189 protein-coding genes, 2 tRNA genes, 3 rRNA genes and 2 pseudogenes (2 of these 196 cut by a window edge) are annotated in these 230,686 nt (G+C 65.0%); 105 read left to right on the top strand and 91 right to left on the bottom strand.

All coding sequences use genetic code 11. The annotated features are described in order from the left end of the window. Together dnaN and gyrB are read left to right on the top strand one after the other, a co-directional pair. Positions 1 to 905: the 3' portion of a DNA polymerase III subunit beta gene (gene dnaN / locus H9K76_RS20830; RefSeq protein ID WP_187597175.1), read on the top strand. The gene continues 202 nt to the left of window position 1, outside the view; the window shows 905 of its 1,107 coding nt (coding positions 203-1,107); its start codon lies beyond the left edge, outside the window; it ends in the stop codon at positions 903 to 905. A 185-nt stretch (positions 906 to 1,090) separates the two neighbouring features. Then, complete coding sequence (gene gyrB / locus H9K76_RS20825) at positions 1,091 to 3,700, top strand: DNA topoisomerase (ATP-hydrolyzing) subunit B (RefSeq protein WP_187597174.1); 2,610 nt, start codon at positions 1,091 to 1,093, stop codon at positions 3,698 to 3,700. 409 nt (positions 3,701 to 4,109) lie between these two features. On the opposite strand, the gene H9K76_RS20820 is transcribed toward gyrB, so the two are convergent. Continuing rightward, positions 4,110 to 5,054, bottom strand: coding sequence for a hypothetical protein (locus H9K76_RS20820; protein WP_187597173.1), 945 nt, complete (start codon positions 5,052 to 5,054; stop codon positions 4,110 to 4,112). A gap of 1,005 nt (positions 5,055 to 6,059) precedes the next feature. On the opposite strand from H9K76_RS20820, the gene H9K76_RS20815 reads away from it, so the two are divergent. Next, entirely contained in the window at positions 6,060 to 6,599 is a 540-nt protein-coding gene (locus H9K76_RS20815; RefSeq protein WP_187597172.1) for a hypothetical protein, read from the top strand. A 147-nt stretch (positions 6,600 to 6,746) separates the two neighbouring features. After that, entirely contained in the window at positions 6,747 to 8,993 is a 2,247-nt protein-coding gene (locus H9K76_RS20810) for a hypothetical protein (RefSeq protein WP_187597171.1), read from the top strand. A 373-nt stretch (positions 8,994 to 9,366) separates the two neighbouring features. Here H9K76_RS20810 and H9K76_RS20805 read toward each other — a convergent pair. Next, a pseudogene (locus H9K76_RS20805) lies at positions 9,367 to 9,658 on the bottom strand (UvrD-helicase domain-containing protein); the annotation flags it as partial. A gap of 449 nt (positions 9,659 to 10,107) precedes the next feature. Between H9K76_RS20805 and H9K76_RS20800 the strand changes: the two are divergent. Next, the gene (locus tag H9K76_RS20800; RefSeq protein WP_187597170.1) at positions 10,108 to 10,758 is read left to right on the top strand and encodes a DUF1780 domain-containing protein; all 651 of its coding nucleotides are present in this window, start codon (positions 10,108 to 10,110) and stop codon (positions 10,756 to 10,758) included. A 210-nt stretch (positions 10,759 to 10,968) separates the two neighbouring features. Here the strand turns inward: H9K76_RS20800 and H9K76_RS23525 are convergent. The 6 genes and pseudogenes from H9K76_RS23525 to H9K76_RS20775 form a co-directional block, all read right to left on the bottom strand. Beyond that, a pseudogene (locus H9K76_RS23525) lies at positions 10,969 to 11,159 on the bottom strand (IS66 family transposase); the annotation flags it as partial. A 152-nt stretch (positions 11,160 to 11,311) separates the two neighbouring features. Then, positions 11,312 to 11,929, bottom strand: coding sequence for a PaaI family thioesterase (locus tag H9K76_RS20795; protein ID WP_246475181.1), 618 nt, complete (start codon positions 11,927 to 11,929; stop codon positions 11,312 to 11,314). A 383-nt stretch (positions 11,930 to 12,312) separates the two neighbouring features. After that, the gene (locus tag H9K76_RS20790) at positions 12,313 to 13,212 is read right to left on the bottom strand and encodes a class I SAM-dependent methyltransferase (RefSeq protein ID WP_187597169.1); all 900 of its coding nucleotides are present in this window, start codon (positions 13,210 to 13,212) and stop codon (positions 12,313 to 12,315) included. A gap of 67 nt (positions 13,213 to 13,279) precedes the next feature. Further along, positions 13,280 to 14,278 carry a MerR family transcriptional regulator gene (locus H9K76_RS20785; RefSeq protein WP_187597168.1) on the bottom strand — a complete coding sequence of 333 codons (999 nt, stop codon included), beginning with the start codon at positions 14,276 to 14,278 and terminating at the stop codon, positions 13,280 to 13,282. Positions 14,279 to 14,380: 102 nt separating this feature from the next. Beyond that, positions 14,381 to 15,913 (bottom strand): M81 family metallopeptidase, encoded by a 1,533-nt coding sequence (locus H9K76_RS20780; protein WP_187597167.1) that lies wholly within the window; start codon positions 15,911 to 15,913, stop codon positions 14,381 to 14,383. A gap of 99 nt (positions 15,914 to 16,012) precedes the next feature. After that, the gene (locus tag H9K76_RS20775; RefSeq protein ID WP_187597166.1) at positions 16,013 to 17,026 is read right to left on the bottom strand and encodes a Bug family tripartite tricarboxylate transporter substrate binding protein; all 1,014 of its coding nucleotides are present in this window, start codon (positions 17,024 to 17,026) and stop codon (positions 16,013 to 16,015) included. A gap of 114 nt (positions 17,027 to 17,140) precedes the next feature. Between H9K76_RS20775 and H9K76_RS20770 the strand changes: the two genes are divergently transcribed. Next, entirely contained in the window at positions 17,141 to 18,031 is an 891-nt protein-coding gene (locus tag H9K76_RS20770; protein ID WP_187597165.1) for a LysR family transcriptional regulator, read from the top strand. Between the two features lie 141 nt (positions 18,032 to 18,172). Here the strand turns inward: H9K76_RS20770 and H9K76_RS20765 are convergent, their stop codons facing one another. The 6 genes from H9K76_RS20765 to rtcR all read right to left on the bottom strand — a co-directional run bounded on the left by H9K76_RS20765 (position 18,173) and on the right by rtcR (position 25,069). Continuing rightward, the gene (locus tag H9K76_RS20765) at positions 18,173 to 19,450 is read right to left on the bottom strand and encodes an MFS transporter (RefSeq protein WP_187597164.1); all 1,278 of its coding nucleotides are present in this window, start codon (positions 19,448 to 19,450) and stop codon (positions 18,173 to 18,175) included. Between the two features lie 260 nt (positions 19,451 to 19,710). Beyond that, complete coding sequence (locus H9K76_RS20760) at positions 19,711 to 20,454, bottom strand: amino acid ABC transporter ATP-binding protein (RefSeq protein ID WP_187597163.1); 744 nt, start codon at positions 20,452 to 20,454, stop codon at positions 19,711 to 19,713. Continuing rightward, positions 20,451 to 21,164: an amino acid ABC transporter permease gene (locus H9K76_RS20755; RefSeq protein WP_187597162.1), complete on the bottom strand. Its 714-nt coding sequence runs from the start codon at positions 21,162 to 21,164 to the stop codon at positions 20,451 to 20,453. The genes H9K76_RS20760 and H9K76_RS20755 overlap by 4 nt, the downstream gene beginning before the upstream one ends. A gap of 34 nt (positions 21,165 to 21,198) precedes the next feature. Further along, positions 21,199 to 21,894, bottom strand: coding sequence for an amino acid ABC transporter permease (locus H9K76_RS20750; protein ID WP_187597161.1), 696 nt, complete (start codon positions 21,892 to 21,894; stop codon positions 21,199 to 21,201). Positions 21,895 to 22,023: 129 nt separating this feature from the next. Beyond that, positions 22,024 to 22,854, bottom strand: coding sequence for an ABC transporter substrate-binding protein (locus tag H9K76_RS20745; protein WP_187597160.1), 831 nt, complete (start codon positions 22,852 to 22,854; stop codon positions 22,024 to 22,026). Between the two features lie 592 nt (positions 22,855 to 23,446). Continuing rightward, entirely contained in the window at positions 23,447 to 25,069 is a 1,623-nt protein-coding gene (gene rtcR / locus H9K76_RS20740) for an RNA repair transcriptional activator RtcR (RefSeq protein ID WP_187597159.1), read from the bottom strand. Between the two features lie 230 nt (positions 25,070 to 25,299). On the opposite strand from rtcR, the gene H9K76_RS20735 reads away from it, so the two are divergent. The 3 genes from H9K76_RS20735 to rtcA all read left to right on the top strand — a co-directional run bounded on the left by H9K76_RS20735 (position 25,300) and on the right by rtcA (position 29,974). Beyond that, entirely contained in the window at positions 25,300 to 26,877 is a 1,578-nt protein-coding gene (locus H9K76_RS20735) for a vWA domain-containing protein (protein ID WP_187597158.1), read from the top strand. A 683-nt stretch (positions 26,878 to 27,560) separates the two neighbouring features. Then, the gene (locus H9K76_RS20730) at positions 27,561 to 28,796 is read left to right on the top strand and encodes an RtcB family protein (protein ID WP_187597157.1); all 1,236 of its coding nucleotides are present in this window, start codon (positions 27,561 to 27,563) and stop codon (positions 28,794 to 28,796) included. A 77-nt stretch (positions 28,797 to 28,873) separates the two neighbouring features. Next, on the top strand, positions 28,874 to 29,974 hold the full coding sequence (gene rtcA, locus H9K76_RS20725) for an RNA 3'-terminal phosphate cyclase (RefSeq protein ID WP_187597156.1): 1,101 nt from the start codon (positions 28,874 to 28,876) through the stop codon (positions 29,972 to 29,974). Here rtcA and H9K76_RS20720 read toward each other — a convergent pair. Genes H9K76_RS20720 through H9K76_RS20700 form a run of 5 tightly spaced genes read right to left on the bottom strand, consistent with a single transcriptional unit; the run spans position 29,934 to position 33,915 of the window. Further along, positions 29,934 to 30,563 (bottom strand): hypothetical protein, encoded by a 630-nt coding sequence (locus H9K76_RS20720; protein WP_187597155.1) that lies wholly within the window; start codon positions 30,561 to 30,563, stop codon positions 29,934 to 29,936. The two genes, rtcA and H9K76_RS20720, sit on opposite strands and share 41 nt — an antisense overlap. 11 nt (positions 30,564 to 30,574) lie before the next feature. Next, positions 30,575 to 31,093, bottom strand: coding sequence for a carboxymuconolactone decarboxylase family protein (locus tag H9K76_RS20715; protein WP_187597154.1), 519 nt, complete (start codon positions 31,091 to 31,093; stop codon positions 30,575 to 30,577). A gap of 22 nt (positions 31,094 to 31,115) precedes the next feature. Then, positions 31,116 to 32,120 carry a Bug family tripartite tricarboxylate transporter substrate binding protein gene (locus tag H9K76_RS20710; RefSeq protein WP_187597153.1) on the bottom strand — a complete coding sequence of 335 codons (1,005 nt, stop codon included), beginning with the start codon at positions 32,118 to 32,120 and terminating at the stop codon, positions 31,116 to 31,118. 32 nt (positions 32,121 to 32,152) lie between these two features. Beyond that, entirely contained in the window at positions 32,153 to 32,986 is an 834-nt protein-coding gene (locus H9K76_RS20705) for an SDR family NAD(P)-dependent oxidoreductase (RefSeq protein WP_187597152.1), read from the bottom strand. Between the two features lie 47 nt (positions 32,987 to 33,033). Then, positions 33,034 to 33,915, bottom strand: coding sequence for an amidohydrolase family protein (locus H9K76_RS20700; protein ID WP_187597151.1), 882 nt, complete (start codon positions 33,913 to 33,915; stop codon positions 33,034 to 33,036). A 107-nt stretch (positions 33,916 to 34,022) separates the two neighbouring features. Between H9K76_RS20700 and H9K76_RS20695 the strand changes: the two genes are divergently transcribed. Next, positions 34,023 to 34,904, top strand: coding sequence for a LysR family transcriptional regulator (locus H9K76_RS20695; protein WP_187597150.1), 882 nt, complete (start codon positions 34,023 to 34,025; stop codon positions 34,902 to 34,904). 21 nt (positions 34,905 to 34,925) lie between these two features. Here H9K76_RS20695 and H9K76_RS20690 read toward each other — a convergent pair whose 3' ends face one another. From H9K76_RS20690 to H9K76_RS20675, 4 genes are all read right to left on the bottom strand, one after another. Then, positions 34,926 to 36,572 carry an acetolactate synthase large subunit gene (locus tag H9K76_RS20690; protein WP_246475180.1) on the bottom strand — a complete coding sequence of 549 codons (1,647 nt, stop codon included), beginning with the start codon at positions 36,570 to 36,572 and terminating at the stop codon, positions 34,926 to 34,928. Between the two features lie 107 nt (positions 36,573 to 36,679). Next, positions 36,680 to 37,660 (bottom strand): Bug family tripartite tricarboxylate transporter substrate binding protein, encoded by a 981-nt coding sequence (locus H9K76_RS20685; protein ID WP_187597149.1) that lies wholly within the window; start codon positions 37,658 to 37,660, stop codon positions 36,680 to 36,682. Between the two features lie 65 nt (positions 37,661 to 37,725). After that, positions 37,726 to 38,277, bottom strand: coding sequence for a cysteine dioxygenase family protein (locus tag H9K76_RS20680; RefSeq protein ID WP_187597148.1), 552 nt, complete (start codon positions 38,275 to 38,277; stop codon positions 37,726 to 37,728). A 21-nt stretch (positions 38,278 to 38,298) separates the two neighbouring features. Continuing rightward, on the bottom strand, positions 38,299 to 39,312 hold the full coding sequence (locus H9K76_RS20675; protein WP_187597147.1) for a Bug family tripartite tricarboxylate transporter substrate binding protein: 1,014 nt from the start codon (positions 39,310 to 39,312) through the stop codon (positions 38,299 to 38,301). A gap of 464 nt (positions 39,313 to 39,776) precedes the next feature. On the opposite strand from H9K76_RS20675, the gene H9K76_RS20670 reads away from it, so the two are divergent. Together H9K76_RS20670 and H9K76_RS20665 are read left to right on the top strand one after the other, a co-directional pair. Continuing rightward, the gene (locus H9K76_RS20670) at positions 39,777 to 40,952 is read left to right on the top strand and encodes a CaiB/BaiF CoA transferase family protein (RefSeq protein ID WP_187597146.1); all 1,176 of its coding nucleotides are present in this window, start codon (positions 39,777 to 39,779) and stop codon (positions 40,950 to 40,952) included. Continuing rightward, on the top strand, positions 40,949 to 41,701 hold the full coding sequence (locus H9K76_RS20665; RefSeq protein WP_187597145.1) for an enoyl-CoA hydratase/isomerase family protein: 753 nt from the start codon (positions 40,949 to 40,951) through the stop codon (positions 41,699 to 41,701). The genes H9K76_RS20670 and H9K76_RS20665 overlap by 4 nt, the downstream gene beginning before the upstream one ends. Positions 41,702 to 41,764: 63 nt before the next feature. Here the strand turns inward: H9K76_RS20665 and H9K76_RS20660 are convergent, their stop codons facing one another. From H9K76_RS20660 to H9K76_RS20640, 5 genes are all read right to left on the bottom strand, one after another. Further along, entirely contained in the window at positions 41,765 to 42,514 is a 750-nt protein-coding gene (locus tag H9K76_RS20660) for an IclR family transcriptional regulator (protein ID WP_187597144.1), read from the bottom strand. 80 nt (positions 42,515 to 42,594) lie between these two features. Continuing rightward, the gene (gene ureG, locus H9K76_RS20655; RefSeq protein WP_187597143.1) at positions 42,595 to 43,269 is read right to left on the bottom strand and encodes an urease accessory protein UreG; all 675 of its coding nucleotides are present in this window, start codon (positions 43,267 to 43,269) and stop codon (positions 42,595 to 42,597) included. Between the two features lie 49 nt (positions 43,270 to 43,318). Continuing rightward, a complete protein-coding gene (locus H9K76_RS20650; RefSeq protein WP_187600770.1) occupies positions 43,319 to 44,035 on the bottom strand; it encodes an urease accessory protein UreF in 717 nt (238 codons plus the stop codon). Positions 44,036 to 44,039: 4 nt separating this feature from the next. Further along, a complete protein-coding gene (gene ureE, locus H9K76_RS20645) occupies positions 44,040 to 44,630 on the bottom strand; it encodes an urease accessory protein UreE (RefSeq protein ID WP_187597142.1) in 591 nt (196 codons plus the stop codon). A 31-nt stretch (positions 44,631 to 44,661) separates the two neighbouring features. Next, the gene (locus tag H9K76_RS20640) at positions 44,662 to 44,892 is read right to left on the bottom strand and encodes an N-acetyltransferase (RefSeq protein ID WP_187597141.1); all 231 of its coding nucleotides are present in this window, start codon (positions 44,890 to 44,892) and stop codon (positions 44,662 to 44,664) included. An 83-nt stretch (positions 44,893 to 44,975) separates the two neighbouring features. Between H9K76_RS20640 and H9K76_RS20635 the strand changes: the two genes are divergently transcribed. Beyond that, on the top strand, positions 44,976 to 45,500 hold the full coding sequence (locus H9K76_RS20635; protein WP_187597140.1) for a gamma-glutamylcyclotransferase family protein: 525 nt from the start codon (positions 44,976 to 44,978) through the stop codon (positions 45,498 to 45,500). On the opposite strand, the gene ureC is transcribed toward H9K76_RS20635, so the two are convergent. Genes ureC through H9K76_RS20615 form a run of 4 tightly spaced genes read right to left on the bottom strand, consistent with a single transcriptional unit; the run spans position 45,463 to position 48,498 of the window. Then, positions 45,463 to 47,181, bottom strand: a complete 1,719-nt coding sequence (gene ureC, locus H9K76_RS20630) for an urease subunit alpha (RefSeq protein WP_187597139.1) — start codon at positions 47,179 to 47,181, stop codon at positions 45,463 to 45,465. The genes H9K76_RS20635 and ureC overlap by 38 nt on opposite strands. 23 nt (positions 47,182 to 47,204) lie before the next feature. After that, positions 47,205 to 47,513: an urease subunit beta gene (locus tag H9K76_RS20625; protein ID WP_187597138.1), complete on the bottom strand. Its 309-nt coding sequence runs from the start codon at positions 47,511 to 47,513 to the stop codon at positions 47,205 to 47,207. A gap of 25 nt (positions 47,514 to 47,538) precedes the next feature. After that, positions 47,539 to 48,156, bottom strand: a complete 618-nt coding sequence (locus H9K76_RS20620) for a HupE/UreJ family protein (RefSeq protein ID WP_187597137.1) — start codon at positions 48,154 to 48,156, stop codon at positions 47,539 to 47,541. 39 nt (positions 48,157 to 48,195) lie between these two features. Beyond that, a complete protein-coding gene (locus H9K76_RS20615; protein ID WP_187597136.1) occupies positions 48,196 to 48,498 on the bottom strand; it encodes an urease subunit gamma in 303 nt (100 codons plus the stop codon). 360 nt (positions 48,499 to 48,858) lie between these two features. Between H9K76_RS20615 and urtA the strand changes: the two genes are divergently transcribed. The 8 genes from urtA (at position 48,859) to yddG (ending at position 56,912) form a co-directional block, all read left to right on the top strand. Then, positions 48,859 to 50,130, top strand: coding sequence for an urea ABC transporter substrate-binding protein (gene urtA / locus H9K76_RS20610; RefSeq protein WP_187597135.1), 1,272 nt, complete (start codon positions 48,859 to 48,861; stop codon positions 50,128 to 50,130). 103 nt (positions 50,131 to 50,233) lie between these two features. Beyond that, positions 50,234 to 51,826, top strand: a complete 1,593-nt coding sequence (urtB, locus tag H9K76_RS20605; RefSeq protein ID WP_187600769.1) for an urea ABC transporter permease subunit UrtB — start codon at positions 50,234 to 50,236, stop codon at positions 51,824 to 51,826. 4 nt (positions 51,827 to 51,830) lie between these two features. Beyond that, positions 51,831 to 53,030 carry an urea ABC transporter permease subunit UrtC gene (gene urtC, locus H9K76_RS20600; protein WP_187597134.1) on the top strand — a complete coding sequence of 400 codons (1,200 nt, stop codon included), beginning with the start codon at positions 51,831 to 51,833 and terminating at the stop codon, positions 53,028 to 53,030. After that, positions 53,027 to 53,905 (top strand): urea ABC transporter ATP-binding protein UrtD, encoded by an 879-nt coding sequence (urtD, locus tag H9K76_RS20595; RefSeq protein WP_187597133.1) that lies wholly within the window; start codon positions 53,027 to 53,029, stop codon positions 53,903 to 53,905. The genes urtC and urtD overlap by 4 nt, the downstream gene beginning before the upstream one ends. 13 nt (positions 53,906 to 53,918) lie before the next feature. Beyond that, a complete protein-coding gene (urtE, locus tag H9K76_RS20590) occupies positions 53,919 to 54,611 on the top strand; it encodes an urea ABC transporter ATP-binding subunit UrtE (protein ID WP_187597132.1) in 693 nt (230 codons plus the stop codon). Between the two features lie 13 nt (positions 54,612 to 54,624). Beyond that, complete coding sequence (locus tag H9K76_RS20585; RefSeq protein WP_187597131.1) at positions 54,625 to 55,461, top strand: urease accessory protein UreD; 837 nt, start codon at positions 54,625 to 54,627, stop codon at positions 55,459 to 55,461. A 119-nt stretch (positions 55,462 to 55,580) separates the two neighbouring features. Beyond that, the gene (locus tag H9K76_RS20580; RefSeq protein WP_187597130.1) at positions 55,581 to 55,982 is read left to right on the top strand and encodes a YkgJ family cysteine cluster protein; all 402 of its coding nucleotides are present in this window, start codon (positions 55,581 to 55,583) and stop codon (positions 55,980 to 55,982) included. A 15-nt stretch (positions 55,983 to 55,997) separates the two neighbouring features. Further along, positions 55,998 to 56,912, top strand: coding sequence for an aromatic amino acid DMT transporter YddG (gene yddG / locus H9K76_RS20575; protein ID WP_187597129.1), 915 nt, complete (start codon positions 55,998 to 56,000; stop codon positions 56,910 to 56,912). A 22-nt stretch (positions 56,913 to 56,934) separates the two neighbouring features. Here the strand turns inward: yddG and H9K76_RS20570 are convergent, their stop codons facing one another. The 5 genes from H9K76_RS20570 to H9K76_RS20550 all read right to left on the bottom strand — a co-directional run bounded on the left by H9K76_RS20570 (position 56,935) and on the right by H9K76_RS20550 (position 64,926). After that, positions 56,935 to 58,374 carry a HAMP domain-containing sensor histidine kinase gene (locus H9K76_RS20570; RefSeq protein WP_246475179.1) on the bottom strand — a complete coding sequence of 480 codons (1,440 nt, stop codon included), beginning with the start codon at positions 58,372 to 58,374 and terminating at the stop codon, positions 56,935 to 56,937. A gap of 4 nt (positions 58,375 to 58,378) precedes the next feature. After that, on the bottom strand, positions 58,379 to 59,083 hold the full coding sequence (locus H9K76_RS20565; protein WP_187597127.1) for a response regulator transcription factor: 705 nt from the start codon (positions 59,081 to 59,083) through the stop codon (positions 58,379 to 58,381). 39 nt (positions 59,084 to 59,122) lie between these two features. Further along, positions 59,123 to 60,382: a TolC family protein gene (locus H9K76_RS20560; RefSeq protein ID WP_343066271.1), complete on the bottom strand. Its 1,260-nt coding sequence runs from the start codon at positions 60,380 to 60,382 to the stop codon at positions 59,123 to 59,125. After that, positions 60,375 to 63,497, bottom strand: a complete 3,123-nt coding sequence (locus H9K76_RS20555) for an efflux RND transporter permease subunit (protein ID WP_187597125.1) — start codon at positions 63,495 to 63,497, stop codon at positions 60,375 to 60,377. The genes H9K76_RS20560 and H9K76_RS20555 overlap by 8 nt, the downstream gene beginning before the upstream one ends. A 235-nt stretch (positions 63,498 to 63,732) precedes the next feature. Further along, positions 63,733 to 64,926, bottom strand: coding sequence for an efflux RND transporter periplasmic adaptor subunit (locus H9K76_RS20550; protein WP_187597124.1), 1,194 nt, complete (start codon positions 64,924 to 64,926; stop codon positions 63,733 to 63,735). 280 nt (positions 64,927 to 65,206) lie between these two features. On the opposite strand from H9K76_RS20550, the gene H9K76_RS20545 reads away from it, so the two are divergent. Continuing rightward, a complete protein-coding gene (locus tag H9K76_RS20545) occupies positions 65,207 to 65,647 on the top strand; it encodes an OsmC family peroxiredoxin (RefSeq protein WP_187597123.1) in 441 nt (146 codons plus the stop codon). On the opposite strand, the gene cobA is transcribed toward H9K76_RS20545, so the two are convergent. The 8 genes from cobA to H9K76_RS20505 form a co-directional block, all read right to left on the bottom strand. Beyond that, entirely contained in the window at positions 65,631 to 66,458 is an 828-nt protein-coding gene (cobA, locus tag H9K76_RS20540; RefSeq protein WP_187597122.1) for a uroporphyrinogen-III C-methyltransferase, read from the bottom strand. The two genes, H9K76_RS20545 and cobA, sit on opposite strands and share 17 nt — an antisense overlap. Before the next feature lie 32 nt (positions 66,459 to 66,490). Continuing rightward, complete coding sequence (locus tag H9K76_RS20535; protein ID WP_187597121.1) at positions 66,491 to 69,346, bottom strand: nitrate reductase; 2,856 nt, start codon at positions 69,344 to 69,346, stop codon at positions 66,491 to 66,493. Positions 69,347 to 69,401: 55 nt separating this feature from the next. Further along, positions 69,402 to 69,860: a nitrite reductase small subunit NirD gene (nirD, locus tag H9K76_RS20530; protein WP_246475178.1), complete on the bottom strand. Its 459-nt coding sequence runs from the start codon at positions 69,858 to 69,860 to the stop codon at positions 69,402 to 69,404. After that, entirely contained in the window at positions 69,857 to 72,346 is a 2,490-nt protein-coding gene (nirB, locus tag H9K76_RS20525) for a nitrite reductase large subunit NirB (RefSeq protein ID WP_187597120.1), read from the bottom strand. Before nirB ends, nirD begins: the two co-directional genes overlap by 4 nt. A gap of 231 nt (positions 72,347 to 72,577) precedes the next feature. After that, positions 72,578 to 73,384 carry an ABC transporter ATP-binding protein gene (locus tag H9K76_RS20520; protein WP_187600767.1) on the bottom strand — a complete coding sequence of 269 codons (807 nt, stop codon included), beginning with the start codon at positions 73,382 to 73,384 and terminating at the stop codon, positions 72,578 to 72,580. Positions 73,385 to 73,425: 41 nt separating this feature from the next. After that, positions 73,426 to 74,334, bottom strand: a complete 909-nt coding sequence (gene ntrB, locus H9K76_RS20515) for a nitrate ABC transporter permease (RefSeq protein ID WP_187597119.1) — start codon at positions 74,332 to 74,334, stop codon at positions 73,426 to 73,428. Positions 74,335 to 74,397: 63 nt separating this feature from the next. Next, a complete protein-coding gene (locus tag H9K76_RS20510) occupies positions 74,398 to 75,666 on the bottom strand; it encodes a CmpA/NrtA family ABC transporter substrate-binding protein (protein ID WP_187597118.1) in 1,269 nt (422 codons plus the stop codon). A 276-nt stretch (positions 75,667 to 75,942) separates the two neighbouring features. Then, positions 75,943 to 77,211: a nitrate regulatory protein gene (locus H9K76_RS20505; protein WP_187597117.1), complete on the bottom strand. Its 1,269-nt coding sequence runs from the start codon at positions 77,209 to 77,211 to the stop codon at positions 75,943 to 75,945. 359 nt (positions 77,212 to 77,570) lie between these two features. Here H9K76_RS20505 and H9K76_RS20500 point away from each other — a divergent pair, with 359 nt between their 5' ends. The 4 genes from H9K76_RS20500 to H9K76_RS20485 all read left to right on the top strand — a co-directional run bounded on the left by H9K76_RS20500 (position 77,571) and on the right by H9K76_RS20485 (position 84,008). Beyond that, positions 77,571 to 78,977 (top strand): homoserine dehydrogenase, encoded by a 1,407-nt coding sequence (locus H9K76_RS20500; protein ID WP_187597116.1) that lies wholly within the window; start codon positions 77,571 to 77,573, stop codon positions 78,975 to 78,977. Positions 78,978 to 79,035: 58 nt separating this feature from the next. Then, positions 79,036 to 81,039 carry a 3'-5' exonuclease gene (locus tag H9K76_RS20495; protein WP_187597115.1) on the top strand — a complete coding sequence of 668 codons (2,004 nt, stop codon included), beginning with the start codon at positions 79,036 to 79,038 and terminating at the stop codon, positions 81,037 to 81,039. 90 nt (positions 81,040 to 81,129) lie between these two features. Further along, complete coding sequence (gene dinG, locus H9K76_RS20490) at positions 81,130 to 83,355, top strand: ATP-dependent DNA helicase DinG (RefSeq protein ID WP_187597114.1); 2,226 nt, start codon at positions 81,130 to 81,132, stop codon at positions 83,353 to 83,355. Positions 83,356 to 83,357: 2 nt separating this feature from the next. Next, a complete protein-coding gene (locus H9K76_RS20485; RefSeq protein ID WP_187597113.1) occupies positions 83,358 to 84,008 on the top strand; it encodes a 3'-5' exonuclease in 651 nt (216 codons plus the stop codon). A gap of 65 nt (positions 84,009 to 84,073) precedes the next feature. Here H9K76_RS20485 and H9K76_RS20480 read toward each other — a convergent pair whose 3' ends face one another. Beyond that, positions 84,074 to 85,435, bottom strand: a complete 1,362-nt coding sequence (locus H9K76_RS20480; protein ID WP_187597112.1) for an aminotransferase class I/II-fold pyridoxal phosphate-dependent enzyme — start codon at positions 85,433 to 85,435, stop codon at positions 84,074 to 84,076. A 1,391-nt stretch (positions 85,436 to 86,826) separates the two neighbouring features. On the opposite strand from H9K76_RS20480, the gene leuA reads away from it, so the two are divergent. From leuA to H9K76_RS20465, 3 genes are all read left to right on the top strand, one after another. Continuing rightward, complete coding sequence (leuA, locus tag H9K76_RS20475) at positions 86,827 to 88,521, top strand: 2-isopropylmalate synthase (protein ID WP_187600766.1); 1,695 nt, start codon at positions 86,827 to 86,829, stop codon at positions 88,519 to 88,521. Between the two features lie 125 nt (positions 88,522 to 88,646). After that, entirely contained in the window at positions 88,647 to 89,141 is a 495-nt protein-coding gene (locus H9K76_RS20470; RefSeq protein ID WP_187597111.1) for a C40 family peptidase, read from the top strand. Between the two features lie 92 nt (positions 89,142 to 89,233). Then, positions 89,234 to 90,349 (top strand): 3-deoxy-7-phosphoheptulonate synthase, encoded by a 1,116-nt coding sequence (locus tag H9K76_RS20465; protein WP_187597110.1) that lies wholly within the window; start codon positions 89,234 to 89,236, stop codon positions 90,347 to 90,349. A gap of 36 nt (positions 90,350 to 90,385) precedes the next feature. Here the strand turns inward: H9K76_RS20465 and H9K76_RS20460 are convergent, their stop codons facing one another. The 5 genes from H9K76_RS20460 to H9K76_RS20440 all read right to left on the bottom strand — a co-directional run bounded on the left by H9K76_RS20460 (position 90,386) and on the right by H9K76_RS20440 (position 96,670). Further along, positions 90,386 to 91,438: an acyl-CoA dehydrogenase family protein gene (locus H9K76_RS20460; RefSeq protein WP_187597109.1), complete on the bottom strand. Its 1,053-nt coding sequence runs from the start codon at positions 91,436 to 91,438 to the stop codon at positions 90,386 to 90,388. Between the two features lie 10 nt (positions 91,439 to 91,448). Then, a complete protein-coding gene (locus H9K76_RS20455) occupies positions 91,449 to 92,639 on the bottom strand; it encodes an acyl-CoA dehydrogenase family protein (protein ID WP_187597108.1) in 1,191 nt (396 codons plus the stop codon). Between the two features lie 87 nt (positions 92,640 to 92,726). Continuing rightward, on the bottom strand, positions 92,727 to 93,695 hold the full coding sequence (locus H9K76_RS20450; protein WP_187597107.1) for a Bug family tripartite tricarboxylate transporter substrate binding protein: 969 nt from the start codon (positions 93,693 to 93,695) through the stop codon (positions 92,727 to 92,729). Positions 93,696 to 93,742: 47 nt separating this feature from the next. Beyond that, positions 93,743 to 95,869: an acetate--CoA ligase family protein gene (locus H9K76_RS20445; protein WP_187597106.1), complete on the bottom strand. Its 2,127-nt coding sequence runs from the start codon at positions 95,867 to 95,869 to the stop codon at positions 93,743 to 93,745. Between the two features lie 3 nt (positions 95,870 to 95,872). Then, positions 95,873 to 96,670 (bottom strand): enoyl-CoA hydratase, encoded by a 798-nt coding sequence (locus H9K76_RS20440; RefSeq protein WP_187597105.1) that lies wholly within the window; start codon positions 96,668 to 96,670, stop codon positions 95,873 to 95,875. Positions 96,671 to 96,767: 97 nt separating this feature from the next. On the opposite strand from H9K76_RS20440, the gene H9K76_RS20435 reads away from it, so the two are divergent. Together H9K76_RS20435 and H9K76_RS20430 are read left to right on the top strand one after the other, a co-directional pair. Continuing rightward, the gene (locus H9K76_RS20435; RefSeq protein WP_187597104.1) at positions 96,768 to 97,526 is read left to right on the top strand and encodes an IclR family transcriptional regulator; all 759 of its coding nucleotides are present in this window, start codon (positions 96,768 to 96,770) and stop codon (positions 97,524 to 97,526) included. Next, positions 97,526 to 97,855: a hypothetical protein gene (locus tag H9K76_RS20430; protein ID WP_187597103.1), complete on the top strand. Its 330-nt coding sequence runs from the start codon at positions 97,526 to 97,528 to the stop codon at positions 97,853 to 97,855. The genes H9K76_RS20435 and H9K76_RS20430 overlap by 1 nt, the downstream gene beginning before the upstream one ends. 69 nt (positions 97,856 to 97,924) lie before the next feature. Here the strand turns inward: H9K76_RS20430 and H9K76_RS20425 are convergent, their stop codons facing one another. The 3 genes from H9K76_RS20425 to H9K76_RS20415 form a co-directional block, all read right to left on the bottom strand. Beyond that, on the bottom strand, positions 97,925 to 98,671 hold the full coding sequence (locus H9K76_RS20425) for an SDR family NAD(P)-dependent oxidoreductase (protein ID WP_187597102.1): 747 nt from the start codon (positions 98,669 to 98,671) through the stop codon (positions 97,925 to 97,927). Between the two features lie 405 nt (positions 98,672 to 99,076). Continuing rightward, positions 99,077 to 99,574 (bottom strand): acyloxyacyl hydrolase, encoded by a 498-nt coding sequence (locus H9K76_RS20420; RefSeq protein ID WP_246475176.1) that lies wholly within the window; start codon positions 99,572 to 99,574, stop codon positions 99,077 to 99,079. A 387-nt stretch (positions 99,575 to 99,961) separates the two neighbouring features. Then, the gene (locus H9K76_RS20415) at positions 99,962 to 100,585 is read right to left on the bottom strand and encodes a Spy/CpxP family protein refolding chaperone (RefSeq protein ID WP_187597100.1); all 624 of its coding nucleotides are present in this window, start codon (positions 100,583 to 100,585) and stop codon (positions 99,962 to 99,964) included. Between the two features lie 392 nt (positions 100,586 to 100,977). Between H9K76_RS20415 and H9K76_RS20410 the strand changes: the two genes are divergently transcribed. Beyond that, positions 100,978 to 101,997, top strand: coding sequence for a recombination-associated protein RdgC (locus H9K76_RS20410; protein ID WP_187597099.1), 1,020 nt, complete (start codon positions 100,978 to 100,980; stop codon positions 101,995 to 101,997). An 81-nt stretch (positions 101,998 to 102,078) separates the two neighbouring features. Here the strand turns inward: H9K76_RS20410 and H9K76_RS20405 are convergent, their stop codons facing one another. After that, entirely contained in the window at positions 102,079 to 103,413 is a 1,335-nt protein-coding gene (locus tag H9K76_RS20405; protein WP_187597098.1) for a dicarboxylate/amino acid:cation symporter, read from the bottom strand. 239 nt (positions 103,414 to 103,652) lie between these two features. On the opposite strand from H9K76_RS20405, the gene H9K76_RS20400 reads away from it, so the two are divergent. Continuing rightward, positions 103,653 to 106,310: a hybrid sensor histidine kinase/response regulator gene (locus H9K76_RS20400; RefSeq protein WP_187597097.1), complete on the top strand. Its 2,658-nt coding sequence runs from the start codon at positions 103,653 to 103,655 to the stop codon at positions 106,308 to 106,310. A gap of 34 nt (positions 106,311 to 106,344) precedes the next feature. Here the strand turns inward: H9K76_RS20400 and H9K76_RS20395 are convergent, their stop codons facing one another. Then, positions 106,345 to 106,743, bottom strand: a complete 399-nt coding sequence (locus H9K76_RS20395) for a tautomerase family protein (protein WP_187597096.1) — start codon at positions 106,741 to 106,743, stop codon at positions 106,345 to 106,347. Positions 106,744 to 106,907: 164 nt separating this feature from the next. Between H9K76_RS20395 and H9K76_RS20390 the strand changes: the two genes are divergently transcribed. Further along, the gene (locus tag H9K76_RS20390) at positions 106,908 to 107,765 is read left to right on the top strand and encodes a LysR family transcriptional regulator (protein WP_187597095.1); all 858 of its coding nucleotides are present in this window, start codon (positions 106,908 to 106,910) and stop codon (positions 107,763 to 107,765) included. 52 nt (positions 107,766 to 107,817) lie between these two features. Here the strand turns inward: H9K76_RS20390 and H9K76_RS20385 are convergent, their stop codons facing one another. Beyond that, complete coding sequence (locus H9K76_RS20385; RefSeq protein ID WP_187597094.1) at positions 107,818 to 108,456, bottom strand: response regulator; 639 nt, start codon at positions 108,454 to 108,456, stop codon at positions 107,818 to 107,820. A 64-nt stretch (positions 108,457 to 108,520) separates the two neighbouring features. Between H9K76_RS20385 and H9K76_RS20380 the strand changes: the two genes are divergently transcribed. Both H9K76_RS20380 and H9K76_RS20375 read left to right on the top strand, forming a co-directional pair. Next, positions 108,521 to 109,774 (top strand): nucleoside recognition domain-containing protein, encoded by a 1,254-nt coding sequence (locus H9K76_RS20380; protein ID WP_187597093.1) that lies wholly within the window; start codon positions 108,521 to 108,523, stop codon positions 109,772 to 109,774. A gap of 696 nt (positions 109,775 to 110,470) precedes the next feature. Continuing rightward, the gene (locus tag H9K76_RS20375; protein WP_187597092.1) at positions 110,471 to 110,776 is read left to right on the top strand and encodes a DUF3297 family protein; all 306 of its coding nucleotides are present in this window, start codon (positions 110,471 to 110,473) and stop codon (positions 110,774 to 110,776) included. 193 nt (positions 110,777 to 110,969) lie between these two features. On the opposite strand, the gene cueR is transcribed toward H9K76_RS20375, so the two are convergent. Both cueR and H9K76_RS20365 read right to left on the bottom strand, forming a co-directional pair. Continuing rightward, positions 110,970 to 111,458 (bottom strand): Cu(I)-responsive transcriptional regulator, encoded by a 489-nt coding sequence (gene cueR, locus H9K76_RS20370; RefSeq protein WP_187597091.1) that lies wholly within the window; start codon positions 111,456 to 111,458, stop codon positions 110,970 to 110,972. Next, the gene (locus H9K76_RS20365; RefSeq protein ID WP_187597090.1) at positions 111,455 to 111,652 is read right to left on the bottom strand and encodes a heavy-metal-associated domain-containing protein; all 198 of its coding nucleotides are present in this window, start codon (positions 111,650 to 111,652) and stop codon (positions 111,455 to 111,457) included. Before H9K76_RS20365 ends, cueR begins: the two co-directional genes overlap by 4 nt. 231 nt (positions 111,653 to 111,883) lie before the next feature. Here H9K76_RS20365 and H9K76_RS20360 point away from each other — a divergent pair, with 231 nt between their 5' ends. Then, a complete protein-coding gene (locus H9K76_RS20360) occupies positions 111,884 to 114,154 on the top strand; it encodes a heavy metal translocating P-type ATPase (RefSeq protein WP_246475174.1) in 2,271 nt (756 codons plus the stop codon). On the opposite strand, the gene H9K76_RS20355 is transcribed toward H9K76_RS20360, so the two are convergent. Then, positions 114,102 to 115,511: a cobyrinic acid a,c-diamide synthase CobB gene (locus tag H9K76_RS20355; RefSeq protein WP_246475173.1), complete on the bottom strand. Its 1,410-nt coding sequence runs from the start codon at positions 115,509 to 115,511 to the stop codon at positions 114,102 to 114,104. The genes H9K76_RS20360 and H9K76_RS20355 overlap by 53 nt on opposite strands. 63 nt (positions 115,512 to 115,574) lie before the next feature. On the opposite strand from H9K76_RS20355, the gene H9K76_RS20350 reads away from it, so the two are divergent. The 5 genes from H9K76_RS20350 to H9K76_RS20330 all read left to right on the top strand — a co-directional run bounded on the left by H9K76_RS20350 (position 115,575) and on the right by H9K76_RS20330 (position 125,689). Further along, positions 115,575 to 116,228, top strand: a complete 654-nt coding sequence (locus H9K76_RS20350) for a YjfI family protein (protein ID WP_246475172.1) — start codon at positions 115,575 to 115,577, stop codon at positions 116,226 to 116,228. Positions 116,229 to 116,275: 47 nt separating this feature from the next. Beyond that, entirely contained in the window at positions 116,276 to 116,983 is a 708-nt protein-coding gene (locus H9K76_RS20345) for a PspA/IM30 family protein (protein ID WP_187597088.1), read from the top strand. 178 nt (positions 116,984 to 117,161) lie between these two features. Beyond that, positions 117,162 to 117,833: an NfeD family protein gene (locus H9K76_RS20340; protein ID WP_187597087.1), complete on the top strand. Its 672-nt coding sequence runs from the start codon at positions 117,162 to 117,164 to the stop codon at positions 117,831 to 117,833. Between the two features lie 62 nt (positions 117,834 to 117,895). Continuing rightward, the gene (locus tag H9K76_RS20335) at positions 117,896 to 119,980 is read left to right on the top strand and encodes a hypothetical protein (RefSeq protein WP_187597086.1); all 2,085 of its coding nucleotides are present in this window, start codon (positions 117,896 to 117,898) and stop codon (positions 119,978 to 119,980) included. Positions 119,981 to 120,145: 165 nt separating this feature from the next. Next, positions 120,146 to 125,689: a DNA repair ATPase gene (locus H9K76_RS20330; RefSeq protein ID WP_187597085.1), complete on the top strand. Its 5,544-nt coding sequence runs from the start codon at positions 120,146 to 120,148 to the stop codon at positions 125,687 to 125,689. A gap of 48 nt (positions 125,690 to 125,737) precedes the next feature. On the opposite strand, the gene H9K76_RS20325 is transcribed toward H9K76_RS20330, so the two are convergent. From H9K76_RS20325 to H9K76_RS20315, 3 genes are all read right to left on the bottom strand, one after another. Next, positions 125,738 to 126,853 carry an alkene reductase gene (locus H9K76_RS20325; RefSeq protein ID WP_187597084.1) on the bottom strand — a complete coding sequence of 372 codons (1,116 nt, stop codon included), beginning with the start codon at positions 126,851 to 126,853 and terminating at the stop codon, positions 125,738 to 125,740. A 183-nt stretch (positions 126,854 to 127,036) separates the two neighbouring features. Further along, positions 127,037 to 127,645, bottom strand: a complete 609-nt coding sequence (gene gstA / locus H9K76_RS20320; RefSeq protein WP_187597083.1) for a glutathione transferase GstA — start codon at positions 127,643 to 127,645, stop codon at positions 127,037 to 127,039. A gap of 241 nt (positions 127,646 to 127,886) precedes the next feature. Beyond that, a complete protein-coding gene (locus H9K76_RS20315; RefSeq protein WP_187597082.1) occupies positions 127,887 to 128,048 on the bottom strand; it encodes a hypothetical protein in 162 nt (53 codons plus the stop codon). On the opposite strand from H9K76_RS20315, the gene mnmG reads away from it, so the two are divergent. From mnmG to H9K76_RS20275, 8 genes are all read left to right on the top strand, one after another. After that, complete coding sequence (gene mnmG / locus H9K76_RS20310; RefSeq protein ID WP_187597081.1) at positions 128,047 to 130,020, top strand: tRNA uridine-5-carboxymethylaminomethyl(34) synthesis enzyme MnmG; 1,974 nt, start codon at positions 128,047 to 128,049, stop codon at positions 130,018 to 130,020. The genes H9K76_RS20315 and mnmG overlap by 2 nt on opposite strands. Continuing rightward, positions 130,017 to 130,673 (top strand): 16S rRNA (guanine(527)-N(7))-methyltransferase RsmG, encoded by a 657-nt coding sequence (gene rsmG / locus H9K76_RS20305; protein WP_187597080.1) that lies wholly within the window; start codon positions 130,017 to 130,019, stop codon positions 130,671 to 130,673. The genes mnmG and rsmG overlap by 4 nt, the downstream gene beginning before the upstream one ends. A gap of 52 nt (positions 130,674 to 130,725) precedes the next feature. Next, a complete protein-coding gene (locus H9K76_RS20300; protein WP_187597079.1) occupies positions 130,726 to 131,340 on the top strand; it encodes a LysE family translocator in 615 nt (204 codons plus the stop codon). A gap of 21 nt (positions 131,341 to 131,361) precedes the next feature. Next, positions 131,362 to 132,135: a ParA family protein gene (locus H9K76_RS20295; RefSeq protein ID WP_187597078.1), complete on the top strand. Its 774-nt coding sequence runs from the start codon at positions 131,362 to 131,364 to the stop codon at positions 132,133 to 132,135. A gap of 8 nt (positions 132,136 to 132,143) precedes the next feature. Further along, a complete protein-coding gene (locus tag H9K76_RS20290) occupies positions 132,144 to 132,695 on the top strand; it encodes an RBBP9/YdeN family alpha/beta hydrolase (protein ID WP_187600763.1) in 552 nt (183 codons plus the stop codon). Between the two features lie 6 nt (positions 132,696 to 132,701). After that, entirely contained in the window at positions 132,702 to 133,655 is a 954-nt protein-coding gene (locus H9K76_RS20285; protein ID WP_187597077.1) for a ParB/RepB/Spo0J family partition protein, read from the top strand. 162 nt (positions 133,656 to 133,817) lie between these two features. Beyond that, a complete protein-coding gene (locus H9K76_RS20280; protein ID WP_187597076.1) occupies positions 133,818 to 134,858 on the top strand; it encodes a peptidoglycan-binding domain-containing protein in 1,041 nt (346 codons plus the stop codon). Between the two features lie 191 nt (positions 134,859 to 135,049). Further along, positions 135,050 to 135,781 carry an N-acetyltransferase gene (locus H9K76_RS20275; RefSeq protein WP_246475171.1) on the top strand — a complete coding sequence of 244 codons (732 nt, stop codon included), beginning with the start codon at positions 135,050 to 135,052 and terminating at the stop codon, positions 135,779 to 135,781. 11 nt (positions 135,782 to 135,792) lie between these two features. Here the strand turns inward: H9K76_RS20275 and H9K76_RS20270 are convergent, their stop codons facing one another. Then, complete coding sequence (locus H9K76_RS20270) at positions 135,793 to 136,422, bottom strand: flavin reductase family protein (protein ID WP_187597075.1); 630 nt, start codon at positions 136,420 to 136,422, stop codon at positions 135,793 to 135,795. 89 nt (positions 136,423 to 136,511) lie between these two features. Next, entirely contained in the window at positions 136,512 to 137,147 is a 636-nt protein-coding gene (locus tag H9K76_RS20265) for a TetR/AcrR family transcriptional regulator (RefSeq protein ID WP_187597074.1), read from the bottom strand. A 154-nt stretch (positions 137,148 to 137,301) separates the two neighbouring features. Between H9K76_RS20265 and H9K76_RS20260 the strand changes: the two genes are divergently transcribed. The 4 genes from H9K76_RS20260 (at position 137,302) to H9K76_RS20245 (ending at position 139,151) form a co-directional block, all read left to right on the top strand. Further along, on the top strand, positions 137,302 to 137,655 hold the full coding sequence (locus H9K76_RS20260) for a DUF1428 domain-containing protein (RefSeq protein ID WP_187597073.1): 354 nt from the start codon (positions 137,302 to 137,304) through the stop codon (positions 137,653 to 137,655). 82 nt (positions 137,656 to 137,737) lie between these two features. Continuing rightward, positions 137,738 to 138,181: a VOC family protein gene (locus H9K76_RS20255; RefSeq protein WP_187597072.1), complete on the top strand. Its 444-nt coding sequence runs from the start codon at positions 137,738 to 137,740 to the stop codon at positions 138,179 to 138,181. Between the two features lie 74 nt (positions 138,182 to 138,255). Continuing rightward, on the top strand, positions 138,256 to 138,609 hold the full coding sequence (locus H9K76_RS20250) for a GFA family protein (RefSeq protein ID WP_187597071.1): 354 nt from the start codon (positions 138,256 to 138,258) through the stop codon (positions 138,607 to 138,609). A 38-nt stretch (positions 138,610 to 138,647) separates the two neighbouring features. Next, positions 138,648 to 139,151, top strand: coding sequence for an SRPBCC family protein (locus H9K76_RS20245; protein ID WP_187597070.1), 504 nt, complete (start codon positions 138,648 to 138,650; stop codon positions 139,149 to 139,151). A 34-nt stretch (positions 139,152 to 139,185) separates the two neighbouring features. Here the strand turns inward: H9K76_RS20245 and H9K76_RS20240 are convergent, their stop codons facing one another. Beyond that, a complete protein-coding gene (locus H9K76_RS20240; protein ID WP_187597069.1) occupies positions 139,186 to 140,064 on the bottom strand; it encodes an AraC family transcriptional regulator in 879 nt (292 codons plus the stop codon). A gap of 66 nt (positions 140,065 to 140,130) precedes the next feature. Between H9K76_RS20240 and H9K76_RS20235 the strand changes: the two genes are divergently transcribed. Beyond that, positions 140,131 to 141,423, top strand: a complete 1,293-nt coding sequence (locus H9K76_RS20235; RefSeq protein ID WP_187597068.1) for an MFS transporter — start codon at positions 140,131 to 140,133, stop codon at positions 141,421 to 141,423. An 86-nt stretch (positions 141,424 to 141,509) separates the two neighbouring features. On the opposite strand, the gene H9K76_RS20230 is transcribed toward H9K76_RS20235, so the two are convergent. Continuing rightward, complete coding sequence (locus tag H9K76_RS20230; RefSeq protein ID WP_187597067.1) at positions 141,510 to 141,938, bottom strand: pyrimidine dimer DNA glycosylase/endonuclease V; 429 nt, start codon at positions 141,936 to 141,938, stop codon at positions 141,510 to 141,512. Positions 141,939 to 142,246: 308 nt separating this feature from the next. Here H9K76_RS20230 and H9K76_RS20225 point away from each other — a divergent pair, with 308 nt between their 5' ends. Next, complete coding sequence (locus H9K76_RS20225; RefSeq protein ID WP_187597066.1) at positions 142,247 to 143,536, top strand: M20/M25/M40 family metallo-hydrolase; 1,290 nt, start codon at positions 142,247 to 142,249, stop codon at positions 143,534 to 143,536. A 117-nt stretch (positions 143,537 to 143,653) separates the two neighbouring features. Next, positions 143,654 to 144,658: a Bug family tripartite tricarboxylate transporter substrate binding protein gene (locus H9K76_RS20220; protein ID WP_187597065.1), complete on the top strand. Its 1,005-nt coding sequence runs from the start codon at positions 143,654 to 143,656 to the stop codon at positions 144,656 to 144,658. On the opposite strand, the gene H9K76_RS20215 is transcribed toward H9K76_RS20220, so the two are convergent. From H9K76_RS20215 to H9K76_RS23520, 3 genes are all read right to left on the bottom strand, one after another. Then, complete coding sequence (locus H9K76_RS20215; RefSeq protein WP_187597064.1) at positions 144,630 to 145,937, bottom strand: SGNH/GDSL hydrolase family protein; 1,308 nt, start codon at positions 145,935 to 145,937, stop codon at positions 144,630 to 144,632. The genes H9K76_RS20220 and H9K76_RS20215 overlap by 29 nt on opposite strands. 164 nt (positions 145,938 to 146,101) lie before the next feature. Further along, complete coding sequence (locus tag H9K76_RS20210; RefSeq protein ID WP_187597063.1) at positions 146,102 to 147,526, bottom strand: FAD-binding oxidoreductase; 1,425 nt, start codon at positions 147,524 to 147,526, stop codon at positions 146,102 to 146,104. Positions 147,527 to 147,779: 253 nt separating this feature from the next. Beyond that, the gene (locus H9K76_RS23520; RefSeq protein WP_246475170.1) at positions 147,780 to 148,064 is read right to left on the bottom strand and encodes a hypothetical protein; all 285 of its coding nucleotides are present in this window, start codon (positions 148,062 to 148,064) and stop codon (positions 147,780 to 147,782) included. A gap of 158 nt (positions 148,065 to 148,222) precedes the next feature. On the opposite strand from H9K76_RS23520, the gene H9K76_RS20200 reads away from it, so the two are divergent. Together H9K76_RS20200 and H9K76_RS20195 are read left to right on the top strand one after the other, a co-directional pair. Continuing rightward, positions 148,223 to 148,792 carry a cob(I)yrinic acid a,c-diamide adenosyltransferase gene (locus H9K76_RS20200; protein WP_187597062.1) on the top strand — a complete coding sequence of 190 codons (570 nt, stop codon included), beginning with the start codon at positions 148,223 to 148,225 and terminating at the stop codon, positions 148,790 to 148,792. A 17-nt stretch (positions 148,793 to 148,809) separates the two neighbouring features. Beyond that, positions 148,810 to 149,712, top strand: coding sequence for a LysR substrate-binding domain-containing protein (locus H9K76_RS20195; RefSeq protein ID WP_187597061.1), 903 nt, complete (start codon positions 148,810 to 148,812; stop codon positions 149,710 to 149,712). Positions 149,713 to 149,774: 62 nt separating this feature from the next. On the opposite strand, the gene H9K76_RS20190 is transcribed toward H9K76_RS20195, so the two are convergent. Further along, positions 149,775 to 151,028: a D-amino acid dehydrogenase gene (locus tag H9K76_RS20190; protein WP_187597060.1), complete on the bottom strand. Its 1,254-nt coding sequence runs from the start codon at positions 151,026 to 151,028 to the stop codon at positions 149,775 to 149,777. Between the two features lie 287 nt (positions 151,029 to 151,315). On the opposite strand from H9K76_RS20190, the gene H9K76_RS20185 reads away from it, so the two are divergent. Next, positions 151,316 to 152,197, top strand: a complete 882-nt coding sequence (locus tag H9K76_RS20185) for an amino acid ABC transporter substrate-binding protein (RefSeq protein WP_187597059.1) — start codon at positions 151,316 to 151,318, stop codon at positions 152,195 to 152,197. Positions 152,198 to 152,278: 81 nt separating this feature from the next. Here the strand turns inward: H9K76_RS20185 and H9K76_RS20180 are convergent, their stop codons facing one another. Further along, entirely contained in the window at positions 152,279 to 152,704 is a 426-nt protein-coding gene (locus H9K76_RS20180) for a hotdog fold thioesterase (protein WP_187597058.1), read from the bottom strand. A 292-nt stretch (positions 152,705 to 152,996) separates the two neighbouring features. On the opposite strand from H9K76_RS20180, the gene H9K76_RS20175 reads away from it, so the two are divergent. Continuing rightward, positions 152,997 to 154,154 (top strand): ABC transporter substrate-binding protein, encoded by a 1,158-nt coding sequence (locus tag H9K76_RS20175; RefSeq protein ID WP_187597057.1) that lies wholly within the window; start codon positions 152,997 to 152,999, stop codon positions 154,152 to 154,154. A 102-nt stretch (positions 154,155 to 154,256) separates the two neighbouring features. On the opposite strand, the gene scpC is transcribed toward H9K76_RS20175, so the two are convergent. From scpC to ubiM, 7 genes are all read right to left on the bottom strand, one after another. Continuing rightward, a complete protein-coding gene (scpC, locus tag H9K76_RS20170; RefSeq protein ID WP_246475169.1) occupies positions 154,257 to 155,774 on the bottom strand; it encodes a succinyl-CoA:acetate CoA-transferase ScpC in 1,518 nt (505 codons plus the stop codon). A gap of 130 nt (positions 155,775 to 155,904) precedes the next feature. After that, positions 155,905 to 157,194, bottom strand: coding sequence for a solute carrier family 23 protein (locus H9K76_RS20165; protein ID WP_187597056.1), 1,290 nt, complete (start codon positions 157,192 to 157,194; stop codon positions 155,905 to 155,907). A 117-nt stretch (positions 157,195 to 157,311) separates the two neighbouring features. Then, entirely contained in the window at positions 157,312 to 159,225 is a 1,914-nt protein-coding gene (locus H9K76_RS20160) for a B12-binding domain-containing radical SAM protein (protein WP_187597055.1), read from the bottom strand. A gap of 126 nt (positions 159,226 to 159,351) precedes the next feature. Next, on the bottom strand, positions 159,352 to 160,038 hold the full coding sequence (locus H9K76_RS20155) for a histidine phosphatase family protein (RefSeq protein ID WP_187597054.1): 687 nt from the start codon (positions 160,036 to 160,038) through the stop codon (positions 159,352 to 159,354). Between the two features lie 190 nt (positions 160,039 to 160,228). Next, positions 160,229 to 160,555, bottom strand: coding sequence for a DUF4148 domain-containing protein (locus tag H9K76_RS20150; RefSeq protein WP_187597053.1), 327 nt, complete (start codon positions 160,553 to 160,555; stop codon positions 160,229 to 160,231). A 95-nt stretch (positions 160,556 to 160,650) separates the two neighbouring features. Next, on the bottom strand, positions 160,651 to 160,986 hold the full coding sequence (locus tag H9K76_RS20145; protein ID WP_187597052.1) for a hypothetical protein: 336 nt from the start codon (positions 160,984 to 160,986) through the stop codon (positions 160,651 to 160,653). A gap of 275 nt (positions 160,987 to 161,261) precedes the next feature. Next, a complete protein-coding gene (gene ubiM / locus H9K76_RS20140; protein WP_187597051.1) occupies positions 161,262 to 162,557 on the bottom strand; it encodes a 5-demethoxyubiquinol-8 5-hydroxylase UbiM in 1,296 nt (431 codons plus the stop codon). A 189-nt stretch (positions 162,558 to 162,746) separates the two neighbouring features. Between ubiM and H9K76_RS20135 the strand changes: the two genes are divergently transcribed. Continuing rightward, on the top strand, positions 162,747 to 162,983 hold the full coding sequence (locus tag H9K76_RS20135; RefSeq protein WP_187597050.1) for a DUF6139 family protein: 237 nt from the start codon (positions 162,747 to 162,749) through the stop codon (positions 162,981 to 162,983). Here H9K76_RS20135 and H9K76_RS20130 read toward each other — a convergent pair whose 3' ends face one another. Then, positions 162,984 to 163,913 (bottom strand): LysR family transcriptional regulator, encoded by a 930-nt coding sequence (locus H9K76_RS20130; RefSeq protein ID WP_187597049.1) that lies wholly within the window; start codon positions 163,911 to 163,913, stop codon positions 162,984 to 162,986. Between the two features lie 162 nt (positions 163,914 to 164,075). On the opposite strand from H9K76_RS20130, the gene H9K76_RS20125 reads away from it, so the two are divergent. From H9K76_RS20125 to pssA, 6 genes are all read left to right on the top strand, one after another. Next, positions 164,076 to 165,053 carry a Bug family tripartite tricarboxylate transporter substrate binding protein gene (locus H9K76_RS20125; RefSeq protein WP_187597048.1) on the top strand — a complete coding sequence of 326 codons (978 nt, stop codon included), beginning with the start codon at positions 164,076 to 164,078 and terminating at the stop codon, positions 165,051 to 165,053. Beyond that, the gene (locus tag H9K76_RS20120) at positions 165,050 to 166,282 is read left to right on the top strand and encodes a CaiB/BaiF CoA transferase family protein (protein ID WP_187600761.1); all 1,233 of its coding nucleotides are present in this window, start codon (positions 165,050 to 165,052) and stop codon (positions 166,280 to 166,282) included. Before H9K76_RS20125 ends, H9K76_RS20120 begins: the two co-directional genes overlap by 4 nt. Next, positions 166,279 to 167,436 (top strand): acyl-CoA dehydrogenase family protein, encoded by a 1,158-nt coding sequence (locus H9K76_RS20115; protein ID WP_187597047.1) that lies wholly within the window; start codon positions 166,279 to 166,281, stop codon positions 167,434 to 167,436. Before H9K76_RS20120 ends, H9K76_RS20115 begins: the two co-directional genes overlap by 4 nt. A 29-nt stretch (positions 167,437 to 167,465) precedes the next feature. After that, positions 167,466 to 168,500 (top strand): acyl-CoA dehydrogenase family protein, encoded by a 1,035-nt coding sequence (locus tag H9K76_RS20110; RefSeq protein WP_187597046.1) that lies wholly within the window; start codon positions 167,466 to 167,468, stop codon positions 168,498 to 168,500. Positions 168,501 to 168,538: 38 nt separating this feature from the next. Further along, a complete protein-coding gene (locus H9K76_RS20105) occupies positions 168,539 to 169,327 on the top strand; it encodes a crotonase/enoyl-CoA hydratase family protein (protein WP_187597045.1) in 789 nt (262 codons plus the stop codon). A gap of 198 nt (positions 169,328 to 169,525) precedes the next feature. Next, positions 169,526 to 170,149, top strand: a complete 624-nt coding sequence (gene pssA, locus H9K76_RS20100) for a CDP-diacylglycerol--serine O-phosphatidyltransferase (protein ID WP_187597044.1) — start codon at positions 169,526 to 169,528, stop codon at positions 170,147 to 170,149. Positions 170,150 to 170,239: 90 nt separating this feature from the next. On the opposite strand, the gene H9K76_RS20095 is transcribed toward pssA, so the two are convergent. After that, on the bottom strand, positions 170,240 to 174,232 hold the full coding sequence (locus H9K76_RS20095) for an IPTL-CTERM sorting domain-containing protein (RefSeq protein ID WP_187597043.1): 3,993 nt from the start codon (positions 174,230 to 174,232) through the stop codon (positions 170,240 to 170,242). A gap of 291 nt (positions 174,233 to 174,523) precedes the next feature. Between H9K76_RS20095 and minC the strand changes: the two genes are divergently transcribed. From minC to minE, 3 genes are all read left to right on the top strand, one after another. Continuing rightward, positions 174,524 to 175,273: a septum site-determining protein MinC gene (gene minC, locus H9K76_RS20090; RefSeq protein WP_187600760.1), complete on the top strand. Its 750-nt coding sequence runs from the start codon at positions 174,524 to 174,526 to the stop codon at positions 175,271 to 175,273. An 85-nt stretch (positions 175,274 to 175,358) separates the two neighbouring features. Further along, complete coding sequence (gene minD, locus H9K76_RS20085) at positions 175,359 to 176,171, top strand: septum site-determining protein MinD (protein WP_187597042.1); 813 nt, start codon at positions 175,359 to 175,361, stop codon at positions 176,169 to 176,171. Between the two features lie 5 nt (positions 176,172 to 176,176). Next, positions 176,177 to 176,446, top strand: coding sequence for a cell division topological specificity factor MinE (gene minE, locus H9K76_RS20080; protein ID WP_187597041.1), 270 nt, complete (start codon positions 176,177 to 176,179; stop codon positions 176,444 to 176,446). Positions 176,447 to 176,555: 109 nt separating this feature from the next. Here the strand turns inward: minE and H9K76_RS20075 are convergent, their stop codons facing one another. Further along, on the bottom strand, positions 176,556 to 177,038 hold the full coding sequence (locus H9K76_RS20075) for a flavin reductase family protein (protein WP_187600759.1): 483 nt from the start codon (positions 177,036 to 177,038) through the stop codon (positions 176,556 to 176,558). 203 nt (positions 177,039 to 177,241) lie between these two features. Here H9K76_RS20075 and H9K76_RS20070 point away from each other — a divergent pair, with 203 nt between their 5' ends. From H9K76_RS20070 to H9K76_RS19990, 17 genes are all read left to right on the top strand, one after another. After that, positions 177,242 to 178,021: an alpha/beta fold hydrolase gene (locus H9K76_RS20070; protein WP_187597040.1), complete on the top strand. Its 780-nt coding sequence runs from the start codon at positions 177,242 to 177,244 to the stop codon at positions 178,019 to 178,021. A gap of 671 nt (positions 178,022 to 178,692) precedes the next feature. Continuing rightward, a 16S ribosomal RNA gene (locus H9K76_RS20065) occupies positions 178,693 to 180,225 on the top strand. A gap of 94 nt (positions 180,226 to 180,319) precedes the next feature. Then, positions 180,320 to 180,396: transfer RNA gene (locus tag H9K76_RS20060), tRNA-Ile, on the top strand. 30 nt (positions 180,397 to 180,426) lie between these two features. Continuing rightward, positions 180,427 to 180,502, top strand: a tRNA-Ala gene (locus tag H9K76_RS20055). Positions 180,503 to 180,888: 386 nt separating this feature from the next. Further along, a 23S ribosomal RNA gene (locus H9K76_RS20050) occupies positions 180,889 to 183,767 on the top strand. Positions 183,768 to 183,903: 136 nt separating this feature from the next. Further along, a 5S ribosomal RNA gene (rrf, locus tag H9K76_RS20045) occupies positions 183,904 to 184,016 on the top strand. The 16S, 23S and 5S rRNA genes sit together here with 2 tRNA genes alongside, the layout of an rRNA operon. A gap of 837 nt (positions 184,017 to 184,853) precedes the next feature. Then, positions 184,854 to 185,258, top strand: a complete 405-nt coding sequence (locus H9K76_RS20040) for a MerR family transcriptional regulator (RefSeq protein WP_187597039.1) — start codon at positions 184,854 to 184,856, stop codon at positions 185,256 to 185,258. A gap of 155 nt (positions 185,259 to 185,413) precedes the next feature. Beyond that, positions 185,414 to 186,601 (top strand): isovaleryl-CoA dehydrogenase, encoded by a 1,188-nt coding sequence (locus H9K76_RS20035; RefSeq protein ID WP_187597038.1) that lies wholly within the window; start codon positions 185,414 to 185,416, stop codon positions 186,599 to 186,601. A gap of 64 nt (positions 186,602 to 186,665) precedes the next feature. Next, positions 186,666 to 187,328 (top strand): carbonate dehydratase, encoded by a 663-nt coding sequence (gene can, locus H9K76_RS20030; RefSeq protein ID WP_187597037.1) that lies wholly within the window; start codon positions 186,666 to 186,668, stop codon positions 187,326 to 187,328. Positions 187,329 to 187,402: 74 nt separating this feature from the next. Further along, the gene (aceK, locus tag H9K76_RS20025; protein ID WP_187597036.1) at positions 187,403 to 189,193 is read left to right on the top strand and encodes a bifunctional isocitrate dehydrogenase kinase/phosphatase; all 1,791 of its coding nucleotides are present in this window, start codon (positions 187,403 to 187,405) and stop codon (positions 189,191 to 189,193) included. A 68-nt stretch (positions 189,194 to 189,261) separates the two neighbouring features. Beyond that, entirely contained in the window at positions 189,262 to 190,455 is a 1,194-nt protein-coding gene (locus tag H9K76_RS20020; protein ID WP_187597035.1) for an acetyl-CoA C-acyltransferase, read from the top strand. A gap of 114 nt (positions 190,456 to 190,569) precedes the next feature. Next, on the top strand, positions 190,570 to 191,679 hold the full coding sequence (locus H9K76_RS20015) for a hypothetical protein (RefSeq protein ID WP_187597034.1): 1,110 nt from the start codon (positions 190,570 to 190,572) through the stop codon (positions 191,677 to 191,679). Continuing rightward, on the top strand, positions 191,676 to 192,302 hold the full coding sequence (locus tag H9K76_RS20010) for a pyridoxamine 5'-phosphate oxidase family protein (protein ID WP_187597033.1): 627 nt from the start codon (positions 191,676 to 191,678) through the stop codon (positions 192,300 to 192,302). The genes H9K76_RS20015 and H9K76_RS20010 overlap by 4 nt, the downstream gene beginning before the upstream one ends. Positions 192,303 to 192,304: 2 nt before the next feature. Then, complete coding sequence (locus H9K76_RS20005) at positions 192,305 to 192,979, top strand: SDR family oxidoreductase (RefSeq protein WP_187597032.1); 675 nt, start codon at positions 192,305 to 192,307, stop codon at positions 192,977 to 192,979. Between the two features lie 68 nt (positions 192,980 to 193,047). After that, positions 193,048 to 194,178 carry an acyl-CoA dehydrogenase family protein gene (locus H9K76_RS20000; protein ID WP_187597031.1) on the top strand — a complete coding sequence of 377 codons (1,131 nt, stop codon included), beginning with the start codon at positions 193,048 to 193,050 and terminating at the stop codon, positions 194,176 to 194,178. 235 nt (positions 194,179 to 194,413) lie between these two features. Further along, on the top strand, positions 194,414 to 194,821 hold the full coding sequence (locus tag H9K76_RS19995) for a YchJ family protein (protein WP_187597030.1): 408 nt from the start codon (positions 194,414 to 194,416) through the stop codon (positions 194,819 to 194,821). After that, the gene (locus H9K76_RS19990) at positions 194,805 to 196,739 is read left to right on the top strand and encodes a hybrid sensor histidine kinase/response regulator (protein WP_187597029.1); all 1,935 of its coding nucleotides are present in this window, start codon (positions 194,805 to 194,807) and stop codon (positions 196,737 to 196,739) included. Before H9K76_RS19995 ends, H9K76_RS19990 begins: the two co-directional genes overlap by 17 nt. Here the strand turns inward: H9K76_RS19990 and H9K76_RS19985 are convergent. Beyond that, complete coding sequence (locus H9K76_RS19985) at positions 196,731 to 197,411, bottom strand: response regulator transcription factor (RefSeq protein ID WP_187597028.1); 681 nt, start codon at positions 197,409 to 197,411, stop codon at positions 196,731 to 196,733. The two genes, H9K76_RS19990 and H9K76_RS19985, sit on opposite strands and share 9 nt — an antisense overlap. A 223-nt stretch (positions 197,412 to 197,634) precedes the next feature. On the opposite strand from H9K76_RS19985, the gene H9K76_RS19980 reads away from it, so the two are divergent. Further along, entirely contained in the window at positions 197,635 to 198,333 is a 699-nt protein-coding gene (locus H9K76_RS19980; RefSeq protein ID WP_187597027.1) for an HAD family hydrolase, read from the top strand. 10 nt (positions 198,334 to 198,343) lie between these two features. Here H9K76_RS19980 and H9K76_RS19975 read toward each other — a convergent pair whose 3' ends face one another. Further along, a complete protein-coding gene (locus H9K76_RS19975) occupies positions 198,344 to 199,402 on the bottom strand; it encodes an AraC family transcriptional regulator (RefSeq protein WP_246475168.1) in 1,059 nt (352 codons plus the stop codon). A gap of 147 nt (positions 199,403 to 199,549) precedes the next feature. Here H9K76_RS19975 and H9K76_RS19970 point away from each other — a divergent pair, with 147 nt between their 5' ends. Next, positions 199,550 to 201,274, top strand: a complete 1,725-nt coding sequence (locus H9K76_RS19970) for an AMP-binding protein (protein WP_187597026.1) — start codon at positions 199,550 to 199,552, stop codon at positions 201,272 to 201,274. Between the two features lie 3 nt (positions 201,275 to 201,277). After that, positions 201,278 to 202,228, top strand: a complete 951-nt coding sequence (locus H9K76_RS19965; RefSeq protein WP_187597025.1) for an alpha/beta hydrolase family protein — start codon at positions 201,278 to 201,280, stop codon at positions 202,226 to 202,228. 26 nt (positions 202,229 to 202,254) lie between these two features. On the opposite strand, the gene H9K76_RS19960 is transcribed toward H9K76_RS19965, so the two are convergent. Continuing rightward, entirely contained in the window at positions 202,255 to 203,967 is a 1,713-nt protein-coding gene (locus H9K76_RS19960) for a Na+/H+ antiporter (RefSeq protein WP_187597024.1), read from the bottom strand. 89 nt (positions 203,968 to 204,056) lie between these two features. On the opposite strand from H9K76_RS19960, the gene H9K76_RS19955 reads away from it, so the two are divergent. From H9K76_RS19955 to H9K76_RS19900, 12 genes are all read left to right on the top strand, one after another. Next, positions 204,057 to 205,664 carry a carboxyl transferase domain-containing protein gene (locus H9K76_RS19955; RefSeq protein WP_187597023.1) on the top strand — a complete coding sequence of 536 codons (1,608 nt, stop codon included), beginning with the start codon at positions 204,057 to 204,059 and terminating at the stop codon, positions 205,662 to 205,664. A gap of 52 nt (positions 205,665 to 205,716) precedes the next feature. Further along, positions 205,717 to 206,502 (top strand): enoyl-CoA hydratase/isomerase family protein, encoded by a 786-nt coding sequence (locus H9K76_RS19950; RefSeq protein WP_187597022.1) that lies wholly within the window; start codon positions 205,717 to 205,719, stop codon positions 206,500 to 206,502. A 29-nt stretch (positions 206,503 to 206,531) separates the two neighbouring features. After that, positions 206,532 to 207,254 carry a DUF4126 domain-containing protein gene (locus H9K76_RS19945; RefSeq protein WP_187597021.1) on the top strand — a complete coding sequence of 241 codons (723 nt, stop codon included), beginning with the start codon at positions 206,532 to 206,534 and terminating at the stop codon, positions 207,252 to 207,254. A 2-nt stretch (positions 207,255 to 207,256) separates the two neighbouring features. Further along, positions 207,257 to 209,269 (top strand): acetyl/propionyl/methylcrotonyl-CoA carboxylase subunit alpha, encoded by a 2,013-nt coding sequence (locus H9K76_RS19940; protein ID WP_187600757.1) that lies wholly within the window; start codon positions 207,257 to 207,259, stop codon positions 209,267 to 209,269. A gap of 123 nt (positions 209,270 to 209,392) precedes the next feature. Next, positions 209,393 to 210,313 (top strand): 2-hydroxyacid dehydrogenase, encoded by a 921-nt coding sequence (locus H9K76_RS19935; protein ID WP_187597020.1) that lies wholly within the window; start codon positions 209,393 to 209,395, stop codon positions 210,311 to 210,313. Positions 210,314 to 210,381: 68 nt separating this feature from the next. Continuing rightward, complete coding sequence (locus tag H9K76_RS19930) at positions 210,382 to 211,284, top strand: hydroxymethylglutaryl-CoA lyase (RefSeq protein WP_187600756.1); 903 nt, start codon at positions 210,382 to 210,384, stop codon at positions 211,282 to 211,284. A gap of 6 nt (positions 211,285 to 211,290) precedes the next feature. Next, on the top strand, positions 211,291 to 211,794 hold the full coding sequence (locus H9K76_RS19925; protein ID WP_187597019.1) for a YbaK/EbsC family protein: 504 nt from the start codon (positions 211,291 to 211,293) through the stop codon (positions 211,792 to 211,794). Then, positions 211,791 to 212,051, top strand: coding sequence for a DUF1289 domain-containing protein (locus tag H9K76_RS19920; protein ID WP_187597018.1), 261 nt, complete (start codon positions 211,791 to 211,793; stop codon positions 212,049 to 212,051). The genes H9K76_RS19925 and H9K76_RS19920 overlap by 4 nt, the downstream gene beginning before the upstream one ends. Further along, on the top strand, positions 212,048 to 212,686 hold the full coding sequence (locus tag H9K76_RS19915; RefSeq protein ID WP_187597017.1) for a 2-hydroxychromene-2-carboxylate isomerase: 639 nt from the start codon (positions 212,048 to 212,050) through the stop codon (positions 212,684 to 212,686). Before H9K76_RS19920 ends, H9K76_RS19915 begins: the two co-directional genes overlap by 4 nt. A 340-nt stretch (positions 212,687 to 213,026) precedes the next feature. After that, positions 213,027 to 214,727, top strand: a complete 1,701-nt coding sequence (locus H9K76_RS19910; RefSeq protein ID WP_187597016.1) for an MFS transporter — start codon at positions 213,027 to 213,029, stop codon at positions 214,725 to 214,727. Positions 214,728 to 215,035: 308 nt separating this feature from the next. Next, complete coding sequence (locus H9K76_RS19905) at positions 215,036 to 216,034, top strand: porin (RefSeq protein WP_187597015.1); 999 nt, start codon at positions 215,036 to 215,038, stop codon at positions 216,032 to 216,034. Positions 216,035 to 216,254: 220 nt separating this feature from the next. Then, on the top strand, positions 216,255 to 216,395 hold the full coding sequence (locus H9K76_RS19900; RefSeq protein WP_187597014.1) for a hypothetical protein: 141 nt from the start codon (positions 216,255 to 216,257) through the stop codon (positions 216,393 to 216,395). Positions 216,396 to 216,744: 349 nt separating this feature from the next. On the opposite strand, the gene H9K76_RS19895 is transcribed toward H9K76_RS19900, so the two are convergent. Further along, complete coding sequence (locus H9K76_RS19895) at positions 216,745 to 217,866, bottom strand: ABC transporter substrate-binding protein (RefSeq protein WP_187597013.1); 1,122 nt, start codon at positions 217,864 to 217,866, stop codon at positions 216,745 to 216,747. 291 nt (positions 217,867 to 218,157) lie between these two features. Here H9K76_RS19895 and uvrA point away from each other — a divergent pair, with 291 nt between their 5' ends. Then, positions 218,158 to 223,968, top strand: a complete 5,811-nt coding sequence (gene uvrA / locus H9K76_RS19890; RefSeq protein ID WP_187597012.1) for an excinuclease ABC subunit UvrA — start codon at positions 218,158 to 218,160, stop codon at positions 223,966 to 223,968. A gap of 62 nt (positions 223,969 to 224,030) precedes the next feature. Here uvrA and H9K76_RS19885 read toward each other — a convergent pair whose 3' ends face one another. Next, positions 224,031 to 225,038 (bottom strand): tripartite tricarboxylate transporter substrate-binding protein, encoded by a 1,008-nt coding sequence (locus H9K76_RS19885; RefSeq protein ID WP_187597011.1) that lies wholly within the window; start codon positions 225,036 to 225,038, stop codon positions 224,031 to 224,033. A 237-nt stretch (positions 225,039 to 225,275) separates the two neighbouring features. Between H9K76_RS19885 and H9K76_RS19880 the strand changes: the two genes are divergently transcribed. Beyond that, positions 225,276 to 227,492, top strand: coding sequence for a rhodanese-like domain-containing protein (locus H9K76_RS19880; RefSeq protein WP_187597010.1), 2,217 nt, complete (start codon positions 225,276 to 225,278; stop codon positions 227,490 to 227,492). 90 nt (positions 227,493 to 227,582) lie between these two features. Here the strand turns inward: H9K76_RS19880 and metC are convergent, their stop codons facing one another. From metC to H9K76_RS19860, 4 genes are all read right to left on the bottom strand, one after another. After that, positions 227,583 to 228,791, bottom strand: coding sequence for a cystathionine beta-lyase (gene metC / locus H9K76_RS19875; protein ID WP_187597009.1), 1,209 nt, complete (start codon positions 228,789 to 228,791; stop codon positions 227,583 to 227,585). A gap of 71 nt (positions 228,792 to 228,862) precedes the next feature. Next, positions 228,863 to 229,741: an amino acid ABC transporter ATP-binding protein gene (locus H9K76_RS19870; protein WP_187597008.1), complete on the bottom strand. Its 879-nt coding sequence runs from the start codon at positions 229,739 to 229,741 to the stop codon at positions 228,863 to 228,865. After that, entirely contained in the window at positions 229,728 to 230,606 is an 879-nt protein-coding gene (locus tag H9K76_RS19865) for an amino acid ABC transporter permease (protein WP_187597007.1), read from the bottom strand. Before H9K76_RS19865 ends, H9K76_RS19870 begins: the two co-directional genes overlap by 14 nt. Then, positions 230,596 to 230,686 carry the final stretch of an amino acid ABC transporter permease gene (locus tag H9K76_RS19860; protein ID WP_425489714.1) on the bottom strand. It continues 659 nt past the right edge of the window, so the window shows 91 of its 750 coding nt (coding positions 660-750); its start codon lies off the right edge, out of view; it ends in the stop codon at positions 230,596 to 230,598. The genes H9K76_RS19865 and H9K76_RS19860 overlap by 11 nt, the downstream gene beginning before the upstream one ends.

Here is a 230,686-nt window from a genome sequence, read left to right as displayed (position 1 = left end):
CGACCACCGTCGGCGCGCGCAAGGTGATCGACATCCTGAAGACCATGCCTTCGGACCAGACCGTGAGCCTGGAGTCGAGCCAGAACAAGCTCATCCTCAAGGGCGGCAAGAGCCGCTTCACGCTGCAGTCGCTGCCCGCGGAAGACTTCCCGCTGGTGCAGGAAGCCGCCGGCTTCGGCCCCGCGTTCAGCGTGCCGCAGAAGGTGCTCAAGAACCTGATGGGCCAGGTGTCGTTCGCCATGGCGGTGCAGGACATCCGTTACTACCTGAACGGCATCCTGTTCGTGGCCGAAGGCAACACGCTGAGCCTGGTCGCCACCGACGGCCACCGCCTTGCGTTCTCCAGCGCCACGCTCGACGTCGAGGTGCCCAAGCAGGAAGTGATCCTGCCGCGCAAGACCGTGCTGGAACTGCAGCGCCTGCTGTCCGACGCCGATGGCGCCATCGAGATGCAGTTCGCCAACAACCAGGCAAAGTTCTCGTTCGGCGGCATGGAGTTCGTCACCAAGCTGGTCGAGGGCAAGTTCCCCGACTACAACCGCGTGATCCCCCGCAACCACAAGAACAGCATCACGCTGGGCCGCGCACCGCTGCTGGCCAGCCTGCAGCGCACGGCCATCATGACCAGCGACAAGTTCAAGGGCGTGCGCCTGAACCTCGAACCCGGCCTGCTGCGCGTGGCGTCCAACAACGCCGAGCAGGAAGAGGCGGTGGACGAGCTGGACATCGACTATGGCGGCGACACCATCGAGATCGGCTTCAACGTGAGCTATCTCATCGACGCGCTCACCAACATGAGCCAGGACATGGTCAAGGTGGAACTGTCCGACAACAACAGCTCCGCACTGCTCACCATTCCGGACAACGACAACTTCAAGTACGTCGTGATGCCCATGCGTATCTGAGGTCTGGAACCCCACTGACGCACTGATCTACACGTCAATTCATCAAGGCTGCCATTGCTTGTTTTTTGAGCAATGGCAGCCATTTGATCATTTGATTGACTGAAATATCGACAGATTGTTAATGCCGGTCTCCCTGCCCCAAGCAGGATGCTGACCGGCTGATCGAGAGAAGAAAGCATTCCTCCATGACCGCAGAGAACACGCAGCCCACACCTGAAGAGCCGACCGCAAACCAAGGCGGCCCAGCTCCCGCGCCTTCCGCCGCACCGAGCGAAGGCTACGGCGAAGGCGCGATCCAGATCCTCGAAGGCCTGGAGGCCGTGCGCAAGCGCCCCGGCATGTACATCGGCGACACCTCCGACGGCACGGGCCTGCACCACCTCGTGTTCGAAGTGGTGGACAACTCCATCGACGAGGCGCTCGCCGGGTTCTGCGACGACATCGTCGTCACCATCCACACCGACAACTCGATCAGCGTCGTCGACAACGGCCGCGGCATTCCCACGGGCGTGAAGATGGACGACAAGCACGAGCCCAAGCGCTCGGCCGCGGAAATCGCGCTGACCGAACTGCACGCGGGCGGCAAGTTCAACCAGAACAGCTACAAGGTCTCGGGCGGCCTGCACGGCGTGGGCGTGTCCTGCGTGAACGCGCTGTCGATCAAGCTCAAGCTCGTGGTGCGCCGCGACGGCCAGATCCACCAGATCGACTTCTCGCGCGGCCAGGTGCAGGACCGCATCATCGAAGTCGTGGACGGCTTCGAGATCTCGCCCATGAAGATCGTCGGCCCGACCGAAAAGCGCGGCACCGAGGTGCGCTTCCTGCCCGACACCGAGATCTTCAAGGAAAACTACGATTTCCACTATGAAATCCTCGCCAAGCGCCTGCGCGAGCTCTCCTTCCTGAACAACGGCGTGCGCATCCGCCTTGTCGACGAGCGCACCGGCAAGGAAGACGACTTCTCGGGCGCCGGCGGCGTCAAGGGCTTCGTCGAATTCATCAACGGCACCAAGAAGGTGCTGCACCCCACCGCGTTCCACGCCATCGGCTCGCGCCCCGCGGAAACCTACGGCGGCATCCCCGGCACCGAGATCGGCGTGGAAGTGGCCATGCAGTGGAACGAAAGCTACGGCGAGCAGGTGCTGTGCTTCACCAACAACATCCCGCAGCGTGACGGCGGTACCCACCTGACCGGCCTGCGCGCCGCGATGACCCGCGTGATCGGCAAGTACATCGAACAGAATGAGTTCGCCAAGAAGGCCAAGGTGGAAGTCACCGGCGACGACATGCGCGAAGGCCTGTGCGCCGTGCTGTCGGTAAAGGTGCCCGAACCCAAGTTCTCCAGCCAGACCAAGGACAAGCTGGTCAGCTCGGAAGTGCGCGCGCCCGTGGAAGACATCGTCGCCAAGGCACTCACCGACTACCTCGAGGAAAAGCCGAACGACGCCAAGATGCTGTGCGGCAAGATCGTCGAGGCCGCCCGCGCTCGTGAAGCCGCCCGCAAGGCCCGGGAAATGACCCGCCGCAAGGGCGTGCTCGACGGCATGGGCTTGCCCGGCAAGCTGGCCGACTGCCAGGAGAAGGACCCGGCGCTGTGCGAAATCTATATCGTCGAGGGTGACTCCGCTGGCGGCTCCGCCAAGCAGGGCCGCGACCGCAAGTTCCAGGCCATCCTGCCCCTGCGCGGCAAGATCCTGAACGTGGAGAAGGCGCGCTATGAGAAGCTGCTGTCCAGCAATGAAATCATCACGCTGATCACCGCGCTGGGCACCGGCATCGGCAAGGCCAGCGTGGAAAGCGGCAAGAGCGGCTCGGACGACTTCGACCCGAACAAGCTGCGCTACCACCGCATCATCATCATGACCGACGCCGACGTGGACGGCGCGCACATCCGCACCCTGCTGCTGACCTTCTTCTACCGCCAGATGCCCGAGCTGGTCGAACGCGGCCACATCTACATCGCCCAGCCGCCGCTCTACAAGGTGAAGAACGGCAAGGAAGAGCTGTACCTGAAGGACGCCTCCGCGCTCGACAGCTACCTGCTGCGCGTGGCGCTGAACAACGCCAGCATCTCCACCGGCGGCGCCAACGCGCGCGTGCTGCAGGGCGACGAGCTCAACGACCTGGCGCGCAAGCACCAGCACGCCGAACAGGTCATCGAACGCCTGTCCGCCTTCATGGACGCCGAAGCCCTGCGCGCGATCGCCGACGGCGTCGAGATCAAGCTCGACACCGTGCAGGACGCCGAGGCCAGCGCCGTGCAACTGCAGGCCAAGTTGCGCGAGCTCAACACCAACGGCGTGCCCGCCGACGTGGCCGGCGAATTCGACGCCCGCACCGACAAGCCCATCCTGCGCATCAGCCGCCACCACCACGGCAACATCAAGAGCAGCATCATCACGCAGGACTTCGTGCATGGTGCCGACTACGCCGCCCTCTCCGAAGAGGCCCACATCTTCCGCAACCTCATGGGCGAAGGCGCCAAGGCCACCCGCGGCGAGGGCGAAAAGGCCAAGGAAGAAAAGGTGACCGATTTCCGCGGCGCCATGCAATGGCTCATCAGCGAAGCCGAACGCACCACCGCCCGCCAGCGCTACAAGGGCCTGGGCGAGATGAACCCCGAGCAGCTCTGGGAAACCACCATGGACCCCGAAGTCCGCCGCCTGCTGCGCGTGCAGATCGACGACGCGATCGAAGCGGACCGCGTATTCACCATGCTGATGGGCGATGAGGTGGAACCTCGCCGGGACTTCATTGAGACCAATGCGTTGAGGGCGGGGAATATTGATGTTTGAGGTTGTCTGTAGATGACAGCAAAAAGTGAGAAAAGTGCAGCATAAGTTGAGAAACTGACTGCTGCGCACAAGACCAAAAACCGCCTGAGTGATGGACTCTAGGCGGCTTTCTTTTTTTTGGGGATTCGCCAAGCCTGCGCTGGACAGGCCGCACCGCCGTCCACGACCCTTGAGCTAGGTCCGCTGTCGGCCGATTGCGGACATTCGCCTATTCGCAAAAAGTCAATTCACGATATGCACCGACCATAAAAAAACCAAGCCACCTGCAGGTAGCCTAGTGATGATTTGATGGGCTAGCCCCTTTACCATACTAGGTAAGCGGCTGCGTTATTGCTGTATCCTAGTTTCGGAATTGTTAGTTCTCACGGCCAGTTAAGCAACAACGGGGGTTTCCGGTCTAAACCCTGCTTCATGGTTCGTTGTTATCGTCGTCCATTTCGTACTCAACGGGGCGTAGCTCAGGCTCTATCTGGAAGTAGTCTGCAGGGTCCTCATACGAGGTTGAGGTGTAAGTACTACCCAGCCCGCATGCGTTGAGCTTGGAAAATCCACTCACCTTCAGTTCGCAGGCCTTGCAGTCAAAATGCGCGGGGAGCATTGGGGTACGTGTAACGATGACATCGTTCTCCATTGCAGTTTTGGACGCACCGGCTGCCGTGCCCTGTACGAGAGCGATGCATCCGCATGACGGGCATGTCACTCGATGGCCGACCGCTTTGGTCGACGACACAACGGCAAGGTCCTTCAGACCTTGACGGTCCTCGGGGCTCTTGTTTTCCCATACTGTTCGGTGGGCCTGGATTGCCTGTTTGACAGCCTTCGCAGCTTCATCCTTATGCGCTTGAATCATTAGACCTGCGGTTTTTGCTTCTTCAGCGCCGAAGATTTCAATAAGACTGGAACCGGCCGCGACTACGAGTGGCTCGCATGCCGCATAAAACTGGGGGAGCCAGTCTGTTCCAAGTGCATCAAACGCAAGCCTGCCACTGTGGAGCTCTGCATTACGTCGCTGGAAGTGAAGAGCGCAGAAACCGACCATTTCGCGGTTGAAGTCTGGATAGAGCGCGTTTGCACGCGCAGCAGCTTCGGAAATATCGATGGATTTCGGCGATTGCTTATTCCCCGACGACTGTTGGTCAAGTGCGAAAGCTAGGTTGCTCCAATCTTTGCCATCGGCAAGAAATGCGGGCGACGCTTTGGACACTGCTGCGCGGACAATCATCTCGAGGCACAGCGAAGACCAGAATCCAAACTCCCAATCATCGCGCGGCCGCTCAAGCATCTTGTCGGCGAAGCGCTGCGCCTTGGCAAGCAAAGTCTCTGCCGACCATTCGTGCGGGGTTTTAAGCACCATCGTTCGCCTCCGTAAAATATGCGCGTTCAACTTTGCGGTGCAAGGCATGTGCTGGCACTTCGCTACGGCCGTGCAGCACGGCCCAGTTGTCAATCAGGATGGTATGAGCTGGGCGTTCCAGAACAACCTCTTTAGCTCGAGCCTTTGTCAAACTTGCTTCTACCTCTGCTCGTACGCGGAAAGCTGCAGCATTGTCAGGCACCAAGAACAATTCATCCCATCGGAAAATTCCTTGATGGAGCATGCGAACTAGAAACATCTCACCGCTTAGGGGACGCCGAAGCCGGAAACGAGCGCGGTCAATGGCAACCTGAGAAATGCCACTCATGAGCTCGCGATGATGGAGCAGCGGCGTCGTAACAGTGGATGCTCCAACGGTACAACGTAACATCAGAAAGCGTGGTGGTACGGCCCAGTTGGCCATGTCTGTATGGAGTGGTATACGACCCAGTCCAAAGTTTCCGCCGTATGTGTTTAGCGGCTTTGTATGCGCGGCGTTAGCTGTGAGCGACTCTGTGGCTCGCCATACCCTTATGTGAAAGTCGACGGCAAGTTGGGCTGCCGCAAAATCACCATCTTCACCCGGGCAGTATTCCCCGAGGTCAACAAAGCCGTCACGGATAAGGTTTGTAAGAGGCATGACATGTTTCGACGAGGTCGAGATACCGCTTTGCGGTTGCAAAATGATACATGAAGGTTGACTTGTGAGGCGCTTCGCAGCTTTCAGAACCAGAATCTGCCAGCGTTTTCTCGAGTTGCTCTAGAAAAGGCTGGACCTTCACCGACAACGGCATCAAGCCCCAAATTTCCCCCGGCGTTACTGAGCCGTAGCCCCGGGATATTTGGAAATTGAAGTCGCCTGAGTGATGACCTTGATGCCGGTTTCTTTTTGAGGATTCGCAACGCCTGACGCAACTGGGTTACTTCGCTATCCCTTGGGCTAGGTCCGCAATCGGCCAGAAGCGGAATTCCAGCTAATGGACGCCAGCGTCGGCTTTAAGCTGATTGCAGACAGCCGTATTCGGCGACCCCTTAGCGCTTACTGGTCGCGTGAAACCTTTTGCGGGTCGGGGCGGGATGGTGGCTTTTAGCGGCTATAAAACATGCTGGCGTATTTCGTCTGCACGCGAATGCTCGCAATTGCGCAGCCGCTTCACTGGTCTAAGGGCCGTTTCGGGCCATAGCAGCGGGTATAAAAAAGGTCATGAATGTACCTGGATGGCGAATCGGTGCTGCGTTGGTGGCATCGGCTGGAAGCGTGAACGTGTGTTCCTCAACTTCATCTTTGCCGTCCAGCGCGGCGGCACCGACGACAAGGTCGTGGTGTTCGAAATGAAGGGGGAGCACCTGAAGAGTAATGACGACACGAACTACAAGCGCGAGGTTCTGCGATTGATGGCGGGCGTTTGTGCCGTCGAGCAGACGGCGAGGGGCGGTGAGTATGATCTGATGGTGTCGAACGGCACTGAGGTCACATGCGATCTCGTCATGCTCAAGGACTGGAAGCCTACTCTGCCACCGTTACTTTCAACTTCTCCCCCTTGAGTCGGAATCCTTGAGCCGCGACATTAGTGACAGCGCCTGCGCTCGCTGCTAGTAGCTAGTAGCTAGTAGCTAGTAGCTAGTAGCTAGTTCGATAAGTCTATATTCGAGTATCAAATTTCTATAATTAAACTCAAGGGAAAATGCACAATGCCTATCAAGCCTGTATCCGAAGATCTATTCCATTATGTCATGCGCGACATCCCTGGTGTGAGATTTGAGGCGTTTGCAAAGCTCGTGTTCGCCGCAATATATGGGGAAGAGTTCTTGCCCCTCGGAGGAATTCATGACGGAGGTGCTGACGGAGTTATGTCGGCCTACGTTCAAGAAGTTAAGGGTAAGGCAAAGACCTATATCCAGTTTTCGGCTACTGATGGGGATAAGGCTCAGGTCAAAATAAAGGACACGATTACGTCACTGAAAAAAGTTGGGCGAAATCCACTTCAACTGATTTACGCCACGAGCGAAGCTCTTCCAAAGGCTGACCTAACGGTTAGCGAAGCATTTGAACGGGATTCGGTGCTTGTCCAAGTCAGAGACTATGAGCGACTTAAAGGGTATGTAAATAGTGATCAGAAGGTCAATGATGCCTTCTATAAAGCATTTACAACCGAAATATCAGAACTTGCAACCGCTGCAAACTTGAGTCTACCTTCTGTTAGTGAATACGCGAATGATCCGACCGTTTATGTATTCTTGAATCACGAATTGCGTGACAGATTCTCACGTGACCACCTCAATAACCGTGTTCTTGATGCTTTGATATATTGGGCGCTCCGTGAAACTGACCCAGATAAAAATATTCGATTGAAACGCGAGATGGTGGGTTCCGCAATATGCAATATTTTTCCAGCCGCCAAATCAGTGTTGCTTCCAAACTTGAACAACAGGCTTGAGGAGTTAAGCAAGAAAGACGCTGCTGGATTGGAGCGGTTGCGTCACTATCGGAAGGACGATAGCTTTTGCCTTCCTTTTGAGATGAGAAGCACGCTTGCAGTAGAGGCAGCCGAATTTGAAGGTAGACAATCGCGTTTTCGCGATAGCCTTACTACGAGGCTTTCCGAAGAAGCAAAGGAGAGGCTAACACCTGCTGTCATTCAGGATTGCGTCGATCTCGTATTCGCAACTGTTCACCTTTATTTTGTGGATCAAGGTGTTGTACTAGCCGCATTTCTTGAAGGTCATCTAGAAACCATAAAACTTTCAGACCAAATTGTCGAAGATACTATGGTTAAGGCACTGGCGAAAATAAAGCACCGAGGCCGTATAACGCCGAATCTTTTCGGGACGTGTATTGGTATGCTTCGCGGCATTTTTTACAGAACGACTGCGCCGGAAAAGGAGTATTTGGCCTATTTATCGAGAACATCTTGTTTGTTAGTTACGATGCAGTCAGCCCCGAAGTTGCTGGAATATCTTAATAAGATGGGAGGAAACTTCAGACTGCTGGTTGGAACCGATCTACTTATAAAGTCCCTCTCTGAGCAGTATGTCGAGAAAGAATTCATGCAGGTTACAAACCTGCTGCTTGTGTGCAAACAATTAGGTGCTGATTTGATTCTGACTGAGCCAGTGCTTCAGGAGGTTTTTACTCACTTGCATGCTGTAGATCTGGAATTTCAGAATAACTATGCAAAGCAGGAGCCATATTTGCAAGCGGCAGAGATTGCGGAATGCAATCGAATTTTGATAAGAGCGTATCTGCACGCGAGCAGATCCAGTGCGGGGCCGAAAAATTGGCGCGCCTACGTCAACAATATGACTGACCCAGATGGTCTTCGTGGAAAATCTGGACTCGCCAGGACTGCGTTGCGTGGGGTCCTGGTACAGAGGTTCGGCATGAAATATATGTCAACCGAAGAGCTGGAAAAGACCGTACCAGCCCAGAAGGTTGAAGCGTTAGCAGAGCGATTGGGAAATGAACGAGGCTTGTACAAACACGTAGAACTGTCTAGGAATGATGCGCTGATGGTGTACGCGACATATGCGCAGCGCAGCAAGAATAACGAGGTTGGGATCTATGATGGATTCGGATTCCGAACTTGGTGGTTAACTAAAGAGACTCGCATTCTTTCAATGACGGGTGAGCTCGTGCAGGACCAGGGGGGTGTCCCGTACATCATGCGTCCTGAATTCATACTGAATTTCGTCGCTCTCGCTCCGAAGGCTGCAGACGTTCGGCAGGCTTTCTCAGTCCTCTTGCCCACTACGGCTGGCCTCCAGCTGGGTCAATACTTAGATGACTCTGTAATGCATTCGATGCTCAACGAGGTAGACGAATGGGCCAAGTTGCCACCTGAACGAGTCAGCGTGATCTTGGGTGAGAAGATAAACAGATTGACCCATGATAGATACAAGCAGTACGTGCACAACATCGGTGCTCTCGCTAACACATAGGCGGTGTAGTCGGTTGGAACCATGAACCGCCTTCGGTTGTGTGCGGTGTGCGGTGTGGGGGGTGATGGTCTAGAGAACGTCTCGTCCGCCGCTGCCGGTCTGTTGACACCCTTGATCGGTTAGATTCTGACGGCGCGGAGCAACTTCCCGGCAAGGATCGGTTCGCCACAGGCAAAGATCATGTTTGCGCAGATTTACAACAGCGATTTTGCAATTCAGGATGAGCGGGATGTGGTCTTGTATCTGAATGGAGAATCGGTGCTGAGTTGGTGCGGGCCATCTTTCCGACCGGTCCAACTTGTTCCGCTTGTTCGAACTGACCGCTTGGGGCGTTTCCACTGCCTTGGCGCTCTTGGCGGATTGCGCCGAACTAGCTAGGGAAGTCCAGGATGTTGCGCACCGTGGCACCGCGGAAGGCATAGATCGACTGCACAGTGACGCCGGCACCGCCGGGCTTCATGCCCAACAGAATAGCCACCTGCAGCTGGTTGGTATCCTGGTACTCGTCATCCAGCACATGGTTCAAAGCGGTTGGCCAGTTCTTCTGCCAGCACCGGCTCGGTGACCATCTCCGCCCAGAACAGCAGCAGGTCGTCGTAGTCCAACACACTCTGGGGTTGCTTGGCTTCGACGTAGCCGCGGAAAAGCGCCTGCAGCTCGCTTTCGCCGATAGTATCCGTTTGGGCTTGATTGGTGACAGTCAGCAAACCGCTGCATAGCAGACATCTGGGTTCGATGTGTGGATGACAGCAGTGGGTCGTAAAGCGACATCTGGAGTCGCGTCTGAGCCTTCAATCCTTAGACGGACGTCGGCTTCAAGGTATGCCTTCACGCTCGTGTCGTGGTTTGATGCACCATAAACCCGACGTTATCCTCAGATTCCGCGACTCTAGTCATGGGCGGCGGCAGTTCTTTGCACTTGTGCACAAGCAGCCGCTAAGGTGGACGGGAGAAATTTCTCAGCTATTGCTTCCTGTTTTCCCACTGTTAGGTTGCAGGCTGTCTGTTAACGGTTGATTTTTAAGGGTTGAGTTTCTCACCTTTTACATTCAACTACATTGCCTATGGTCATCAGCCTTACAGGGTTGACGGCCGTCTTTCGTAAACCTCTGCCATGGCCCGCTCCAAAGTACAAAAGCCTCCAGCACCTACTCAGCCTTTCACTCCAGACCCACCGGTCGAGGAATTGGGTGATGATTTGTTCTCGAGGCAGTTCAAGCCCTGGCGCGAATGGCATACCGCAGTCGATTTCCTGACCAACCTGCATATCGGTGTAGATGACGCTCAGGTGTTTTGCAGCCCGCAGGACCCGCCGGACGTGATCTATCAAGATGCTGCGTTCGAGATCAAAGAAATCATGGACGAAGGACGCCGCAGACATGACGAGGTCAAGCAGGCACGTCAAAAGGCGATTCGGCAGCCTATTTCTCATGACTACACGTCGAGGTCTGTGATTGATTTGCTGCCTGAGGATGCAGGGCAACTTGTCTTGGCACAGTTGGAGGTCTTGGCTGGACGCTACCAGTCAGAGGTGAGGGCCCACACCGACATGCTTTTCTACGTCAATAAACGGGACCATTGGTTTGATGATGGGCCGATGCCCAGCTCTGCGCTATTTGTCAGGTATGGCTGGCGTTCTGTTTCAGCAGTAGTTGCAAGCAGCGTGAGCTTAGTGTTCTATGCATCTGCCAGTGCACCCAAATTTCTGCAAGACAACTGCGGCAAAGTTCGGAAGCGGCACGAGCGCTTGATCGTCGACGCGTAAAACTGCGTCAAATGCTTGGCCGCAAGGCTTGTTGTCGGCAGGCAGTAGCGCGCAGATCATCCACAAGTACGTTTGGCCTGTTATGGCTCTTTGCCACAAGAGCAAAGTACGGTAACTGATGTTGAGATCGACGCCGATCTGGCAGCGGTAGGTGGTAAGTTTCCAGCCCTCCCATCTAGACAACGGGATGTGACACTCTGCCATGGCCCAAGCAGCAGCGACAAGCCTCCAATGATGCGGCAGCAGTTCCTCAATCCGGCTGGCTTTGTGTGTAGGCAGGCGGGTCCGCGCAGGCTTCCGGCGAACAGTCAGTTGTTTCGGCCCACGGCGATGGGCCGGATCTGGTTTTCGACCCAGCTGCTGTATACCGATAGTTGCCCGTCGACTGTAGATCGAATCAATACTGCTCGGCACCTGATCTCGGCCAACTGGCTTTTGCTAACGGAGTGCAAGTCAAAGAATTTGCGAGCATGGCGCACACCACCGATGCCCACCTACTGGGCGAACATTCCAAGCCCAGTATCTACGATCCTTGTCTGGCGAAGGCCACGGTTCACATCGCCAGAACCACCGTGCCTTGGGCTATGGCACATAATTTTCGTGCTTGCCCATCGGTAACGTAGACCTCACACTGGCAGACGGCCATGCGTTTTCCTGCGTTGCGTGCCTGAGCACAGGCAATCAGCCGTGCGCCAATGGCCGGACGAACATAGTTGATCTTGAATTCCGCAGTCAGAGCATTGCCACCCAGGGCGATCCCTCCGGCAAAGGTAATAGCGTTGTCCGCAAGGTAGCTCACAACGCCTCCATGGGCAAAGCCATGTTGCTGTTTGTGGTGCTCTTGGAGGACGAGGGCAATTTCCACCCCATCCTCCGATGAAGCGACCAATTCAGCGCCTATGTACCGGCTGAATGGTTGAGACAAGAAAACCTGCTTGGCAAATTCTTGAATATTTTCCATTGGAAACACCTTCCCAAAAGCCGAGAGTTCTACATACCCCTGTCGGTAGCGGAACACATCAAGCGAACCCGTGGAGAATTCTAAGAAGTTACGTCGGGCCCGGTGTTTCAATTTATCTTGCATGATCGGCATCGTGATTAGAGAATCACATTGAGACCATTGATCTGAATATCTATCAAAAATTGAATTGAACATGAAACTGCCAACCATGCAGCAGTGTTTTCAAGATGTCAGCATGTGCATGCAAGAATGATCCCGGGTATTCCATCAATCAACCAATCGGAAAACAGCATTAAGACGAAAAAAGGAAAAGCACCAGCATGAGCTTCTTTCTTGCAATGAAGGGGGCTTGAATCGCCCCGGGTTTTCTAGACACCTCTGAGCCTCAAACCTGAGGCCCAATAGGAGGTGCCTGCTCTCGTCACCTGTGCCAAGGCAACGTGGGCGTTTCCATCTACATCTCACTGGACATGCCGGTGCCAATGCTCAAGATCGCAAAGCAGCCATTGGTGAATTTCCGGTGCCAGCCTGAAGCAGACCTGCGCGCTTCTCCCTCAACGCAATCGCAGAGGCAGTGCGCATCATCAGTTCAGTCACCTCCCCACCTCCCTAACCGCACTCAAATACCGAAATCCCCCACCCGCAATCTGCAGCCCGTCCCTCCGCCCCGCAAAATAACGCGCATTCAGCTCCGCGGGCCCCAGGTCCTCCTCCACCTCAAAGCCTGCGCCTGTGAGCAGCTCGTTCATATGCTGAGGCGTACAGGAAGAGCGCCATGGCTCGCCGCCTGCGGCCATCATGCTGGCGGTGTACTGCATCATGAGCCGCTCGATGGGGTTCAGCTGCGCTTCGTCCAGCCGGTAGTCGAGCGTGATGGTCGAGCCTGCAGGCAGTTGGCGGAGTGCATCGATCTGGCGTTCGACGGCGGCGTTGTCGAAGTAGACGAGCAGGCCCAGCATCGACAGGCTGATTGGGCGGGAGAGGTCGGCACCGCCTGGGGTGGCCAGGCTGACCATGACTGTCGTCTCGCGCAGGTCGGTGCCGACGTGTCGCAGATTCCGGGGCGTCGTCCATCCATTCCCGGCGTACAGGCGCGTCTTCCATTCCTGCATCGGCGGCTGGTCGAGTTCAAAGGCGGTGACGGCGGGTAGCGTGTGTGCCATGCGCAGGGCCCAGGTATCCAGGCCTGCGCCGACGATGGCATATTGCTCCGTGCCCATGGCAATGGCGCGCAGCAGCCTGTCTTCGGCGAAGCGCTGGCGGGCGATGATGCCCGCGCGCAGGGAGCGTGACGCGATGTCGTTGTGCGCCAGCGGGTCGCGCAGAAGCGATGCGGCGGTGGCGCTGCCCAATGACGCGATCGCGTAAGGGTCTTGGAAGAGCCGATCGTCCTCGAGGATCTGGTGCGCGGCGCGTGCCGTGGCTACGCGCAGGGCGGAAGGGCTGGGGCACCCGGTGGCAAGCGGGTTGGTGGGCGCTGCTGGAGGGTTCATCAAGTCGGTACTCCTTCTGAGTGGGTTGGACAGAGGGAGTACGTTCAGGCATGACGCAACGTGAGGGTCAAGCAGGCACGGCGTCGAGATATTTTCTGAGAGCCGGCGTCACGAAGTGCCCTTGCGCCAGGAGAGGCTCGCTGGCATGGGCCTGCGCGAGCCGGGCGGCCAGCGCCGGGTCGTGGCGGACCGTGCGGGCGGCAAGTTCCCGGTATTCCCCCAGAAGCGCACGCGCAGCCTTGGCGTGGGGCGGCACGCCGCGCGCCAGCAGTTGTTCTCCCCTGGCGGCGAATGCCTCCCATGCGGGGGCGGTGGTGCCGTCCAGGCGGTTCAGTTCTTGCGGCGTCAGGTGGCGCTGCAATGCGGCCAGCCGCAGTGCGACGGCCTGCTCCAGATAGCCGATGAGCGCGGGCGCCAGCCCTGCGTGGAGCGCCGCTTCGGGCGCTTCGCGGTGCATTCGCGCCCACTCGAGGATGACCGCCAGCCGGCCCTGGAACACCTGCATGGCCACGTTCATCCACCGCTGCGCGAGCAGCTGCACCTGTGCCGTGTCGACCGGCTCGGCCTGGGCACGGCAGCGCTCCAGTGCGTCGGCGATGGGCTGCCATTGCTTGCAGGCGCGGCGCCAGCGCGCGAGCAACTGGCGGGAGCCGCCGCCGGACAGGTAGCGCTGATGGGTTTCCAGGAGGCGGATGCCTTCGAGCAGGTCGTCCGGCGAGGCCGCCTTGTCCGAGACGGCCTGCTCAAGGAACTGCAGCTTCTCCCTGAGCGCCCTCGCCTGCTCCTGCACACGAGCCGCTTCGGCGATCTGGCCGGCCAGGAGTTGCCGGGGCGTGACGCCTCGGCCCGACAGCGTGGCGGCAATCGCGTCGAGGCTCAGCCCCAACTGCTTGAGCGACTGCACGGCGTGCAGGCGCTGGATGTCCTCCGCGCTGTACAGGCGGTATCCCGATTCGCTGCGGGCGCCGGGGCACACCAGGCCGATGCTGTCATAGTGGTGCAGGGTGCGCACGGTCACGCCTGCGCGGCGCGCAACAGCGCCGATCGTCAAATGAGTGGACGGCACGGGTCATCCTCTTGCGTCTGGCATTCGGATGCATCGGCCTCCCATGTGCGCATGCGTCACATGCTTGCCCCGGGCAGGCCGCATCCGGCTTGGGCGCGTACTTTACCGCGCCGCCTGCACCAATCCGTCGCCGTCGGTTGCGGTGGTCTCCTGGTCCAGTGGATAGATCGGGCGCGACAGGTGCTCGAACGGGAACAGCCCGTAGTCCGAGCTGCAGACGCCCGGCCCGCTCACCAGCACGACGTGGCGCGCGAAGGGGCCGAAGCCCGCGCGGAAATGCTGGCGCGACTTGATCAGCACGTATTTCACCTGGGCGGGATCGATGCCCGCGTGGGTGAACAGGCCGATGTCGTAGGGCTCCTGCGGGCGCTCGGAGATGAACACGCGTACCGACTCGCCGATGCGCAGCACCACGGTGCGGCCCAGGCTCAGCGTCATGCCGGTGAACATCGGCCCGGTGATGGTGTAGTTGCCGTCGGTGAGCTTCTCGATCACCCCCGTCAGCCGCAGCGGCTTGCCGGTGAGCTGGAGCGCGGGCATGTCGATCTTGCCGCCCACGTCCACCGTCACCTCGTCGCCGATGCGCTTCTCGAACAGCTCGGCCACGCAGGCCGGATCGCAGAACGGGCCGGCGACCACGTCCTCCAGCCCCTGGCGCAGCACTTCCTCCAGCACGTCCATGATGTCGGTGGTGCCGCCGGCGCCCGCGTTGTCGCCATGGTCGACCAGGATGACGGGGCCTTCCGGCAGGCTTTTCGCATGGGCGATGGACTCGGCCACGGGTTCGGTGGGAAACACGAAATCGGCGCGGCGCGACCATGCCAGGTCGCACAGCTCGTCCAGCAGCGCCTGCGCGGCCGGCATCTTGTCCCTGTCGGCGACGATGACGATGGACAGCCCTGCATACGGGATGTCCGACAGCGGAAAGCCGCCGAACACCGATGCATTGCGCACCAGTCCGTCCCGCTCTGCCTGCATTGCGCGGTCCATGATGTCCTTCATCGGCTGCATCGCGGGCGTCTGGCGCAACATGTGCGTGAGCATGGGCAGGCGCCGCCACAGGATCACCGGCTCGCTGCGCCGCTCGAGCAGCGCGCGGATGCTGCGCCCCACGCGTGCGCCGGTCTCGTACACGTCGATGTGCGGATAGGTGCAGTAGCCCGCGATGGCGCTGGCATGCGCAATCAGCTCGCGGCTGAAGTTGGCGTGGAAGTCGAGGGCCACGCCCACCGGCACGTCGGCCCCCACGGCCGCGCGCACGCGGCGCAGCAGCTCGCCTTCTGCGTCGGGGAAGCCGTCGGCCACCATGGCGCCGTGCAGATCCAGCAGGACCGCGTCGCAGCCGCCGGACACACTGGCAACCACGGTGTCGCAGATATGCTCGAATGCATCGCGCGTGACCACGCCGCTGGGCACCGCGTTGGCGCAGATCGCGAATTCCACCTCGGCACCCATCTCGCGCGCCATGTCCATGTAGGCCGCCGCGGCGCTGTTGGTGCCGGCGCAGGCCTTGGCCGCCGCCTCGCCATAGGCAGGCCCGCCCGGCCCCGTTCCCCGGCGGAAGTCACCCAGCACGGTGGGCACCGGCGAGAAGGTATTGGTTTCGTGGCGGATCAGTGCAACGACGAATTTCATCTGGCGCGGGCTTTCTCTTGGATCGTCTGACAGGGATTGGCTGGGCGGAGCGGGAAGTGCGAGAGGTGCAGGCAAACTGGACGGAAGGCGAACGCGCACTTACTGCTTTTCAAGCCCGGACTTCTCCACCAGGACGCCATAGCGCCGGGTCTCCTGGAGCAGGAATGCCTTGGCCTTGGCAGGCTCCGTCAGCACGGACTCGATGCTCAGGGTGTCGATCGTCTTGAGGTAGTCCTCCTCGGCAGACGATGTCTTCAGGATCTCGTAGAGCCTGTCCACGATGGCCTGCGGCGTGCCGCTGCGCACCACCACCGACTGGTTCGACTGCACGGTCAGCGCCTTCGGATCGCTTTCGTTCTGCGTGATGGCGTTCGGGAATTCCTTCACGCCCTTGCTGCGCATGATCACGAGAGGCGCCACGCGGCCGCTGCGGGCATGGGCGATCGAGGAACCGACCACGTCCACATGCCCGTCGATCACGCCGCCGATCAGGTCGGTCACGGCGGGCGCCGAGCCACGGTAGGGAACGATCTCGAAATCGAGCCCGTTCTCGCGGCGCCAGCTGTCCAGCGCCAGGTAGGCGGCCCCGCCCACCGTGTTCACGCTGATCGACAGCTTGCCGGGCTTGGCGCGCATGGCCTTCACCAGGTCGTCGAAGGTCTTGTAGGGGCCGTTCGCGTTCACGATCAGCCAGTGGGGGTAGGTGTTGAGCACGGTGACCGGCGTGAAGTCCTTGTCGCCGTCGTAGCGCGGATTCTTCAGCAGCCAGTGGTTGATGTTGAGCGTGTTGTCGCTCGCGAGCAGCAGCGTGTGGCCGTCGGGTGCATCGCGCATCACGCTGAGCGCGCCGGGCACCGTCGCGCCTCCGGAGACGTTTTCCACATACACGCTGATCTTCGGAAACGCCTTGCCCAGCTTGAGCGCCACGAGGCGGCCCATGATGTCAGCCGTGCCGCCCGGCGGATAGGGCACCACCACCTTGATCGACTTGCGCGGCCAGTCGAGCGACTGCGCCATCGCGCCGTTCAGCGCCGTGGTCATGCCCAGGGCGGGCAGCAGGCAGGAGGTCAGGGCCAGGCGCAAGACCCGGCGGCGGTTGTGTCGTTGTTGCATGCGTGTCTCCAAAGGGTGTGGCTGCCGTTTCCAGGCGCAGGACGCGACGCAGTGTAGACAGGCATATTTGTACTGTCTAATATATATTCAGACTAGGTTTTATACAGAAACTATATGGACGAGCATCGCCTGAAATGCTTCATCGCCGTGTATGAGCAAGGCAGCGTCTCCGCAGCCGCCGCGCGCCTGCACATGACGCAGCCACCGCTCAGCATCCTGCTGCGCAAGCTGGAGGACGAACTGGGCGTGACCCTGTTCGACCGCAGCGGCCACCGCCTGGCGCCCACCGCCGTTGGCGAACTGTTCTACCTGCGCGCCAAGGCGCTGCAGGCCAGCCTGCAGGCGATGCGCCGCGAGCTGCGCGAGGCCGAGCACGGCGCGCGCGGCACCGTGCGCATCGGCTGCGCCACGGCGGCCAGCCTGTTCATCATGCCCAGCGTGATGCAGCACATCGCCGAGCAGCAGTTGAACGTGACCGCCCACGTCCACGAGGGCGAAACCGGCTACATGCTGCAGCGCCTGCGCGAGCGCAACCTGGACCTGATCATCTGTCGCAGCCAGTACATCGCACCCGAATTCGAGAACCGCGTGGTGATGGACGAGCCCCTGCGCGTCGCCCTGCCCCCCGACCATCCGCTGCACGCCAGCGACCAGCCGATCCACATCGAGGACCTGCGCAACGAGCGCTTCATGCTGCACAACTCGCTGCTCGGTACCGGCATCACCGACATGCTGATGCGCAGCTGCCACGAGGCTGGTTTCTCGCCCGAGGTGATCTACACCGGCGTGGAAACGCTGCCCATGCTGCTGATGGCCCAGAAGGGCCTGGGCATCGCGTTCACGCCGGAGCGCTTTTCCACCCTGGGCCTGCAAGGGCTGCCCGCGCTCAAGCCGCTTGCGGACACCCGCCTGCGCACCCACCTGAACGTGATCTGGCACCGCCACCACCCGCTGTCACGGGCGGCCGAGCGCCTCAAGGAGTTTGTGGTTCAGCGGTTCGCGTGAGAGAGGGCGGGAAGGCGCAATGCGGCCAGTCCCTCGCAATTTCCCCACACCTGCCCCACAGTCAGCCAACAACTCGCCCCAAGCTTCCCAACAGGCTTATCCACAGGCTGCCGGCTTGCTTGTTCGCGCCCGGTTCTCCGGTTAATCCAGCTCCTTGCCCTTGAGCTCGGGCACCAGGAACGCCGTGGCCACCATGTCCAGCACGTAGATCGCGGCCAGTGCCGCCACGGCCACCTGGAAGGAATAGGCGGTCACCAGTGCGCCCACCACCACCGGGCCGAAGCCGCCGATGCCCCGGCCGATGTTGAAAAGCACGTTCTGCGCGGTGGCCCGTGCCTCGGTGGGATAGGCCTCCGACATCAGCGCGCCATAGCCGCCGAGCATGCCGTTCACGAACAGGCCCAGCACGGCGCCGGCCCAGAGCATCTGGGTGGGGTCGGTGAGATTGGCGTAGAGCAGCACCATCACCACCGATCCAGCCTGGAACAGCAGGAAGCTGGGCTTGCGGCCGATGCGGTCGGCGAGATGGCCGAAGATGTAGATACCGGCCATCATCCCGAGGATGGTGACCGCCGTCCACAGCGACGACTTGGTGAGGTTGAAGCCGAGCTGCTTGGAGAGGAAGCTGGGCATCCAGATCATGATGCCGTAGTAGCCGAAGTTCTGCACCGAACACAGCACGACGATGCCGGCGCTGATCTTGGCCGTGGCCTTGTCCTTCACCAGCAGGCGGAATGCATTGGCCCTGCCCGCCCCGCCGCGCGCAGCGCTGGCCTTGCGAACGAAGACTTCGGGCTCGTGCAGGCGGTTGCGGATCACCCATGCGACGACGGCGGGGATCACACCCACGAGGAACATGCCGCGCCAGCCGATCTGCGGCAGCAGCAGCGGCGTGAGCAGCGCCGCGGCGAGCACGCCCACCTGCCAGCCCAGTCCCACATAGGACGACACGCGCGCGCGGTGGCGTGCGGGCCAGGCCTCGGCGGCCAGCGCCATGCCGATGCCGAACTCGCCGCCCAGGCCGATGCCCGCGATGGTGCGGTAGGCCAGCAGGTCCCAGTAGCCCTGCGCGAAGGCGCACAGGCCGGTGAAGACCGCGAACAGCATGATGGTCCAGGTCAGCACGCGGATGCGGCCGTAGCGGTCGCTCAGGGCGCCGAACACAATGCCGCCGAACACCGCGCCCACCAGGGTCCAGGTGACCAGCGAGCCGGCCTGGCCGGGGGTGAGGTGCAGGTCCGCCGAGATGGCCTGGAGCATGAAGCCCAGGATCAGCAGGTCGAAGCCATCCATCGCGTAGCCGACGGCCGAGCCGAGCAGGGCCTTCCAGCTATAGGCGTCGACCTCTGTGACTGCGCCTCGGGCAGGCGCGTCGGCGTGGGTGCCCTGCGGCAGGGCGGTGCTGTTGTTATTGTTCATGCAATGGGGTCCTTGGACTGGCTGTGAGCGACGGCGCCACGGGCGCGCTCCTCCCATCCAGGCGTGCAAATAGGACGCACCACGGACGTACCGACGAGGCGCGCACGTCATCGCCGGCAAGCGCATGCCTGCCGACGGATAGGGAGGGGGGAGTGCCGAACGGAGCGAATCGGGGCGCAATTGTCTCAGGTTCGGCGACGATGCGCCTTTGCTCGGGTACTGCCCTGGCGCGCGACCGGAGCGCGCCCTGGCATTCCGCGCTATGACGTCTTCTCGAACGGCGAGCGGATGTCCGACAGGAACTTCTGCGTGCGTGGGTGCTGCGGACGATTGAAGAAATCCTGGGGCGTGGCACGCTCCAGCACCGCGCCCTGGTCCATGAAGATCACGCGATCGGCCACCTCGCGGGCAAAACCCATTTCGTGGGTCACGCAGACCATGGTCATGCCGTCGCGTGCCAGGTCGCGCATCACGAGAAGCACCTCGCCCACCATTTCCGGATCGAGCGCGCTGGTGGGCTCATCGAGCAGCATGAGCGGCGGCTTCAGCGTGAGCGCGCGCGCGATCGCCACGCGCTGCTGCTGCCCTCCGGAGAGCTGGCTGGGAATGGCCGCCGCCTTGTGCGCAAGGCCCACGCGCTCAAGCAGCGACATGGCGCGCTCCCGGGCCTCGGCCGCCGACAGCTTGCCGAGCTGGATCGCCGCAAGCGTGCAGTTCTCCAGCACCGTCAGGTGGGGAAACAGGTTGAACTGCTGGAACACGAAGCCGATGCCCGCGCGCAGCACGTTCACGTCGAGCCTGGGATCGTGGATGTCCTGGCCGTCGAGGACGATGTTGCCGCCCTGGATCTCCTCCAGCCGGTTGATGGTGCGGATCAGCGTGGACTTGCCCGAGCCCGAGGGGCCGCAGACCACGACCACCTCGCCGGTCCCGATGGTTTCGTTTACATCGACCAGCGCGTGGTATTCGCCATACCACTTGTTCACGTTCTTCAATTCAATCATGCTGCAACCTTGGGGGCGATGCGATTGCCGAGGCCTTTTCGCTCCAGCCGTTTCTCGATCCACTGGGCCACCCGCGACAGGCCGAAGCACAGCACGAAGTAGGTCAGGCCCAAAATGCCGAAGACTTCCGCCGGCTTGGTGAAGACCAGCGAGTTGATCTGCGTGGCGATGAAGGTGACCTCGGCCAGGCCGATGATGTAGCCCAGCGACGTCTCCTTGATCGTGGAGATGAACTGGTTCACCAGCGAGGGCAGCGAATTGCGCAGCGCCTGCGGCAGGATCACGGTGCGCATCGCCTTCATGTAGGACAGGCCCAGCGAGCGCGCGCACTCCATCTGCCCCCGGGGCAGGCCGTTGATGCCGGCGCGCACGATCTCCGCGAGGTAGGCCGCATCGAACACCACCAGCGCGATCAGCATGGTCCAGAACTGGTCGGTCTTCACGCCCGTCACGCTGGGCAGGAAGAAATAGGCCCAGAACACCACCATCAGCAGCGGCATGCCGCGCACCACGTAGACGAACGCCGTCACCGGCAGGCGCAGCCAGCGGTAGGGCGACACGCGCATCAGGCCGAAAGCGAGGCCGAGCGGCATCGACAGGATCAGGCCCATCACCGCCAGGATCAGCGTGAGCGCCAGCCCGCCGAGCGGGCCCTTGGGGTATTGGCCGACCAGGAAGTACAGCCAGTATTGTTGGATGAGTTCCAGCATGGGTTCGTGTTCTCCGTTGGCGTTGGCGCGCGCGTCACATGGTGCGCACGGGCCAGCGGTGCTGGAACCAGTTGGCGATGCCGGTGATGATGAGCGACACCCCGAGGTAGGCCACGCTGACGAACGCGAAGGCCTCGAAGCTGCGGAACGACTGGCTCTCGACCTGGCCGGCCTGATACATCATCTCGGCCGCGCCGATCACCGTGGCGATCGAGGTGCCCTTCCAGAGGTTGAGCGTCTGCGAGATCAGCGGCGGCACGGTGAGGCGGAAGGCCTGCGGCAGGATCACAAGGCGCATCGCGCGCATGTACGAGAGCCCGAGCGAGCGCGCCGCCTCCATCTGCACGGACGGAACCGCGCGGATGCCGCTGCGGATGTCCTCCGCCATGTAGGCCGCCGTGTACACGCCCAGCGCGACCACGGCGCAGATCGACTCGACCGGGCCCTCGTAGAGCGCCTCCTTGACGCCCTGGGGCAGCATCTCGGGCACGCCGAAATACCAGAACAGCATCTGCGCGAGCAGCGGAATGCTGCGCACCACTTCCACATAGCCGGTGCCGAAGGCCCGCAGCGGCTTGTAGGGCGAGAGCCTGCACAGCGCGATCACCAGACCGAGGGGCAGCGCTATCCAGAAGCCGTAGAAAAGGTACTGCAGCGACATCTTGAGGCCCGCCACCAGCATGTCGTGGTACTGGCCCGAGATGAGCATCTGCGGATCGAAGGTCGTCATATCTGCGCCGTTGCCGCGCGCCGGCCCCGCCGGTGGCGCGTCACATCAAAACAAAACACGATGGGCCGCAGGTGCCGCAGCCGTCGACCGCCATCGGCGGGGGCTTGCGGCGGCCTGCAGGCGCCATCCTCACTCGTCGATCTTGTCGCTGTCGATCTTGAAACTGCGCTTGCCCATCTTCAGGCTGCTCTTCTGGCCGAACCAGTGCTCGTACAGGTTCTCGGCCTTGCCGCTCGACTCAAGCTCGCGCAGCGTCTCGTCCACGACCTTCTTGAACTCGGCCTCGCCCTTCCTGATGCCAAGCGCCAGCGGCTCGACGCTGATGTTGGCGGGCAGGATCTTGTACTCGGTGCGCTTGTCGCCCAGTTCCACCATCGCGCGCACCAGGCTCATCTCGTCGTTCACGAAGGCCACGGCCTTGCCCTGCTGCATGGCGACCAGCGCCTGCGGCGAGGTGTCGAACGAGATCACGTTGGCGGTCGGCACGGCCTTCTTGATGTTCACTTCCATCGAGCTGCCCTTGGCGGTCGCCACGCGCTTGCCGGCGAGTTCGGGCACGTCCTTGATCGGGTTGTTCGCCTTGACCATCACCTTCTGGCCGGTGATGAAGGTGGTCAGCGAGAAGTCGATCTGGCCCTCGCGCTCCTTGTTGTGCGTGAGCGATGCGGCCAGCAAATCGATGCGGCCCTGCTGCAGCTCGGGGATGCGCGCCGCCAGCGTGATCTGCTTGAAGACCGGCTTCACGCCCAGCTTCTGCGCCACGGCACGGCCCATGTCCACGTCGTAGCCCACCAGTTCGCGCGTCTTGGGGTCGATGAAGCTCAGCGGCTCATCCGTGCCCAGCACACCCACTACCAGTTCGCCCTTTTTCTTGATGTCGGAAAGTTGATCGGCATGGGCCATGCCGCAAACCATGGTCAGGCTGGCGATGGTGGCCGCAGCCAACAGACGGATCTTCATAGTGAACCACTCCTTGAATTTGCAAAAACAACTGCTCGCCCCGGTTCAGGCGACGCCGATTGTGTGGGTGCCCACTGCGGCGCTTGAATACGCCGATGGTGATCGATCATCGATCCGTGACATATGTCAGCAGTGTGGCAGCCACCGTTCGCCTGCACTTTACCAGCGGCCGAATCCGCCTTGGGGACTCGCAAACCCCATGCGTTGCGCCCGCCCCACCGCGCCGCGAAGCGCCTGTAAGACGTAGAAATCCTCAAGCCATGCAGAGGTTATGCACATGGTTATCACAAGCCTTTTCCACAAATGGTCTCGGGAATCCAGGCAAAAGAGCGTCGTTCCGGTACACCGCAGCGCCCGCAGGATCAGGTGTTTCTGTCAGTCTCTTCCCACAAAGTTATTCACAGTTCACTGGTCGGCGAAGTGACCCACTCCGCCCACTCCGAAGGCTGCCATTTTGTTGCTGCAAACCATTGAATTCAAAGGAATTCGTACCACGACATGCATGTTGATGAACTGTGCATAAATGGGGGTTTTCTGTTGATGAGTTTGTTGAACAAGCCGCTGCGGGCACCGAACTTGTCAACAATGTCAACTAGGCAGGCTCCCGCACCACATCGTCCCAACGCAGGTCGAACTTGCCCAGATATTTGCGCAAGCGATCAGCATCGTTGACGACGGCACGCTGCTCGCGCGACTTGTCGAACAGCCGGCGCCCCGCTTCCGACAACGTGCGGGACTGGCGGCAGACCTGGATGACCGACTGGAGCTGCAGCCGGTCGAAGCAGTCGAGCCCTGCCAGCACTCCGGGCGCGAGCAGTTCATCCAGCCCCGCATCGGCAGGCGCGCGCGCATCTGGCGCGCCGCCCTGTGCGTGCTGCCACAGCCAGCGCAGGCGGCTGGTCTCGGCCGCCACCTGGTCGACGGAAATGCGCCCGCCCTCGGCCAGCGTGGCCAACCGCGTGACGCTGGCCGCCAGATCGCGGAAATTGCCGCTCCACGGCGCCTCGCCCGATCGCGCGAACTGGAGGTAGGCCGCACGCGCCTCGGCATTGAAGCGCACGGCATGGCCGGTCTCCGCCGATGAGCGCGCCAGCATGTGGTCCATGTTGGGCTCGATGTCCTCGGGCCGCTGCGCCAAGCCCGGCAGGGTGTAGGACCACAGGTTGATGCGCGCGAAAAGATCTTCCCGGAAGCGGCCCTCGGCCACATCCACGCGCAGGTCGCGGTTGGTGCCCGCCACGAGCTGAAAGTCGCTCGTCACCTCCTTGTCGCTGCCCATCGGGAAGAAACGCTTTTCCTCCACCGCCTTGAGCAGCATGGCCTGCTCGTCGAGCCCCAGTTCGCCGATTTCATCAAGGAACAGCACGCCGTGGTGCGCCGCGCGCAATAGGCCCGCGCGGTCCGCCGCCGCGCCCGTGAAAGCCCCCTTCTTGTGGCCGAACAGCGTGGAGGCCGCACCGTCGCCGCGCAGCGTGGCGCAGTTCACCTCGACGAAATCACCTTCGATCTGGTGGCGCGACTTCTTCAGCTCGAACATGCGGCGCGCCAGGTGCGACTTGCCCGCGCCCGTCGGCCCGGTGAACAGGACAGGCGCCCGCGAACGCACCGCCACGCGCTCGATCTCCTCGATCAACCGGTTGAACCGCGCATTGCGCGTGGCAATGCCGCTTTTCAGGAACTCGATCGCCTCTTCCTTGGCCTGGTGGAAGCGCTGCGCGAGCACGTCGTAGCGCGAGAGATCCAGGTCGATCAGCGTGAACTCGCCGGCGGCACCCTCCACCTGCTTGCGCGGCGGCGAGGTCTGCAGCAGCACACCCGGAATCTGGCGCGATTCCACCATCAGGAACATGCAGATCTGGGCCACGTGCGTGCCGGTGGTGATATGCACCCAGTACTGCTCGTTCTCGGGGTCGAACGCATAGCCGCGCACCCAGTCGTAGATGGCCGCGTACATCTCGCCGAAGTCCCAGGGGTCGTTGACCTCCAGCGGGATCAGGCGCACCTCGGTCTCGGGAGACACGTTGGCGATGTCCTTCACCAGCGTATCGGCCAGCGACCGGTAGCGCACCGAGTAGAGCAGGTCGAGGCGATCGATCTGCGTGTCCTCGTGCTGCACCAGCGACACCGTGGGCCGCCACTTCGACCAGCGGCCCGCACCCAGGCCGGAGTCGAGCTGCGTTCCGATGAAGCCTATCGCGACGGTTTTCTTGGCCATATCCAATTTTCTAATTCACTATCTTTAATTCTAGTTTTATTCACAAACGAAGTTGCAATTTTTTTAGGCAATCTTCCGAATAAAGAAATTTATCAAATGAAATCAATAAGTTATACAAACCAAGCGCCATGAGGAGAAAGTTGGCACACCCGTTGCAATAAAGAAGGCACAACACAAGTTGAACAACAGATCCGAGAAACAAGGAAAGCAAGGACGAAAGGAAAGTCATCATGGTCAACACGCAACTCTTCTCTACCCGCAACAGCGCAACACTGGCCCCGGCCAACACGCTGAACAACGCAGGTTCCGGCGCATATGCGTTCGAGCCGCGCCATCAGCTTGCGCAGATCGCGGTCACCGGTTGCCTGGGCCAGACTTTCTACGCCAGCGCTGAGGATCAGCTGGACCAGCTCGCCAACCTGGTGTTGACGGTGGATAACGAGTTCACCGCCAAGACTGCCGTCTATGCCCGCGAACGCGGCTACATGAAGGACATGCCTGCCACGCTGGCCGCCGCGCTCGCCGTGTGGAACACCGAGCTGCTTGCGCAGGTGTTCGGCCGCGTGATCGACAACGGCAAGATGCTGCGCAACTTCGTGCAGGTGGTGCGAAGCGGCGCCATGGGCCGCAAGTCGCTGGGAACGCGTCCCAAGAAGCTGGTGCAGAACTGGTTGCTGACGGCATCCGAGAAGCAATTGCTGAACGCCGCGGTAGGTAACACGCCTTCGCTCGCCGACGTGGTGAAGATGGTTCACCCCAAGCCTGCCGAGGCCTGGCGTGCCGCGTGGTTCGCATGGCTGATCGGAAAGCCCTTCAACGAGGCCGATCTGCCGCCCATCACGCAGGCGTTCGAACGCTTCAAGCGCGATAACGCCAAGGGCGTGGTTTCGCTCGACGTGCCCGACGTGCCCTTCCAGATGCTGACGGCCCTGGCCTTGTACAACAAGCAATGGGCGGAGATCGCCAGGAAGGGATCGTGGCAGATGGTTCGCCAGAATCTGAACACCTTCGCCCGCAACGAGGTGTTCAGGCTGCCCGGAATGACGGACGTGATCGCGCGCAAGCTGCGTGATGCGAACGCCATCGCCAGGGCCCGGGTGATGCCCTACCAGCTGCTGGCGGCCTACATGGCCACGGACGACCAGATACCTGCCGCCGTGCGCAACGCCTTGCAGGACGCGATGGAAATCGCGCTCTCCAACGTGCCGCGCTTCGAAGGCAACGTGGTGGTGTGCCCCGACGTGTCGGGCTCGATGAGCACCATCGTCACCGGGTATCGTGGATCGGCCTCGTCCAAGGTGCGCTGCATCGACGTGGCAGGCCTGATGGCGGCTGCGGTGCTGCGCAAGAACGGCGATGCACGTGTGCTGCCATTCGAGCAGGCGGTGGTGAAGCTCAAGCTGAACGGCCGGGATTCCGTGATGACCAATGCACAGAAGCTCGCGAAGATCGGTGGAGGCGGAACCAACTGCAGCGCGCCCCTGAAGCTGCTGGCCGACGAAAAGGCCAAGGTGGACCTGGTCATCATGGTCTCGGACAACGAGTCCTGGGTGGACGGAAACCGCCGCGGCGCCACGGCGACGATGCTGGAGTGGGAACGCATCAAGCAACGCAACCCCCGTGCGAAGCTGGTGTGCATCGACATCCAGCCCTATGGAACGACGCAGGCGATGGAGCGCGCCGACATCCTGAATGTGGGTGGCTTCAGCGACGCGGTGTTCGATGTGGTGGCCAGCTTCGCCCAAGGCAAGCTGGGTGCCGCCCACTGGGTGGGCGAGATCGAGAAGGTCGTGCTCACCGCGCAATGAGGGGTTGAGTGAACACTTGCTGCCGGCGAATGCCGATGGGACTACATCCAAATCTGTAACGTCTCATCCACTTCTTGTCGCCGGCGGCGGGTGTCCCAGCCCCCTCCTTGGAACAACGATCGGAAAGAAGGTTGGAAACGAGTTTGAAGCAAATGCGAATGCTTGCAGGACTACATTGGATGCCGAGGTTCGACTCCTCAGCCGGGCAACCGGACATGGCGATGTCTTGCTACCCCTTGTCGCGTGAGCTTCATTGCATATTGCCGAGTTTTGGAAGCCAGGCGTCGAATGCTGGTGGAACTACATTAATCCGGAGGTCGCGGGTTCGAATCCCGCACACCACCTTCAGCAGAGGGCGGCGTTGGCTCAGCCTGGCAGAGCACCGGAAAGCACATGTTTCACCGTCCCTTGTCGATGCCTGGCGGCCATTCACCTCAACAAGAAAAACTGCCGGATGCGACACATGGGCGTACCGGCCAGGATAAGAAGACCGAGAAAGACAGTTTTGAATGCCTTGCTGCGAATGCAGGTGGAATTACAGCTTTGGATGCTCGTGGTCGCGGGTTCGAATCCCGCCGGTCGAGAGACCGTAGCTCAGCCCGGTAGAGCACGAATATTTCACCCCTCCTTGTCGCGGCGGGGCATTCATCCCGACACAGTCGAACGAAGAAAGAGAACAGAAAATGTCTGACGATAAAGAACTGAACTACAACGTGGCACAAGTGCCCAACGGTGTCCCCATCAAGATGTGGACCAAGGGTGTGCCGGTGGAAGACGAGGCGCGCAACCAGCTGGTCAACACGTCGCGCCTGCCCATCGTGTTCAAGCACATCGCGGCGATGCCCGACGTGCACCTGGGAGTTGGCGCCACCATCGGCTCGGTGATTCCCACGATCAAGGCGATCATTCCGGCGGCCGTGGGTGTGGATATCGGATGCGGAATGATGGCCGCCAAGACCACGCTGCGCGCCACCGATCTGCCCGATAACCTCGCGCGGCTGCGCTCCGCGATCGAACGTGCGATTCCCCATGGCTTTGCACCGAAGCATCGCGGGCGCGACCCCGGTGCCTGGGATACACCGCCCGAAGCGGTGGACCAGGCGTGGGCTGGCCTGGTGGATGAATTCAACCAGTTGGCGGAACTGCATCCACGCCTGAAGAACACCAACAACCACAAGCATCTGGGAACGCTGGGTTCCGGAAACCACTTCGTGGAAGTCTGCCTGGACCAGAACGACTTCGTGTGGTTCATGCTGCACTCGGGTTCGCGTGGGGTGGGTAATGCCATCGGCAACCATTTCATCGAGCTGGCCAAGAAGGACGCGGAGCGCAACATGCGCAACCTGCCCGATAAGGATCTGGCGTATTTCGAGGAAGGCGCGCAGTACTTCGGAGACTACGTACGTGGTGTGTCCTGGGCACAGAAGTTCGCGATGAAGAACCGCGAAGTGATGATGACCAACCTGATCGCCGCCGTGCGCAAGGTGATCGCCAAGCCGTTCGAGTCGCATGTGGAAGCGGTGAATTGCCACCACAACTATGTGCAGAAGGAACACCACTTCGGTGAGGACGTGTTCGTGACCCGAAAAGGCGCGGTGAGCGCCAAGCGCGGCGAGATGGGAATCATCCCCGGAAGCATGGGCGCACGAAGCTACATCGTTCGCGGCCTTGGAAACCCTGAGAGCTTCGAGAGCTGCAGCCACGGCGCGGGCCGGGTGATGAGCCGGACCAAGGCGAAGAAGCTGTTCACCGTGGCCGACCAGATCAAGGCCACCGAGGGCGTGGAATGCCGGAAGGACGCGGACGTGATCGACGAGATCCCCATGGCCTACAAGGACATCGACGCGGTGATGGCCGCACAGCAGGACCTGGTGGAAGTGGTCCATACCCTGAAGCAGGTGGTCTGCGTGAAGGGTTGAAGCGGAGATGGTCTCAGAACGGCCTGCCCCTGCAGGCCGATGAACAAGCATATACAAAAGAAAGAGAGGACAAGACCATGGACCTCATCCACATAGACGGCTCCACCGGCGAGGGCGGTGGACAGATCCTGCGGACATCGCTGGCGCTCTCCATCGTTACCGGCCGGCCTTTCGTCCTGAACAACATTCGCGCCAGGCGCGCAAAGCCGGGCCTCATGCGCCAGCACCTGACCTGCGTGAACGCAGCATCGGAGATCTCGGGCGCACAGGCTGAAGGCGCCGAGCTCAACTCGCAGCGTCTGGCGTTCACGCCAGGCGCGCTGCGCTCCGGCGACTACGAATTCGTCATCGGCTCGGCGGGCAGCAGCACGCTGGTGCTGCAGACCATCTGGCCGGCACTGCTGTTCGGCGACGGCGTGAGCCGCGTCGTGATCAAGGGAGGTACCCACAACCCGATGGCGCCGCCCTTCCATTTTCTCGACCTGAGCTATGCGCCGCTGATGCGCCGCCTGGGCGCGCCCGTGCAACTCAGGCTCAAGCGGCATGGCTTCTACCCCGCTGGTGGAGGCGTGATCGAGGCCGAGATCAGCCCCGCCGCCGATACGCTCTCGCCCTTTGACCTGGTGGACCGTGGCGAGCGGCGCGCCAGCTATGCGGAATGCCTGTGCGCCGCCATCCCTCGCTCCATCGCGCGGCGTGAGCTGGAAGAGCTGCGCCAGCAGCTCCATTGGGACGAGACGCAGATGCGGCACGGCGACACGCGCCAGGACGAAGGCCCCGGCAACGCGCTCATGGCCATCCTGGAATACGCCAACGTCTGCGAGGTGTTCACGCGCCTGGGCGAGCGTGGCGTGAGCTCCGAGCAGGTCGCCCGCTCGCTCGCGGGCGAGGTGCGCAAGTACCTCGCCGCCGAGTCCGCCGTGGGCCCTTACCTGGGCGACCAATGGGCCCTGCCCCTGGCACTCGCCGTGCACCGCACAGGCCGCGCTGCGCGCTACACCTGCAGCCCGCTCACGCAGCATGCGCGCACGAACTTCGAGGTGATCGAGCAGTTCCTGCCGGTGCGCATCGACGTGATGCGCTCGGCTGGCGACGCAGGCTGCTACGAGGTGCTGGTGCGGCCCGGTGGAGCCAGCGCTATTTCAATTTCGCGAACATCGTCCGCTTCGTGTTCGTGAAATGCGGCCGCACCCGGGAGCTCCAGTCGGTGCCACGCACCGCGAGCCAGTCGGGGCAGCCCATGACGGCTTCGCCGACCAGGTCATAGCAGGCGAGCGACAGCGGACCGTGGTCCAGGTTGAGGTAGCGGTCGGCACGCACGGTGCCCTCCACGGAGGCAAGGCCCGGGAGGTGCTCCTCGTTGTACCAGCGGAACAGCTCTTCCCGCCAACCCTCCTCCGGGTCCATCTCGACGACGTAGTGGACGGGGGCATGCGAGGCGATCGATGGGCCGTCGCGGTGCAGCACGAGCTGCAGTCGGGAAAGCCGGCACCGTGCCAGGGAATCGCCGCCTTGCCGCAGCCTGCGCTCCGCTTCCCGCACGGCCGCGGCATCCAGCACGACGGCCTCATCGAAGACGAAGTACACATAGCTGCCCGCCGGCGATTGATGGGCCACGCGCAGCAGTCGGGGAGCCTGTGCGAAGCCCGCATCGCGCAGCGTCGACTCCGCATGGCGTGCCTCTTCCAGCGCCGATTCCGCCGATGTGAACGGCACTTGCAGCAGCAGGGCGTGCACCGTGGCCGGCGATGCGTCGTTCAAAACCATCTCTGCCATCTTCAATGCCCGATCTGGAACGCGTTGAGGAAGCGCGACACCATGTTGTATGCCCCCACCGTGGCGAAGAATTCCACCTGCTCCTGTTCGCTGAACTGTGCCGCCACACGGGCAAACAGGGGTTCCGGCACATCGGCACCGCGCGTCAGCGCATCGGTCGCCTCGATGGCCAGTTGCTGCGCGGCGTTCCAGTGTGCGCTCTGCGCCGTGCCCAGATGTCGCGTGGCATCGATGGCCTCCTGCGACACGCCGGCCTTGAGTGCATGGGGCACATGGGCCTCGAATTCATAGGCGGCGCTGTTGAGCATCGCGACACGCAGGATCACGAGTTCCCGGATGCCCGCATCGATGCTGCTGTAGTTGCGCACCGCCGACAGCATCTGCTCCCAGCCCCTGGCGATGGCCGGGCTGTGCAGCAGCACCTGGTACAGCGGGGAGATGCGGCCGCGTTCCGCCAGGATCTGCTGCTCTATCCCGACCAGTTCGCTGCGCGTGCCCGGAACAATGGGTTGGATTCTCATCGGAGTTCCCTTGTCATTCAATTCAATCAGGTGTGATGTTGTTGCGGCGGATGACCGCGGCCCATTTGGCTGTGTCCGCTGCCATCTGCCTGCTGAGCTCCTGCGGCGTGGAGCCGACGACTTCGGCGCCCGAGGCCTCGATCTTGGCCTTCACCTCGGGGGTGTTGAGTGCATCGTGAATGGCCCGGCTCAGCTTTGCCGTGATCTCCGCCGATGTGCCCTTGGGCGCGAACACCGCGTACCAGTTGTTCGAGTCCACGCCCTTGATGCCCAGCTCCTCGAACGTGGGCACGTTGGGATAGCGCGCATTGCGCCTGGATGCGGCAATGCCGAGGGGCTTGAGCTTGCCGCCGTCGATGCCGCCGACCAGCCCTGGAATATCGCCGAAGAAGCCGTCCACATGCCCCGCCATGACGTCCGAGATGGCCGGCGCTGCCCCCTTGTAGGGAACGTGCAGCAGGTTGGTTCCCGCGGATTCGTTGAGCAGCATCGCCGCGAGATGCGGCACGCTGCCGGTGCCGGACGATGCCATGGTCAGCGGCTTGTTCTTGCTGAGCCTGGCGGCATTGACGAAATCCACCGGGCTCTTGTAGCTGGCCTGCGGGTTGACCACCAGCATCTCCACGTTGTTGACGACCAGCGACACCGGCGCCAGGTCGGTCGCCGGCTTGTAGCCGAGCTTGGGATACAGGCCGGGATTGATCGAGACCGCGCCCACGCTGGTCAGCCACAGGGTCTTGCCGTCGGGCGTGGCGCGGATCACGGTATCGGCGGCGATCGCACCGTTCGCACCGGGCTTGTTTTCCACGATGACGTTGTGGCCGAGCTCCCTGGAGAGCTGCTGCGACAGGGTGCGCGCGATGAAGTCCACGGGCCCGCCTGGCGGGAAGGCCACCAGGATGCGGGTGAGGTCCGCCTGGGCAAACGCCCCGCCCGGGGCGAGCAGCGCGGCCCCCAGGATGGCCGAGGTCAGCGTCCGGCCCAGCGCGCGCCGGGCGGGTTGGAACGTGGTGGTGTTGCGATTCATGATGGTTTGTCTCCTGTGTGGATCGGTCCCTGTCAGCCGCAGCGCACGGTCATGCCGCCGTCCACCACGATTTCGGCTCCCGTGACGAACCGCGATTCGTCACTGGCGAGGAAGAGCGCCGCATTGGCGGTATCCCGGCCGTCGCCCATGAACGGCAGCGGGATGCGCGCCTGCCGCTGGGCCAGCAGCGCGGCAACGTCGCCTCCGGCGCGCTGGCCGGCCAGGCGCGTCTCGACCATGGGCGTGTGCAACTGGCCCGGCACGACCGTGTTGACGCGGATATTCTTCGGCGCGTATTCGACGGCCAGCACCCGCGAGAACTGGATCACACCGGCCTTGGTCGATGCGTAGGCGATCTGCGCCGCACCCGTCCAGCGCATACCCGATGTCGAGGAAATGTTGACGATGCTGCCCGCGCCCTGCGCCTCCATGAACGGCAGCACGTGCTTGCAGGTGAGGAACACGCTCTTGAGGTTGTAGTCCACCTGCGCATCCCACACGCTCTCCTCCATCTCCACCGGGCCGCCCTTGGCGGAGCCGCCCACGTTGTTCACGAGGATGTCGATGCGCCCCATGGCGGCATGGCACGCCCGGATGGAATCGCGGATCGAGGCATGCTCCATCACGTTGCAATGCCCTGCCATGAACGTGCCACCCGCGCTGCGGATGATGTCCCCGGTTTCCGCGAGCTTGGCGGGGTCGATATCGACGCCGAACACCGCTGCGCCCTCCTGCGCAAAGCGGATCGCCGTGGCGCGGCCATTGCCCCAGCCGGCGCCCACCGAGCCCGCGCCCGTGACGTAGGCCACCCTGCCGCCCAGGCGGCCCTGGCGGTTGACCGGGGTGTTTTCATCGAATACAGCCATGGCGGCGACCTTTCGTGGAATCGGGGGAACGAGGCAGGAGGGTGATATCAGAAGCGGTAGAGCCGCGCCGGGTTGTCCACCAGCAGCGCCTGGAGGTGCCGGGGATCGGACGTGAACCCGGCGAGCGCATCCACCAGCGCGCCGTCATCCGGAATGTGTGTGTGATTGGGGTGCGGCCAGTCCGTACCCCACAGCACGCGGTCGGGGACGTGGCTCACCAGCGCGCGTGCCAGTGCCACGCCCTGCGTGTAGGGTGGCGCGGCATCGATGCGGTCGATGCCGCTGACCTTCACGTAGAAGCGCGGGTCCTCCACCAGCCGCAGCAGGCCCTGGAAATCCCGGCCCTCCACGCCTTCGCGCGCATCGACGCGACCCATGTGGTCGATGACCACCTCGCAGGCGGACTGCCGGAGCACCAGCCCGAGCGTATGCACCAGCGCACTCTCGAAATGGATCTGCAGGTGCATGCCCAGGTCCGCGAGCACGGGCGTGAGCGCCACCACCTCCTCCACCGGCGTGCCGGTGCCCAGGTGCTTCATGAAGTTGAAGCGCACGGCCCGAAACCCTGCAGCGGCAAGGCGCGCCAGCTCGGCACGCCCCACTTCCACGGGCACCAGCGCCACGCCCAGGTAGTTGCCCGCGCCCGCGGCAATGGCGTCTTCCACCACTGTGTTGTCGTGCCCATGGCAGGCCGACTGCACGATCACGCAGCGCGTGACGCCCAGGTGGCGGTGCAGCGCAAAGAGCCTGTCCTTGCCCGCATCCGCCGGTGTGAAGCCGCGCACCGGGGCGTACGGAAACTCGCTCACCGGGCCGAACACGTGGACATGCGTGTCGCAGGTGTTCTCGGGCAGCGCGAAGCGCGGCCTCGACGGGGCCTGCATGTAGGTCTGCACGGGGGTCTGGAGGTCTGTGGCTGCGGTGGTCATCGTTCGGCTGGGGTTGCGATGCATGCAATTCGGATGAGGCGCATTGTGGAATCGCCTGCGTCCTGGAGATCTATAGAATCTCGATATCAGATATAGAGTTACTGCATATGGATTTGGTGCGCCTGCAATATTTCATGGCCGTGGCCAATGCACAGAGCTACAGCAAGGCCGCAGCGGCACTGAACCTGAGCCAGCCCACGCTGAGCCGCCAGGTGCAGCTGCTGGAGGCCGAGGTCGGGCAGCCGCTGCTTGAGCGCCATGGCCGGGGCGTGCGGCTCACGGAATCGGGAAAGGCCATGCTGGCGCATGCGCGCGCCATCAACACGGCCGTGGAGAACGCCAAGGCCGACATGGCCGAACGCCTGAGCAGCCCGCGCGGCAAGATCCGCGTGGGCCTGCCACCGCTGGTGGCGAGCCTGATCACGCCCGACCTGGTGCAGCAGTTCCTGCTCGCCTGCCCCGACGCATCGATCATCGTGGAGGAGAGCCTCAGCATCCGGCTGCGCGAATGGCTGGTTTCGGACCGGCTGGACGTGGCCGTGCTGTTCGATCCCACGCATACGGCGCAGATGCTGGTCGAGCCCCTCGTGCGCGAGCCACTGGTGCTGATCAGCACGCGCCCCCTGCCCGAGAGGGTGAAGGTGTCACAGCTGGTGGACTATCCGCTGGTGCTGCCCAGCCGCCCCCAGGCCTTGCGCGTGATCTTCGACGAGGCCGTGGAAGACCAGCAACTGCCGCTGCGCATCGTGGCCGAGGTGGACACCATCAAGATGGTGCTCTCGCTGGTGGCGCGCAACGTCGGCTGCTCGCTGGTGCCTGCCAGTGCCGTGAAGACCTGGCCCGCAGCGGAACCCGTGCACGTGGCGCAGGTCGTCCAGCCCGTGATCCGCAACCGCATCGTGCTGGCCACGCCGTCCGCGCGGCCAAACAACCGCCTGGTGAAGGCCGTCAACGGGATCATCAAGCAATTGATGAAGCGGCACTTCTGACGGTGGCGTACCGAGGGGCCTCTACAACACGGCCTCGATGAGGAACGGCCCCTTGCGCCCGAGCGCCGCGCGCACCGCATCGCCCAGCGCGGCGATGTGGGACACGCGCACCGCCTCCATGCCGCAGCCCCTGGCGATGGCGAGCCAATCGATGGCGGGGTTGTCCAGGTCGAGCATCCGGCTCGCGTTCCTGCCGGGCTCGCCCGCTCCCACGCTCTTGAACTCTCCCCGCAGGATCGCGTAGCTGCGGTTCGCGATGATGATGTTGAGCACGTCAAGCTGCTCGCGCGCCTGCGTCCACAGGCCCTGCAGCGTGTACATCCCGCTGCCGTCGGCCTGCATCAGCACCACCTTGCGATCGGGGCAGGCCACCGCCGCGCCGGTCGCCAGCGGAATGCCGTTGCCGATCGCACCGCCCGTGATCTGCAGGTAGTCGTGCGGCGCGGCCTGCATGGTGTAGCGGAAGAAATCGCGACCCGAGCTGACGGACTCGTCGCAGACGATGGCGTTGTCCGGAATCAGCTCGGCCATGGCCTGCGCGAAGGTCAGGGCGTTGATGGGCGTTGCGCTGCTCCAGCCGAGCTTGTCGGCCGCGGCCATGCTCGGCAGCGCAAGCAGCGATTCCGGCCTGCGTGCCGCCCCCACGGCCTCCGCCAGTTGCTCGAGGGCCTCCAGCGGGTCGCCGCCCGGCGGGCAGAGCGTGGTGATCTCGCAATCCGCCGGCAGCATGGACCCCGGCTTGCCCGGGTAGGCGAAGAACGCCACCGGCGCCTTCGCGCCGATCAGGATCGCGCGCTGGTACGGTGCGAGCAGCTTGACGGCGGCGTCCACGTTGTACGGAACACGCTCGATGGAAACACGGCCACGGCCGCGCTGCGCGCGTGCGTTGGATTGCTGCGCGATCAGGTGGGCGCCGGTCCGCTCGGCAATGGCCTGCGCGATCAGCAGCGCGTCTTCGCGCAACGCGCGGCCCGACAGCATGAGCAAGGTCTTGCCGTCGCCACGGTCCCGAAGGGCACGGACGCTCGCGCGCAAGGCGCTGGCGTCGAGCTCCAGCGCCTCGGGTGCGGGCGCATGCACGGGCGATGTCGACGTCTCGGACCATGCGGCATCTGCCGGCAGGATCAGCGTGCTCACGCCGCCGCCCAGCGTGGTCGACTGGTGGATGGCCTCGGCTGCCTGCCGCGCCACCTCGTTCGCATGGCGTGCGCGGCCCACCCATCGGGACATCGGACGTGCGAGCGATTCGATGTCGCTGGTGAGCGGGGCATCGTGGTGCAGGTGATAGCTCGCGTGGTCACCCACGATGTTCACCATCGGCGTGTTCGCGCGCCTCGCGTTGTGCATGTTGGCCAGCGCATTGGCAAGGCCCGGGCCGGTGTGCAGCAGCGTGCACGCGGGCTTGTCCGCCATGCGCGCGTAGCCGTCGGCCGCGCCGGTCACCACACCTTCGAACAGGCCGAGGATGCAGCGCATCTGCGGCTTGCGGTCGAGCGCCGCGACGAAGTGCATCTCGGACGTTCCGGGGTTGGCGAAACAGACGTCCACGCCGTTCGCCAGAAGGGTATCCACCAGCACGTCCGCGCCGTTGTTGGCGGTGCTGCCAAGGCTGCTGGTATTGCTGCTGTTGTGTCCGTTGTCGTTGTCCTGTGCCATTGTTGAATCCATGGTGATGCGATCGGGCGGACCTGCAAGGGCGGTGCCGCCATGCGTTGAGTCGATGAAAGGGCCGCAGCGGCCTGGCCTGCCGCGGACGCGTAAAGGGTGGCAGGAACCTACTTGTCCACCACGATATGGTTGTCCTCGATGACTTTCCTCCACACCTTGCTGTTGGCGGCGATGAGCTTCTGCATGTCGCCGCGCATCGCGTCGCCGGGCTCTGCACCCATCGACACCACCTTGGCGCGGTAGTCCGCGTTGTCGAGCACCTTCCTGCTGGCAGCGGTCAGCCTGTCCACGACGGGTGCGGGAACACCCTTGGGCACCATCAAGCCAAACCAGCTGTAGGAAACCATGTCCGGATAGCCGCTTTCACGGAAGGTGGGGACATCGGGCGACGACGGAATGCGCTCGGCCGTGCTCACCGCGATGCCGCGGATCTTGCCTCCCTCCAGCTGCTTCATCATCGAGGGGTACTGGTCGATCAGCACGGTGACCTGTCCGCCCAGCACGGCGGGCAGGAACTCGGACACGCCCTTGAAGGGCACGTGCATCCACTCGAAGCCGGCCGTCGTGGCCAGCAGGGCCCCATTGAGATGGTTGGACGAACCCACGCCGGGCGTGGCGTACGACAGCGTGCCGGGGTCCTTCTTCGCCTGCGCGACCAGATCCTTCACGGTCCTGATCGGGGACTCCGCCCGCACGCCGAACACCAGCCCCATGCGGCCCATCACGGCGATCTGCTCGAAGTCGGACTGCAGGTTGTAGGGCAAGGTCTTGTACAGGTGTGGAGACACCTCGAACGTGCCCGCGTTCGACTGCCCCAGCGTGTAGCCATCGGGCACCGCCTTGGCGGTGAGCGACGTGCCCAACTGGCCTGCCGCGCCGGGCTTGTTCTCCACCACGATGGGCTGGCCCAGTTCGCGGCCGAGGAACTCGCAGAAGTTGCGCGCCATGAGATCCGCCGTGCCCCCGGCCGGATACGGCACGATCATCTTGACGGGACGGCTCGGGTAGTCATCGGCCGCATGCGCCGGCGCGGCGCCGAACACCGGCAGGGTCAGGAACAAAACGCTGGAAAAAACACGCTTCCACATCGACTGTCTCCTTGTTGCATGGCGGCTGGCGGCCGGCGGCATCGCCCGGCATGGCCTTCTACGGATCAGTTGGCATAGCCCGAGACGAACTCCCTGGATGCACCCGTTGCCGGGTCGAACACATGGCGGCGCACCTTGCCGATGTCGGCGCCGTACACATGGATGCTGATGGACACGCGGTCATCGAACGCATTCACCACCTGGTGGATGTCGCCGATGGCGGGGGACACGGCCTCCACGGTGCCCGGCTCGAGCCGTACCTGTTCGGTGCTGGTGAGCGTGCCCGTGCGCTCGTCGCGCTCGAAAGCCTGCGACACCTCTGCGTTGCGCAGCATGCCGATCAGGCCCCACACGGTATGGTCGTGGATCGGGGTCTTCTGCCCCGGACCCCACACGAAGCTCACCACGCTGAAGCTGTCATCGGGCGCGCGGTGCAGCAGGTATTGCTGATAGAACTGGGGATGCGGCATCGCATGCCGGTCGTCCAGCCAGTCGTCGTGGCGGACCAGCTCCGCGAGCAGTTGCGCCCCCTCCCTGAGCAAGCGGGGCTCATCGTGGCGCGCCTCGCGGGTCAGGTGGGTCATGGCGGAGATGAAGGTGTCAAAACGCGGATGCATGGGGTTGGCAGGTCTCTTTCTTCATTGGCTGAGGTTCACCGTCTTGAGCAGGTCGCCGTAGTAGGCGCGGCTGGATTCGATGTCCTTGGCGTATTCGGGGCCGGTCTTCCAGCTGGCCGACAGGCTGATGTTGCCAAAGCGCTTGCGGGTGTCGGGCTCCTGCAGTATTTCCTGCGTGGCCTTGGCGAGCCTGTCCACGATGGCCTGCGGCGTGCCGGCGGGCACGGCCACGCCCCAGAAACCCTCGAACGGCAGCGTCACGTCAAAGCCCGACTCCTTGGGCGTGGGGAGGTTCGGCAGCTCGGGGTTGCGCTCGCTCGCAAAGGTGACGATGCCGCGCGCACGGCCGCTCTTGACGGCCTCGAGCCCCACGCCGTCGATCAGGAAGTCCGTATGGCCGCCCAGCATCGCGGTCAGCGAATCCGCAGACCCCTTGAACGGCACGTGCAGCATGTCGAGCCGGGCATCCTTCTTCAGGATCTCGCCGGCCAGGTGCCCTCCCGAGGCCACGCCCGCGGATCCCCAGCTGAGCTTGCCGGGATGCTTGCGCGCATAGTCGACGAACTCCTGCAAGGTGTGGACCGGCACCTCGTTGCGCACGGCCAGGACGGGCAGGTAGCCGGCCAGGCTGCCTACAAAGGTGAAGCTCTTCACCGGGTCGTAGGGCAGGTCATTGCGCAGGTGCGGCAGCACCGTGAACGCGGTGCTGGTGGCCAGCAGCAGCGTGTAGCCATCGGGCTTGGCGCGCGCCACCACGCCCGTACCGAGCGATGTGGTGCCGCCGGGTTTGTTCTCGATGACGATGGTGCCACCCAGCTTGGTGCGCAGGCGGTCCGCATAGATGCGGGCCAGGTTGTCGCTGTTGCCGCCCGGCGGGTAGGGCACGACAAAGACGATCTCCTTGGCGGGGTAGCCCGCTCCGTCGGCGGCCTGGCCGACGGCCGGCAGCATCGCCAGCGCAACTGCGGCCAGCCATCCTCCCGCCATGCCCCACGCCAGCGCCCCGCGCCTTGTCTCCAGTTTCCACCTCTTCATGCCTTCATCCTTTTCATCGTTGACAGTGACAATTTCCAATATTTGGAATGCCGTTCTTCATATGAATCGAAAAATGGGCCGAAGTCTCCTTCGGCCTCCGGGCTGCAGCGATTCCCCGACTCCAATGCCTCCGCGGCGATCGGAGCGATCACTATACGGGCAATGAAAAAAAAGTGTCAATGCGGATTGCGAGCATGCAAATACGCAAAACGGATAACGGGGGAATGGGATCATGGGGGCTGGAATCGCCCGAGGTGGCCGGAAAAACGCCTTCCCCGCCGCCTGACACGCAGGATGGAGACGCGACATGGCACTTTTCGATCGCCAACCTGCTTGACCGGCGTGCGCCTTTGCATAGAATTTGCTGCATTGCAATTTAAGAAACAGTGTTCCATATTTTGGAATTAAACACTCCATGATGAACACACAGACCCGACGCCATCGATCCGAGGAGATCCACCCCCATGTCCGTGACCAGCACCACACTTCTTCCCCTGCAGGGCGTTCGCGTCCTCGAACTGTGCAACGTCGCCGCCGGCCCGTTCTGCGGGCTGCTCCTGGCCGACATGGGCGCGGACCTCATCAAGGTGGAAAACCCCACGGGGGGCGACACGCTGCGCACCTGGCCGCCCATCACCGACGGCTTCAGCGAGAACTTCGCATCGCTGAACCGCAACAAGCGCTCGGTCACGCTCGACCTGAAATCGCCCGATGACATCGCCCGACTGCGCGAGCTGGTACGCACCGCCGACGTGCTCATCGAGAACAACCGCCCGGGCGTGATGCAGCGCCTGGGCCTCGACTATGCATCGCTCAAGGCCGTGAATCCGCGCCTGCTGTACTGCTCGATCTCCGCCTACGGGCAGAGCGGCCCGCGCGCCAGCGAAGGCGGCTTCGACCTCACGATCCAGGCGATGAGCGGCATCATGAGCGTGACCGGCGAGGACGGCGGCGCGCCCGTGAAGTGCGGCGTGCCGTTGAGCGACTTCGCGGCCGGCCTGTATGCGGCGTACTCCGTGGCCGCGTCGCTGCGCCATGTGCAGCAGACCGGCGAGGGCGCGCACATCGACGTGCCCATGCTCGGCACCTCGCTCGCCATCGCCGCGCTGCAAACGTCCGAATACTTCGGCAGCGGCCGCGACCCCGGCAAGCTCGGCTCGGCCCATCCGCGCAATGCACCGTATCAGGCCTTCCGCTGCAAGGATGGCTACTTCGCAATGGCTGCCGGCAACAACGCGCTGTGGCGATCGGTGACCGAGGTGGTCGGCATGCCGGAGTTGCTGGAGGACGACCGCTTCACCTCGCCCACCACGCGCGCGAAGCACCAGGTGGCCCTGCGCGACCTGCTGGAAGTGAAGTTCCTCGAGAAGGAGGTCGCGTACTGGCTCGCCGAGTTCGCAAGGGTCGGCGTTCCGAGCGCACCGATCAACTCCTACTCGCAGGTGCTGAAGGACCCGCAGGTCGAGCACATGGACTGGGTGCAGGACATCACGCTGCCCGGCGACAACGTCACCCGGACCTTCGTCTCGCCCATCAAGATCAACGGACAGGGACAGCCCGTCCGCATGAATCCGCCCGCGCTGGGCGAGCACAACGATGCGGTCTTCGGTGCAGACAAGGTGAAGGTGACCGCGCCATGAGCGAATCGCCCTCTTCCCCACCGGTGCTGCTGATCGACAGGCAGTCCACGCACTGGGTGCTCACGCTCAACCGTCCGGAGAAACGCAACGCGCTTTCCGCGGAACTCATCGAGGCATTGCTCGCTGCCGTCCAGCAGGCCAGGGCGGAGCAGCCGCCTCTGCTGGTGCTGCAGGGCGCGGGCGCCAGCTTCAGCGCAGGCTTCGATTTCACGGGCTACGAGGACCAGAGCGAGGGCGACCTGCTGCTGCGCTTCGTGCGCATCGAGACCCTGCTCCAGGAAATCGCCTACGGTCCCTTCGCTACGCTGGCGCTCGCACATGGCAACAACTTCGGAGCGGGCGTGGACCTGTTCGCGGCCTGCCGCCACCGGTACTGCGCACCTGGCGCGCGATTCCGCATGCCCGGACTGAAGTTCGGCCTCGCCCTCGGCACGCGGCGGCTTGCGGCACTGGTGGGAGAGCGCCATGCCTATGCACTGCTGGAGACGACTTCCACGTTCGATGACGAGCACGCGAGGAGCATCGGCTTCATCCAGGGCACCGCAGCACAGGATGCATGGCCCACCCTGACCCGGCAGGTGGAGGACAGCACCCTCTCGCTGCCGTCCGCGAGCCGCCAGTTCCTGCGCGACCTCACGCGCGATGCCGGCTCGCGCGATGGCGACATGGCGGCGCTGGTGGCTTCGGCATCCGCTCCGGGGCTCAAGGAGCGGATCCGCGCGTACCGGGAGGAAGGGGCCCGGAAGTAGGCGGTCGCCCCTCAGGGGGCGGAGACCGTGCCCCGTGCAGGGCACGTGCCGGTCACAGGTCGATCACATGCGGCTGTAGCCCAGCCGCCGGGAAATCATCTCCGTCACCTCGATCATGCGCTCGCCGTTCTTCTCGAGCAGTTCCTTCGGCAGACGATCGGCAGGCCCCGAGATGCCGAGCGCCGCCACCACCTTGCCCGAGGCATCGCGGATCGGCGCGGCCGCACCCACCACCTGCTCGCGCCATTCGCCGGTGTTGACCGCGAATCCCTTGGTGCGAATGTCCTCGAGCTGCTTGCGCAGGTCGCCGAAGCGCACGATGGACTTCTCGGTGTGCGGCTTCAGGCGGTTCTTCACCGCGCCCAGCACATCCTCATCGGCCCAGGCCAGCATGGCCTTGCCGGTGGCGACGCATTGCGCGGGGGCCCGGCCGCCCACCGTGGTGTAGGCCCGCACGGGCTGGGGGCTGTCGATCTTCTCGACATAGAGCACTTCCGCGCCATCCAGGATCGACAGGTGCACGGTCTCGCGGGTCTCCTCGGCCAGCTGCTTCATGAAAGGCAGCGACTCCAGCCGCACATCGAGCTTGTTGGCCGTGCGCGAGCCGAGTTCCCACAGCTTCATGGTGAGCTCGTAGCGATTGGTGTCGGTGTTCTTGCGCGCAAAGCCCTGATGCACCAGCGCTTGCAGCAGGCGATGCACGTTGCTCTTGTTGAGCAGCAGCTGCGCAGCCAGCTCGCTCACGCCCGAGCCCTTGTCGTTGCGGGCCATGGCCTCGAGGAGGACCAGGCCTTTGATGAATGTCTTGTCCAATGTAGCCGCGCCTGTGGGTGAAACTGGTGCGATTCTACTGAACGGCCGGCGCGGCGCGACCGCGCCAAAACCCGAACCGCTCAGGCCGCCAGCAGCCCCTGCTTTTCGATGAAGGTAACGACATCGTCGAGGCCGTCGAGCGTCTTCAGGTTGGTCATCACGAAGGGTTTCATGCCCCTGGGGGTGCTGCGCATGCGCTCGGTGTCGCTCTTCATGATGTCAAGGTTCGCGCCCACATGCGGCGCCAGGTCGGTCTTGTTGATCACGAAAAGATCGCTCTTGGTGATGCCCGGCCCGCCCTTGCGGGGAATCTTCTCGCCCGCGGCCACGTCGATCACGTAGATCGTGAGATCGCTGAGCTCCGGGCTGAAGGTGGCGGCCAGGTTGTCGCCGCCGGACTCGATGAAGATGATGTCGGCATCCGGAAACTCGCCGAGCATGCGGTCGATGGCCTCCAGGTTGATCGACGCATCCTCGCGGATCGCGGTGTGCGGGCAGCCACCCGTCTCCACGCCCATGATGCGCTCGGGCGGCAGCGCACCGCTGATCGTGAGCAGGCGCTGGTCTTCCTTGGTGTAGATGTCGTTCGTGATGGCGATCAGGTCCCACCGGTCGCGCATGGCCTTGCAGAGCATCTCGAGAATCGTGGTCTTGCCGGAGCCGACCGGACCGCCGATGCCCACGCGCAACGGTGGCAGCTTCTTGGTGCGGTGGGGGATGTGGTGAAGGGGGGTGGAGCTTGTCGCTTGGGTCATGGGGAACTCCCGGTTTCTAGGGCATGTGATGCACTGTGACGCCCCCGCCTCAACTGCGGAACAGGCGGGAATACTGCGTCTCGTGACGCGCGGAAAGAATCGCCAGCATCGGCGAGAACGCCGTGCGCGCACCGTCCTCCAGGGCCAGCGCGCCCTCGACGGCCTGGGGAATCTCGTCGGCCAGACGCGCGAGGATCCGCTGCCCCGCGCTCTGCCCGAGCGGCACGGCCTTGATCGCTGCCTGCACCATGTTTTCGGCCCAGCCGAAGGCATGGGCCAGCAGGCACTCGCGCACCGGTGCCTGCGTGAACGCGGCGGCCAGCGCAAACGCGACGGGGTAGGTGGGCGTGCGCGCGCACAGCCCGGCCAGGGCCTCGATCTGCGCCATGCGCTCTGCCGAGCGCGCGTGCTGGTTGCGCAGCCAGGCGGTGAGCGACTGGCCCATCTGCTCGCTCTGCAGGCGCAGCTCGCTGCTCTCGCGCGTGGTAAGCACCCAGGTGTTGATGTCGCGCACGCGCCCCAGGTCGTTCGCGCGCCATGCGGGGATCGCCTGCGCGAGCGCCGGCATGTCGCTGCGCGACTGCGCGACGTGCAGTTGATCGACGAGCCAGGTCGCCGCACTGCCCTCGCCCGTCACGTAGCCTGCGTCGATGGCGGATTCGAGCCCCTCGGAGTATGAAAAGCCGCCGATGGGAAGCGCAGGCGATGCCAGCCACATCAGCTGCAGCAGGCTGTGCGCGGACAGGGCATTGCCTGCGGTGCTCATGCGATCACTCCCCGTGGCCATCCGCCCCGGCGCGCCGATCGTGCGAATGGTCATGTCCATGATCATGTGCATGCCCATGCGGATGATCATGTCCGTTCCCGCCATGCCCATGATGGCTGTGCCCGTCGTTCGTCACATGCCCGCCGTAGGCGCCGCCTTCAGGCTCGAACGACAACTCGGCATCGGTCACGATCATGTGCATGCTGCGCAGCATGTCGGCCAGCACATGGTCGGGCTCAATCTTGAGGTGATCGGCCTGCAGCTCGATGGGCACATGCCGGTTGCCGAGGTGATACGCGGCGCGCATCAGGTCGAAGGCCGTGCCGTGCTGCCGGCACCAGGTGATGTGCAGCACCTTCTGCGGCGCGGCGATCACGCGCACCAGCGAGCCGTCCTCGGCCACCAGCACGTCGCCACCGCGCACGGCCTGTCCGCGCGGCAGGAAGACGGCCAGCGCGCGCCCTGTGCTGTCGATCGCGGCGAAGCGGCTTTTCTGGCGCACATCCCAGTCGAGCTCGACCGTGGCCGCGCGCCGCAGGAGAGGCTGCGCCAGGCCCTTGCCACCGGAAATGCGCTTGGAGAGAGAAAGGCTCATGGCAATGGGAAATGCAGGATTCGGGAAAGGGTCAGACGGCACGCGTCATGAAGCAGCTGTAGGGGTCTTGCCGGTAGTCCCCGAACGGCTCGCAACAGGCGAAGCCATTGCGTTCGTACAGCCGCCATGCAGGGGCGAAGTAGTCCGGCGTGTCCGTCTCCAGGCTGATGCGCCGGATGCCCGACTGCTGCACATAGGACAGCAGCGCGCCGAGCCTGAACATCAGTGTTTGGGAATCATCGTTCGTGGTGGTGATCGTCATCTTTCGGTCTCCATGTACCCCGGACACACTTGGCACGCAACATGCGAGCGGCGAGGTCTTCTCTCGGAAATTACATTAGCGCCATGAGCCGGACCTCCCCTTCGCACCCTGCTTCCCGCCACGCCCCCTGGCAACCCTGCGGCGCCACGCACGTGGCCGTCTACGGCACGCTGCGGGCGGGCGGGGTCAACGACATCGCGCGGCTGCATGCCGGCATCCGGCGCACCGGTGTCACCGAGCTCAGGGGCACGCTGCACGACCTGGGCTGGTACCCGGGCCTGAGCCTTGCAGGCACGCATACCGTGCTGGCCGAGGTCTATCCGCTGAACGACACGCTGGAGCAGGCCATGGACCGCATCGAAGGCATCTGGCCGCAAGACCTTGGCGAATATGCCAAGCGGCTGGTCGACGTGCGGGTGATGCTCGCCGATGGCGACAGCCAGCCCATGCGCGTGCTCGCCTACGAGGCGCTGCCCGCAGCGCTGAAGGACGCGCCCGTGATCATGGCGCACGACTGGCTCGCCTGGTATCGGAGCATGGACAGGGAACATCCGGATCAGCCCTTCCAGCTCAAAACAGAAAATAGCGCTGGGCCATCGGCAGGCTGACCGCCGGCTCGCAGGTCAGCAGCATGCCGTCCGCACGCACCGCATAGGTCTGCGCGTCCACCTCCATGTGCGGCGCGTAGTCGTTGTGGACCATGTGGCGCTTGCCCACGCCGCGAATCCCCTTCACCGCCGACAGCTGCTTGTGCAGGCCGAAGCGTTCGCCGATGCCCGCCGCCAGTCCGGCCTGCGAGACGAAGGTCAGCGAAGTCCTGGCGATGGCGCCGCCAAAGCTGCCGAACATGGGCCGGTAGTGCACGGGCTGCGGCGTGGGGATCGACGCATTCGGGTCGCCCATCGCGGCCATCGCGATGAAGCCGCCCTTGAGGATCACCGAGGGTTTCACGCCAAAGAATGCCGGCTTCCAGATCACGATGTCGGCCCACTTGCCCACTTCGAGGCTGCCGACCTCGTGGCTCACGCCGTGCGCGATCGCCGGATTGATCGTGTACTTGGCGACATAGCGCCTCGCGCGGAAGTTGTCGTTGCGCGCGCCATCCCCGGGCAGCGGTCCGCGCTGCAGCTTCATCTTGTGCGCCGTCTGCCAGGTGCGCAGGATCACCTCGCCGACACGGCCCATGGCCTGGCTGTCGGAGCTGAACATGCTGATCGCGCCCAGGTCGTGCAGGATGTCCTCGGCCGCGATGGTTTCCTTGCGGATGCGGCTTTCTGCGAAAGCGAGGTCCTCCGCGATCGACGGATCGAGGTGATGGCAGACCATCAGCATGTCCACATGCTCGTCCAGCGTGTTGATCGTGTAGGGGCGCGTGGGGTTGGTGGAGCTGGGCAGCACGTTGGCCTCGCCCACCACCTTGAGGATGTCCGGCGCATGCCCTCCTCCCGCGCCTTCGGTGTGGAAGGTGTGGATGGTGCGGCCCTTGAATGCGGCGACGGTGTCTTCCACGAACCCGCTTTCATTGAGCGTGTCGGTGTGGATGGCCACCTGCGTGTCGGTGTCCTCGGCCACGGCAAGGCAGTTGTCGATGGCCGCAGGCGTCGAGCCCCAGTCCTCGTGCAGCTTGAGGCCGATCGCGCCCGCGTCGATCTGCTCGTGCAGCGCACCCGGCAGGCTGGCGTTGCCCTTGCCGAGAAAGCCGATGTTCATCGGGAATGCGTCCGCTGCCTGCAGCATGCGCTCCATGTTCCAAGGGCCGGGCGTGCAGGTGGTCGCGAAGGTTCCGGTGGCCGGGCCGGTGCCGCCGCCGATCATGGTGGTCACCCCGCTTGCGAGGGCTTCCTCGATCTGCTGCGGCGCGATGAAGTGGATGTGCGAGTCGATGCCGCCCGCGGTGACGATGCAGCCCTCGCAGCTGATGATCTCCGTGCCGGGCCCGATGATGATGTCGACCCCGGGCTGGGTGTCGGGGTTGCCGGCCTTGCCGATGGCCGCGATGCGGCCGGCTTTCAGGCCGATGTCGGCCTTGACGATGCCCCAGTGGTCCAGGATCAGGGCATTGGTGAGGACGGTGTCCATCGCGCCCTGCGCACGCGTCCTCTGGCTCTGGGCCATGCCGTCGCGGATGGTCTTGCCGCCGCCGAACTTGACTTCCTCGCCGTAGCCTCCGGCCCGCAAGGTGTAGTCCTGCTCGACTTCGATGAGGAGGGCCGTGTCGGCCAGCCTCACGCGATCACCCACGGTGGGGCCGTAGGTCTCGGCGTAGGCCTGTCTGTCGATGCGTGCCATGCTGCTGGTCCTGCCGTGCTGTGTCATGGAAGGCGCCCCATGACCTGGGCCCTGAAGCCGTAGATGGTTCTTTCGCCCGCGATGTCCACCAGCTCCACGGTGCGCTGCTGGCCCGGCTCGAAGCGCACGGCCATGCCGCTCGCGATGTTCAGGCGCCTGCCTTGGGCAGCGGCGCGGTCGAAATCGAGGCCCGCGTTGGTTTCCGCGAAGTGGTAGTGGGAGCCGACCTGGATGGGACGGTCGCTGGCGTTTTTCACGACCAGCGTCAGGACGTCACGGCCAGCGTTGAGTTCGTGTTGGCCTTCGTCTACAAGCAGTTCACCGGGGATCATGGCGTTCCTTTCTTCCTGCATCCATTCAGGCAAGGCGGCTCAGCATGAAGACCCCGAGCACTGCCGTGGCCGCGCCACCCGCGCGTGCCACCCATGCGTGGCGCCGCTGCACGGCCTTGCCGAGGGCCATGCCGCCCAGGTGCAGGGTGGCGGAGCCCAGCGCCATGCCGGCCAGCGCCGCAGCCCCCATGAGGGCCGTATCGGCCGACAGTTCCGCGCCATGGGCCGCACCGTGGAAGAAGGCGAACACGCCCGCGAGCGAGGCGGCAACACCCCAGGCCATGCGCTTCTGCGTGGCGACGAGCAGGCCCAGCACCAGCACCGAGGCCGCGATCATGGGCTCGACGCCGGGCACGGAGAGACCTGCAAATCCGGCAAGGCAGCCCGCCACCAGCAGCGCCACGAAGGCGAGCGGCGCACGCCATGCGGGGCGCACGGTGAGCGCGCTCCACACGCCCACCGCCACCATCGCGGCGAGGTGATCCGCTCCCGTGAACGGATGGGCAAAGGCCTGCACGAAGCTGTCCAGCACACCGTGGCCGTGCGCGTGGGTGCCGACGTGGGCAAGGGCTGTCAGGGGCGTGGCTGCAACTACGCCTGCGAGCGCGCCGGCGATGAGGGGGAATGACTTCTTGATGGGCATGGCTGTGTCCGGTCCGGTGGGGCGTGGTGTCGTGTGGGTTCAGACGATGGGTTGGTGCACGGTGACGAGCTTGGTGCCGTCGGGAAAGGTGGCCTCGACCTGGATGTCGGGGATCATCTCGGCGATGCCATCCATCACATCGCCCCGCGCGAGGATGGTGCGGCCCTCGCTCATGAGCTGCGCCACGGTCTTGCCGTCGCGCGCCCCCTCCATCACCGCCGCGCTGATGAAGGCCACGGCCTCGGGGTAATTGAGCTTGAGGCCGCGCGCCCGGCGGCGTTCGGCCAGCAGCGCCGCCGTGAAGATCAGCAGCTTGTCCTTTTCGCGTGGCGTGAGTTCCATGGTGCGGTCGTTCCTGAGGATGTCCGTTGAAAGGAATGGGTCCCATGGCGATGCAAGAAACAGGCCACATCTTGGTGAACGCACGGCACCAAATGCGGGCCCATGGGCGGAAAGCTCCGCGAGGGGTGCGCAATCTGGTGCGGCCGCCCCGCGCTGCGCCGCCATGGTGCATCTCGATTCCCTTGTGGACGGGAACCGCACCACAACCGCTCCGCCACGGGACACGCCATGCACCCAACGAGGGCAACCGACGTGCGTTGCGCCGCCTTTCAGCGCGTCCGATGGACTGGCACAGCAATTGCGTTGGCCCTTGCACGGTCGCTTGGACCGGTCAATTCTTACTCTTACTGGAGTGGTGCAATGAACCGTCGCGGAACACTTACAACGCTGGCTGCCTCGCTGGCTCTGGGCCTTGGACTCTCGGCAACCGTGCATGCGCAGGACACCATCAAGGTGGGCGTGCTGCACAGTCTCTCGGGCACCATGGCGATTTCGGAGACCGTGCTCAAGGACACGGTGCTCATGGCCATCGACGACATCAATGCCAAGGGTGGCGTGCTCGGCAAGAAGCTCGAACCCGTGGTGGTCGATCCGGCCTCCAACTGGCCGCTGTTTGCCGAGAAGGCCAAGCAGCTGATCACCCAGGACAAGGTGGCCGTCGTGTTTGGCTGCTGGACCAGCGTGTCGCGCAAGTCGGTGCTGCCCGTGTTCGAGCAGAACAACGGCCTGCTGTTCTACCCCGTGCAGTACGAGGGCGAGGAACTGTCCAAGAACGTGTTCTACACGGGCGCCGCCCCCAACCAGCAGGCCATTCCTGCGGTGGAGTACCTGATGAGCAAGGAAGGCGGCGGTGCCAAGCGCTTCGTGCTGCTGGGCACGGACTATGTGTACCCGCGCACCACCAACAAGATCCTGCGCGCGTTCCTCAAGTCCAAGGGCGTGAAGGAATCCGACATCATGGAGACCTATACCCCGTTCGGCCACAGCGACTACCAGACCATCGTCTCGGACATCAAGAAGTTCTCCACAGGGGGCAAGACGGCGGTGATCTCTACGATCAACGGTGACTCGAACGTGCCCTTCTACAAGGAGCTCGGCAACGCCGGCCTGAAGGCCAAGGACGTTCCGGTCGTGGCATTCAGCGTAGGCGAGGAAGAGCTGCGCGGCGTGGACACCAAGCCGCTCGTGGGCCACCTGGCCGCATGGAACTACTTCATGAGCGTGAAGAACCCGACCAACACCGCGTTCATCAAGCAGTGGAGCGACTACGCCAAGGCCAAGGCCATCCCCGGACACAAGGACAAGCCTCTCACCAACGACCCGATGGAAGCCACCTGGGTCGGCATCCACATGTGGAAGCAGGCCGTCGAGAAGGCCAAGAGCACCGACGTGGACAAGGTGATCGCCGCGATGGCCGGGCAGACCTTCACGGCTCCCGATGGCTTCACCGTGAAGATGGACGAGAAGAACCACCACCTGCACAAGCCGGTGATGGTGGGCGAAATCAAGGCCGACGGCCAGTTCAACGTGGTGTGGAAGACCAAGGGCCCCGTGAAGGCCCAGCCATGGAGTCCCTTCATCGAAGGCAATGACAAGAAGAAGGACGAGCCGGACGGCAAGTCCGCTCTCTGATGGAGAGACACGGCGCCCGGGCCGGCCCGGGCGCAAGAGACCACCGCATCCGGACCGGGATACGATCATGACAGGCATATTCGGCATTCAATTGATTCCTCGCATGCGGGCGACGGCGGCAGCCCTTTCCCTGCTCGCCAGCTTCGGCGCCCATGCGCTCACCGCCGATCAGGCCTTCCGGATGGCAGGTGCCGAAGAAGCAGAACAGCGCGCCGCGGCCATCACGCAGGCCGTGCAGGCGCAGGCCTCGCAAGTGCCCGATGCACGGCTCGGCATCTTTCTCAAGGCCTTGGCCGACGATGCGGTGAAGACCGCGGGCGGCAAGGCCTACATCGTCGGGACGGACGACAAGGCGGTCGATGCCGCGACCGGCGCCCCCGCCACGCTGCCCGCCGATGCCGAGGATGTCGTCAACAACAACTACCTGCGCGGCGTGATCGACATTGCGCAGGCTGCGCTCGCGCTCTCCGGCCCGGATGTGGGCGAGCGCCGCACGGCGGCAGCCCGGCTCGCGGCGGAGCCCGATGCGTCGCGCATCGAACTCATCGACAAGGCACTCGCCAACGAACAGGACGATGGCGTGAAGGCGCTGCTCGAACGCGCCAAGGCGGCGAGCCTGCTCGCCAGCGATGTCCGCGACCAGCGCATGCAGGCCGTGGGCGTGCTGGCGCGGGACAGGACGCCCGAGACCCAACTGCTGCTCAACCAGCGCCTCGCCGACGAACAGGACCCTGCCGTCAGGAAGGTACTCCAGCGCGCGCTGGCAGAGATTGCCGACAACCTCGCCTGGGGCGAGCGGCTGGGCGAGATCTTCAGCGGCATCAGCCTGGGCTCGGTGCTGCTGCTGGCCGCGCTGGGACTTGCCATCACCTACGGGCTGATGGGCGTGATCAACATGGCGCACGGCGAGCTGATCATGATCGGCGCCTATGCGACCTACATGGTGCAGGTCGCATTCCAGCGTTTCCTGCCCGAGGCCCTGTTCGGCTGGTACCTGGTGCTGGCGATTCCGGTGGCCTTCCTCGCATCGGCGCTCGTCGGCGCGATGCTCGAGCGCGGCGTGATCCGCTTCCTGTATGGCCGCCCTCTCGAAACGCTGCTGGCCACCTTCGGCATCAGCCTGGTGCTGCAGCAGACCGTGCGCAGCCTGTTCGGCGCGCAGAACGTGGGGGTGGAAAACCCTTCGTGGATGAGTGGCGGCCTCGCGCTGCTGCCCAATCTGACGCTGCCATGGAACCGGATCTGCATCGTGATCTTCGCCTTCCTCGTGCTGGGCGGCGTCGCCTTCATGATTGCACGCACGCGCCTGGGCCTGTTCGTGCGCGGCGTCACGCAGAACCGTGCGATGGCTTCCTGCGTGGGGGTGAACACCGCACGCACCGACACCTACGCGTTCGCGCTCGGCTCGGGCATCGCCGGCCTCGCGGGCTGCGCGCTGAGCCAGATCGGCAATGTCGGTCCGGACCTCGGCCAGAACTACATCGTCGATTCGTTCCTCGTCGTGGTGCTCGGCGGTGTCGGCCAGCTCGCGGGCACGGTGTATGCAGCGCTCGGCCTCGGCGTGCTCGGCAAGCTGCTGGAAGGCTGGACCGGAGCGGTACTGGCCAAGATCGCCGTGCTGCTCTTCATCGTGATCTTCATTCAAAAGCGCCCGCAAGGCATCTTCGCCTTGAAGGGCCGTAGCGCGGAGGCCTGAACCCATGGCAACGACCCATCCCACCCTCGAACTGCCCCGGCCCGCCCCCTTGCTCGGCAAGGGCGGCTGGACGATGTTCCTGGTCGCCTTCATCGGCATCGCGGCCATCGCACCGGCGCTCAACCTCATGGTGCCCGAGGGCCACTGGCTGCATCTGTCGGACTACATGATCGGCCTGCTCGGCAAGTTCATGTGCTATGCGATCTGCGCGCTCGCAATCGACCTCATCTGGGGCTACACCGGCATCCTGAGCCTGGGCCATGGCCTGTTCTTCGCCCTTGGCGGCTATGTGATGGGCATGTACCTGATGCGCGAGGCCTCGGGCCCCGATGCGCTGCCGCCCTTCATGGTGTTCCTGGACTGGAAGGAGCTGCCATGGCAATGGTCGCTCTCGGGCAGCTTCGCCCTGACCGTGCTGCTGGTGTTCCTCGTGCCCGGCCTGCTCGCGGGCCTGTTCGGCTACTTTGCGTTCCGCTCGCGCATCAAGGGTGTGTACTTCTCGATCATCACGCAGGCACTGACCTATGCCGCGATGCTGCTGTTCTTCCGCAACGAGACAGGCTTTGGCGGCAACAACGGCTTCACCGGATTCAAGACGATCCTGGGCTTCTCGCTGAACACGCCACGGATGCATGTGCTGCTGTTCGCGCTGTCCGGCATCGCCCTGCTGGGCTGCTACCTGCTCTCGCGCTGGCTCATGCAGAGCAAGTTCGGCCGCGTGCTGCAGGCCGTGCGCGATGCCGAATCGCGCACCATGTTCTGCGGCTACAACCCGCTGTCGTACAAGCTCACGATCTGGGTGATCTCGGCCATGATGTGCGGACTCGCCGGCGCGCTCTACGTGCCGCAGGTGGGCATCATCAACCCGAGCGAGATGAGTGTCGGCAACTCGATCGAGATGGCGGTATGGACGGCCGTCGGCGGCCGCGCCTCGCTGATCGGCCCGATCATCGGCGCGTTCGCCGTCAACGGCGGCAAGAGCTGGCTGACCATGGCCGCGCCCGAGTACTGGCTGTACGTGCTGGGCCTGCTGTTCATCGCGGTCACGCTGTTCATGCCCGGCGGCATCGTCGGCCTCGCACGCCAGTGGCGCGAACACCGCGCGGCGCGCCGTGGCAAGGCGGAAGCGAACATGGCCGCTGCCGGGAGGCCATCGGCTGCCTCGCCCTCCTCGTCCATCATCGCCAAGGGAGCACGCGCATGACACCCGATCTCATGGAGGCGGGCGCGGAGCGCATCAGCCACCGGCACACCCTGGAGGATGCGGCAGGAGCGACCGAATCCGGCGGCCGCGTGGCCAGCACCGCACGGCCCGTGCTGCCCGGCGAGGTGGACGTGACGCACGGGCGCATCCTCTATCTCGAGGACGTGCATGTGAGCTTCGACGGCTTCAAGGCCATCAATGGCCTGAATCTCGACATCGCACCGGGCGAGCTGCGCTGCATCATCGGCCCCAACGGCGCCGGGAAGACCACGATGATGGACATCATCACCGGCAAGACCCGTCCCGACAAGGGCACCGTGTATTTCGGATCGACCATCGACCTGCTGCGCTACAACGAGCCCCAGATTGCCGCCATGGGCATTGGCCGCAAGTTCCAGAAGCCCACCGTGTTCGAGCAGCTCTCGGTCTTCGAGAACCTGGAGCTTGCGCTCAAGACCCACAAGGGCGTGGCGCAGTCGATGAACTTCAAGCTCAATGGAGCGCAGCGCGACCGCATCGCCGAGGTACTGCACACCATCCACCTCGCGGGCAGCGTCACGCGCCAGGCGGGCCTGCTGAGCCACGGCCAGAAGCAGTGGCTCGAGATCGGCATGCTGCTCGTGCAGGAGCCCCGGCTGCTGCTGCTCGACGAGCCCGTGGCCGGCATGACGGACGAGGAGACCGTGCGCACGGCCGAACTGTTCCTGAGCCTCAAGGGCAGGCACTCGCTGATGGTGGTGGAACACGACATGTCGTTCATCGACACCATCTCCGAGAAGGTGACGGTGCTCTGCGACGGATCGGTGCTCGCCGAAGGCACGCTGGCACAGGTGCAGGCCGACGAGCGCGTGATCGAGGTCTATCTGGGACGGTAAGGAGGAAAGCGCGATGCTGAAGATTCAAAACCTGCACCAGTTCTATGGTGGCTCGCACATCCTGCGCGACGTGAACCTCAAGGCCGAGAAGGGCAAGATCACCGTGCTTCTGGGCCGCAATGGCGTCGGCAAGACCACGCTGCTCAAAAGCCTGATGGGCCTCGTTCCGATCAGGAGCGGCAGGATCGAATGGCAGGGGGCGGACATCTCGCGCCGCGCGCCATACGACCGCGCGCGCAGCGGCATGGGCTATGTGCCGCAGGGCCGCGAGATCTTCTCGCGCCTGTCGGTGGAGGACAACCTGCGCATGGGCCTGGCCTACAAGCCCGGCGGCGCTCGCATCCCGGGCGAACTGTTCGAGCTGTTCCCGGTGCTCAAGACCATGCTGCACCGACGCGGGGGTGATCTCTCGGGCGGCCAGCAGCAGCAGCTCGCGATCGCGCGCGCACTCGCTCCGAAGCCGCAAATCCTCATCCTGGACGAACCCACCGAAGGCATCCAGCCCAGCATCATCAAGGACATCGGCCGCGTGATCCGCATGCTCGCCAATCGCGGCGACATGGCCATCCTGCTGTGCGAGCAGTACTACGATTTCGCCGAGGAGCTGGCCGACCACTACGTGGTCATGGAACGTGGCGAGGTCATCGCCAGCGGACCCGGCCACGAGATGCAGTCCCAAGGCGTGCGGCAGCTGGTCGCCATCTGAATTTTCGTATCCCATGGTCTGGCACGCACGACTCGATCTCGACTACTCACGCCGCAGCCATGAGGCATCGACGGTGCTGCACTTCAGCCACGACGGCCCGCTGCGCGTGCTGCGCAGCCTGCACCCCGAGGGCCCCGGCGTATGCCACAACGTGCTTGTCCACCCTCCCGGCGGACTGGTCGGTGGCGATGTGCTCGACATGCGCGTCAACCTGCGGCAAGGGGCGCAAGCCCTGGTCACCACGCCGGGGGCGACACGTTTCTATCGCAGCAACGGCGCGCAGGCCATGCAGCGCACACGCATCGCACTGGCCCCGGAGGCACGCCTCGAATGGCTGCCGCTGGAGGCGATCGCATACAACGCCTGCGATTCAGTGAACGAGGTGCATCTCGACCTGGCGCCCGAATCGCAGCTCATTGCATGGGACATCACTGCACTGGGCCTGCCCCACGCCAACGAGCCGTTCGAGCAGGGCCGGTTCGTGCAGCACATCCACTGGCCTGCACAATTCCTCGAGCGCGGGGTGATCGATGCGCAGGACAGACTGCTGATGGACAGTCCGCTCGGGCTTGCAGGTGCGCGGTGCATGGGCAGCCTGTTGCTGGCGAGCGGCTCTGCCTTTCCGCGCGCGCTGCGGGAGCGGCTACTCGAGGCGGCGCACGAACTCCTGCCCCCTCTGGCCTCCGGCGTGATGGCGGGGGTGACCGCGCCCAGCGAACGGATGATCGTGCTTCGCGGAATCAGCCCCGTGGTGGAGCCCCTGATGGCGCTCTGGCAGCGGGTGTGGGCCGCCTGGCGCGGTGAGTGGTGGGGAATGGCGGCCGTGCGGCCCCGGATCTGGGCCATGTGAGCTGATTGCGCCTGGCCCCGGAAAGAAACCCGCTGCGGGAAGCCAGGCCGGCACGCCATTTAAAATCCACGCTCCCCACCAGCCCGCAGCGAGCCCGCCGCGCCAGAGAGCCGCAAGAAATGAGATCCCCCATCGCCATCGTCGACGTGGACCGCGTCGAAACCTGGCAGCGTTACCGCGCAGGCATGTGCGACACCTGCGCCGCCAACTGCTGCACCATGCCGCTGGAAGTGAGGCTGCCCGATCTGGTGCGGCTGGGTATCGTCGATGCGTTCGAGGTCGAGAACATCGAGCCCAAGCTGATTGCCAAGCGCCTGTTGAAAATGGGCGTGATCGATCATTTCAACCACAAGAACACCATCTTCACCATGGGGCGGCGCGCCAGCGGCGACTGCAATTTCCTGGATGAGAAGACGCGCCGCTGCACGGTCTACGAGCAGCGTCCCGAAACCTGCAGGCTGCACCCCAAAAAGGGCCCCAAGCCCGGCTACTGCGCCTATGGCGCACGCCGTCCGCGCTGAGGCAGGGCCGGCGGCATGACCCATTCCAGCTCCCGCGCGACCCTGGTCGGCCTTGCCGCCATCCTGTGCTGGTCCACCTCCGTGGGCCTGTTCCGCAGCGTTGCCGAGCATCTCGGGCCGGTGGGAGGCGCCGCCTGCACCTTCACCCTGAGCGCGCTGTTCGTCACCCTGCGTTTCGGGCTGCCGCGCTGGCAGCAGCTGCGCAGCTGGCATCCGGCCTATGTCCTGGGCTGCGGGATCATCTTCGTCGCCTACGAGATCGGCCTGTCGCTGTCGCTCGGCTTTGCCAGCAACCGCACGCAGACGCTCGAACTGGGCATGATCAACTACCTGTGGCCGAGCCTCACCGTGGTGCTCGCAACCGCCGCCGGCCTGCAGCGCTTCTCGTGGGGGCTGGTTCCCGGCGTGCTGCTGGCCATGTTCGGCATCGTGCTGGTGCTGCAGGGGGACGGCCAGTTTTCCGCCGCGGGCCTGTGGGCCAACGTGCAGAGCAATCCCCTCGCCTACGGCCTGGCGTTTGCCGCAGCCCTGCTCTGGCCCTGCTATTCGGTCATCTCGCGGCTGTTCGCCAGGGGCGCGAATGCACTGTCGCTGTTCCTGTGGGCCGTGTCGGCCGCGCTGTGGTTCCATTTCGCGCTCGGCCACGAACCGGCGCTGCACATGAGCTGGCCGGCCGGCATGCAGCTCTTCATGCTCGGTGCGCTCACGGCGCTTGGCTACAGCTGCTGGGATTTCGGCATCCGCCACGGCAATCTCACCGTGATGGCCGTGGGCTCCTACTTCACGCCGGTGCTCTCCGCACTGGTGGGGACCGTGTGGCTGCAGGTGCGTCCGTCGTGGGGATTCTGGCAGGGCGTGGCGCTGGTCACGCTGGGCTCGCTGATCTGCTGGTACAGCACGCGGGCAACGGCCTCCGACAAGGCCTCGTGACCCGCTCCGGTGCCGCGCCAGCTCAGGTCTGCGGCAGCCAGATGCGCGCCTGGAACCCATGCGGCAGATTGCTGAACGCAAGCCGCCCGCCATGCAGCTGCGTGATCGCATGAACGCTGGCCAGGCCCAGGCCATAGCCGCTACGGTCCTTGCGCGCGCGAAAGAAGCGGGTCGTCATCTTCTCCATCGCCTGGGGGTCCACGCCCGGCCCATTGTCCTCGACCAGGATCTCGATGCCCGGCGCCCCCTGCGGTTCGCCGTCGAGGGTGGCCGCACGCGCGCGCAGCACCACCCGCACGGGCGGCGGCGTGCCATCGGAGGGAGGTGCGTCCGTGGGAGAGGAAGCGGAAGGATCGCCATGCGCACCGCCATACTTAATGGCATTGTCGAGCAGGTTGGCTACCGCGCTGGCAAGCAGGTCTCCGTCGCCCAGCGCCGCCAGGTGGCCCCGGACCTGCACCTCGAGCGCGCCTCCGCCCTCGTCGAGCAGGGGCTCGTAGAACTCCGCCACATCGAGCAGCAGCGCGTTGATGTCGACCGTGCCGAATGCCGCGCGGCTGGTTCCGCTCTCGACTTCGGCGATCTGCAGCAGCTTGTCGAACACGATGCCCAGCTCCTCGACCTCGCCCGCCACGCGCATCAGCGTCCTGGCCTGCTCGTCCGGCGGCAGCTGGCGCGCATTGCGCAACTGCAGCGTGATGCGCGTGAGCGGCGTGCGCAGATTGTGGGCAATGGTGTTGGAGACATGGCGGATGCCTTCCATGAGCTGCTCGAGCCGGTCGAGCATGCTGTTGATGTCGCGGTTGAGCAGCGAGAACTCGTCGGCCCGCGCCGACACGGGGATGCGCTGGCGCAGGTCGCCCGCCGCCACGCGCGACATGGTGTTGCGGATGTCGGCCGCGCGCTCGTCCACCAGCCTGCGGAACATCGTCGCTCCGATCACGGCGATGAGCAGCGACAGCAGCGCCGCCAGCAGGCTCGCACGCCCGATCAGCTCCTCCATGTCGCGCTGCTGCTGCATGTCGGTCCCCACGGCGAGCGACAGCCCCTGCGGCAGCTCGGCCACCGCGACGCGACCCATCACCACACGCGAGCCCCGGCGCACCTTGAGCTCGCGGATGCCCATGCTGGTCAGCCTGCGCAGCGGAATGACCGTGGCATTGCCCACGATGGGCACGCCATGCGAGTCCATCAGGATGATGATCTCGGTATCGGTGTTCACGCCGTCCTGCAGGAACTGCCGGATTTCGGCTTCGAGCGCCTGCTGGCCGTACTTGCCGGCATGGTCGACGAGGCGCCTGAGGTTGGTCTCGGCCTGCCGGTCCACGCGCGTGCGCAGCACGCCCACCGTCTGCACATAGAACACCGCCAGCACCACCAGCACGGTCAGCACCATCAGCCCCCCGAACTGCAGGGCAAGGCGGAACGCCGTCGAGCTCCAGGGCCTGGCGCGCTCCGACACCGCGTCAGGCTCCCAGGGGCAGCTGGCCCGGTGCATCCGTGAGGCTGTAGCCCACGCCGCGCACCGTATGGATCAGCGCCGGCTCGAAGCCCTTGTCCACCTTGCCGCGCAGGCGGCTGATGTGCACGTCGATCACATTGGTCTGCGGATCGAACCGATAGTCCCATACCGCCTCGAGCAGCATGGTGCGCGTGACGATCTGGTGCGCGTGCTGCATGAGGAATGCCAGCAGGCGGAACTCGCGCGGCTGCAGCGCCAGGGGCACGCCCGCCCGATCGGCACTGCGTGTCATGAGGTTGATGCGCAAGTCCGCCAGCCGCATCTCGCGCACGGGCGCGGGCACCTGTGCGCGCCGCACCAGGGCCTCGAGCCGCGCGGACAGCTCCGCGAACGAGAACGGCTTGGTAAGGTAGTCATCGCACCCCGCCTTCAGCCCGCGCACGCGCTCATCGGTGGCCGACAGAGCACTCAGCACCAGCACCGGCGTCATCTTGCCGAGCGAACGCAACGTCTGCAGGATCTGCAGGCCGTCGAACTCATCGGGCAGCATGCGGTCGAGAATGATCACGTCCCACTGCTCGCCCACCGCGCGCGCAATGCCCTGCACACCGTCAGAGGCAAGCACCACCTGCGCGCCCTGCTCGCGAAGGCCGGCGGCAATGTAGCTCGCGTTGAGGGCGTCGTCTTCGATGATGAGATAGCGGTACATGGGGCCCGAGAGGTATGGATCACCGGATTCTGAACGATATCAATCCATCTGCGGCACATTCCCGCTCGCCAGCCGCACCTGCCACTCCGCATCGAGGTAGTCCTTCACCAGATCGAGGTATTCCAGGCGGTGTTCGGTGATCGATCCCAGCGCATCGATGAGCTCCAGGATGCCGCCCTGCCCCAGCCGGTAGGCGTCACCCGCCATCTGCTTGAGCGGATCAATCTGCGAGAGGCCTTGCTTCTCGTAGGCGTGCACGCTCTCCCGCTTGAGCTCAAGCTGCTGCAGCGCGCCGTACAGCTCCGACTGCGCGTTCCGGTTCGCGGCCTGCCAGCGCAGCTCGGCCTGTTCGGCCTCCATCTTCGCGCGGTCGATCGCGCCCTGGTTGCGGTCGAAGAGCGGTATCTCCATCGAGACGCCCCACTGCGTGTAGTTGCCATCGCCGCGGCTTTTCACGCGCGTGACCCCGACGCTGGGGGTGGGAAGCGCGTCGCGCCTGGCCACGTCGATCTTGTGGCGCGCCTGGTCGAGCTCCGCCTGCGCCGAGCGCAGCGCGGGCAGGCGCGTGCCGGCCTGCGCCCACAGGGTCTCGTAGTCCGGCAGTTGCTGCTCGAGCGTCTGCACGCTGCCTTCGGCGCGCGCGTTCCATCGCGGAATGGCCGCCACCTGGGCCGCATGCGTGGCGGCCGCCCTGAGCGCCGCCTTGGCCTTGGCCACCTGCATGCCCATCTGCGCGAGCTGCAGCGCAAGGCGCGAGCCGTCGTACTTGCTGCGAGCACCTGCCTCGATCTGTCCGCGCACGATGTACGCGGCCTTGTCGAGCGATTGCTGCGCGTCCTGCCAGACCTCCACGCGCTTCTGCGCCACGAGCAGTTCGTTGAATGCCAGCGCGGCCTCGTTGAGCGCGGTATTCACGGCCACATCGGCATGCGCCGCGGCCGTCATCTCGCCCTTCTTCGCATTCTCGATGCGCAGGCCACGCTGGCCGAAGATCGGAATCGGCTGCTCGATGCCCACGCCGTGCTCGCCGGGCTTGCCATACGCCGATGCGGTGGGATTGGGAAATGCCGACGCGGTGCGCGTGTCGGCGCGCGCCAGGCCCGTCTCCAGCCTGTCCGCCGCAAGCGAAGGCTGGTTGCGCACCACGAGGCGCAGATACTCTTCCAGCGTGACCGCCTGCTGCGGCACCGGCGCGGCGGTCCCATCCGCCGCCACCGCCATGGGCGCCACCTGAGCCTCACCGCGTGCGCCCGCGCAGGCCAGCAGCACGGCAGCGGCCAGCACATGGCACTTAGTCATTTTGCGTGCTTTCATCGCCTTCATCGATTTGTTCCTGAGTCAACATGTTCTTCGGGCCCAGCAGCGCATACAGCACGGGTAGCAGTACCAGGGCCACGAGCGGCAGGATCACCATGCCGCCCACGATCACCGATGCGAACGGGCGCTGGGTCTCGCTGCCCACGCCGGTTGACAAGGCCATCGGCAGCAGGCCCAGCAGCGCGAGCAGCGCCACCAGCAGGATCGAGCGCATGCGCTCGGCCGTCCCCTCCACCAGTGCCTGCATGAGTGGCATGCCCTGGCGGCGCAGTTCCTCCACCGCCGACACCACGAGCAGCCCCGCCAGCGCCACCTGTCCCAGCAGGGCGATGAAGCCGATGGCCGCGCTGATCGAGAGCTCGATGTGCGCGAGGTGCAGCGCCACGATGCCGCCCACCATGGCGAACGGCGCGCACAGCAGGATCACGCCCGCGCTGCGTGCATGGCCCAGCGCGCCGAACAACAGCGCGAACACGATCAGCAGCGACAGCGGCACCACCACCTTGAGGCGCGCCGCCGCGCGCTGCTGGTTCTCCCACTCGCCGCCCCAGAAGGCCTGGTAGCCCTCGGGCAGCTTCACGTTCTGGTTGAACGTGGCCAGCGTGTCCTTGACCACCGACCCGATGTCGCGGCCTTCCACGTTGAACTTGAGCGCCATGTAGCGCGCATTGCCTTCACGGAAGATCGAGGAATTGCCGATCTTGATGCCCACCGTACCCACCGAATGCAAAGGCACCGATCCGCCGTCGGGCAGCGGGATCGCGATGTTGCGGATGCGTTCCTCGTCCATGCGGTCCACATAGGGCAGGCGCACCCGCACCGGCACCGGGTACTCGCCTTCCCACAGCGTGGTGGAGACATTGCCCGCGAGTGCCACTTCCAGCGTTTTCTGTGCAGTCTCCATCGCGATGCCCTGGCGTGCCAGCGCGGCGCGGTCGAACTCCACATGCAGCTGCGGCGCGGGCGCATCGCGATAGAGGTCGAGGTCGACCACGCCGTCGATGTCCTTCACCAGGCCCACGGTCTGCTGCAGCAGCTTGCGCAGCGTGGGAATGTCGGGGCCGAACATCTTGAGCACCACCTGCCCGCGCGCACCCGACGTGGACTCTTCCACGCTGTCGCGGATCGGCTGCGCGAAGTTGAACGCCACGCCCGGGATCTCGCCAAGCGATGCGCGCATCTGCTCGATCAGCTCGGGCTTGGTCAGGCCCTTGCGCCACTCGCCGTGCGGCTTCAGGCGCACCAGCGACTTGGCCAGGTTCAGGGTCTCGTTGTCGGTGCCGGACTCGGGGCGGCCCTGCTCCGTCGTCACCGAAATCACCTCCGGGAAGGCCTTCAGGCGAAAGCGCACGTCGCGCAGGATTTCCTGGCCCTTCTCCAGCGAGATCGATGCCGGCATCTGCACCAGCACATAGGCATCGCCCTCATCGAGCTCCGGCAGGAACTCCGTTCCGAGAAACCTGGCGGACACGCCGGCCGCCACGAGCACGCCGACGGACACCAGCAGCACGATAGCGCGGCTGCGCGCCAGGCCCAGCACCTTGCCGATCCAGTGCTGGTAGCCATGGTGCATGCGGTCGAATATCCTGGGCTCCTCCACCATCACATGCCGGGGCTTGAGGAACAGCGCGCACAGTGCGGGCACCAGTCCCATCGCAAACACCAGCGCACCCAGCAGCGCAAAGCTGTAGGTCATCGCGAGCGGACGGAAGATGCGGCCCTCGATGCTCTGCAGCGAGAAGACCGGAATCAGCGCGGCAATCACGATGGCCATCGCGAACAGCGTGGGCTTGGCGACGGCAACGGCGGAATCGATGATGATGTGCCGCATGTCGTTGGCCGTCTGCGGCTTTCTGAGGCGCGCGTTGCGGATGATGTTCTCGGCCAGCACCACCGCCCCGTCGACCATGATGCCGAAGTCGATCGCGCCCATCGAGATCAGGTTGGCGGGCATGCCCAGCAGGTGCAGCCCGATGAAGGCCACCAGCAACGACAGCGGGATCACCGTGGCCACGATCAGCGAGCCGCGGACGCTGCGCAGGAACAGCCACAGCACCGCCACGATCAGCGTCGCGCCGAACAGCAGGTTGTGCTGCACCGTGGCCAGCGTGTGGCCGACGAGATCGGAGCGGTCGTAGTTCGTGGTCATGTGCATGCCCTCGGGCAGGCCGCCGTTGTTGAGCGCCTCCACCTTGGCGTGGATGTCGTCCAGCACCACGGAAGGGTTCTCGCCACGCTTGAGCAGCACGATGCCCTGCACCACGTCGTCGTGCTCGTCCTGGCCGACCGAGCCCTGGCGCGGCGTGTGCGACTGCACCACGCGCGCGACATCGCCGATGGTCACGGGAGCGCCGCCGCGCATCGCGACCACCACCTCGTTGATTTCCTGTGGCGAATGCAGCAGTCCGATGCCGCGCACGATCAACGACTGCTCTCCCCGCCGCATCAGCCCGCCGCCCACGTTGCGGTTCGACTTGGAGAGCGCCTCGCTCACATCGTCCAGCGACAGGCCGAGTGCGTAGAGCTTCTCGGGATCGACCTCGACGTGGAACTCCTTCACGAAGCCGCCGATGCTCACCACGTCCGCCACGCCCTGCACCTGCTTGAGCACACGCACGATGTGCCATTCCTGTTCGGTGCGCAATTGCGCGAGCGTGTGACGGTCGCTGCTCAGGCGGTAGTAGAAGATCTTGCCGAGCGGCGTGTAGTCCGGTGCCATCTCGGGCGTCACGCCCGGCGGCAGGTCGGCCTGCGGCAGGCGCTGCGAGACCTCGGCGCGCGCATTGAAGCTCACCGCGTCGTCATTGAAGACGAGATTGATCATCGAGAGGCCGAAATAGCTCTCCGAGCGCAGCGACACCAGCCCCGGCGTGCCGTTGAGCTCGCGCTCCAGCGGCTGCGTGATCTGGCGCTCGACCTCCTCGGGCGCGAGGCCCGGTGCCTGCGCGATCACACCGACCTGCACATTGGTCACGTCGGGATAGGCCTCGATGGCGGTATGCAGGTACGACCACACACCGTAGATCGCCACCAGCGCCGTGGCGCACAGCGCCAGCAGGCGGCGGTGCACCACAAAGGAAATGAAGGAACGCAGCATTGTTTTTTTCTTCAGTGATTCGTTGCCCGCATCGGGCAGGGCCCATGCGAGGCGCGCAGCGCCTCAGGGGGAATGCCACAAAACTCCGAGCGCACCCCACAAAACTGGCGAGGCCCATGCGAGAGCAGCCGTGCAAGGGCCGCCCCGCCGCACTGGCTGCGTCCCCCTTCCCGAACTGCGTAGCAGTTCGAGAGAAGGGGGAAGGCGCACAGCGCCTCAGGGGGACGCTCCTTCTTCACAGCAATTGATTGGCCGCACCATCCAGGAGCAGGCCGCCCTTCACCACGATCTTCTCGCCCGGCTGCAGCCCGCCCATCACGGGCACCATGCCGTGTGCGGGTCGGCCAAGCTGCACGGTGCGTGCCTCGAACTCGGTATCGGAGCGCTGGACGAAGACCACGCTGCGGCTTTCGTCCTTGATGAGCACGGCGGTCACGGGAATCATCAGGTCTCGCGTGGCCGACATCTGCACGCCCACGCGCACCTGCATGCCGGCCCGCAGCGCGGGGTTCTGCTGGTCCAGGTCCACCACGACGGACGCTCTGCGCGAGTCCTTGTCCAGCGTGGCGCCCAGGTGGCGCACCTTGCCCGACAGCGGCCTGGGCAGCTGCTGCACCTCCACCTGCACGGGACTGCCCACGTCGATGCCCTGCAGGTCGCTCTCGAAAACCTGGGCGACGACATTCATCGCGCCCTGGTCGCCGATGGTGAACAGCGCGGAGCCGGCCTCCATCGACGCGCCGACCTGCGCCTTGCGCTCGGCGATCACGCCGGCGCGCGGGGCGCGCAGCAAGATGCGGTCGCCATCGCCCGATCCCAGCAGCGCCACCGTGCCGGAGGCGCGCGAGAGTTCCTGCGCCGACTCCCGCAACCGGGCCTGCGCGGCACGCAGGTCCACGTCGGTGCCCACGCCCGTGTCGCTCATGGTCTGCTGCCGCCGCACCTCCACTGCGGCCACGTCGCGCGCGCCCCTCGCCGCGGCGAGCTCATGGCGCGTGCGCAGCGCGTCGGGACTCACCAGCGTGGCGAGCACGTCGCCCGCCTTCACCGCGTCGCCCACATGCGCGCTCACCGAGACCACGCGCGCTGCCACGGGCAGGGAGACCGCGGCCGTCTTGTCCTCCACGAACGCCACCTGCGCGGGAGCCCAGGCGAGCCGCGCTCCATTCGCGGGCGCGACGGTGTCGATGGCAAGCATCTTCACCGAGGCGGGCTCGAGCCTCACCATTCCCCTGTCCTGCGCCTCGGCTGCCGGCTTTCCGGGCGCCTGCTGCGCCGCTTCCGCCGGCGATGCGGTAGAGGCATTGCAGCCGGTCAGCAGCCATCCCGCCGATGTCACCAGCATGGCCACCACAGCCGCATTTACGGCCACATTAACGGCTACATTCGCGGCGGCGTACCCCGCGCGTCTCGCTTTGTTCTCGCTCATCTTGCACCTCGTGTCCGTCATCACTTGCCAGCGTTCGCTCCTGCGCGCGCGGAACCGCCGCGCACCCGATCTGGCGCTGCAGGGATGCTAGGCAGGAGGGTTCAGGGCGTGTCTAACGCTTTCATTAACGTTTGGTAAGGTGGCGTCGTCCCTCGAGCGCCGGAATGCACCGCCTGTAGGAGGGTGCTGTCACTTCGGGTCCCGGCCCTGGCAGTCACACGGCATTCGCGGTATGTTGCGACACTGGGTTTTCAACTTGAACCATGAAGGAGTTATCCACATGTCCGCAGACAAATCCGCATCGGTCCACTGGCAAGGCGCAGGCAAGGAGGGCAAGGGCGAGATCAGCACCGAGACCGGCGCGCTGAACAAGGCGCCCTATGGCTTCGCCAGCCGTTTCGGCGACGACCACCAGGCCACCAATCCCGAGGAGATCCTGGCCGCGGCACATGCCGCCTGCTTCGCCATGGCGTTCTCGTTCGCCTGCGCCGCGCAGGGCATCCAGACCGAGACCGTGGACACCACGGCCAAGGTGCGCCTTGCGGCCGATGGCGGCGGCTTCAAGATCAACCGCATCGCGCTCACGCTCAATGCCAGGGTGCCGGGCCTGTCGGAAGAGCAGTTCCAGCAGATCGCCGCAGAGGCCAAGGCCGGCTGCCCGCTCTCCAAGGCGCTCGCGAGCGTGCCCGAGATCACGCTGACGGCTACGCTGAGCGCGTGAGCCGCGCGGCGGGCCCTGGCCCCCGTGCGGCGCCGTTGAACATGGCGACCGCATCACCCGCACGGACGACATCGCCCACCACGAAGATGCACGGGCTGGCCAGACCCGACTCGTGCAATGTCTGGCTCAGTTGTGCAAGCTCGGTGATCACATGTGCCTGGGTCGGCAGGCTGGCATTGCTGATCAGGGCGACCGGGGTCTGCGCATCAAGCCCGCCACCCAGCAGGCCCGCTTCGATCTCGCTGGCCGAAGAGACCCCCATGTAGATGACCAGCGTGAGGCGCGCCGCGGCCGCCGTGCGCGCGATCTCGCGCCAGTCCACGCCACGCCCGCCCTGCCCCGCGTGGCCGGTGATCAGCATCACACCGTGGGCATGTTCCCGGTGGGTGAGCGCGATGCCCAGCGATGCGGGCGCCGCCAGGCCCGCCGTGATGCCGTTGACCACCTCCACGCGCACGCCCGCGGCGCGCAGGTGCTCGGCCTCCTCGCCGCCGCGCCCGAAAATGAACGGATCGCCCCCCTTGAGCCGCACCACCGTCTCGCCTTCGCGCACCGCCATCAGCATCAGGCGCTCGATGAACGCCTGTGGCGTGCTCACCCGCCCACCCCGCTTGCCCACATGGATGATGCGCGCCCGGGGCGGGGCCAGTGCGAGGATCTCGGCCGACACCAGATCGTCCGCCAGCAGCAGCGTCGCGCTCTGGATGGCCTTGCAGGCCCGGAGCGTCAGGAGCTCGGGGTCGCCCGGCCCCGCACCCACCAGAAAGCAGCGGCCCGGGGATTCCCCGCCTGGATGAAGCGATTCGGTCATGATGATTCTCCTTGCTGTTCGTCGATGGTGACTCAGGCCGGTGCACCAAGTGCCTGCGGCTGCAGGCTCCGCACCATCTGCCGGATGGAGGGAATGCACGAGCCGCAGCCCGTGCCGCAGCCCAGCGAGTCCTTGAGTGCCTGCAGGCATGCGTCCTCCGATCCCCCGGCCCCGGTCTTCAATTGCCGCACGATGGCGTCCTCGCTCACGTTCATGCAGGCACATACCTGGCGCGACGCGCCAACGGCAACGCGGGGCGCGCTGCTGCCCGATGCCAGCAGCATGCGGCCGAACGGAAGCGTGGACAGTCCGCCCTTGAGCACGTCGGCAAGCCACTGGCCCGCGCTCGCATCACCACACAGCATGAAGCCTTCGAGCACGCGTTGATCGGCGCGCTGCACCAACCGCAACGTACGGCTGCACTGCCGCCGCGCATCCGTGTAGCGCAAGGCCTGGGGATCGCTCAGCTGCAGGCAGTCGGACAGGCGTTGCAGCAGGTCCGGCGAGGGCGCCTCGTAGGCTGCGGCACGGAACTGCACGCCGGTGCGGGCCTGGTCCGCCTCTGCGAGCGACACCGCATTGCTGAAGAGCACGCAGCTGGCGAAGTCGAATTCGCCCATCAGGGCCGCCAGCGCCTCGCGCGCCTGCAGCACCCCGTCGGCGGGCAGCCAGGCCATGCCGAGGCAGTGCCAGGGCATCTGCGCCTTGAGCACCTTCACCGCCGCATGCTTGAGCTCCGGCTGGCGCGACTTCGGGCAGCGCTCGGGCGTGGTGAGCGCATTCACGCCGCCCAGCCGCTGGCCCGTCGAGCTGCGCCCGCCCAGGTACTCACTGCCCCAGTGCATGGCAAGGAACACCTGGCCGGAGGAAAGCTGCGCGTCAGTGCGCACCGGCGCGACGATGGCGCCGCGCCGGCTGGTCACATGCGCCAGATCGCCGTTCTTCAATTGCAGGCGATCCATGTCGGCCGGGTGCATCTGCAGCTGCGGCTCCGATTCGTGTGCGAACAGCCTGCCGAGCTGCCCCGTGCGGCTCATGCCATGCCAGTGATCGCGCAGGCGCCCGGTGTTGAGGCTGAACGGATAGCGCGCATCGCAGGGCTCCGCGAGTGCCCTGTAGGGCTGCGCCTGAAACAGCGCGCGGCCGTCGGGCGTGGGAAAGACGCCGTCCTCGTACAGCCGCGCCTTGCCGCTGGCCGCGCCCTGCGCGAAAGGCCACTGCTGCGGCCCGCGCTCGTCCAGCAGTGACCAGCTCAACCCCGTGATGTCCAGGTCGCGCCCGCGCGTGCTCTCGCGATGCTCGTTCCAGATGGCCTCCGCACCGGCCTGCGCGTCGACCGTGTCGTAGGGGAACAGGCTCGGCCGGCCCGCACGCAGGCGCGTCTCGAGCGCCTGTGCAAGCTGCACGCCAATTTGCCAATCGTGCCGCGCCTCGCCGCTCGGCGGTACAGCGGCGCGCACGCGCGAGATACGGCGCTCGCTGTTGGTGACCGTGCCCAGCTTCTCGCCCCAGGTGGTCGCGGGCAGCAGCAGGTCGGCGAATGCGGCGGTCGCGGTGTGTGCAAACGCCTCCTGCAGCACGACGAACTCCGCGCGTCGCAGGGCCTCGCGCACCAGCGACTGGCGAGGAAGGCTCTGCGCGGGGTTGGTACAGGCTATCCACAGTGCCTTGATCTCGCCGTCGGCCGCCGCCTCGAACATCTCCACCGCGGCCTTGCCGGGCTGGTCCGGCACGCGCTCCACGCCCCACAGTGCGGCCACTTCCGCGCGGTGCGCCGGATTGCCCATGTCCCGGTGCGCGCTCAGCAGGTTCGACAGGCCGCCCACCTCGCGTCCGCCCATTGCATTGGGCTGACCGGTCAGGGAAAACGGGCCGGCCCCAGCGCGCCCAATCTGTCCGGTCGCCAGATGCAGGTTGATGAGCGCGGCATTCTTGTCCGTTCCGCTGCTGCTCTGGTTCAGGCCCTGGCAGTACAGGCTGAGCGTGCCACGGCGCGCGTCAGGAGGGGTTGCATCGCCGCCCAGCGCGAACCAGCGCGCCGCGCGCAGCAGGTCGTCCTGATTCAGTCCGCAGATGGCGGCCACGTGCCCGGGCACGGCGTCGCGCACCAGCGCCTTCAGTTCGGCAAAGCCCCGGGTGTGCCGGTCGATGTAGGCCTCGTCCACCCAGCCCTCTCGCAGCATGATGTGCAGCAGCCCGTGGAACAGCATCACATCGGTTCCCGGAGCCAGCGGCAGATGCAGATCGGCCACCGCGGCCGTTTCCGTGCGGCGCGGGTCGACCACGATGATCTTCATCTGCGGATTCGCCGCGCGCGCCGCCTCCACGCGCCGGAATGCGACCGGATGGGCCCACGCCATGTTGCTGCCCGCGATGAACAGGCAGCCCGCGTGCTGGAAATCGTCATAGCAGGCAGGCGGCGCATCGGCGCCGAGCGTCGCCTTGTAGCCCGCCACGGCGCTGCTCATGCACAGGCGCGAATTGGTGTCGATGTTGTTGGTGCCGATCAGCCCCTTGGCCAGCTTGTTGAAGACGTAGTAGTCCTCGGTCAGCAGCTGGCCGCTGAGATAGAAGCCCAGCGCATCGGGCCCGTGCGCAGCGACGATGCCCTCCAGGCGCTCGGCCGCATGCGTGATCGCGGAGGACCAGGCGATGGGTGCCGGCTCGGCATCGCGGCGCGCGCGCAGCTGCGGTACCAGCAGGCGGGCCTGCGCTGCCTGTGCCGGGGCGGCCGTGAGGTGCAGCGTGCTGCCCTTGGTGCACAACTTTCCATGGTTCGCGGGGTGCGATGGATCGCCGCGCACGCCGGTAATGGCACCGCCTCGTGTCTCGATGATCACCCCGCAGCCGACGCCGCAGTAGGGGCAGGTGGATTGGGTTTCTTGCATGGTGGCAGCCGCTCGCATGGGTGGTGAGGGATCGGTCGAATCGTGCAGAGGGTCCCTAGGCGCGCTGCAACGTGACCGGCACGCTGCGGAGCGCGGCCGAACCCGCGGCCGCGGGTTCGGCGTGGCCCCTGCAGGCCGGCCCGGCATGCGGGCGCGTGAATTCAAGCGCATGCTCCGCGAGCTCCCTGGCGCTCAGGTGCACGACGCCGCCGTCCAGCAGCACGGAGAAACGCGCGGTGCTGCCTTCGTCGGGCGCGGCCGCCTCGCCCGTGGCCAACGCGATCGTCCAGTTGTGCAGCGGACAGGCCACGCTCTCTCCGAACACGATGCCCTGGGACAGCGGCCCGCCCTTGTGCGGACAGCGGTCGAGCAGCGCGAACACCCGGTCGGCGGCACCGCGGAAGATCGCCACATCGAGCCCGCGCGCGCGTGCCACGCGCCGCGCCCCCAGCACCGGAATATCGTCGAGCGCGCAGATGGCGATCCAGTCGTCGTGATGCATTGCATGACTCATGCCGTGATCTCCTTTGCGTGTGCCCTGGCGTCGGCGACGGCCGGCACGATGGGAATGAACTGGCGCGTATCGACCGCCGCGCGCCGTGTCTCGAACCAGGGGTCTGGCTCGCCTTCGAGGGCGGCCTGCAGATCCGCCCAGAGCGCCTTGCGCCCGGCTTCGTCCTCGAGGATGCGGCGCTTCACATAGTCCAGCCCCACGCGCGCGAGGTAGTGCACGGTGCGCTCCAGGTACCAGCCCTCCAGCCGGTACAGCTGCATGAACGCGCCGGTGTACTCCATCACCTCCTCCGCGGTCTTCAGCTTGGCGAAGAAATGCGCGACTTCGGTCTTGATGCCGCCGTTGCCGCCCACATACATCTCCCAGCCTGAATCCACGCCGATGATGCCCACGTCCTTGATGCCCGATTCCGCGCAGTTGCGCGGGCAGCCGCTCACCGCGAACTTCACCTTGTGCGGTGCGTACATGCGCCACATCGCGTGCTCCAGGTCCTTGCCGAGCTGCGTGCTGTCCTGCGTTCCCATGCGGCACCATTCGCTGCCCACGCAGGTCTTCACGGTGCGCAGTGCCTTCGCGTACGCATGGCCGCAGGGCATGCCGATATCGTTCCACACCCCCTGCAGGTCTTCCTTCTTCACTCCGAGCAGATCGATGCGCTGGCCGCCCGTGACCTTCACCGTGGGAATCTGGTACTTGTCCACCACGTCGGCGATGCGGCGCAGCTCGTCGGCGGTCGTCTCGCCGCCCCACATGCGCGGCACCACGCTGTAGGTGCCATCCTTCTGGATGTTGGCATGGCTGCGCTCGTTGATGAAGCGGCTTTGCGGATCGTCCAGCGCGTCCTTGGGCCAGGTGCTGATGAGGTAGTAGTTGACGGCCGGGCGGCAGGTGGCACAGCCATCGGGCGTCTTCCATTCGAGAAAGCGGAACGTATCGTGCACGCTCAGCAGCCGGTGCTCGCGGATCGCATCGCGCACGGCCTGATGCCCGTGCATGGTGCAGCCGCACAGCGGCTTGAGCTTGGGCGTGGCGGAGTAATCGCCGCCCGCCGTGAACATCAGGATCTGCTCGACCAGGCCCGTGCACGACCCGCAGCTCGCACTGGCCTTGGTGTGCTTCTTCACCTCGTCCAGCGTGAACAGGCCCTTGTCCTTGATGGCCTTGCAGATCGCGCCCTTGGTCACGCCGTTGCAGCCGCAGACCTCGTCGCCGTCGGCCATGGCCGCGGCCTTGCTCTGGCCCTGGTGGCCGGTGTCGCCCAGGTTGGACTCGCCGAACATCAGCTTGTCCCGGATGTCGGCCACGCTGCGCCCTTCGCGCAGCAGCTTGAAGTACCAGCTGCCGTCCACCGTATCGCCGTAGAGGCATGCGCCCACGAGCCGGTCGTCCTTGAGCACCAGCTTCTTGTAGACACCGCCACCGGGGTCGCTCATGATGATTTCCTCGGTGTCCGCGCCGCCCTGGAAGTCACCCGCCGAGAACAGGTCGATGCCCGTCACCTTGAGCTTGGTCGACGTGAGCGATCCCTGGTAACGCCCGATGCCGAACTCCGCAAGATGGTTGGCCAGCACCTTGCCCTGCTCGAACAGCGGCGCCACCAACCCGTATGCCACGCCCCTGTGCGCCGCGCATTCGCCCACCGCATAGATGCGCGCGTCGGTCACGGTCTGCAGGGTGTCGCTCACCACGATGCCGCGATTCACATGCAGATGGACCTTCTCGGCCAGCGCCGTGTTGGGGCGGATGCCCACCGCCATCACCACCAGGTCGGCCGGCACCTCGCTGCCGTCCTTGAACCGCACGGCGCGCACGCGACCCGTGGCGTCGTCTCCCAGCAGCTCCTGCGTGTGCGCCCCCATCAGGAACTTCATGCCGCGCTCCATCAGCGATTGCTTGAGCAGGTCTCCGGCGGTGTCGTCCAGTTGCCGCTCCATGAGCCAGTCGCCCACATGCACCACGGTGCATTCCATGCCGCGCTTCATGAGCCCGTTGGCCGCCTCGAGCCCCAGCAGACCGCCGCCGATCACCACCGCGTGCCGGTATTGCGCGGCCGCATGGATCATCGCCTGCGTGTCCGCGATGTCGCGGTAGGCGAGCACGCCCGGCAGATCCTTGCCCGGAACCGGCAGCATGAAGGGATGGGATCCGGTCGCGAAGATGAGCCGGTCGTAGGGCGCGCTGACGGCGTCGCCGTTCGCGTCCACCGCATGCACGATGCGCCGCGCGCGATCCACATCGGTCACGCCGCAGCCCGCATGCAGCGTGATGCCGTGGTCCTGGTACCAGGACCAGTCGTTGAGGATGATCTCCTCAAGCGTCTGCTCCCCCGCCAGCACGGGCGAGAGCAGGATGCGGTTGTAATTGGGATGCGGCTCGGCGCCGAATACCGTGATGTCGTAGAGATCGGGCGCGATGGCGAGCAGCTCCTCCAGCGTGCGCACCCCCGCCATTCCGTTGCCGATCATGACCAGTCTGGATTTCTTCATCTCATGCTCCGTGGGCGTATGAAAACAAAAAGACGTCCGGCAACGACCATGAGTCTTCATGGGTCGCCTGGACGTCTTTGTCGTGTGCACCAGGGCTGCGTTGCCCGATGCATCCGTGGCCCACATTGGCCACGCTTTTTCCTATGCAATCCTCATGCCAGCTGCATGGCCTTGAAGATGCGCTTTTTTGGTGCAACGCATGTGCCATGCACGTGCGGTACACAGCACTGCTTACACACCCTTCTCCACATGCCCCTGCCGTGTATACAGAAAGTCCATCACCGCCTTGCGGCAGCGCTGGTACTCGGGATCGTCCGCCAGCACGACCCGGTTGCGCGGCCTGGGCAGCGGCACTGGGAGTACCTCGCCGATCGTCGCCGCCGGCCCGTTGGTCATCATCACGATGCGGTCGGAGAGCAGCACCGCCTCGTCCACATCGTGCGTCACCATCACCACCGTGCGCTGCGTGCGCGCCACGATCTCCAGCAGCTCGTCCTGCAGCTTGGCCCGTGTGAGCGCATCGAGTGCGCCGAACGGCTCGTCCATGAGCAGCACCTGCGGCTCCATCGACAGCGCACGGGCAATGCCCACGCGCTGCTTCATGCCGCCCGAGATCTCACCGGGCCGCTTCTGCGCCGCGTGTGTGAGTCCCACGAGCGCCAGCGCCGCATCGGTGCGCTCGGCGAGTTGCGCCCGGCTGACGCTGCGCCCGAACACGCGCTCCACCGCGAGATGGACGTTGTCCCAGCAGGTGAGCCACGGCAGCAGCGAATGGTTCTGGAACACCACCGCGCGCTCCGGTCCAGGTCCCTTGATCTCGCGGCCCGCGCAGGTCAGCGCGCCCGCCGTGGGCGAGGTGAGTCCCGCGATCAGGTTGAGCAGCGTCGACTTGCCGCAGCCCGAATGCCCGATCAGGCTCACGAACTCGCCGCGCACGATGCGCAGGTTGATGTCCTTCAGTGCGGGGAACACGCCCTTCGAGGTGCGGAATGTCTGCTCCACGTTCTGCACGTCGATGTACCTTGCCAGTGTCGGCATCGGTGCGGCCAGGCCCTCGGGGCTCGAAGCAATGGCGGCATTCATGTCTTCACCTCCTCGAATGTGAACGCGGAAGCCAGCTTCACCAGCGCCAGCTCCAGCACCAGACCCACGATGCCGATCACGAAGATCGCGATGATGATGTTCGCGACGTTGAGGTTGTTCCACTCGTCCCATACCCAGAATCCGATACCCACGCCGCCCGTGAGCATCTCTGCCGCCACGATCACCAGCCATGCCGTGCCGACGGCCAGCCGCACCCCGGTCAGCATGTAGGGCAGGACGGAAGGAAACAGTATGGTGGTGGCGATCTTCCACTCGCTCAGGTTGAGCACGCGGGCCACGTTCATGTAGTCCTGCGGCACGCGCTGCACGCCGGTCGCCGTGTTGATGACCATCGGCCAGATCGAACAGATGAAAATGGTCCAGATCGCCGCCGGATCCGCGCCCTTGAACACCAACAGGCCGATCGGCAGCCAGGCCAGCGGCGACACCGGCCGCAGCAGGCTGATCAGCGGGTTGAACATGCGCGAGAGGAAGTCGAAGCGGCCGATGACGAAGCCCAGCGGGATGCCCACCAGCGCCGCGAGCCCGAAGCCAATGCAGACCCGCTGCAGCGAGGCCAGCACGTTCCAGCCCACGCCCTGGTCGTTGGGGCCGTTGCGGTAGAACGGATCGCTGAACACTTCCTGCGCCTGTTGCCAGGTGGCCAGCGGCCCGGGAATGCCGTCGCCGCGCGCCACGATCGACCAGAGCATCACCAGCAGCATCAGGCCCAGCACGGGCGGCAAGGCGCGCTGGGCCCAGCTGCCCAGACGCCTCGCCAGCGGCATGCGCGGCGGCGCTGCGCGCTCATCAGGGGGCGCATGCTGACGGATGCGAGGGGCGTTCGCGTGGGCTCCTGGATCGACGGTATCCGTGGCGGGACCATGAAAAACTGCACTGACCATGGTGGGCTCCGATGGGGTCAAGACAAAACGAAGAAGGAAACACAGAGAGAACAGGGCCTGGATTCAGGCCTTGGACTTGAAGGAATCGGCATAGCGCGCCGGGTCGCTTCCATCCCACACCACCCCATCCATCAGCTTGCTGCTGCGCATGGGCGACTTCGGCACGCTCACCTTGAGCTGCGCCGCCGCCTGGGTGTACAGGTCGATGCGGTTGATCTTGCGGGCCACCGCGAGGTAGTCCGGGTGCGACTTGAGCAGCCCCCAGCGCTTGTGCTGCGTGAGAAACCACATGCCGTCCGACAGGTAGGGGAAGTTCGCGTCGCCATCGGCAAAGAACTTCATGTGGTTCGGATCGTCCCAGGTTCTTCCCAGGCCGTTCTGGTAGCGCCCCAGGATGCGCTGATTGATGGCGTCCACGCTGGTGTTCACATACGACTTGGCCGCGATGGTCTCGGCCATCTTCAGCTTGTTCTGCATGCTGGCGTCGATCCAGCGACCCGCCTCCATCACCGCCATCATCACGGCGCGCGAGGTGTTGGGATACCTCTCCGCGAAGTCGGCACTGCAGCCCAGCACCTTTTCGGGATGGTCGCGCCAGATGTCCTGCGTGGTGGCGGCCGTGATGCCGATGCCGTCCATGATCGCGCGGTGCCCCCAGGGCTCTCCCACGCAATATCCGTCCATGTTGCCCACGCGCATGTTCGCCACCATCTGCGGGGGCGGCACGGTGATGACCTTGGCATCCTTCAGCGGGTCGATGCCCGCGCTCGCCATCCAGTAGTACAGCCACATGGCATGCGTTCCCGTGGGGAAGGTGTGCGCAAAGGTGTACTCCCGCTTGTCGCTGGCCATGAGCCTGGCGAGGCTGGCCGCATCGACCGCGCCCTTGTCGGCGAGCTTCCTGGACAACGTGATCGCCTGGCCATTACGGTTCAGCGTCATCAGAACCGCCATGTCCTTCTGCGGACTGCCCACTCCCAGCTGCACGCCATAGACCAGCCCGTACAGCACATGGGCCATGTCCAGATCGCCGTTGGTGAGCTTGTCGCGCACGCTGGCCCAGCTGGCCTCCTTGCTGGGAACGATCTTCACGCCGTATTTCTGGTCGAATCCCAGCACCGATGCCATGACCACGCTGGCGCAGTCGGTGAGAGGGATGAAGCCGATCTTCACCTCCTTCTTCTCCGGAGCGTCCGACCCCGCGGCCCAGGCGCCGTGGTGCCCGAGCGTGGCGTAGAGCGCCGAGCCCGCGGCCAGTTGCACGCCGCTGCGCAGAAAGCTGCGGCGCGGCGAGACCGTGCCTGCGGTCGGTTCCTTCTCATTTTTCTTCATGATCGAACTCCATCGAAGTCGTGGTGGCAAAGCAAAAAAGAAAACGGCGTCCACCCCTTCGCCTGCACACAGCAGACGAAGGAAGGGGACGCCGTTGTCCGGGAATCACGGGCATTGCTGCCGGGCAGGACCGCCTTTGGTCCGCTCTTGTCCCTGCCTGCACGCACGATCCGTGCCATGGAAAACCACAGGGGGTTGGTGGGCACAGCCCCCGTATCGGCCCTCGCATGGTGCATTGCAGCATCCGCCGATGGCCAAGTTGGTGCGCGACGGGATTCAGGGAGGCAGCAGCTCGACCGTCGACAGCACCGCCTGCGCGACATCGAGCAGCCGGCGGTTCTGGTTCATTGCGGTCTGGCGCAAGAGCTTGTGCGCATCGCTCTCGCTGATCTGGCGCAGGTGCATGAGCATGCCCTTGGCGCGTTCGATGGTCTTGCGCTCGACAAGTGCGGTGCGCGCCCTGTCGATCTCGGCCTGCATGGCGAGCAGGCGCTGCGATTGCTCCTGCACCAGGCTGCGGATCGAGCGCTCCAGCTGCGGTCCGAAGGCGGCGCAGCTGGCATACGCTGCCGTGGTGCGCGGCAGGCTGTCGGGCGCGTCGACGGCGAAGAAAGCCAGCCCCTCAGTTTCCTCCGTTGCATGTTCCCGGTCCTGCAGCGCCTGCAGGGCGGTCTGAGCCAGTTCCAGCCTTCCTGCGCACAGCAGCGCGAGCTCGCGGGCCATCAGGACCTCCACTTCGTGCATCGCATCGAGCCGCAGCGAGCAGGCGGCAAACCAGCGCTCGCCCAGCCCCGCGTCCAGGCCGTCATCCGCCTGCGCGGTGCAGGCCACGCGGCGCAGGCGCTCGATGGCGGACATGTCGGGTCCCTGCTCGCACCGGCCCAGCCACAGCTCGTGCATTGCGGCCGGCGCGAATTCGGTGAACACCTGGAAGCACTGCTCCTGCGAATCGATGAGGTGCAGCCAGTGGCGCCGGCGCTGTTCATCGTTCACTCCCGAGGCAAATGCGGCTGCTCCCGTGGCGCGCTCCTGTCCGGCAAGCTCCTTGCCCTGCATGAAATGGAACAACGCCACCAGCAGGCGCGAGACGTCCGGATCGCATGCGCTGTCGGCCGCCTCGAACACCAGGGCAAGACAGGCCGCGATCAGCCGAACGAACGCGGCCGTGCTCTCCTGCAGGGTGAGCGCCAGCGACCCGATGCCGCTGCGCAGCGCGGGCAGGGACGCAAGCCCCTGCAGCAGGCAGGCGATCGCGTTGTACAGCAGCGCCGCATGCCGTGCGGGCTGCACCGGCAACTCCTGCGCATCGAGCGCCAGACGCACCATCCCGATCGCATCGTCCACGGCCCGCATCTGCGCCGCCAGCGCGGGTGCGCCCTGCTGGCCGCCGCTGGCAAGCCACAGGTTCGACAGCCCGCGCTCCTTCTGCAGTTCATGGATCAGCTCCGACACGCAAGTGACCAGCGAGCAGGCGCTGCGCAGCTGCTCCAGTTCGGCGATCTCGGACTGCCTTGCGGCAACCAGGTAGCACAGCGGTGATTTCATGGGAGGCCGTCAGTGTGTCGGGATACGCCGACACCGATGCAAGCTCCGTGCCCGACGGCCCCGGATCACATTCTTCCCGCTGCGCGGGAGTTTGCAGTACACTGGCGCGATGTCTTCGTCCACTTGGTTCCCTGCCAACGCCCTTGCCGGCCGCTTCCCGCGCGGCGCATGCGCGCTGCCCGAGAGTGCACGAATGATTACGATGATTACCGACACAGCTACCTAGCGCGTGTTGGGTGGCTGTACCGGCAGCCACCTGGAATCGTCCCCCTCCTCCCAAGAATCGATGACCCAGCTGGCAAGCTGGGTTTTTTGTTTTTCGGCCCCGCAAACGGGGCTCTTCTGGAGAGGTAGACACCATGTATAGCGAACCCCGCCTTCGCCCCGTCTCACTGAATGCCGCCGCGCAAGCGGCCTGTGCCAGCCTGCCGTTGGCACCCGCATTGCCTGCGCTGCGGGTGGGCATGATCGGCCTGGGGACGGTGGGCATGGGCACATGGTCGGTTCTGCAGCGCAACCAGTCGTTGATCGCCGCGCGGGCCGGGCGCGGCATCGAACTCGTCGCCCTGGCCGTCCGCGACCGCGTGCGCGCCGCAGAAAAGCTGGGCGACGCGGCGCTCGGGAATGTCGAGCTCACCAGCGATCCCCACTATGTGGCCACCCACCCCGACATCGACGTGCTGGTCGAGGTGGCCGGCGGCACCGGCCCGGCGCATGACTGGGTGCAGGCCGCGCTCGCAGCGGGCAAGCATGTGGTCACCGCCAACAAGGCACTGCTCGCCACCCATGGCGAAGCCCTGGCGGCCAGCGCCGCGACACATGGCCGCCAGCTCGCATACGAGGCGGCCGTTGCAGGCAGCATTCCCATCATCAAGACGCTGCGCGAAGCGCTGGCCGCCAATCGCATCGATGCGGTAGCGGGCATCCTCAACGGCACCAGCAACTACATCCTCACGCGCATGCGCGATGCGGGCCTCGATTTCGAACAGGCGCTGGCCGAGGCGCAGGCGCTGGGCTACGCCGAGGCCGATCCCACCTTCGATGTGGACGGCATCGACGCCGCGCACAAGCTCACGCTGCTGGCCGCCAATGCATTCGGCGTTCCGGTGAACTTCGACGCCGTGCATGTGGAAGGCATCCGCGATCTGCAGCGCGCCGACATCGCCGCCGCCGCCGAGCTCGGCTACGCGGTGAAGCTGCTCGCCGTCGCCCGCCGCCGGGGCAACGCACTGGAGCTGCGCGTGCACCCTGCCCTCGTCGATCAGCGCAACCCGCTCGCGCATATCCATGGCGCGACCAACGGCGTGTCCGTGCATGGCGATGCGAGCGGCGCGGCGTTCTACAGCGGTGCGGGCGCGGGGGGCGAGCCCACGGCATCGGCCGTGGTGGCCGACCTCATCGACCTGGCGCGCCTGCCTGTGGATAACGTCCGCGGCCGCGGTCACGGCGTACCGACGCTGGGCACGCACGTGCGCGAGGGCGACGCGCCGCACGTGCTGCCGATGGCCGAGGTGGTCGCATCGCAGATGCTGTGCGTGGCCTGCGACAAGGGCCTGTGCGAGTCGGGCACCGTCCGCGCGCTGGAAAGGTCGGGCCTGCAGGTGCTGCGCCGCAAGTGGGTGCATGCAGGCGAACAGGGTGCGGCACCCGCGCTGGTGCTGCTCACCGCGCCGGTGGCCGACGCCGTTGCCGGGAGGGCGGTGCAACAACTGCAGGCGCACGGCGGTCCGATCGTGCGCCGCCTGCGCGTGCATGCGGAGGGGTGATCGCCAAGCTGTGCAAGACTAGGGAACCTGCTAACGCACTTTTCCGTCCCCCGCATCCATGTCCCAGTCCGCCAGCGCCGAAGCGCAGTTCCGCCCCAAGCTCATCACGCCGTCGCGCGAACAGCTCGCCATCCAGGTCGCGCGTGAGCGCACCCTCATCGTCGAGGCGAATGCGGGTGCGGCCAAGACCACCACGCTCGCGCTGCGCGTGGGCGAGTGCCTCGCGCGCGGCATGTCCGCGCATCGCATGATGGCACTCACACACACGCAGCCCGCCTGTGTCGCGCTGCGCGAGCGCATGGCGCAGATCGGCATCGCACGGCCTGTGGTCCAGCAGATCCGCATTCAGACCTTCGAGGAGTTCAGCGCCGAGATCCTGAGGCAGATCGATGACCGCGCCGTTCCCGTCGCGAGCGAGAACGAGCAGTTGCGCACGCATTTCTGGGGCGCCGTGCAGCGCGTGGAAGAGAATGAGGCCGATCCCTGGCGCGACCAGCTGAACCTGCCCGCCATTGGAGACAGCTGGTTCGTGGAGGAGTTCCTCAAGATCAACGCGCGCCTCAAGGGCACGATGCGCGACGTACTGGAGCGCGACGGCCGCAGCGCCAGCCCCGAGTATGCCGAGAGCATCGGCATCGACTACACGCAGCTCAGGGTGTACCTGGCCTATGAGCGCATCCGCCGCCGGGAGAACGAGGACACGCCGCTGTTCCGCGGCGCCATGGATGCCACCTACGATCTCGCGCGCCACTTCCACGAAGGCGCCAGCGCCGAAGGCCTGCGCCACTGGCCCGCCCATGCCCAGGTGGTGCTCGTCGACGAGATGCACGACCTGAACCAGGCCATGTTCCGCGTGCTGGTCGAGATTCTCAACACCACCAAGAGCCTGTTCTGCGGCATGGGGGACGTGGACCAGGTGGTGCACGAGTCCTCCGGCGCGGACGCCGTCTTCATGCAGACGGCCATTGCAGATCACACCGAACGCAGCATCCAGCGCTACCAGCTCACCCACAGCTTCCGTTTCGCCAGGAGCCTCGCGCTGCGGGCCGGGCGCGTGGCGGCCAAGCCCTACAGCTCCGAGGCCGCGCACGAGACTCAGATCACCGAGCAGACCTTCTCCACCGACGAGGAATGCGCCGCGCTGGTGGTCGCCAGTGCCTTGGCCTGGAAGCGCGTTCACTGGCGCAAGATGCACGAGTTCGCCATCCTGCTGCGGCATCCCGCGCAGTCGGTGCTGATCGAAAACCAGCTCATCGAGCATGCGCTGCCGTTCGCGATGAACGGCTTCGAGAGCTATCTCAAGCGCCCGGAAATCCTGTTCATTCGCGGGCTCATGGCCGTGGCCACCGACAACATGGCCAGCCTCTCGCATGAAGACACGCGCAGCCAGGTGCTCGGCGCCCTGCACTTCTTCAGCGGCACGCGCATCGAGGTCGAAGACCGCCCGGGCGACAGCCAGGCCACGCTGCTGGCCGAAGCCGTGCACGCCGTGCGCGACAACGCCATGTTCCTCACGACCTTCTTCGACAACCAGGTGCTGCGCACCGCGCCACCCCACCTGCGCAGGCGGCTCGAGGCGGCACGTCAGCTCGCCGCGACACACAGCGGGCCCACGTTCCTCGACGACGTGCTGCAGGCGCTCGACATCCGGGCCATCATCCACGAGGCCTACATCTCCAAGGAGCGGCGCGAAGAGGCGCTGTCCAACATCGAAGGACTCAAGCTCGCGGCCCGCAAGTTCCAGTCCGCGTTCGATTATTTTCATTTCCTGAACACCCTGGAGGAGAAGCAGCGCGACTTCAAGGACAGCAAGCGCCTGCAGATCGCCAGCATCGTGAGCGTGAAGGGACTGGAATTCGAGCATGTGATCGTCCCGCACCTCACCCAGGGCGCCTTTCCCGCGGGCAACGGCACCTCCACCGAGGAGCGCAACCTGCTCTACGTGGCCATCACGCGTGCAAAGCGGCAGCTCACGCTGCTCGCGCATGCCGAGCGGCCCAGCGTGTTCATGGCGACCATGTCCAGCAGTCGCAGAGCGGGCGACACGGACCGGGCCGCATGACATCCCTGCGCGGGCGCGGCCAAGGCGCATCGGCTAAGATGGCTGGATGAAAGCACAGTATCCGGGCTTTCCTCTCCATCCAGTTGTTCCATGTCCGCACAGCAATGGGCCGATCAGGCCCTGCAATCGTTCGATACCGTAGTCCAAGCCACGGGGGGCTTCCGCAGCCGCCCGGGCCAGCGGCTCATGGCCGAGCAGGTCGCGCAGGCATTCAGCCGGGCACAGCTCGGCAAGATCGATGCGGACGATGAGAACACACCGCCCCCCGAACGCGCGATTGCCGTGATCCAGGCCGGAACCGGCGTGGGCAAGTCGCTTGCGTACAGCGTGCCCGCGATCTCGATGGCGCTGGAACGCGGCACGCGCGTGCTGATCTCCACCGCCACGGTCGCGCTGCAGGAACAGCTCGTCACCAAGGACCTGCCCGCGCTGGCCGCACACATCAGCAAGCCCTTCAAGTTCGCGCTCGCCAAGGGGCGCGGGCGCTATGTCTGCAAGCTCAAGCTCGAGCGGCTGGCCGGAGGCTCCGATGCGTCCGGCGAAGACGACCTGCCCGACGACGACCTGTTCCCCGAAGAGGAGGCTGCGGCCCGCGCCAAGCGCCCGCGCGCCGAATCCGAGGCGCGCATGAAGTTCTACGCCAGCATGGCCGACGCCCTCTCGCGCGGCGGCTGGGATGGCGACCGCGACACGCTCGACACTCCGCCCGAGGCCGAGGTCTGGAGCCCCGTGGGCGCCGAGGCCAGCTCCTGCACCGGCAAGCACTGCCCGGTGTTCAGCCAGTGCACGTACTACGAGCGCCGCAAGGAACTGGTGGCGGCGCAGGTCATCGTGGCCAACCACGACCTGCTGCTGTCCTCGCTCGGCGCGCGCCTGCTGCCCGAGCTCGACAACTGCCTGCTCGTCGTCGACGAGGCCCACCACCTGCCCGGCACCGCGCTCGACCAGTTCGCGAGCGAGGCCGACCTGAGCCGCCTCACCTGGATCGACAAGCTCGCGAGCCGCGCGCTGCGTATCGGCCAGCTGATGGAAGTGGAGGAGATCGCGGACATCCCCAATCATTCCGCGCGCCTGCGCACCACGCTGCAGGACGTGGCACGGCTGGTGATGGATGTCTACGGCGAGACGCTCAAGCCGCCCAAGGCGGGCGGTGCCGGCACCAGTCGCTTCGGTGCCGCGCAGCCAAGATACTCGACGCCCTACAACAACATCACCCGTGCCCGCGTACCCAACGGCGTGCTGCCCGCGGAGCTGATCGAGCCGCTCTCCCAGGTCTCGCACCACGCCGAGGGCTTTCTCACCGCCCTGCGTGCCATCGCCAAGGCGCTGCGCAGCCAGATGAAGGACAAGCCCGACGAAGCGCGCCGCCTGTCCACCCTCTACGCGCAGATCGGCGCCCTCGCGCCGCGCCTCGAAGGGGTGCACTCCACGGCATCGCTGCTGCTGCAGGACGCGCCCGAAGGCGCCGCCCCCGCCGCCAAGTGGTTCACGCTGGAGATCGATGGCGACTACATCGTCGTGAAGGCGCATGCCAGCCCGCTGCTGCCGGGCAACACGCTGCGCAACCACCTGTGGTCGGCCGTGCGCGGCGCGGTGCTGACATCGGCCACGCTCACCAGCTGTGGACAATTCGATTTCTTCCTGCGCGAAGCGGGCCTGGTCAACGACGATGCCGTCACCACGCTCGAAGTCGCCAGCCCCTTCGACTACGCGCTGCAGGGTACGCTGGTGGCCACCGAGACCCAGGCCGACCCGCGCGACGCACAGGCCTTCACCGCGGAAATGGTGGACGCCCTGCTCTCGGACCTGGCCATGGTCGAATCGGGCGCGCTGGTGCTGTTCACCTCGCGCGACCAGATGCGCCAGGCCGTGGATGCCCTGCCCACCGCCATGCGCAGCGTGGTGCTGGTGCAGAACACCCTGCCCCGCCAGCAACTGCTGGCCACCCACCGCGAGCGCGTGGCCGATGGCGAGCCGAGCATCATCTTCGGCATGCAGTCCTTCGGCGAAGGCCTCGACCTGCCCGGCGCGCTCTGTGAATCGCTGTTCATCACCAAGCTGCCGTTCGCCCCGCCCGACGACCCGGTCGGCGAGGCCCGCGCCGAGTGGCTGCGCGGCGCGGGGCGCGACCCGTTCAGCGAACTGGTGGTGCCCGCCACCGCCATCCGCCTGGCCCAATGGGCCGGCCGCGCCATCCGCACCGAGGAGGACCGCGCGCATGTCTACTGCTATGACAAGCGCCTGATCCGCACGGGGTACGGGCAACGCCTGTTGAAGGGGATGCCGCCGTTCACCCTGGAGCGCCGGCTGGCGTGAGCATGTCGTCCACCGAACCCATCGCCGTCATCGACTTCGAGACCACCGGCATGACACCCGCCCAGGGTGCCCGCGCCACGGAAGTCGCCATCGTCCTGCTGCAGGACGGCCGGATCGTGGACCGTTTCCAGAGCCTGATGCGCACGGGCGTCCACATCCCCGGCTTCATCACCCAGCTCACCGGCATCACCAATGCGATGGTGGCGGGTGCCCCGCCCGCCGAGTCCGTCATGCGTGACGCCGCGCGATTCGTGGGCGGCGCCCAGATGGTGGCCCACAATGCGTCGTTCGACAGCAAGTTCTGGACGGCCGAGCTGGCGCATGCGGATATCCAGGCGACGCAGAGCTTTGCGTGCACGGTGCTGCTGTCGCGCCGCCTGTATCCCGAGGCGCGCAGCCACAGCCTGGGAAACATCATCGACCACCTCGGCCTGCCGCGCGCAGGACGTGCCCACCGGGCGCTGGCGGACGCGGAGATGGCGGCGTTCCTGCTGGCGCGGATTCAGCGGGATCTGCGCGAGCGCTGGCGCATCCAGGACGCGAGGCACGACCTGCTGTGCGGCCTGCAGAAATGCGCGCGACCGGCGGTTTCCCAATGGCTGGGCCGACGTGCAGCGCTGCAGGCGGAATCACCCTCCTCGCCCGGACGGTAGATTCGGATAGAGCCTCCCCGGTGCTGACGCATGTTCGGAGGCTGCCGCGGCCGCCCCCGAACCGTTCAATACACGGCTCTCGCCTGCAGGCTCATGGCCAGCGCCAGATCCGTTGCGAGCCGCTTCACGTCCCGCCGCTCTACCGCGCCCACACTGATCCGCACCGCCGGGCCGCTGGCCAGCGCCATGGGCGAGCCGGCCTGTACCGCCCATCCCCGCGACGCCATGGCCTGGACCACTGCCAGCTCGTCCGGCACTGTGAGCCACAGGTGCAGGCCTTCCGGGCCCCCCTGGGCCGGGCCGGCGCCGAACTCCAGCACCACGCCCTGCTTCTGCAACTCGGCCACAAGCGCCTGCCTGCGCGTGGAACATGCGTTCTGCATGTTCGCAAAAGACCCCCGCCCCTTGCCCCTGGCGGCCTGCCGCCACAGCAGCGCGGCAAATCGCTGCAGCCAGAGGCTCACCTTGCGCGGCCCGAGGGCGAAGTGGGAACGCATGCCCTCGATGAGGTCCGGGACACCCGCCGCGATACAGACGCGCATCTCCGGGCCCAGCGGCTTTCCCAGTGACATGACGTACAGCCATTGGGGCGGCAGCGCATCGGCGCAGGCCAGCGACGTGCCGCTGAGCAGGCCCCAGTAGTCGTTGAAGACCACGAGAGTGTTCGGGCAGGTGCGCAACTGCCGGCGCAACGCGCGCCAGCGGTCGGCGCGGATGGCCGTGCCCGTGGGGTTGTGGGCGCGCGGCGTGAGCACGACAGCCGCACAGCTTGCGAGCAGGCCGGGCGCGGGCACCTGCAGGCCCTGTCCGTCCATGGCCAGGGGCACGGGCCGCAGGCGCAGGCTGCGCAGCAGCGCGAGCAACGGGGGCCAGCACGGGTCCTCGATGGCGACACGATCACCCGGACGGGCATGCTGCCTGAGCGCTCGCTCGATGGTGTCGAGCGTGCTGGAGAACACACCAACGGACTCGTTGGGAATGCCCTGCGAAGCGAGCCACTCGCCGGCCATGACCAGCAGCTCCTCGTCATCACTGAGCTCACCCGTGGATGCCCCCCATGCCAACGGCACCTGCAACAGCCTGCTCCACGAGCCGGCCCGCAATTGCGGCAGCAATGCGGCATCCACCTGGCCACCCGCCAGGTCGCGCAGCCCTTCGGGCACGACATAGGCCGCGGGCAGGGGCATGACCGCCTCGCCCGCAACCCGCGTGCCACGCCGGCCGGAGGTGACCAGACGTCCCGCATCACGCAGCCGCGCGTAGGCCGCGGCGACCGTGTTGGGATTCACGCCGAGCTGGGTGGCAAGGTGCCGCACGGCGGGCAGGGCATCGCCTGCCTGGAGCTCACCGTTGCGCAGCAGAGTTTCGATGCTGCCTGCAATGTCTTGTGCATTGCTTCCTTGTATTTTGTTTGCTGACCAATTCATCCCATACATTGTATTGTTTGTACTAGTACAAAATTTTGTATGAGTAACGCAGGATTGAAAGTTGCGAAAGCAAAAGTTGGGAGTTGCCTAAAAGATAAGCAAAATGGCCCAAAAAACGCGTTTTTGGGGCTTCAAAAGTAAGGGAAAGGGGTGAAATCGAAAGGACGGTCATGATCGCCAAGGGAAAAGTGCATGCCATCGTCAAGCCAGCGACAAGCCGACGAAAAATTCAACGAAAAAAGTTCGAAGGTGCCTGAAAAACAGGCCGATGGGGGTTGCCTCGGTCATTCGGGGAAATGGAAGAAATTTCCAATGCCTAAAAATTAAGCATTTGCGCGGAAATTTGCACAAATTTCGGGCAGCGCGGCAAAGAAAAGAAGGCTGGAAAAATGGAAAAAGGCGAGGGCGGTTGGCCGTATGTGCATTGGCCTTCGGTTCGGAGCGGTTTTTTGTTGCTAAGGTCTTTTTTAGGACAGAGGCCGGGAGTGCCCCCGGCGGGGCAGTCACTTTTTGCGCGCGCAAAAAGTCACCAAAAAGGCGTTTCAATACCCACGGCAAAACTCGCTTTGCGCCTGCGGCGCGCCGCTCAGACAGCCGCCGTGAGTCAGATTAAGGGGAGGGGCATTCGGCACGTCGCTGCGCTCGCGCTGGGGCATCTCGCGACTTCGCGAGATGTTCAGTGTCCAAATTAGCCCTGCTGGTTAAAAGTGGCGCAGTCTGCTCGCCCGAAGTCGGGCGAGCCCAGGCACGAGCGCAGCGACGTGCCGAAAATTCCTCTTCCAGACTGACTCGCGGTGGCTGTCCGAACGGAGCGCGCAGCGCGAAGTGAGTTTCACCGCGTGCCCCGCATTCAAAGCGCATTTTTGGTGACTTTTTGGGCAAGACCAAAAAGTTACTGCCCCGCCGGGGGCACTCCCGGCCTCCACTCTCAAACAAGGAAGAAAGCAGAAGCCGAACCAGCCCCACACATCGCAGACCAAGAGAGGCAAAGCCCCGCATACACCACGGGTTACTGCAATGACCGCATTTGCACGCAACAAAATATCCGTGCTAGTATTTTCCGCATATGCAACGCACCCAGCAGCTACTAAACACCCTACGACTAAGCCTAGTGCTTGGCCGGGGTCTGCTGCGTGCAAACGCTCCGTTGCCCGAGACGCTCCAAGACTGATTCATTACCCGAAGAAGTCCACGCAAGCCGTCTCTCCGCGCAACACCGACATCCCCCTGACCCCGGCCACACACCCGCCTTTGCTCGTATCTTGAGCTCAGGGCGGCAGGGGACGTCATCGATTTTTTCGTTTTGAATTTTCGATTGACCCGTGCGTCGTGCCCTCATGCAAAGATCCCGCGGCACGACCCACAACGACACGATGTGGAGCCGACAAATGATGCATTCCAACCCTTCCCAGAAGTACCAGCCCTTCGCGCCCATCGCATTGGCGGACCGTACCTGGCCCTCCAGGACCATCACGAAAGCGCCGATCTGGCTTTCCACCGATCTGCGCGATGGCAACCAGGCGTTGTTCGAGCCCATGAACGGCGAGCGCAAGATGCAGCTCTACAAGGAGCTCGTGCGCATCGGCTTCAAGCAGATCGAGGTAGGTTTTCCCGCAGCCTCGCAGACCGACTTCGACTTCGTGCGCCGCCTCATCGACGAGGACCTGATTCCCGACGACGTGACCATCATGGTGATGACACAGTCGCGCGAGGACCTGATCGACCGCACGGTGGAGGCGGTGAAGGGTGCCAGGCGCGCCATCGTCCACATCTACAACGCAGTGGCGCCCGCGTGGCGCAAGATCGTCTTCAACATGGACGTTCCGCAGGTGATGCAGCTCGTGAAGCACCATGTGTCGCACTTCAAGATGCGCTCCGATGCGCATCCCGAGACGGAGTGGACCTTGCAGTACTCGCCCGAGACCTTCAGCAGCGCCGAACTCGAGGTCTCGCTCGCGGCCTGCCAGACCGCCATCGAGGCCTGGGGCGTGGGCCCGGATCGCAAGATCATCATCAACCTCCCGACCACGGTGGAGAACGCGACGCCGAACGTGTTCGCGGACCAGATCGAGTGGATGCATCGCCATCTCGTTCCGCGCGAGCACATCGTGCTCTCCGTGCATCCGCACAACGATCGCGGCACGGGCGTGGCGGCCGCCGAGTTCGCGATGATGGCCGGCGCGGACCGCGTGGAAGGGTGCCTCTTCGGCAATGGCGAACGCTGCGGCAACGTGGACGTCGTGACCGTTGCGCTCAACATGTACACCCAGGGCGTCGATCCCGAGCTCGACTTCTCCGACATCACCGGCGTGGCGCGCATCGCGGAGGAGTGCACCTCGCTGCCGATTCACCCGCGCCACCCGTACGCGGGCGACCTGGTGTTCACCGCGTTCTCCGGCTCCCACCAGGATGCGATCAAGAAGGGCTTCGCCGCGCAGGATCCGAACGGCGTCTGGGAAGTGCCCTACCTCCCCATCGACCCCGCGGACCTGGGCCGCACGTATGACAGCGTGATCCGCGTGAACAGCCAGTCGGGCAAGGGCGGCATCTCCTTCCTCATGGAGCGCGAGCATGGCGTGGTGATGCCGCGCCGCATGCAGGTGGAGTTCAGCGCGGTGGTACAGCGCCAGACCGACGCCAGCGAAACCGAGATGACCGGCGATGCGCTCTGGAAGCTGTTCGACGCGACCTACCTCGCCACGCCGGACACGGCCGAGGCCATCGTGTGCCATGCGCATCACGTGACGCACGACGGCCACAGCATCGAGCTCGACGTGACCATCAACGGCGTGCGCCAGACGCTCCAGGGCGAGGGCAACGGCCCGATCGCCGCGACCGTGGACGCGCTCGGCCTGCCGCTGCGAGTGGACCACTACGAGGAACGCGCCACGGGCAGCGGTGCGAATGCACAGGCGCTGGCGATCATCGAGGCGGCGATGGAAGGCGTGGCGGGTTCCACCTTCGGCGCGGGCATGAGCGCCAACATCATGACGGCCTCGGTGCAGGCGGTGGTGAGCGTGGCGAACCGCCTCCATGCGCGGCGCGTGGGGCAAGAAGAATCAACGGCCGATACCACGGCAGCCTGATCCGCCTGGCTGGATGTTCCCTGCCCCACAGGGCAGGCGAGCAGGAGCAAGCGCCGGACCACAAGCCCGCGCGCAGTAAGGGAAACACTTGGGCCACGAGCCCGCTGCTGTTACCCTTGGCCTCCATGCGAGCACTTCAAACCTGCCTGACACTGGCCGTCGCCGTGCTGCTTGCCGCATGCGGCTCGGCCCCCACCACGTCACGCACGTCCTCCTCCGGCACCTGGGGGCAGGGCGTTTCGCGCCTCTCCGAGGCACAGGCCGACGACATCGCCATCCATGCCATGGGCCTCGTCGGCACGCCATACCGCTATGGCGGCAACACCCCGGCCGGCGGCTTCGACTGCAGCGGGCTCATCGGCTACGTGTACCAGAACACGGCGGGCGTGGCCCCGCCACGCACGGTCTCCCAGCTCGACGAGTTCGGCAAGTCCATCTCCGAGGATGACCTGCGCACCGGAGACCTGGTGCTGTTCGGCGGCTCGCGGCCCACGCATGCCGGCATCTATGTGGGCAACGGGCGCTTTGTCCATGCGCCGTCGACGGGCGGAACGGTGCGGCTCGACTCGCTGCAGTCGAAGTACTGGTCCCGGCAGCGCATGTCCTTCCGGCGGTTCTGACCCCGCGGCGTGGCTCCCGCCGCCGCGCGCCCCTCTGCAAGCACCAAGCCCCGAAACACGGGGCCGCCGCCATTGCGGGACAATGGCGCACCATGACCCAGAACATCACCCCCACCCACAAGCCCCAGGCATCCACCCACGACACCACGCGCATCGACGATCTGCGCATCAAGGCCGTACGCCCGCTGATCACGCCCGCGCTGCTGCAGGAGTGGCTGCCCACGCCCCAGGATGCATCGGACCTGGTGGAGTCCAGCCGCGCCGCCATCTCGAAGGTGCTGCACGGACAGGACGACCGCCTGGTAGTGGTGGTGGGCCCGTGCTCGATTCACGACCATGACCAGGCTATCGAATACGCATGCAAGCTCAGGAAGCAGGCCGAGGCCCTGTCGGGCGAGCTGCTCATCGTGATGCGCGTGTACTTCGAGAAGCCCCGCACCACGGTGGGATGGAAGGGCTACATCAACGATCCGCGCATGGACGACAGCTTCGCCATCAACGATGGCGTGCAGATGGCGCGCGCGCTGCTGCTGGACATTCTTGAACTGGGCCTGCCCGTGGCCACGGAATTCCTCGATCTGCTGTCGCCGCAGTTCATCAGCGACCTGGTCAGCTGGGGTGCCATCGGTGCCCGCACGACCGAAAGCCAGAGCCACCGCCAGCTCGCCAGCGGCCTGTCGTGCCCGGTGGGCTTCAAGAACGGCACCGATGGCGGCGTGAAGGTGGCCTCCGATGCGATCCTGGCCGCGCAGGCGTCTCACGCCTTCATGGGCATGACCAAGATGGGCCAGTCCGCCATTTTCGAGACCCGCGGCAACGATGACTGCCACGTGATCCTGCGCGGCGGCAAGCAGCCCAACTACAGCGCCGAGGACGTGAACGCAGCCTGCGAACTGCTGAAGAAATCGGGCCTGCGCGAGCAGGTGATGATCGACCTCTCGCACGCCAACAGCAGCAAGCAGCACGCGCGCCAGATCGTCGTGGCCGAAGACGTCGCACGGCAGGTGGCCGCTGGCGACCGGCGCATCACGGGCGTGATGATCGAGAGCCACCTCGAGGAAGGGCGCCAGGACATCGTGGAAGGGCAGGAGCTCAGGCACGGCGTGTCGGTGACCGATGCCTGCATCAGCTTCGACCAGACGGTTCCCGTGCTGGAGCAGCTGGCAGCGGCCGTGCGCACGCGCCGCGAGACCGCACCGCGTGCCTGAGGGCCTGGACCCGCTCTGAGAGCGGGCACCCCTCCTTCAGGCGAGCGCAAGCGCCTCCACGCGCGACAGCGCTCCCGAGGCACCGCCCAGGCGAATCGCCAGCAACTGCGCCCGCTTGAGGAACAGGTGGGCATCGTGCTCCCATGTGAAGCCCATGCCGCCATGCACCTGGATCACCGTGCGTGTGGTGAGCTGCGCCCCCTCGATGGCCGTGAACTCGGCGGCAGCGCATGCAAAGGACGCATCGGGCAGGCCGCCGTCGAGCGCCGCCGTCGCGTACCACAGCGCCAGGCGGGCGTTGTCCACCGCCATCCACGCATTCGCCAGCTGGTGCTTGATGGCCTGGTAGCTGCCGATGGGCTTGCCGAACTGCACCCGCTCCGCGGCGTAGCCCGCGCCCAGCAGCAGCGCGGCCTGCGCGACACCCACGAGTTCCGCACATTGCATGAGCCGCCAGGCGCTGCGGGCGTGCTCCCTGTCCTTCTCGTCGATGGCTCCCAGGTCCAGCCAGTCGAGGGCGTTCGCCGCCCGCGGCGGGAGTTCCTGGCGCAGTGTCGGGTCCAGTCCCGCGGCAGGGGCAGGGGCCGGGGCCGGTGCCGGTGCCGCCGGCACGATCGCCACCTGCAGCGGCTGCGATGCATCGTTCAGCCCGCGAACCACGACCGTGTCGGTGCATTGCGCGGCGAAATTCCAGAGCCGGTCGCCCGCATCGACGCAGTGGACGGCACGCTCCCCCGCCAGAATGCCGCTCAGAAGCGATTGAAGGGCCTCTGGCGCGTTTTTTCCTGCCGCCTTGACCCAGAGCGGCACCAGCACCGCGCTGCTCGCCCAGGGCAGGTTCAGCAGCTGTCCGCCCGCGGCCTCGGCCACGAGGCAGGCCTCGGTGAGCCCCAGCCCCAATCCGTCCATCGATTCCGGGGCGAGGAGGGCCATCCAGCCCATGCCGGCCATGTCGGCCCAGAGCCGCTGCTGCTCGGGCGCGGAAAAGGGCAATGCCTTGCGCGCGCGCGCCAGCGGGTGGTGGTCGGCAAAGAAGCGCCGGGCTGATTCCTGCAGCATCTGCTGCTCGTCGTTGAGTGCGAAGTCCATGGTTGTCCGTTCAGCCCTTGGGGAGTTGCAGCATCTGCTCGGCAAGAATGTTCCGTTGAACCTCGGAGGTTCCCGCGAGGATCGTTTCGGCGCGCGTCCACAGGTAGTCCCGCGTCCAGCCCGCGGCTTCGCGGTCGTCCGCGTCGGGACCGGGGCCTGCGAGCGCGCGTTCGCCCAGGACCTCCTCCGCCAGCGCCATCAGCTTCTGGTGCGACTCGCTCCAGTGCAGCTTGGTGGCCGATCCCTCGGGGCCGGGCGGGCCCCCGCGCAGCGCATGCGTGAGAGCGCGAAAGGTCTTGAGCCGGAGCACATGGCTGTCGATCGCCAGCCGCGCGATATCGCGGCGCAGGTGCGGGTCGTCGAGCCGCGTCAGGCCGCTCTCGCCCGGGGTGTCCGCGGCCAGCCTGCCAAGTGCCCGCACCTCCTGTGCGAAGCGCACCTGGCGCGGGATGAAGTAGGTGCCGCGCTCGAAGCTGGCCGCCGCCATCGCCAGGCGCCAGCCGCCGTTCTCCTCGCCGACCAGCGCATCGAACGGCACCTTCACGTCCTCGAAGAACACTTCGTTGAAATCGGACTCGCCGGTGATCTGGCGAATCGGCTCCACGCGCACGCCCGGCAGCTTCATGTCGACCAGCAGAAAACTGATGCCCTTGTGGCGCGGCAGCGAGGCATCGGTGCGCGCGAGCACGAAGCAATAGTCGGCAATGTGCGCGAACGACGTCCACACCTTGTGGCCGTTCAGCAGGTAGTGGTCGTCCCGGCGTTCGGCACGCGTTGCGAGCGATGCCAGGTCGGAGCCCGCGCCCGGCTCGGAGTAGCCCTGGCACCAGATCTCGCGGTTGCTCAGGATGCCCGGCAGGAAGCGCTGCTTCTGCGCCTCGCTTGCAAAGTGGATCAGCGTGGGGCCGAGGATGCCGTGCCCGATGATGTTCACGCCCAGCGGTGCGCCGATGCGCGCCTGCTCCTCGTGAAAGATCGCCTGCCGCGTAAGCGGCCAGTTCCGGCCGCCATACTGCGCGGGCCAGCCGAGGCCGGACCAGCCCGCCGCGCAGACGTAGTCCTCCCAGGCGCGGCGCCACTCGAAGTCGTTGGGGTCGGGTTCGGCAGGCCACGCAGCCTTGAATCGGGGGAAGTGGGTTTCAAACCAGTCGCGCAGGGTGATGCGGAACGCTTCGTCTTCGGGTGAATAGCCCACTTGCATGGTGCTGCGGTCTTTCGAATGTCTATTGGTTTCACGCCCCTCCCGGTTTGCAGGAGAGGGCGGATGGCTGAAAAAAAACGGTGGCGATCAGTCCGCCTTCGCGCCGGAATCCTTCACGACCTTCGTCCACTTCACGATGTCGTTCTTCAGGAAGGCCGCGAACTCGTCCGGCTTGTTGCCGATGATCTCCAGCCCCAGCGCATCGAACTTCTCCTGGATCGGCTGCTCCTTGAGGATCTCCTGCAGCGTGGCGTAGAGCTTGTTCACCACGGGCGCCGGCGTGCCCGCGGGCGCCACGAAGCCGAGCCACGGCATGGCCTCGTAGCCCGGCAGGCCGGACTCGGCCACGGTCGGCGTATCGGGCAGCAGCCTGGAGCGCTTGGCCGTCGTGACGGCGAGCAGGCGCACCTTCTTGTCGTTGATGAACGGCTTGGACGAAGCATAGGCATCGAACATCACGTTGATGTTGCCGCCCACGAGGTCCATCAGGGCGGGGGCGCTGCCCTTGTAGGGCACGTGCTCCATGTTGGCACCGGACATGGTCTTGAAGAGCTCGGACTCCAGGTGCGTCGACGTGCCCGCGCCCACGGAGCCGTAGCTGCCCTTGGCAGGGTTCGCCTTGAGCCAGGCCACCAGCTCGGCCACGTTGTGGGCCGGCACGCTGGGATGCACCTCCAGCACATGGACGACCGATGCCACCAGCGAGACCGGCGTGAAGTCCTTCACCGGATCGTAGTTCACCTTCTTGTACAGCGACGGTGCGATGCCGAGCGACGACGCGGCGAGCAGCAGCGTGTGGCCATCGGGGTTGGCGCGCGCCACATAGTCCGATGCGATCACCGTGCCGGCCCCGGGCTTGTTCTCCACGATCACCGGCTGGCCGAGCTTGGTGCTCATGCGCTCGGACAGCGCGCGGGCCATGATGTCGGTGGCGCCGCCGGGCGAGAAGGGCACGACGATGGTCACCGGCTTGGTCGGATAGTTCTGCGCCTGGGCGCTGCCGCACACGGCGGCGACTGCGACGGCCATGGTGGCCAGGATGTGCTTGAGCTTCATGGTACTTGTCTCCTCTTGGTTTGCTGTGGATAGTGAGGTCGGAAAAATCAGTGGTTGTGCGGGCTCGCCTTCGCGGGCAGCACCAGCGCATCGAGCATGCAGACCCCGTGGCCTCGCTCCCTGACGAGCAGAGGGTTCACCTCCACCTCGTCCGCCTGTTCCTGCAGCGCGAGCACCGCGCGCGAAAAGCCCGCGATGGCCGCACATGCGGCATCCACGTCGCCGGGCGCGCGGCCCCGATAGCCGGTGAGCAGCGGGAAGGCCTTCAGCTCACCCAGCATCTCGCGCGCCATCGATGCATCCACCGGCAGCACGCGGTGGCTCACGTCCTTGTAGAGCTCGGTGAGCACGCCGCCCAGCCCCACGGTCAGCGTCATGCCGAACACGGGATCACGCGTCGCTCCGACGATGAGCTCGGCCACGCCCGACTCCATCCGGCAGACCAGTGCGCCGTCGATGCGTGCCTGAGGCGCATGGCGGCGCACACTGGCCAGCACTTCGGTGAAGGCCTTGCGCACCTCGTCGGCGTCCTGCAGGCGCAGTCGCACACCGCCGGCCTCCGTCTTGTGCGCAATGTCGGCGGACAGCACCTTGAGCACGACCGGGTAGCCGATCGCCTCGGCCGCCGCGGCCGCCTCGTCTGCCGTGGTGGCCACGCGCTCGGCACCTGCGGGCATGCCATGCCGCACCAGCAACTGCTTGGTGCTGTATTCGTCAAGGCTGGGCGGCAGCGCCGTGCGCTCCGGCGGGGCTTCGCCGCGCAGGTCGAGCCAGCGGTTGTTTCGGCGGCGCTCCTGCCACAGCAGGAAGGGCGACAGCGCGGAGACCGCCACGCCGATGTCCTCGAACACAGGCACGCCGCCCGCGCGCAGTTGCTCGCGTGTCCTGGCCGCGCCGGTGTCGATGGCGACGAAGAGCCTGGCGAACTTCTGCGACACGGCGCACAGGTCGTCCGCCATGCGGTCGAGCATGTAGCCCGGCGCGTAGATGACGACCGCGTCCACCGCGTCGGACTGCGCGAGCGCCTCCATCGCGGTGCGCACGAAGCCCGGATCGTTCACCACGTTGCCGGTCACATCGACCGGATTGCTCACCATGCCGTAGTCGGGAATGCCGCTGCGCAGCGTGTCCTGGAGCGCCTGCGGCAGCGTGGGGACGTCGAGCCCAAGCGCGATGAACTTGTCGGCCAGGATCGCGCCCAGCGCGCCCGAGATCGTGATGATCGCCACGCGCCTGCCTGCGCTCTTGTGGCGGTAGCCCGCGAGGTGCGCGAGCTGCGCCATCTGCACGAAATCGTTGCTCTGGATGATGTCGAGCTGGCGAAACGCGGCCTGGTACACGGCCTGGTCGCCCGCAAGCGCCGAGGTGTGCGAGCGCACGGCCTCCGACCCCTTGTCGGTTTCCCCCGCCTTGTAGAGCACGAGCAGCTTGCCCTGGCGCGAGAAGCGTTCGGCGGCCTGCATGAAGCGCTCGCCGTCGCGCAGCTCTTCGATGTAGCCCAGCGCCACGTCGGTCGCATCGTCCTGCGCGAGGTATTCGAGGTACTGCGCGAAATCCACGCACGCCTCGTTGCCGGTGTTGATGAAGTGGCTGAAGTCCACCCCCAGGCGGCGCGCGATCGCATACACCGCGGCGCACACGTTGCCGCTCTGCGTGAGCAGGCTGACGCTGCCCCGGCCCGGTTGCATGGGCGCGGTGTTGAAAACCGAGGCGAAATTGGTGTGTGCCTGCGTGTTCAGGTTCGCAAACCCCATCGCGTTGGGTCCGGCGACCACCAGGTCGGTCGTCGCCACGTAGGCCTCGAGTTCGGCCTGCAAGGCGGCCCCCCTGGCGCCTTCCTCGGCGAATCCCGCCGCGTAGACGATCACCGCGCGCACGCCCCTGGCCGCGCAGCGCCGGAGCATCGCGAGCACATCGGCTGCCGCGATGGCGAGCACCACCAGGTCCGGCGCTTCGGGCAGCGATTCGATATCGGCATGGCAGCGCAGGCCGAACACTTGCTCATATTTCGGATTGATCGGATAGATGCGCCCCTGGTAGCCAAACTTGGTGAGATGCGCGATGGGCATGCCGCCGATGCGCGCGGCGTTGTTGCTGGCGCCGACGATGGCGATCGATGCGGGGTTGAGCAGCGGCTCGAGGCGGTGCGTGGAGTGCTTCACGGGAGAGCGCATGGTTCAGGCCTTTCCTGCGTTCTTCTGGATTGCGCTCGCCAGTCCGCGGTCGCGCGCCGTGAGAAAACCTTCGCTCAGGTGCGAAAGCTGGTGCGTGTCGAAATGCGCCTCGAGCGACGCGCGCAGGCCCTGCGTGTCGAGCGAGCGATTGATCGAGCGCTTGATGAGCCGGAGCCCGAAGGGGGGCGCCTTGGCGATCTGCTGCGCCATCGCGAGCGCGGCGTCGGCCAGTTCCGCATCCGGCACCACGCGGTTGACCATGCCGATGTCGCACGCTTCCTGAGCGCTCAGCTTGCCACCCGTGAAGAGCATTTCCTTGGCCTTGCGCGCACCCATCACCCAGGGGTGGATCAGCACTTCGGTGGCCGCCGCGCCGAGCGTGTGACCGACGGGGTCGGAGAAGAACGCGCTGTCGCCCGCGACCACCAGGTCGCACATGTTGGCGATCATGAAACCGCCCGCCACACAGGCGCCCTGCACCTGCGCGATGGTGGGCTTGGGAAAGTCCCGGATCTTGAGCGAGTAGTCGAAGTAGCGCAGTTCCTCATAGGCCCAGCGCTCCTCCACGGTGAAGTTCGCGCGCTCGGCCTGGGCCTGCTTCAGGTCGTGGCCCGCCGAGAAATGCGCACCCTTGCCGCCCACAATCACCACGTTCACGGAGTTATCCACACGCGCCTCGTCGAAGGCGGCCATCAACTCGTCCAGCAACTGCTGGCTCTGTGCATTGCGCTGCGCCTCGCGGGCCAGCAGGATGCGGCGCACCGCGCCGTGGTTTTCGATTTCGAGCGTTTCGTACGCCATGCCTTGTCTCCTAAACATCGTCTATCTGCGGGATGACATTCAGTCTAGACTTCGGGTTTCCTATATCTCAAACAAATATTCACTCTTTTCCCACAATATGGACAAAACATCCGGAACCGCCGGCGCACAGAGCCTGCGCCGTTCGCTGGGCCTGCTGCGCATGCTGGCCGAGCACCATGAGCACGGCATCACGCTGACCGAGGTGATGGCGGCCTCGGGCCTGGAGCGTTCGACCGCGCACCGGCTGCTGTCATGCCTGGCGGAGGAACAGTTCGCCGAACGCGACCCCGAGACGAAGGCCTACCGGCTGGGCATCGACGCCATGCAGCTCGGCTTCGCCTCGATGCGCCGCGTGCCCCTGGTGGATTCGTGCCGTCCGCTCATGCAGAAGCTCGCGCGCATGTCGGGCGACACCGTGTTCCTGGTGATCCGCCAGGGCGACTACTGCCTGTGCCTGCACCGCGAGGAAGGGCACTTTCCCGTGAAGGTGTTCACCACCGACGTCGGCGGGCGCCGCCTGCTGGGCCTGGGCGCGGGCGGACTCGCGCTGATGGCGCAGCTGGGCGATACCGAGGTCGAGCGCATCTTCGACCGCCACACGGAGGAATTCGCACAGGCGAATTTCACGCGCGAGCGCCTGATCCAGGCCGTCAAGCGCACACGCAGCATGGGCTACGCGGACATCACCGACACGCTGACCGTCGGCGTGTCGGGCGTCGGCTGCACCTTCACCGCATCGGCCAGCACCCAGGCCGCCATCAGCTTCGGCGCGATCGCGCCGCGCCTGCCGCCCGAACGCAAGAAGGAGATGGCGCAGTTGCTGAAGGAGCAACTTGCCATTGCGATGCAGATGTGATGTCGTCCCTCGTGACCGAACGCTCGGCGATCACAGGCTGGGTCAGGCTGATGCGGGTGAATGGACGGTTTGCGATGAACGAGGACGGCACCGTTCAGTGCTACCAGGACATCCCGCGCCAAGACCCTTATTCCATGCGCTGCGCGTTGCTCGACATGCCCGATCTGCAACAGAGCTGGAAGGGAAGTGCGGACATCACCATCCACCCGTTCCACAGGGATGTCAGTGAGGGATATCCGTCGTTTTACATGCGCACCCGCGATCGCTTCGGCAACTGGCTGGGCCTGGGCCCGGTGCGCCTTCCAGGCCTCGACATTCCTGCGAACTGAGCTGCCTCCGCCAGACGGGCGGCTTGTGGATAACTCGCTGACCGTTGTGTTCTGGCATCCCCGTCGGCGTCAGGTCAGATTCAACCCGCCATCCGACAGCACCACTTCACCGGTCAGATAGTCCGACGCAGCCAGCATCGCCACCACCTGCGCGATGTCCTCGGGCTGTGCTCCGCGCCGCATGGGAGACTTGGTGTTCCACAGTTCCCGCGCAGCGGTCCAGCTTTCCGTCAGGGGCGTTTCCACCAGCCCCGGTGCAACGGCGTTCACGCGGATTTCCGGTGAAAGGCTCAGTGCGAGCAGGCGTGTCATGTGGTTGAGCGCGGCCTTGCCTGCCGCATAGGGGATGGACGCGCCCTTGGGGCGCACACCGGCATGCGAGCTGATGTTGATCACGCAAGCAGGCCTGCCGCTCAGCCGGGCAGACGCGCGCAATGCGGCTTCGGCATGTGCAATCAACCGGAAAGGCGCGACCACGTTCACCTCGTGCAGTTGTTGCCAGACCTCGGGCGTGGCCGCCAGAAGGTCGCCGTGCGGGATCACCTGACTTATGCCCGCGTTATTCACAAGCAGATCGATTCGGCCGCATGCGGCAACGGTTTGCTCTACAAGATTCCGGCGTTCCTCCTCGTCTGCGAGATCGGCCTGGATGTAAAGGGCAGGGGACAGTTCCAGGGCCATCGCCCTGCCGGTTTCCACACTGCTTCGCGAATGAAGCACCACCAAAAATCCGTCGCGCGACAGGCAACGGGCGATAGCGGCGCCGATCCCGCTGGTGGAACCGGTAATGAGTGCGACGGGTCGGGTGGAGGTCATTCAAAAAGAAGAAGAAAAAGAAACGCCGGGCAAGGAAGCGGTGAAACTTGCTTATTTATTCATCAAATAACGATGATTTACCGCAATGTGAAATTCAAAGGCGCGCCCATATGAGGCACAGCACTAGCAAAGTTGTTCTTGAATAGTGTTATTTATATATGTTGTTAGTAGTAGAGGACCGAACAGCCTGTGGATAAATTGATTTTCTCCATTGTTCTCAATCATTTGGAAAAAATCAAACCATGTGCTTCGAGCTATCTTGCCGCTGTACCTGAAATGGGAACAACTTCGAAGTTTTCCACTTTGCTGTGGATAAATCGAAGTTGCTCTGAAAATTCTGTACAAGTTTATCCACATCCGCTCTGAATGCGGGTTTTAGCTGTGGATAACAAGTGATCAACCTGGTCAGAAGTGGTAGCCGTATCGGATCTGCACGAAGTTTTCGCCGGGATTGGGTTCCTTGATGCCCGCATTCGAGACATGCTCCACGCGCAGTTGCACCTCATGCTGGCGCTGCTCGCCGAAGCTGTAGCCCACACCCAGATGAGTGGCGAAATTGAACGAGGTGCTGAATTCCTTGTGGACGGTGATGTAGCGGTCGGTCATGTAGGTCAGCCCGACGCCGGCCTCTGCGAACCAGGGAGAGCGCCCCGCGTCCGGGCGCCAGCGCCACACGGGCTTGACGCCAAACATCCAGGTGCTGTCATAGCTGCGCCGCCCATCGAAGGACAGGCGGGACACATAAAGATCCCAATGGCCCCGCACCTGGCCGCCCCAGAGGTCAGCTTTCCACTCTTTCCAGGGCAGGGTAACGCCGACGGTGGCGGCGTCGGTGCCGTGCTCGGCCCAGCTTCCCTGTACGTAGATGGACTTGGCACGCGAGAGATCACCAGAGTTATCCACAGATGTCTGTGCAATCGCCGAAGTTGCGGACGCAGTCAGTGCAAGGGTGAAGATGGCGAATGTGTGTCGCGCCCACGGGCGTTGCCGTGGTGCGAAGTCCCCGCTCGGGGACCGATGAAGGGTATTGAACATGATGGTTTCCAAGGCGTCGCTCATTGACGCCGTGTTACCACTTTAAAGTTCGGACATCTTTGTCCGATGTAGGCCTTTGCCGCATTGCAGCCGATCACTGTGGCTTGTCTGCGGGCCGGAGAAATGCAAGATGGTTCCCCATGCTTGTCCACTGCATGCGGCCACTGCTCCTCAAAGGGGCGCTTTTCATCTGGGGACAGCCCGGCGATGAAAAAAGCCCGCGAGCGCGGGCTTCGGGCAGTGTGGGGCTGTGGATTACTGCGGCTGCACGGGCGCTGCCGGAGCTGCCGCGTCGGCGGGAGCCTGCTTGCCATGGTGGCGATGCCCGTGCTCCCCACGCGGGCCTCGCTTGCCGTCCCGCTCACCCTTGTGGTCGCCAGGGCCGAAGCGATGCATCATGCGGGCGCTTTCCTGGTCGAAGGTCTTCTGCTGTTCGGGCTTGAGCGCTGCGTAGAAGGTCTTGACGGCCTCGCCGCGGCGGTCCATTTCCGCCGAGCGCTGGGCGTGCAGGGCACGCATGCGGTCGATGCGCTCGGGTGTCGTCAGCTTATCCATGTCCTTGCGGTCAAGGCGTGCGTGATCCGGCCGGTTCTTGGGATGCATGGCTTCCTGGAAGGCATTCCATGCGGGTTCCTGGTCGGCAGTGATCTTCAGCTTCTGCTTGAAGGCCTCGGCGTGCTTGGCCATGCGCTCCTGGCGCTGTTCGGGCGTCATGCGCGGGCCACGCTCATGGTGACGGGGAGCCGGCTTGGCGTCGGCCGAAGCGACGGGTGCCGCCGGAGCAGGAGCGGTCTGGGCCATTGCCGGAACGGCGGCTGCGGCGAACATGGCTGCAGCCAGAGCGGTTGCAGCGAAAGAGCGTGTAGAAAAGCGAGCCATGGTGAGTTTTCCTTTCTTGAGAACTTCCCGTTGGAACAGAGCAGGAGGAGACAGGGCACCGGGGGAGATCCTGCGGCGCTTGGATGCAAGTGTGGTCGCGGCATGTATCGCGGCCATGTTCCAAACTTCAATCTGTGTAAAGTTCTACGAATTTCCCGGATGGCCGGAACGCTGGTTTCGTTCACGAAGGCGGCCTGCGGATAACTCGAATTCAGCGGCTTTCATTGGCAATCAATGGATGATTGCTTCCTTATGAATAGCAGCCGGGCTCTTTCAAGGCAAGGCGCCCATGGGACGGTTGCCCTGACAATGGATGCTTGGAACTGGATTTCGGCGGGCGGCCTCCGCGGTGGCCACCCGCGTTTTTTCAAAGTGAAGGACGGATAGTTAGCGTGTTCAAGAACATGATCGTGTATCGCATCGCCGAATCGTGGCAGATGGATTTGACGCAAGTGGAGGAAGCGCTGGCCCCATCGCTTTTCGAGGAATGCGGCGCCACGCAGGAGAAATCGGTGGGCTGGGTGCCGCCGCGCGGCGAGGAGCATGGCGCGATGGCCGAGTCGGTCGGCGGGCAGTGGATTCTGCGCTTCATGACCGAATCCAAGGTGCTGCCGGGATCGGTGCTCGCGCGCAAGGTCAAGGAAAAGGCCGCCCGCATCGAGCAGGAGACCGGCCGCAAGCCGGGCAAGAAGGAAAGCAAGGAGCTCAAGGAAGAAGCCAAGCTCGACCTGCTGCCGATGGCGTTCACCAAGCAGGGATCGATGTGGGTGTGGATCGATCCGGAGGCGCACCTGCTGGTGCTCGACACCGGCAGCCAGGGCAGGGCCGACGAGGTCGTGACCATGCTGGTGGATGCGCTGCCCGGCTTTGCCGTGGCGCTGCTCGACACGCAGGAGTCGCCACAGGCGGCGATGGCGCACTGGCTCAAGGAACAGGAGCCGCCCGTGGGCTTCTCGATCGACCGCGAATGCGAGCTCAAGAGCGCCGACGAGGCCAAGGCCGTGGTGCGTTACTCGCGCCATCCGCTCGACATCGACGAGATCCGCGAACACATCGACCAGGGCAAGATGCCGACCAAGCTCGCGATGAGCTGGGATGATCGTGTCTCGTTCGTGCTCACCGAGAGCCTGCAGATCAAGAAGATCTCCTTCCTCGACACGGTCTTCGAAGGCCAGAAGCAGGACGACGCCGGCTTCGACGCCGACGTGGCGATCGCCACAGGTGAACTCACCAAGCTGCTGCCCGACCTGGTGGAGGCGCTGGGTGGCGAGGGCCGCACCGAACTGGGCGGCGGCACGGTGGCCACCCCGCGCCCCGATACCGACAGAAAGCCCGCAGCGGTGGATCCATCGGCCGCCGCCATGGCCGCGCAGGGCGCCGACGACGAAGACGACGAGGACCCACCGTTCTGACGAAAAAAATCCCGCCGGGCCGAGGCCCTGGCGGGATCTGAACGGGACCGAGTGAACGGCCCGGAGACATGCGTATTCAGTTCAGGCCTGGCGTGTCGCAGCCTGCGGCACCGGCAGGGCGTCCGGCAGCTCCTCGCCCGACAGCGCGGCGTCGAGCTTGTCGTAGTCCAGCGCCTTTTCCCAGCGCGAAACGACCACGGTGGCGACGGCATTGCCCATGAAGTTGGTGAGCGAACGGCATTCGCTCATGAAGCGGTCCACACCAAGGATCAGCGCCATGCCGGCCACGGGCACTTCGGGCACCACGGCCAGCGTGGCGGCCAGGGTGATGAAGCCCGCGCCCGTCACGCCGGCGGCACCCTTGGAGCTGAGCATGGCCACCAGCAGCAGCATGATCTGGTGACCCAGCGTGAGGTGCGTATCGGTCGCCTGCGCGATGAACAGCGCGGCCAGCGTCATGTAGATGTTGGTGCCGTCCAGGTTGAACGAATAGCCGGTGGGAACCACCAGGCCCACGACCGACTTGCTGCAGCCGGCCTTTTCCATCTTGTGCATCAGCGAGGGCAGTGCCGATTCGGAAGATGACGTGCCCAGCACCAGCAGCAGCTCGGCCTTGAGATACCTGGCCAGCTTGAGCACCGAGAAGCCGCACAGGCGTGCCACGAAGCCCAGGATCACCACCACGAACAGCAGTGAGGTGATGTAGAAGGTGCCGACCAGCCAGGCCAGGTTGACCAGCGAGGACAGGCCGAACTTGCCGATCGTGAAGGCCATGGCGCCGAACGCACCGAGCGGGGCGGCCTTCATCAGGATGTTCACGAGCTTGAACACGGGAATCGTCAGCGCCTCGAGGAAGTTCAGCACGGGCTTGCCGTGGTCGCCGGACATTGCCAGCGCAATGCCGAACAGCACGGCGATGAACAGCACCTGCAGGATGTTGTCGCCCACGAAGGGGCTCACCAGGGTCTTGGGGATGACGTCCATGAGGAAGCCGGTGAGGGTCATCTCGTGCGACTTCGACACATAGCCCTGCACGGCGGACTGGTCGAGATCGGCCACGTTGATGTGCATGCCCGCGCCGGGCTGGATCACGTGCGCGACGATCATGCCCACGATCAGCGCCAGCGTGGAGAAGAACAGGAAGTAGACCATGGTCTTGGCGAACACGCGGCCCACGGTGCGCAGGTGGGTCATGCCGGCTATACCGGTCACGATGGTGAGGAAGATCACCGGCGCGATGATCATCTTCACCAGCTTCACGAACGCGTCGCCAAGCGGCTTGAACTGCTGCGCGTACTGCGGCTCGAAATAGCCGAGCAGCACGCCGATCACGATGGCGGACACCACCTGGAAATACAGCTGCCGATAGAACGGCAGGTGCACCGGCGCGGCGGCGGTTTGCGGAATGGCTTGCATGCGGGTTCTCCGTGGTCTCGATAAGGTGTGGGGTGCTTACGCCCATCGGACCGGGGAGCGGGGTGCTACAACGGGAAAATTCCCGCCGCAGGGCACGCGCATGGAAGCCGGACAAGCGTATGTGTCGGTTTGTACGGCTGCAGGCGCGCGCTGGCGATAACCTATTGGTATTAGTCGATGCGGGCTCCAGAGGGGAGACCCCCGCGAAACCTAGGGTAACCACTTAGCACACTTGCACCATGACCTCATCGCGCAGCCGACTCCTGTGGACCGTTCTGGTGGTGCTCGCCGGCATGTGCGCAAGCATGCTGCTCGCGAGCCAATTTGCGCTGCACCGTGCCCTGCAGAACGAAAGCGATCTGGTGGAGCGCCAGCTCGCGCTCTATGCACAGGAGCTCTCGCAGCGCATCGACCGCTATCGCACGCTGCCCGAAGTGCTGGCGCTCGATCCGCAGTTGCGCGATGCGCTCACGCATGCGCTGGACGCGCGCGAAGTGGATGCGCTCAACCGCAAGCTCGAGGAGGCCAACGGTGCAAGCGACTCCTCCACGCTCACGCTGGTCAATACGCAGGGCCGCGCGATCGCGGCCAGCAACTGGCGGGACAGGCACAGCAACGTCGGCGAGGACTACAGCTACCGTCCCTACGTGACCCAGGCGCTGGCCACGGGGCGCGGCCGCTTCTACGGCATCGGCATGACCACGGGCGAGGCGGGCTACTTCCTGTCGCGCTCCATCGTCGATGAGCAGGGACGGGTGACCGGACTCATCGCCATCAAGATCGTGCTCAGCGAGCTCGAACGCGGCTGGCAGCAGACACGGGACATCGTGATGGCCTCCGATGCGCACGAGGTGGTCTTTCTCGCCAACCAGGACGAGTGGCGCTACCGCCACCTGACACCGCTGTCGGAGAAGGACATCGCCGAGATGGATGCCACGCGGCAGTACTCCGACCAGCCGCTCAGGCCGCTGCAGTTCCGCAGGGAACGGCAGCTGGCCGACGGCGGCTTCGTCGCGCGCATCGGCGATCCGGTGCTCGCCGATCCCGTGCTCTGGCGAAGCATTGCACTGCCGGATTCCGACTGGCACCTGCATCTGCTGCACAACGCGCGTGCCAGCACCATCGCAAGCTACTGGGCCTCGGTCACCGCGGGCGGTGTGTGGCTCGCGCTCGCAATGCTGGTGCTCTTCGTACGCCAGCGCCAGCGCCTGTCCAACCTGCGCCAGAAGAGCCGCCAGGAACTGGAGACCGTGCTGCACCAGCATGCCCAGGAACTGCGCACCGCGCAGGACGGGATCCTCCAGGCGGCCAAGCAGGCCGACACGGGCCTCTCGCGCAGCCTGCAGCATCTGCCCCAGGGCGTGGTGGTGATCGATGCGGACCTGAATCTCGTGGCCTGGAACTCCCGCTACGTGCAGCTCTTCAGGTTTCCACCCGAACTCATGCGCGTGGGCGCACCCATCGAGGCCCTCATCCGCCACAACGCCAGGCGCGGCCTGCTCGGAGCCAATCCGGGGGAGGACGCGATCCGGCGGCGCCTCGCGCATCTGCGCGAGGGAACCTCGCACCTGCATGAAAGCGCGAAGAGCGACGGCACGGTGCTGGAGATTCGCGGCAACCCCATGCCCGACGGCGGCTTCGTGACCAGCTATGCCGACATCACCAGCTACAAGAACGCGGCGCGCGAACTGCGCTCCCTGGCCGACACGCTGGAGCAGCGCATCTCCGAGCGCACCCGGGACCTGGACGCCGCCCGGCGCGAGGCGGAGGCGGCCAACCGCTACAAGACGCGCTTCGTGGCCGCCGCCGTGCACGACCTGCTGCAGCCGCTGAATGCGGCGCGCATGTTCAGCTCGCTGCTGCGCAGCCACCTGCACGACGATGCGGGGCGGCATGTGGCCGATAGCATCGAGGGCGCGCTGGCCGCGCAGGACGGCATCCTCAACAGCCTGCTCGACATCTCGCGCATGGAATCGGGCCAGCTCGACGTGCACGTGCGCGACTTTGCACTCGGCCCGCTGCTGCAGGTGATGCAGCACAACTTCGGCATCATCGCGGAGAGCCGCGGGCTGAAGCTCTCGGCCGTGAAGTCCCGCCATGTGGTGCGCAGCGACGAGGCGCTGCTGCGCCGCATCCTGCAGAACCTGCTCTCCAACGCGATCCGCTATACGCCCACGGGGCGGGTGCTGATCGGATGCAGGCGGCGCGGCGACCAGTTGCGCATCGAGATCCACGACCAGGGGCCCGGCATTCCCGAAAGCCTGCAGCGCGAGATCTTCGAGGAGTTCAGGCGCCTGAACGAAGGGCACGACCAGGACCGCGGCGCGGGCCTGGGCCTCGCGATCGTGGAACGCCTGGGCAAGCTGCTCGGGCACGAGATCGGGCTGCGCTCCGAGCTCGGCAGGGGCAGCGTGTTCTGGGTGAGCGTGCCGCTTTCCAGGCAGCCGGCCTCCACGGTTCCCGCCGAGGCCTCTGCCATGGCGTCGGAGCCGCGCAGCGATGCGCCCCTGCGCGGACTGAGCGCCTGGTACATCGACGATGACGCCCCCAGCTGTGCCGCGACCGGAGCGCTGCTGCAGCGCTGGGGGTGCGACGTGCCCTACGCCGGCGGTCCGCAGGGCGCGCTGCAGTTCGCCCGCGCCGGGAATGCACCGCAGCTCGTGCTGCTCGACGTGCGCATGGGCGAGTTCCACGGCCCCGACCTGTTCGGGGAGCTCGCGGGGATCTGGGGCCAGTCGCCGCAAGTGATCCTGGTGACCGCCGAGCGCGATATCGCCCTGCGTCGCCATGCGGCCGAACGCGGCTGGGCCATGCTGTTCAAGCCCGTGCGGCCGTCGGCGCTGCGCGCGCTCCTGAGCCAGACCCTGCTGCGCCTGCGCGAAACCGACAGCCGCTGAACGACGTTCCGAACCGGGGGAAGCCCCGCACGCATCACACGCCGGCCTGCTGGTGCCGGTACTCCTGCGTCCTGCCGCCATACCCGTAGGCGGCGGCCCGGGCGTCGATCACGTAGGCATAGCTCACCTCGTGCAGATCCGGGCGCAGCTCCTTCATCGCATCGAACAGCTCGCGGATGAACCGCGCCTTCTCCGCCTTGGTGTTGGTTTCGTCCGTCACGCTGATGTCCAGGTGAAACGCGCTGCGTCCCGTCTCGGCCAGGGTCTTGCCGGCGATGAACCACTGTTCACTGGGTGTGAACAACACCTGTATGGAGATGACTTCGGGCCGCTTGTCGAGCACCCGGCAGGTGAGATCGATCACCTTGTCCACACTGCGCCTGGCCAGCCCATGATCCACGGGGCCCGAGAGATGAAGAACGATGTGGGGCATGTTGTGCACTCCTGTGTTGATAAGTACGTGGATGCATTCTGGACAATCTTCATTCATCGGTAAAACGGGAATATCAGTTAATATCCATCGGAAAACCCGCTGGATAAACTGTGGGTTTCCCAGGTGAGAATCCGTTCATAAATCTCTGGGCAGACTGTGCATTCATGCAAGCCTTCGACATCGAGCAACTCAGGACCTTCGTGCATGTGGTGGACGCCGGAAGCGTGACGGCCGGCGCCGCGCAGGTGTTCCTGTCGCAATCGGCGGCCAGCGAACAGCTGCGCAAGCTCGAGGACCGCGCGGGACAGCTGCTGCTGGTGCGCAGCAAGTCGGGCGTGGTGCCCACGCCGGCAGGGCAGCTGCTGCTCGCGCATGCGCGCAGGCTGCTGGCGCTGAGCGACGAGGTCTGGCGCGACCTGCATGGCACGCCGCTCACGGGCGAGCTGCGGCTGGGCATCACCGACTACTTCCGGCCCAACGAGCTCACGCAACTGCTCGCGAAGCTATCCACGCAGCACCCCGGCGTGCGCCTGCGCGTGAGCATGGGAAAAAGCCGCCTGGTGGAGGCCGAGCATGCGGCTGGGCAACTCGACATCGCCATCACCATGCGCGTGGACGGCAAGAAGACGGCGCGATCGCACCCGCTGCGCACGGAACCCCTGCGATGGATGGCCGCACCGGGCAAGCTGCCGGCACGGGGCGCACCGCTGCCGCTCGTCACGCTGAACGAAGGCTGCACGCTTCGCGCATTGGCCGAGAAGGCGCTCGTGCAGCGCAAGCTGCCGTTCGACGTGGTGCACGTGGCCTCGGGTGTGGCGGGCATGCAGTCCGCGCTCGCGGCGGGCCTGGGGTTTGCCTGCCTGAACGAGTCCGCCGCGTGCGAGGGTGTGGATATCGTTGCCGCACGCGCGGCGCGGCTGCCGGCGCTCGGGGTGGCCAGCTTCCAGATGCTGCCCGGCAGGCGTGGTGAGGACCGCGTGCTGCGCGAAGTACGGGACCTGCTGGTCGATCAGCTCGGTTGAGAGCGGGCCGGCCCACCGGGCACGGATGCGTCCCGGAGCGGGTTGACCGGTTTCAGATGCCGCTCTCGGGCTCCAGGCTCTTGACCAGCACGGCGGCCTGTGTGCGGCTGTAGCACTCAAGTTTCTTGAGGATCGCGGTGACGTGCACCTTCACGGTGTTTTCGGCCAGGCCGAGCTCGTGCCCGATCTGCTTGTTGAGCAGGCCGTCCGCCAGGCACATGAGCACGCGGAACTGCTGCGGCGTGAGCTGCGCGAGGCGTGCCGCCAGTTCGGCATCGGCCTGCGAACTCTCGGCATCGGTGTGCGGGAAAGACAGCTCGCCATCGAGCACTTCCTGGATCGCCGCGCCCATGTCATGGGCCGACGCGGACTTCGGGATGAAGCCCGCCGCGCCGAACTGCTGCGCGCGACGGATCACGCGCGGGTGTTCATTGGACGAGATCACCACCACGGGGATTTCAGGGTACTCGCCGCGCACGTGCAGCAGCGAGGAAAAGCCGCGGGCGCCGGGCATGGCCAGGTCGAGCAGCACCAGTTCGATTTCCGGGTGCTCCTTCAGCGCCGTGCCCAGGGTCTGCGCGCTCGCGGCCTCGAGCGCACGGAACTGCGGAAAGCGTTCGTGCAGCACCTGGATCAGCGCCGCGCGGAACAGCGGATGGTCGTCGGCAACGAGCAGCGTGGGATCGGTCATGGTGCCCCGAGTCTGCCACGGCTCGCCGTCCCGTTCGCCGTGCCCGAGCCGCTACCATCCGGGGATGGCACTCAACTGGGTCTGGATCGGCTTCTTCATTGCAGCCTTCGTCACCGCACTCTGGCGGTGGTTCACGGGCGACGACGGCATCTTTCAGGCATTGCTCACCGCAATGTTCGACGGTGCGCGTTCGGGCTTCGAGATTTCGCTGGGCCTCGCCGGCATCATGTGCCTGTGGCTCGGGCTGATGCGCGTGGGCGAGAAGGCCGGCATGATCGAGCTGCTCGCGCGCGTCGCCAGCCCGCTGCTCACGCGGCTGTTTCCCGGCGTACCCGACGGCCATCCGGCCCAGGGGGCGATGACCATGAACATCTCGGCCAACCTGCTCGGCCTGGACAACGCGGCCACTCCGCTCGGACTCAAGGCCATGCGTGAGCTGCAGTCGCTCAACACCGAGCGGCCCGATACCGCGAGCAACGCGCAGATCATGTTCGTGGTGATGAACACGGCAGGCCTCACGCTGATTCCCACCTCGGTGATCGCCATCCGGCAGAGCGTGGCGCTCAAGCAGGGCCTGGGCGCGGGCTTCAATGCGGCCGACATCTTCCTGCCCACGCTCATCGTCACCTTCATCTCGCTGCTCGCGGGTGTGATGGCCGTTGCAGTCTGCCAGCGCCTGCCCCTGTGGCGCGCGAAGCTGCTGGTGCCGGTGCTGGTGCTTGGCGGCCTGATGGCGGCGCTGGTCACGGCCCTCGCGCGATTGCCCGCCGAACAGGCTGCGCGCATCACCGGAGCCGTCGGCGCCGGAGTCATTCTCGGCATCGTGATGCTGTTCATCGTGGTGGGGGCCTGGAAAAGGGTGAATGTGTACGACGCCTTCATCGATGGAGCCAAGGAAGGTTTCGGCGTGGCGATTCAGATCGTTCCGTACCTGATCGCGATCCTGGTGGCGATCGGCGTATTCCGTGCCTCAGGCTGCATGAACGCGGTGCTGGCCGCCATCGGTGCACTAGTGAGCGGGGCGGGGCTGGATACCGATTTCCTGCCGGCCCTGCCGGTGGGCCTGATGAAGGTTCTCTCAGGCGCGGGTGCGCGCGGACTGATGATCGACGTGCTGCAGACCTATGGCGTGGATTCGTTTGCGGGCCGCCTCGCCGCCATCGTGCAGGGATCGACGGAGACGACGTTCTACGTGCTGGCGGTGTATTTCGGCAGCGTGGGCGTACGCCACGCACGCCATGCCCTGGCCTGTGCACTGATTGCGGACGCTGTGGGGCTCGTGGCGGCTATCGGGGTGGGCTACCTCATGCTGCGCTGAAAAAACGCTCCAGGGGCTTGTAAGGTGCCTTGAAGAGGCGCCAGGGTGGGGTTGGGCCCAAGCAAATCCGGCCGCACCTTCTCTCTGATGCCTGCTTCGTACCGCCGCTTTGGCTTTGCCAAAGCGGCTTTTTTTGTTGCGGGCAGAAGTTATCCAGAGTTATTCAAGGTTATCCACAGGAACTGCGCATTTTCCAGGGATAACTGTGTATTTTTCCCTGAACTCCTGCATCCCTTCCGTTTTTTCCGGGCGCGGCGTCTCCAAGGTTTTCCTGTGGTTGTTCTTTAAAGGTGTTATTGAAGAATGTTAGTAGTAATAAGTAAGCAACTCACCTGTGGATAAGCTGTTTTTTTCTTTTTTCTTCAATGGTTTGCAGGAATCGCAAGCATGTGGAGCCGACCCGGCTGCTGGTGCACGTCGAATGGGGATAAATCGGACGGAATTCGGCGGCCTGTGAATAACTGGTGGGTTGTCAGTCATTGATCCTCAAAGTTATCCACAATCGTCAATTTTTCATGAAATAGTGATATAAACCACGTGAATAACTGATTTATTGCTATAAAAATAGAAGCATGAGAGGTGTTGAAAAAGCCATTGGCCACAATGGAGCAGCGAGCTTGCATAACTGATCGGGCCAGCGTCTCTGGAGCGGGTTGGTGGGGTACAGGTAGTGGCTGACAGGATGTTTGCGGGACAATGGCGCCTTTCCCAGAACCAAGAGATCAGAAAACCGTGACCGATACCGCGAACAACCAGCCCGCATTGCCCGATCGCCTGTCCATCGACCCCCGCAGCCCGCACCACAAGCCGGAGTTCTTCGAGCACGACATCGGCATCACCTTCAACGGCAAGGAGCGCTTCGACGTGGAGGAGTACTGTGTGAGCGAGGGCTGGATCAAGGTTCCCGCGGGCAAGACGCTGGACCGCAAGGGGCGCCCGCTGCTCATCACGCTCAAGGGCAAGGTCGAGGCCTTCATCAAGCCGGCACCTTCGGCAGCCTGAATGCCGGCGCCAGTGGTTTTGCCTGTTTTTTAAGCAGGACGTCCTTCCGGTGGATAACTGCCTGCCCGAGCGCTGCCGGGCGGGCCGGCCAGGAAAAAAAGGGAGCCCGTTTCTCTGCGGTGCTCCCTTTTCTTTTTCCTTGTGTTTTTCCTTTGCCGGATCTGAGGCGGTCCGGCCGGCTCGGGTGGCGCGCTCAGGGCGCAGGCTCGGAATGGCTCCGCGGATGCGCGATTTGTTCGCTGGCCAGCTCTTCGAGGATCGGACAGTCCGGCCGCTCGTCGCCATGGCAGCAATGCACCAGTGTCTGCAGGCTGCGCTGGATGTCCTGCATCGCCACAATGCGTTCGGACAGGTTGAGGATATGGGCCTGGGCCACTTTCTTGACCTCCGCGCTTGCGCGCTCCTTGTCTTTCCACAGGCCGAGCAGCGTGGCGATTTCCTCCATCGAGAAACCGAGATCACGCGAGCGGCGTATGAAGCGCAGCGTGTGCACGTCGGCCTCGTTGTATTGCCGATAGCCGCTGTCGGTGCGCGAGACGCCCGGCAGCAGGCCGAGCGACTCATAGTGGCGCACCATGCGCGCCGAGACACCGGCGCGTTCGGCCGCCACGCCGATCGCCACGGGCCAGCGCACGGGCGGTGTCCGGACGGCGGGGGATCTCGGGGCGGACGTGGTGGTCATGCCGCGACTTTGTAGCCTTCTTCCTGAATGGCGTTGGCCAGCGCATCGCGCGACTTGTCGCTCTCCACGGTGACCTGGCCGGTGGGCAGGTCGACCTTGACGAGCGCATCGGCATCGACTTCACGCACTGCATGCACCACGGCGCGTTCGCAATGGCCGCAGGTCATGCCTTGAACCTGGAATGTGTATTTCATGGGTTTCTCCTTGTGAGCGGTGAATGGAATGAATTCGAGGAATTCAATGGATCGAAATGAACCGATGCCATGGTGTACCTTGACACCATGTCAGAGTCAAGCGGTTCATGGGATGAACGTGCCGGCTATGACGACGCCGGTGCGTCCACACATGGGACAACGCAAAAAAATGAAAAGAAAGGGCAGAAAGGGCTTGACCTTCACATCATGTCAAACCTTAACTTCCAATCCATGAACAACACTGCAACCACCCCAACTCCTGTTTCGGTAGTCGATCTCGGCATCGGCGGCATGACCTGCGCGAGCTGCGTGGGGCGCGTCGAGCGTGCGCTGCGCAAGGTTCCAGGCGTGCAGGACGCCACGGTGAACCTGGCCACCGAGCGTGCACACATCACGCTCGGCGATGCAGCGACGCAGGCCGATATCGATGCGATCCTGCGCCGCGCGGTGCGCAATGCGGGCTACGAGCCGCGCTCCGTGGCGGAGCAGGAAGCGAGCGAGGAATCGAAGTCGCCCTGGGCGGGCTTCATGCCGGTCGCGATCGGCCTGCTGTTGTCCGCGCCGCTGGTGCTGCCGATGTTCGGCGACCTGTTCGGCCAGCACTGGATGCTGCCAGCCTGGGCGCAGTTCCTGCTGGCCGCGCCCGTGCAGTTCATCCTGGGTGCGCGCTTCTACAAGGCGGGCTGGCATGCGGCCCGGGCGCTGTCGGGCAACATGGACCTGCTGGTGGCGATCGGCACCAGCGCGGGCTTCGGGCTGTCCTTGTGGCTGTGGCTCACCGCGCATCCGGGCCACACGCCGCACCTGTACTTCGAGGCCTCGGCGGTGGTGATCACGCTGGTGCTGCTGGGCAAGTGGCTGGAGGCCCGGGCCAAGCGGCAGACCACGGCGGCCATCCGCGCGCTGCATGCGCTGCGGCCCGATGTGGCCCACCTGATGGGGCGCGACGGTGAAGTGGACGTGCCGATCGCCGAGGTGATGGCGGGCGACAAGCTGGTGGTGCGCCCCGGCGAGCGCGTGCCGGTGGACGGAGTGGTCGTCGAGGGTCATACGCAGGTCGATGAATCGATGCTGACCGGCGAGCCGCTGCCGGTGGTGCGCGAGGCCGGGTCACAGCTCACGGGGGGCTCGATCAACGGCGACGGCCGCATCGTGATGCAGGTCTCGGCCGTGGGCTCGGAGACCGTGCTGGCGCGGATCATCCGCCTGGTGGAGGATGCGCAGGCGGCCAAGGCCCCGATCCAGCGCACCGTGGACAAGGTGTCGGCCATCTTCGTGCCCGTGGTGCTGGTGATCGCCTTGCTCACCTTCCTTGGCTGGATGGCCTACGGCGCCGGCGTGGAGGCCGCTCTGATCCATGCGGTGGCGGTGCTGGTGATCGCCTGTCCCTGTGCGCTGGGCCTGGCGACCCCCGCGGCGATCATGGCCGGCACCGGCGTGGCCGCGAAGAACGGCATTCTGATCAAGGACGCCGAGGCGCTGGAGCTGGCCCACCGTGTCGATACCGTGGCTTTCGACAAGACAGGCACGCTGACCGTGGGCCAGCCCAGGCTGATCGCGTTTCACGTGGAACCATCGGCCGCTGAGTTGGCCGATCAGTCCGCCGTCCTTGCCGCGGTGGCGAGTGTGCAGAGCGGCAGCGAGCACCCGCTGGCGCGAGCCGTGGTGGCGGCTGCCAAGGAGCGTGGCGTGGCGATTCCCGAGCCCGATGGCGTGCGCGCCGTGCCCGGCCGCGGCACGGAAGGCGAGGTGGCGGGAAGGAGCTACCTGATCGGCAGCCTGCGCTGGATGCAGGAGCTGAATGTCGACCTGGGGGCATTGGCGGCCCAGGCGACCGATCTGCAGGAAAAGGGTGCCACGGTGTCCGCGGTCGCCGAGCGACGCACGAGTGGGCTGGTGGCGATCTCCCTGCTGGCGTTTGGCGACGAACCCAAGCCCGGAGCGATGGAGGCGCTGGCCGAGCTCAAGGCCCAGGGTGTGCGCTGCGTGATGATTTCGGGCGACAACAAGGGGGCCGCCTATGCCATGGCGCGGCGCCTGGGGCTCGACCCCGATCGGGGCGAGGTCATGGCCGAGGTGCTGCCGGGAGACAAGGCGGCCGCGGTGAAGCAGCTCCAGCAGGGCGGCCATGTGGTCGCGATGGTGGGGGATGGCGTGAACGACGCGCCCGCGCTCGCTGCGGCAGACGTGGGCATGGCCATGGGCAATGGCACGGACGTGGCGATGCATGCGGCCGGTATCACGCTGATGCGCGGCGATCCCAAGCTCGTCGCGGCGGCGCTCGACATCTCGCATCGCACGGTGCGCAAGATCCGCCAGAACCTGTTCTGGGCGTTTGCGTACAACGTGGCCGGCATTCCCCTGGCGGCCCTGGGCTTCCTGAGCCCGGTGGTGGCGGGCGCCGCGATGGCGTTGAGCTCGGTCAGCGTGATGACCAATGCACTGCTGCTCAAGCGCTGGCGGATCCGGGAAGAGGGCTCGTCGTCGGATCGGGCGCGGTGAACAGGCCGGCCGCCGCGCGTGGGTTCGAGGGGAACCACGCGTGGAAATAGCTCGCGCGCAGCGAGCCCTGTGAATAGACGGGTTCGAGGCGCGATTGCGCATCGAGCTCGTGTTCGTCGATCAGGCGCTGCGTATGGCCCAGCACGGGCAGGCTGGTTTCGCAGCTGGAGTGATGGAAACCATGCCCGCGCAGCAGTCCCCAGGGGCTTTGCCAGCCCTGCATGCCCAGTCCCTGCAGGCGCTGGTGCTGTGTCACCTCGCCGGGTATGACGCCCAGCAGCGGAGCCCGCAGTTCCCGGGCGGGCCAGTGGAGCTCCCGCATGAGCGCCAGCATGCCCCCGCATTCGGCCCAGATGGGCTTGCCTGCCTGCCAGTGCGCGCCAATCTGTACCGCGAGATCCTGCCTGCGACCCAGCGCCTCGGTGTGCAGCTCCGGATAGCCGCCGGGCAGCCAGAGCGCATCGCAGGCGGGCAGCGGGTCGCCTGCCAGCGGCGAGAAGAAGGCCAACCGGGCGCCTTGCGCCTGCAGGAACGCGAGGTTGGCGGGGTAGATGAAGCTGAATGCCGCGTCGCGCGCTATCGCGATGGTGCGACCGGAAAGCAGCCCGTTTTCGGTCGCGGCGGCATCACCTGCACTGCCGGTTGCCGGTGCCGGAAACTGCACCTGCCAGTGCGCGAGCCAATCCTCCCATGGAAGCTGCCCCAGATCCGACTGCCCGAGGCTCTGTGCCAGTTCGGCCAGGCGGTCCTGTGCATCATGCAATTCGTCGGCGGGCAGCAGTCCCAGGTGGCGCGAGGGCATGGGCTTCTGGCCGGAGGCGTTCTGTCGCGGCAGGTGGCCGAGCCAGCGCACATCGGGCGTCACGGAGCGCCGCAGCATCTGCGCATGCCGCTCGCTTGCGACACGATTGGCCAGCACGCCCGCGATCCGCAGGCCCGGCCGGTAGTTGGCAAGGCCGAAGGCCAGGGCCCCGAAGGTTTCGGCCATCGCCGAGGCGTCGATCACCAGGAGCACGGGCAGGTTCCACAGCGCCGCGATGTCCGCCGCGCTGCGCGTGCCATCGAAGAGCCCCATCACGGCCTCGACGAGGATCACGTCGCTGTCGGCGGCCGCCTGCGCCAGGCGCTGCTCGATGTCGGAGCGTCCGCACATGGCGAGGTCGAGGTTGTCCACAGGCTGGCCGCTGGCCAGGGCCAGCCAGGTCGGATCCAGGAAGTCCGGACCGCACTTGAACACCCGCACCCGCTTGCCGCGCGCGGCGAGCAGGTGGGCCAGGGCCGAGGTCACCGTGGTCTTCCCCTGGCCCGAGGCAGGAGCGGCAATCAGCAGGGCGGGGCAGCAAGCCTCTGATTTCATTGGAGTTTCATATTGACACACATTACATGTACACATCACATGTAATGAAGTTAGAGTAGACGCATGGAACCGAAACTGGAACCGAAAACCTCGGCACATTACCAGCGTTTGCACCGTCAGCGGCTGCGCGAGCAGGGGCTGGTGAAGAAAGAGGTGTGGATCCTGCCGCAGTACGGGCAAGCCCTGCAGCGGCTGGAGAGGTTGATGCGCCTGCCCGGGGCGCATCCCGAGTCTTTGGCTTTTGACCACAAGGAGGGTGACATGGAATCGAGCACACATCCGTACTGGAACATTCACAGCCTTGCAGAAGACCTGCAACGCTCCGCGCTGGCCGAAGGCGGCCGCCTGCAGGTCGAGGTGCTGGAAGGCGCCGACGCGAGCCTGCTGGTCACGCTGCCGGATTTCGGTGACCTGCCCGTGCACCTTGCGCTCTCGGGCGACCAGCTCGTCGTGGAGGCGTTCCTCTGGTCGGCGGCGGACGTCGCCGACCGCGCCGGCCTCAACGAGCAGATCCTGCGCCTGCAGAAGCTCTTTCCCCATGCGACGCTCGCGCTCGAGCCGCTGGGCTCGGAAGGCGAAGGCTACGTGATGTTCTCGGCCATGCGCGCCACGAGCAGCAGCGACGACATCATCTGCGAAATCCTGGCGCTGGCCGACAGCGTGATCCAGGTGACCGAGGCGCTCGCCGGCTATCTGCCGCGCGCCCAGCAGGCCTGAAGCGGTTCGGGCAACGCAACGACAACCCACAGCACAAGGAGTTCATCATGGCAGTCTGGAACAAGCTGGTGACCGCGCTGCGCGGTGCCGCACACGAAGCGGGCGAGGCCGTCACCGACAGTCAGGCGCTGCGCATCCTCGACCAGGAAATCCGCGACGCGGACAACGACCTGAACAAGTCCAAGGAAGCGCTGGCCGAGATCATGGCCAAGCAGAAGCTTGCTGCCTCCAGGCTGCAGGCCACGCAGCTCAAGATCGGTGAATACGAGGGCTACGCGCTCAAGGCGCTCGAGACGAATGACGAGACGCTGGCGCTGGAAGTGGCGGGCAAGGTCTCGCTGCTCGAGGCCCAGCAGGCCGAGGAGGAGTCGCAGCTTGCGGCCTACACGCAGAGCGTGGACGAGCTGCGCCATGCGATCCAGGCGGCCACCACCAACATCAAGCGCCTCAAGCAGCAGGCCGACACGGTGAAGGCCACCGAGAGCGTGCAGCGCGCCCAGGCCACCGTTGCGGGGCGCTATACCGGCTCGCAGTCGCGGGTGCAGAACGCGCTGGATTCGCTCGAACGCATCAAGCAGAAGCAGGCCGAGCGCGGCGCGCGCCTGCAAAGCGCGGCCGAACTTGCGCGCGAAGGCAGCGAGGACGCCCTGGATGCGAAACTGCGGGCTGCGGGCATCACGCCACAACAGGGCAATGCGCAGTCGGTGCTGGAGCGCCTGAAAGCGCAGAAGGCCTCGGCCGGCAAGAGTGCCTGACCGGGGCCCGGGCCGCGCCCGAACCCCAGCCTGGGCGCCGCCCCTGCGCGGCGGTGCAGGCGAGTCCATCCAGAAAGATCAATAAGAAGTTCCTCAAGGATCGAAGAGCTGCCCCGACAGGCCCCCGCCTGATCGGGCAGCGCAACACAACAACATCATCCATCGAAGGAGGGTCTGTATGACGGCGTTCTTGCATTACGCGCTGGGATTCCCGACATTCATTTTCGGCATGCTGCTGCTGTGCATGCTGCTGTACTGGGTGATCGCCATTTTCGGGCTGGTGGAAGTGGACTCCATGGACCATTGGGTGCTGTTCGACGGCAGCCACCATGGGCACGGTGCCGAGGATTCCATCGGTGCGCTCGCCGGGCTGCTGCTCAAGGTGGGGCTGGGTGGCATTCCGCTCACGGTGATCCTGACCGTGCTGTTCCTGCTCTCCTGGCTCATCAGCTACGCTCTGGCGCACCTCGTGCCCATGCCCGAGGGCTGGACGCTCCTGAACATCGTCACCGGCACCGGGCTGTTCGCGGCCGCATCGGTGCTGGGCTTCGTTGCCACCGTCATCGTGCTGCGGCCGTTGCGCAAGGCGATCGCCATGGTGGCGCCTCCCGAGGAGGCCAAGGTCGTCCTGGGCCGCACGGGGTTGGTGCGCAGCGCCGTGGTCAACGCGAGCCAGGGCTACGGCAGCGTCGAGGACGGCGGCGGCGGACTCAACGTGCAGATGCGCTCGCCCGACCGCGAACTGCCGCGTGGCACCGAGGTCGTGCTCATCGAGCGCATGCCGGAACACAACGCCTGGCGCGTGGTGAGCAAGGCCGAATTCGAAGGCCTGGATCTGCCGCTGCGCTGATCGGCCGACCCTGATTTTTTCCCGTTTTTCTTTTGTGATTTTCTCTGTGAGGAACTGAAACCATGAGCTTGAACTTCTCCGAGTGGTACATCGTTCTCGGCGTGGCCGTTGCGGTCATCGTCGTGCTGATCTTTGCCATGTTGGCCATGGTCAAGGCCTTCTACATCAAGGTGCCGCAGGGCACGGCGCTGATCATCAACGACACCACGTCGCAGCCCAAGGTGAAGTTCACCGGCGGCCTGGTGCTGCCCGTGATCCACAAGAAGGAGTTCATGCAGATCTCGCTGATCACGCTGGAGATCGACCGGCGCGGCAAGGAAGGACTGATCTGCAAGGACAACATGCGTGCGGACATCACAGTGGCCTTCTACCTGCGCGTCAACGAGACGGCCGAAGACGTGCTCAAGGTGGCCAAGTCCATCGGCGTGGACCGCGCCTCCGACAAGGGGGCCGTGAACGAGCTGTTCAACGCCAAGTTCTCCGAGGCGCTCAAGACCGTCGGCAAGCAGATCGAGTTCGTGAAGCTGTTCGAGAACCGCCAGGATTTCCGCGACCAGATCATCCACGTGATCGGCAACGACCTGAACGGCTACGTGCTCGAGGACGTGGCGATCGACTACCTCGAACAGACACCGAAGTCCTCGCTCGATCCCAACAACATCCTCGACGCCGAGGGCATCCGCAAGATCACCGAACTGACCGCCAACCAGAACATCGTGACCAACGAACTGGAGCGCAACGCCGATCTCGCGATCACCAAGAAGAACGTGGAAACCAAGGAAGCCATGCTGGCCCTGGCTCGGCAGCAGGCCGATGCGGAAGCGCGGCAGAAGCGCGAGATCGCGACCATCCAGGCGCGGGAGCAGGCCGAGACCCAGAAGGTGCAGGAGGAAGAGCGCCTGAAGGCCGAGCAGGCCCGCATCCAGACGCAGGAGCAACTGGACATCCGCGAGGAGAACAAGGCCCGCGAGGTGGCCGTGGCGCAGCAGAACCGCGAGCGCGCGGTGGTCATCGAGATCGAGAAGGTCACGCGTGCCAAGGAGCTCGAGATCGTCTCGCGCGAGCGTGAGGTGGAGCTGCAGCGCATCGAGAAGGAAAAGGCCATCGAGGTCGAGAAGGCCAACATTGCCAACGTGGTCCGCGAGCGCGTGGCGGTGGAAAAGACCGTGGCGCAGGAAGAGGAACGCATCAAGGAAGTGCGCGTGGTTTCCGAGGCCGAGCGCATGAAGCAGGTCACGGTGCTGACCGCCGAGGCGCAGGCGCAGGAAGACCTGGTGCGCCAGGTGAAGAAGGCCGAGGCCGACGAGACCGCGTCGCGCCACAAGGCGGTGGAAGTCACCACGCTCGCGCAGGCCGAGCTCGAGGCCGCCGGCAAGACCGCCGAGGCCAAGAAGAAGATGGCCGAGGCCATCGAGGTGGAGCGTGCGGCGCCCGGCCTGGCCGACGCGAAGGTGCGCGAGGTCACCGCTGCCGCGATCGAGAAGGAAGGCCTGGCACAGGCCAAGGTGATCGCCGAGCGCCTCATTGCCGAGGCCAAGGGCGACCAGGAAAAGGGTCTTGCGCATGCCCGCGTGATCGAGGCCACGGCCGATGCCAACGAGAAGCAGGGCCTGGCCGACGCCAAGGTGCTCGAAGAGCGTCTGCTTGCACAGGCGCGCGGCGAGGCGCAGGTGGGTGCGACCAGGGCCACGGTCACACGCGAGGTGGGCCAGTCCGAAGCCGATGTGCTGCGCGACAAGCTGTTCGCGGAAGCCAAGGGCCTGACCGAGAAGTTCACGGCGCTCGGCGGCCTGTCGGATCAGGCGCGCTCGCACGAGGAGTTCCGCATGCAGCTCGAGAAGAATTTCGAGCAGGCACTCGCGGCCATCGATGCCAACAAGACCGTGGCCAAGGAGCAGGCCGAGGTGCTGTCCTCGGCGCTCAGCAAGGCCAACATCGACATCGTGGGCGGCGAGGGTGCGTTCTTCGACAACTTCGCCAAGGCGCTCTCCGTGGGCAAGGCGATCGAGGGCGTGTCCGGCAAGAGCCCGATCGTGCAGGAGCTGCTGAACAAGTTCCTGAACAGCAAGGGCGGTGTGGGCGCGCTGCTGGGCAACAGCGGCTCCGGCAGCGGCTCCGACAACGGCAAGCAGCCGCCTGCTGCCTGAGGCTGAAATCGGCCTTCAGGCTCCCTCTCCCGCGTGCGGGAGAGGGCCGGGGTGAAGGCATCGGCAGCATTGGAAATCACGCTGCCCCCGATCCCCAACGACCCTCACCTTCCTTTCTCTCCCGCTGGCGGGAGCGCGAGCCACCAGTGAAAGCGCGTGATCAAGATGTCCGAATCGCCTCATCCAACCGAACAACAACCCGCCTCCGTCGTCGATCAGGCCGTTGCCAGCGGTGGATCGTATGAAGTGCTGGCCAGGCGCCTGGCCGCGCAGGGCGAGCAGCTCGAATCGCTGGTGCGCCAGCTCAACGAGGAACGTCTTGAGGAGTTCGGCCGCAGCCAGATGGAGGTGCTGGGCCGCATGCGGGTGCGCACCGAGAACAACTGCGTGGGCCGCGACATCACGCAGGTGGGCGAATACCTGCTGTTCGGCTACAACGTCTTCATGGGGCTCAAGCAGACCACGCGCGTGGAGGATGTGTTTGCGCTCTACCGGCTCGAGGAGGGCGAGCACGGCTATGACGTGGCACCGGTCGACCTCAAGGACAGTTTCCTGGGCATCCAGAGCTTCGTGCAGGACTTCCAGGAGCTCTATGCCTATTACAAGAACACGCGGCTCATGCAGCTCGTCGTGCGCGACAGCAAGCTGCTCGCAAGTTTCCAGATCGGCGAGCGCATCACCGACGTGCGCGTGTTCCGCTGGTCGATCTCGCCGGACGGCAAGGCGGTCAGGTACATAGACAACCGCGGCGAACGCGACATCCTGCCGCCATCGGCCTACGACTTCGAATGGCAGCGCGCGGGACGCGAGCAGATCGTCCAGGGCCGCCATGCGCACATGAACATCCTCGACAAGGTGTTCGTCGAGACGCTGGGCGGCACGCTCACCGTGAAGGTGGAGAACAACACCAACGACGGCCTCGGCATCTACAGCGAGCCGGTGCAGGAGGCCAACCAGTCGCTCGACGATGCGGTGTTCGAGTATGCGCAGGTCGGCAGCATGGTGCTGCTGAAGATCCTGCCGTACCGCGAGGAGCAGTGGCGCTACCTCATCTACAACACGCTGTCGCAGCAGGTCTTGCGCATGGACGCGATCGCGGGTGCCTGCATCCAGCTGCCCGACGACCACGGCATCATCTTTCCGGGCGGCTACTACCTGCAAAGCGGCGAGCACCGGAGGTTCGAGCAGGACATGCAGGGCATGCGCTTCCGGCGCAGCATCCGCTCGCCCAACGGCGAGGACGTGCTGTACATCTTCTACGAGCCGGGCAGCGGACGCATGGCGCTGTTCAAGTACAACCTGATCGAGCGCGCGCTGCAGCCGCCCATCGTCTGCCACGGCTACGCGAGGCTCGAGGACGGCCGGATCGTGATCTTCGCGGCCGACAGCGACGAGGCCACGCGCGTGCACCCCATGCAGATCTGGCGCACGCCGTTCGCCTCCGAGGACTATGCCGCCAGCCAGCCGCAGAAGGACACCTTCCTCGGCCGCATCGGCAATGCGGAGCTGGTCAGCGGCATCTCCGACATCTACAGCGTGCGCAAGGAAATCGCCGCGCCCGAGGTGTCGCTGGCACGCTATGAACGCCTGATCGATACCACGCGCCGCCTGTTCGAGCGCCATCAATGGATCAACACGCAGCAGCTCGCGCAGATGAACGAGGTGCTGCACGGCATTGCCGCCACGGGCGATGCGGTGATCGACGAATACGAGAAGGTCGAGAGCATCCGGCAGGCGTCGACGCGCGCGATGAGCGCCGTGTCCACGCAGCATGCAGGCCTGCTCAAGCACCTGCGCACCAGCGACTGGGCGACGGTGGACGAGCATGTCACCGCGCTCGATGAGCTGGCCAGGCTGCGCGGCCAGCTCATGTCCACGCGCGAGCTGCGCTATGTGGACACGGCCGCCATCGATGCCATGGTGGCTTCCGTGAACGAGGCGCAGGGCGATGTGTCGCAGCGCACGGCGGCATTCGTCGCCACGGATGCGGCGCTGCAGCCCTACGTGGATGAACTGCAGGCGCTCGACCAGCAGGCGCAGGCGGCGGCCACGGTGCTGCTGCTCAAGGAGCCGCTGGCCGAGATGACGCGCATCTCCGCTGCGCTCGACATGCTCTCCGAATTGATGGGCGGACTGAAGATCGACGATGCCACGCAGCGCACGCAGGTGGTGGACCGCATCTCGGTGATCTATTCGCGCCTGAATCAGGTGCGTGCGCGCGCCGAGCAGCGCCGCAGCAGCCTTGGAAGCTCGGAGCAGGTGGCGCAGTTCGCGGCGCAGCTGGCGCTGTTTTCGCAGAGCATCGTCAATGCGCTGGGACTTGCGCAGACGCCGGAGAAGTGCGATGAGCAGCTTGCGCGGCTGCTGGTCCAGCTCGAGGAGATCGAAGGCCAGTTCGGGGAGCACGAGCAGTTTCTCTCCGACATCGTCGCCAAGCGCGAGGAACTGCTCGAGACCTTCGAGGCCCGCCGCCAGTCGCTGCAGGACGAGCGCCAGCGCCGAGCGCAGGGCGTGCTGGACGCGGCGCTGCGCATCGTGCAGAGCCTGCCCAAGCGCACGGAAAAGCTGGCCTCGAACGAGGCGCTGCATGCCTTCTTCGCGGGCGATCCGCTGATCAACAAGCTCAAGGAACTGGCCGAGCGGCTGCGCACGGAGCTGTTCGACCCCGTGAAGGCGGACGATATCGAGACCCGCGTGAAGACGCTGCGCGACCAGGCCTTCCGTTCGCTGCAGGACCGCACGGACCTGTTCGATGGCGGCGGCAACGTCATCAAGCTCGGGCGCCACAAGTTCAGCGTGGGCAACCAGGACCTGGAGCTCACGCTGCTACCGCGGGGTGCGGAGGGGCGGGAGCTGTTCCTGCATCTGGTGGGCACCGAGTATTTCGAGGCGGTGGACAACCCCGAGCTTGCGCAGTTGCAGGCCTATTGGGATGTGTCGACGCCGGCGGAGTCGCCGCAGTTCTACCGTGGCGAATACCTTGCCCTCAGCCTGCTGCTGGCCGCGCGCAATCGCGCCGATGGCTGGGATGAGGTGCGGTTGCGGCAACTGGCGCTCGACCACGCCGCGCTCACCCAGGCGGTGCGCGAGTTTGCCGCGCCCCGCTACCGCGAAGGCTACGAGCGCGGCATCCACGACCATGATGCGGCGCTCATCCTGCAGACGCTGCTGCCGCTGCGCGACGCGGCCGGCGTGCTGCGTTTCGGCCCCGATGCACGCGCGCTGGCCGTGCTGTTCTGGAGCGAGCACGAGCGCATCCAGCAGCCGCAACTGGCCGGCGCGATCGCACAGTGGCCGCGCCGTGCGCAGCACGCACAGTCCATGCAGGCGCTGTTCGCAAGCGAGACGGAACTGCAGTCGCTGCAGGCCGACATCGGTGTGCAACTGCGGACCTTTGCGGAGGAGGGCGGCCTGCTCGAACTGTTCCATGGCCTGTCGGCGCACGGCGACATCGACGGCCTCATCCGTTCGGCCGCCAACTACCTGCAGGCGGAGCTCGCACAGAAGGCGCTGCGCTTTCATTTCTCGAGCTACGGCCAGTCGGCGGTTGCGGCACTGCAGGGCGTGCTCAGGAGCGATGCGCAGAACCCGCAGCAATGGGACGAGATGCTGCAGTACTGGCAGGGCGACACACGCCACCAGCGCAGCAACGGCCATCACGTCGCGCCGCTGTCGGAGCGCTGGCGCAGCGCGCTGCATTGGCTGCAGACGGCGTGCCGGGCGCTCAAGACGGCAGAGGGCGATGCGCTGCTGGCCTACTGCGGCGAGGCGGCGGCCTGGCTGACCTGCGCAAGCCATCTGCCGAACACCGTGAGCACGGTGGACCTGCGTGCCGAAGTCACGGGCCTGCTGGGCCAGCACCCGCGCATCGACGGCGGCCGCATGGCGCTGCAGATCGATGACCTGGGCATGCGCGCGGCGCACCACTTCCGCATCTTCGTGCCGGAGTTCGAACGTTATCAACAGCTGCGCCAGCAGGTGCTCAAGGGCTACCGCGAGCGCATCCGCGTGGAGGAGTTCAAGGCCAGGCCGCTCACCTCGTTCGTGCGCAACAAGCTCATCAACGAGAGCTACCTGCCGGTGATCGGCGACAACCTGGCCAAGCAGATCGGCGCGGTGGGCGAGACCCGGCGTACCGACCAGATGGGCCTGCTGATGATGATCTCGCCGCCGGGCTACGGCAAGACGACGCTGATGGAGTACGTGGCGAGCCGCCTGGGGCTGATCTTCATGAAGATCAACGGCCCGGCGCTGGGCCATTCCGTGCGCTCGCTGGATCCCGCACAGGCACCCGACGCCACCGCCGCCAAGGAGCTCGAGAAGCTCAACCTCGCGCTCGAGATGGCGAACAACGTGATGCTGTACATCGACGACATCCAGCACACGCACCCGGAGTTCCTGCAGAAGTTCATTTCACTCTCGGACGGCACGCGCCGCATCGAGGGCGTGTGGCGCGGGCAGACCAAGACCCATGACCTGCGCGGCAAGCGCTTTTGCATCGTCATGTCGGGCAACCCGTACACAGAGTCGGGCGAGGTGTTCAAGATTCCGGACATGCTGGCCAACCGTGCCGATATCTACAACCTGGGCGATGTGCTGGGCGGGATGGAGGAAGTGTTCAAGCTGAGCTACATCGAGAACAGCATGACCTCCAACGCCGTGCTCGCCCCCATGGCGACGCGCAGCCTGCAGGACCTGTACCTGCTGATCGAGAAGGCACAGGGCAAGGAGGTGTCGGGCAATGCGCTGAGCTACGAGTACTCGTCCGCCGAGCTGCGCGAGATCGATGCCACGCTGCAGCGCATGCTCAAGGTGCGCGAGATCGTGTTTCACGTGAATCAACAGTACATCCAGAGCGCGGCCCAGGATGATCACTACCGCAAGGAGCCGCCGTTCAAGCTGCAGGGCAGCTACCGCAACATGAACAAGCTGGCCGAGAAGATCACGCCGGTGATGAACGATGCGGAAATGCAGCAGATGCTCGACGACCACTACCAGGGCGAGGCGCAGATGCTGACCACGGGCGCGGAGGAAAACCTGCTCAAGCTGCGCGAGCTGCGCGGTGCGCTCGATGCGGAGCAGGCGGCGCGCTGGGGCGACATCAAGGCCGAGTTCCTGCGCCAGAAGGCGATGGGCGGTGCGGGGGCCGATGCCGGTACGCGCGTGGCGTCGCAGCTGGTGGATCTGGTGGCCGCGACGCGTGATCTGGCGGGCGCACAGCACAGCAGCACCGAGAAGCAGCTGTCGCAGTCGGAGAAGCAGGGGCAGCTCTGGCTCAAGCTCGGGCAATTGCAGCAGGCGCAGTCCCAGCGCTCGCAGGGCGAATGGGGTGAATTGCTGGGACAGCTGCAGGCGGCACAGCGTGCGACGGATGAATCGCTGCAGCGCATCGGAAACGCGCTCTCAAGCGTTCAAAAGCCCGTGCCTGGGGGTGAGGGTAGGGCGGACGCAGATGACGCGCCAGAGCGCTCTGCGCAGCTTCTGGGGGCCATCGTTCAGACGGCCATGCAGCCCGTGGCAGATCACCTGGAGCATTCGCGGCGCCAGCAGCTGGGCCTGCACCGCGTGCTCATGCAGGTGGCCACGCGCATGCAGGAGCAGATCGATGCGCTGCGCCGCCATGGCGACGGCAAGCCCACGCTGCGGGCCGACGAGATCGACAACGCCTTCAACAAGATGGCGCGCGACGAGATCGACACGAGGAAGTGAGACCGGCACGGCCCGGGCCCCAGGCGGGCAGGGCCGTGCGCGGAGAACTCAGCCGAGGGCCGGGTAGTCGGTATAGCCGTGCTCGCCGCCGCCGTAGAACGTCGACTGGTCCCAGGGGTTGAGCGGGGCCTTGTCGTGCAGGCGCCTCACCAGGTCCGGGTTGGAGATGAACAGCTTGCCGAAAGCCACCATGTCGGCATGGCCGCTGGCGATCGCCTTCTCGGCCATGGCGCCGTCGTAGCCGTTGTTCACCATCCAGACGCCCTTGCCGCCATGCTGGCGGTAGGCGTCCTTGAAGCTCAGGTAGTCGAACGGACGGCCTTCCACCTCGCGCGAGCCGCCCGTGGCGCCCTCGATCACATGAATGTAGGCGAGGCCCAGCGGTGCGAGCTGCCGCGCCAGATACTCGAACAGGGGCTGCGGCGCGCTGTCCACGATGTCGTTGGCCGGCGTGACGGGGGAGAGGCGAATGCCGACCCTGCCGCCGCCCACGGCATCGACGACGGCGCGCGTGACCTCCAGCATCAGCCGCGCGCGGTTCTCGATGGAGCCGCCATAGTCGTCCGTACGCTGGTTGGCGCCGTCCTTGAGGAACTGCTCGAGCAGATAGCCGTTGGCTGCGTGGATCTCGACACCGTCGAAGCCGGCGCTCTGCACCGCGCTGCGGGCGGCCTGGACATAGTGGTGCACGATGCCGGGAAGCTCCTGCACCTTGAGGGCCCGCGGCATGGAGGTGGGGACGAAGTGGCCCTTGCCGCTGGTCTTGTCGATCAGGTAGGTCTTGCTTCGCGCCTGGATGGCGGAAGCCGCCACAGGCGCCTGGTGGCCCGGCTGCAGGTCGTTGTGCGAGATGCGGCCCACATGCCAGAGCTGCGTGACGATCTTGCCGCCGCGTGCGTGAACCGCATCGGTGACCCGCTTCCAGCCATCGAGCTGCTCGCTGGAGTACAGGCCCGGCACGTCGGCATAGCCCTGCGCCTGCGGATCGATGGCCGTCGCTTCGGTGATCAGCAGGCCTGCACTGGCCCGCTGTTCATAGTAGGTGGCCGTGACGGGTTGGGGGATGGCATCGGGGGAGCGGTTGCGCGTGAGTGGCGCCATCGCGATGCGATTGGCAAGGCGCAGATCGCCGACCTGGATGGGGGAGAACAATGCGGAGGTCATGGTGCCTTTCGTGCTCAAGGTTCGAGAAGAGGCTAGGTTAATCCGCCGCTTCCGGACGTGCACTCCCACGGTACAAGCCCTTGCTGCGACGAAGGTTCGTTCAAACAAAGAATCCGGCACACCCTTGCGGACATGCCGGACTCTCTGGAACCTAGAACCTGCTGCAGCGAATGCTGCGCGGGATCACTTGATCAGGCCTTCGGCCTTCATCGCAGACACGACGGCCGGGCGGGCGCCAACGCGTTCGCGGTACTGGTTGAGGTTCGGGAAGCCGGAGAGGTCCACGCCCGTCAGCTTGGCCCAGTTGGTCACGGTGAACAGGTAGGCATCGGCCACGGTGAACTGCTCGCCCATCAGGTATTGCTTGCCGGCCAGTTCGTTCTCGACGAACTGCAGGCGGCCGGTGATGCGCTCGCGCGCACCATTCTTCACGTCGTCGGTGGATGCGGGATTGAACAGCGGGCTGAAGCTCTTGTGCAGTTCGGTGCCGATGAACGTCAGCCATTCCTGCAGCTTGTAGCGCTCCCACGTGCCGTTGGCGGGAGCCAGCTTCTTGTCGGGGGCCTGGTCGGCCAGGTACTGGACGATGGCCGGGCCTTCGTGCAGGCGCTTGCCGTCGTCAAGCTCCAGCAGGGGGACATAGCCGAGCGGGTTGATGGTGTAGAAGTCCGTTCCGTCCTGCAGCTTGTGCGACTTGGTGCTGGCCAGCACGGGGGTGTAGGGCAGGCCCAATTCCTGCAGCACGATGTGTGGCGACAGGGAACAGGCGCCGGGCGAGTAATAGAGCTTCATGAGGTTTCCTTTTTTCAATCGAAAGACGGTGGAATGAAAGCTTCCTCGAACATGCTATACCGACTCGGGCGGGTTTGCAGGATCGGGCCATTGATGGTGATTGACTAAAAAATAGGCAACCCATGGACCCCAAAAGAGGAGGCGTCGCGACGGCGTTTCACGTGAAACAGCAGTGCCATCCGGAAGATCCTGGGGGCTGCTTGGAGGGCCATCGGGACAGATTGGCCGGAGCGTGGGAAAATCAGGGGTTTCCCGGCCCATTCAGGCTGGGCTCTTTCAGGCCGGCCATGTAGCGCAGTTCCTGCGGCATGAGCGTATCGGCCTGGCTTCCGGTTGCGCGCGGCCGGAGGTGCACGGGTAGTAGTTTGCGGGCCAGCGCGTCCCCGAAAGGCGCTCCTTTCATGTTGTATCCCCAGAATTTTGATGTCATCGTAGTCGGCGGCGGACACGCCGGAACAGAAGCCGCGCTTGCTGCGGCACGCATGGGTTGCAAGACCCTGCTGCTCTCGCACAACATCGAGACGCTCGGGCAGATGAGCTGCAACCCGAGCATCGGCGGTATTGGCAAGGGTCATCTCGTCAAGGAAGTGGACGCGATGGGTGGCGCCATGGCGCTGGCGACGGACAAGGGCGGCATCCAGTTCCGCATCTTGAACAGCTCCAAGGGTCCCGCCGTGCGTGCCACGCGCGCACAGGCTGATCGCATTCTGTACAAGGCAGCCATCCGCGACATACTGGAGAATCAGCCGAACCTGTGGCTGTTCCAGCAGGCGGTGGACGACCTGATGGTGGAGGGTGACCGGGTAGTGGGTGCCGTCACGCAGGTCGGGATCAAGTTCCGAGGCCGCACGGTGGTGCTGACGGCGGGGACCTTCCTCGATGGCAAGATCCATGTGGGGCTGGACAACTACGCGGCGGGCCGCGCCGGCGACCCGCCGGCCGTCACGCTGTCGTCGCGCCTCAAGGAACTCCAGCTGCCGCAGGGGCGCCTCAAGACCGGCACGCCGCCACGCATCGACGGCCGCAGCATCGATTTCTCCCAGTGCGAGGAACAGCCCGGCGACGGCATGCCGGGCGGGGTGAACGAAGGCATCCTGCCGGTTTTCAGCTTCATGGGCCATGTGGCCATGCATCCGACGCAGATGCCCTGCTGGATCACCCACACCAATGCGCGCACGCACGAAATCATCCGTTCGGGCTTCGACCGCAGTCCCATGTTCACCGGCAAGATCGACGGCGTGGGGCCGCGCTACTGTCCTAGCGTCGAGGACAAAATCAACCGTTTCGCGGACAAGGAAAGCCACCAGATTTTCCTGGAGCCCGAAGGCCTGACCACGAACGAGTACTACCCCAACGGTATTTCCACCAGCCTGCCGTTCGACATCCAGTACGACCTGGTGCGCAGCATTCGTGGACTGGAGAACGCCCACATCCTGCGCCCCGGCTATGCGATCGAGTACGACTACTTCGATCCGCGTGCGCTCAAGAGCAGCTTCGAGACCCGCCAGATCCATGGCCTGTTCTTTGCAGGACAGATCAACGGCACCACCGGATACGAAGAGGCCGCGGCGCAGGGTATGTTCGCCGGTATCAACGCCGCGCTGCAATGCAGAGAGCAGGAGGCCTGGGTGCCACGCCGCGATGAGGCCTACCTCGGTGTGCTGGTGGATGACCTGATCACCAAGGGCGTGACCGAACCCTATCGCATGTTCACCAGCCGCGCCGAATTCCGCCTGCAGCTGCGCGAAGACAATGCCGACATGCGCCTGACCGAGGCTGCGCGCAACATGGGCCTGATCGACGATGCACGCTGGGATGCATTCAGCCGCAAGCGCGACGCTGTTTCACGTGAAACAGAGCGCCTGAAATCCACCTGGGTAAATCCGCGCAACCTGCCAGCCGAAGAATCTGAGCGTGTCCTGGGGAAGGCCATCGACCATGAGTACAACCTGTTCGAACTGCTGCGCCGGCCCAATGTCGGCTATGCGGATCTGACGCAGATGAATGGCGGCAAGTATGCAAGCCCCGATGTTTCACGTGAAACGCTGGGCGATCTCAGCGAGGCCGTGATCGAGCAGGTGGACATCGCCGCCAAGTATTCCGGCTACATCGATCGGCAGAAGGACGAGGTGGAGCGCGCCGCTCATTTCGAGAAGCTGCGCCTGCCTGCGGAACTGGACTACATGCAGGTCGCCGCTCTATCGTTCGAGGTGCGCCAGAAGCTGCAGAAACATCGGCCTGAGACATTGGGCCAGGCCTCGCGCATTTCCGGGGTGACTCCGGCGGCCATCTCGCTGCTGATGGTGCACCTGAAGAAGGGTGGCTTCAAGGAGTTCGCCAACATGACGGCACAGAGCGTGGAAGCAGAGGCATGAGCGAGCAACTGTTGACTCAACTGCGCGAGGGTGCGCAGGACCTGGAGCTTGATCTGGGCGAATCCCAACTCGCGCAGCTGATGGAGTTCCAATCGCTCTTGCAGAAGTGGAACAAGGTCTACAACCTCACATCCGTGCGTGATCCGCAGGAAATGCTCACGCACCATCTGCTGGACAGCCTGGCTGCGGTCAAGCCGCTGCAGCGGCACCTCGCAGCCATGCCCGCAGGCCAGCGCGAGAAACTGCTGGACGTCGGGTCGGGAGGAGGGCTGCCGGGCGTGGTGTTCGCCATCTGCTGCCCGGACCTGGATGTGAGCTGCGTCGATACGGTGGCCAAGAAGGCCGCGTTCATCAACCAGGCAGCGGCGGCCCTGCGCCTTCCCAATCTGCATGGAATCCATGCGCGGGTCGAGACGCTGACGCAGAAGTTCGATGTCGTGAGCTGCCGCGCATTCGCGTCGCTGATCGACTTCACGACATGGTCGCGGCAGGCTCTCGCGGATCACGCCGTATGGCTGGCCATGAAGGGCAAGCAAACCGATGACGAGCAGGCCGCCCTGGGCGCCGACGTGGAGGTGTTTCACGTGGAACAACTGGTAGTGCCCGGCCTTGATGCAGACCGTTGCATTGTGTGGATGAGGCCCAAGTCGTGAGCGTGGCTTAAACTAGGGACTCGTCTTTTCGTCCTGCGCGAAGGTTATCCCCATGTTTGGCATCTCGGACTACGGCGCTTTCGTCGCCGCGATCATCCTGTTCCTGTGCATTCCCGGCCCCGGGAATCTGGCGTTGATCACGTCGACCAGCAAGGGGGGCTTCCGCGGCGGCTTTGCCTCCACATTCGGCGTGATCTGTGCCGACCAGATGCTCATGTGGGCGGCGGTGGGTGGCGTGGCCGGCCTGATGGCCGCCTATCCCGCAGCATTCCACATGGTGCAGTGGGTGGGTGCCGCCTACCTCGCCTGGATTGGCTGGCGCATGCTGCGCGCCAAGCCCGGCGACGCGCCGGTGGTCAACATCAGGCCGCATCACTACTTCCGGCAGGGCGCGATCATCACGCTGTTCAACCCGAAGGCCATCGTGTTCTACATGGCGTTCTTTCCGTTGTTCGTCAATCCGCAGACACACCGCGGCCTTGTCACTTTTGCGGCAATGGCGGCCACGGTGGCGACCCTGACCCTGCTCTATTCGACGATCATGATCCTGCTGACGCACTTCCTGGCCGAGCGCATGCGCGCCAACCCACGGATCGTGAACATGCTCGAAAAGACGGCAGGTACTTTTCTCATCGGCTTCGGCGTCAAGCTGGCCATTTCCAAATAACAAGCACTTCGAAAAGATCGCATGGCCAAGATTTTCTGCATCGCCAATCAGAAGGGTGGAGTGGGCAAGACCACGACCACCGTGAACCTCGCGGCAGGTCTTGCCCGGATCAAGCAACGCGTGCTCATGGTCGATCTGGACCCGCAGGGCAATGCGACCATGGGCTCGGGCGTGGACAAGCGCTCCCTCGAGCTCAGCGTGTACGACGTGCTGCTGGAAACCGCCGGCATCAAGGAGGCCGCCGTTTTCTCGGAGCAGTGCGGCTACCACGTGCTTGGCGCCAATCGCGAACTGGCCGGTGCCGAAGTCGAGCTGGTCACGCTCGAGCAGCGTGAGCGGCGCCTCAAGGCGGCCCTTGCCGCCGTGGACAAGGACTACGACTTCGTGCTGATCGACTGCCCGCCCAGCCTCTCGATGCTCACGCTCAACGGCCTGTGCAGCGCGAACGGCGTGGTCGTTCCCATGCAGTGCGAATACTTCGCGCTGGAAGGGCTGACCGATCTGGTCAACACCATCAAGCAGGTGCACGCCAACCTGAACCCCGACCTGCAGGTGATCGGCCTGCTGCGCGTGATGTACGACCCGCGCATCACGCTGCAGAGCCAGGTGAGCGAGCAGCTCAAGGACCACTTCGGCGACAAGGTGTTCGACACCGTCATTCCGCGCAACGTGCGTCTGGCCGAAGCTCCCAGCTACGGCCTGCCCGGCGTGGTGTTCGACCCGAACGCCAAGGGCAGCCAGGCCTTCGTCGATTTCGCGAAGGAAATGGTCAAGCGCATCAAGAAGATGGGATGAAGGACGCCATGAACGCGCAGCAGGTGCTGGTTCTCCCCGGCTGGCAGGGGTCGGGCGAGGCGCACTGGCAGACCCGCTGGGAGCGCCTGCACGGTTATCAACGCGTGGAGCAGCATGACTGGATGCACCCGCTGCGCGGCGACTGGAGCGCGCGGCTCGAGGAGACCGTCGTCGATGCGCCGGCACCCGTCATCCTGGTGGCGCACAGCCTGGGGTGCATTCTCACGGCGTGGTGGGCTGCGCATTCGGGCCATGCATCCGGCAAGGTGCAGGGTGCCCTGTTGGTGGCCCCGGGCGACGTGGAGCGGCCCGAGCTGACGGGGCCGCTGCGCGGCTGGACGCCGATCTCCATGCGCTCGTTGCCGTTCCCGAGCATCCTGGTGGGCAGCCGCAACGACCCCTATTGCAGCTTCGAGCGCGCCCGCGCACTCGCCGATGCCTGGGGCTCGCGCTTCGTCGACCTGGGCGCGCGCGGACACATCAACGCCGAATCCGGCCTGGGAGACTGGCCCGAGGGCCACGCGCTGCTGGATTCGCTCAGAACCACGACAAAGGATTGAACCGATATGGTCACGAAGAAACCCAAGGGCCTGGGCCGAGGTCTCGAAGCGCTGCTGGGCCCCAAGGTGGCCGACACCAAGGCCTCCCCGGCGACGTCCCGGGCCGCCAATGCCAAGAGCGGCCCCGTGGAGGGGCAGGGCGTGGGCAAGCTGGCCCTGACCGAGATGGTGCCCGGCATGTACCAGCCGCGCACGCGCATGGACGAGGGTGCGCTCTACGAGCTGGCCGAGAGCATCAAGCAGCAGGGCATCATGCAGCCGATCCTGGTGCGCAGGCTCGCGGACGGCCCGAACGCCGGCAAGTACGAGATCATCGCGGGCGAGCGGCGCTTCCGCGCATCGCGCCTGGCCGGCCTGAGCGAAGTGCCGGTGCTGGTGCGCGAAGTGCCCAACGAGGCCGCGGCCGCGATGGCGCTGATCGAGAACATCCAGCGCGAGGACCTGAACCCGCTGGAGGAGGCGCAGGGCCTGCAGCGGCTGGTACGCGAGTTCGGCCTCACGCACGAGCAGGCGGCGCAGGCCGTCGGACGTTCGCGCAGCGCCGCAAGCAATCTGCTGCGGCTGCTGAACCTGGCCGATCCCGTGCAGACCATGCTGATGGCGGGCGACATCGACATGGGCCACGCGCGCGCGCTGCTGTCGCTCGATCGCGCGGCGCAGATCACGGCCGGCAACCAGATCGCGGCCAAGAAGCTGTCGGTGCGCGAGGCCGAGGCGCTGGTCAAGAAGCTGGGTGCCGAATTCAGCCTGCAGACGCAGAAGCCCAAGAAAGAGAAGTCGCGCGACATGAAGCGGGTGGAGGAAGAGCTCTCCGACCTGCTCACCGCCGAGGTCGAGGTGCGCGTGAAGAAGCGCGTGAAACGCAATGGCCGCACCGAGGAGATGGGGGAGCTGGCGATCCAGTTTGGCTCGCTGGAGTCGCTCAACGGGCTGATCGATCGGCTTAGAGGCAATCAGTAATAAAACTCAATACGGAAAAACTACCAAAAAAGAAACAACTTGCAACCATTTGCCGGAAGTTTGAGGCTGACGCTATTATTCGCCGTCGTTTTGAGCAGGAACAGCACGTCAGTGTGTTGAAACCGCCGGCCAAACAGGTTGTGTATCGAGAGGAATTCCTAGATGTCCAAGAGAGTTTTGACGCTGCTTGCCGCAGCATGTGCTGCTGTTGCCCTGACGGGTTGCGAAACCACCAACATGAAGATGGGCAGCGCCGAATCGAAGACCGTGGCGACGGGTGCCGCCGGTGGTGCCAACACCGCGAACGAGAGCACGCAGCTCGAGCGCTGCCCGCAGTCGCTGGGCACGCTGTCGCTGGTGGAGAACCAGGATGCGGGCTGGTACACGATCCTGCGCAACGAATACAAGCTGCCTCCAACGGCCAACCTGCTGCGCCTGCTGGTGCAGCAATCCAACTGCTTCATCATTGTCGAGCGCAGCGCCGCAGGCATGCGCGCCATGGACCGTGAGCGCCAGCTGATGGGCTCCGGCGAAATGCGCGGCGGCAGCAACTTCGGCAAGGGCCAGATGGTGGCGTCCGACTACGCCCTCTCGCCTGAAATCATCTTCTCCAACAGCGATGCCGGCGGTATCGGTGGTGCCCTGGGCGGCCTGATCGGCGGCGGACGCGGTGCGGCCATTGCCGCCATCGGCGGCAGCATGAAGACCCGCGAGGCCAGCGCCATGCTGACGCTGGTGGACAACCGCTCAGGCGTGCAGGTGGCGGCTTCCGAGGGCAGCGCTTCCAAGAGCGATTTTGCGGGCTTCGGCGGCCTGTTCGGCGGCGTGGCGGGCGGCGGCCTGGGTGGTTATCAGAACACGGCCCAAGGCAAGGTGATCACGGCGGCCTTCATGGACGCCTACAACCAGATGGTCGTGGCGCTGCGCAACTACAAGGCGCAGACCGTGCAGGGCCAGGGCCTGGGCGGCGGTGGCCGGCTGGGCGTGGACGGCGGTGCCGCTCCTTCGCAGACACGTGCCGGCGCGGCCATGTCCACGCGTGAAGCACAGCAGCGCCTGATGGACCTGGGCTACAACATCGGCTCTGCCGACGGCTCCATGGGTCCGAAGACGATGAACGCCATCCGTGCCTTCCAGAAGGACCAGGGCCTGAAGGCCACGGGCCGACTGGACTCGCAGACGCTGGACGCGCTCTCGCGCTGAAACGGCGATCGACCCACCGTCCAGGTGGAGTGATCCCAAGAAGCGGCCCCTGTGGCCGCTTTTGCATTTGTGGATGCACTTCCCTGTTGCTGCAGGCCCGCTACCCATGTCGCACTGAAGCAGTGCGACATGGGCGACTTCGCCAGCGATCTGGCCTAGGATGCCCGCCGTTGACAACGGAGCGTCTCCTCATGTTTCTTTCCCTGCCGCCTTTCTGGGCGTCGTGGTTGCCTGCGCCCATGGGCCGGGCCGCAGCCCCGATGCCGTTGCCGCGCCCTGCCGAGCTGCGCGTCGATGTGTACACCGGCCCCGACGCCATCGCGCAGGAGCTGCAGTCGCTGCATGACCGCCTCCATACGCCCGGCGACTCGATGCACGGCATCGAGCGGCTCGATTTCCTCGGCGATCCGCGCTTTACCGTCCACTACCGCGAGGCGGACGGCGAGCAATACATCTACGTTGAAGACCTGCACATGCGGCGGCTGGCCGGCTATACGGTGTTCAACCGGCTCGTCGAGCTGAACAGGCGCGCCGATCGTGTGCTGCGCGCGCCCCACACCAAATTCGCCCCCGAATACCAGCGCCAGGGCCTGGCCACGGCCATCTACCGCTGGGCGCTCGGCAACGGCCAGTGCCTGATCTCGGGCGCGCGCCAGTCGCCCGGTGCGCACGCATTATGGAACCGCCTGGCGCAGGGCAACGAGCAGGGCTATGTGCACCTGCAGGACAAGACGGTCACCTACCTCGGCACGCGGGTGGACGACGAGCGTCTTCTGGATCACTTGAACACGCGCCGCATTCTGCTGGGCGAGGGCTGGAGCATCGACGGGCTGGCTGCCACCGTGCGGATGCACATGCCGCTTTCCACCGCATGGGCCGGACACCCGCGGGAGGGTGTCGGGGGGCAGGGCGCAGCCGCATAAGCGGGGCCGGTTCAGCGCGGGCGGAACATGCGAAAGCGCTGCGCCTCGCCGATGCTGAAATAGTCCGCGGGACCGCCGCCGCGCAGGATGGGCTGGCCCGCGGCGGTGTCATAGATGCCGTCCTTGAGCAGGCTGCGCTCGATGTGCACGGCCACCACTTCGCCAAGCACCAGCCAGCTCGGTATGTCCGCGCCGTCGGCCCCCCGCAGCTGCACGATCTGCGTGCACCGGCATTCCATGGTGACGGGGCTTTCGGCCACGCGCGGCGGCGTCACGACCTGGGATGCGAGCGGCGTGAGCCCGGCGAGGTCGAACTCGTCCACGTCGAACGGAACGGCCGCGCAGCTCTGGTTCATGGCTTCGGCAAGTGGCCGGGTCGCCAGGTTCCAGACGAATTCGCCGGTCTCCTCGATGTTGCGCAGCGTGTCCTTGCGGCCGAGGCTGGAGAAGCCGACGATCGGGGGGGTGTAGTTGAACGCATTGAAGAAGCTGTAGGGCGCGAGATTGAGCACGCCCGAGGCGCTTCGGGTGGACATCCAGCCGATCGGGCGCGGGCCGATGATGGCGTTGAACGGGTCATGCGGCAGGCCGTGGCCCTCGCGCGGAAGATAGGTATGGAAGCGTTCGGATTCGGTGTTCATGGCGGGACGGATCGACCGTTGGGTGAAGGGACACATGCTCTGCGGCAGAGGGCGTTCCTGCGATCGTAGCCGTTCGCCTCTACGCCCGTTCAGAGCCCCTTCTCGACCATCTGCAGCAGCCGGTCCGTGAGCTGCGTGCGCTGCGCCGCCGGGCTGTGGCGCAGGGGGCCGTCGATCATCAGCGTGGCCATGCCGTGCACCGTGGACCAGGCCAGGTATTCCGCCATCGGCCTGCGCTCGGCAGGCAGGACGCCCGCCTGCACCATGGCGTCGAGCGACTCGCACAGCAGCTGGAACGGATCCGCCGCGACAGGCGCACCGCCTTCCGGCAGAGCCGCATCGTCGTTCCTGGCAAATGCAGTGCGGAACCACCCCGTCTCCGCCTGTGCAAAGGCGATGTAGGCCCGCCCCACGGCGGCCAGCATGGCGTGCGCACGCGCGGCAGGGTCCGCCATGCTGCGCGCCGACGCCAGCTCCGTCTCGATCGACAGTGCCATGTGGGCGAGCACCTGCGCACGCACCGCCTCGAACAGAGCCTCCCGGTTCGCGAAATGCCGGTAGGCGGCATTCGGCGCCACGCCCGCGCGCCGCGTGGCCTCGCGCAGCACCACGGCCTGCGGCCCGCCCTCACGCGCAAGCCTGATGCCTGCATCGATCAGCGACTGGCGCAGGTCTCCATGGTGGTACGTGCGCCGGGCGCTGGGGTCGGAAGGATCGGCTGACATGGGCATTCAAAGGTGGACAGGGGAAGTCATCACAAAACCTTACCAAACAGGAAAATTAAATGTGGACAGTGTTCATTTTAATCGGCAAAATAAGTGAACGTTGTCCACATTCATGGATGGCGTGATGGTTTTTCACCTTCAAGGAGACAGATTCATGAAGCTACAGAACTACGTCGACGGGTTCCTCTGCCCCGTCAAGACCCAGGACAAGGAGCGTTACCTGGCCGTGGCCACGGCAGCCGCGCAGCTGTTTCGCAGGCACGGGGCGATCTCGGTCGTGGAATGCTGGGGTGACGACGTGCCCGAGGGCCAGCTCACCTCCATGCCCATGGCCGTCAAGCGCGAGAGCGACGAGGTGGTCGTGTTCTCCTGGGTCGTGTGGCCTGACAAGGCCGTGCGTGACCGAGGCATGAAGGCCGTGATGGACGATCCGGAGATGCCCAAGGACATGCCGTTCGACGGCAAGCGCTTGATCTACGGTGGCTTTCAGACCATTCTGGTGGCCTGACGCCGGGTCACAGGACATTCATTTCGTCCCCGCATCATTTCCAGCTCCATTTTCCACTTCACTTTTCATTCAGGAGACTCGCATGCAATTCATTCCCTACCTCAACTTCAACGGCAACTGCGCGGAAGCCATGGCTTTCTACGCCAAGGTGCTCGGCGGCACGCAGGGGCCCGTCATGCGCTTCGGCGACATGCCGCCCATGCCCGACATGCCACCGGTGCCCGAGAGTGCGAAGAACGGCGTAATGCACACCTACGTGAAGTTCGGCGACCAGGAGCTCATGGGCTCGGACGTGATGCCCGAAGCCTGCGCAGGTGCCGGCTACCACGCGCCGCAGGGCATGTACATCTCGATCCGCGTGGACACGGTGGAGGAAGGCCGCCGCATCTTCGATGCCTTCGCGCAGGGCGGCCAGGTGGCCATGCCCTTCGCCAAGACCTTCTGGTCGCCCGGCTTCGGCATGACGACCGACCGCTTCGGCACGCCCTGGATGATCAACGTGTTCGACGAGCAGGTGGCGCGCTGACGCACCGCGCTTCGGAAGACATGTAAAACCAACCTGCAAGGCCCCGTTCAGCGGGCTCAAGGAGATATCAGGACATGCGATACCAGGCCAGCTGCCACTGCGGCAGGAACGTGTTCGAATTCGACGGCGAGCTCAAGGAGGCCCTTGCCTGCAACTGCTCCATGTGCCAGCGGCGAGGCTCGCTGCTGGCCTTCGTGCCGCGCACCGCGTTGCACCTGAAGACGCCCGAGGAGGCGAGCAAGGTCTACACTTTCCACAAGCACGCGATCAGGCACCATTTCTGTCCCGAATGCGGCATTCACCTGTATGGCGAGGCCCGGCATCCGAAGACGGGCGAGGCCATGGCGGCAGTCAACATTCGCTGCGTGGAAGGCCTGGACCTGCATACCGTGCCCGTGCGCGAATTCGACGGCCGTTCCCTGCCATGAACGGCGCCCGCCCCAGAGACACCCAAGGAACCGCAGCCATGTCCGACTCCACAACCACCATCTCCTCCTCCACTCCGGCCGCTGCCGTGCACAGCAACGACCTGGTGCTCACGCGGTTGCTCGATGCGCCGGCCGACAAGCTCTATCGCTGCTGGACAGAACCGGCCCTGCTGGTGAAATGGTTCGTCCCGGCGCCCTGGAGCGTGGCGCGCGCCGAGGTCGACGTGCGCCCCGGCGGCCGCTGCCTGATCGTCATGCAGAGCCCCGAAGGGCAGGAGATTCCCAACGACGGCGTGTACCTCGAGGCGGTGCCCGGCCGCCGACTGGTGTTCACCGACGCCTACCGCGCGGGCTGGGTGCCGTCGGACAAGCCCTTCATGACCGCCATCGTCACCTTCGAGCCGGAGGGCCAGGGAACGCGTTACACCGCGATTGCCCGCCACTGGAACGAGCAGGACCGCAAGACGCACGAGGACATGGGTTTCCACACGGGCTGGGGCATCTGCGCCGAGCAGCTCGAGCGGCTGGCCCGGAGGCTGTGAGCGCGTGAAAGCGCACTGCGCCTTCCGCAGGCCATCACAGTGAGCCGAAGAACCGCGCGGGCGACTGTCCCACCGATTTGCGCACCATCGCACTGAAAGCGCTGGGGCTGTAGCCCAGCTCCTGCGCGATCTGTCCCATGGGCATGCGCGACGCGGCCATCGACAGGGCCTTGGCCAGCACCACCTGCTGGCGCCATTGCGTGAATGTGCTGCCCAGTTCGGTGCGAAAGAGCCGGGCCACGGTGCGCGGGCTGGCACCGGTGTTGCGCGCCCATTCCTCCAGCGTCTCGTGCAGCGTGGGATCGGCAATCACCGCCTCGCAGAGCGAGCGCAGCCGCTTGTCGTGCGGCAGGTCGACGCCGAGCCGGACGGGGTTCGCGCGCCGCAGCTCATCGAGGATCAGCGCGCTCAGGTGCTTCTCGCGCCGCAATGCGTCCGCAGAGGGCGTGGGTTCATCGTCCGATTCCGTGGGCATCTCGCGCGCCAGCGCGCGCAGCAGGTCGGAGGCCTCGAGCACGCGGCACTGGCGCCACGGTTCTTCCTCGTGCCGCGCCACACCGGGGCCGCAGCGATCGGGCGGCTGGTACAGGTAGAGCGTGCGGAGATCCGCGTCCTCCACCATCGTCACCGCATGCTCGACACCGGGAGGCACCCACACCGCGCGCGATGGCGGCACCATGTAGGTGCCCTTGGGCACGTCAAGGCGCAGCACGCCGTAGGCCGAGATCGCCACCTGCGCCCAGGCATGGGCGTGCGGCATGATCTGGGTGTCCGCGCTGAGCTTGCGATAGCGCACCCGCACGGGCCGCTCGCGCGTGGGCACGTAGGGCGGCGGAGCAACGGATTCCAGATACGACAGCCGCCGCACCGAGCGGCGCGCGCCGATGGAGGTATTGGCGGGTCTGCTTGGCATGTTTGCAATAGAGATTGGCAGACTATCGTATCCCGGACGAGGGCGGTTGGCCCTAATATCGTCCTCATGACCACGACAACATCCACACCTTCGTCCGCGCCGTCCCCGGACGGGCAGGGCAGCCTTCGGCAGGACGCGCGCACCATCGGCCTGATCGGGCTTGCGCACGGCTCCTCGCACTTCTTCCACATGCTGCTGCCGCCGCTGTTCCCGTTCCTGATCGCGGAGTTCGACTTCAGCTACTCGCAACTCGGCCTGCTGGTGTCGGTGTTCTTCGTGGTCTCGGGCGTGGGGCAGATGCTCTCGGGCTTCGTTGTCGATCGCGTGGGGGCCCGTCCCGTGCTGTTCTATGCCCTGTCGTGCTTCATCGCCGCGGGGCTGGTCGCGGGCACGGCGAGCGGCTATCCCTCGCTGATCCTCGCCTCGCTGCTGGCGGGCATGGGCAATGCGCCGTTCCATCCCGTTGATTTCACCATCCTGAACAAGCGGGTCTCGCCCAAGCGCCTGGGCCACGGTTTCTCGGTGCACGGCATCTCGGGCAACCTCGGCTGGGCGACGGCCCCGGTATTCATGGCCGGCATCGCCACGGCATCGGGCTCCTGGCGCACGGCCTGCCTGAGCGGCGCAGCCCTCGCGTTCGTCATCCTCACCATCATGGTGCTGAACCGGGACGCCCTCGACGACCGCCAGGGCTCGTGGTCCGGCAACCAGGCCGCGAGCAAGGGCGGTGTGGGAGTGGTGGCCCAGCCGGAGCACCCCATGGCCTTCCTCAAGCTGCCGTCGGTGTGGCTGTGTTTTTCGTTCTTCTTCTTCAGCACCTGCTCGCTCAGCGCCATCCAGAGCTTCGCCAGCCCGGCGCTGCACAACCTGTACGGCACACCCCTGTCGATGACGGCGCTGGTCGTGACCGGCTACATGCTGTGCGGCGCCGTCGGCATGGTGATCGGCGGCTTCCTCGTTGCGCGCGTGCAGCGACTCGAGAAGATCATCTCGCTGTGCCTGCTGGCCGCCGCGGCGCTGCTGGCCCTGGTCGGTCTCGGCATCCTGCCGGGCATGGGCGCGCTCGTGATCACCGCGCTGGCGGGCCTGGGCATCGGCATCGCCGGCCCTTCGCGCGACATGCTGATCAAGCGCGCCGCGCCACCCGGTGCCACGGGCCGCGTCTATGGCACGGTCTATTCGGGGCTGGACCTGGGCTTCAGCCTGGCCGCCCCGGTGTTCGGCGCGATGCTGGACCGGCACATGAACGCCGGCATCTTCTTCGGATCGGCCGCGGCGCTGGCGCTGTCGGTGGTGTCTGCCGGATTCGTGGGCGCGGGTGTGGCGGCGCGCTCGGCCCCCAAGGCCGCCACCGCGTGATGCGCACCGACTGATGCGTGTTTGACCCGCACGTGACGATCACGGCCCGGGCCCTGCAACTGCCGCTGCGGGGCCTTTTTGTTGGCTCAGGGGCGTTCCCAGGTGGCGACAGGACCCTCCTGCGCCATGAACATCGAATGCAGCTCGGGCTGCTGGAGCCGGGCGTTGCGTTCGAAATCCGCCGGGCTGCGCGTGCTCAGCTTGTTCTGCAGATGGGCCCATTCATAGGCGATCTGCCCCGTGGCCACGGTGATGCGTGCGTCCTCGTCGGCCGCATGGATCTTGCTGCCGTCGAAGCGATAGCCGCGCAGCGTGGCTTCGGCGTGCACGTCGTGCAGATAGCGTGCCAGCGCAGCGGCGGGATCCTCCAGGTCCTTGAAACGATCAAGCTGTGGATGGTTGCGGTATCCACGCGTTTCACCGCGCAACACGGCCTGTGCGAGCAACGCTTCGCGCCAGAGTGCCACAAGGCCCTTGGTGTCGAGATATCGGGGATGGAGGGACCAGAGGCGCACGGTGATAGAGCGGAAAGTTGAAAGCCGGAAGCCATGGGCCGCGCAGTCTGATGCAGGCGCCGCCCCATCGGTCCATGCTTTGGATAGTGGGTGAAAACCAGGGCAAAGCATAGCGGCTGGCATGGCCCTTGCACGTAGGCCTTCATGCCAAAATCCGTCGCGACGACGGCGTTGGAAAACGTCGCGACACGTGAGGGACACCCTCCAGCGCTCCAGTCATCGCCCGCACCGCCAACCGCCGGTGCGGCGGGAGTCCTGCAGCGTTCCCATCGGCCCACGAGGCCTCGATCCACCCCAAGGAGATACCAATGAACCCTTCCCATCGCTCCATCACGCGCCATGGCCTGACCGCGCTTGCGCTCGCCGCCCTCGCCACCTTCGCGAGCGCCGCACCCGTGGCCGACATCCAGGAGCTCGCACAGAAGCAGCAGCAACCCTACCTCGACACACTCAAGGACCTGGTGCACATCGAGTCCGGCAGCAAGGACATCGAAGGCACGAAGCAGATCGCCGAATACGTCGCGGGCAAGCTGCGCGCGCTCGGAGGCAAGGTGGAAGTCCTGCAGGCCAGCGACGTCTACCGTCTCGATGACACGCCCGAGCACATCGGCCCCATGGTGCATGCGGAGTTCAAGGGCAAGGGCACCAGCCGCATCATGATGATCGCGCACATGGATACGGTGTACCTGAAGGGCATGCTCAAGGACCAGCCGTTCCGCATCGACGGCGACAAGGCCTATGGCCTCGGCATCTCGGACGACAAGCAGGGCGTGGCGCTGATCATCCACGCGGTCGACCTGCTCAAGAAGATGGGCTACGAGGACTACGGCACGCTCACCGTGCTGATGAACAGCGACGAGGAAATCAGCTCGCCCGCCGCGCGCAGCACCATCACGCGCCTGGGCGCCGAGCAGGATGCCGTGTTCTCGTTCGAGGGCGGTGGCACCGACGGCAGCCTGCGCCTGGCCACCAGCGGCATCGGTGCGGCCTACCTGAAGGTGACGGGCAAGGCATCGCATGCGGGCGCGAAGCCGGAAGACGGCGTGAATGCGCTGTACGAGCTGTCGCACCAGCTGCTGCAGATGAAGGACCTGTCCTCCAAGCCCGAGGGCGGCCTGAAGCTCAACTGGACCGTCTCCAAGTCCGGCACCAACCGCAACGTGATTCCCGCGGAAGCCACGGCCCAGGCCGATGCGCGCGCGCTCAAGGTGGCCGACTTCACCGCGCTCGAGCAGACGATGAACGAGAAGGTCAAGAACAAGCTGCTGCCGGATGCCAAGGTCGACCTCAAGTTCGAGGTGCGCCGCCCTCCGCTCGAGGCCAACGACGCGGGCCGCGCATTCGCCAAGCATGCACAGGGCATCTATGAAAAGGAACTGCAGCTGCCCATGAAGGTCATGGACAAGGCCACGGGCGGTGGCACCGACGCCGCCTTCGCCGCGCTCAAGGCCAAGGGGGGCGTGATCGAAGGCTTCGGCCTGTCGGGCTACGGCGCGCATTCGAACAACGCCGAGTACGTGCATATCAATACCATCGTGCCGCGCCTGTACCTGACGGCACGGATGATTCAGGATATCTCCGCAGGCAAGGCCAGGTAAGTCCGGGCATCCGGCTCGCGCAGGGAAAAACCCGAAACGGCATTCGCTTTGTCTCCCCTATAGTGCTTGTGCACTGCCATAGCAATGGCAAGTAACACAAAGGCAAGGAGACAAGCAATGCATTCGAGTTCTCGGGGGCTGGGTCGCCGCCGCATCGCCGCGGTCATCGCGGGAAGCGGCCTGTTGACGGCGTTGGGCTTTGGCGTTCCGGCCCAGGCCGCGCCGGACTATCCGAACAAGCCGGTGCGCATCATCGTGGGGTTCTCCGCGGGCGGCACGACCGACGTGGTCGCGCGCATTCTGGCCAAGGAGCTGACGCAGGCGCTCGGTCAGTCCTTCATTGTGGAAAACAAGCCCGGAGGCGGCAGCAACATTGCCACCGATCAGGTGATGGCGGCACCCGCCGACGGATACACGCTGCTGTGCGTGGCCGTGACCAGCGCGATCAACCAGACGCTGTATCCGAACGCCAAGTTCGATCTGAACCGTGATTTCGATGCGGTGGTGTTGGGCGCGAAGGTGCCCAACATCCTCGTGGTCAACAACAGCGTGCCCGCGAAGAACGTGAAGGAGCTCATCGAGTGGGCGCGCGCCAACAATGACAAGGCGGCCTATGCGTCCTCGGGCAGCGGCACCTCGATCCACATGGCGGGCGAGATGTTCAAGGTGCGCACGGGGCTGAAGACGCAGCACGTGCCCTACAAGGGCAGCGCACCCGCGCTCACGGACCTCATCGGCGGACAGGTGCAGTTCATGTTCGACAACATGCCTTCCGCCTGGCCCCAGGTGCAGGGCGGCAAGCTGCGCGCGCTGGCGGTGACGACGAAGACGCGCTCGCCTTCCGCTCCCGATATACCGACGATGGAGGAGAGCGGCGTCGCGCCGTTCGACGTGAGCTCCTGGTTCGGCCTGATCGCGCCCAAGGGCACGCCCAAGGACGTGATCGAGAAGATCAACAAGGTGGTGAATGCCGCATTCGACAAGCCCGAGGTGAAGGAGGCCTACCTCAAGCTCGGCGCCGTGGCGGAGCACAACACGCCCCAGCAATACACCGACTTCATCCGCAAGGAAGTGGCCGACTGGGCGCCGGTGGTCAAGGCGTCGGGCGCGAAGGTGGATTGAGCCAGGCCTGGCTGTTCTGCAGCAGCACTCCGAGATCCAGGGCCTCGGCCATCGCGAGCGACCCTGCATCGCCAGGATGCAGATGGTCGCCACTGTCCAGCGCCGCAAGCATGCGCGCGGGATGCAGCGGATCGCGCAGCACGGCATCGAAATCCACGACGGCGTCGAACAGATGGCCATGGCGGATCCAGTCGTTGAGCTGGCCGCGCAGCGCTTCCTTTTCCGGCTGAAAATAGTCGTCCAGCGGCGTGCCCTGCATCGCCCCCTCAAACGGTGTGAGCGTGGCACCGATCACGCGCACGCCGTGGCCGTGCAATTGCGTGACCAGCTGCCGGTAGCCTGCCTTCAATGCGTCAAGAGACGGTGGCGCTTGATGTCGTGCCAACGCCGTGCCTGGCCAGCCGATGTCGTTGATGCCGATCGCAACGACGACGGCTTCCACGCCCGGTTGCATCAGAACGTCGCGCTGCAGCCGCGCCAGCGCATTCACTCCCATGCAGTCGGAGAGCAAGCGCGCGCCGGAGATGCCGGCATTGACGACCGCGACTCCCTGCGGTGCGAGGCGCTCTGCGAGGAAGTCGGGCCAGCGCGTATCCTGGTCGAGGCTCGCGGTCGCGCCGTCGGTGATCGAGTCACCGAGTGCAACGACGGTGCGCGCGCTGCTTCCGCGCTCGACATGGATGCCGGTGAGCAGTGGCCGCGCCGTGGTGCTCATCGACGGTGCGGCCGTATCGAGTGTGCCGCGGGCGGTCTGGTCGCCGGGCACGATCCAGGTGGTCTGTCGCCCGTCCCAGTGGAAGGTCTCCACGGGCGTGGGATGGGGCAGGTAGAGGCTTACCGTGAGCTGCGACAGCGAATCGACGGGCAGCTCCACCGGGTCGCTGACCAGCATGGCTCCGGCCAGCACCGAGGCCTGCACTTCACCGCCGAAGGTGACGCAGTGCATCTCCGGAGAGGTGTCTTCCGCGTGGCCGCCAAGGCGCTCAGTGCGCGCGATGCTTGCGCGGCCGATGTGCAGGGGGGCCGTGCCATGCGCGTTGGAGAGCACGATGCGCACGCGTTCGCCGCCAAGGCTCAAGCGGGCGACCTGGCGCACGGTCTGCTCGCGCAGCATGGAAGGCAGATTGGTGGGAAAGTAGAAGTCACTGCCCCAGACCGGCTGCGGACTGGCGCTCCAGCTGGCGACCCAGTGGTGGTTGCCGGCCGCGCGCGAGGGCGAAATGGGCCTGTCGTATGCCGGTTGGCGGTGGTTGTCTTCCTGGTGGGGAAAGTGCTTCATGAGGGTTCATCCCGTTCGTTCCATATGCGGGATGTGATGATGGGCGCGCGGACGACTTGAGACTAGAGGTCAAGACGGAACAGAACTTGTGCTTCAGCAGCACAAGTTGAAAGGCAAAAAAGCCCCGCCCCCAGGCGAGGGGCGGGGCGCTTGGGCACGACCGGTCACTGCGCGAAGATCTTGCCCGGGTTGAGGATGTTCTTGGGGTCCAGCGCCTGCTTGATGGTGCGCATCATGTCCACCGCGCCCGCGCCCGTCTCCTCGAGCAGGAAGCCCATCTTGTGCACACCGATGCCATGCTCGCCCGTGCAGGTGCCGCCGAGCTGAATGGTGCGTTCCACGAGCTTGTGGTTCAGCGCCTCGGCCTTCACGCGTTCCTCGGGGATGTTGGGGTCGATGAGATAGCCGAAGTGGAAATTGCCATCGCCCACGTGGCCGACCAGGAAGTAGGGGATGCCGCTGTCGTCGGCTTCCTTCACCGAGTCGAGCAGGGCGTCGGCCAGCCGGCTGATCGGCACGCAGGTGTCGGTGCTGATCGCGCGGCAGCCGGGGCGGGACTGAACGGCCGCGAAATAGGCGTTGTGGCGCGCGGTCCAGAGGCGCGTGCGCTCCTCGGGCGTGGTCGCCCATTCGAAGGATTGGCCGCCCCATTCCTTGGCCAGTTCCTGCACGGTCTCGGCCTGCTCCTGAACGCCTGCGGGCGACCCGTGGAATTCCATCAGCAGCAGCGGCTCCTCGCGCAGAGTGAGCTTGCTGTGTGCGTTGACCATGCGCACCGAGTTGGCGTCGATCAGCTCCACGCGCGCGATCGGCACACCGAGCTGGATGGTCTGGATCACGGTGCGCACGGCGGCCTCGATGCTGGGGAACGAGCAGATCGCCGCGCTCACCGCTTCGGGCAGGGGATAGAGGCGCACGGTCACTTCGGTGAAGATGCCTAGCGTGCCTTCGCTGCCCACGAGCAGGCGCGTGAGGTCGTAGCCTGCCGCGCTCTTCTTGGCGCGCGTGCCGGTGCGGATCACCTCGCCGCTCGCCGTGACCACCTCGAGCGCGAGCACGTTCTCGCGCATGGTGCCGTAGCGCACGGCGTTGGTGCCGCTGGCGCGCGTTGACGACATGCCGCCGATGCTCGCGTCCGCGCCCGGATCGATGGGGAAGAACAGGCCCGTGTCCTTGATCGCTTCGTTGAGCTGCTTGCGCGTGATGCCGGGCTGCACGGTGACGGTGAGGTCGTCCGCATTGACCGAGAGGATGCGGTTCATGCGGCTCACGTCGATGCTGATGCCGCCCTGGATCGCCAGCAGGTGGCCTTCGAGCGACGAGCCCGCGCCATAGGGAATCACCGGGACTTCATATTGCGAGGCGAGCCTGACAGCGTCGGCCACATCCTGCGTGCTTTCCGCGAACACCACGGCCGAAGGCGCGGGCGCCTGCAGCGAGCCTTCGTCGCGTCCGTGCTGTTCGCGCACGGCCTGCGAGGCGGAGTACTGCGCGCCGAATCGCGCCTCCAGCGCCTGCAGGAATTCCTGCGGCACGGGACGCAGCCGTACTTGGGGCAGCAGGTGGGCGGCATCGGTAGGGGCGTTCATGGGTCTCTCCTGGAATAGGGCGTTCTACGATAGGGCGTTCTGCGATGAACTCATTTTAGGGAAAGCAGCAGCCTGTGAGCGGCCCAACGACAAAAGACAAAAAACCCGTTCACGCCCTGGAGTACAGCGTGAACGGGTCTTATCCGGAGTCGCAGGTCAACATCTCTACCTGAAACCTGCGATCCGGAGGGGAAGCAAACCGGTGCGGCAATGCGTCAGTACCGTGAACTCGTGGGGCGCCGGGCCCCCCTGCTCATTGACCGTTCTTGCGGGCGGCGCTGCCGCGGTTCATGCGCCGCTGTTTCTTCATCTCGGCCAGGGTGTCCGCGGGCCGGGCAGTGCTGCCGGTCGAGGTCGAAGTCGATGTCGTTGCTGATGTGGGCGACACGCTGCTCTGTGCTGTGCGTACAGGCTGGGGCTGCGTCTGCATGGTCTGGGCCTGGACTGCTGCCCCGCCGATGGTCAAGGCGGCGAACAGCATGACGCTGCGTGCGTCGAACCATGTGATCGGGGTGCGGCGTTGCGTCGGCTGATGCATGGTCACGGACTCCAAAAGGCTGTTGAACATGGATGCATTGCACCGCATGCGGCACGTTGATTCCAGTACTTTTGCCCGCTGTTGCCGGCCTCCTCATTTGGAGCGGGGATGTAAAGCACAATGGAGAACTTGCGTAGACATTGAGGAGATGACAGCCCATGGGTAACCGATTGACACAGATTGCGACCCGCACGGGTGACGATGGCACCACCGGCCTCGGGGACAACACGCGCGTCTCCAAGAGCAGCGGACGCCCGCAGGCGATGGGCGACGTGGACGAACTCAACTCCCACATCGGCCTGCTGCTGTGCGAGGCCCTGCCGGACGACGTGCGCGAGCTGCTGGTCGATGTGCAGCACCAGCTGTTCAACCTGGGCGGCGAGCTGTCGATCCCGGGCTTCGAGCTGCTCAAGGACGATGGCCTGCTGCAACTCGACAATGCGCTCGCCCACTACAACGCGCAGCTGCCGCGCCTGCAGGAGTTCATCCTGCCCGCAGGAACGCGCGCCGCATCGCAGGCCCACGTATGCCGCACGGTGGCCCGCCGCGCGGAGCGCGCGGTGGTGGCGCTGCAGCAGGCGGAGAACATGCGTCCCGCGCCGCGCCAGTACCTGAATCGCCTGTCCGACCTGCTCTTCGTGCTGGCACGCGTGCTCAACCGCGTCGATGGCGGAGATGACGTGTACTGGAAGAGCGAGCGCATGGCGCGGGCGGATGGCAACGCATGATGCGGCAGCGATAGTCCATGCGCCTGCGGCACATCGAAGTCTTCAACGCGGTCATGCAGACCGGCAGCGTGAGCGCGGCCGCGCGGCTCATCAACGTGACGCAGCCGGCGGTCAGCCGCACGCTGCAGCACGCCGAGCTGCAGCTGGGCTTTGCGCTGTTCCAGCGCGCACGCGGGCGCCTCACGCCGACAAACGAGGCGCTGGCGTTGTTTCCCCACATCGAGAAGCTGTTCGAGCAGCTGGACGAGGTGCAGCGCCTTGCCGCCAACCTGCGGCACGGGCAGGTCAACGACCGCCTGAACGTGCTGACCGTGTTCGCGCTCAGCCATGAGGTGCTGCCGCGCGCGGTGGCGGGATTCCGCCGCAAGTACCCGCAGGTCCAGGTGAATGTGCAGGCGCTGCACACGCCGCAGGTGGTGACGGCGCTGCTGCTGCAGGAGGCCGATGTGGGCTTCGTCATCAGCTCCGTGCGCCAGCCCGCGCTGGAGCATGAATCGCTGGCCGAGGTGGACATGCGCTGCATCCTGCCCAAGGGTCTGTTGCCGCCGTCTCGCATACGTGCCGAGGGCATGGAGCTGGCCGACCTCGCCGACCTGCCCCTGGTGGCGCTCGACGGCAAGGATCCGCTCGGCATCCGCATCCACCAGGCCTGCCGCGAGCATGGCGTGGGGCTGTCGCCGGTGGTCACGGTGCAGACCTACCATGCGGCGTTGTCGATGGCCGAGTACGGACTGGGCGCGGCCATCGTGGACAGCTGCACCGCCCTGGCGGCGAACCTCGACAAGGTGCATGTCGTGCCGCTGCTGCCGCACATCACCGTGGGAATCAATGCACTGCACCTTGCGCAGCGTCCGGGCTCGGTGCTCGCGCGCGCCATGACGCAGGAGATGCGCAAGGCGCTGCGCGACGCGCTGGGGTGATCCACGGCGCGAATACACGTCGGCCACCCGCCGGATACCCGGACGGGAATGGCGAGGCCCGTTCAGGCCCGGCCGATCTGCCTGGCGAGCTCCGCTGCGGAGCCGAATGCGAGCGTCAGCCCCAGTGCCCCATGGCCTGTCTGCAACCACAGATTGCGCGGACCGCCGCGCTGGCGTCCCGTGATCGGCAAGCCGCGGGGCGTGGCGGGGCGCATGCCGGTCCAGGGACGCAGATCGCCCTGCAGCGGCAATTGCGGAAACACCTCGCGTGTGGATTGCGCGAGGCTGGTGATGCGCTCCGGCTCCACGCGGGTGTCGCGGCCCACGATTTCCACCATGCCGGCCACGCGCACGCGATCGCCCAGGCGTGCGAACACCACCTTGCGCGCGGTGTCGGTCACGCTCACGCTGGGCGCGGCCTGTGGTGACGTGGCCAGCGTGTTCGCGGCATCGACGGTGATGCTGTAGCCCTTGAGCGGATAGACCGGGATGCGCACGCCCAGCGCATGGGCCTGGCTGGCGCTTTCCCAGCCGCTGGCCAGCACGAAATGGTCGGCTCGGATCTGGCTGCCCGCCGACGTGCGCAGCGACTGGATGGCGCCACCCTGCACGTCATAGGCCAGCGCCTGCGCCCCATAGTGCAGCTCCGCGCCGCGCGCGGCCAGCAACGCAGACAGCTGTTCGCACAGCATGCGGCAGTCGGCCGCGCTCTCGCTGGGCGTGTAGACGGCGCCGGCGATGCGGCTCGCATAGCCGGCGAGGGCTGGCTCCAGCCGCACGGTCTCGGCCGCATCGACGATGCGCTGCGCCGCGCCGCCCAGGGTGGACTGCAGCCGCACCTGCTGCGCTGCGCCATCGAGCCCCTGCTGCGTGGCATACAGCACCAGCTTGCCGGGAGTGTGGTGCTCGCATGCGAGCCCCTCGCGCTCGAGCGCGGCCTCGAAGGCGATGCGGCTTTGCGCGGCCAGCGACAACAGTTCGCGGGTGCTGTCCTGCGATGTCTGCCGGTTGCAGGCGCCCAGGAACTGCAGGCCCCAGGACCATTGCCGGGGATCGATCTGCGGCTTGAACTTGAGTGGCGAATCCTTCTCGAGCAGCAGCTTGGGCAGCATCTTCCAGATGCCCGGATCGGCCAGGGGCTGCACGTACGAATAGCTCAACTGCGCGCCGTTGCCGCCGCTCGCGCCTGCGGCGGGCCGCTCCGCGCGCTCGATCAGGGTGATGCGGTGCCCTGCCTGCTGAAGGGCGTATGCGGTGGCGAGGCCGGCAATGCCGGCCCCGACGATGCAGACATGCTGGGATGGCTCTGTGTTCATGGCGCTGTGCAATGTAGTTCTGTGGCGCCCATGCGTCACATGGCGTTTTGAACATAGGGTATGCCCTCATGTTATGGGTGGCATGGTTTTCCCTGACATCCCTTGCCCGGAAACGGTGCGCATCGCACTATGGCGAAGCACCGCGTGCACTATCACGGTGGTGGTCTTCCAAATCCATAAATACAAGGCATGGATGCGCTTGAAATTGGCATCCCCCAAGTGACGTATCCCTCTCTAAACTGGCCGTCACTTCCCCATTCACTCCACATGCATAGAAGGGACTTCGCATGACATTTCGTTCCACTCTGCTCTGCGCCGCCATGGGCATGGCCTGCCTTGCCACGGCACACGCAGATACCTTGTCCAAGGTGCGCGACAACGGCTACATCACGCTGGCATATCGCGAGTCCTCGGTGCCCTTCAGCTACCTGGATGCAGGCAAGCGCGTGGGCCTGACGGTGGAGATGTCCGAAGCGATCGCCGACGCGGTGAAGAAGGCCGTCGGCAAGCCGAACCTCGAGGTGAAGTGGCAGGCGGTGACGTCGCAGAACCGCATTCCGCTGTTGACCAACGGCACCATCGACCTGGAGTGCGGATCGACCACCAACAACTCCACGCGCGGCAAGGAAGTGGACTTCGGCATCAACCACTTCTACACCGGCACGCGTCTTCTGGTGAAGAAGAGTTCCGGCATCAAGAACTACACGGATCTCAAGGGCAAGACGGTGGCGGTCACCGCCGGCACCACCAACCTGCAGGTGATGCGCAAGGCCAATGGCGAGAAGAACTGGGACATCAACTTCGTCATGCCCAAGGACCACGCCGACGGCTTCCTGCTGGTGCAGGGCGACCGCGCGGCCGCGTTCGGCATGGACGACGTGCTGCTGTTCGGCCTGATGGCCAATGCCAAGAATCCTGGCGATTTCGAGGTGGTGGGCGATGCGCTGCAGGTCGAGCCCTACGCCTGCATGGTGCGCAAGAACGATCCCGAGTTCAAGAAGCTGGTGGATGGCGTGATCGGCGGCATGATGAAGTCGGGCGCCTTCACCAAGCTCTACGACAAGTGGTTCATGCAGCCGATTCCTCCGGCCAACACGCCGCTGAACATGCCGATGAGCGAGGAGCTCAAGAAGAACATCGTCGAGCTGAGCGACAAGCCCGCCAACTGATCTTGGGGTTGGCAACGAGCCCGGGCGAGTGCCCGGCCTCCGGTGCGCCGGGCCTGCGGGCGGCCCGCGCCCGCTCCCCGTTCACCGCGGTGCCAGCATCGCCATCGTGATGCGCGAGATGCATGTCAGCTCGCCCGCATCGTTGAACATCTCTATCGCCCACACCTGCGTGCTCTTGCCGATATGGACGGGCCGCGCCGTGCCCGTCACCCAGCCGTTGCGCGCGGACCGGATGTGGTTGGCGTTGATATCGAGGCCCACCGCACCCCAGCCCTCGGGCGCGCTGTAGTAGGCCCCCATGGATCCAAGGGATTCCGCCAGCACCACGCTCACGCCGCCATGCAGCAGGCCGAAAGGCTGGCGTGTGCGCTCGTCCACGGGCACGCGGCCCGTGATGAAGTCGTCGCCGACCTCCAGGATTTCTATGCCGAGATGGCGTACCGCGGTGTTGTCGCCCGAGCGATTTGCGAGCGCGACGTCGAAGGGTTTTTTCCAAATGCTTGCCATGGCGCCGATTGAATGGGCAAAGAAAGTCGCCCCCGCGCCAATTGGCCATTCGAGGCCGGGATTTGGCAGGAAAAGTGAATTGTTTGGCGCAACTCGCAACCCGTTGCGTACCAGAATCACGCACCCGGAGTTAACAAAATTTAACCTCTTTGACGCTTTGTCAGAGAGTTTGCTTGGCTTCGGTGATGGGAGTGTGTCAGCCTGGCGATGGAGTGCAGCATGTGCTCGGACATCGCCCGTTTGCGATCGAAGCCGCTCCTGGTCCCGAATGCGTCATAGGAGTTTCAGGTTCATGCAACGTCGCCAGTTTGTATCGCTCGCATCCGGTGTCGCCGCCCTGTCGGCCGCCCCTGCCTTCATCCGTAGCGCCGCGGCGCAGGAGGTGCCCGGCCTGAGCGCCAAGTCCGTCACCATCGGCTGTTCGGCGGCGATGAGCGGCCCGCTCGTGAGCTTCGGCAATGACATCCAGCAGGGCGCGGGCGCGGCGTTCGCCTTCATCAATGCACGCGGCGGCATCCATGGCCGCGGCATCCAGCTGCAGATGATGGACGACGCCTATGTGCCCGATCGCACGGTCTCCAACGTCAAGCAGATGCTGGGCGATGGCTCCGTGCTGGGCCTGCTGTCCTGCGTGGGCACACCCAACAACACCGCCATCCTGCCGCTGGTGGAAGAGGCCGGCATTCCCTACGTTGCCCCGATCACCGGCGCCTCGTCGCTGCGCAAGGGCTCGCGCAACGTGTTCCACGTGCGGGCCAGCTACACCGACGAGGTGCAGCGCCTCGTCAAGCGCCTGGCCGGCATGGGTCTCAAGGGCATCGGCATCATCTACCAGGACAACGGCTACGGACGCGAGGCGCTGGCCGACGCACAGCGCACGCTGGCCAGCCTGGACATGAAGCCGGCGATGGAGGCCGCCGTGGCGACCGACGGCTCCAACCTGGCGGACGTGTGGTCCAAGGTGTCCGCGGGCCGTCCTTCCGCCGTGCTGCTGGCGACGGCCGGCGCGGTGTCTGTCGATCTGGTGCGCGGCATGAAGAAGCATGCCCCGGGCGTGCTGATGGCGGGCCTGTCGGTGACCATGCCGGGCGATGCCCAACTCAAGCTGGGTGAAGACGGCAGCGGCCTGGCCCTGACCATGATCGTTCCCGATCCGAACCGCCCCCGCATCCAGCTGGTGCGCGACTACCAGGCCGCGATGCGCGCCAAGGGCCATAGCGAGTTCTCGCAGGGCAGCATGGAGGCCTATGTGAACGCCCGCGTGCTGGCCGAGGGCCTGGAGCGCGCCGGCAAGGATCCGTCGCCGGCGAAGCTGCGTTCCGCCCTCGCCAGCATCCGCAACTTCGACCTGGGCGGGTTCGTCGTCGACTACAACGGCCAGGCGCCCTATGTCGGCTCGCGCTACATCGACCTGGGCGTGCTCGGCAGCGCAGGGCGCTTCATCGCCTGACGTTTCCCTGAAGGGAAAAGGAAAAGGGCCCTGCTTGGGCAATGCCCGTCAGCGCTTGACGGACTGGCACTCTCTTGCACGGCCCCTTTCCCATTGCTGGCTTCAAAGCCTCATCGTGCCGGTCTTCAGGCAGCGGTCGTGCCAGGCCAGCGCTTCGCCGAGGATGTGCGGCGTGTGCTGGCCGCCGCTTTGCCGGGCGCGGTCGAAATAGTCCTGCAGCATGGGGCGGTAGTCGGGGTGTGCGCACCGGTCGATGACGATCTGCGCGCGCTGGCGCGGCGAGAGACCGCGCAGGTCGGCCAGGCCCTGTTCGGTGACGATCACCTGCGTGTCGTGTTCGGTATGGTCCACATGAGAGCACATCGGCACGATGCAGCTGATCTTGCCGCCCTTGGCGACCGAGGGCGTGACGAAGAAGTTCAGGTAGCTGTTGCGCGCGAAGTCGCCCGAGCCGCCGATGCCGTTCATCATGCTGCTGCCCAGCACGTGCGTGGAGTTGATGTTGCCGTAGATATCGGCCTCGATCATCGAGTTCATGCCGATCACACCCAGGCGGCGCACCACCTCGGGGTGGTTGCTGATCTCCTGCGGGCGCAGCACGATGCGCTCGCGGTAGTAGTCGATGTTGCCGAGGAAATCATCGAGTGCCTCGCTGCTCAGCGAGATGGCGCTGGCCGAGGCGGACTTCATCTTGCCCGCGCGAACCAGGTCGAGCATGCCGTCCTGCAGCACCTCGGTATAGCCCGTCATGCCGTCGAACGGGCCCTTGAGCAGGCCGGCCAGCACGGCGTTGGCCACGTTGCCCACGCCTGACTGCAGCGGCAGCAGCTCCTTGGGCAGTCGGCCCACCTTCACTTCATGGGCCAGGAAATCGATGATATGCGCGGCAATGCGCTCGGAGTTCTCATCGGGTGCGGCGAAGCCCGTGTTGCGGTCGGGTGCGTCGGTTTCCACGATGGCGATCACCTTGGATGGGTCGCAGCGCAGATGCGGCACGCCGATGCGGTCGTGCGGGCCATACAGCGGGATCGGCACGCGCTGCGGCGGAATGGCCGTGCCGTAGTAGATGTCGTGCATGCCGTCGAGCTGGAGCGGCAGGCGGTTGTTCACTTCCAGGATGACCTTGTCGGCCAGGTCCAGCCAGGTCTTGTTGTTGCCTACCGCCATGGTGGGCACGAAGCTGCCGTCCTCATGGATGGCGCAGACCTCGATCACCGCCACGTTGAGGTGGCCCAGAAAGCCGAACCAGGCATGCTGCGCGACGTGCGAGAGGTGCATGTCGGCAAAGTGCATCTTGCCGGTGTTGATCTTCTCGCGGCAGATCGGGTCGGACTGGAAGGGCAGGCGCATCTCCATGCCGTCCACCTTGGCGAGCGCGCCGTCGAGTTCGGGTGCGGTGGAGGCGCCGGTCCAGATGCTCACGCGGAAAGGGTGCCCCGCCTCGTGCTCGGCGGCGATGCGCGAGGCCAGCGCCTGCGGAAAGGCCTTCGGATATCCGGCCCCCGTGAAGCCGCTCATGCCGATGATGGAGCCCGGCTCGATCAGCGCCGCCGCCTCCTCGGCTGACATGATCTTCTGACGCAGGCCTGGGTGCTGGATGCGGGACGTGAGACGCAACATGGAATCTGGACTCCGAAAATGAAAGGGGGCGTTGTCCACGCCCCCTTTGGGTGATCACCTACCAAGCCCAAATCTTATCAGGCATTCCGTTGTGGATAGGTATTAACCCATGTCACCCCATATCCTGCGCTCAGTCCTCGCTGCGGTCGAGCAGCGCGTACAGGATGATCGCGCCGAACGTCGCGGTACCGATGCCGCCCAGCGCGAACTGGCCGAACTTCAGCGTGAAATCACCGGTTCCGAGGATCAGCGTGATGGCTGCAACGATCAGGTTCTTGTTCTTCGAGAAGTCCACCTTGTTTTCCACCCAGATCTTGCATCCCGCGATGGCGATCAGGCCAAAGACCACGATGGAGACGCCGCCCATCACCGGCAGGGGGATCGCCTGGATCAGTGCGCCGAACTTGGGGCTGAAACCCAGCAGGACGGCGATCATTGCGGCCACCAGGAACACGGCGGTCGAGTAGATCTTGGTGGCGGCCATCACGCCGATGTTCTCGGCGTAAGTGGTCACTCCGGTGCCGCCCAGGCCGCCGCTGACCATCGTGGCCACGCCATCGCCGATGAATGCGCGTCCCATGTACTGGTCGAGGTTCTTGCCCGTCATCGCGGTCACGGCCTTGATGTGGCCCAGGTTCTCGGCCACCAGGATGATCACCACCGGCACGATCAGCAGCATTGCCTGGGCTTCGAACACCGGTGCATGGAACGAGGGCATGCCGAACCACGGTGCGTTGATCACGCCCGACAGGTCCAGCGGCTTGCCCAGGCCCATGCCGTTCGTGAACACCGCATACAGGACCGAGGCCAGCAGCAGGCCCACGAGAATCAGCAGGCGCTGCACCATGCCCCGCGTGAATACCGCCACCAGGCCCACACTGACGAAAGTGAGTGCCTGCATCCAGCTTTCGAAATTGTTGGATGCCATGTTCTTCACGGGGATGGCGGCCAGGTTCAGGCCGATCACCGCCACGATCGCTCCCGTCACCACGGGCGGCATGAAGCGCTCGATCCAGCCGGTACCGACCGCCTGGACGATCAGGCCGACCAGCGTGTAGACCGCGCCGCAGGCGATGATGCCGCCCAGCGCCACCGGGATGTTGGGGTTGCCGCCCTTGCCCGAGTAGGCGGTCGCGGCGATCACCACGCCGATGAAGGCAAAGCTCGATCCCAGGTAGCTTGGCACCTTGCCGCCCGTGATGAGGAAGAAGATCAGGGTGCCGATGCCGCTCATGAACACCGCCATGTTGGGATCGAAGCCCATGAGGATCGGCGCCAGCACGGTGGAGCCGAACATGGCGATCACGTGCTGAATGCCCATCAGCCCGGTCTGCCCCCACGGCAGCCGCTCATCCGGCCCGATCACGCCGCCCGATTGCAGCACCTGTGAGGACCTTTCGGTCCAGTTGAATAATCCCATGACACGCTCCCGCTACAGTTTTTGACAAATGCCGCGATGGTAGGCGAAAGCGGCTGTCCGCGCGAACGGGGGAACCCACGACGGGCTGCCGCAGTTTTTTCATCGCCGGGGCTATTTTCAGTGTCGAGCCTGCAGCGCCCGCGCGATGCGGTCGCGCTTGACCGTGGTCTTGGGCACCTTGAAGGGGAACCACATGCGCACGTCGTCCTCGAGGCCGATGCCGTGCATGTAGTTGTAGATCGCCTTCTTCAGGCAGGCGCCGAGCGCGTCGTGGTCGACTCCCGTGGGATCGACGAAGCCCACGTCGTTGCGTGCGAACCGGGTAGGCGGCAGGGGGAGCAGCTCGATGCCGTATTCGCCCGGGTTCTGGCCCACGGGCGAGTGCACGGTGCAGACGAAGCGATGGAAGAACCCGCTCTGGATGCAGCCGTTCTCGAAGAGCTGGCGCACAAACTCCAGCGCATCGACGGTGTCCTGCACGGTCTGCGTGGGAAAGCCGTACATCAGGTAGGCATGCACCAGGATGCCGGCGTCGCTGAAGGCCTTGGTGACGCGTGCGACCTGCTCGACCGAGACACCTTTCTTCATCAGGTCGAGCAGGCGGTCGGATGCGACCTCGAGGCCCCCGGAGATCGCGATGCAGCCGCTGTCGGCGAGCAGGTTCGCAAGCTCGGGGGTGAAGGTCTTCTCGAAGCGTACGTTGCCCCACCACGAGATGTCGGTGTTGCGCTCGATGAGCTCTTGCGCCAGCGCCTTGAGCGCCTTCGGCGGCGCGGCCTCGTCGACGAAGTGAAAGCCCGTCTGGCCCGTCTCGGCCACGATGGCATCGATGCGGTCGGCCAGCACGCTGGCATTCGCGCCTTCGTAGCGGCCGATGTAGTCGAGCCCCACGTCGCAGAAGCTGCATTTCTTCCAGTAGCACCCATGCGCCACGGTGAGCTTGTTCCAGCGGCCGTCGCTCCACAGGCGGTGCATGGGGTTGAGCATGTCCAGCAGCGACAGATACTGGTGAAGCGGCAGGCCATCCCAGGTGGGGGTGCCGACCTCGGCGAACGCGATGTCGGCTTCCATCATGTTGATGTAGCGGACTTCGCCGGTGATGCCATCGCGCGTGAAGGTGCGCACCAGCCGCGCCGCGCCGCGCTCGCCGCGCAGGTGTTCGAGCAGCGCGAGCAGGGGGCGCTCGCCGGCGTCGAGGGTGACGAAATCGAAATGATCGAACACACGGGGCTCGGCCAGCTCGCGCAGCTCGGTGTTGACGAAGCCGCCGCCGAGCACGGTGCGGATCTGCGGATGGCGCGCCTTGAGCGTCTGCGCGATGCGGAAGGCCGCGTAGACCGAGCCCGGAAACGGCACGGACAGCAGCACCACGTCGGGCCGGTGCCGCTCGACGGCGGAGAGCGTCAGTTCGGCGAGCAGTTCGTCGACGAGCGACGGCGCCGCTGCCAGCGCATCGGCCAGCGGATCGAAGCTCGGCTGGCTGGCGGCAAGCGATTCGGCGTAGCGCACGAACTCGAAGCGCTCGTCGACGGCATCGCGCAGCACGTCGGCCAGGTCGTTGAGGTACAGCGTGGCGAGATGCTTCGCACGATCGACGAGACCGAGCGCGCCAAAGGCCCAGCCGAGCGGATCGCCGCCCTCGTCGTCCACGTAGACATCGAGCGAGGCGAAGCGCGGGCCCTCGGGCAGGTAGGCGCGGCTCACGATGCGGTGCGCGAGCGTGGTGTCGCGGCCCTGCAGGAAGGCGATCACCGGCGCGATGGTCGCAAGATACCGTGGCTGGTGTTCCACGAAGAACTGCACCGCCGGGCTGTGCTGCGCGGCAGGCAGGGCCGCGACGTGGCGGGCGACCTCGGCCAGCCCCTGCTTCGAGAGCAGGCGCAGCACCAGCGCCAGAGCCAGGTCCTCCTGCGCCGCATCGATCCCGCGCGAGCGCAGGAACCCGGTGATGTAGGCGGTGGAAGGATAGGGCGTGTTCAGCTGCGTCATCGGCGGGATGATCGACAGCACACGCTGGGTGGTGGCTGGCATGGGGGCGGATTCTTGATTCGTGGAAGCCCGCCCTGCAAAACAAAGGGCGGAGCGGAATTATCCCCGCTTCGCCCTTTGGCTGTCCCGCATGCCCCCCAACAGCCTTTCGGGGCGCGGGCTCGGGAGTCAGAGCTGCTCGAGCGTGCCGCGCACCACCTGCTTCCAGACGCTGGGAGGCTGGCCGTCGCGTACGCGCACCAGATAGACCTCGTCATTGCCCTGCTTGATGCGAGCGACGGCCTCGGGCACGGGAATGTCGAGCAGCGCGGAGAGCACCAGCGGGTTGACGCCGCCATGCGCCACGATGGCGACGGTGCCCTGCTTGTGCTGCTGGCGGATCGCGGCAACGGCATTCTTCACGCGGTTAGCCTGGGATTGCAGCGACTCGCCACCCTCCAGGTCGTCGTCGAGCACGGTGACGCGCTTGCCGAATTCCGCGAACATTGCGGCATCGCGTTCGTCTTCGTAGATGCCCTCGAACTTGCCGAACGAGCGCTCGTTGAGCTCCTTCATCGGCGTGACGGGTGTGCTGCCCGCGAAGGCGGCGGCCGTGTCCTTGGCGCGCTGCAGGCCGCTCGAGTAGATGTGGTCGAACTTCACGCCCGCGAGCTTCTGGCCGAGCTCCTGGGCCTGGCGTGTGCCGGTTTCGTTGAGCACGTTGTCGGTCGAGCCTTGCAGCTTTTTCTCCAGGTTCCACGCCGTCTGGCCGTGGCGCACCACGTAGATGTCGAGTACAGCCTCTTCGGCCGCGCGCGCGCCTTGCAGGGTCAGTGATCCAAGCAGCGCGAGTGCGCAGAGCAGTTGGGTTTTCATGGCAATGGAATGGTGGTTGAAGGGGCGCGTGAACAGCGAAGCGGCACGCTTTGAAAATCCTATGAACCACCGGTGACAACGCTGTGAATGCCTCAAGGAATGCAGGCACAAAAAAACGAGCGCGCCGTCATCACGGTCACGCTCGTTCAAGGGGGAGGCGTTTCTATGCAGGGATGCGCTCGCGCGCCGATTACTGAACCGAGCCTTCGCCGGCCAGCAGGCCGCCGTTGTGGTTGAATGCAACGGCCTCGGACTGCACCTGTGCGCGGGTCAGGGCCGACGAGGTGCCGCGGATGTCGTTCACGGGCCTGTAGGCGTCGCCACCGTTCAGTTGCAGTGTGCCGGCCTTTTGTGCGGCGTCATAGGCATTGCTTACCTGCTGGCGCGACAGGGTGCTTTGTGCGTTGGCGATATCGGGCGCGAAGCCCGCTTCGGCGCTTTGCACCTGTGCCTGTGCGGAGATGGCACCCAGGGCCATCAGGGCGATTGCAGCGGCGGAGCGAATGGTGTTCTTCATGATGTTTTCCTTTGCGTTTCCTGCCTGATGTTTTTTGCGTAGTCTGTGAGCAGGTGCTTCAGGCGAACCTCGCCTGCGCCAGGGTATCGATCGGGTTACTGAACGGAGTAGTTCTGGCCGGGCAGACGGGTCTGGTGCTGCAGCGTCGCGATGGTGTCGGCCTTCACTTCGTCACGGCTCAGCGAGGAGGGCACCTGCATCGACCTGGCCATGCTGACGCGCAGTTCATCACCGCGATTGGTGATCAGCGTGCCGTTCTGGCGGGCGACCAGCACGGCATTGGTGACCTGCTGGCGAGTGAGCGATGTCTGCACTTGGGCGAGCGGTGTCACGAACCCGGCTTCCGCGCTCTGAACCTGAGCTTGTGCGGTGGCTGCGCCCAGGGTCATCAGGGCGATTGCGGCAACGGATGGGACGGTGATGTTCTTCATGATGAAATTTCCTTCAACCTGACTTTCTTGGTGAGGGCGTTGGCGACCCAGGTTGTCAGTCGTCGGCGTTCCTTGTTCTCGTTGAACGATGGGGCCCTGGGGCTTCTCGTTCGTCGATGGATGAACTGTATTCCTCCGATACCTGTCGATAAAGTAGCAATCAAGAAACCTATTGTTCTGAATATTGAAATAGTTGATGGGAACTTTGCCGCAAGCAGGGCGCGGCAAGGGCGTGAGCGCCCTGGGCGTCACGTTGGGGGAGTGCCGGGGGCCGTTCAGTGCCCGTGGAGATGTGGACGCGCGCTGCCCGTGAGCTGCCGCACGATGGCCGCCTTGAATGGCGGCAAGCGATCGGCCCCGCCGAGCACGATGCGGCGCAGCACGCGGGGCAGGGGGCGCGCATCGGTGAACAGCCGGACGACGGCCTGCGTGCCCTGGAAGACAGGCCAGGCATGGCGATGGTGGGCCAAGGCATGGGGCCGCAGGGAGGTTGCGCTGCCGATGTCCTGCCCGGCGTCGCGCGCATTCCTGAGCGTCTGCGTGAGCCCTGCAACGCTGGAGAGTCCCAGGTTGAACCCATGCGCGGTCACCGGATGCATGCCCACGGCCGCGTCGCCAACCAGCGCAAAGCGGTGGCCCGCAAAACGGTCGGCATAGACCGCCACCAGCGGATAGGCATGGCGCTCGCCGTGCAGCACCATGTCGCCCAGGCGGCCGTCGAACTGCTGCTGCACCGTGGCCGCGAAGGCTTCGGCGGACAGGGCCATCAGGGCCGTGGCGTCGGCAGTGCCCGCCGTGACCACGGTGGAGCACAGGTGTGCGCCGGTGCCGGGGTCATCCGGCAGCGGCAGGATGGCCAGCGTGCGCTCGTAGCCGAAGCATTCGTGTGCAATGTCCCCGTGTGGCCGTGCGTGCAGCATGCGGCAGACGATCACGGTGCGGCCGAAATCGGTCATCCGCGCGCCCACGCCAAGCTGCCTGCGCGTCGCGGAAAAGCGGCTGTCGGCGGCCACGACGAGCGGGGCATGCAGCGTCTGCGCGGCAGGATCACCGCCGCGCGTGAACTCCACCTGGGCTCCGTGCCGCGAGGTGCCGGCATGCAGCACCCGGGCCTCGTCGAGGATGCGCACGTGCGCACTCCCGGCGGCCACGGCCCAGGCCGTCCGGCGCAGCGCGGAGTTGGGAACGATGGCCCCGAGATGCGAGACACCGCTGCCGTGGGAATCGAGCTGCATGCCGGCCAGTGCGCGCAGCGGGCCGTCGTGCACCTGCGCCTCGCGGATGCGGCCTGTCTCGTGGGGCTGGAGCAGCTGCCAGCTGCCCAGCTGCGTGAGCAGCTGCACGCTGGGATGCGTGAGCGCGATCTCGCGGCCGTCATCCGCAGGGCGGGCCAGCGTGTCGGCGGATTGCTGCTCGAGGACGATGCTCGAGAATCCGGCCTGCGACAGCGCGGCCGACAGTGACAGCCCGGCCGGGCCGCCGCCCACGATCAGTACGTCGCAGTCGTGTGCGGGCGGGATGGAGGGAGAGGAGGCTGCGGTGGAGGCGGTGGCGAAGGCGTTCGGGATCATGTCGGCAACTCGTGTCCGGGGAAGGTGGGACAGGCTCATAGGCCGAAACATTGTGTGACGCTCTGTCTGCATGGGCATTGCCCTGGGTCAAGACTGGTAGGTCTTCTCCTACCCCACGTGCGTGCTGCGCATCTTAGAGTGGTCAGTCAAGCCCTTCCCATTCACTCATTGGAAATCGAGGACAAGCACATGTTCGTGAACGTATTCCGCCGCGACGAAGGCCGGGGCAAGTTTTCGCATCTCGTGGTGCCCGTGGGCAAGAACATTCCCCAGGAAGTCACCAATTGGGACTGGCACGACGAGGAGCGCAACAAGGACCTCAACGAGGACCTGGACCGCTGGCCCGAGTACGGCATCGAGGCACCGGGCCGGCAGCTCAAGGAAAAGGGCTACGCGATCACCAGCCTCCATGAAATGACGAGTTGATCAGACCGGGCTGTCGAGGTTGGCCACGCCGCCGCGCGCGGCCTTCGTCACGCGCAGCACGTGCTCGGTGAAGCGCTCGACCGCCCGGTTGTTGCCGCCGGGCAGCCGCGCCAGCGCAATCCCCACGTGGAATCCCGGCGGGTTGTCGGTGAGCGCGAGGCACTTGATGCCGCGCGGCATCATCAGCCGTGACACGCTGGCCACCAGCCCCACGCCGAGCCCCGATGCCACCAGGCTCATGATGGTGTGCACCTGCATCGCCTCCTGCGCCACGCGAGGCACGAAGCCCGAGAACTGGCAGCGCATCATCGCCAGCGCGGCCAGCCCGGGCACTCTGTCGGCGGGATACAGGATGAACGGCTCGTCCGCTGCCTCCGACAGCGCAACCGCATCGCGCGCAGCCAGGGGGCTGTGCTCGTTCACCGCGAGCACGAAATCGTCGCGATCCAGCGGCAGGATCTCGAAGCCGCTCGGGTCAAGCACCGGGTAGCGCAGCAGCCCGGCATCGAAGCGGCGCGTGAGCAGGCCCTCGAGAATCTCGGAGGACGTGGCCTCGCTCAGCTCGAGTTCCATTTTCGGGTACCGCGCGCGCAGCGATGGGATCAGCTCGGGCAGCATCGCATAGGTGGCCGAACCGATGATGCCCAGCCGCACGAGGCCGCCTTCCCCGCTGCGCACATCCTGCACCGCATGCCGGCAGCGCTCCGCGTGCAGCAGCGTGATGCGCGCATCCGTCAGCATGGCCTCGCCCGCGGGAGTGAGCAGCACGCCCGAGGTGGTGCGCTCGAACAGCGGGCTGCCGAGCTCCTCCTCCAGCTTGCGGATGGACACCGAAAGCGGCGGCTGCGCCATGTGCAGCTGCTCGGCCGCGCGATGGAAATTGCCCGTTTCGGCGAGCGTGACGAACTGGCGCAACTGGCGCAGATTCATGGATGGAGGCGCTCCGCTCAATACTGAATGAATATCAGTTTGCAAAAAACTAATATTAGACGCAGACAACCGCGCTGCATAGAGTGTGACCTCCAGTTGAGAGCGCGTGCATGGGACGGTAGCAACCGCCAGGCACTACAGAGACTTCCAAGGAGACAACACATGCAGTTCACCACCACCCGCAGGGCCGTGCTTTGCGCCTTGGCGCTCTCCGCCGTCGTTCCGGCCATTGCGCCGGCCGCCGAGAGCTTTCCTTCCAGGCCGATCAAGTTCATCGTGCCGTTCGGCCCGGGCAGCGGCACCGACACGTCCGCGCGCTTTTTCGCCAAGAAGCTGCAGGACCTGACCGGCCAGGCCGTGGTGGTGGAAAACAAGCCGGGCGGCAATGGCTTCCTGGCCGTGAAATACGTGCTCACGCAGCCTGCCGACGGCTATACGGTCTTCATTGGCAGCAATTCCACGCTGGCCGTGAATGCGGCGCTGTTCAAGCAGTTGCCCTACGACCCGGTGGCCGATTTCTCCCCGCTCACGATGATGATGCGCTCGCCGGCCATGCTGGCGGTGGCACCGGGTGCGCCCTTCAAGGATCTGCCGGAGTTGATCGCCTATGCCGGGGCTCATCCCGGCAAGGTGAACTTCGGCGCGGGATCGGCAGGCTATCAGCTCATGGGCGAACTGTTCAACGACCAGGCCAGGGTGCAGACCGTGTACGTGCCCTTCAAGGGCGCAGGCGAGACGATGACGGCCGTGGCGGCGGGCACCGTCGAGTACACCTTCGCCGAAGTCACCGCCGTGCAGGAACTTGCCAAGGGCGGCCGCGTGAAGGTGTTCGCCGTGGCGTCCGACAAGCGTGTCGCGTCGGCCTCCGACGTGCCCACGTTCTCCGAGGCCGGGCTGCCGGGCTTCGAGGCCTACACATGGGTGGGCGCGATGGTCAGCCACAAGACACCCGCTGCCGAAACGCAGAAGCTTGCCGAGCTGTTCACCCAGATCTCGAAGATGGATGAGACGCGCGCGTTCTACGAGCGCCTGGGCGCAACGCCGATGACCGGCGGGCCGCAGCAGATGCGCGAATTCCAGAAGAAGGAGATCGAGCTGTGGAAGCGCATCGTCATCCAGGCCAAGGTACCGCAGCAATGATGGCGGCGGGCGCGCTCGGGCATATCCGGGTGCTCGATCTTTCGCGCGTGCTGGCGGGGCCCTGGGCGGGCCAGACACTGGGCGACCTGGGGGCAGAGGTCATCAAGATCGAACGCCCCGGCGCGGGCGACGACACGCGCGCCTGGGGGCCCCCGTTCGTGCAGGATGCCGATGGCCATCCCACCGGCGAGTCGGCCTACTACATGTGCGCCAACCGCAACAAGCAGTCGGTGGCGGTGGATATCACCCGGCCCGAAGGCCAGCGCATCGTGCGCGACCTGGCGGCGCAATGCGATGTGCTGATCGAGAACTTCAAGACCGGTGGGCTGGCGCAGTACGGGCTCGACTACGACAGCATGGCGCGGCTCAACCCGCGCCTCGTCTACTGCTCCATCACGGGATTCGGCCACGACGGGCCGTATGCGCACCGCGCGGGATACGACTTCCTCATCCAGGGCATGGGTGGCCTCATGAGCATCACGGGCAAGCCCGATGGCGAGCCCGGCGGCGGGCCGGTGAAGGTGGGCGTCGCGCTCACCGACATCCTCACGGGGCTGTATGCGAGCACCGCGATCCTGGCTGCGCTGCAGGCGCGCGAGCACACCGGGCGCGGCCAGCATATCGACCTGGCGCTGCTGGACGTGCAGGTGGCATGCCTCGCCAACCAGGGCATGAACTACCTCTACGGCGGAACGGTGCCGGCGCGCATGGGCAATGCGCACCCGAACACGGTGCCCTACCAGGACTTTCCCACGGCCGACGGCCACATGATTCTCGCGATCGGCAACGACGGCCAGTTCGCGCGTTTCGCCCACGCGATCGGCGAGGCGGGGTGGGCGCAGGATGGCCGCTTCGCGACCAATGCCGCGCGGCTCGAACACCGCGTCGAGCTCGTGGCGATGATCCGCGAGCGCACCATGGGCAGAACGACGAAGGACTGGATTGCCCTGCTCGAGCAGCACGCCGTTCCCTGTGGTCCGATCAACACCGTGCGCGACGTTTTCGACGACCCGCAGGTGCAGGCCCGTGGCATGCAGCGCACCATGGCGCATCCGCAGGCCGGCGACGTGCCCATCGTCGCAAGTCCCCTGCGCCTGTCCGGCACGCCCGTCGACTACCGGCTGCCGCCGCCGCAGATCGGGCAGCACACCGACGAGGTGCTCGCACGCCACCTGGGAATCGACGCGCAGCAGCTCGAACAACTGAAACACATGGGGGTACTGGCATGAGCACACTCGACTCATTGCATCTCACACGCATTCCCGCAGAGGACGAGGCGCTGCGCGGCGAAGTGCGCGCCTTCCTGGCCGAGGCCACGCGCGGCATGCCCGCTCATGTTCGCGCGCGGTCCTGGGGCGGCTACAGCACCGACTTCAGCCGCCAGCTGGGCGCCAGGGGCTGGCTGGGAGTCACGCTGCCCACGGAGTACGGCGGCGGCGGGCGCAGTGCCTTCACGCGCTACGTGCTGCTGGAGGAGTTCCTCAACTTCGGCGCGCCGGTCGGGTCGCACTGGATTGCCGATCGCCAGAGCGCTCCACTGATCCTCAAGTACGGCACCGAGGCGCAAAAGCGCTTCTACATTCCCCGGGTCTGCCGGGGCGAGGCTTTCTTCTGCATCGGCATGAGCGAGCCCAACTCGGGCTCGGACCTGGCCAGCGTGCGCACGAAGGCCGTACCCAACGACAAGGGCTTCCTGCTGAACGGCCAGAAGATCTGGACCACCAACGCCCACCACTGCCAGTACATGATCGCGCTGGTGCGCACGTCGGGCACGGGCGAGGACCGCCACAAGGGACTGTCGCAGGTGATCGTCGACCTGTCGCTGCCGGGCGTGACGGTGCGTCCCATCCAGGACCTGTCGGGCGACAGCCACTTCTGCGAGGTGTTCTTCGAGAACGTGCAGCTCGGCCCGGATGCGCTCATCGGCAACGAAGGCCAGGGGTGGGAGCAGGTCACCGCCGAGCTCGCCTTCGAGCGCAGCGGGCCGGAACGCCTGTTCTCGTCCATCGTGCTGTTCGACCAATGGCTGGACTATGTCCGTACGCCCGAGGGCCGTACGCCCTCCGCGCGGCAGCTGGCGGGGCGGGTCCTGACCGAGCTCGCACCCCTGCGCGCAATGTCGATCTCGGTGCAGGAGAAGCTCACGCGCGGCGAAAGCCCCATCGTCGAGGCGGCGCTGGTGAAGGAGCTCGGCACCACGCTGGAGCAGTTCATTCCCGCGGCGATTGCCGAAGACCTGTTCTCGCGCGATGCGCAGGACGTGCCGGTGGAGCTCCTGATGACGCTGAAGTACGTGACGGAGGCTTCGCCCTCGTTCTCGCTGCGCGGCGGCACGCGCGACATCCTGCGCGGCATGATCGCGCGCGGCCTGGGCCTGCGTTGACCACCACCGGCAAGAAGGAGTCATCCATCATGAGCAACAACAACAACGAAGACCTGTTTGCCGATGCCGCACGGCAGGTGCTGGCCGACCAATGCACGCCGCAGGCCGTGCGCGCGATCGAGAACGCCGGCAATGCGGCGCCGCAGGCACAGGCGCTGTGGGAGCAGCTCGAAGCCACCGGCCTGGCCGACGCCATGCTGGGCGAGGAGCAGGGCGGCGCGGGCCTGGGGCTCCAGGACCTGTTCGGCGTTCTGGCGCAGTGCGGGGCCCACGCCCTGCCTCTGCCGCTCGCCGACACCATGGTGGCTCGCGCGCTGCTGGCGCGCGCCGGCATGGATGCGCCCAGGTCGCGCATCGTGCTGGCGCAGGCCACGAGCGCCGCGGATGGCGGCGTGAGCGCGCCTCTGGTGCGCGATGCGCGCGTGGCGCAGTCGGCACTGGTGCAACGGGGAGATGAATGGCGGTTGCTGGACCTGTCGTCCGCCCGGCTTTCGCCGCAGGCGCAGGCGCTGGACGCGGGCGTGCAATGGAGCGCCGATCACTGGCACTCCGCGCCGCCGCTTGCGCTGCCGGCCGGAACCGATGCGCGCACACTGCAGGCCGCCGTGGTCGCCGCGCAGATGGCGGGGGCGCTCCAGGCGGTGTTCGACCGTACGCTGCAGTACGCCAACGAGCGCCAGCAGTTCGGCCGCCCGATCGGCAAGTTCCAGGCGATCCAGCACCAGTTGGCCGTGATGAGCGAACATGTGTTTGCCGCCCGGATGGCAGCCCAGCTGGCCTGCAGCGGCCCGGGCGTGAAAGTGGCTCGCTTGCGCGTGGCCACGGGCAAGGCGCGCTGCAGCCAGGCGGCGCTGGCCGTGTCGGAAACCGCGCATGCCATCCATGGCGCGATCGGCTTCACCGAGGAATACGATCTGCAACTCTTCACGCGGCGCCTGCATGCCTGGCGGCAAACCGCCGGCAGCGAAGGCTATTGGCAGGGCGTTGCAGGCGAGGCGCTGCTGGACGCAGAGGGCATGACGCTCGATGTGATCCGCCGGATCACCGACGTGGAGACAGCCTGAGCGCAACGGATGAACGTATCTCAAGGAGACAACAACCCATGGCATTCCTGACGATCGAACGCGAGGGCGCAGTGCTCATCGCCACCATGAACCAGCCGGAGACGCGCAATGCGCTGACCGGCAACACCGCCGTCGATGAATTCGTGAAGCTGTGCGACGACGTGCGCGCGGACACGGGCATCAAGGTGGTCATCCTCACGGGTGCGGGCCCCATCTTCAGCTCGGGCGGCAACGTGAAGGACATGAAGCGCTTCTTCGACGACGCGCTCACGCCCGACATGATCCGCGAGGAGTACCGCCAGGGCATCCAGCGCATCCCGAATGCGCTCTACCAGCTCGACGTGCCGGTCATCTGCGCCGTCAACGGCCCGGCCATCGGCGCTGGGCTCGATCTCACCTGCATGTGCGACATCCGCATTGCCGCGGACACCGCGACCTTCGCCGAGTCGTTCGTGCGCGTGGGCATCGTGCCGGGCGACGGCGGCGCCTGGCTGCTGCCGCGCGCGGTCGGCATGGCCAAGGCGTCGGAGATGGCATTCACCGGCGAGGCGATCGACGCCGCGGAAGCGCTCGCGTTCGGCCTCGTCTCCCGCGTGGTTCCCGGCGACCAGCTGATGGCCGAGGCCAGGAAGCTGGCGGTCAGGATCGCCGCCAACCCGGGGGCCGTGATGCGCATGACCAAGCGCCTGTTGCGCGAGGGCGAGCATGCCTCGCTGGCGTCCCTGCTCGAGATGTCGGCGGGCTACCAGGCCATCGCCCACAAGACGGCGGACCACCGCGAGGCCGTGACGGCCTTCATCGAGAAACGTCAACCTCGGTTCCGTTGAAGGAGGTGGCGGTACAGGGGCTGAGATGCGGGGCAGGTGCGCGGATTTCGGTACGATAATCCGCGACTTCGTTTCGCACCGCTCCCTGCACTGAGCACTTTCGCTACCCCTTTCTTTCCGAAGGGGCGCCATACCCCCGTGATGCTAGAGGGGTGCCTGAGTTCATGGATCGGTGCATGAAACCTTCATAATGCCGATATGACCGTTCCACCAAAACGCTTTTCAATGATCCGCGAGTTCCATCTTGCGGACTGGTTCACACTGGGAAATGCCGTCTGTGGCGTCGGTGCGCTGTTTTCGGCAATGACGTTCCTGGAGACAGTGGACGTCAAGCACATTTATTTCGCAGCGGCCCTGGTTTTTGCCGCGCTCGTGTTCGATGTGCTCGACGGCCGCATCGCCCGCTGGCGGCAGAAGTCGTCCGCCATGGGGCGCGAGCTCGACTCGCTGGCCGACGTGATCTCGTTCGGCGTGGCACCCGCAATCATCGCCTATGCCTGCGGCATGCAGGGGATGTACGACCGCATCGTGCTGGCCTTCTTCGTGGCCTGCGGCGTGTCGCGCCTGGCGCGCTACAACGTCACGGCGGAAACCCTCTCCGAGGGCGCCTCGGGCAAGGTGAAGTATTTCGAAGGCACGCCCATTCCCACGTCGTTCCTGCTGGTGCTGGTGCTGGGCGTCGCCGCGTCGATGGGGGCCGTGCGCGAGCACCTGTGGTTCGGCAAGGTGGCTATCGCCGGCTTCACCCTGCATCCGCTGGTGCTGCTGTTTGCGCTGTCGGGCTCGCTGATGATCAGCCGCATCAAGATTCCCAAGCTCTGACGCACACCCTGACGCATACGGCGGCCCGTCCATTGAAAAAGGCTCGCGGATGGTGACATCCGCGAGCCTTTTTCCCTTGTCTGGCAGGGGTTACAGCCTGCGCCTGCGCACGCCGAGGAATGCGGCGCCACCGAGCACCAGCGCCAGCAGTGCGCGGCCGGCCTCGGACAGCGTCGGCACGCTCGTGGCCTGAACGGGCGGCGTCGTGGTGGACAAGGGTGCCACCACGAACACGGGATCGACGATCACGCTGTTGACGAGCCCGTCCTCATCCCCCTCTCCGCCATCGCTGACAGAGAAGCTGCCCGACGTGCGCGCGGCGTTGAAGCCGGCCCGCACGTCGTGCCAGTGCGGCTGCGCATTGGCCGAGGTCGGACCGAACTTCCACAGCATGGCGTTCCCGGGCGCGGCCTGCGGGAAATTCAGGGCGACCGTCGCCGGTCCGCTGCCGGAGCCCCCTGCGAGCACGAAGCCAAAGCCGGTGGGCCACACGAAACGGTAGCCGGGAGGTAGCGCCGGCAGCGATGCGCTCGATGCGGCGCCCGGGGAGTTGGCGGCGAATTGCCAGCCGTTGCCGCTGACCGTGCCGCTGCTGCCGTCGGCGCCGGGAAGCTGGCTGCCTGCCAGCGCCGGCAGCCGGATCTCGAAGCTGCGTTCCACCGGAGCAGGGGCGGGGGTGCCGGCTGCGGGCGCCTGGGTGGCCTTCAGCGTGCAGGTGCCAGCGCGCAGCAGGGTGACGGTCGCACCGGTGGTTCCCGTGCCTGCGCAGACCTGCGGCGTGAGGCTGGAGAAGTTCACCGGCCCGCCCGACGCACCGCCCGTGGCGGTCACATGCACCGCGGGACTGCCGAGCAGGCGGTCTGCCGGCTGTGGAAAGTCGATGGCCTGGCCGGCGGGCGTGGCCTGGGTGCGCACCTCGGCGCGGGCGGCGAGGCTCGGGGCTCCGGCATCCGGTACAACGATGGCATAGGCGACGTAGGCCGTGTCCGCTGCAAGCCCTTGTGCCTGCAGCGTGACGGGCTGGCCTGCGGCCGAAGGTGTTCCGGTGGGCGGGTTGCGCCAGAGCGCGGCCTGCCCCCGGGCGTCGAGGCCCGCGCGGATCTGCTCCCAGCTGGGCTCCGCGGAGCCGGCCGGCAGCACGACGGCGTGCAGTGCTCCGGCCTGCGCTGCGGAGAGGGTCAGGTCGGCCGAGGCGTTGCCACTCGCGGCAGCCGACAGGCCGAGCCGGGGCAGCGCGGCAATGCGGATGGCATCGCTTCGGAATTTCTTCCAGGCGGCATAGGGCAGGTCCTTGGCCACGGTGGTGTCGCCATAGAACACGGCGTCACCACAGTCGCTGATGATGGTGCTCGTGCCGCCCTGGGCCAGGGCATCGGGCAGGGCGGCGATGCCCTCGGCGGAGCATTGCACGGCGGGCGGCGTGATGGGCGCGAGGTTGGCGTCCAGCGCACGCACGTTGAGCGCCAGACCCGCGCTGCTCACCCGGCCGTCCCACGAGAACAACCGGAAATCCCGAGGCGCCGTGCCGGTGGCGCCGTTGGGCGGACCGGCGACGATCAGGTATTCACCGGCGGTATTCCTGCGGATTTCGCGGATGCCGCGTCCTCCGAGATCCAGCCGGATCGGCCCGCCGATCTGCGCGCTGCCCTTGGTGCCGCCGTTGTCGGCCAGCAGGGCGGCGTAGTGGCCCACGGGAATGATCAGCGCATGGGTGCGGCCCGTGGCCACGTCCGGCGTGACGGCCGGCTGGCCGGGTGCACTGACCAGCGGCGCGCGAAAGCCCAGCCAGATGTGCGCATCGTCGGGGCTGATCGTGCTGCCTTCGATGGAGAAGCCCGAGAGGGTATCGGTTTCGGGCGCCTTGAGCGGGTTCTTGTCGCCGCCGTCGGAGCTCGACACCAGGCCCAGATGGTCGGCGCCCAGGCCGTGGCCGTTGGCGGCATCCCAGGCGCGCAGGTCCTCGCGCAGCCACTGGTAGTAGCCCGCGGCCCGGGTGCTGTGGTCGGCCGGATTCACGTCGATGGCGAACAGGCGCCAGCGATCGGGGCGCGACCGGCCGTTCTTGTTGTTCGAGTGCGAGCCGGCAACGTACATGCGGTTGCCGACGAGGAAGCTCGACTCCATGTCCACTTCGCCATCCGCGTCGCATTTGGCCAGTCCCGTGAAGCCGGTGTTCGAGCAGCTTGCGGCATTGGAGAGGCCCAGCGAGGCGTCTGGAACCAGCTGGCTCACGGGCAGGCCGCCGGTCCGTGGGTCGAAGGCGAACAGCGAGTTCCCTCCGGACAGGGCGTTGCCCGAGGCATCCTGGGCAGGTGCCTCGTCGTCCACGACCAGCAGCGTGTCCGTGCCGGGCACGGTGAGTGCAGAGGATGCATCCGAGCGGCCGGCGAACCAGCGTGTATCGGTGTTCGAGACCGATCCCGCGGACGCCGCATAGTGCAGGGTGCGCGTGATGGAGGCGCTGCCCGATGCAATGGTCAGCGTGACGTCGCTGTAGCCCACGCCCCTGGGAGTGAGCTTCAGCGACACCGTGCCGCCGTTGTTCTGCACGACCACCCCGGTGCCGTCCAGCACGGCGGGGTTGCTGGAGGCGGCCGTGACCTGGAGTGCGCCCGCGTCGCCGGCAGGGTCGGCCACGGTGAAGCTCAGGCCCTGTGTGGCGAGCGGGTCCGCCGCATCGCCGACCACGCCGGAATAGGCCGCGTCGGCGGGCAGGGTCGCGGTGGGAGGCAGGGCACCGCCGCTGGCACTGCCCTGGGCCACGGCGCTCGCGCTGCCGCCCAGGCTGTTGACCGCGCGCACGCGGGCCTTCTGGCCCGCCTGGAGATCCATCAGCGCCACGCTGGTGCCCACGGCAATGCGGGACTGGGCCACGGTGGCAAAGCCGTCGCCGGAGACTTCCACGACATGGAAGGCGGCTGGTGCGCCCGCACCGGCGCTCCACGACACGTTGGCCTGGCCCGGCCCGGTGTTGGCGAGAGTGGCGCCGGTGGGGGCTGACGGCACGGCAGCGGGCGACAGGGCCTGGGGCGTGGCCGCGAGGCCGTAGAACACATTTCCACCCTGCGGCGCCAGCAGGGGCTGGGGAGCGCTGAGCGCAGGCTGCGCCCCCGATGTGTCGAACACGCGGTAGACATTGCCGCTGCCATCCGTGACCATCAATAGCGCGTGTCCGTCACCCGTGGGCATGGCGACAAGGCCGTGCACCTCGGCGGTGTCGCCGATGGATGTGGTGGCGCTCAGCGTCCAGGTGCCGGCGTTCAGGACGTACTTTTGGATCGCCGGCGGCTTGGCGTCGTTGGCCGCTACGTACAGGGTGTCGGCGCTGTCGCTGCCCGCCTGGAGACGCACGAATGCGATCCCGCGGAAATTGTTGGTGGTGATGCTGTTCACCTTGGCGACGGTCGCCTTGCCGGACTTGGGAAGTGCCGGGCTCACGAGGTTGAGCGTGCCCTTGCCGGCCAGGGAGACATGCAACTGTCCGCCGCTGATGGCGAGTCCCTGCGAGTTCGCGCCATAGAGGGCGGCGGATGCGCCGCTGCCGCCGACATACCAGAGACCGCCGTTGGCATCGACATCGGCCTTGCCGCTGGTCCATGCACCCTGGCAGTCGTCGGTGGCGGCGCTGCGGATGGAATCCGTGGAATAGGCCGCGTCGCCGAGCTTGCGAAGCCCGCCGATCAGTCCGCCATCCGCGCCGACCAGTGCCACGGCCCGGTTGACTGCAGCGGCTGTCGTTGCCTTGATCTTGAGCGTTGCGCTGGCGGGAGCCGCATACCCGGGCACCGCCAGGCACCGGCCATCGGCCGAGAGCGTGAGCAGGCCCTCGGAGCCGGTGCTGGAGGCGGCCAGCGAATCGGCCGTTTCCGACGTGAGGGGAACGCTTTGCACCAGCGTGCCGTCCACGTCGTACTCGTCGAGGAAGACCGACTTGGCGCCGCCCTCGCTGCCCACGCGGTAGGCAACGAAGTTGCCGTTCTGAAACGCCGCGGCCCAGCCGGCCTGCGGCGCAGCCAGGGACGCGGCCAGCGCGAGCGTGGCTGCCGTGATCGTCTTGACGGTGAAGGTGGCTTGGTGATTCACGGCAAATGTCTCTCGGATGCGTTTCGTTGCAAAGCGATGCAATTTGCCTATGAGTGATGTCAATATCGTGACAGCCAGCTAAAAGGTAGGGTGCGGAGGCTTGCGCGGCGCCCACTCCCCTCGCTGAGAGAAACGTACTGATGCAGCAATTGCCCTGGCCCGCTGTACACTGCGCTCTCAAGACCCTCCCTGCGGGCGCCGCGAGGCATGCAGGCAGGCTTGTTCCCTGCGGTTCGTGCAGCGGGTTGCCGCCGCGCAGCCGCTGTTTTCGTGACCCCACCACTTCTGTTCATGGCCGTTGATACGGCGGGCCAGGCCCGCACCAGTTTTGACCTCAAGAGCGCACAGTTGCCGGTGGTAGCCGTGGTGCTCAAGAGTCCCGATATCTCAGCATTCGCGGCCGAACTGGATGCGCGTCTGGCCGACGATCCCGAATTCTTCGACAACGACCCCATCCTGATCGACCTGGCCGCGGTGCGCGAGGCGGAGGAGCCCATCGACTTCGCGGCCATCGTGCGCGAGCTGCGCAAGCACCACACGCAACCCGTGGCGGTGCGCGGCGGCAGCGAGGAGCAGACCCGGGCCGCGCATGACGCGGGCCTGATCGCGGCTCCCGATGCGCCGGCACGCGAGCGCGCGGCGCCGCGCGAGGTCGAGGTGCGCGAGGTGATCCGCGAGGTCGAGGTTCCGGTCCATGTGCCCGGCGAGGGCGTCCCCACCGTGGTGGTGGACAAGCCGTTGCGGTCGGGCCAGCAGGTCTATGCCCGCGGCGGCGACCTGGTGGTGATGGCCGTGGTCAGTTTTGGGGCCGAGGTGATCGCCGACGGCAACATCCATGTCTACGCGCCGCTGCGTGGCCGGGCGATTGCCGGCGCGAGGGGCGACACCAGCGCCCGGATCTTCAGCACCTGCATGGAGCCGCAGCTGGTCTCGATCGCCGGGATGTACCGGGCCATCGAGACTGACCTGCCGGCAGAGGTGCACGGCAAGCCGGCGCAGGTGCGGCTTTCCGGCGAGAAGCTGCTGATCGATCCGCTCTGAGGCACGGCAGGCAGCATGAACCCGAATATCAAGACATCGATGGACTCTCCAATTTTGAAAACCCGAAGCAAGGACTTTGCATAACATGGCCAAAATCGTCGTCGTGACCTCCGGCAAGGGTGGCGTGGGCAAGACCACCACCAGTGCCGCCTTTGCATCCGGCCTGGCGCTGGCCGGCCACAAGACTGCCGTAATCGACTTTGACGTCGGTCTGCGCAACCTCGACCTGATCATGGGATGCGAGCGTCGCGTGGTGTATGACCTGATCAATGTGATCCAGGGCGAGGCCAATCTCAATCAGGCGCTGATCAAGGACAAGCAGTGCGACAACCTGTTCATCCTGGCCGCCAGCCAGACGCGTGACAAGGATGCGCTGACGCAGGACGGCGTGGGCAAGGTGCTCAAGGACCTCTCCGAGATGGATTTCGACTACATCGTCTGCGATTCGCCTGCCGGCATCGAGAGCGGTGCGCTCATGGCCATGCACTTTGCGGACGAGGCCCTGGTGGTCACCAACCCGGAGGTCTCCTCCGTGCGCGACTCCGACCGCATCCTCGGCATGCTGGGCAGCAAGACCAAGCGTGCCATCGAAGGCAAGGAGCCCATCAAGGAGCACCTGCTCATCACCCGCTACAACCCCAACCGCGTGGAAGACGGCCAGATGCTGAGTCTGGTCGATATCCAGGACATCCTTCGCATCCCGCTGATCGGCGTGATCCCGGAGTCCGAGAACGTGCTGCAGGCGTCCAACCAGGGCCTGCCCGCCATCCACCTGAAGGGCACGGACGTTTCCGAGGCCTACAAGGACGTGGTTGCACGCTTTCTCGGTGAAGACAAGCCCATGCGTTTCACCGACGCCGAGAAGCCGGGCTTCTTCAAGCGCATCTTCGGGAGGTAAGCCACATGTCCCTGTTGTCCTTCCTGCTCGGGGAGAAGAAGAAAACCGCCTCAGTCGCCAAGGAGCGCCTGCAGATCATCCTCGCGCACGAACGCAGCGGCCGCAACGCCGGCCAACCTGACTACCTGCCTGCGCTGCAGCGCGAGCTGGTGGCCGTCATCAGCAAGTACGTGTCGATCAATGCGGACGATATCAAGGTCCACCTGGAGCGCCAGGAGAACCTGGAAGTCCTGGAAGTGAAGATCGAGCTGCCGGAGGGCCCGGCCTCGAAGTGATGGTGCGGGCTGTGCACCGGACGATGCGCAGCACCATGAAAAAAGGATGTATCGGCGGCTGGCCGGTACATCCTTTTTGCGTTGGCTGTGCGTTCGTGAGGGAAGCCGCTCAGCGCTGCACCACCTTGTCGTCCTCGACGGCGGAATCTCCCAGCAGGCTCTCCGTATAGAAGCGCCCTCCGTGGTAGACCAGCGGCGAGCGGTCGGCGTGGTGCGTGCAATGCTCCACCTCGCCCACGAAGATGACGTGATCGCCTTCGACATAGCGGCTGCGGTTGAAACACTCGAAGCTGGCGGCGACATCCGGCAGCAACGGGGCGCCGCTCACGCCCAGGCGGTAGTCCACACCCGCCCAGCGATCGATGTCGCGGCGCGCGAACTGCTCGGCAAGCGCCTGCTGCTGCGCCGTCAGCACGTTGATCGCGTAATGCGACACCTGGTTCAGGGCGCCCAGCGAGGCCGCCTTGCTTGCCAGGCTCCACAGCACCAATGGCGGGTTGAGCGACACCGAGTTGAAGGAGTTGGCCGTCAGCCCGATCAGCTGCCCATCGGCGGTACGCGCCGTCACGATGGTCACGCCCGTGGCAAACATTCCCAGCGCATCGCGGAAATCGCGGGAAGTGAAGCCCGGCGTGCGGGCGGCTGTCGAAGCAAGGGGCGAGGAAGAGGTGAGATTCACGGGATCGCGGCGATCATTGCCGAAAGCGGAGGACTAAATCCAAGGTATGTGAGTGGGATATTATTGATCGCAACCCATCGGCCTGCTGCCGAAAGGGTTCCAGATGGAATTCAAGCATGGCAATTCTTCCCCGATTCACAAGCCTGGGCCACGGCCATACGGTCATCATGGTGCATGACGTCGACGGTGGGCACCTGACCTTCGCGCCCTCCGTGGAGTCGCTGGCCAGCCAGGGCTACCGGGCCATTGCCGTCGACCTGCCCGGATATGGCTACACGCCGCCGATCGAACCATACAACATCAAGGCGCTGGCGCAGAGCGTGCGGGCCTTGATCGACGCCCTGCAGGTCAAGGCCGTCACCCTGGTCGGCCACGGCATGGGCGCCATGGTGGCTCTTGAGGCCACCATGCGTGACGCGAACCTGATCCAGCGCCTGGTTCTGTGCGCCGGCGGGCCTCCCCTGGATGACGCCTCGGTCAGGGCCTGGACGGAACCCCGCCTTGCGGCACTGGAGGAGGGACTGTCGATGCCGCAGGTGGCACAGCGCGTCGTCTCGATGCAGACGGGGCAGAAGGCGATTCCCGAAGGCGTGCGGCTCATACGCCATGCCCTGGGAGAGGTGCATCCCCTTATATATAGGCACGCCCTGCAGGCGATGCCGGCATTCCAGCGCAATGCGGCGGCCTTGGCCCAGGTTCAGGTGCCCACTTTGCTGTTGGGCGGGGCGCAGGATGCCTGCATGCCTCCCGAAGCCCTCCAGGCCATGGCGCATGTGCTGCAGGATGCCAGCTCCATCACACTCCCGGGCATCGGCCATTGGCCCCAGCTCGAAGCACCCGAGGACTTTGACGGGCTGGTGATGGATTTTCTTGCTCATGGACGCAGCATTCACTGAATGAGCAAAGGCGGGGCTCCCAGACAAGGGGGCTTCAATCGACAGAAAAAGTCATCAAAATGACTTTTTCGTCACCAAACTCGTCTACAATCCAGCCCTTCCTCAAGAAGAGCGGGGATTTTCCGGAGTGATCTGGATGGTTCTCAGAGGTTCTTGAAGAAATTCTCGAAACTTTGCCGATTGGGTTTAAAAATCGGTATAGAATTGAGGGCTTCGCTGCTTGGAGGTGCTGACCGGGAAACTGGTTGATATTGAGAGCGGTGGCGGTCTTGAAAGAGATTGCGAAGTTGGCGGATTGATCAAAAAATCGTGTTATACTTCAAGGCTTCGCTGCTCAAAACGACGTTTGGTTGCTCTGGGTTGTGGTGGTTGAGTTGGATGGACCGGTTTTCCGGTTGATCCGATAAAGACCACAAAGTTTGACAGGTCTTTTTAAAACGTGTTAGAATTCAAGGCTTCGCTGATCACAGCAAGCAAACGAAATCGGATGGCTCCACGGGGTTGTTCAGGGTTTCGGGTTCATTAAAAACATACAGCCGATAAGCGTGGGCGTTTGATGGCGAGTGCCAAGTTCTTCGGAACTATCAAACGCTCATAAACAGTATTGTTGAAGTTAATCTTCATCAATTCCATTTTTGAGCAAAGTCGAAAGACTTTAAATTTTCAAGATCGAACTATAGAGTTTGATCCTGGCTCAGATTGAACGCTGGCGGCATGCCTTACACATGCAAGTCGAACGGTAACAGGTCTTCGGATGCTGACGAGTGGCGAACGGGTGAGTAATACATCGGAACGTGCCCGATCGTGGGGGATAACGAGGCGAAAGCTTTGCTAATACCGCATACGATCTACGGATGAAAGCGGGGGATCTTCGGACCTCGCGCGGACGGAGCGGCCGATGGCAGATTAGGTAGTTGGTGGGATAAAAGCTTACCAAGCCGACGATCTGTAGCTGGTCTGAGAGGATGATCAGCCACACTGGGACTGAGACACGGCCCAGACTCCTACGGGAGGCAGCAGTGGGGAATTTTGGACAATGGGGGAAACCCTGATCCAGCCATGCCGCGTGCAGGATGAAGGCCTTCGGGTTGTAAACTGCTTTTGTACGGAACGAAAAGGTCTCTTCTAATAAAGGGGGCCCATGACGGTACCGTAAGAATAAGCACCGGCTAACTACGTGCCAGCAGCCGCGGTAATACGTAGGGTGCAAGCGTTAATCGGAATTACTGGGCGTAAAGCGTGCGCAGGCGGTTATGTAAGACAGATGTGAAATCCCCGGGCTCAACCTGGGAACTGCATTTGTGACTGCATGGCTTGAGTGCGGCAGAGGGGGATGGAATTCCGCGTGTAGCAGTGAAATGCGTAGATATGCGGAGGAACACCGATGGCGAAGGCAATCCCCTGGGCCTGCACTGACGCTCATGCACGAAAGCGTGGGGAGCAAACAGGATTAGATACCCTGGTAGTCCACGCCCTAAACGATGTCAACTGGTTGTTGGGAATTTGTTTTCTCAGTAACGAAGCTAACGCGTGAAGTTGACCGCCTGGGGAGTACGGCCGCAAGGTTGAAACTCAAAGGAATTGACGGGGACCCGCACAAGCGGTGGATGATGTGGTTTAATTCGATGCAACGCGAAAAACCTTACCCACCTTTGACATGGCAGGAAGTCCACAGAGATGAGGATGTGCTCGAAAGAGAACCTGCACACAGGTGCTGCATGGCTGTCGTCAGCTCGTGTCGTGAGATGTTGGGTTAAGTCCCGCAACGAGCGCAACCCTTGTCATTAGTTGCTACATTTAGTTGGGCACTCTAATGAGACTGCCGGTGACAAACCGGAGGAAGGTGGGGATGACGTCAAGTCCTCATGGCCCTTATAGGTGGGGCTACACACGTCATACAATGGCTGGTACAAAGGGTTGCCAACCCGCGAGGGGGAGCTAATCCCATAAAGCCAGTCGTAGTCCGGATCGCAGTCTGCAACTCGACTGCGTGAAGTCGGAATCGCTAGTAATCGTGGATCAGAATGTCACGGTGAATACGTTCCCGGGTCTTGTACACACCGCCCGTCACACCATGGGAGCGGGTCTCGCCAGAAGTAGGTAGCCTAACCGCAAGGAGGGCGCTTACCACGGCGGGGTTCGTGACTGGGGTGAAGTCGTAACAAGGTAGCCGTATCGGAAGGTGCGGCTGGATCACCTCCTTTCTGGAAAACAGCATTCAAGATTGAACGCCCACACTTATCGGTTGTTGGAACGCGAGCCTGATTGAGCAGTTGAGAGACTGCTGAATATGGGAATGGGTCTGTAGCTCAGCTGGTTAGAGCACCGTCTTGATAAGGCGGGGGTCGTTGGTTCGAGCCCAACTAGACCCACCAAACGTCCAATACCTGGTGAGAAGGAATCCTGGGGGATTAGCTCAGCTGGGAGAGCACCTGCTTTGCAAGCAGGGGGTCGTCGGTTCGATCCCGTCATCCTCCACCATCAACCCGCTTATCGAAGTATCGATTAGATCAACACCAAAGCAGTTTGGAAACAGACTTCTTTGTTGTTGGTTCCGGATTACCGGAGTCAATACGGCTGTTCTTTAAAAATTCATAGAGTCGAAATCAGCGTTGCTGGCGGAAAGCAGAAATTCGTAAAGGTTTTACTGCACCGTGCCGCCAGTGACAAATTTGATTGCGTCAAAACGAATAGACAAAAACTTTGTTTGTTCAAGTAATGACGAATCGTTCTCAAAGCGGTGATCCAGAGATGGATTGCGGCTAAAAGAATCATTCACATTACGGCATAACGCGTGAGGTGAGAGACCTCACATAAGTCTGAGATTCTTGCAGCGATGTATCTCGTAAGAGATGTCAAAGTTATAGGGTCAAGTGACTAAGAGCATATGGTGGATGCCTTGGCGATGATAGGCGAAGAAAGACGTGATAGCCTGCGATAAGCTTCGGGGAGCTGGCAAATAAGCTTTGATCCGGAGATTTCTGAATGGGGAAACCCACCCGCAAGGGTATCGTTGACTGAATACATAGGTCAACGAGGCGAACCGAGTGAACTGAAACATCTAAGTAGCTCGAGGAAAAGACATCAACCGAGATTCCGATAGTAGTGGCGAGCGAATTCGGAAGAGCCTTGCAGTGATAGTCATTGTGTTAACAAAACGGAATGGAAAGTCCGGCCATAGTGGGTGATAGCCCCGTATGTGAAAACACAGTGGTGGTACTAGGCTGCAGACAAGTAGGGCGGGGCACGAGAAACCCTGTCTGAATATGGGGGGACCATCCTCCAAGGCTAAATACTCATCATCGACCGATAGTGAACAAGTACCGTGAGGGAAAGGCGAAAAGAACCCCGGGAGGGGAGTGAAATAGATCCTGAAACCGTATGCTTACAAAAAGTCGGAGCCTCGTAAGGGGTGACGGCGTACCTTTTGTATAATGGGTCAGCGACTTACATTCAGTGGCAAGCTTAACCGAATAGGGGAGGCGTAGAGAAATCGAGTCCGAATAGGGCGTCTTAGTCGCTGGGTGTAGACCCGAAACCAAGTGATCTATCCATGGCCAGGATGAAGGTGCCGTAACAGGTACTGGAGGTCCGAACCGACTAGTGTTGCAAAACTAGCGGATGAGCTGTGGATAGGGGTGAAAGGCTAAACAAACTTGGAAATAGCTGGTTCTCTCCGAAAACTATTTAGGTAGTGCCTCAAGTATTACCTGCGGGGGTAGAGCACTGTTTTGGCTAGGGGGTCATGGCGACTTACCAAACCAAGGCAAACTCCGAATACCGCAGAGTACAGCTTGGGAGACAGAGCACCGGGTGCTAACGTCCGGACTCAAGAGGGAAACAACCCAGACCGCCAGCTAAGGTCCCTAAAATTGGCTAAGTGGGAAACGAAGTGGGAAGGCTAAAACAGTCAGGATGTTGGCTTAGAAGCAGCCATCATTTAAAGAAAGCGTAATAGCTCACTGATCGAGTCGTCCTGCGCGGAAGATGTAACGGGGCTAAGCCAGTTACCGAAGCTGCGGATGTGCAATTTATTGCACGTGGTAGGAGAGCGTTCTGTAAGCCTGTGAAGGTGTCTGGAGACGGATGCTGGAGGTATCAGAAGTGCGAATGCTGACATGAGTAGCGTTAAAGCGGGTGAAAAGCCCGCTCGCCGTAAGCGCAAGGTTTCCTACGCAACGTTCATCGGCGTAGGGTGAGTCGGCCCCTAAGGCGAGGCAGAGATGCGTAGCTGATGGGAAACAGGTCAATATTCCTGTACCGATCAATAGTGCGATGTGGGGACGGAGAAGGTTAGCTCAGCCAACTGTTGGATATGTTGGTTCAAGCCTGTAGTCGTGCCCGGTAGGCAAATCCGCCGGGCTAAGATGAGGGGTGATAACGAGTCTGCTTGCAGACGAAGTGAGTGATACCCTGCTTCCAGGAAAAGCCACTAAGCTTCAGCTATTGACGACCGTACCGCAAACCGACACTGGTGCGCGAGATGAGTATTCTAAGGCGCTTGAGAGAACTCAGGAGAAGGAACTCGGCAAATTGATACCGTAACTTCGGGAGAAGGTATGCCCCAAGTAGGTGGACTCGTACAGAGCGAGCCCAAAGGGGTTGCAAAAAATCGGTGGCTGCGACTGTTTAATAAAAACACAGCACTCTGCAAACACGAAAGTGGACGTATAGGGTGTGACGCCTGCCCGGTGCTGGAAGATTAAATGATGGGGTGCAAGCTCTTGATTGAAGTCCCAGTAAACGGCGGCCGTAACTATAACGGTCCTAAGGTAGCGAAATTCCTTGTCGGGTAAGTTCCGACCTGCACGAATGGCGTAACGATGGCCACGCTGTCTCCTCCTGAGACTCAGCGAAGTTGAAATGTTTGTGATGATGCAATCTCCCCGCGGAAAGACGGAAAGACCCCATGAACCTTTACTGTAGCTTTGTATTGGACTTTGAACAGATCTGTGTAGGATAGGTGGGAGGCTTTGAAGTGAGGACGCTAGTTCTCATGGAGCCAACGTTGAAATACCACCCTGGTGTGTTTGAGGTTCTAACCTAGGTCCCTTATCGGGATCGGGGACAGTGCATGGTAGGCAGTTTGACTGGGGCGGTCTCCTCCCAAAGTGTAACGGAGGAGTTCGAAGGTACGCTAGTTACGGTCGGACATCGTGACGATAGTGCAATGGCATAAGCGTGCTTAACTGCGAGACTGACAAGTCGAGCAGATGCGAAAGCAGGACATAGTGATCCGGTGGTTCTGTATGGAAGGGCCATCGCTCAACGGATAAAAGGTACTCTGGGGATAACAGGCTGATACCGCCCAAGAGTTCATATCGACGGCGGTGTTTGGCACCTCGATGTCGGCTCATCTCATCCTGGGGCTGTAGTCGGTCCCAAGGGTATGGCTGTTCGCCATTTAAAGAGGTACGTGAGCTGGGTTTAAAACGTCGTGAGACAGTTTGGTCCCTATCTTCCGTGGGCGCTGCAGATTTGAGGAAGCCTGCTCCTAGTACGAGAGGACCGGAGTGGACACACCTCTGGTGTACCTGTTGTCACGCCAGTGGCATCGCAGGGTAGCTATGTGTGGAAGAGATAACCGCTGAAAGCATCTAAGCGGGAAACTCGTTTCAAGATGAGATCTGCCGGGGCCTCGAGCCCCCTGAAGGGTCGTTGTAGACCACGACGTTGATAGGCTGGGTGTGGAAGCGCAGTAATGCGTTAAGCTAACCAGTACTAATTGCCCGTGCGGCTTGACCCTATAACTTTGATATGTTCAAAGACTTGTAGTTATGCCAAGTACGCAATCAAATTAACCTCAATACGATTGAGCTGATTGAAGACTCTATGAATTCGCAACGCAGTTCACCAAATGAACTGCCAAGCACCCAGTTATGCCTGATGACCATAGCAAGTTGGTCCCACTCCTTCCCATCCCGAACAGGACAGTGAAACGACTTTGCGCCGATGATAGTGCGGGTTCCCGTGTGAAAGTAGGTCATCGTCAGGCTCTTACAGCCCAAACCGCCCTCCACTCGACAGAGTCGGAGGGCGTTTTGCTTTGGGGGCGCCACAATCGCACAGCACTCCATTGCAGGGGCATGAAAAGGGCTCCCTCTGCCCTGTAGAACATCTCCTCACCTGGCCACACCGCAGAGGCCGGGACTGCCCCCGGCGGGGCAGTCACTTTTTGCTGGCGCGCAAAAAGTCACCAAAAACGCGCTCCCAATACCCAATACCTCCGGCAGAACTCGCTACGTTCCTTCGTCACTGCGCTCAGACAGCCGCCGGAAGTCAGTCCAGCAGAGAAACACTCGGCACATCGCTGCGCTCGTGCCAAGGCATCTCGCGACTTCGCGAGATGTTCAGTGATCAAACGACCAACGTGGTTCAAAACTGGCGCAGTCTGCTCGCCCGACGTCGGGCGAGCCCGGCAGGAGCGCAGCGATGTGCCGTGCACACCTCTTCCCAACTGACTCGCGGTGGCTGTCTGAACGGAGCGCGTAGCGCGAAGTGAGTTTTACCGCGTGAACCCGTATTCAAAGCGCATTTTTGGTGACTTTTTGGGCAAGACCAAAAAGTTACTGCCCCGCCGGGGGCACTCCCGGCCTCTGAACTCGAGACAAGCAAGGGCCGTTCTACAGACCACTCCCCAGAGCACGTCACCTCAAACGAAACACCAGCCCCCGAGGTCACCACCTGCGCCAAGTTGGGGTTGAGAGATGACAAATTCGCAAATTGATGCCGGTAAGAAGCACTCTCGGATATATTGACGTATACGTCAACCGAAGTTGCCCCGGCACATCTGCTGAGCATCTCTGCCAACCAACGACAACAACTCCACTTCATGGGTACGACCTACACCATCAGCGATCTGGCCAAGGAATTCGACCTCACCACGCGTGCGATGCGCTTCTACGAGGACATGGGCCTGCTGCGCCCGGATCGTGCTGGCCCGGGCGGGCGCAGCCGGGTCTACAGCCCACGGGATCGCACGCGGCTCAAGCTCACGTTGAGGGCCAAGCGGCTGGGACTTTCGTTGACGGAGGCCAAGGAGATCATTGACCTCTACGACAGCCCGCGCGACACAGGCAACCAGTTGCGCAAGTTCCTGGAGGTGCTGGGCCAGCACCGCAAGCAGCTCGAGGCGCAGATGACGGATCTCCAGGCGAACCTGGACGAGATCCGCGAGCACGAAAAAGAAGCGCTGGCACACCTGCACCGTCTGGACCCGGAAGCCAAAAATAAGTGATAATTGACGTTTACGTAAACGTCATATGTGTGTTCCATACCCTGCCAAGATGCAGGGTGATATCGTGAGATGGCGTTGCCATGCCTGTTTCGCACCATCAAACCTGTTGAACGTCCGTCTGTAGTTTCAGTTCTCACCTCTCTCGGAGACAAACCATGAGCCTTGCCAACCTGCCCGGTCTGAATTTCCAACTTGGCGAAGATATCGATGCGCTGCGTGACGCGGTGCGTGAATTCGCACAGGCCGAAATCGCTCCACGCGCCGCCGAAGTCGACCGCACCGACCAGTTCCCCATGGACCTGTGGCGCAAGTTCGGCGAGCTGGGCGTGCTGGGCATCACCGTGTCGGAGCAGTACGGCGGTGCGAACATGGGCTATCTGGCGCACATGATCGCGATGGAGGAGATCTCGCGTGCGAGCGCGTCGATCGGACTGTCCTACGGCGCACACTCCAACCTGTGCGTGAACCAGATCAACCGCAACGGCAATGACGCGCAGAAGGCCAAGTACCTGCCCAAGCTGATCAGTGGCGAGCACGTGGGTGCTCTGGCGATGAGCGAGCCGGGAGCCGGTTCCGACGTGATCAGCATGAAGCTCAAGGCCGAGGACAAGGGCGGCTATTACCTGCTCAACGGTACCAAGATGTGGATCACCAACGGCCCCGATGCCGACACCCTGGTGGTGTATGCCAAGAGCGAGCCGGAACTGGGCGCCCGTGGCGTCACGGCATTCCTGATCGAGAAGGGCATGAAGGGGTTCTCGATTGCGCAGAAGCTCGACAAGCTGGGCATGCGCGGCAGCCACACGGGCGAGCTGGTGTTCGAGAACGTCGAGGTGCCGGCCGAGAACGTGCTGGGCCAGGTGAATGGCGGCGCCAAGGTGTTGATGAGCGGCCTGGATTACGAGCGCGCCGTGCTGACGGGCGGCCCGCTGGGCATCATGCAGTCGGTGATGGACAATGTGATCCCCTACATCCACGACCGCAAGCAGTTCGGCCAGAGCATCGGCGAGTTCCAGCTCATCCAGGGCAAGGTGGCCGACATGTACACCGTGCTGCAAGCTGCACGCTCCTTCGCCTATACAGTTGCTAAAAACCTGGATCTGCTGGGAACCGACCATGTCCGCCAGGTGCGCAAGGACTGCGCGAGCGTCATTCTGTGGACGGCCGAGAAGGCGACCTGGATGGCCGGCGAAGGCGTGCAAATCTATGGCGGCAATGGGTATATCAACGAATATCCGCTGGGCCGACTCTGGCGGGATGCGAAACTCTATGAAATCGGCGCAGGCACGAGCGAGATTCGCCGCATGTTGATCGGTCGCGAGCTGTTTGCTGAAACCTGCTGACAGTAGCCACCCCAGCCAGTTGCTGCGCTGCCCTTCTTGAATCAAACTGAAAAAGGATTGCCTCATGAGCACAACCTCCATCGAACAGCTGTTTGTCCATAACCGTCAATGGGCTGAGCAGATGGAGCGTGAACGGCCCGGGTTCTTCACCGGGCTGATGGCGCAGCAAAAACCCAAGTACATGTGGATCGGCTGTTCCGACAGCCGCGTTCCTGCCAACCAGATCTCGGGCCTGGAGCCGGGCGAGGTGTTCGTTCACCGTAACGTGGCCAACGTGGTCGTGCCCAGCGACCTGAACTGCCTGTCCACTATTCAATACGCGGTCGATCACCTGAAGGTGGAAAACCTGATGGTGGTGGGCCACTACGGTTGCGGTGGCGTGCTGGCCGCCCTCGAAGGCCTGCGCCTGGGCCTGGTCGACAACTGGACCCGCCACGTGCGCGATGTGCGCGACAAGCACATCGAGCTGCTCGAATCCCTGTCGCCGCAATGGCGCCATGACGCCCTGTGCGAGCTCAACTCCATCGAACAGGTGGTGAACGTGGCCCAGTCCACTGTGCTGCAGGATGCGTGGGCGCGCGGCCAGAAGATCACGCTGCACGGCTGGTGCTACAGCCTCAAGAACGGTCTCATCACCAACCTGGAGATGACGGTTCCCGGCGTGGGTGGCCTGGCGGAGGTGCATGCAGCCGCCGTGGAAAAGGTCGCGAGCCGCAAGCGCGGCTGACGCGCCGCACGGTTCGCTTCTACCAGTTCCCGCCCCCATCGTCGCCCGCAGCACGGCATAGAAGGCACCCATCCATGTTTCCGCAACGTCTGGATGCCCCGCAGGCCTACGACATCGCGAAGGCGATGATGGATGGCTTCAACCGGCACTACAAGCTGTTCCGTGCCGAATCCGCGCGCGCCAAGCATCGTTTCGAGACGCAGGACTGGCACGGGCAACAGCGCGCGCAACGCGAGCGCATCGAGTTCTACGACCTGCGCGTGAAGGAATGCGTGCTGCGGCTGGACAAGGAATTCGCCGCAGGAGCGCAGCCCATGAACGTGTGGCAGCAGGTGAAGCTGCACTACATCGGGCTGATGGTCGAGCATCTGCAGCCCGAACTGGCCGAGACCTTCTTCAATTCGGTCACGACGAAGATCCTGCACCGCACGCACTTCCAGAACGATTTCATCTTCGTGCGTCCCGCCGTCAGCACGGAGTACCTGGAAAGCCGTACGCCCGGTGCGCTGCCCACCTACCGTGCCTACTATCCGCAGACGCTGGACGCGTTGCCCGAGGCCCTGCATGAGCTGTTCGTGCAGCTCGACCTGCAATGCCCGTTCGACGACCTGCAGCGTGACGTGCGACTGCTGGGCGAGCGCATTGCCGCACGCCTGGCGGGACTCACGCTGCGCGCGAATTTCCAGATCCAGGTGCTGTCCAACCTGTTCTATCGGAACAAGGGGGCCTATCTGGTCGGCAAGATCATCACCGGCTATACCGAGCTGGCGTTCTCCGTTCCCATACTGCACGGCAGCGAGGGCCGGCTGCTGCTGCATGCCGCGCTGTTTGGCGAAGACGACATGCATGGCCTGTTCAGCTTCGCGCGCGCCTATTTCATGGTCGACATGGAGGTGCCGAGCGCCTACGTGCAGTTCCTGCGCACGCTCATGCCGCGCAAGCCGCGCTCGGATCTCTACACCGCGCTGGGCCTGGGCAAGCAGGGCAAGACGCTGTTCTACCGCGACTTCCTGCACCACCTGCGCTACTCGAGCGACAAGTTCCGCATCGCGCCGGGCATCAAGGGCATGGTGATGCTGGTGTTCGATCTGCCGAGTTTCCCCTACGTTTTCAAGCTCATCAAGGACCATTTCCCTGCGCCGAAGGAAACCACGCGCGAGCAGGTCAAGGGCAAGTACCTGCTGGTCAAGCAGCACGATCGCGTCGGCCGCATGGCGGACACGCTGGAGTACAGCCTGGTGGCGTTTCCGCGGGACCGCTTTTCCGACGAGCTGATCGAGGAGATCCGGAAATTCGCGCCGAGCCAGCTCGAGATCAGCGACCGCGACGGCGACGGGCAGCAGGAAGTCATCATCAGCCACCTCTACATCGAGCGCCGCCTCGTGCCGCTCAACATCCACCTGCAGGAATGCTTCGACAAGGGCCTGGGCGATGCGGACGCGGCGCGCAGCATGTCGAGCGCGGTGGTGGAGTACGGCAATGCGATCAAGGATCTCGTCGCGGCCAACATCTTTCCGGGTGACATGCTGTGGAAGAACTTCGGTATCACGCGCAACGGCAAGGTCGTGTTCTACGACTACGACGAGATCGAATACCTCACCGACTGCAATTTCCGCCGCGTGCCCGCTCCGCGCAACGAGGAAGAGGAGATGTCGGGCGAGGTCTGGTACGCGGTGCATCCGCGCGATGTGTTCCCGGAGACCTTCGGCCCATTCCTGCTCGGCAACGACGCCGTTCGCGAAGTCTTCATGCGGCACCACGCAGACCTGCTCGATGCGCAGTTCTGGCAGTCGCACAAGGAGCGCATTCAGGCAGGCCACATGCTCGATGTCTTCCCCTACGACGCGGAGCGCCGCCTGCAGTGAAGTGAATGCGCGAGCGAACGGACGCGCACCGACGAATTCATCCCACCCATTCTTTCAAGGAGATCCACATGAGCCAGCAACACAACGACCCCGTCGTCATCGTCAGCGCAGCGCGCACGCCGATGGGCGCATTCCAGGGCGATTTCGCCGACCTGTCGGCCAATGACCTGGGCGGCGCGGCCATCAAGGCGGCCGTCGAGCGTGCCGGCATCAAGCCCGAGCAGGTCGAGGAAGTCCTGTTCGGCAACTGCCTGATGGCGGGCCAGGGCCAGGCGCCCGCGCGCCAGGCGGGCTTCAAGGGTGGCCTGCCCCAGAGCACGGGCGCGGTGACGCTCTCCAAGATGTGCGGCGCCGGCATGGAAGCCACCATCCTCGCCCACGACCAGCTGATCGCCGGCAGCCGCGACGTGATGATCGCGGGTGGCATGGAAAGCATGACCAATGCGCCCTATCTGCTCAAGAAGGGCCGTGGCGGCTACCGCATGGGCCATGACAAGATCTTCGACCACATGATGCTCGACGGCCTGGAGGACGCCTACGAGCCGGGCCGCTCCATGGGCACGTTCGGCGAGGATTGCGCGGCCAAGTACCACTTCACGCGCGAACAGCAGGACGAGTTCGCCATTGCCTCGGTGAAGCGCGCGCAGGCGGCCACCGAGAGCGGCGCGTTCCAGGCCGAGATCACGCCGGTGACGGTCAAGACCCGCAAGGGCGATGTGACGGTGAGCGTGGACGAAGGTCCGGCCAAGGCCAAGCTCGACAAGATCGGCACCCTGAAGCCCGCCTTCAAGAAGGACGGCACCATCACCGCGGCGTCGAGCTCGAGCATCAACGATGGCGCCGCCGCCATGGTGCTGATGCGCGAATCGACCGCGAAGCAGCTGGGCTGCAAGCCGCTGGCGCGCATCGTCGCCCACGGCACGCACGCGCAGGCTCCCGAGTGGTTCACCACGGCTCCCGTCGGCGCGACCGAAAAGGCACTGAAGAAGGCCGGCTGGAAGGTCGAGGATGTCGACCTGTGGGAAGTGAACGAGGCCTTTGCCGTGGTGCCGATGGCGCTGATGAAGGAGCTGAACGTTTCGCACGACAAGGTCAACGTGAACGGCGGCGCCTGCGCGCTGGGTCACCCCATCGGCGCCAGCGGCGCCCGCATCCTGGTCACGCTGATCCACGCGCTGCAGTCGCGCGGCAAGAAGAAGGGCCTGGCCACGCTGTGCATCGGCGGCGGCGAAGGCACGGCGATGGCGATCGAACTGGTCTGAGCGCACGTTTCCGGGATTACTTTCGGCGGGGGCATGGCGCCTTTGCCTTACAGTGGCCCCATGTGCAACGAGGCCGTGCGTATCGTGCGCACGGCCCATCAGCAGGAGAGCGGCATGAGCGAAGACATCCAGCACGCTGACGACAGCGAACAGGCCGAGCCACTCGGCCAGCATCAGATCGACGCATTCTGGCGTGATTTTTCGGAACAGGTGGGCGCGCTCGAGCAACTCGAGCCCCGCGACTTCGTGGAGCGTGCGAATGCGCTCCTGCAGCCCCATGCGCCCGACCTGGCCCTGGAGCTCGAAGGCAATCCCAGGGAGCAGGGCGCGCGCCTGGTCGTCACGGCGCACGGCAACATCGCGCAGTTCGAGAACGTGCAGGCCATGGTGCGCGGCGCGCCGCGCCTGGACGCATACGACGTGCGCGGCTTCCGCAGCCGCTCGCTGGGGCGTGACTTCGCCATGCGCATGAATGACTTCGAACTGTCCTGCTCCGACGTGCTGGTCGCGCACTACGACGCGGGCGGCATCGTGGGCCTCGAGCTTTCCTTCGAGAGGATCATTCCGCACGACATGATCGATCACGCGCGCCACATGGCCTTCATCATGCTGGACCATGTGCTGGGCGAATGGGACTTCTCGGTGCGCGTCGGACCGGTGGAGTTCGTGGAGGCCTTCTCGGACAACGTGGATGGCGCAGAGCCGCTGTCCGTCTTTCCTCCGATCTTCGATGCCTTCCAGCGCGATGTGCTCGGTCGAACCTACGAATATCCGCGCGAGGCCGACGACCGCTGGATCTCGCTGGAGGTCCGGGCGCGCGACGGCGGCGACGATCAGCCGCCGGACCTGCTGTCGTTCCATGACTCCGCGAATGCGCTTGCGACGCGTGCGGATCTCTCGCATCTGCTGATGTGGACATTTCCATTCGAGAGCCAGGAAGAGCTCGATGCCGTGCGCGACGCGCAGGACGCGATGGAGTCGGAACTCGAGCGCATGCAACGCGGCATCCTCGCGTTTTCGCGTGTGGAGAACATGAGCACGCGCACGGCGGTCTTCTATGTGGACGACGTGGCGCATGCCAGCCAGCTCGCGCTGCGCCTGGGGCAGGAGAATGCGCCCGAACTGCGGGCCGAGCTGAAGGTGGTATACGACCCTTCGTGGCGCGAGTTTCTGGCGCTCTACGGCGCGATCCACGCGCAGGATGCTGCTTCGGAGGACGAATGATCACCACGGCAGAACAACTGCGTGCGATCTACGCACAGCCAGCCGAGCGTGCGCTCAGGAAGCAGCTCGATCACCTCGATGCCTATTGCCAGCGCATCATCGCGTTGTCGCCGTTCTGCGTGATCGCGACGGCGGGCGAGGGCGGCGCGCTGCTCGATGCGTCGCCGCGCGGCGGGCCCAGGGGCTTCGTGAAATGCGCCGACGCGCATCGCCTGCTGCTGCCGGATGCGGGCGGCAACAACCGGCTCGATTCGCTCACCAACCTGCTGCGTGATCCGCGCATCGCCATGCTGTTCTTCGTGCCGGGTGTCGACGAGACGCTGCGTGTGAACGGCACGGCACGGCTGCGTGACGAGCCCGAATTCATCGGGCAGTTCGAAGGCGAGCGCCAGCTGCCGAAGCTGGTGATCGAGGTGCAGGTGAGCGAGGCCTACCTGCATTGCGCGAAGGCGCTGATGCGCTCGAAGCTATGGAGCGCGGATGCCCAGATCGAGCGCAGCGAGCTGCCCACGCTCAACCAGATCATCCACGCGCAGATGGGCTCCATGACCGCCCCGGAATCGCAGGACGACATGGTGCGGCGTTATCGCCAGCAGATCGTGGACGAACAGGGAGCGAGCTGACCATGTCTTCTCCCACCATTCTGGTAATTGGCGCATCGCGCGGCATCGGTCTCGAGCTGGTGCGGCAATACCGCGATGCCGGCTGCCGGGTGATCGCCACCGTGCGCGATGAAGCGTCACGCGAGCGCGTGCGCGACCTGGGTGCGCAGGTGCACATGATCGACGTGGCCAGGCCTGCCAGCGTGAGCGGCCTGGCATGGCTGCTCGACGGCGAGAAGATCGACATCGCGCTCTATGTGGCCGGTGTGATCCGCAGGCCGAACGCGCTCACGCCGCCCACGCAGGAGGATTTCGATGCCGTCATGCACACCAACGTGCTGGGTGCGATGCAGGTGATCCCGCAGGTCGCGCCGATGGTGGAGACAGCGGGTGGCGTGTTTGCCTTCTTCTCCTCGTCGATGTCGCAGATCGCAAGCGTCGACGACAGCGAATGCTGGATCTACCGCGCCAGCAAGGCCGCGCTCAACATGGCGGTGGCCGCGGCGCAGTTCGACTATCCGGGCGCAACGCTCATCACCATCGATCCCGGCTGGGTGCAGACCGACATGGGCGGCGAAGGCGCGCCCGTGACGATCGAGGAAAGCGCCAGCGGCATTCGCAGCGTGCTCGCAGCGCTCACGCCCGAGGACAAGGGGCAGCTGCTGCATTACGACGGTCGGCGGGCGCAGCACTGGTGATGCCCCCGGGCATGGCCGATGAATGAATCGAGTTTTCAACATCAACGAAACCAAGAGAGACACGCAAGATGCTGCTCACAGAAGACCAGGAAATGATCCGCGACGCGGTGCGCCAGTTCGCACAGGAGCAGCTGTGGCCGAATGCCGCGCGCTGGGACAAGGAGCACCATTTCCCCCGTGAGGCGCACAAGGGCCTCGCGGAACTCGGCGCCTACGGCATCTGCGTTCCGGAGGAGCATGGCGGCGCCGGGCTGGACTACCTCTCGCTTGCCGTGGTGCTCGAGGAGATCGCCGCGGGCGATGGCGGCACGAGCACGGTGATCAGCGTGACGAACTGTCCCGTCAATGCGATTCTCATGAAGTACGGCAATGCGGCGCAGAAGAAGCAGTGGCTCGAGCCGCTCGCGCGCGGCGACATGCTGGGCGCGTTCTGCCTGACCGAGCCGCATGTGGGATCGGACGCATCGTCGCTGCGCACCACGGCGGCGCGGCAGGGCGACGAGTACGTGATCAACGGCGTGAAGCAGTTCATCACCAGCGGCAAGAACGGCCATGTGGCCATCGTCATCGCGGTGACCGACAAGGGCGCGGGCAAGAAGGGCATGAGCGCGTTCCTCGTGCCGACGAACGCGCCGGGCTATGTGGTGGCGCGCCTGGAGGACAAACTGGGCCAGCACAGCAGCGACACCGCGCAGATCAACTTCGACAACTGCCGCATCCCGGTGGAGAACCTGATCGGCGCGGAGGGCGAGGGCTACAAGATTGCACTCGGCGGGCTGGAAGGCGGCCGCATCGGCATCGCGTCGCAGAGCGTGGGCATGGCGCGCAGTGCGTTCGAATTCGCGCTGCAGTACAGCAAGGAGCGCGAGAGTTTCGGCACGGCCATCTTCAACCACCAGGCCGTGGGCTTCCGCCTTGCCGACTGCGCCGTGCAGATCGAGGCTGCGCGCCAGTTGATCTGGCATGCGGCGGCACTGCGCGATGCGGGCAGGCCATGCCTCAAGGAGGCGGCGATGGCCAAGCTGTTCGCCAGCGAAATGGCCGAGCGCGTGTGCAGCGCCGCCATCCAGACGCTGGGCGGCTATGGCGTGGTGAACGACTTCCCCGTGGAACGCATCTACCGCGACGTGCGTGTGTGCCAGATCTACGAGGGCACCAGCGACGTGCAGAAGATCATCATCCAGCGCGCGCTGGCCTGATCGCGGCCCGGTGCAGCGAAGGCGCGATCAGATACCCTCATCCTTGCGCGTGCGGTCCCGGTTGCGCATCACGATCGTGATCTGGCCGTTGGTCTCGATGATCGTGCGTTCACCCTCGTAGGCTGGCCGGCATCGGCGCCATGGCGCCAACATCCTGGCGAGCGTGCGGACGCTCTCCCTTCCACATCGGGATACAGAATTGAGCAAGCAGAATCCAGGCGGCCCGGGGGCCGGAATGAGTCCGAATTTGGCAGCATGTCCGTGCGGCCGGACCGACGCCAAGGGGCGTGTGCAGTCTTTCGCGCATTGCTGCGGGCGCTACGTGGGGCATTTCGACAGCACGCCCGCGCCCGATGCCCAGGCGCTGATGCGCTCGCGCTACAGCGCCTTCGTGCTGGAGGATGCCGACTACCTTCGCGCCACCTGGCATGCCAGCCAGCGCCCGGCCACACTCGAATTCGAGCCCGCAACGAAATGGCTGGGCCTGGCCGTCAAGCAGACCTGGGAGACCGGCGAGAACACGGCGGAGGTCGAGTTCGTGGCGCGTTATCGCGTGGCCGGCCGCGCGGTGCGCCTGCATGAGCGCAGCCGCTTCGTGCGCGAAGAGGGGCGCTGGTACTACGTGGATGGCGACCAGTACTAGTACCGACACCCGGGACGACCTGTCCGTGGATGGGCCGGCGCTGGAGGATGCCGGCGCCATTGCATCGCGCGCGCGCCTGCGCCTGCTGCAGTCACTTGCGTCGCGAGGCTCCGCGGAGATCGCGGCCTTCGTGATACCGCCCACGATCCTGTTCCTCTTCTCGCGCACAAGCACCGCCGCTGTCTGGCCGCTGGTGCTGTGGTGCGCTGCGATGATGGTGTTCTCCTGCACGCTCCTGTGGTTGCGCGGCCGCCTGAAGCGTGAATGGGCGGCGCTCGGCAGCGCAGTGGCCGACGACGCATCGCTCGACCGCTGGCAACGCACCTTCGCGCTGTCGGCGGCGGCCGGAGGCCTGCTGTGGAGCGCCGCGCTGCTGTGCACGCATGCCGGTGCGAACTACGAGTTCAGGCTGTTCGTGTATCTGGTGCTCTGTGGCGTGATCGCTTCCGCCACCACCTACCTGGCGCCCCTGCCGCGGGTGTTCTGGCCGTTCGCGGCGGCCATCTACCTGCCGATGCTGCTGGCCGCACCGTGGTACTTCGAGAAGAACGGCATCTACATGATCATGTTGCTGCTGCTCTATGGATTCACGGTGGTGCGGCATGCCATGGCATCGCGCCGCTTCGTGCAGCAGCAGCTCGAGCAGGAGCGCGAGCGGCACGCGCTGGCCGTGCAGATCCATCAAGCCAAGGTGCTGGCGGAGGAGGCCCTGGCCGAGAAGAACTGGTTTCTTTCCGCGGCAAGCCACGACTTGCGGCAGCCACTGCAGGCCCTCGGCTTCATGCTGGAGTCCGCACGCCAGCGCAACCATGATTCCGAGGTGGCGCACGCGCTTTCCGAGGTGCAGGCCTGCACGCGGGATCTGGACATGATGTTCAACGACCTTCTCGATCTGTCGAGGCTCGACAGCGGGACGTTTGCACTGCGCGTGCAGCCCGTGCCGCTGCATGCCGTGCTGCTCGATGCGGAGCGTATGTTCGCGCCCGTGGCCCGGCAGCAGGGACTGGCGCTGCGCATACGGCTGCCGCGCAGGTTGAATGCGGTGGTCCATGCCGACCTTTCGCTGGTGCGCCAGATGGTCTTCAATCTCGTGCACAACGCGCTGCGCTACACGCGTGACGGTTCGGTTCTGTTGGCATGCCGGCGACGCGGAGGCTCGTGGTGCATCCAGGTGTGGGACACGGGCGTGGGCATTTCCGCGGAAGAGGCGGGGCAGGTGTTCTCGGCGCACTACCAGGTGGCCCGCTCGCCCGCGAACGAGGGCGATCAGGCACTACCCGGTGTGACGGGCTCCGCGCGCGGTCGCGGTCTGGGGCTGGCGGTCGTCGCGCGTTCGGCGCAGTGGCTCGGCGTGGCGCACGGTGTCCATTCGCGGCTGGGGCGTGGTTCGTGCTTCTGGCTTCAGTGGCCGGCGGGGGCCGCCATCGCGGAACATGACTTCCAGCCTTCCGTGATTCCGCTGCAGGACGTGGAGCCCGCCGGGCTGCTGCATGGCCGGGTGCTGCTGCTGGATCGCAACGATGTGCAGCGGCGCCAATGGGCCATGCTGCTGCAGGACTGGGGGCTCACTGTGGGAGTCGCCACCTCGGTGCAGCAGGCGCTGGCCCTGTGCGAGGAGGGTGGTGCGCCGCCGGATTTCGTCCTGAGCAGCGATGCCCATGGCGTGGACGGTCCACACGGCACACGCGGCACACAGCCGGATGATGCGGGAGAGGGCACCGATGCTCCCGACGCCCTGGCGGCGCTGGAGCGTCTGCTGGCCAGCCGTGAGGGCCTGCGCGGAGCCGTCCTGAGCGCCAGCCCTGCCATGATCCAGCGCGCAGAGGATGAGGGGCACCTGGCGTTTGCGCTGCCGCTTGCCCCGCACATGCTGCATGCCGTGCTGCGGCGTGTGCTGGGAGGCGGCACGTCAGGCTGACGGAGGGTGCAGATCCACGCCCTGCATCTGCGTGATCAACTCGACGCGGTTGGTGCATCCCGTCTTCTGCAGGATGCCGGTGACATGTTCCTTCACGGTGTATTCGGAGAGGCTCAGCGCCTCGGCGATGGCCCGATTGGATTTGCCCCGGAGCACCAGGTCCAGCACCTGGCCCTGGCGTTGTGTGAGGCCCAGGTCGGCACCGCTCATGCGTTGCGGAGTGGAGGCTGAGCGGTCGCCGTGCCCGGTCGGTGCGCTGGCGTGCTCGACCCAGGCAGCACCTGCCAGCAGGGCAGCCACGGCCTCGCGGAAGGGCTCGGGCGGACAGCTCTTGTGCAGCAGGCCGTGCGCGCCCGTCGCTCGGACCTTGGCAGGCAGTGCCGGGTGGCTGTCGCCGCTCACCATCAGTAGCCGAGTGTCCGGTGCCAGCGCGAGGATGTCGCTCACGAAGCGCGACGAGCTGCCCTCCGCCAGCCAGAAATCCATCACCACGACCAGCGGGGCTCCGCGCAGCGCGATGGTCTTGAGCCCGTCCGATGCCGTGTGCGCCAGTTCCACGTGTCGCAGGCCGGGTACGAGCCCGAGCATCAGGCCCATGCCGTGCGCGACCATCGGATGGTCATCGATCACGAGCGCGTAGGGAACGGTGCTGGAGGACGTACTGGAAGACATCGGTCATTGGGAATGCGTGCCGGCGGACTGCCGCAGAGGAGCAGAGGATATCGGAAAGGACTCGGCCGCATACGACCCTCACGCCCGCATGGGGCAAGGGGCTGCCGCATAATGGCGGCCGTCTCTTCCGGTGCACAGGGCGCCGCAGGCGCACTGCCCACGTGGCGCGTGCAGACTGCATCCGGAAGCCGGGCGCGCGCGGAAATGAATGTGAGCCAAGCCGATGAACGTATTGTTTGATGCCGTCCTCTTCGATTGCGACGGTGTGCTGGTGGACAGCGAGTCCATCACCAACCGCGTGCTGCGCGACATGCTGAACGAGGCGGGCTGGCCGATCACCACCGAGGAGTGCCTGCAGCAGTTCATCGGCAAGACCGTGCGCAGCCAGGCCGCGCTCATCGAGTCGCATACCCGCAAACCCTTCACCGAAGACTGGCTGCAGCAGTTCTATGTGCGCCGCAACGAGGCCCTGGGTGCTGAGCTGGTTGCCATTGACGGAGCCCTGTCGGCCGTTCCCTACCTGCATGGAAAGTTCGATGGACGCATCGCGTGCGCCTCGGGCGCCGACCGTGCCAAGGTCGAGATGCAGCTCGAGAAGGTGGGGCTGGCCTCTTTTTTCCAGGGCCGCGTCTTCAGCGGCCATGAAACACCGCGCAGCAAGCCATTTCCCGACGTGTACCTCGCCGCGGCGCAGGCGCTGCAGGCCGATCCGGCGCGCTGCCTCGTGATCGAGGACACGCTCACCGGCGTGCAGGCCGGTGTGGCCGCAGGGGCCACCGTCTGGGGCTATTTCCCATCGGACCAGGGCCACGCGCAGGCCGACGACCTGCTAGCCGCGGGCGCGGTGCGCGTCTTCGACCACATGGGCGATCTGCCCACCCTGCTGGCAGCGGCTGCCGCGGCCTCCCGCCAAGGGAACTAGGGACAGGCCCTCAATCTCCCGGTGCCATCGCGCTGCGCGAGTGCTTGCGGTACTCGGCGGGCGAGTGCCCCGTCCATGCGCGGAAGGCGCGGATGAAGCTCTTTTCGCCTGCGAACCCCGCCGCCTGGGCCACCTGCTTGATCGGGCGATCCGTGCGGTTGAGCAGTTCGATGGCCTTGTTGCGACGCATCTCGTCCTTGAGCGTCTGCAGGGATGCGCCTTCCTCCTTGAGCTGGCGGTGCAGCGTGCGCGTGGACACGTGCAGCTCGTCGGCCAGTGTGCGCGCGCTGTGCATGACGTCCGGCGTGCTGGCCAGGATCTGCCGCACGCGCTGTACCAGCAGGCGGTCGCGGCGGTACTTGCGCACCATCAGCGGCAGGGCGCGCTGCAGCATCTGCTGCATGGCTGTCTCGTCGCGCTTGAGCGGAAGCGCCAGGTAGCGGGCGTCGAGCTCCACGGCGGCCTGGGGCGCTCCGAAGGTGATCCGGCCGCCGAACAGGACGCGGTAGGCGTCGGCATGTGCCGGCGCGGCGAACGGGAATTGCGCCGACACCACCGGCAGGCGCGAGTCGATGAACCAGCTGGCCAGGCCCAGCGCATTGCGCAGCACCGACACCAGGCAGAACTCGCGCAACTCGCCAAGTTCGCTGTGCTCGGTGACCGTCAGCACGCTGCGGTCGCCGTCGGTCTGCACCTGTAGCGTGATGTCGTCCACGATCAGCCCGTGGTGGCGGCACCAGCGCGCGAGCGCGAGGCCCAGCGTGGGGGCGCTCAGCGAGGCGCGGGCCAGCATGCCGTAGCTGCCCCAGGGCAGGCGACGGCCGAACCACCCGAGGCCTTCGTCATCGAGCTCGCGCATGGCGAAGCCCGACAACACCTCCATCTGGAGCGCGGTGATGCGTGCCGCCATATTCTTGAGGCTATCTGGCGCAATTTGTGCCGTCTCCAGGGCTTCTCCCGGATCGATGCCGCGGCGCTCGTACGCCAGCAGGATCGCACGCACGAAAGCCATTGGCGTGACGGCGGGGTGGGTGCTCTCCAGGGGGTGAAGGGGGACCAGGTGGCGCATGGGAAGATTTTGCTTCTTGCTGGCGCACTTTGCAACCTCTGTGGCCTGATTGTTTCACCACAGCGTCAGGCTCCCGGCGTATGCTCTGCGCTGAAAAGGCGCGTGACCGCAAGCGTCATTCGTTGCCATGGACATGGAGACACGCACATGAATTTGCAGCAGACGCAGGGCCGCCTGACGCTGAGCGAGGCTTCGGGTGCCACCGACAAGCCGTTGATCGAACAGACCCTGGGTGATTTCTTCCGCGACATGGCGCGGCGCCAGCCCGACCGCGAGGCGCTGGTCAGCGCGCACCAGGGCCTGCGCTACACCTATTCTCAGTTGCACGCGGAGTCCCGCAAGCTCGCCAGCGCACTGCTCGGCCTGGGGCTGTCCAAGGGCGACCGCATTGGCATCTGGTCGCACAACAATGCCGAATGGGTGCTGATGCAGTTCGCCACCGCGCAGGTGGGCCTGGTGCTGGTCAACATCAATCCGGCCTATCGCACGGCGGAGGTGGAGTACGCCATCAACAAGGTGGGCTGCAAGGCCATCGTCACGATGCCGAGCTTCAAGACCAGCGACTACCTGGGCATGCTGCGCGAACTCGCCCCCGAGCTTGCGACGAGCTCCCCCGGCTCGCTGCAGGTGGGCCGGCTGCCCACGCTGCGCACCGTGGTGTGGATCGACGAAGCCGGCAAGGGCGAGGAGCAGCCGGGCATGCTGCGGTTCTCCGCCCTGCTGGCGCGGGGCGATGCGGCCGATGCGCGCATCGACGCCATTGCCGCCGAGCTGCGCAACACGGACCCGATCAACATCCAGTTCACCAGCGGCACCACGGGCTTTCCGAAGGGCGCGACGCTCACGCACCGCAACATCCTCAACAACGGCTTCTTCATCGGCGAGTGCATGCGGCTCACGCCCGAGGACCGGCTGTGCATTCCCGTGCCGCTGTACCACTGCTTCGGCATGGTGCTGGGCAACCTCGCGTGCGTCACGCACGGCGCCGCGATCATCTATCCCAACGACGGCTTCGACGCTCTCAAGGTGCTCGAGACGGTGCAGGCCGAGAAGTGCACCGGGCTGCACGGCGTGCCGACCATGTTCATCGCCGAACTCGACCATCCGCGCTTCGCGGAGTTCGACATGTCCACCCTGCGCACCGGCATCATGGCCGGGTCACCGTGCCCGATCGAGGTGATGAAGCGCGTGGTGAAGGACATGAACCTGTCGGAGATCACCATCGCCTACGGCATGACGGAGACCAGCCCCGTGAGCTGCCAGAGCGACAACGAGACGCCCCTGGAGAAGCGTGTGTCGACCGTCGGCAAGGTGCAGCCGCACCTGGACGTGAAGATCGTCCATCCGGAGACGGGCGCGGTGCTGCCTGTCGGCCAGAGCGGCGAGTTGTGCACGCGCGGCTACTCGGTCATGCTGGGGTACTGGGGCGACGAGGCGAAGACGCAGGAAGCCATCGACGCCGACGGCTTCATGCACACGGGCGACCTCGCCACGATGGACGAGGAAGGCTATGTGAACATCGTCGGCCGCATCAAGGACATGGTGATCCGTGGCGGCGAGAACATCTATCCGCGCGAGGTCGAGGAGTTCCTCTACCGCCATCCCAAGGTGCAGGACGTGCAGGTGGTGGGTGTGCCGGACCAGCGTTTCGGCGAGGAGCTGTGCGCATGGGTGATCGCCAAGCCCGGCGAAGCGCTGGGCGAGGACGAGATCCGCGAGTTCTGCAAGGGCCAGATCGCGCACTACAAGGTACCGAAGTACATTCGCTTCGTCACCTCCTTCCCCATGACGGTGACCGGCAAGATCCAGAAGTTCCGTATCCGCGACCAGATGAAGGACGAGCTGGGCCTGCAGGACAGCAAGACGGCCTGAGCCATGCGCGGCGCACGCTTCACCCCTCGCTTTCAGCCGGTACGCGGCATGGCCCATGCGTGGGCTTGCGCCATGCTGGCGGCGGCCTGTGCGTCGGCGCACGCGGGTGTCCAGGAGCGCGTGCTGCAGGTGGCTGTTGCCACGCGCAATGCAGAGGGCAAGCCGGTGCAGGGCAGCATCGCGGTGACCGTGTTCTCCGATCCCGCCAATCGGGTGCCCGCGCCGGTGGTGCTGATCAACCATGGCCGCTCGCCCCAGGCCGAGGGCCGGCGCGAGCTGCACCGTGCACGCTTTGCCCGGCAGGCGCGCTATTTCGTGGCGCGCGGATTTGTGGTTGCGGTGCCCACGCGCCTGGGCTACGGCCCCACGTTCGAGGACGATGCGGAAGACAGCGGCAGCTGCAACAACAAGCATTATGCGGACGCCCTGCACGCCGCGGCGGTGCAGATCGACGAAGTGCTCAAGGCCGTGCGCAAGCTGCGCAGCGATGCCTCTCCCGACCGGGCCGTGATCGTGGGACAGTCCTTCGGCGGCGCGGCATCGGTCGCGACGGCCACACTGCAGCCCGAGGGCGTGCAGGCGGTCATCAACTTCGCGGGCGGTGCGGGCGGCAATCCGCGCACCCACGCCGGTCAGCCCTGCGACCCGGAGCAGATGGCGCAGGTCTACCGCGACTTTGGCGCGAAGTCACAGCTTCCCATGCTGTGGGTCTACGCGAAGAACGACCAGTTCTTCGGAGCGGATTGGCCCGTGCAGTGGCATGCGGCCTTTGCAGAGGGCGGAGGCACGGCGGACTTCAGGCAGTTGCCACCCTATGCGCGCGATGGACACGAGTTGTTCCGCACCGGCATCCGGGTGTGGCAGCCGCTGGTCTCGCAATTCCTGGATGCCACGGGCTTCGCTGTGCCCGCCAGGGCGGTGCAGCAGCGCATGCCCGACAAGGGAGGGCGGTGATGGATCGCCCCGTTGCCCTCCGCGCGTCAGCCGGGCACCACGCCGGCTGCGCGGCGCGCTGCCGTCAGGCGCTTGCGCATGGAGACCTCCTGCAGGTCCAGTTCGCTCACGATGTGGCGCAGCGTGTCGTCGTTGATCCGGTGCTGGTGCCGCTCGGCATAGACCGCGTCACGCTCGGCGCGGATGCACCAGATGCGCATCTCGAGCTCGAGCACATAGCGCTGCTTGCGCTGCAGGACGATCTCGGGCGCTTCGCGTGTGCTCTCGAGCGACGTGGCGATACCGGTGCCGTCGTCAAGCATCTGCAGCCGGTTGCGGTATTCCTGCGCGAGATGCCCCATGACCTCCTGCTTCATCGCCACCCATTCGGGCGAGTGCGACTGGACGTCCTCGTCGCTGAGCGTGAGCTGCGACATGGCCGCCATGCAGCTCGCCTCGCGGGCCAGGCGTTCCTCGCGCACGGTCGGCGGCTCGCCCGGGGTGGGCAGGCGCCTGAGGATGATGGGCAGGGCCACGCTGCCCATCACCAGCGTGAACAGGATGGTGCCGGTGGCCAGGAAGATCAGCATGCCGCGCGCGGGGAAGGGCTCGCCATTGTTCAGCAGCATGGGCACGGACAGCGCGCCGGCAAGCGTCACCGCGCCGCGGATGCCGGCGAACGTGGTCGCCAGGTTGAGCAGCAGCGACGGGCGCTCGGCCATCTTGCCGGAGTGGTGGGCGCGTCGCAGTGCGCCATGCACGCCGAGCGTGATCCAGATCCAGCGCATGAACAGCAGGCCGGACGAGATCGCGGCCACGTAGCCCACCAGAATCCACCATGCATCGCCGGCCTGGTGCAGCGGCACGCCGATGATGGCAGGCAGTTGCAGCCCCAGCAGCAGGAAGATCGCGCCATTGAAGGCGGCTTCCACCAGGCTCCAGGTGCCTTCGGTCTGCAGCCGCTCGCTCACGTAGCTGCTGCGGTCGAGATCGGCGAAGTTGGTGGCGATGCCCGCTGCCACCGCGGCAAGGATGCCGGAGACGCCGATCTTCTCGCCCACGATGTAGGCCGCAAAGGGCAGCAGCACCAGCAGCAACACCATCTGCGTGGCCGCCACGTCGCCGAGGCGCCGGGTGATGGTGCTGCGCGCATAGCTGAATCCCCAGCCGAGCACCGCGCCGACCGCGAGGCCGCCAAGGGCCATCCAGATGAAGTCCTTGGCCACCGCGCTCCAGGACAGCGTGCCGGTCAGTGTCGCCGCCACCGCGAATTTCAGCGCCACGAGGCCCGACGCATCATTGAGCAGCGACTCGCCCTCGAGGATGTGCATGGTCTTGTCGGGCATGCCCAGGTTGCGGGTGATGGCCGACACGGCCACCGCGTCGGTGGGCGAGACCACCGCGGCCAGCGCGAAGGCGACCGGCAGCGGGATCTCGGGAATCATCCAGTTGATCAGGTAGCCCAAACCAAATACCGTGAACACAACCAGTCCCAGTGCCAGCAGCAGGATGGGTTTGGCGAGGGCGAAGAATTCTCGCTTCGGAATGCGCCATCCGTCGGCGAACAGCAGCGGTGGAATGAACAGCAGCATGAACAGCTCGGGGTCGAACGCGATATGCAGGCCGCTCTGGGGCCAGGCGATGGCGGCGCCCAGGGCGATTTGGATCAGTGGCAGGGGAATGGCGCGAATGTAGCGGGCAACGATGCCCGTCAGCGCGCCGAGCATCAGGACAAGCAGGACGGTTTCGACGGTGTGCATGCGACATTTTCTGTCGATATGCCGCGGCGCTTCTGTCAGATATTGAAAAAAACCGAGTGCCCGAACCGGGCAAAGTGGAGAAACGAACAATGAGCATTCTTGGAACGCAACTCAATGCGCGCTCGGCCGATTTCCAGGCCAACGCGCAGGCCATGCAGGCCGTGGTCGATGACTTGCGCGCGCAGACCGAGCGCGTGGCCCAGGGCGGTGGCGAGGCCGCGCGTGCCAAGCACGTGGCACGCGGCAAGCTGCTGCCGCGCGAGCGCGTGCAGCGCCTGCTCGATCCGGGCACGCCGTTCCTCGAGCTCTCGCCGCTCGCGGCGCTCAACATGTACAACAACGACGCGCCGGGCGCGGGCGTGATCACCGGCATCGGCCGCGTCAACGGCGTGGACTGCATGATCGTCTGCAATGACGCGACGGTGAAGGGTGGTACCTACTACCCGATGACGGTGAAGAAGCACCTGCGGGCACAGGAAGTGGCGCAGCAGAACCGGCTGCCCTGCATCTACCTGGTGGATTCAGGCGGCGCGAACCTGCCGAACCAGGACGACGTGTTCCCCGACCGCGAGCACTTCGGCCGCATCTTCTTCAACCAGGCCAACATGAGCGCGCGCGGCATCTCGCAGATCGCCGTGGTGATGGGCTCGTGCACGGCGGGCGGCGCGTATGTTCCCGCGATGAGCGATGAGTCCATCATCGTGAAGAACCAGGGCACGATTTTCCTCGGCGGTCCTCCGCTCGTGAAGGCTGCCACCGGCGAGGTGGTGAGCGCGGAAGACCTGGGCGGCGGCGACGTGCACACGCGGCTGTCGGGCGTGGCCGATCACCTGGCGGAGAACGACCTGCATGCGCTGGCGCTCGCGCGCCAGATCGCGGGCAATCTGAACCACAGCAAGGAAACCTGCACGAACGACCATGCGCCGCGCGCACCGTTGTTCGACGCCCGGGAGCTCTACGGCGTGATCCCCGTGGACACCCGCAAGCCCTTCGACGTGCGCGAGATCATCGCCCGCGTGGTGGACGGCAGCGAGTTTGACGAGTTCAAGGCCCGCTTCGGCAGCACGCTGGTGTGCGGCTTCGCACGCGTCGAGGGCATGCAGGTCGGCATCATCGCCAACAACGGCATCCTGTTCAGCGAGTCGGCCGTGAAGGGAGCGCACTTCATCGAGCTGTGCTGCCAGCGCAAGATCCCGCTGGTGTTCCTGCAGAACATCACCGGCTTCATGGTGGGCCGCAAGTACGAGAACGAAGGCATTGCGCGCCACGGCGCGAAGCTGGTGACGGCGGTGGCCACGGCGAGCGTGCCGAAGTTCACCATCATCATCGGGGGCAGTTTTGGCGCGGGCAACTACGGCATGTGCGGCCGTGCCTACTCGCCGCGCTTCCTCTGGATGTGGCCGAATGCGCGCATCAGCGTGATGGGCGGCGAGCAGGCCGCGAGCGTGCTGGCCACCGTGAAGCGCGACGGCATCGAAGCCAAGGGCGGCGCGTGGAGCGCCGATGAGGAAGAGGCCTTCAAGGCACCGATCCGCAAGCAGTACGAAGACCAGGGACACCCTTACTACGCCACGGCGCGCCTGTGGGACGATGGCGTGATCGATCCGGCGGACACCCGCCGGGTGCTGGCGCTGGGCCTGGCCGCCACGCGCAATGCGCCGATCGAGGACACGCAGTTCGGCGTGTTCCGCATGTGATGGACGCCGCAAGAGACAAGCAAGAGAACCAAGAGATACAGGAGATGAATCCATGACACAGGCTCTGACTCTGCAGGTCAACGGCGCGGTCGCGACCATCACGCTCACGCAGCCGGAAATCCGCAATGCCTTCAGCGACGAGGTGATCGCGGAGATCACCGAGGCATTCCGCACGGCGGGCGAACGCCCGGACGTGCGCGCCATCGTGCTGGCAGCCGAAGGCCCTGCCTTCTGTGCCGGTGCGAACCTCAACTGGATGCGCCGCATGGCGGATTACACGCGCGAGGAGAACATCCAGGACGCCGGCCTGCTGGCCGAGATGCTGCGCGTGATCTACGAATGCCCCAAGCCTACCATCGCGCGCGTGCAGGGCGACGTCTACGCGGGTGGAATGGGGCTGGTGGCCTGCTGCGACATCGCGGTGTCCGCAGACCATGTGCACTACTGCCTGAGCGAAACCAAGATCGGGCTGATTCCCGCCACCATCAGCCCCTACGTGATCCGCGCCATGGGCGCGCGTGCGTCGCACCGCTACTTCCTGACGGCCGAACGCTTCCCTGCCGCAGAGGCGCTGCGCATCGGCTTCGTGCACGAAGTGGCGCCTGCCGATGAGCTCGATGCGCGGGTCGACGGCATTCTCAAGAACCTGCTTTCCGCGAGTCCGAATGCCGTGCGCGCCGCCAAGAGGCTAGTGCAGGACGTGGCCGAGCGCGAGATCGATGCCGCGCTGATCCGGCAGACGGTCGAAGGCATCGCCGACATCCGCGCGAGCGAAGAGGGCCGCGAGGGGGTGCAATCGTTCCTGGCCAAGCGCAAGCCATCGTGGCTGCCGGGCTGAGGCTCCCCGAAACAGGACAAGGCACATCAATGGACGCGCTCTGGCTTCAGATCGTGCAGTGGCTGCATTCGATCGGCATGCATGTGGACGCAGGCACCGCCCGCGAGGTGGCGGAAGGTGCACGCCATGTGACCGAGAAGCTCGACATGCCGGGCATGCTGGCGCTGGCTGCGGCGCTCGGCTGGGCAAGCGGCTTTCGCCTCTATGCCGTGGTGTTCCTGGTGGGCGGCATGGGGGCGCTTGGCTGGTTTCCGCTGCCCGCGGGGCTGGCCGTATTGCAGAACCCTGTCGTGCTCGCCGTGGCCGGCTTCATGCTGCTGGTGGAATTCTTTGCCGACAAGGTGCCCTGGTTCGACAGCGTATGGGATTCGGTGAACGCCTTCATCCGCGTGCCCGCGGGCGCGATGCTGGCGGCGGGCGTGTTCGGTGCCGACAACGCATCGATGGCCGTGGCGGCGGGGCTGCTCGGCGGCACGCTGTCGGCCACGTCGCTCGCCACCAAGATGACCACGCGCGCTGCGGCCAACACGTCGCCCGAGCCATTCTCCAACTGGGGCCTGTCGTTTCTCGAGGATGGCCTGGTCGTCGGCACGGTGTGGCTGGCCACCCAGCATCCCGTGGCGTTCGGCTTCGCACTGGTGTTCGCCATCATCCTGTCGGTGATTGTGCTCATCGTGCTGTTCAAATTTCTGCGCGCCGTGTGGCGTCGCGTATCCGGTTTGTTTTCCGATTCCGAGAGGAAGGTGGTTTGAGTATGTTCAACAAGATCCTGATCGCCAATCGTGGCGAGATCGCCTGCCGCGTGGCGGCAACTGCGCGCCGCATGGGCGTGAAGACCGTGGCCGTGTATTCCGATGCCGACGCGCATGCCAAGCATGTCGCGTTCTGCGATGAGGCCGTGCACATCGGCGGCAGCGCGCCCAAGGACAGCTATCTGCGCTGGGAGCGCATCATCGAGGCCGCCAAGGCCACGGGCGCACAGGCGATCCATCCCGGCTACGGCTTCCTGTCGGAGAACGAGGAGTTCGCACAGGCCTGCGCCCAGGCGGGCCTCGTGTTCATCGGCCCGCCGGCCTCCGCCATCCAGGCGATGGGCCTGAAGGCGGAGTCCAAGCAGCTCATGGAAAAGGCCAACGTGCCGCTGGTGCCCGGCTACCACGGCAGCGACCAGGACCCTGCGTTGCTGGCGCGCGAGGCCGATCGCATCGGCTATCCCGTGCTCATCAAGGCCAGTGCGGGGGGCGGCGGAAAGGGCATGCGCGCGGTGGACTCCGCAGCGGGCTTTGCCGAAGCGCTGGCGTCGTGCAAGCGCGAGGCGATCAACAGCTTCGGCGACGATGCCGTGCTCATCGAGAAGTACGTGCAGCGCCCGCGCCACATCGAAATCCAGGTGTTCGGCGACACGCATGGCAACTACGTCTACCTGTTCGAGCGCGACTGCTCGGTGCAGCGCCGCCACCAGAAGGTGCTGGAGGAGGCTCCCGCGCCCGGCATGACCGAGGCCATGCGCCGGCAGATGGGCGAGGCGGCCGTCGCGGCCGCGCGCGCGGTGAACTACCTGGGCGCGGGCACGGTGGAATTCATCGTCGAGCAGCGCGACGGCGGCGAGATGAACTTCTTCTTCATGGAGATGAACACGCGCCTGCAGGTCGAGCATCCCGTGACCGAGGCGATCACTGGCGAAGACCTCGTCGAATGGCAACTGCACGTGGCATCGGGCGAGAAGCTGCCCAAGCAGCAGGACGAGCTAAGGATCATCGGCCACGCCATCGAGGCGCGCATCTGCGCAGAAAACCCCGACAACAACTTCCTGCCCGCCACCGGCACGCTGAACGTCTACCGCAAGCCGGATTGCGTGAGCTTCGAGCGCGGCGATGTGCGCGTCGATGACGGTGTACGCGAAGGCGATGCGATCAGCCCGTTCTATGACTCGATGATCGCCAAGCTCATCGTGCACGGCGACAACCGCGAACAGGCGCTCGCGCGGCTCGACGCGGCGCTTGCCCGGACGCAGATCGTGGGCCTGAACACCAATGTGCAGTTCCTGCGCCTGGTGGTGCGCAGCCATTCGTTTGCGGAGGCGAATCTCGACACCGCGCTCATCCAGCGCGAGGAGGCCGTGCTGTTCAAGCAGGAAACCGTGAGCCTGCCGCTGGCCGTCGCCAGCGTGGTGGCGAACGTGCTGGCCGGCGAACAGTCCGCGCAGGGCGACGACCCGTTCAGCCGCCGCGATGGCTGGCGCTCGCTGGGTGTGTACCAGCGCCCGTTCGATTTCGACTGTGCGGGCCGTGACGTGAAGGCTTCGCTCTCGTATCTGGCGGCGGGCCAGTACGTGCTGAATGTGAGCGAAGGCGGCACGCAGCTTGCCACCGCTGCGCTGGGCTTTGCGCGCCAGGTCGATGGCTCGTTCGACCTGCAACTGGGCAGCGAGCGCGTGCGTTCCGTCGTCTACATGCAGGGCGACACGGCCCACGTGTTCACGCCGGCTGGCGCGGCGCGCCTTGACCTGCTCGACCCGCTGGCGCATGCGGGCGACGCCCATTCCGAAGGCGGGCGACTGACCGCACCGATGCCGGGCAAGGTGGTGTCGTTTGCGGTCAAGGCCGGTGACAAGGTCACCAAGGGCCAGGCGCTGGCGGTGATGGAGGCCATGAAGATGGAGCACACCATTGCCGCCCCGGCCGATGGCGTGGTGGCCGAGCTGCTGTATGCGCCCGGCGACCAGGTCACGGAAGGTGCGGAGCTGCTCAAGCTGCAGGCGGCCTGAGGCCGCCGACGCCTGCCTCTGTCCGGCCCGCAGTTCTCCCGGCTCCCGCCAGGAGAGCTCGGGAGGAGGGTGGTTTTCGGCGAACTCGCTGCGCGGAGCGCCCAAAGGCATTAATCTCCAGCCATGAACATCACTTTCTATGACAGGACATCGGAAGGCGAGCCTTGGGTCGAGGAACTGGCAGAAGCATTGCCCGGGGCCCGGGTTTCCGCGTGGCAGCCCGGTGCGCCGGCGGCCGACTACGCCGTGGTGTGGAAGCCTCCGCAGCAGCTGCTGGACGAGCAGCCGCGCCTCAAGGGCATCTTCAATGTGGGCGCGGGCGTGGATGCGATCTGCCGGCTGAACCTGCCCCAGGGAGTCCCGCTGGTACGCATCGACGACGGCGGCATGGCGGTGCAGATGTCGGAATACGTGTGCCATGCGCTGATCCGCCATTTCCGTGAATTCGATCGCTGCGAGGCGGATACGCGCAATGGCGTCTGGCGGCAGCACGAGACGCTTTCGCGCCGCGACTTTCCCGTGGGCATCATGGGGCTGGGCGTGCTTGGCGAACGCGTGGCGCGCGCGGTGTCGCTGTTCGAATATCCCACGCTGGGATGGAGCCGCACGCCGCGCAGCATCGACGGCGTGACATGCTTCAGCGGCGAGCAAGGCTTTGGCGAGTTCCTGGGCGCGACGCGCGTGCTGGTCAACCTGCTGCCGCTCACCCCGCAGACCGAGAACATCATCAACCGCGAGACGCTTTCGCGGCTTCTGCCGGGCGCCTATGTGATCAACGTGGCGCGCGGCGCGCATGTGGTGGATGAAGACCTGCTCGCCGCGATCGGCAGTGGCCACGTGGCCGGTGCGACGCTCGATGTATTCCGCACCGAACCCCTGCCGGAGGATCATCCGTTCTGGCGCGAGCCGAAGATCAGCCTCACGCCGCACACCTCGGCCCGCACCCTGCGCGCGGACAGCATTGCGCAGATCGCGCAGAAGATCATGGCGCTGGAGAAGGGCGAACCCGTGGCGGGCATCGTCGATCCAGCGCACGGGTACTGACCGCACAGGTACCCGAAGGACATTCCCAAGATTGAAAGAAAGATACGCATCATGGCACTCTCCCCCACATTCCCTCCCGGGTGAAACTCATCGACGTGGGCCCGCGCGACGGCCTGCAGAACGAGAAGACGCCGGTTCCCGCAGCCGTCAAGATCGAGCTGGTGCAGCGCCTGCAGGATGCGGGCCTCAAGGAAATCGAGGTCACCAGCTTCGTGAGCCCGAAATGGGTTCCCCAGATGGGCGACAACGCCGAGGTGATGGCAGGCATCCAGCGCCGCGCGGATGTGCTGTATTCGGTGCTCACGCCCAACATGAAGGGCTTCGAGTCCGCGCTGGCTTCCCGGCCCGACGAGATCGTCGTCTTCGGGGCGGCCAGCGAAGCCTTCAGCCAGAAGAACATCAACTGCTCGATCGCGGAGAGCATCGAGCGCTTCGCACCCGTGGTCGAGGCGGCGCTCGCTGCCGGCATCAAGGTGCGCGGCGCGATGAGCTGCACGGTGGGATGCCCGTATGAGGGCGAGATCGCTCCCGAGAAGGTGGGCGAGCTCGCGCGCCTGATGAAGCAGATCGGCGTGCAGCGCGTGGACGTGGCCGACACCATCGGCGTGGGCACGCCGCGCAAGGTGCAGGCGGCCATCGAGGCGACGCTCAAGCACTTCCACATCGACCATGTCTCCGGCCATTTCCACGACACCTACGGGCAGGCGGTCTCCAACACGCTGGCCGCGCTGGAGATGGGCGTGTGGAACTACCAGTCCTCCGTGGCGGGGCTGGGTGGCTGTCCCTACGCCAAGGGTGCGACGGGCAACGTGTCGACGGAAGACGTGGTGTACATGCTGCAGGGCATGGGCATCGACACCGGCATCGACCTGGACAAGCTGGTGGATGCCGGCAAGTTCATCAGCGATTTCCTCGAGCGCAAGCCGAACTCGCGCGTCTCCACGGCCGTGCTGAACAAGCGGGCAGGATGAAGCGCCATGTGCGGATCTGAACTTCAGGCACTTCCCGAGGGTGTGCGCCGGGTGGCCGAGGTGCTGCAGGCCAGCGGCCATGCGCATGCGCCGGTGATGCTGGACAGCGCCGCGCGCACCGCGCAGGAGGCCGCGGACGCGCTGGGCGTCTCCGTCGGCCAGATCGCCAAGAGCATCATCTTTCGACGCAAGAGCGACGATGCGGCGGTGCTGGTGATCACCTCGGGCGATCGCCGGGTCGATGAGAAGAAGGTGGACTCCATCGTCGGCAAGACGGGCCGTGCCGATGCCGATTTCGTGAAGGCGGCGACGGGCTTCACCATCGGTGGTGTGTCGCCGGTGGCCCATGCGAACAAGCCGGTCACGCTCATCGACCGCGACCTGTTCCGTTTCGACGTGATCTGGGCGGCCGCAGGGCATCCGAATGGTGTCTTCCAGCTGGTGCCGGGCGACCTGGAAAAGCTCACCGGCGCACCGGTGGCCGACGTGGTGAAGGTGGAACAGGCATGAGCGACAACCTGCTGCTCGAAGCGCGCGCGCTGGATGTGGCGGCGAGCGGGCATTTCGAGGCGACGTACGACGGAGTGGTCGATTCCCCTTGCGTGAACGTGTGCCGCATGACACCCGATCGCAGCCATTGCGAGGGCTGCTTTCGCACGATCGACGATATTCGCGCCTGGTCGCGGGCCGATGCGGCCACGCGCCGTGCGATCTGGCTGCGCGCGCTGGACCGCGCGGGCATCGAACTTCCCAAGGCGGTGGCATGAAGCAGATCACGTGCTATATCGATTTCGTCTCACCCTATGCCTGGCTGGCTTTCGAGCAGGCACCGCGCGTGCTGGAGGGCCTGAGCTACCAGTTGCGCTACAAGCCCGTGCTGCTCGGCGCCTTGCTCAAGCAGCATGCCAATCCCGGCCCCGCGGGAATTCCTCCCAAGCGTGAATGGACATACCGCCACGTGACATGGCTGGGCCATGCGCAGGGCTGCGGCCTGCAGATGCCGGCTCGGCATCCGTTCTCGCCGCTGCCGCTGCTGCGCCTGGCGCTGGCCTGCAGCGACGACGGCCATGTCAACCGCTTCACGGCCGATGCGATCTTCCGCCATGTCTGGCTGGGGGGGCAGGACGCCAATGATCCCGCCCGACTGTCCGCACTGCAGGAGCTGCTGGGCGAGCAGATCCGTCCCGATTCGCAGGAACAGGCCAAGGCCTTGCTGCGTGCCAATACCGACGAGGCTCAGGCGCGCGGCGTGTTCGGTGTGCCGATGTTCGAGGTGGACGGCAAGCTGTTCTGGGGGTTGGACGGCCTGCCCATGATGCGCGCCTATCTGGATGGCGATGGGTGGTTCGCGGATGGCGAATGGGATCGCGCCGCGTCCTGCGCGTCCGGCCTGGACGGATGAAGGCTGTCTGCCCAGGGCGCCTCGTCCGCGGCAGGCCAATCGTCGTTTCAAGGTGAAACGCGGGTATGTCCTAGCAAGGGATTTCCCGCGTCGCAGATGGATTCCAAACGCCGGCCCGGATCATTTCTGATGCATTTTTCCTTCGTGGGGGTGTTTATTTCCCATATGGAGAAATCGCCATCAAGGGTTGCCACGGGGTTTGTCAGATCGCCGTAAGCCCGTCGGCTCCCTGTGCCGTTGGCCCTGTCAGTTTTCGGAAAGATGACGCGCGGATATTGCAGCTACCTGCAAATCAGGCAAAGCGTTTGATTTCATTTTCCAACGACAGGAGACAGCAAACATGAGCAGCAATGCACCGACCCGGGCGGGTTCTGCCAACGTGGCAGCACCACGGCCGATGAGCGGCGAAGAAAAGAAGGTCATCTTCGCCTCTTCGCTAGGCACCGTTTTCGAGTGGTACGACTTCTATCTCTATGGTTCGCTGGCGGCCATCATCGCCAAGCAGTTCTTCAGCGGCCTGGATGCGGGCTCCGCCTTCATCTTCGCGCTGCTGGCGTTCGCGGCGGGCTTCCTGGTGCGTCCGTTCGGTGCCATCGTGTTCGGCCGGCTGGGTGACATGATCGGCCGCAAGTACACCTTCCTCGTGACCATCCTGATCATGGGCATCTCGACGTTCATCGTCGGTATCCTGCCCAGCTACGCCAGCATCGGCGTGGCGGCTCCGATCATCCTGGTGGCCCTGCGCATGCTGCAGGGCCTGGCCCTGGGTGGCGAGTACGGTGGTGCAGCCACCTACGTGGCAGAGCACGCTCCTCACGGCCGCCGCGGCGCCTACACATCGTGGATCCAGACCACCGCGACGCTGGGCCTGTTCCTGTCGCTGCTGGTGATCCTGGGCACGCGTACCGTCATGGGCGAAGAAGCCTTCAATGACTGGGGCTGGCGCATTCCGTTCATGGTCTCCATCCTGCTGCTGGGCATCTCGGTGTGGATCCGCCTGTCGCTGTCCGAGTCGCCTGCGTTCCAGCGCATGAAGGCCGAAGGCAAGACGTCCAAGGCCCCGCTGAAGGAATCGTTCGGCGAGTGGAAGAACCTGAAGATCGTGATCCTGGCCCTGCTGGGTTTGACCGCCGGCCAGGCAGTGGTCTGGTATTCCGGCCAGTTCTACTCGCTGTTCTTCCTGACGCAGCAGCTCAAGGTCGATGCGATCACCGCCAACCTGATGATTGCCGCCGCGCTGCTGATCGGCACGCCGTTCTTCGTGATCTTCGGTTCGCTGTCCGACAAGATCGGCCGCAAGCCCATCATCATGATCGGTTGCCTGCTGGCCGTGCTGACCTACTTCCCGGTCTTCAAGGCCCTGACCGCTGCCGCCAATCCGGATCTGGCACAGGCGCAGGCCACCGCCGCCGTCACCGTGACGGCCGATCCCAAGACCTGCTCGTTCCAGGGCAACCCGGTCGCTCGCGAAATCGACTTCAAGAGCTCATGCGACATTGCCAAGCGCTTCCTGGTGGCCAGTTCGGTGAGCTATGACAATGTCGCGGGTCCTGCAGGCTCTCCCGCCGTGGTGAAGATCGGCGAGAAGACCGTCACGGCACCCGAGGGTGTGGTGGTGAACCACAAGTTCGATGAAACGACCGTCAAGGCGGTTGCCGCCTTCAAGAAGGAAGTGGCGGAAGACCTGAAGCTGGCTGGCTATCCCACCAAGGCCGATCCCGCGAAGATGAACAAGCTCATGATGCTTGTCATCCTGACCTACCTCGTGATCCTGGTGACCATGGTCTACGGCCCGATCGCTGCGATGCTCGTGGAAATGTTCCCGACCCGCATCCGCTACACCTCGATGTCGCTGCCCTATCACATCGGCAATGGCTGGTTCGGCGGCCTGCTGCCCACGACGGCCTTCGCAATCGTGGCCTCCACCGGCAACATGTACAACGGCCTCTGGTATCCGATCGTGATTGCCGGCATGACCTTCATCATCGGCACGCTGTTCATCCGCGAAACCAAGGACGTGGACATCTACGCCAACGACTGATCTCCAGTCCTGCCATCCCCATGCGCCCTCTGGCGCATGGGGATGTTCGTTTTCTAAGAGGTTTCTCAGGGGTAACACTTAGATGGAATCACCGCCCTTCTCAATGTGTGGCGGTAATACATCAAATGGTGTTATCCCTGTGACTTTTCTATATGTTAGAGAACGAGTTATCTCTAGAATTCGCCTGCGGAATGACGTTTGGGCACATGACCTACAGGGTTTCAAATCGTTAGGTTTGTCTCAATTGTCATCAATAAATTACATATCGATCCGATCACGCAGGTGATCACTCCCATCAAGGAACCACAATGCAAACATCTAGCCGCGTTCTGCTCGCTACCCTGGCTCTGCTGGGTACCTCCGCAGCTTTTGCCCAAAGCAGCGTCACCGTCTACGGCCGCGTGAACACCTCCATCGAACACCAGAAGACGGGTGACTCGACTGCTACCGTGATGCAGAACAACGCTTCGCGTTTCGGTTTCCGCGGCACGGAAGACCTGGGCGGCGGCCTGAAGGCTGGTTTCGTTCTGGAATCCGGCTTCAACTCCGACACCGGCACTTCCGACGGCCGTGGTTTCTTCGCCCGTCAGAGCGAAGTGAACCTGTCCGGCAACTTCGGTGAAGTTCGCCTGGGCCGCTGGACTGCTCCTTCGTACTTCGCCACTGCTGACTACATCAGCATGCACAACCACGATACCGGTACATCCGCAGACGCGTTCTACGCCTACGTGATGAACGATATCGCCACCAACTCCAACGGCATCAGCTACAAGACGCCTACATTCAGCGGCTTCAACGTCGAACTGGGCACCGGCCTGTACGAGAAGAACGCCAAGTACGGCAACAAGAACGTCTATGACCTGGCTGCCAACTACGAAGGCGGTCCCCTGGCCCTGGGCCTGGGTGCTACCAAGTTCGACCAGTCCAACCAGTTCGCCGTTCGCGGCCTGTACAAGATCGGTTCGCAGTTCCTGGTGGGCGCATACGTGCAGCGCAGCAAGAACTGGGGCTTCGACCAGGTGTCGTCCTCCACTGGCGGCTCGCGCACTGCATACCGTCTGTCCGGCGCCTACCTGCTGGGCGCAAGCGAGTTCCACCTGAACGTCGGCCGCGCCGGCAAGATGAAGAACTTCTCCGAGTCGCAAGCCATGCAGTACACCCTGGCCTACAACTACAACCTGAGCAAGCGCACCAAGGTGTATGCCTTCTACACGAAGGTCAACAACAAGGACGGCGCTTCCTACATGAGCGGCGCAGCTGGCGAAGACTTCAGCTCGTTCGCAGTGGGCGTGCGTCACAACTTCTAATAAAAAGAAGGGGCGGCGTAAGCTGCCTGAAATCCAAGCCTGATGCAATGGCGTCGGGCTTGCTTTCAGACAAGCCTTGCATTTCGGTGCAAGGCTTTTTTGTTGGTGGGCACCGCATCACATCAATACAGATGTTCTGCGGCAAGGGCGTTCCGGTCTGATGCATCGGCCACGCACTGTCTTCGCCGTGGAACTCAATTCATATTCAGGAGATATTCACATGGTGAAGCTGGTGGTTGGATTTGTGATTTTCGCGGCCATTTCCCTTTTCGTGATCATGAAGGCAGGGGACAAGGTCGACATGAGCGGCGAAAAGCATGGCACGGAGACGGTCAGCCCGGGCGCCAGCGGCACCCATTGAGTCGCGGGCAGGGCGAGCGAGAGGCGAGTGGCCGGAACTGGTGGGGCGGCCCATTTGCAATCGACTTTCCGTGGCATGGAGGCCGGGAAGGCAGCATGAAAAAAACCGCAGGAACTTCAGGTTCCTGCGGTTTTTTTCATCGCCGGGCCGCCCCAAGATGAAAAGCGCCCCCTTGGGGGGCAGCGAACCATGCGAAGCAGGGAAGCGTGGGGGCCTTTTTCATCGCCGGGCCGCCCCAAGATGAAAAGCGCCCCCTTGGGGGGCAGCGAACCATGCGAAGCAGGGAAGCGTGGGGGCCTTTTTCATCGCCGGGCCGCCCCCAGGTGATGTGCTGGGGATCGGCTTCGCCTCAGCGGCGGAACTTCCCGTCCGTCCCGATGATGGACAGATCGGCAAAATCAAGGCCCGTGTGGTCATCGGGCGAGTAGTTCACCTCCAGCCCGCCGATGTCGAACTTCTGCATGGACTCCAGGGCCGGGCCCAGCTTGTCGCGGGTGGGCTTGGGGCCTGCACGGCGCAGTGCCTCGACCAGCACCTTGGCCGAGGCGTAGCCTTCCAGCATCGCGGGGCTCACCTCCTTGCCCTTGGTCTTGGCCAATTCGAGTGCTTCGCGCACCAGCGGGGAGTTGCCTGCTCGCTCGCTCGGGAACACCTGGGTGACGATCACACCGCGCGCATTCTCGCCCAGGCTTTTGACGAAGCCGGACGAGGCATTGTTGGACAGCGTCACGAGCTGTGCCCCCGATCCGGCCTTGCGGAAGGCGTTGTAGCCATCGACCACGGTGTTGCCGGACGCCAGCACCAGCACGGCCTGTACATTGGCCTGCACGATCTTGGCGGTGACGGGCGCAAAGTCGGGCTTGGCGCGGTTGACCTTCTCCAGCACCGCAGGCTCCATCTTCGCCTGGTTGAAGCCGCGCATCGCGCCGGCCAGTCCGTCGGCGCCGAAGCTGTCGTCCGCCAGGACCACGCCGATGCGCGTGATGCCCAGCGACGCCAGGTGCGTGATCGCCTTTTCGGCCTCGCGCTGGTAGGTGGCGCGCACGTTGAACACGTTCTTCTGCAGCGGCTTGTGCAGCACCATCGCGCCGGTGGAGGGGCCGATCAGCACCACGCCATGCTTGTTCAGGTGCGGAACGATGGCCTCGTTGTGGGGCGTGCCGCGCGTGAGGAACATGGCGGTGACGTTCTGTTCCTCGATCAGCTTGCGGGCATTCTCGCCGGCGAGCTTGGGATCGAACTTGTCATCCAGCGAGATCAGTTCGATCTTCTGGCCGTGCACGCCGCCGCGCGCATTCACGCTGTCCAGGTACAGCTTGGCGCCGTCGGTCGTCTCCTGGACGCCCGCGGCGACGACGCCGCTGAACCCCGCCGTCTGCCCGATCATGATCTGCGCATGGGCGGTGCCCATACCCATGCCCATTCCTGCGGCCAGCGTCCACAGCGCTGCCGAACTCTTCCAGTTCCTCATTGATCTCTCTCCATCCTCGCAAGTTGATTTTCTGATTGCGCACAAGGGGACGTGCGAACGTAACGCCCATGCGCAAGCGCGCCTTGGTGGCGAACTATCGGCAATGTAGCCAGATAGGCTGGAATTTGTCGATGAAATGTCAACAGTTGTGCATTTTTGTCACAAGGGTTTACGCTTACTGGAAGGAACCGGTGGCACCCATGGGCGATGCCTGAACCGCAATGGCCTACTGAAACGCGGTTCTCCCACCCCGCCTAGAATGTTCCGCCTCAACCGGAAGAGATGGCGTTCATGACACATGGATTGATCCGTATACACGGAGCTCGACAGCACAACCTCAAGAACCTCGACGTGGACATTCGCACCAGCGAATTGACGGTGGTCACCGGACCCAGTGGTTCCGGCAAATCCAGCCTGGTGTTCGATACGCTGTACGCGGAAGGCCAGCGCCGCTACGTCGAAACCTTCAGCGCCTACGCGCGCCAGTTCCTGGACCGCATGGACAAGCCCGCCGTCGACAGCGTGGAGGGCGTGCCCCCGGCCATCGCGATCGACCAGACCAATCCGGTGCGTTCTTCGCGCTCCACGGTCGGGACGATGACGGAAATCAACGATCACCTCAAGCTGATGTTTGCCCGCGCAGGCCAGCTATTCGATCGCAAGACCGCACAGGCGGTGCGCCATGACTCGCCCGACACGATCTACGCCGAGCTCAAGGCCCGCAGCGACGCGGAAGGCGATCCGCGCATCGTCATCACCTTCCCGGTGGAGCTGCCTGCGGGCACGTCCGCCGAACAGGTGGAGCAATGGCTTTCCGCGAGCGGCTTCACCAAGGTGCAGGCTGAGCGTGAAGTGGCTACGCCCACCGGCCCGCGCAAGCTGCTCGATGTGGTGGCCGACCGTTTCCGCCTGGGCAATGCCGAGCGCGCGCGCGTGATCGAGGCCATCGAGGTCGGCCTCAAGCGCGGCAGCGGCAAGCTCATCGTCTATCGGCTGAAGGACGAAGGCGAGCCCGATCTCTGGCGTTTTTCCACCGGCCTGCATTGCCCCGACAGCGACCTGCGCTACAGCGAGCCGATTCCCTCGATGTTCTCGTTCAACTCGGCGGTCGGCGCGTGCGACACCTGCCGGGGTTTCGGGCGCGTGATCGGCGTCGACTATGGCCTCGTCATTCCCAACGACAAGCTCACGCTGCGCGCGGGGGCGATCAAGACCATCCAGACGCCTGCATGGAAGGAGGCGCAGGACGATCTGATGCGCCACGCCGAAACCGCCGGCATTCCGCGCGACACGGCCTGGTACAAGCTCACCGACGACCAGAAGAAATGGGTGATCGACGGCACGCCCGGCTACAAGGAAGGCAACTGGAACAAGCAGTGGTACGGCATCCGGCGCTTCTTCGAATACCTGGAGAGCAAGGCGTACAAGATGCACATCCGCGTGCTGCTCTCCAAGTACCGCAGCTACACGCCGTGCCCGGTCTGCGCGGGCGCACGCCTGAAGACCGAGAGCCTGCTCTGGCGCATCGGCAGCAAGGAGGATGCCGACGCCGTTCTGCCGCCGGCCCGGCGCTTCATGCCGCAGGGCGTGGACTGGACGCGCGAGCAGCTCGAGGGCCTGCCGGGCCTGAGCCTGCACGACCTGATGCTGCTGCCGATTGAACGGCTGCGCGACTTCTTCGATCGCCTCGGCGCCAGCGCGCCGCACCGCGTGCTGGGCTGGACCCGGCCGGGCGAGGCCGGCGAGAGCGGCCAGCCCGACGCCAGCGTGATCGACATCGACATCGACAGCGGCGAGGCGCAGGCCCTGCGCATGCTGCACGAGGAGATCACCACGCGCCTGCGCTATCTGTGCGACGTGGGCATCGGCTACCTCACGCTCGACCGCCAGAGCCGCACGCTTTCGGGTGGGGAAGTGCAGCGCATCAACCTGACGACCGCGCTCGGCACCTCGCTGGTGAACACCTTGTTCGTGCTGGACGAGCCCAGCATCGGGCTGCACCCGCGCGACATGCACCGCATCACCGAAGCCATGCTGCGCCTGCGCGACGCGGGCAACACGCTGGTGGTGGTCGAGCACGACCCGGCGGTCATGATCGCCGCCGACCGCGTGATCGACATGGGACCCGCGCCGGGCGAGCGCGGGGGCGAGATCGTGTTCGACGGTACCGTGGGGGAACTGCGGCGCGCAGACACGCTCACGGGCAACTATCTCGGTGGCCGCAAGACCATCAGCTCGGGCATCAAGCGGCTGGTGACCGATGCCACGCCGCGCCTCGTCCTGGAAGGTGCGCGCGAGCACAACCTGAAGGACGTCACGGTCGAGTTCCCCCTGCAGCGCCTGGTCACGGTGACCGGCGTTTCGGGCTCGGGCAAGTCCACGCTGATCCAGGACGTGCTCGCTCCCGCGCTGCTGCGCCAGTTCGGCAAGGCCACCGAGACGCCGGGTGTGCACGACCGGCTGCTCGGCGCGGACCATCTCTCCGACGTGGTGTTCGTCGACCAGTCGCCCATCGGCAAGACCGCGCGCTCCAATCCGGTCAGCTATGTTGGCGCATGGGATTCGATCCGCGAGATCTTCGCCAGCGCGCCGCTGTCGCGCGAGCGCAGCTACACCGCGGCGAAGTTCAGCTTCAACGCGGGAGACGGCCGTTGCCCGACCTGTGGCGGCTCGGGCTTCGAGCATGTGGAGATGCAGTTCCTCTCCGACGTGTACCTGCGCTGTCCCGACTGCGATGGTCGCCGCTACCGTCCCGAAATTCTCGAGGTGAGGATCGAGCGCGGCGGCCGCATGCTGAACGTGGCGGACGTGCTCGAGCTCACCGTGAGCGAGGCGGCCGAGCTGTTCGCCAGGGACCGCGAGGTGATCCGTGCGCTGCAGCCCATCGTCGATGTGGGCCTGGAATATGTGAAGCTCGGCCAGCCCGTGCCCACGCTGTCGGGCGGCGAGGCGCAGCGCCTGAAGCTGGCGGGCTTCCTGGCCGAGGCGGCCAAGGGCGGTAGTGCCAGCAAGCAGCCTGTGGCGAAGAAAGGCACGCTGTTCCTGTTCGACGAGCCCACCACGGGCCTGCATTTCGACGACATCGCCAAGCTCATGCGCGCTTTGCGCAAGCTGCTCGATGCGGGACATTCGCTGGTCGTCATCGAGCACAACCTGGATGTGATCCGCGCCAGCGACTGGATCATCGACATGGGCCCCGAAGGCGGTGACAAGGGCGGCCAGATCATCGCGCAGGGTGCCCCCGAATCGCTGCGCCACGACCGTGCTTCCCACACCGCTGCCGCGCTGCGCGAGTATGAGCAGGCGCTGGGGGAGAGCGGGCATTCCGTGCACGAGAAGCAGGCCGAAATGCGCCGCGAGAAGCGCAAGCGCGAAGGTGAGGGCGCCCAGCAGGCCAAGAATGCCATCGAGATCATCAACGCCAAGGAACACAACCTCAAGCAACTGAGCGTGGATATTCCGCGCGGCAAGTTCAACGTGGTAACGGGCGTGTCGGGCTCGGGCAAATCGACGCTCGCATTCGACATCCTCTTCAACGAGGGCCAGCGCCGCTATCTCGAGTCGCTGAATGCCTACGCGCGCAGCATCGTGCAGCCGGCGGGGCGTCCCGAGGTGGATGCGGTCTACGGCATTCCGCCGACCGTCGCCATCGAGCAGCGCCTGTCGCGCGGCGGCAGGAAGTCCACCGTGGGCACCACCACCGAGGTCTGGCATTTCCTGCGGCTGCTGTACGTGAAGCTGGGCGTGCAGCACTGCATCCATGACGGCGCGGCCGTGCAGCCGCAGACCGCGGACAGCATCGCGGCGCAGCTGCTCACGCAATTCAAGGGCCAGCTCGTGGGGCTGATGGCTCCGCTGGTGCTGAACCGCAAGGGCGTCTACACCGAGCTGGCCGACTGGGCCCGCCCGCGCGGCTACACACATCTGCGCGTGGACGGCAACTTCCTTCCGACGACCGGCTTCCCGCGCATCGACCGCTTCAAGGAACACACCATCGAACTGCCGGTGGCCAGCATCACCGTCAGCCCGCAGAACGAGACCGAACTGCGCAAGGCATTGTCGAGCGCGCTCGAGCTGGGCAAGGGCGTGGTGCATGTGCTCAGCCACCTCGACGGCCTCGATACGGCGCTGCAACTGGGCGAGCCCACGGCACATATCGGCAGGCTGCAGGTGTTCTCCACCAAGCGCGCATGCCCCGTCTGCGCGACCAGCTATGCGGAGCTCGACCCGCGTCTGTTCTCCTACAACAGCAAGCATGGCTGGTGTCCCGATTGCGTGGGCACGGGCGTGAAGCTCACCAAGGAACAGCGCAAGGTGTTCGACGACTCGGTACAGGGCGAGGACAACCGCGGGCGCGAACAGACCTTCGAGGAGCCCGATGCGGACGACGTGACCGACGCGGTCTGCCCAAGCTGCCAGGGCACGCGGCTCAACCCCGTGGCGCGTGCGGTGCTGTTTGCCGACACGCCGATCACCGACGTGGCGCGGCTGTCGGTGTCCGAGGTGCGCCAATGGATCGAGAACCTGGAGCTTTCGGGCCGCGAGGCGGACATCGCGCGCGACCTGATTCCCGAGATCCGCAGCCGCCTCGAGTTTCTCGAGGAGGTGGGCCTCTCCTATCTCACGCTCGATCGCGGAGCCCCCACGCTGAGCGGTGGCGAGGCGCAGCGCATCCGCCTGGCCGCGCAACTCGGCAGCAACCTGCAGGGCGTGTGCTACGTGCTCGACGAGCCGACGATCGGCCTGCATGCGCGGGACAACCAGATCCTGCTGAATGCGCTGCACAAGCTGGGCGACAAGGGCAATACGCTGGTCGTCGTCGAGCATGACGAGGACACGATCCGCCGGGCCGACCACATCATCGACATCGGACCGAGCGCGGGCAAGCGCGGCGGACGCCTGATTGCGCAGGGCACGGTGCAGGACGTGCAGGCAGCCGAGGAGTCCCAGACGGGCCGCTATCTGCTGCACGCGATGAAGCATCCGCTGAAGCCGCGCCGCGACGTGGCCGATTCGGCGAAGAAGGATGCGCGCGTGCCCGAGCACTGGCTCACCGTGCACGACGCCCAGATGCACAACCTGCGCGATGTGACGGCGCATGTGCCGCTGCACCGCCTCGTGGCGGTGACGGGGGTGAGCGGCTCCGGCAAGTCCACCCTGGCGCGCGACGTGCTGCTCACCAACGTGGCGGCATGGGTTGCTCAGCGCTCGACCAAGGCGGGTCGCGAAGCCATGGATGCCGGCAATTCACCAGCGCTGGTCGGCTGCCGGGGACTGTCCGGTTTCGAGGGCATCGACCGGGTGCTCGAAGTGGACCAGACGCCGATCGGCAAGACGCCGCGGTCCTGCCCCGCGACCTACATCGGTTTCTGGGACACGATCCGCAAGCTGTTTGCCGAGACGCTCGAAGCCAAGGCGCGAGGCTACGCACCGGGCCGCTTCTCGTTCAACACCGGCGAAGGCCGCTGCCCGGCCTGCGAGGGGCAGGGCATGCGCACCATCGAGATGAGCTTCCTGCCGGACGTGAAGGTGCCTTGCGAGGTCTGCCACGGCGCGCGCTTCAATCCCGAGACGCTGGCCGTGACCTGGCGGGGCAAAAGCATCGGCGACGTGCTGCAGATGGAGGTCGACGAGGCCGTCGAGTTCTTTGCGAGCATGCCGAGCATTGCCCACCCGCTGCAACTGCTCAAGGACGTGGGGCTCGGCTACCTCACGCTTGGCCAGCCTTCGCCCACGCTGTCGGGAGGAGAAGCCCAGCGCATCAAGCTCGTCACCGAGCTCACCAAGGTGCGCGACGAGGTGGGACGGCGCGGGCAGAAGGCTCCGCATACGCTGTACGTTCTGGACGAGCCCACGGTGGGCCTGCACATGGCCGATGTGCACAAGCTCATCCGCGTGCTGCACCGCCTGGTCGATGGCGGGCACAGCGTGATCGTGATCGAGCACGACCTCGACGTGATCGCGGAGGCCGACTGGATCATCGACCTGGGCCCGGAAGGCGGAAAGGACGGTGGCCGCATCGTGGCCGCGGCTTCGCCGGAGGAACTGGTGCGCATCGGCACGCATACGGGCAAGGCGCTTGCGCCGGTGCTGGCGCGCTGAGCGGAGGCACCTTGCGGGGTGCCTCTTGAAACGCTCGGGCTTCGGTCGCAGCCTGTCGACGCCTATCGCAGCTGCATGCCTGCCGTTTGAATGGCCTTGGCATACAGCGGCCGCTCCTGCTGCAGGCCCTTCGCCAGCTCGCCCGGTGAGCCGCCGTTGATCCGGTAGCCCAGGTTTTCCAGCTGCGCGCGTACTTCCCTGGACTGCAGCACGGTCTGCATGTCGCGGTTGATCCTGTCGACGATGGCGGGTGGTGTGCCGGCCGGCGCGAAGTAGCCTTGCCAGCTTTCCACCGCGTAGTTCGCCGGACCGCCGGCTTCGGCGACGGTGGGAACCAGGGGCAGGGTCTGCGAGCGGTAGGGCGTGGTCACGGCAAGCGCCCTCAGCTTGCCTGCGCGCACGTATTCGGTCACGGCGGCGAGGGTGATCAGCGTGGCATCCGTATGGCCCGCAAGCACGTCGAGCGCAGCCGGTGCTCCGCCGGGGTAGGGGATGTAGTTCACCTTCGCGCCGGTGGCCTGCGTGAGGATTTCATGGGCCACGTGCGCGATGCCGCCGTTGGTGGGAAGTCCCAGGCTGATGCTTTCGGGCCGTGCACTGGCGCGTGCAAGGTATTCGCGCAGGTCATGGATGCCCGTGGCCGGGTTCACCACCAGGACCTGTGGATTCACCACGGCCTTGATGATGGGGGTGAACGCCCTGTCGGCGTCATACGGCAGGCGTGGCTGCATGAGGCTGTTGAGCGTCAGGCTCTCTCCCTGCTGAAGCAGCGTGTAGCCATCTGCCTGTGCCTTGGCGACGCGCGCTGCGCCAAGCACTCCGCTGGCGCCGGGAATGTTCTCCACCACCACGCTCTGTTTCCAGAGTACGGAGAGCTGATCGGCAAGGATGCGCGTGAGCTTGTCGGCGCTGCCGCCCGCCGAGACCGGCACGATGATGTGGACCGGCTTGCGCGGGAAGTCGTCGGCGTTGGACGCTGTGGCATGCGCTGCCCCCAAGGCCAGGGCGATCAGGGGCAGTGCGAGAAGTGATCTGAAAAACGGGCGGATGCGCGAGCGTGAGGAGGACATGGCGTAACGGGGAGTGAGTCTCTGGAGAGGCTGCAATCTACGGAGCACATGGTGGATCGGGAACAAAGCTTTGCGCATATGCATAGGCGGTTCGTGCAGCGGGTCGCTGCCTGTGCAAGACGCATATGGATAGCCGAAATGCTTTGTTGTGGGTTGCGGGCCCGTGCTCTAACTTGACCGCCTTTGCTTGCGCCTTCTTGGGCGCATCCATCCACCGACGATTCATCGAGCAAGGCCATGACCACCACCGATCTTTCCATTGAGTTCACCGGCAGCGACATCGCCAGCCAACGCGCTGGCGCCGTGGCCGCCTTCATCGCGCAGGCGCGGCGCCTGGTTCCCGATCCGGAACATGCGCAGGCTGCGCAATTGCAGTCCGTTGCGCGATCGCTGGAGGTGCTCGCGGCGCGCAGGGAGCTGTTTCCGGAAGAGCACTTTCCCGCATCCAAGGACAGTCCGGCGGGCGTCTTCCGATTGAGCGAGGACGTGGATGGGCGCTATGCGCTCTATGTGTCCGTCGGATTGCCGGGCAAGTCGCAGCCGCCGCACGATCACACCACCTGGGCCATCATTGCAGGCACGTCGGGGCTGGAGCGCAATGTGTTCTACAGGCGTGAAAAGACGGGTGACCCCACGCGCGACATCCTCACGTGGATCTCCAGCACGGATGTCACCATCGGAAACTCCGTGGTGCTGGAGCCGAGCGATGTGCACACCATCGAGTTGCTGGGCCACGAGAAGGGCGTGCATCTGCACTTCTATGGCCTGGGCCTGGATCGCCTGTCCGGGCGCGTCGTTTTCGAGAACACGGCGGGTGGCCGATTCCGGCACTTCGCCCCTCCCAAGTCCATCCGGCATCCGCTGGTCTCGCCCCTACAGCTGAAGCAGGCGCTGGCCGGCGAAGAAGAGATTGCCGTGCTGGACGTGCGCGAGGCCGGGGTGTTCGCGCGCCGGCACATCCTGTTTGCGGTGTCGGCTCCGCTATGGCGCCTCGAACTGCAGATCGATCGCCTGGTGCCGCGACGCAATACCCGCATCGTTCTGGTCGATGCCGACGAGACGCTGGCCCACGCTGCCGCCCACAAGCTGATCCGCCTGGGCTGGCGCAATGTCTCCGTGCTGGCCGGCGGAACGGATGCCTGGGCCTCCGCGGGCCTGGAGCTTTTCAGCGGAACGAATGTGCCGGGCAAGGCGTTCGGCGAGGTGATCGAGCACGAGAAGAACACGCCCTGGATCACCTCCGACGAACTGCATGAGCGCATCGCCCGAAGCGAGAACCTGGTCGTGGTCGACAGCCGCACCACGGATGAATTCAATGCCTTCACGCTGCCGTTCTCGCACAGCCTGCCGGGTGCGGAGCTGGTGTATCGCATTGGCGAGATCGCGCCCGATCCCGAGACGCTGGTGGTGGTGAACTGCGCGGGACGCACCCGCAGCATCGTGGGCGCGCAGACGCTGATCGACGCGGGCATTCCCAACCGCGTGGTGTCGCTTCGCAATGGCACCATGGACTGGCTGCTCACGGGCAGGGAGCTTGCCTATGGCCGCAAGCCGCAATTGCCCGAGCCGCAGCCCGGGCAACTGGCGCTTGCCCGCGAGCGTGCCGGCCAGGTGGCGCAGCGTGCGGGGGTGAGGCGCATTGACGGCGCGGATCTTGCGCACTTGGAATCCCAGCAGGCAGAGCGCAGCCTCTACCGTTTCGACGTTCGCACCCGCGAGGAATACCGCGCCGGGCATCTGCAGGGCTGGCGCTGGGCGCCGGGCGGGCAGCTGGTGCAGGCCACCGATGAGTACGTGGGCACCCGCGGTGCACGCATCGTGATCGCCGACTGGGATGGGGTGCGCGCGCTGACCACGGCGGCCTGGCTCGCACAGCTCGGAGGCTATGAGGTGTTCGTCCACGCCCCGCCCGCCCGGGCCGCGCGCGTGACGGGTGATGAGCCCGTGACCGTGCTTGCGCTGAACGGCGACAACTTCGCGTCACGGATCGCGCCGGTGCAGGCGGCAGCGCTGCTGGAGCGGGGAGCCGCCACCGTGTTCGACGTGGACAGCCGCGCCGCCTATGAACGGCGGCATATTGCAGGAGCGCAGTTCGCCGTCGCGGACCGGTTGGCCGAGTTCATCGAAGCCCTGCCGCAGGAGCAGGTGGTGCTTCTGACGTCGCCCGATGGCGTGCTGGCCCAGATCGTCGCTGCGCAGTTGAATGAACAGGAAGGCCGCAAGGTGCTGGCGATTGCCGGAGGTACGGCTGCCTGGCAGGCGGCCGGATTGCCTCTGGGGCGGCCTGAAGATGCCAGGGTGCTGACTGCCGACGATGACCATGCATTCAGTCCCTACGGCCATGCGGACCGTGCGCTGCGTGATGCGGGCTTCAACGACTATCTGAACTGGGAGCTGGGACTGGTCGCGCAACTCGGGCGTGAAGGACATACCGGCATCCAGCTGATTTCCTGATCGGCTGGGGTCCGAGGAGACGGTGGGGCCATGTACTTTTCCCCCACCTTCCAAACCTCGTCTCGTTGACCGGGCAGCGCCAGCCTGGATCTAGGCTGCCAGCTTGCGCCGGCTGCTCTGATCCAACCCGTCGAACGACTGCGCCAGATCGGCGATCAGGTCCGCGGGGTCCTCCAGGCCGATGTGCAGCCGGATGACGGGCTGTGTGCCGGTCCACACGCTGTGTTCCCGCAGCCGCTCGGGCGCCGCGATGAGGGCCAGGCTTTCATAGCCGCCCCAGGAGGCCCCGATGGAGAAGTACTTCAGCGCATCGACAAGATCCTCGGCATCGCGTGTATCCAGGCCTGGCGCCAAGGCGAACGAGAGCAGGCCGCTGGCGCCGCTGAAGTCGCGCTTCCACAGCGCATGTCCGGGGTCGGACGGCAGCGCCGGATAGAACACCCGCTGTACCTTGGGGTGCGACAGAAGCCATTGAGCGACGATGGTGGCGTTGTGCTGGTGCTGGGCGAGCCGCACGGGCAGGGTGCGCACGCCACGCAGTGCGAGGTAGGCATCGTCGGCACTGACGGTCAGGCCCAGGGCTTCGTGTGTGGCGGCGATGCGCTTGGTCAACTCGTGCGAGTCGGTGACCACGATGCCCTGCATCACATCGGAGTGGCCCGCGATGTACTTCGTCGCGGCCTGAATGGAAATGTTCACGCCGAGCTTCAGCGGCTGCAGGAACCAGCCGCCGCTCCAGGTGTTGTCCGCCACGACAGGAATGTTGCGCGAGCGCGCAATGGCGGTGAGTGCGGGCAGGTCCAGCACCTCGTAGAGCAGCGAACTGGGGGACTCCAGATAGACGAGTCGCGTGTTGTCGCGGATCTTCGTGGCCAGGTCGTCCCGTGATGGCGAGAAGTACTCCAGGGTGATTCCGAGGCGCCTGAGCAAGGTGTCGTCCACGCGGCGCACGGGCGAATACACGCTGTCCGAGACCAGTGCGTGGTCCCCCGGCGACAGCAGCGCCAACAGCACGAGCGTGATCGCAGCAAGCCCGGAGGGCGCGAGGAACGCGCGATGGCCGCCCTCCAGCGCGATGATCGCGTCTTCCAGCGCACGGTGTGTGTCGAGACCATGCCGTCCATAGGAGGCCACGCGTTCGCCGGCCGCGCGGCGGTGGTGGTGGTCGGCCAGGGCGGCGGCGCTCTCGAAGCGCACGGTGCTGGTTCGAACCACCGGCACGTTGACGGGGCCGGAACCATCGCGCAGAGCGGGGGCTCCGGCGTGGAGCAGTGACGTGGGCGAGCGGGGCGAGCTCATGACGCGGCCTCGCTGCAGCCCTGGGGGGATGTGCTCATGGGATGTGTCCTGGCGTGGAGTGGTGCGTGAAGCTACAGCGCAAACTGCAACTGGTGGAAGTGCAACGGTGCCTCGATGCCTTGCGTGCGCGCATGGGTGTTGCTGCTGTGACTGCCGAGCGCGCGCTGCAGAAACTCGCGGGTGCGATCGCTGCGCGGATGCTCGAAGACCTGTGCGGAGGGGCCGTGCTCCACGATGCGCCCGGCCTCGGTGAAATACACGCTGTCGCTGACCTCGTGGGCGAAGCGCATTTCATGCGTGACCAGCACGCAGGTCATGCCGTCGCTCACCAGTTCGCGGATCACCGTGAGCACTTCGCCCACCGTTTCGGGATCGAGTGCGGAGGTCACTTCGTCGAACAGGATCAGCTCGGGCCGCATGGCGAGCGCGCGTGCGATGGCGACGCGCTGCTGCTGCCCTCCGGAGAGTTCGCCGGGATATGCGTTTTCCTTGTGATCCAGACGCACGCGTTGCAGCAGCACGCGCGCCTCGCGCTCGGCGTCGGCTTGGCTCACGCCGCCCGCCAGTGTCGGCGCGATGGTCAGGTTCTGCAGCACCGTGAGGTGCGGGAACAGGTTGTACTGCTGGAAAACGAAGCCCACGCGCTTGCGCAGGGCGATCAGTTGCGACTCGGTCCGGAGTTCATCGACGCGCGTGCCGCTCACGTGGATCTGGCCGCTCTGGGGGCGTAGCAGGCCGGTGATGCATCGCAGGATGGTGGATTTCCCGGAGCCCGAGGGGCCGATGATGCTCACCGCTTCGCCGCGGCGCACCTGCAGGTCGATGCCCTGGAGCACGGCGTTGTCGCCAAACGCGAGATGGATGTCGCGTAGATCCACGAGGGGTGCCCGCGCCGCATCGCGGGCTTCGTCGGCGGGTCGAAAGCGGATGAAGGATTCAGTAGCGTTCATGTCGGCGCTCCAGCCCGCGCGTGGCATGGGCGATGGGGTAGCAGTAGGCAAAGAACAGCGCGAGCAGCACCAGGTAGATCAGCACCGTGAAGTCGGTGCGGGCCACGGTGTTGCTGGCGATCTGCGCGGTGTCGACCACGTCGTGCACGCCCACCAGCGAGGCCAGCGAGGTGCTCATGGTGATGCTGGCGTAAAGGTTCATCCATGGTGCCAGCATGCGGCGCAGGCATTGCGGCAGCACCACGCGGCGAAAGATCTGCGAGCGGCGCAGCCCCAGCGACTGTGCGGCTTCCCACTGCGCGCTGGGGATGGACTGGATCGCGCCGCGAAAGATCTCCGCGACGATGGCACTGGTCGGCAAGGCAAGGCCGAGCACCACCTTCACCCAGTCAGGAAACGGAACCCCGCCACCGAACAGGCGGATCTCGAACGGAAACACGTAGGTGGTGAAGTAGATCAGCACCAGCGTGGGTGCGTTGCGAAACACCTGCACGTACCAGCGTACGGCGGTGCGCGTGGCCCGCCATCGCGAGAACGACAGGGCCCCGAGCAGCAGCCCGGCCACCGTGCCCAGGGCCATGGCCAGCAGGCTGATGCCCACGTTCACCCACAGCCCGCTCAGCAGCGCCGGGAACCATTTCCACAGGTGCGCGAAGGCGACGGGCGTGGTGCCGGTGGCGCTCCAGTACGGCAGCAGAAGGCCGAGGGCCAGCAATGCGGCCAGTGCGGCGATCCACCTTGCATGCCGCTTCGCGTGAGCGAGCAGGGACGGCAGCGATGGTAGGCCCGGCCCCACGGACCAAGCTCGGGGCGCGGAGCCCGGCGTGATGTCGTTGGCGAACCGGATGACGAACTTATTGACCATAGCCAGGCATCCTCAGGCGGTGTTCCAGCCTGCGCCCCGCCACCGACACCAGCCAGGTGAGCAGGCCGAACCAGAGCAGG

Source organism: Diaphorobacter ruginosibacter, from assembly GCF_014395975.1.
Classification (GTDB): domain Bacteria; phylum Pseudomonadota; class Gammaproteobacteria; order Burkholderiales; family Burkholderiaceae_C; genus Diaphorobacter_A; species Diaphorobacter_A ruginosibacter.
The sequence above is the reverse complement of the archived record's forward strand: the minus strand, read 5'-3'. Positions and strand labels throughout refer to the sequence as shown.

Bases quoted from the DNA above. Each gene is read 5' to 3' on its own strand.
- H9K76_RS20375 (WP_187597092.1), top strand. From the start codon at position 110,471: ATGGCGCCTTTCCCAGAACCAAGAGATCAGAAAACCGTGACCGATACC.
- H9K76_RS20745 (WP_187597160.1), bottom strand. From the start codon at position 22,854: ATGAAGATCCGTCTGTTGGCTGCGGCCACCATCGCCAGCCTGACCATG.
- H9K76_RS20350 (WP_246475172.1), top strand. From the start codon at position 115,575: ATGGAACCGAAACTGGAACCGAAAACCTCGGCACATTACCAGCGTTTG.
- ntrB (WP_187597119.1), bottom strand. From the start codon at position 74,334: ATGGTCAGTGCAGTTTTTCATGGTCCCGCCACGGATACCGTCGATCCA.
- H9K76_RS19980 (WP_187597027.1), top strand. From the start codon at position 197,635: ATGAACGTATTGTTTGATGCCGTCCTCTTCGATTGCGACGGTGTGCTG.
- ureG (WP_187597143.1), bottom strand. From the start codon at position 43,269: ATGACCCAAGCGACAAGCTCCACCCCCCTTCACCACATCCCCCACCGC.
- H9K76_RS19865 (WP_187597007.1), bottom strand. From the start codon at position 230,606: ATGGTCAATAAGTTCGTCATCCGGTTCGCCAACGACATCACGCCGGGC.
- ureE (WP_187597142.1), bottom strand. From the start codon at position 44,630: ATGAGCCTTTCTCTCTCCAAGCGCATTTCCGGTGGCAAGGGCCTGGCG.
- H9K76_RS20155 (WP_187597054.1), bottom strand. From the start codon at position 160,038: ATGAAAACCCAACTGCTCTGCGCACTCGCGCTGCTTGGATCACTGACC.
- mnmG (WP_187597081.1), top strand. From the start codon at position 128,047: ATGTTGTATCCCCAGAATTTTGATGTCATCGTAGTCGGCGGCGGACAC.
- H9K76_RS19975 (WP_246475168.1), bottom strand. From the start codon at position 199,402: ATGCGCCACCTGGTCCCCCTTCACCCCCTGGAGAGCACCCACCCCGCC.
- H9K76_RS20245 (WP_187597070.1), top strand. From the start codon at position 138,648: ATGTCCGACTCCACAACCACCATCTCCTCCTCCACTCCGGCCGCTGCC.
- rtcR (WP_187597159.1), bottom strand. From the start codon at position 25,069: ATGGCCAAGAAAACCGTCGCGATAGGCTTCATCGGAACGCAGCTCGAC.
- H9K76_RS20580 (WP_187597130.1), top strand. From the start codon at position 55,581: ATGAGATCCCCCATCGCCATCGTCGACGTGGACCGCGTCGAAACCTGG.
- metC (WP_187597009.1), bottom strand. From the start codon at position 228,791: ATGAGCTCGCCCCGCTCGCCCACGTCACTGCTCCACGCCGGAGCCCCC.
- H9K76_RS23520 (WP_246475170.1), bottom strand. From the start codon at position 148,064: ATGCATCAGCCGACGCAACGCCGCACCCCGATCACATGGTTCGACGCA.
- H9K76_RS19910 (WP_187597016.1), top strand. From the start codon at position 213,027: ATGAGCAGCAATGCACCGACCCGGGCGGGTTCTGCCAACGTGGCAGCA.
- H9K76_RS19970 (WP_187597026.1), top strand. From the start codon at position 199,550: ATGAATTTGCAGCAGACGCAGGGCCGCCTGACGCTGAGCGAGGCTTCG.
- H9K76_RS20760 (WP_187597163.1), bottom strand. From the start codon at position 20,454: ATGATTGAATTGAAGAACGTGAACAAGTGGTATGGCGAATACCACGCG.
- H9K76_RS20730 (WP_187597157.1), top strand. From the start codon at position 27,561: ATGTCTGACGATAAAGAACTGAACTACAACGTGGCACAAGTGCCCAAC.
- H9K76_RS20355 (WP_246475173.1), bottom strand. From the start codon at position 115,511: ATGAAATCAGAGGCTTGCTGCCCCGCCCTGCTGATTGCCGCTCCTGCC.
- minC (WP_187600760.1), top strand. From the start codon at position 174,524: ATGGCCGTTGATACGGCGGGCCAGGCCCGCACCAGTTTTGACCTCAAG.
- H9K76_RS19870 (WP_187597008.1), bottom strand. From the start codon at position 229,741: ATGAACGCTACTGAATCCTTCATCCGCTTTCGACCCGCCGACGAAGCC.
- H9K76_RS20445 (WP_187597106.1), bottom strand. From the start codon at position 95,869: ATGCGCTCTCCCGTGAAGCACTCCACGCACCGCCTCGAGCCGCTGCTC.
- H9K76_RS20255 (WP_187597072.1), top strand. From the start codon at position 137,738: ATGCAATTCATTCCCTACCTCAACTTCAACGGCAACTGCGCGGAAGCC.
- H9K76_RS20565 (WP_187597127.1), bottom strand. From the start codon at position 59,083: ATGTACCGCTATCTCATCATCGAAGACGACGCCCTCAACGCGAGCTAC.
- H9K76_RS20115 (WP_187597047.1), top strand. From the start codon at position 166,279: ATGAGCACACTCGACTCATTGCATCTCACACGCATTCCCGCAGAGGAC.
- H9K76_RS19915 (WP_187597017.1), top strand. From the start codon at position 212,048: ATGAAGCAGATCACGTGCTATATCGATTTCGTCTCACCCTATGCCTGG.
- H9K76_RS20625 (WP_187597138.1), bottom strand. From the start codon at position 47,513: ATGATCCCCGGTGAACTGCTTGTAGACGAAGGCCAACACGAACTCAAC.
- H9K76_RS20680 (WP_187597148.1), bottom strand. From the start codon at position 38,277: ATGCATCCGCGTTTTGACACCTTCATCTCCGCCATGACCCACCTGACC.
- H9K76_RS19880 (WP_187597010.1), top strand. From the start codon at position 225,276: ATGACCACCACCGATCTTTCCATTGAGTTCACCGGCAGCGACATCGCC.
- H9K76_RS20770 (WP_187597165.1), top strand. From the start codon at position 17,141: ATGGACGAGCATCGCCTGAAATGCTTCATCGCCGTGTATGAGCAAGGC.
- H9K76_RS20385 (WP_187597094.1), bottom strand. From the start codon at position 108,456: ATGACCGATCCCACGCTGCTCGTTGCCGACGACCATCCGCTGTTCCGC.
- H9K76_RS19945 (WP_187597021.1), top strand. From the start codon at position 206,532: ATGGACGCGCTCTGGCTTCAGATCGTGCAGTGGCTGCATTCGATCGGC.
- H9K76_RS20000 (WP_187597031.1), top strand. From the start codon at position 193,048: ATGCTGCTCACAGAAGACCAGGAAATGATCCGCGACGCGGTGCGCCAG.
- H9K76_RS20010 (WP_187597033.1), top strand. From the start codon at position 191,676: ATGATCACCACGGCAGAACAACTGCGTGCGATCTACGCACAGCCAGCC.
- minE (WP_187597041.1), top strand. From the start codon at position 176,177: ATGTCCCTGTTGTCCTTCCTGCTCGGGGAGAAGAAGAAAACCGCCTCA.
- H9K76_RS20160 (WP_187597055.1), bottom strand. From the start codon at position 159,225: ATGCCAGCCACCACCCAGCGTGTGCTGTCGATCATCCCGCCGATGACG.
- H9K76_RS20545 (WP_187597123.1), top strand. From the start codon at position 65,207: ATGTCCGCAGACAAATCCGCATCGGTCCACTGGCAAGGCGCAGGCAAG.
- H9K76_RS19925 (WP_187597019.1), top strand. From the start codon at position 211,291: ATGTGCGGATCTGAACTTCAGGCACTTCCCGAGGGTGTGCGCCGGGTG.
- uvrA (WP_187597012.1), top strand. From the start codon at position 218,158: ATGACACATGGATTGATCCGTATACACGGAGCTCGACAGCACAACCTC.
- H9K76_RS20800 (WP_187597170.1), top strand. From the start codon at position 10,108: ATGGCCCGCTCCAAAGTACAAAAGCCTCCAGCACCTACTCAGCCTTTC.
- H9K76_RS20015 (WP_187597034.1), top strand. From the start codon at position 190,570: ATGAGCGAAGACATCCAGCACGCTGACGACAGCGAACAGGCCGAGCCA.
- H9K76_RS20460 (WP_187597109.1), bottom strand. From the start codon at position 91,438: ATGGACTTCGCACTCAACGACGAGCAGCAGATGCTGCAGGAATCAGCC.
- H9K76_RS20470 (WP_187597111.1), top strand. From the start codon at position 88,647: ATGCGAGCACTTCAAACCTGCCTGACACTGGCCGTCGCCGTGCTGCTT.
- cueR (WP_187597091.1), bottom strand. From the start codon at position 111,458: ATGACCACCACGTCCGCCCCGAGATCCCCCGCCGTCCGGACACCGCCC.
- H9K76_RS20330 (WP_187597085.1), top strand. From the start codon at position 120,146: ATGTCCGAATCGCCTCATCCAACCGAACAACAACCCGCCTCCGTCGTC.
- H9K76_RS20440 (WP_187597105.1), bottom strand. From the start codon at position 96,670: ATGGCGTACGAAACGCTCGAAATCGAAAACCACGGCGCGGTGCGCCGC.
- H9K76_RS20260 (WP_187597073.1), top strand. From the start codon at position 137,302: ATGAAGCTACAGAACTACGTCGACGGGTTCCTCTGCCCCGTCAAGACC.
- H9K76_RS20135 (WP_187597050.1), top strand. From the start codon at position 162,747: ATGTTCGTGAACGTATTCCGCCGCGACGAAGGCCGGGGCAAGTTTTCG.
- H9K76_RS20290 (WP_187600763.1), top strand. From the start codon at position 132,144: ATGAACGCGCAGCAGGTGCTGGTTCTCCCCGGCTGGCAGGGGTCGGGC.
- H9K76_RS20675 (WP_187597147.1), bottom strand. From the start codon at position 39,312: ATGAAGAGGTGGAAACTGGAGACAAGGCGCGGGGCGCTGGCGTGGGGC.
- urtC (WP_187597134.1), top strand. From the start codon at position 51,831: ATGGCAACGACCCATCCCACCCTCGAACTGCCCCGGCCCGCCCCCTTG.
- H9K76_RS20635 (WP_187597140.1), top strand. From the start codon at position 44,976: ATGAGCCGGACCTCCCCTTCGCACCCTGCTTCCCGCCACGCCCCCTGG.
- H9K76_RS20110 (WP_187597046.1), top strand. From the start codon at position 167,466: ATGAGCAACAACAACAACGAAGACCTGTTTGCCGATGCCGCACGGCAG.
- H9K76_RS20795 (WP_246475181.1), bottom strand. From the start codon at position 11,929: ATGGTTGGCAGTTTCATGTTCAATTCAATTTTTGATAGATATTCAGAT.
- H9K76_RS19955 (WP_187597023.1), top strand. From the start codon at position 204,057: ATGAGCATTCTTGGAACGCAACTCAATGCGCGCTCGGCCGATTTCCAG.
- H9K76_RS20715 (WP_187597154.1), bottom strand. From the start codon at position 31,093: ATGAGAATCCAACCCATTGTTCCGGGCACGCGCAGCGAACTGGTCGGG.
- H9K76_RS20285 (WP_187597077.1), top strand. From the start codon at position 132,702: ATGGTCACGAAGAAACCCAAGGGCCTGGGCCGAGGTCTCGAAGCGCTG.
- H9K76_RS20690 (WP_246475180.1), bottom strand. From the start codon at position 36,572: ATGGATTCAACAATGGCACAGGACAACGACAACGGACACAACAGCAGC.
- H9K76_RS20125 (WP_187597048.1), top strand. From the start codon at position 164,076: ATGCAGTTCACCACCACCCGCAGGGCCGTGCTTTGCGCCTTGGCGCTC.
- H9K76_RS20480 (WP_187597112.1), bottom strand. From the start codon at position 85,435: ATGAATTGGTCAGCAAACAAAATACAAGGAAGCAATGCACAAGACATT.
- H9K76_RS20650 (WP_187600770.1), bottom strand. From the start codon at position 44,035: ATGAGCACCGCAGGCAATGCCCTGTCCGCGCACAGCCTGCTGCAGCTG.
- H9K76_RS20120 (WP_187600761.1), top strand. From the start codon at position 165,050: ATGATGGCGGCGGGCGCGCTCGGGCATATCCGGGTGCTCGATCTTTCG.
- H9K76_RS20705 (WP_187597152.1), bottom strand. From the start codon at position 32,986: ATGGCTGTATTCGATGAAAACACCCCGGTCAACCGCCAGGGCCGCCTG.
- H9K76_RS20455 (WP_187597108.1), bottom strand. From the start codon at position 92,639: ATGCAAGTGGGCTATTCACCCGAAGACGAAGCGTTCCGCATCACCCTG.
- H9K76_RS19950 (WP_187597022.1), top strand. From the start codon at position 205,717: ATGACACAGGCTCTGACTCTGCAGGTCAACGGCGCGGTCGCGACCATC.
- H9K76_RS20755 (WP_187597162.1), bottom strand. From the start codon at position 21,164: ATGCTGGAACTCATCCAACAATACTGGCTGTACTTCCTGGTCGGCCAA.
- H9K76_RS20485 (WP_187597113.1), top strand. From the start codon at position 83,358: ATGTCGTCCACCGAACCCATCGCCGTCATCGACTTCGAGACCACCGGC.
- H9K76_RS19895 (WP_187597013.1), bottom strand. From the start codon at position 217,866: ATGAGGAACTGGAAGAGTTCGGCAGCGCTGTGGACGCTGGCCGCAGGA.
- H9K76_RS20415 (WP_187597100.1), bottom strand. From the start codon at position 100,585: ATGGCTCGCTTTTCTACACGCTCTTTCGCTGCAACCGCTCTGGCTGCA.
- H9K76_RS20295 (WP_187597078.1), top strand. From the start codon at position 131,362: ATGGCCAAGATTTTCTGCATCGCCAATCAGAAGGGTGGAGTGGGCAAG.
- yddG (WP_187597129.1), top strand. From the start codon at position 55,998: ATGACCCATTCCAGCTCCCGCGCGACCCTGGTCGGCCTTGCCGCCATC.
- H9K76_RS20810 (WP_187597171.1), top strand. From the start codon at position 6,747: ATGCCTATCAAGCCTGTATCCGAAGATCTATTCCATTATGTCATGCGC.
- H9K76_RS20560 (WP_343066271.1), bottom strand. From the start codon at position 60,382: ATGACTAAGTGCCATGTGCTGGCCGCTGCCGTGCTGCTGGCCTGCGCG.
- ureC (WP_187597139.1), bottom strand. From the start codon at position 47,181: ATGGCACGCATCGACAGACAGGCCTACGCCGAGACCTACGGCCCCACC.
- H9K76_RS20665 (WP_187597145.1), top strand. From the start codon at position 40,949: ATGAGCGAATCGCCCTCTTCCCCACCGGTGCTGCTGATCGACAGGCAG.
- H9K76_RS20615 (WP_187597136.1), bottom strand. From the start codon at position 48,498: ATGGAACTCACGCCACGCGAAAAGGACAAGCTGCTGATCTTCACGGCG.
- H9K76_RS20180 (WP_187597058.1), bottom strand. From the start codon at position 152,704: ATGGCAAGCATTTGGAAAAAACCCTTCGACGTCGCGCTCGCAAATCGC.
- H9K76_RS20500 (WP_187597116.1), top strand. From the start codon at position 77,571: ATGTATAGCGAACCCCGCCTTCGCCCCGTCTCACTGAATGCCGCCGCG.
- H9K76_RS20395 (WP_187597096.1), bottom strand. From the start codon at position 106,743: ATGCCCCACATCGTTCTTCATCTCTCGGGCCCCGTGGATCATGGGCTG.
- H9K76_RS20685 (WP_187597149.1), bottom strand. From the start codon at position 37,660: ATGTGGAAGCGTGTTTTTTCCAGCGTTTTGTTCCTGACCCTGCCGGTG.
- H9K76_RS20735 (WP_187597158.1), top strand. From the start codon at position 25,300: ATGGTCAACACGCAACTCTTCTCTACCCGCAACAGCGCAACACTGGCC.
- H9K76_RS20265 (WP_187597074.1), bottom strand. From the start codon at position 137,147: ATGTCAGCCGATCCTTCCGACCCCAGCGCCCGGCGCACGTACCACCAT.
- H9K76_RS19940 (WP_187600757.1), top strand. From the start codon at position 207,257: ATGTTCAACAAGATCCTGATCGCCAATCGTGGCGAGATCGCCTGCCGC.
- H9K76_RS20220 (WP_187597065.1), top strand. From the start codon at position 143,654: ATGCATTCGAGTTCTCGGGGGCTGGGTCGCCGCCGCATCGCCGCGGTC.
- H9K76_RS20550 (WP_187597124.1), bottom strand. From the start codon at position 64,926: ATGAGCGAGAACAAAGCGAGACGCGCGGGGTACGCCGCCGCGAATGTA.
- H9K76_RS20405 (WP_187597098.1), bottom strand. From the start codon at position 103,413: ATGCAAGCCATTCCGCAAACCGCCGCCGCGCCGGTGCACCTGCCGTTC.
- scpC (WP_246475169.1), bottom strand. From the start codon at position 155,774: ATGTTGCGTCTCACGTCCCGCATCCAGCACCCAGGCCTGCGTCAGAAG.
- H9K76_RS20145 (WP_187597052.1), bottom strand. From the start codon at position 160,986: ATGAAGAACATCACCGTCCCATCCGTTGCCGCAATCGCCCTGATGACC.
- H9K76_RS20190 (WP_187597060.1), bottom strand. From the start codon at position 151,028: ATGAACACAGAGCCATCCCAGCATGTCTGCATCGTCGGGGCCGGCATT.
- can (WP_187597037.1), top strand. From the start codon at position 186,666: ATGAGCACAACCTCCATCGAACAGCTGTTTGTCCATAACCGTCAATGG.
- H9K76_RS20035 (WP_187597038.1), top strand. From the start codon at position 185,414: ATGAGCCTTGCCAACCTGCCCGGTCTGAATTTCCAACTTGGCGAAGAT.
- H9K76_RS20585 (WP_187597131.1), top strand. From the start codon at position 54,625: ATGGTCTGGCACGCACGACTCGATCTCGACTACTCACGCCGCAGCCAT.
- gyrB (WP_187597174.1), top strand. From the start codon at position 1,091: ATGACCGCAGAGAACACGCAGCCCACACCTGAAGAGCCGACCGCAAAC.
- H9K76_RS19885 (WP_187597011.1), bottom strand. From the start codon at position 225,038: ATGTCCTCCTCACGCTCGCGCATCCGCCCGTTTTTCAGATCACTTCTC.
- rsmG (WP_187597080.1), top strand. From the start codon at position 130,017: ATGAGCGAGCAACTGTTGACTCAACTGCGCGAGGGTGCGCAGGACCTG.
- H9K76_RS20435 (WP_187597104.1), top strand. From the start codon at position 96,768: ATGGACAAAACATCCGGAACCGCCGGCGCACAGAGCCTGCGCCGTTCG.
- H9K76_RS20430 (WP_187597103.1), top strand. From the start codon at position 97,526: ATGTCGTCCCTCGTGACCGAACGCTCGGCGATCACAGGCTGGGTCAGG.
- H9K76_RS20505 (WP_187597117.1), bottom strand. From the start codon at position 77,211: ATGAAATCACCGCTGTGCTACCTGGTTGCCGCAAGGCAGTCCGAGATC.
- H9K76_RS20720 (WP_187597155.1), bottom strand. From the start codon at position 30,563: ATGGTTTTGAACGACGCATCGCCGGCCACGGTGCACGCCCTGCTGCTG.
- H9K76_RS20390 (WP_187597095.1), top strand. From the start codon at position 106,908: ATGCAAGCCTTCGACATCGAGCAACTCAGGACCTTCGTGCATGTGGTG.
- cobA (WP_187597122.1), bottom strand. From the start codon at position 66,458: ATGACCGAATCGCTTCATCCAGGCGGGGAATCCCCGGGCCGCTGCTTT.
- H9K76_RS20105 (WP_187597045.1), top strand. From the start codon at position 168,539: ATGGCATTCCTGACGATCGAACGCGAGGGCGCAGTGCTCATCGCCACC.
- H9K76_RS20335 (WP_187597086.1), top strand. From the start codon at position 117,896: ATGAGCTTGAACTTCTCCGAGTGGTACATCGTTCTCGGCGTGGCCGTT.
- H9K76_RS20400 (WP_187597097.1), top strand. From the start codon at position 103,653: ATGACCTCATCGCGCAGCCGACTCCTGTGGACCGTTCTGGTGGTGCTC.
- H9K76_RS20235 (WP_187597068.1), top strand. From the start codon at position 140,131: ATGACCACGACAACATCCACACCTTCGTCCGCGCCGTCCCCGGACGGG.
- urtD (WP_187597133.1), top strand. From the start codon at position 53,027: ATGACACCCGATCTCATGGAGGCGGGCGCGGAGCGCATCAGCCACCGG.
- nirB (WP_187597120.1), bottom strand. From the start codon at position 72,346: ATGAAGAAATCCAGACTGGTCATGATCGGCAACGGAATGGCGGGGGTG.
- H9K76_RS20535 (WP_187597121.1), bottom strand. From the start codon at position 69,346: ATGCAAGAAACCCAATCCACCTGCCCCTACTGCGGCGTCGGCTGCGGG.
- aceK (WP_187597036.1), top strand. From the start codon at position 187,403: ATGTTTCCGCAACGTCTGGATGCCCCGCAGGCCTACGACATCGCGAAG.
- minD (WP_187597042.1), top strand. From the start codon at position 175,359: ATGGCCAAAATCGTCGTCGTGACCTCCGGCAAGGGTGGCGTGGGCAAG.
- H9K76_RS20195 (WP_187597061.1), top strand. From the start codon at position 148,810: ATGCGCCTGCGGCACATCGAAGTCTTCAACGCGGTCATGCAGACCGGC.
- urtB (WP_187600769.1), top strand. From the start codon at position 50,234: ATGCGGGCGACGGCGGCAGCCCTTTCCCTGCTCGCCAGCTTCGGCGCC.
- H9K76_RS20495 (WP_187597115.1), top strand. From the start codon at position 79,036: ATGTCCCAGTCCGCCAGCGCCGAAGCGCAGTTCCGCCCCAAGCTCATC.
- urtE (WP_187597132.1), top strand. From the start codon at position 53,919: ATGCTGAAGATTCAAAACCTGCACCAGTTCTATGGTGGCTCGCACATC.
- H9K76_RS20365 (WP_187597090.1), bottom strand. From the start codon at position 111,652: ATGAAATACACATTCCAGGTTCAAGGCATGACCTGCGGCCATTGCGAA.
- H9K76_RS20750 (WP_187597161.1), bottom strand. From the start codon at position 21,894: ATGACGACCTTCGATCCGCAGATGCTCATCTCGGGCCAGTACCACGAC.
- H9K76_RS20165 (WP_187597056.1), bottom strand. From the start codon at position 157,194: ATGGGATTATTCAACTGGACCGAAAGGTCCTCACAGGTGCTGCAATCG.
- H9K76_RS20520 (WP_187600767.1), bottom strand. From the start codon at position 73,384: ATGCCGACACTGGCAAGGTACATCGACGTGCAGAACGTGGAGCAGACA.
- H9K76_RS20005 (WP_187597032.1), top strand. From the start codon at position 192,305: ATGTCTTCTCCCACCATTCTGGTAATTGGCGCATCGCGCGGCATCGGT.
- ubiM (WP_187597051.1), bottom strand. From the start codon at position 162,557: ATGATCCCGAACGCCTTCGCCACCGCCTCCACCGCAGCCTCCTCTCCC.
- H9K76_RS20300 (WP_187597079.1), top strand. From the start codon at position 130,726: ATGTTTGGCATCTCGGACTACGGCGCTTTCGTCGCCGCGATCATCCTG.
- H9K76_RS20130 (WP_187597049.1), bottom strand. From the start codon at position 163,913: ATGAATCTGCGCCAGTTGCGCCAGTTCGTCACGCTCGCCGAAACGGGC.
- H9K76_RS20210 (WP_187597063.1), bottom strand. From the start codon at position 147,526: ATGAACGCCCCTACCGATGCCGCCCACCTGCTGCCCCAAGTACGGCTG.
- H9K76_RS20215 (WP_187597064.1), bottom strand. From the start codon at position 145,937: ATGAAGCACTTTCCCCACCAGGAAGACAACCACCGCCAACCGGCATAC.
- H9K76_RS20640 (WP_187597141.1), bottom strand. From the start codon at position 44,892: ATGACGATCACCACCACGAACGATGATTCCCAAACACTGATGTTCAGG.
- H9K76_RS20240 (WP_187597069.1), bottom strand. From the start codon at position 140,064: ATGCCAAGCAGACCCGCCAATACCTCCATCGGCGCGCGCCGCTCGGTG.
- pssA (WP_187597044.1), top strand. From the start codon at position 169,526: ATGACCGTTCCACCAAAACGCTTTTCAATGATCCGCGAGTTCCATCTT.
- H9K76_RS20345 (WP_187597088.1), top strand. From the start codon at position 116,276: ATGGCAGTCTGGAACAAGCTGGTGACCGCGCTGCGCGGTGCCGCACAC.
- H9K76_RS20020 (WP_187597035.1), top strand. From the start codon at position 189,262: ATGAGCCAGCAACACAACGACCCCGTCGTCATCGTCAGCGCAGCGCGC.
- H9K76_RS20780 (WP_187597167.1), bottom strand. From the start codon at position 15,913: ATGAAATTCGTCGTTGCACTGATCCGCCACGAAACCAATACCTTCTCG.
- H9K76_RS20150 (WP_187597053.1), bottom strand. From the start codon at position 160,555: ATGAAGAACACCATTCGCTCCGCCGCTGCAATCGCCCTGATGGCCCTG.
- H9K76_RS19920 (WP_187597018.1), top strand. From the start codon at position 211,791: ATGAGCGACAACCTGCTGCTCGAAGCGCGCGCGCTGGATGTGGCGGCG.
- H9K76_RS20275 (WP_246475171.1), top strand. From the start codon at position 135,050: ATGTTTCTTTCCCTGCCGCCTTTCTGGGCGTCGTGGTTGCCTGCGCCC.
- H9K76_RS20325 (WP_187597084.1), bottom strand. From the start codon at position 126,853: ATGACCTCCGCATTGTTCTCCCCCATCCAGGTCGGCGATCTGCGCCTT.
- urtA (WP_187597135.1), top strand. From the start codon at position 48,859: ATGAACCGTCGCGGAACACTTACAACGCTGGCTGCCTCGCTGGCTCTG.
- H9K76_RS20820 (WP_187597173.1), bottom strand. From the start codon at position 5,054: ATGGTGCTTAAAACCCCGCACGAATGGTCGGCAGAGACTTTGCTTGCC.
- H9K76_RS20185 (WP_187597059.1), top strand. From the start codon at position 151,316: ATGACATTTCGTTCCACTCTGCTCTGCGCCGCCATGGGCATGGCCTGC.
- H9K76_RS20555 (WP_187597125.1), bottom strand. From the start codon at position 63,497: ATGCTGCGTTCCTTCATTTCCTTTGTGGTGCACCGCCGCCTGCTGGCG.
- H9K76_RS20360 (WP_246475174.1), top strand. From the start codon at position 111,884: ATGAACAACACTGCAACCACCCCAACTCCTGTTTCGGTAGTCGATCTC.
- H9K76_RS20225 (WP_187597066.1), top strand. From the start codon at position 142,247: ATGAACCCTTCCCATCGCTCCATCACGCGCCATGGCCTGACCGCGCTT.
- dinG (WP_187597114.1), top strand. From the start codon at position 81,130: ATGTCCGCACAGCAATGGGCCGATCAGGCCCTGCAATCGTTCGATACC.
- H9K76_RS19965 (WP_187597025.1), top strand. From the start codon at position 201,278: ATGCGCGGCGCACGCTTCACCCCTCGCTTTCAGCCGGTACGCGGCATG.
- gstA (WP_187597083.1), bottom strand. From the start codon at position 127,645: ATGAAGCTCTATTACTCGCCCGGCGCCTGTTCCCTGTCGCCACACATC.
- H9K76_RS20250 (WP_187597071.1), top strand. From the start codon at position 138,256: ATGCGATACCAGGCCAGCTGCCACTGCGGCAGGAACGTGTTCGAATTC.
- H9K76_RS20040 (WP_187597039.1), top strand. From the start codon at position 184,854: ATGGGTACGACCTACACCATCAGCGATCTGGCCAAGGAATTCGACCTC.
- H9K76_RS20790 (WP_187597169.1), bottom strand. From the start codon at position 13,212: ATGAACCCTCCAGCAGCGCCCACCAACCCGCTTGCCACCGGGTGCCCC.
- H9K76_RS20695 (WP_187597150.1), top strand. From the start codon at position 34,023: ATGGATTTGGTGCGCCTGCAATATTTCATGGCCGTGGCCAATGCACAG.
- H9K76_RS19905 (WP_187597015.1), top strand. From the start codon at position 215,036: ATGCAAACATCTAGCCGCGTTCTGCTCGCTACCCTGGCTCTGCTGGGT.
- H9K76_RS20340 (WP_187597087.1), top strand. From the start codon at position 117,162: ATGACGGCGTTCTTGCATTACGCGCTGGGATTCCCGACATTCATTTTC.
- H9K76_RS20465 (WP_187597110.1), top strand. From the start codon at position 89,234: ATGACCCAGAACATCACCCCCACCCACAAGCCCCAGGCATCCACCCAC.
- H9K76_RS19995 (WP_187597030.1), top strand. From the start codon at position 194,414: ATGAGTCCGAATTTGGCAGCATGTCCGTGCGGCCGGACCGACGCCAAG.
- H9K76_RS20380 (WP_187597093.1), top strand. From the start codon at position 108,521: ATGGCACTCAACTGGGTCTGGATCGGCTTCTTCATTGCAGCCTTCGTC.
- H9K76_RS19960 (WP_187597024.1), bottom strand. From the start codon at position 203,967: ATGCACACCGTCGAAACCGTCCTGCTTGTCCTGATGCTCGGCGCGCTG.
- rtcA (WP_187597156.1), top strand. From the start codon at position 28,874: ATGGACCTCATCCACATAGACGGCTCCACCGGCGAGGGCGGTGGACAG.
- H9K76_RS20765 (WP_187597164.1), bottom strand. From the start codon at position 19,450: ATGAACAATAACAACAGCACCGCCCTGCCGCAGGGCACCCACGCCGAC.
- H9K76_RS20075 (WP_187600759.1), bottom strand. From the start codon at position 177,038: ATGTTTGCCACGGGCGTGACCATCGTGACGGCGCGTACCGCCGATGGG.
- H9K76_RS19990 (WP_187597029.1), top strand. From the start codon at position 194,805: ATGGCGACCAGTACTAGTACCGACACCCGGGACGACCTGTCCGTGGAT.
- H9K76_RS20200 (WP_187597062.1), top strand. From the start codon at position 148,223: ATGGGTAACCGATTGACACAGATTGCGACCCGCACGGGTGACGATGGC.
- H9K76_RS20175 (WP_187597057.1), top strand. From the start codon at position 152,997: ATGCAACGTCGCCAGTTTGTATCGCTCGCATCCGGTGTCGCCGCCCTG.
- H9K76_RS20270 (WP_187597075.1), bottom strand. From the start codon at position 136,422: ATGAACACCGAATCCGAACGCTTCCATACCTATCTTCCGCGCGAGGGC.
- H9K76_RS20510 (WP_187597118.1), bottom strand. From the start codon at position 75,666: ATGAAGAAAAATGAGAAGGAACCGACCGCAGGCACGGTCTCGCCGCGC.
- H9K76_RS20775 (WP_187597166.1), bottom strand. From the start codon at position 17,026: ATGCAACAACGACACAACCGCCGCCGGGTCTTGCGCCTGGCCCTGACC.
- H9K76_RS20070 (WP_187597040.1), top strand. From the start codon at position 177,242: ATGGCAATTCTTCCCCGATTCACAAGCCTGGGCCACGGCCATACGGTC.
- H9K76_RS20670 (WP_187597146.1), top strand. From the start codon at position 39,777: ATGTCCGTGACCAGCACCACACTTCTTCCCCTGCAGGGCGTTCGCGTC.
- leuA (WP_187600766.1), top strand. From the start codon at position 86,827: ATGCATTCCAACCCTTCCCAGAAGTACCAGCCCTTCGCGCCCATCGCA.
- H9K76_RS20315 (WP_187597082.1), bottom strand. From the start codon at position 128,048: ATGAAAGGAGCGCCTTTCGGGGACGCGCTGGCCCGCAAACTACTACCC.
- H9K76_RS20620 (WP_187597137.1), bottom strand. From the start codon at position 48,156: ATGCCCATCAAGAAGTCATTCCCCCTCATCGCCGGCGCGCTCGCAGGC.
- H9K76_RS19935 (WP_187597020.1), top strand. From the start codon at position 209,393: ATGAACATCACTTTCTATGACAGGACATCGGAAGGCGAGCCTTGGGTC.
- H9K76_RS20280 (WP_187597076.1), top strand. From the start codon at position 133,818: ATGTCCAAGAGAGTTTTGACGCTGCTTGCCGCAGCATGTGCTGCTGTT.
- H9K76_RS20710 (WP_187597153.1), bottom strand. From the start codon at position 32,120: ATGAATCGCAACACCACCACGTTCCAACCCGCCCGGCGCGCGCTGGGC.
- H9K76_RS19985 (WP_187597028.1), bottom strand. From the start codon at position 197,411: ATGTCTTCCAGTACGTCCTCCAGCACCGTTCCCTACGCGCTCGTGATC.
- H9K76_RS19900 (WP_187597014.1), top strand. From the start codon at position 216,255: ATGGTGAAGCTGGTGGTTGGATTTGTGATTTTCGCGGCCATTTCCCTT.
- H9K76_RS20450 (WP_187597107.1), bottom strand. From the start codon at position 93,695: ATGAAGCTCAAGCACATCCTGGCCACCATGGCCGTCGCAGTCGCCGCC.
- H9K76_RS20425 (WP_187597102.1), bottom strand. From the start codon at position 98,671: ATGACCTCCACCCGACCCGTCGCACTCATTACCGGTTCCACCAGCGGG.
- H9K76_RS20700 (WP_187597151.1), bottom strand. From the start codon at position 33,915: ATGACCACCGCAGCCACAGACCTCCAGACCCCCGTGCAGACCTACATG.
- nirD (WP_246475178.1), bottom strand. From the start codon at position 69,860: ATGAGTCATGCAATGCATCACGACGACTGGATCGCCATCTGCGCGCTC.